This window comes from Propionispira raffinosivorans DSM 20765, assembly GCF_000381065.1.
GTDB classification, from domain to species: domain Bacteria; phylum Bacillota; class Negativicutes; order Selenomonadales; family Selenomonadaceae; genus Propionispira; species Propionispira raffinosivorans.
The window spans coordinates 57,672-283,418 of sequence record NZ_KB905840.1 but is presented as its reverse complement, the minus strand read 5'-3'; the positions used below and the strand labels follow the sequence as shown (position 1 = coordinate 283,418).

Below are 225,747 nucleotides of genomic sequence, written 5' to 3'. Positions count from 1 at the left end.
TCCTTTATCTTCACACAACTTTCTTAATATCCAACCAATATCTTTTTTCAGTTCTCCATAAATTTCCATCCGACGATATTTAGGCGCAAAAACAATATGATATTGACATCTCCACTTAGTATGTTCTAAACTTTGTATATCTTTATCTTGCATGATAAAGACCTCCCTGTTATTTTTTATGCGGTTGGCTAGACCTGCATTTATTGTAACAGGGATTTTTTTTCGACTAAAGTCAAAACCGTCGATTCCGCCGGCTAAGCCGGTGGTTTATTTCGAACAGTTAAAAAATATGTCGGGGTAAGCAATTTATTTTTTGTTTACCCCAACATTTATTATAGAACCATATTGTCCATTAATGCGGACATAATATAGCTATGCTTCGACTGAACTATGTTTACATAAACCTACTTGCTTAATACAAAGATACTTTTCCTAGCATATTTAAGATATCAAATTTATGATGAATAACTTTTTCGTTGCTTGTATACATGATGGAAAAATCATGTTCGGCTCATGCTGACCTGAGTTTTCTTGAAAAAATCGTTGACATTCTATAAAAAAAGCACTTTTGACGTCACTTGAAATATTAACTTTGCAAATGCCTAACGAAACGGACTTCGTTACTTCGTCATCTAGATTTCCTGAGCCGCCACCCAGTTCTGAAAGATAGGTTTTGACAGCACTCACGCTATCGATACTTCTTCAACGGTTCACTTGCGTTCATCTTCATATAACTCACATGACTGTTTTGGCATCCTTTTCCCTAGTTGCTCACTACCATGGCTTTTGACCACAGCAACATAGGGTTTGTTTGGTGGATCTACGCCCCCTCCTTCATCACCTTTGTGCCTTTCGTGGCACACCAGAACCGTACGTGTCCTACTAAGGCACGGCTCTTCATAATAACTTTCACTTGAATAAGCTCACATATATCTTAAGCTTTGCCAGTGGATAGCATTTCAACATCTCATCAAATCCTTCACAAGTATAGCTTCGCTTATTGCTCCGCCGATTGATGATCTTGTATAAAAAGAGTTGCACGTGATAAAGATAGTTTGTTATCTTTCGGTAGTTAAAGCTGACTCCATAATATCTGTAGTGACCTACCAATATGGAGCTCTTTATCTAATTCTCAAGGATATATTATCCGTAACTTCAGAGAACACCCAACTATTTATTTGACTTTATCAAATTAATAGTTGACATAGTCAAACGATTGCATTATTCTATTATTAATATATGGGAAGGGAAGGAAGAATGGTTTATGATAAAGGATATCGAAAAGCTCGCATTAGAAGTTAGGAATTTCAATCGATTTTATACAAATATAATTGGCATTATTGACCAAACCATACTTGATAGCCCGTACTCACTTGCTGAAGCCCGAATACTACTTGAAATTGATATTGCCGATCAGTGTACTGCCAGCGATTTGACAAAACTGATGAAGATTGATCCAGGGTACTTAAGTCGCATACTTTTAAAATTCATACAGGAAAAGCTTGTTATTAAATCAAAATCATCAACTGACGGACGTGCCCAAGTCCTATCCCTAACTGATAAAGGACGTCATACCATTCACAAGCTTTACGATGATTCGACAATACAAGCCAGCAAAATTCTCGAAAAGCTAACAGACGAAGAACAGCAAAATCTTATTAGCCACATGGTTGCAATAAGAAACATTATGGATAAACAGCAGAATAAGACCTTTATTATACGTACGCTGAAACCCGGTGAAGCTGGGTATATAGCGTATAGGCATTGTGTCCTTTACGAAAAGGAATATGGACTCGGTGGAACTTTTGAGCGGTATGTACTTGATAGCCTAACAAAATATATTGATGAGCAGCCTGAAGGGGAAGTTTGGGTAGCAGAGCATAGTAGGCAAATTGTTGGTTCAATTGCAATTGTCCGTTCAAATGAAAGTACAGCCCAACTGAGGTGGTTTTTAATAGAGCCGGAATATCGCGGCACAGGATTAGGCCGACAGCTAATGACAATAGCTATGGATTACTGTAAGCAGAAAAAGTTCAGTCGAGTGTACTTGTGGACATTTCAGGATTTAATGGCTGCAAGGCATTTATACAAAAGCTTCGGGTTTATATCAACCGAACAAGTTGAAAGCAATACATGGAAAAACATTTTGGTAGAAGAACGATGGGATATTGTGTTCAGTGATTAGTCCAATGTAGTCTTGGATAGGAGGTTACGGTGCGATCATTCAGGGTTATAAAAGAATATGGCGAGTTTTGGGATGGATACCGAGATTGTCTACCATTTCTGGTGTGGCATTGTAATCAATTTGTAACCCCAACCCCCAAATGAACGAACAGTTCAGAATATTTATTGAATGATTTTAGCATATTTCAGACCATCTTTAAACAATTTATTACAGAACAAGGTATTTGCAATGTTCTTCAACAATATAACTATGTTGATACGGCTCGTAAATTTAAGGTTAATGATTTAGTGGATCTCTTTGCTTCATCTGCTATTTTACGATGGAAAAGTTTCCGCCACGGCTGTGATGTATTGGAATCCGTCAATTTTTCAACGGTTTCAAACAAAGCTAAATCAATTTCTTTTGGTGTTTTTAAAGATTTATTTCCCATTGCGCTATCACGCTGTAATCGAAAAATCAGGGCGTACTTTACATCTTCCCAAACCTTTGCTATCCGTCGATTCTACAACGATTAATGTCTATTTTTATTCCAGATTACTGTAAACCGAATGCTGCAAATGTGTGTCAAGGTAACGGCATTTTTGACGCTCGTATTATAAAGTAGTGGATAGCATTTTCATTCATATTTACAGCATTCGCCAAAATGTAAGTTTCTCCCTCTCGCGCAAATATAAAACAATGATTTTTTATATTTGTAAAATTGACATTAATATTTATCAACTCTCGGATATCAAATTAAATTTTTTGGCGAAATAGTAGTATTTAAAATATACAATCAACAGATACATCCTTCCTCATCAAAAATCACCCTTTGTAAGGAATACTGAGATCGTTCTGCACTCTAAATCACTATTTAGGCAGGTAATGGGGATAAGCATCCTTAATATCTAATTTTCATTAAATCATTTGATAATAATTCCCAATAATATTCTTGTAAGAATTTTAAATCTGTAGTAAATTCCGCATTTATTGGAATTGTAATTTTCGTTGCAATTAACTGTTGGTAGTGGTTTTGCATAATAATATTAGTTGCATCAATATAGACATCATTAATGGCTACTTGAACTGAAAAATTTGCATTTTTGAAAACAAGCTTATTTTCTATAAGTTCTACTTCTGATGCAATAAAAACACCGTCAAATCCATCTGTAGTAAAGTTTATTTCTGGATGACCATATTTTATGAATGATTTTTCCATTATGTCGAACACTTTATTAACCCATGTTTCATATCTACTTAATACAAGATCTTTGATCTGCTGTTTTTGAGTGTTTTCCTGTGTTCGTATTAACGATTCCATTTCAGGGTCATAAGCTATAGTTTTATCTATCATTTCAAGAATTGCCGATCTGGGATAGTTATATTTCAAATCGAGGTCGGAGCAGGTTGTACTCCGACCTCTTTTACTGTATTTTTTCCAAAATTGGAGCCCTTTTTCATCTTCTAATATTCTTAATTTTTTTATATCTTCATTTCTTGTAACTTCATCAGTTACATTCCAAAAATCATAAAACGTTAATTCCAATTTAGATAGCCGTTCTTTTAAATCTTTGACTTCAAGCTTTTTATAGACAATCTGGTCATATGGTTTAAATACTCGTTCACCAATTGTTGGTGAAACCTGCGCTGTTTTATCAGTTTTTTCTATTAATCCAGCACTTATGAATATAGGGAAAGCATTGCTAATGTATTTAATAGAAATGAATCGATGTAGTTTTACTTGTACTAAAAGTCTAGCTTGTTCATGACTACCTGCAAAGTATTTCTCTTGCCACGTACTAAAAAGACCGTAAAATGTATTAATAAAATCTCTTGCACCTAATATCTTGTTATTCATATAAATCGTCCTTCAGTTTTTAATTTCTTATTTATCCAAACAATACTTTTGACCTTTTTACAAGTAGCTTTCCTGATACCCATCCCCAAATATAAATTCATTTAACCAATCTCATGTCAAAATAAGCGCGATTATTATCATTGCTAACATATTCTTTTATACAATCATCCGCATCACCAATGTAATCCAGAAATTTTTTAGAATCAAAACAACTACAATCCATACCAGCTTCAACCCACATATGAACTAAACTATACAGTAATGCGTCCATTTTAATAATCTGGCTAACAAAATCGCCAAGAGTTAGAGTGTTTTGAATAGCTAAAACGGTTTTACCTTCTAGTTTATTTTTATTGAATTCACTTAAAAGTATTTTTTAGCATTTTACAAGATCATAAAATAACGCTTGTCACTAAATTCATCAGGCTCAATAATATTGCCCTCTGGACATTCTGTTAAAGCATAATCATAGACATTCTGCCAACCGCAAGGTATTTCTCCAAGTTCTGAGTCCCATAAATTCAGGATATTCCCCCGCACCTTGAAATTCAGATTTTAACCAGTCCGGTAAAGCATGTATTGAATCTTTTCATTCGCTCCCCAAGCGCGAGTGGTTGCATCGTGTAAAAATCTGTGATTATACCCATGCGTGCCGTTTGGTTTTCGAATATATTGAAACCTTTTACAACACAGTGAGAAGTCACAGCCATTGCAATTATTTATCCCCAAATGAGTACGAGCGCAAATACCGATTTGCTAATTAATAAACTGAAGAATTTCTCATTTTAATTTGTGCTAAATCTTGACATAGGAGCACAATGCAATCGGCATGATTTTACCACAGTGAAAGTGCATCGTGTCGCTATTTTCCAACGGCAAAAGCATTATCGTTTCTCCTAATATCATAGTGGATGGTCGGAATATTTGACTTCTTCTATAATGCTGAACCCTACATCCCGTTTTTCCGGTGTCATTAACGGTTTCATGGCGTAATGGACAATCCCCAGGCTGGCATTCCCCTTAAACAGCCGCGTAATGGTGTGTTCGTCTGCCACACCCGATTGTCCCGCAATCCAATATTCAATGATGACATCTGTCTCTAGATCCTTCAAAACGCGAAAAGACAATTTATCCCCAAACTCAGCTCTATACTTCTTTTCAAGAAATCCAGCACATTGCCGTGGAGAAAGCTTCTGAGAGTTGCCCAAAAACTGCACAGTAATCAATTCTGTCCAGCACTGGACTGTTTCCTGCCCCGTGACAAACTCAACAATAATATTTTTCCCAATTTCCTTATAACCGACTTTCCAGCGCGGTTTATCGAATGTGACGGTAAGATAATCCTTGCCTAAGTAGTCGAAAGTTATAGTACTGGATTTATTCTTAGTCATGGTTTTATTGAGTACTTCATTAAAATCACCGGGCGATTCGTTCCCAGCTTTATCCATAGCATTCAGTTCTTTAAGACGCTTCTTGGCTTTATCCATAAAAACATCGTCAACTGGAGCATATCGAATATAGGCGGCATACGCCTGCTGGGCAAGGTAACGCAGCCCCAGCTGTTCCTGGGACAATGCCGTGTTCCAATAAGCCATAAACATTTTTGGGTTTATCCTCAGAGTTTTATTGTACTCATCGATCGCCAATTGATGCTTGTTCTGCCCGGCATAAGCTAGGCCACGAAACCAATACAAAGCTTCACTTTGCGGGTTCAGCTCAATAGCGGTGGTAAAATCAGACTGTGCCAAATCAAACTGTTTGGTCATTAAATACGCTTGTCCGCGCTCGATGACAGCCTGGCTTAGTTGTGGATTCAGCTTGATTGCCTGACTGTAGGCTGTTATAGCCTTATCATACTCCTTCACCGCGTAATTGGTTTTCCCCGTCGCTAGCCATTGATCCGCAGTCAGCTGCGGCTCAACATTAGAATCCGGGAGATTCTTACCTGATTGCCGGGAATCGGTGAACAAACGACTTGCGATATTACCAACAGGTGAATTTGTTGTTGTTGTAACCCAGGTTTCTCCAGGATTTTTATAAGTACTAGTTACTGCACCATCAGGTGAGTAGAAGGTTCGCTCCTTCAGAACAAAAGACAAGTCGCTTTCCTTTACCAAATAGTGAGCGAGAGAATACTCCCCACTCTGGTTCTTGTCCATCAGTTTTATCCATACATCCAGCTGACGGTCGTCCTTATCCGCCTCGGTAATCCCCACCGTTTCCTGGTCAATCTGATAGGTCAGCGTCGGTAATTCGATCATCGTCATCCATTTGGGAGCAGCAAATGCGGGACTTGTGACACCTAGAATGACTATGACAAGCAAATATTTAACGACTTTTATCACGGCCGTACCTCCACGAAAATATGTTTTTATACTTTTTCTCCACAATTTTGTTTAATTCCTTTAATATATGGGAAAATAGTACATTTTTCCCAGCCCGTTTTCTTAGCCTTACTTTGGAACCAAAAAGGGCCCTGCCTTTCCTCTATGTTTTTTTCGCCTCGATTTACTTGTTCAACACGTTGGTAAGGAGTGAAGATATCAAAGAACACCACATGCGATTTGTATCTTTAAGTGGAACCGTTGATAAATTGCAACCATTCGTAGAACAAATAAAAATAAACTACACGCAAATTCTTTATATTAGTTTTCATGGTGCAAGCCTTCCTGTCATTTTTTATGCAGCCGACATTCTCCGTTCATTTAACGTAAGCTCTATATTTCAGCTTGATATCATGCTATGATTATATCAACAAAAGAAAGAATCCGCTCAAAGCTATTCAAACAATAACCATGGGTTCCATTCAAAAATTCAGTAAGCAATCCTAAACGGTACTCCCCAATGACAATAAACTTCTAATTAAAATCAATGATTTTCTATCAATTTACAATAATCACAAATAGCCCTTACATCGTTCGTAATAAGCAGGTCGTAGGTTTGAATCCTAGCATCAGCGCCCTAGTAAATTCGAGAAAGAAGATGATTCATTGGCTACTATATTTGACATAGCAAAATTAGCAAAGACCTCTAAATCTACCGTTTCCAGAGTTATTAGTGATCATGGTTATGTCAGCGAGGGAACTCGTTCTCGTGTTTTAGATGCAATAAATGAATTGAACTATATCCCGAATCAAATTGCTCGCCAAATGAAATATCAACGCACTAATACCATAGGATTTTTAGTAAATAATTATCATCCTACGGCCGGAGATTTTATAAATTATTTTGCCAATACCGCCAAGTCATATAACTATCGTGTAAACATATATTTTACAGGAACTCCCCAAGATGAATTAAAGGCTCTTAATTTATTGGCCACGCGCTCTCTAGATGGTTTATTTTTGTTAGCAAAAATAAACGATTGGGATAAAATCATTCCATATACAAAGTTTGGCCCCATTGCAACTTGGCGCCGAATTAAATCGGATAAGATCTATTCATCCTATATTGACCATTTCCCCCTATACATGCAAATCTTAGAATATATCTATGCCAAAGGAACACGCTTTGTCGGTCACATTTTAAATTGTGAAAAAAATTCTAATACCCAAGCTCGTTTAGAAGCAATACAAACCTTTGAAAAAACTCATTCCATGAATAATGATTGGATATTATTTTATACTGAGCAAAAAGATGCTGGCATTGATGCCGCCCACAAATGGATTGCAGCCGGAAAAGAAGCCCCCAAAACAGTTGTAATATATTCTGATTATGTTGCTACTGAATTCATTTCTATACTTAAAGAAAACGGCTATCAAGTACCTAAAGATTGTGCTATCTTTGGTTTTGATAATAGCACATTTGGTCGTTTACTGAATATATCTACAGTAGATACATTTCTTGAAAAACAAGCAATCAATGCATTTTACTATATTCATAATAACTTAAATAATACAAACCTTACATACAAGAAAATCAATCCAAAATTGGTGCTTAGAGAAACTTGCTAGAAAAAATATCCATGCTTGTTGCCTTTACTATAAAATGTTTTATAAACACGCATAAAAAAGCAGTTCTCCATGTATCTTTATATAGATGGTGAACTGCTTTTTTTATCATCAATTATATATTAGACTATCTTTTTTTTGCTACATTTCGCCAAAATATCAGCAGGAATTTCCTGCCCCAGACCCGGTCGATCCGACACTATAATATAGCCATTAACAGGCTGCTCATCATAAACACCCAAACTTCTTGTAAAATCACTTAAATTACCTATATGGTGTTCATGGATACAAAAATTAGGGATTACTGCTTCTATTTGTATTGCCGCTGCACAGGAAATAGGTCCCCCGCATACATGCGGTTGCACTAAAACATCATATATTCTAGCCATATCGCATATCTTTTTACACTCCGATATTCCGCCGCAAGTAGCAATGTCTGGTTGAATCACATCCAAAGAACGATTTTCTAAAAAAGGCTTAAATCCATAACGTGAATAAATTCTCTCACCAGCAGCTAAGGGAACATTTACTTTATTTTTCAGTTCTTTACTTAATTGTGGATTCAAAGAACCACATGCCTCTTCCATATAATAGATATTTAAATCTTCGATCAGCTTGCTAATCTGAAATGCTGCATTAATATCTGTCTTGGCATGCAATTCTAAAATAATATCTACTTTATCTCCAACAGCTTTTCTTATGGCTACTAATCTATCACGGCACAATTTTAATTTATCAAACGTTAACAACCCATCATTTCTATGATTTTTATTACCATTTTCATCACGCTGCAATGGATCGACTTTAATCGCTGTATAACCATCTGCAACAGCTTTCTGAGCAGCTAAGCCATACGCTTCTACACCACCGAGAGGATGCTCATGTTTTCCCCAACCAAACTGAATCTGACTAGCATATGCTCTTATTTTATCACGGGTTTTCCCACCTAACAATTCATAAACAGGAACATTTAATGCCTTACCCTTAATATCCCAAAGAGCAATATCAATTGCACTCATGGCCGCAAAAATCAGTGTACCACCACCTTGTCCCCAGAAAGTATCTCTGTATAAACGATCCCAAATTTTTTCAATACAGAAAGGATTTTCACCTATAATCAATTTAGCAAAATCTTGAACTTGCCCGATACCTCCTAGTTTAGCATTTCCATACGCTACACCTACTTCACCAAAACCACTGATCCCCTCATCCGTATTTATTCTTATAAAAATCGGTTCATTTGGTGCTGTTTTATCAAAGTCCGCACAAAATATTTCTACATTCGTGATCTTCATCAATAATTCTCCTCCCTATATAACTATAGGTTTTTCTCTTAAATGCTCTTTTTTTCTCAGTATTTCAAAAAAATTCAAAGTGCTTCATGCGGCGTAAATATGCATCTTGTGCTAAATTACAGGTTTCTGGGTACAGCAAACAAAACGTCCTCTGTTTGTTTTTTTATGGCCTATGGTAACCCAGTTCCCTGCGGCAGCAAACCTCCCATATCTAACAGGGTCTTTGCCCTAAATTCCTTCGTTCTGCCTATCCGCATTTTGGGTGTCAGCTTTGCTCGTATTCTGAGTCATTGCTCTAATGGAGTGATTCGTGACTGACTACCAGCTCTTTGTTTTTCTTCCAACATTGAAATACATCGGCATGCGACGCTTACATGCTAGTGTTTTTTGCCTTGCATCCTCTTTCTAAGCAACCATCTCCGGGCGATGAATATCGCTCATCAGACGGAGCCCGTCGTAGCGGGATTTCTTCATTACTATGGCATAAAACACGCGAATCAATTTACAGCACAGTGCTACAAGCGACTGCTTCTTCTTTAACGGATTCTTCTGGCGGGTTGTATAATACCTGTGCAATTCCGCAAACTCCTTGTTCTTCGCCACCAACGGCAGCATATTACGGAAGAGAAGGGTCCTCAGGTTTTTACGCCCGCGATGACTAATCTTTGTCTCGCCCTTGTGCTTCCCCGAACTGCTTTCCCTCAGCGCAAGCCCTGCAAGCTTCTGGATCTGTCTCGGCGACTCAAAGCGTCGTATATCGCCTACTTCAGCAAAGAATCCGGCCACGGTTACCCGGCCTACGCCTTTTATGTCACATAAGGTTCCGGCTCCCGGTATCTGCCTACTCGTTTCATCCATGGCTGCTTCTATGCTTCCTTTTTCTTCCTCTTTCCTTGCCAAATCGTCTAATAGATGACGTATTTCCATCCTGACGGCATTACCACCTGTCTGCAGACCAATACTGCATTTTGCCGCATTGTATAAGCTCGTAGCCCGTTTCACTCCTACGCCACGCAGCTTGGCACTTCGCCAGATTTCTACTATGCCATCTATGCCTAGCTTTAAAATATCCTGTGGCAGCGGTGTTGTCTGCAAGATTAAGATACCGCTTTTACATCCTGCATTACCATAGACTTTGTCATACTCTGGAAAATAGATTTTTAGCCATCTGGCAACTCGATTCCTTTTACTGCTGATCTCCTTGTTGACACTCAAATACATGTTATACAGCGTCCGGAGTTCTGCATATATACCTTCCGGTATATATGGCTCCATGTAACGGCCCTCAATTGCTAACTTGGCAATCGTTTTCGGGTCTTTACTGTCAGTTTTGCTCGGCGTATTATCATCCAGTTCCTTGCTGCGTTTTACGTGGTATGGATTTACCATTACCAGCTTAATGTCACGTCCCTGCAGAAACTGTGCTAAGCAGAACCAGTAATGACCAGTTGGCTCACATACAGCCAGTACCTTTTCCTTGGAATACCGATCCTGTAAGCCCTTGAGCCATCCAGCAAAGCCTTCAAAACCTTCCAAAGTATTATGGAAGCTGACAGCCTTTTTGCTGAGTTCCATACCACGCCAATCGAATGCTCTGGCATACTGCAATTCGCTTGCAATGTCGATGCCGAAAATAAGAGTGTCCTCTGTAATTTGACTAATTTTCCTGTTTTGTGTAGAATTCATTTTAGATGTTCCTTTACTAATATTTTTTAGGGCACTTTTGTGACCCCGTGCACACTATTAGTTTAAGGGAACATCCTTTTTTATTCAAAGCTCAAATTTTCGCATTACAGGAATGCTCGTATAATAAGTTTTGTAAGCAGATATCCGCCAACTTACAAAGCTTATTTTTTTATTTTCAACTCCTAAACTTAATCCTCGTACTGACACTATGCTTATACACTTTGCAATAACAAAATATAATACTACTTTACAGTTGTGACTATTTTCGTTTTAATCAATAATTTCTAACAATGTATCCTGGATCGTCAACCTGTCTTTTTTTGTGATTATTAGATTATCCATTACACGATTCAATATGACAATAATGACTGTCGTATCATAACCTTTTTCTTTAAGAAGATTTAAATCCACCTCGATCAACAAATCACCTTTTTTGACTTCCATTCCAGTTTTTATATGTGACTTAAATCCTTCTCCGTCCAGCTTTACAGTATCTATACCAATATGAATCAATATTTCTTTGCCACTTTTACTAGTGATCCCAATCGCATGGCCAGTAGGGTATACCATTGATAGTACGCCATCAACAGGAGAATGTATCGCTCCTTCCTGTGGTATTATCGCTGCTCCGCCCCCTAGAGTCCCTGATGAAAATGCTTCATCTTTAACATCTTGCAATGGAATCAATGTACCTGCTACTACATTTTTAACTTCTTCTTTATCATTTTCTACTTCTTTTTTGGTTTCTTCTGCAACACTTTCTACTGGAACAAACACATAAGTCAATACAAAAGAAAGGACTAATGCTATCATTGCTGTAATAATTGCATTGATTATATTATTAGGATTATCACCAATAAAAACTGGCAAAGACAAAAAGCTTGCTGAAGCAATAGCATATCTTACAACACCTGTTATTCCGGCATAAAGACCCGCAATACCCCCGGAAACCATAACACAGAGCAACGCTCTTTTATATTTTACCGTTACACCATAAAGTGCAGGTTCCGTTATTCCTGATAAAGCTGTAATTCCTGCTGAAATGGCCACTTCACGTTTTTCTATCCGCTTTTCTTTAAATGCGATTGCTAGTGAAGCACCACCTTGTGCAATATTGCTGCCAAGCATTCCTGGACCCATGAGTGTTTCATAGCCAAATCTAGACACTGACAAGATAGCAAACGGTGTTATCGATAAATGCATACCAGCCATTACCAGTAACGGTGAAAAGGTTCCCATCAGCATCGGTACAGCCCAAGGAACATTTTCATTGAGTATTTGTATAACATAGTAAAGACCCTCACCTAAATATCCACCTAAAGGACCAATTACAATTAAAACTACTGGGGCTGTTATCAAAAGAGTTAATAATGGTCTAAACATCGTCTTGATTAATTTAGGCGTGTATTTTTCCACAACCTTTTCCACATAACTCATAAACCAAACAGCAAAAATAATAGGAATAACCGTTGCACTATAGGATACTAAGCGCACTGGCAAATCAAAGAAAGAAACTGCTTTACCCTCACTAACCATGCTCATAAAATTAGGATGAAGCAGTATCCCTGCTATAACCATTGCCATATAATTATTGGCCTTAATTCTCGTTGCAAAACTATTGGCGATAAAAAACGGTAAAAAATAAAAAGTAGCATCCGAAATAAAATAAAGTATCTTATAATTTTGCGAATCACGACTCATTCCCGAAAGCACCAGCAATGCAAGCACAACTTTTACCATACCACCGGCAATCAAAATAGGTAAAATAGGTGCCATAATTCCAGCCAGTGCGGTCAATCCTTTTTGAAATATCTCTCTAATATTGAATTTTTGTTTTTCTTGATTACTTGAACAATCACTAAAATTTTCTAACCCCTGTTTTAATAAATCATTATAAAACGTATCGACTTCTGCACCAATAATAATTTGTGACTCGGCTCCAGATTGTACTATATTTATAACACCTGGTATATTCTTTAATGCTTCCGCATTAAATTTTTTTTGATCTTTTAAAATAAATCTCAATCTAGTCATACAATGATAGAGGTTTACAACATTTTCTATACCGCCAACATTTTCTATAATTAGATTAGATATATTTTCTTGTTTCAAAATAAACCCTTCTTTCTCCAAGTAAACTTAAAATTCAAAATATTGTGAATGTCAATGAAAAAGTGAGCCACTTGGCAATGAATTTTTGAACCACTCTGGCAACAAAAAAATGAGCCACACGCTAACGGATTTTTGAGCCACTAGCACTTTTCAGGCGATAGGAATTGCCATTCATATTCAATACATGTGAATGGTATGTCAGACGATCCACCAGTGCAGCTACCAAAGTCTCATTAGCAAAAAGTTCTGGCCAACGGGAAAACTCCAGATTTGTCGTTATTATAGTGCTGGCTTTTTCCGAACGTTCAGCTATGACCTTGAATAAAAGCTCAGATTCTTCCCGATTGAAGCTTGCATAACTGAGCTCGTCTAGAAGCAGTAAATCGGCATTGACAATAGCTTTTTCTTGCTTTCTAAGTTGGTAACCATCTTTTGCTTCACGAAGCTCTGCTGCCAACGTTGATGCATTTTTAAAGATTACGCTGTAACCATTGGAACAGGCTTTTAAGCCCAAAGCAGTCATCAGATGCGTTTTTCCAGTTCCAGGATTGCCAATCATTACGACATTCTCATGCCGATGAATAAATTCACAGCTTGCCAGCTGTTTCACAAATTCAGGCCGCACATGCTCTAACCGCTCCAACTGGAATTCTTCAATGGTCTTAAGCATGGGGAACTTCGCTCGCTTAATTCGGCGTTTCAACTGGTTTTCTTGACGGGAAACATATTCCCGCTTTAAAAGCTCCAGAGTAAAGCTTTCTAAGCTTTGCCCCGTTTGAAATTTGCGTACAACCTCGTCAATACGGGAGAAGGTTGGCAGTCTGAGTTGTTTGGCATAGAATCGCAACGATTCCGTTACGCCTGCTTCTGGCATAAAGCATCATCTCCTGTACTTAAGAATTGGTTATACGCTGTCAGATCTACTGCCTGTACATGTACCGGGTCCGTAATGCATACCGGACGCTGTTTCATAGCCTGGTATTCTGCTTTATGCAGCCAAACCTCGGCTTCCCCTTTATTAGCACAGTCCGTAAGGATTGTCACAAGTTCCTTACCGGTGAAAGCCATATCCTGCAACCACTGCAGCATAGCTGGAGACAGATTTTGTCGTACTGGCTTCGCATTCAGGATACTGCCCGGTTTGCGCTCCAAAATCGGCAGGTAATGTGCCAAAGTTAGAAGATCCTGTTCTCTGTCGTAGGACCGGATATGCCGTGCAACTTTCTCACCATCGGCATAAATACAGACGGTTTCAGCAAAGCCCTTTACAGCGACGGTCCGGCCCACATAACGTACAGGCACAGAATAATTGTTGCTCTCAAAACGCACTGTTGTATAAGAGTTCACCCGGCACTCAGTGCTCCGACTAGCATCATAACGACAGCCGGGAAGCGGCAAAAGCATTCCTTTATCAATCGTCAGCATATGGTTGACGCTCTGCGGTTTTTGCTGTATTTTATGGGATTTTATATAGCTGCAGCACTGCTGTTTCGTTAACTCGTTCAGTTCGTCCATGCCTTCGACATGTGGGATGGGAACAAAAGTATTTCTTCTGGTCCAGCCGACCAAGTTTTCCACAAGTCCCTTTTCATTGCCACTGGCAGGATTACAGAATACCGTTTCAAAACAGTAATGTGCAGCAAGCGCCGCATATCGATCCTGGCAAACGGCCTTCTTCCCATAGCCGCTTTTTACTGCGACCTTACCGTTGTCAAAGATGACACGGCGCGGTACACCGCCAAAGAATTCAAATGCACGGATTAGTGCCTCAAGAAAAGATTCCGTATTTTGTCGGCGGTAACAGACAACAAAAGGAGCGCAGCTGTAGCAAAGCCTTGCACAAAAGAAGTAAGCTTTCGTGCGCATGCCGTTCAGATACACATAGCATTCACCCCAGTCAACCTGCATAGCCTCACCGGGAGAAAACACCAGCGGAACAAATACATTTTGTGCAGTCTCGTGAAGTTTCTGTACCGTATGCCGAATTGAGCTTTCGGAGCCAGTGAAATTCATTTCAGCAACCAGGCGGTCATAGATGCGTTTGGCTGTATGATGTTGCTTTTTGTTATGTTCCTGCTCATCAGCAAGAAAGCATTGCTGGATGAATTGGATAATTTCTGGAGTAACTACAGAAGCACTGCGCTGGTAATGGGCTCGTACTCCGGGCAGAATATCTCCTTCGCAATACTTGCGCACCGTATTGCGGGAAATGCCTAATTTTCAGCGATTGTACGCTGGCTCAAATGATCTATGAGATACATGTGACGAATTGCTTGGTAATCTTCCATCGTGATAACCACCTGACTTCATCCCTTTACATAGAAATTTACATTTCTATTGTACGGGATTTGATTCAAAGTGGCTCACTTTTTCGTTGCCATTATCCGGCTTTTTGGCTCACTTTTATATTACCATTTACAAAATATAAAGTTTCCTATTAAAACAATATGAACCGATAACTCAAATTTTTATGACGAAAAGCTATAATTGCAATAATTATCGAAATTCTCAAAATATTAATTAATGAAATTTAGAAGTACGCTTATATTTCTATTATTGTTTAAGGGTTGATTAATTTATAGAACACTCCGCATCCTCTATCCTACTGCATTGCCAAAGGCTATAAATTAATCAACACCCTCCCACGTATATACCAACTTTTTTAGATTATCACTCTCCGTTATCATAAATACACGAATTATCTACTTACAAATTAAATTGTATTATCGATATTTGCAGCTATCTGATCCTGTACCTTTACACCAGAATCTACCAATTCCTTGATTTTTTCAGAAAACTGTGGTAAATATTTTTTATTTGCCACTAGCATTTCATCTAGTAAATCCTTCGCTTTCTGCCCACTTGGAATAAGCGGATTTAATATAAATGCTTGTAAAGCTAAACCATAATCACCCATTACAGCTGCTTGAACTGTTATCAACTCCATATTCTTCATCACTTGCAGCCAGCCTCGTTCTGCCGGTGAAAAAGGACCAAAGACCATTGGAACAGCACCCGATGCACCGATTTGTGAAGAAACTTCCACTACCTGCTCATTAGGCAGATCCGGAACAGCACCATTATTTACAGTAGATACAACCATTTGTGTTTTCTTGTTCCCATAAACAGATGCAATAGCTTCACAAGCTGCATCAGAATAATGTGCACCGCCTCGTTCTGACAACTGCTTCGGCTTATAATCCAGTTTAGGATCTTTATACAATTCAAACAGCTCTTTTTCAATCTTCATAACCTGCTGCCCGCGTGTACCTTTTTCACTTTCATACTCTTCCAAGCCATGTTTGAGCATTTCTTCCTGACGGTAATAGTATCTATGATAACCGCATGGAATCATTTTCATTTGAGTTAATTGTTCTCTAAAGAATGGAACATTAAAAATATTTTTAGGTAATCCCGCATCTTCACCATCATACATTTTACCGATGATTTCCAATGTCACTTCTTTACCAGTATTATCCCAAACGCGATGCCAATGGAAATGATCGAGCCCTGCAAATTTATACGTAAGTTCATCTAACGTTTTCTCAATCAATTTTGGTTCACTAATCATTGCCATAACTGGTACATTACATAAACCGATGACTTTATTCCAATGCCCATAGGAAACAATAGCTTCTGTAAGCATTCCACTTGGATTCGTAAAGTTAATCAGCCAAGCATCTGGACATAATTCCTTCATATCTTTAACTATATCAAGAATTACTGGAATCGATCGAAAAGCCTTAAATATACCACCAGCACCATTCGTCTCTTGACCAATCATTCCATAAGAATTAGGTATTCTTTCATCTTTTATACGTGATTGTAAAAAACCTACTCTAAACTGGGTAGACACAAAATCAGCATCTTTCAGCGCTTCACGTCTATCTATTGTCAAATGAATATCCCAATCCAAGTTTGCAGCTTTGACCATTCTCTTAGCCATGGCTCCAACTATTTCCAGCTTTTCTTTTCCTTCTAAAATATCAACTAACCAAATTTCTTTGATAGGCAATTGGTCACTACGTTTAATATAACCTTCTATTAATTCCGGAGTATAACTAGAACCCCCACCGATCGTAACTATTTTTAATGCATTTCTTGACATATCTTTTTACCTCCCTATTTATATTCTTAAGATAACATCATTTTAAGTTATGGGAACATTCCCATGTCAAGAGAATTTTTTAAATATTCTTTAAATATTAAGGATCATTTTTATCTGGCTGTTTTCGTCATTTCCTTTTGTTGCCTTACATGCTACGAATGAACGATCTGGATCGTCTACTATATTTAAATTCAAGCATTGAATTTATTGACCCCAGTCAATTTATCACTAAATTCTAGAACAGCAAAAAAACACTTTCAGCACGGAACTACCGCTATCTGAAAGTGTTTTTTCTGTAAAATATAGAAACATATGGTTGGTAAGCTAATTTAAATATGTCGATCTGTAACCGAGGAGATTAAATCAAAACGTTTCGAAACAAATCCATATAAAGTCCATCCGGCGAAGGTAATCATCGCACCATACATCATCGCTGTAAAGCCGCAGGCATACAACGCATAAAGACTGTACAATGCCCCACGAAGGCAACAAAACCTTTCCAGCGGCTTTTCCCCAAAGAAACTCCCTTGATTTCCGGAATAATCCCGTTTTCGAGCAAATAATTCGCTAAGATTGTCGCTGGAATACCGAACGTATCGTATTCCCCCGTATCAACCTTAACTCCCGGTGTAGTTAGTATGAATCAACTTATCGCTTGACAATTTTTACAGTAACCATAAAAATATATTTGGCAATCCACTACTCGAAAATCATTTAAAACTTGCTTCTTTATTTTAACCATATTCAGCACCTCCTCAGTTGCTTCATCAGTTACTTCAACAATTGCTCCACATGACAGGCAAATCATATGATAATGCTTTTGTTCAGATATTTCATAGTATGCTCGTCTATTCAATAAATCCAGTCTTTGGACAATACCTGTTTGTATAAAGATTTGCAATGTTCTGTATATAGTTGCCACTCCAATTTCCGGATGCACCTCATGAACAATATCCAATATATCTTCTACAGTAAAATGAAGATGTGGTTTACTATTCATCGCATTAAAAACGATTTCACGTTGTCGAGTCATTTTATACTTTCCATTTATAATTTGCTTAAAATCACTGACCGTCACTTGTGCCGCCCCCTCCCAACCCACATACTGCTAAAACACAACTGCACTCGATTATTTCATTTTTTCCGTTACAAACAGACAGTATCCTCTGCTCATCAAATCAGCTCGCCTTGTATGCCAATTAAATTGATATGATTTATAACAACCATAACTTACTAAAATCTTTTCAAGTTATGCATGCAACCTTTCATATGATGCCCGTGATTTTCGTGATGATCATCATCGTGATGATGTTGCAGTAAAGCATCTTGTGCCTCCGGTATTTCATCTTTTAATAGTGTAATCATTCTGTCCATATAATCTGCTAGATTTTTCTGTTCTTCTTCATTAAGACACTTAAAAATTTCTTCTGTATTTTGGTCACATTTTAGAAAATTTTCATTTGCTGTTGCTGCTTCCATTCCCTTTTCTGTCAATTCAATATCCAATGAACGACGATCCTCTTCTGATTGAGTCCTCGTAATATCGCCATTTTGTTCAAGTTTTCCTAATAATTCCCCCATAGATTGAGGTCGTATCCCAAGTAAAAAAGAAAGTTTCTTTTGACTCATTTTAGGTTCTATTTTAAGCAAAGAAAGAACTCTTCCCTGTCCGCGATAAGGACTATGCATATGATTTCCTTTCATGTGATGATGTCTGTACATCATTAAACGACTCAAAATAATAAGCTGTTCCATTAAAGTGATTTCTTGTTTTTCCATAATTAATCTCTCCTTATATTATTATTATCAGGTACCTTAATATCATTATAATAAGGTACCTGATAAATGTCAATATCTTTTATAAATTTTTAATTTTACTTCATTCTTGCTTATTTGTATAAAAGGAACTATGGTAAGCGTAAAATCGGTTCTTGCCAACATAAGTTGATTTTCTATAATTTTCACTATGATAGTTTAGCTTTTATTATTGCTTAATAGATTCTTTTAACTAAAATTGGAAAGAACCGTAAAGGACAATGACCTCCCATCAATTGCTAAAATACATATAGATAATTGGAAAAGCATTTATCAAGAAAATTTCCCATCTGCATATTTAGCAGGTCTTAATTATAATGATGCAATAGAGGAATGGATTAAGTTTCTTAAACAGGAAAATGCTTTTATTTACATTGCTGCATCTGACGATGATAGTGTATGTGGTTTTGTAGCGTGTAAGTTAGATAAGCAAATGCCTCATACTGGCAAATTAGAATGCAAATCAGTTCTATGACTCTTTGGGCAGTCGAAACAAATGAACATGCGATTTCTATTTACAAGCATTTAGGAGCCAAGGTTTATAAAAATGAATTGCTTTATTATCTTTTATGTCGCCTATAAAAACATATTCAGCATGAATGGAGGCACAGCTGAAGAAGCACAAGTCGGCAGTTTTGAAATGCAGATTCAGGACTTTAAAACATTAATTGACAATACCCCAAACTATGAATTGGTGGAAATTTACACAGATGAACGGACTAAATAATTATGGCTATTGATTTTTCTACTATCAACCTAGAGGTCATCGACATCAACATAAATTCCGCTCCAGAAATCTACATCAAACAAAGCGGCGTCACTTTGAGTAAGCACGTTTTGGAAGATATGAACTACCCACAGAATGTGCAGTACTGCACCGGTGGCAACAACAACATTTTTGCCATCCGAGCCAGCAAAAGCAACGAGGCTAAATCCACACCATTTTCAAAAACAAAGAACGACCAAGCTTCCACACGCAGTTGCAACAACAAAAACCTACTTGAAGCCCTAGTTATATTGATTCCTAATTACCAACCAAACAACCGCTATAAGGTAATTGGCGAATTCAACACAGAAAACCGTGGACATGTACTACTACATGTCCACGGCTGAAATTTCCTTGTTCCCTGAGAAATCCTCCGTCAAAGAATAACCCTTTAACACTACCTTTGCCTCCATATCATCCAGTTCCATATCCATCAAAGGTTCTTCATATCGAAAATCGGCTTGAACACTCAAATTTCGATACCACTTAGCCACCCCCGCCGCATTCGGAATCACACACTGATCGGATAAATTTATCGGGATCATGACTTTACAGAAACTAACAGCACCCTTAACGGCAATGTCATTAAGTTACGAATATTTGAAGACCGCTGTTAGCATGTTAGCCAGCTCAGAAATTGCGTTTTCTGCAATTGACTCCAATTCAAGCACTAGCGCCCTCATCATCATTGTTGAAGGTTTATTCTCTGCCAAATTTCAGACAACAATGCAAGCCTGGTATGGTCGATTCTGTTAGCAAATAGAAAAAACTCATTGTATAATAAAGTTGAACCAAATGGGGGACTCACATTAAGAAATGAATATGAGCCCCCCATTTGCTAAAAAAAATAACCCTCAAGCCCGAAAAAGTCTGAGGGTTCGTGTAAATTTTACTTACGGGAAAAACCAATCCGCACAAAAAAATCATTGAATTATCCCCGTCAAGTAGACACCCGTTTCCCTTAGCTAAGCAATTGTTTATTAAATTTAAAGATTATTTATAAAACTATATTTTATTTTTCAGCGCACTCGCATTGAACGAGCGCGCTATGAACTAAAATTATGAAGCTGCCTGTGCTATTGCTTTTTTTTCAGCTTCGATAAATTGATTATATGATATGGTCGCTCCCGATATTGCATCCACTTTTTCTGCCAATTGTACATCAATTAATTGTTTTGCATACGCTGCATTGGCTTTTACAGCATTTTGGGCTTTTTGGTAAAATGCTGGATTTTCAATTTTATGATTTGTTTTGCCATAGTCTGCATCTTTTAACGTACCATCTTTTTGCACGCCGGTGAACGATACATTGGTTATTTTATTTTGCGCAATAGAAAGCGTAATTTTACCAACAGCACCAAATTCATCTGGACTGCTTTCATCACTATAAGTACCATCCTTGTATTCTTTATTATTTTGCTGCTCTGTCACCGGAACTATTCCCGTTTCTTGTGCCGCTGTCGAGTCTCCAATACAACATGGCGGTGTCGTGTGCCCGCAGCCTGCTAAAAATTGTGCTGACAAAGTAACAGCTCCTGCCAAGAAAACTGCATTATATGTTTTCATCTATGATCATCCTTTATCTATTTTGTTTTGATTCGGCAATGCGACCATGTTCTATCACAATACATTTTTCCGCTTGTTCACCTACCTGTGGATCATGTGTAACTGTTAAAATGGTATGACCTTCAGCGTGTAATTCCCGAAATAAATTCATGACAATTTCTTCATTTGCTTCATCTAAATTTCCAGTAGGTTCATCTGCTAAAATCAACATTGGATAATTTATCAACGCTCTAGCGATACAGACACGTTGCTGTTCCCCACCTGAAAGCTGACTTGGCAAATGTAAGGCACGCTCTTTTAATCCAACACGCGCCAAAGCTTCCATCGCTTCTTTTTCATCTGGCATACTATGATAATATTGCGCAATCATGATATTTTCAACAGCGGTCAAATAGGGTATCAAATGAAATTGTTGAAAAACCAATCCAATTTTGTCCCGACGCAATTCTGTAAGTTCATGCTTCGTGACTCCTGATAGATCTATACCGTCAAGAAAAATTGAACCAGATGTGGCCTTATCCATACAACCAATAATATTCATTAGTGTCGTTTTCCCCGACCCAGATGGTCCCATTAAAGCTAGCCAGGCCCCCTGTTCTACAACCAAATCAATATTTTGCAGGGCTTTTACCTTTCCGTAGACCATCGAAACATTTTTCAATTCTAATAAACTCATATAATCTCCTCCTTATTCACCGCGCAAAACTATGGCGGGTTCGACACTTGTCGCGATCTTAACAGGAATTAATGATGCTGCTCCTGTAACGACAATAGATAAAAGTACAGAAAAAATTGCAATCAACCATGAAAACTCAATGGTTCGACCAAAGACTTCTACACTGACTACCTGCGCAAATGCAAACCCCAATCCCATGCCTAATAATCCTCCCAAAGCCCCTAAAACACAGCCTTCACCGAGAAAGTCAAAAATAATACTTTTATTATCTGCACCTAACGCTTTTTTCAAGCCTATTTCTTTTCTGCGCTCTGTTACAACAGCCATCATCGTTGTTGCCACACAAATCAAAGTCAATAAGAGAACTACAATCGTTACCAAAAAGACCAATGCCTGTAATTTTTGCAAAACTGTTTGTTCAGAATGAGCTACTTGTTGAACCAATTGCGGTGAAATAGTCGGATATTTGTTACTGATTTCATCTATCAATGTACTCAGTTCAGCTTTATCAGCGACTACACTTACTTGAACTAAACTCAATTGCCCATCTTTCTGCACTATGCTTTGCATCAAATCTAAATTCATAAAAACAAACTGCTCTTCTTTGCCTCCAGTCCGGACAACTCCTGCTACTATAACTTTTCTTTCGCTCTGATCGCTGCCACCTGATAAGATCAGTGTCTGACCCGGGGTAACGTTTAGCTGTTCCGCAATGTCAGCTCCAACCAAAATCTCCGACGTTCCTGCCTTCGGCCATTGTCCAGTAATCTGCCAATACGGACTTACTTTTTGAATTTCCGTAAAATCCGTACCAGCCGCTAAAATAGGTTGTTCATTTAATTTAATGCGTTCATATAAAAAAGGAGCCACGCCCACTAGTTGTTCTGGCAAAAATACCTTTCGAACCGCTTTCAGATCCGTTTGATTAATCCATACATTTTCACCATTGGGAACTAATACCATATTCGCACCATATGAACGAAATTCTCTCCCCATCTGTTTTGGTACATCATAATACACGGTAACCAGTCCCGAAATAATTGTAGCTCCGATAGCAACAGCCAACAAAGCAATCAACATTCTTGAACGCCGCCGCAAAAGTGCATGGATAATCATCTTAAAAAACATTTTATAATTTCGCATCTTATCACCTCCCATGAAGTACTGCCGCTGGACGCAAGGATAAAAGCATGCGTATCGCAGGCAAACTTCCTATTAAAATAACTAAAACCATCAATATGATAACCCAAGGGATCACCATAAAATTAATGGCAATTGCTGAACCAAATACTGTCTGACCTATAATTTTAGCGAAACCAAGACCTAAAAAGTAACCACCTATACCACCAATAAAGCCTGTAATAAAAATTTCCGTAAGTATCAGAAAAACAACTGCTTGATTGGACGCCCCCAAAGCTTTAAGCAAGCCTAATTCTTTACTACGCTCCATAATATTTGCACTCACTAAATTGGAAATTCCTAGAGCTGAACTCAAAAGGCTCAAAGCTGTAATTAAAAGCATCAACATTTGTGTCTTTTGCAGAATTTTCCCTTCTGATTCAGCAACTTGTCGTACCGGTTTTGCTATCGAATTTTGCACGACTTCCTCGATTTGGAAAGCAATAGAACTCACGTAAGATGTACAATACCATGTCTCCCATTCCTTCATCGACAAGTTTTTTGGATTTGCGGCTGCTTTTCGGGCCAAATCATTTTCGGGGGTCGTGATAGCACTGACTTCAATTTTATCAATTTTATCTGATAAACTCGCCATTTTTCGAATAAATGCCAAAGGAACAAATGCTTCATTATCTTCTTGTCCACCACCATTAAAAATGCCTACAACGGTAAGATGAGCGTGCCCCGCCCCACTTGGCAGCGTATATGTAATCGTGTCTCCACTATTTATGCCCATACGATCCGCCAACCGTTTTCCTAACATAATAGAATTCAAATCGGTATCTTGAACCCATTCACCATCAATCGTCCACCATGATTTTAAATACTTCAACCCCGTTTGCATAGTATCTCCCGTTGGCAAAGACAATGTATAATCAAACCACGAACCAATGACGGTTATTGGCTCTTCCATTAGATCATGATCTTTCACCAGATTCAATTTCATTTCCAACGAAGGAGCAAATGCTACAATATTATTTGTCCAAAAAATTGTTTTAAGCTTACCTACATCACTTTCTTGCAAATACTCTTTATGTGCCACGGTACTATCCAGTCCGTATACATCTTTGAGCACAGAACTATTTTTTGGTGTTACGCTAATATTGGCACCATAGGCTTTTAGTTCTTGGTTCACTTTATCTCCAACATCTAACATGACATTGAGCATAGCTGTTGTCAAAGAAACTCCTAATGCGACCGTAAGAGCAACCATTAGCATCTTGCGGGATTGTCTGAGCATTGCCCCCTTTACCATTTGCCAAAACATTCATATCGCCTCCTCATTTAAATCGACTTTTTTCCGTTTCTAAGCCGCTTTGCTCTACCATGACATTACCCTGCATAACTTTATAAGCAATGGGTATCGGATTACAACCACCCTTCATCCCGATTGTGGCTTTATTCATCACCACATCACAAAGTCGACAGACAACTTGTCCATCACGCTCCAAATATCCCGTAGGCCCGCAAATTTCACAAGCATCCAAACCTACGCCATAAGCAGATCCGCCTTTCTGGATAATAATAAACCGCACCAATTCTCCCGTAGAAGCTTTGTAAACATAACGATGTAGATGCCCATCATTCACTTGCTCCAGAGGAATTTGGATATTTCCATCTAAAGCTGTAACAGCTACGGCCGGAACAAGTTCTTCTGTCTTATTTACATACATACTTCCCTCTGTAGAAACAAATAACATAAGGCATAAACAAAGAATCGTTCCCATTCCCCAACGCAATTTTCTTTTAGCAACACTTCGTATACGTCTATATTGTGCTGGATTGGCTTCCTTAGGTCGTTGCGGTCTCTTTTGTAAAAACAATGTAATCGGTAAAATAAAAGTAACCGCAAAAACAATAAATATAAACCATGATTGATGGTCAATTAAAACCGCCATACCAGACATTAAATATTCTCCTGGCAAGATGCTCCGTGCCATCATGACCTGTATTAAAAAAATCACTTGCTGAAAAATAATCGTTATAATCTGAACTGTAAAGACAAATAAAAGGCGCCGATAATTCAGCGCCGCTGCCGCACGAAAAATAATCACCCCGCTTATACCAGCAAGCAGCAATCCTACTAAAAACCCGATCATTTTCCATAAAACTGTCATACTCCATATCACATCAACTGCGGAAACAAAAACACTAACCGGAATTAGCAAAATTTCCATGCCATGATATAAAGTTAAGGTTATAATCATCGTATATAAGGCAATTTTAAAACTTTTCTGTAGCGTTTTTTCTATGCTTTTACTAAAATAAAAAGGCCATAACACAGCCACTTCAGCAAATAGTGCCAAAAAACTCGTTAAACTTTCAAACACTTCTCGACTAACGGCATTTTTGGTTCCTATTTTTACAAGTATAATAAAAAATGATCCCCAAAAACCCCAGCTAATGCCTCGAAAAAAAATCTTTTTATACGCTTCAGGTTGCATGCGCATAAGAAGTGCAAGCAAAATAGCCAAAGGAACGATTAATGTCACTGCCAATTCCATTGCTGGAACAAGATTTTGTAATATCATTTGCAACATAGGCTTATCCTTTCACAACTTTAAATATTTTTCACACAAAGTAAAGACAAAGCGGTCAGGAAAATTCCCGGCCGCTTTGCTTTTTTATATTACCAATGTCTAGGAACGTAATTAAATGTCCAATGCATCATAACTGGTTTTTCCCAAAAGCGCCCATCCACGCCTGTTTCTTTATCCGTATGAACACCAAAATTCATACGAACTGGACTGTCAATGCTAAAGGCTACATCATATGTACCGGCACCAAGCATTTTAACATTGGCCCCATAATGAGGCCCATCACTTGCATTCATCGGCATTAAATTACCTTCAATGACTTCACCAGTTCCTTGTTTAGTTAAGGTGTAATGAATCATTAAATAAGGTACCCATTCGCCCACACCAAAACCGGTATCATTGCCTTCAGTGGCATGAATATCTGTTTCTAAATGGATATCTGCTTTATCCGGTTCCAGCGTCATTCCAGATGGAGCCATTGGGACTGGTTGGAAATAAACGACAGCAACTTTAAAATGATTCGTACTGCTTTCCTGCTCATCCCCGATTGGATATTCTTGAAACCCCGCAGCATAACTACTTCCTCCAGAAACAAACATCGTAAATAAGACCGCGAATGCCATAGATAAAATTTTAAAATTCATCATGTTTAAACTCCTTTTAATTTTATTTTTTTATATACAATGCTGATTACAGCAGCAGCAATTAAAATAATTTGTGGTACCAACGTTTCCATACTAGGATAAAGTCCCAAAAAATCTATACTTGGAAAACCCTCCAGTTGCGTTGAACCAATAATACCTCCTTCTTGTAATTCTTTTACCCCGCTGCCAGCAAAGCTTACTGCTAAAACATACATAAAAACACTGGTTCCAACAAAAAAAGGCTGTAATGGAATTTTTAAAGTTCCATATCGAATCAAAAGAAAAATAATAGCCAACGCTAAACAGCCTGCCGCAAATCCAAGCCAAATCATCTGTACATCATCACCAGCTCCATTAAATAAAGCCTGATAAAACAGAACGACTTCTGCACCTTCTCGATATACCGCTAAAAAAGCTGTCAATCCTAAAGCAATCGTGTTTTTAGTACTCAAAGAAGTTTCTACTTTCGTTTCAATATAATTTGACCAAGCTTGTGTGTTTGCCTTGCCTCCCATCCAATAACTGACGGACAGTAAGACTATGACAGCAACTAACATCGTAGCGCCTTCCATAATTTCCTGATTGGCACCAGCTCCACTTGACTGTGTAAAAATATGGAAAACAAACGCTGTCACAAAGCTGGCCAAAATAGCTGCAAGCGAATAATTATACACAATGCTTACTTTTGCAGCATTGCCCGATTTCGTCAAATAGGCAAGAATCGCCGCAATTACCAGAATTGCTTCCACACCTTCCCGTACGAGAATCAAAAATGCTGGCCAAAAAGACGCCCACCCACCATGACCTGAATTAACTCCTTGCAATTTCCCCACATCAGACTGAATCATTTGCATCAATATACTGATTTCCTGTTTCACCTGATCTGGAGGAGCTTGGTTCGTCATCAATTTTTTGATTTTACTAAATTGATACTCTGTCAAATTTGCATTTTTACTGGCGACCGTATTTCTCACAGTCATTTCTAATCCATCTTTTTCATAAATTCCATAATATACATCGTCGATATTTTTCTTGGCTCCATCTACATCGCCACTGCTATAAATTTCAAATGATCGCTGCATTTCTTGAGCAATATGACTGGCGACCTGATCCCACTTTGGTGCTGCCAAAGCGAAAGCATTACTCCCCATCAAGAAAAAAACTGCCGCAAGGATACACAATTTTTTAAACATGCATTCACCTCATAATTAATATTAATACTCATTATCATTGTTGTATGAAAAAAAATAAGCGACCTATAACGCCATATCTTTATTTTCTCAATGGCATATTAAATGGAATAACCATTATTTTTGTGCAGGGCATTGGTTTTCCCTCATGATCCAATGCCGGTTTAAAGCGCCATTTTTTCGCTGCATTCACTGCAATATCATCAATAGAATTTTTTCCCGACGAAACCGCTACCTTCACTTTCCCCACCATACCGCTATCAAGAATCTCTACAAACAACGAAACTTTTCCTCTAAACCCAACCTGATCTGACAACGGTGGATAATAGTCTGTAATAACAACCGGTGCTGTTCCCATATCACGTTGTTTTCCTTTTCCATTGACAATAATATCAGTTTGTATAGGTTTACCATTTTGTAGGTTTTCTGTTAATTGTGCAACAAGTTGTGCCGTATCCACATCATCCTCAGCTAAAATTTGTGTTTGATCTGGCAACCTTGATTCTGTAACTTTTTCAGCAGGTGGTGCTGCTTGTTCCATAACTTCTGTCTGCGATATTTGTTTGAATGAACTAGCTTCTTCATCGTCGACTTGAGTCCATTCCAAGGCAGTTCCTGTAGCAGGTACGGCTGCTGCCTGTAAATGAGGTAGTAAAAAACTCCCTGTCAGCCAAATAAGTAGATGAAAAAAAAATGCTGCACAAAATGCCATTCGCCAATGCCTTGGATATTGCATGATTTTTACCTCACCTTCAGTTCCGTAGCGATAGAAATCCGGCGAGCTCCTGCAAGTTTTAATGAATCCAATGCGGTAACAATATTTTCATACTCGACTTTTTTATCGCCCCGTAAAACAAAAACTGTATCGCCATTTTTCGCTAATGAACTTTGTATATGTTCCTTTAAATCAGCCATAGAAACTAACTCTTTATCATATAAAATTGTTCCATCTTCCATAGCTGTAATAGCCACTAAATCTGGTTTGTTTTCCTTTGCCGCCGCAGCAGCCTGTGGTAAATTAACTGAAATAGTATTTAATTGTACCATGTATAACGTACTCATCATAAAAAACACTAATAAGAAAAACATAATATCGATCATTGGTATTATCATTAGCTGCGGATCTTTTTTAATCCGAAAATCACGTCGTTTCATGAATTGAGCCTCCAGGCATGGTTTGCTTTGGCACACAATTTAAAACAATAGTATATGTTTGCTCTAAATCGGTAAGAATCGTATCCAAGCGCTGTGAATAATATGTATGTGCCAATAATGACAAAACCGCTACACAAAGTCCTGTTGCTGTAGCAATTAAAGCTTCTCCTATTCCACCGGTAATTGCTAAAGGCTGTCCGGCTTGCACATTGAATATGCTAAACGATTGAATCATGCCAAAAATTGTTCCTAAAAGACCAAGTAAGGGAGCCAGTGTAACAACTACAGACAAATAATTGATGCGTTCTCTCAACTTCATCGCCGCCATAGAATATGTACTATCCAATGCCTGTTCTACATCATTGCCCTTTTTATATGCCTTCAGCCCAGCCATAGCTACAAAACTGAAAGCATTCGAAAAGTTTTTGCAAAAAGCAATAGCTTCCGGCACAGTTTTTTGTAATAAGATCTTTTCTAAACCGGTTTGAAATTCTGATTTATCTTTTACCGCTTGTCGATAATAGATAAATCGGTCAATAGAGATTGCAATAACCGTTAATGAGCAAAGAAACAAAATATACATTACCGGTCCACCTTTTTGAAAAAAATCCAAACTATTCATTCTACTATTTACTCCTTATATAAATTTTAATATTGTATTGCTTTCTTCTATTAATGGAAAAACTACATATTTTTTTAAGCCAGAGGTTATTATAATCTCTTGATTTTTCATAATAAAGATTGCCTCTACCTGTGGTATTGTGCGTAAAAGCTGCAAACTTTTTTCTAATCCTAATACCATAATACCTGAACCTGTAATAGGAATGGCTGTGCCATTTCGCCGATATATTAAGGAAACACTCGTTAAATCTGTTGTCGACATTCCTTTTGTCGGATCAAATACATGTGTATAATAATTCCCATTAACTTTTATGTAGCGCCGATAATCTCCTGATGTCTCGACGGTATTCCAATTATGTAAAAAGACCTTGCCGATAATGGTGTTTTTTCGTCTTGGATGCTGTATACCAATACACCATGTTTCATCATTTGGTTTTTCTCCGATCGTGCAAAGATCACCACCAGCACTTATAAGTCCCCTTGTAACTCCATTTTGAAAAGCAACTTCGGCCGCAAGATGTAACGCATATTCTTTAGCAATTCCACCTAAATCAATCTTCATTCCTGAATAAGGCAAAAAAACACTCTGCGTTCCCATTTCCATCATTTTATAATTTATGAGCGGTAATATTTTTTTCAGAGCTTGTTTTGATGGTACAAATTTACCATTATGACCGATCCCCCATAAATCCGTAACTGCGCCAATCGTTATATCAAAGGCGCCCTGCATAAAGTCTGACAAACATTTTGACAACCTCAATATCTTCAAAACATCAGCACTTACAGCTACACCATGTTTGCCCGCCATTGCATTGATTTGATAAACTTGGCTATGAGAATCAAAACGATTACAAAGCCAATCGATTCTTTTAAATACCGCAAAAATTTTTTCAATGGTTTCTTTTACTACCGGTTCATATAGCTGTAATTCTATTACAGTATTCATCATAAATCTTCGTTCACTATAAGTTTCCGCACTCACAACCATCCTCTTTTGATCCCTTCTAACGATATTGATTATCATGTTCACTAATAACATATCACTATACATTTTTTGTCAATGCATTTATATATTTTTTATAAATTTAATCGAATGTGCTATTTCCTAATTTTTAAGTATCAAGATAATAACATTTTCATGTTGATTTTATCTAAAAATGATATTATACCCGCATTGCTAATAATATATATAAAAAAGGTACCCTATAGGCGATACTTTTTTCGTGTATCTTCTATAGAGTACCTTTTTCTTAAAGTAGTTACTATTCCTTTGATAAGATATTTATTTCTCCGCAGCTTCTTGCGCTGCAATGAGATCTTCTAATTCTTCTTTTTGACGCTGTAATTCTGCTAAAGAAATTGCAGCTGGACCTTGTGGTAATGCAGCCACTTGTTGTTGCTGCTGCTCAAGCAATTTGTAACCAAATACTCCAGCAACAGCACCAACTGCTAAACCAATCCAAAAATCAGATTTTGAAAACATGAAAATCACCTCCTTCGGTACGATCTTTGATATATATTTTTCTCTGGCATTAAAATCCTCGAGCTGTTTATAACCACGCCAATCGTGGCAGCATTATGTACAATCGCCGCAACAAGAGGAGTAATTCTGCCAAGAGCTCCTAAGAGCATTGCAATGGTATTAATGGTAATAGTAGCTGTAAAATTCTGTCGAATTAACTGCATCGTTTGTTGTCCAAGTTCAACCACTTCTGGAAGTTTTAGTGGATCCTCTGAATTTATCGTTACATCCGATGATTCCACAGCGATATCAGTTCGTCTTCCGCCCATAGCAACTCCAATGTCCGCAAAAGCAAGAGCTGGCGCATCATTAATGCCATCACCGACCATTAATACATGTCCACGATGCTGCAGTTTGCTCACAATATTTGCTTTATCGGCTGGCAATGCTTCTGCATAGTATTCATCAATATCCATCGCCGAGGCAACATGTTCTGCCACAACTTGCGAATCGCCTGTAATCATCACGACTTCATCAATTCCTTGACGACGCAATTGATTAATCGCCTTTTTAAAGGCTGGCCGAATTGGATCATGAATAGTGAGCAAGCCAAGTAATATGCCATCGCGTGCAATATATAACACATTTAATCCCGGTGTCGATTCAATATAAGTAAAAGTATCCAGTCCTGTAACATTTTCCTCTTTCATGAATTTTAAACTACCCACTAAAATAGTTCCACCAGAAAATTCGATCTGGTTAGGAACCTGTGCTAACATCCCGCGAGCGATAATGGTTTCCGATGAAAGATGGTCTGGCGTTTCCCAGCCTTGTTTTTCTACATATTGTTGAATAGCGATCGCCAATGGATGTGCAGAATGCATTTCTGCTGAAGCTGCTAAAAGCACGATTTCCTTTTCACTAATGTGGTCGAGCTTATTAATTGCTGTTATCTGTGGCTGTCCAATCGTGATCGTACCAGTTTTATCTAATACGATGGTATCAATTCCAGCTAAAGTTTCAATATAGTTTCCACCTTTAATCAGTATACCGCGTTTAGCAGCTTTACCAATTGCAGCTGAAATAGCTGTAGCCGTAGAAAGTTTTAAGCCACAAGAAAAATCAATAAAAAGCATATTTAATACACGCTGCCAATCTCTTGTTGCACCATAAACAACCGCTGCTGATAAAAATGAAATTGGAACTAACATGTTGGCCATACGATCGGCAAAATTTTGCACTGGAGCTCGCCTCGTTTGTGCATCTTCTACCATATGAACAATACGAGCTAAAGATGTATCATCTCCTACTTTTTCGACAAGAATTTCGAGATGTCCACCCTGAATAACTGTACCCGCATAAACTGTAGCGTTCACATGTTTTTCTACAGGAATTGATTCACCCGTAATTGAAGCTTGATCAACCGACGCATAGCCATCAATTACTTTACCATCAACACAGATTTTCTCACCGAGATGAACTGCTATTTTATCACCAGGCTCGATTTGCTCAATACGAATTTTTCTTTCGTGTCCATTTTCTTCAATTTTCCAAACATATTGCTGATCTAAAGATAAAAGCGAAGAAATATGTTTTCTCGCTTTATCTGCGGCGAACATAGTAAGCATCTCAGCAAAATTAGATAAAGCCAGTAACGTCAAACTTGATTCTGGTTTTCCAGCTAAGATTGACGATATAACGGCTGTACTGGTCAAGGTATCAGCATTTGGCTGTCGTTCATAAACAATGCTTTTTAATCCACTCGTGATAAGTTTACGAGCGATAAAAAGCACAAATACTTTTCGGGCAACATGCATGGCTAAAAATGTTGCAGGTGCTGTTTTTTGCAAAATTTGCATCACAGCAAACCCGGATAATGAAATAAGTGCATCCCGACGGTACTCTGAAAAAGACATGTGTTCTTCCACAACTGCATTTTTTGAAGAATGATTTTGTGAATATACAGTTTTCACATGTTCTATGATGCATTTCTGTATATTTTTTTGACTCGACTTTTTGTAATAAATTCTCAGCAAGTTTGAATGGGTAAATACAACGGCTAAAACCATAGGCAAAGTTCGAATTTTTGCTGCAAATAAAGCTTGCTTTGATCGATCAATCTTGTTTGCTATACTGCAATCAATATAATCGTTTTTCATCGCAAACTACCACCTCTAAGCAGTGATAACGCCCACCAGACTAACTGCGGTCCACTTGGTCTTTGCCCAAGGAGAAATATTTTTTTTAATCCATTCATTAATAAAACCATGGAAATCATGGTTGGTAAATCATATTTTTGTTGTGTTGTCTGACGAATTTTCTCATTTATTTTTTTGATATAGTCCATAAGGCGCATTCGATAATGAGCATACGGTGCAGTTGCATCTGGAAGGGTAGAAACATAGAGTGCATTTTGTAAATGAACCGCTACAGCCTTGTCATTACATGTAAAAGTCAACAAAATACTTCCAGTTACAGGATTACATTTTACCGATAGAATCCCCTGAATCATTAACAATCGTTTCGTTATTTTTGCCGCGAGTATTGGATTTTGAACTAATTTTTTGTAATAATACCGACGTCTGCCATCAATCGCATGAGCAAGCTGCAAAACTGGTTCTTTTTCTTTAGTACATAACATTTGGTGAATTTGTTTACCTGCTGATAATCCAAGTGCAAGTCCTGAAATATAAGACATAAATTGTCATCTCCTCGAATAATTCTTCAGTAATAATTGATGGATCTTTAATAAATCAGAATTTTGAGAAACTAATGCCGGATCGTATTGCAATAAAATAGAACCGGTTAAAATATTTAATTTAAAATCATGTATTTCCCTGATTGTTTGCAAATGATTCGTGATTAATACAGATACATCTGCGTTATTTACCAAATTTGGGCAATGCAACCGAAGCCTTCCAGGAATATAATGTACGATTTTCACATTACGTAACATGACATCCATTTTACTAGTTGGTATATTGAATGAATTAAAAAAATTCAATGTCAAACACTCCTTACTGAGATTTTTTTGCATGATTTTACGATGTTTCATTAGATGAGCTAAAGTAAGAGCAGTAAAGAGACTTCCCATTAAGGCATGGCTGCGTTTATTAAAAAATAACAAAACTAAAGTTCCAGTAAACGAACTGAATAAAGGTATTACCATATTTTTCATGCACTACCATCTCCTATTTTTATGCTCAAATCATTTAATAATAATAATAATCACTATCATCTGCTAAGATTATACAATAGGTATATCATTGTTGTAAAGAAAAAATTGCTATATTATAAATAAATTATTTCTCTAGTGTGCCAAAAAAACCTCTAAAATTTAACATATAAATCAAAGACTCATTCCATAAAAATGGGACATCCAGCACATAGCTTTTTCTTTCCATAGGCAATTCTTTAAAAACAACATTGCTACTAAAAAGATAGCATGCTATAATAACTATAGCATGCATGCAAAAAAATCTACGAAGGATGTGTTTTTATGCCAGTAATTACAATGCAAATGAAAAAAACAACACCAGAAACGAAAAAATTATTAATTGAAAAATTAACTGCTGCTGCAGTTGAAGTTACGAATTCACAACCAAGTTCTTTTACTGTCTTTATTGAAGAATATGACCCTGACAGTATTGGTATTGCCGGACAACCCTTAGTTGAAAAATTAGCGAATAAGTAATACAATAATTATTCTAGGGCCAGCATCTTTTATAATAAAAGATGCTGGCTATTCACAAAAATTTAATTTATCCGAGGAGGAATAATATGTCTATTCCGTGTCCCGGTAAGCCGGTTCGAGGCTCAAAATCTGGAATTCCAATCATGGCACTTTTTGATTTTTTAGGTAGAAATTGGGCTATGGGTATCATCTGGAATTTACAGAAAGGTCCGACTACGTTCAGAGAACTTCAGGAAAGATGCGAATCCATTTCTCCTTCAATCTTAAACAGTCGTATCAAAGAATTAAGAACCGCTGATATTATAGAGCGTACCATTGATGGATACCAATTAACCACCAGAGGCAAAGAGCTGATGGAGTTATTACGTCCCTTTGGTGAATGGTCACGAATCTGGTCCAAAGAAGTCTTTAATTTCTCCAAAACACAAGAAAAAAAATAGTATATTTATGGAGGATTGTTATGATTCAAGATATAGCGCCCAAAGTCTTCAATAATAAATTTGAAAACAAACAAGCTAGCAACAACGATATTTGTCTAACTTACGAAAAAAACAATATTTTGATCCGCGAAAACAGCGATCATCTGTGCTATCCACGTTTTTCTGACTTTTCATCGACCTATCCTAATCTTGTCGAAAACGCTCAATTTTTATTCACGATTGATAGCACAAATTATTTTCTTGTAAAGAATCCCGATCTTAATAATATCTCTGGTTGGGCATATGCTAATATCCAACAATTACGTTCAGAATCTGAATGCTGGCGGTCTTTTGCCGGAATTGTTGGTTATCAACTAAGCCAATGGTATTCACAACATAAATTTTGTAGTCATTGCGGAAAACTCATGAAAAAATCCAGTAAAGAGCGTCTGCTTCACTGCGAAAATTGTGGTCTTCAAGTTTATCCGACAATTTCCCCAGCCATCATTGTTGGTGTATATACTGATGATCGTTTATTACTTACCAAATATGCGAATCGCAACCATGCACGCCATGCGCTTATTGCTGGATTTGCCGAAATCGGTGAAAGTTTCGAAGAAACGGTTCGCCGTGAAGTTATGGAAGAAGTGGGCTTAAAAATAAAAAATCTTACATATTATAAAAGTCAGCCATGGCCTTTTTCTAATACTTTACTTGCTGGCTTTTTTGCTGAACTTGATGGTGATGATAAAGTAACGCTTCAAGAAGATGAATTAGCTCTTGCTGTTTGGAAAAATCGTGAAAATATTCCGCAAGAAGATCTATTACAAATAAGTCTCACGAGTGAAATGATCGAGGCATTTCGTACTAAATCCGTAACTTTATAAATCATTTTAAGTAAGCATGATTTATTCACTTTTGCAGTCTTTCAATATAATATCTTTCAAACTGAGTGCCATCAACGCAAATAAAGCTACTATTAAAACCGATACAGCAAAAAAGCTAGGAGCTAAACTATTAACATTTTTTTGAAGATATGCTGCTACAATCGGACCGATGATCTGACCTATAGCATATACCGTAGTTAATTCTCCGATAGCCTCCATTTGATTTTCTGGCTTCATCTTGCCTGCTAATGTAATCGTTAGACTGGTTATTCCCATAAAGGTTCCGCCGAACAAAGCACCTCCGATCAAGACACTAATTTGATTTGGTATTGCAACGGTTAGTAAAACCCCCAATGCCTGCAAAGCAAAAGCAAGAATTAAACTCACTTTAATATCTGTCTTTTTTGCCAGTTGTGCCCATAGAAGGGTGGATGGAACTGCCGCCAAGCCAATTAATATCCAACTTTGATTCGCAATATGGCTGAGCTCAGGCATTGCTTTTATCATTTGTACAATAAATGTAGCGGTGATAATATAGCCAACCCCCTCCAGTCCATAGACAACGAGAAGAACATACCACTTATAATCTCTCATAAAATGATTCGTATGTCGAATTTTTACTGGTTCCTTCGCTGCCAAACATAGCGTCTTTGATAGAGTCCGCCATGCCACAATGCCGAAAGCACTTCCCCATACTGCCAATCCCTGCCATGAGGCTTGCCATCCACCTGCGCTATCAAACAGAGGAGTAAATATACCGCTCAATGCAATGCCAATACCAACGCCACTATATAGATATCCAGCCCAGTCACTTCGCCCTTGCCCCAAAGTAAGACTTGAGGCAACAACAAATAAAATGGCACTGAAGAATCCCGCCAGCAGCCTAAGTAAAAGCCAAAACATTTCATTTAACGTGAGCGACATAGCTGTCAGCGTAAATATACTGCCAGCTATACCGATTCCTAACCAAAGGAGCAAATGCTTTCTAATACATTGTTTTCTTGAAATATATGCTCCAATCAGATAACCTAAATTGTTCACCGAAGCGAGCACGGCGATCACCCATTCAGATATACCAGTATCTCTTTGCATCAGAGGAATAATTGGCGTAAAGCCAAATCGAGAAAGCCCCATTGCCAAGCTCAAGGCACAAATCCCACCAATAAGAATAGACTTGCTACGCTGTTTATTCACTATATTCATCTCCTTGCCAAAGAATATAGTTTTATGTTACTATAAATTAGTTATTCATAGAAGCGATTGTTTTCTATAACAATAATCGTTTTTATCTATTGGAGTGGAGTTTAAAATGGATTTTGATGATATAAAAGTATTTCGTGAAGTCGCTTTACACAGTTCTATGACCAAAGCGGCTGAAACTCTTGGCTATGCACAATCTAGTGTTACAGCACGCATCCGAAAACTAGAAGCACATCTAAATGTGAACTTATTCTATCGAAACGCAAAAGGTGTCCATATCACCCCTGCAGGTAAAATATTTTTAGAACAGGGTGCAAAGCTCACTCAAGTACTAGATGAATTATATTCTCTGTTAAATCCGACTGAACCTATGGGCGGTCTATTACGAATTGGTTCTATGGAAACGACAGCCGCAATTCATCTTCCTTCATTGCTCAAAAAATATCATTCATTATATCAGAATGTTGAATTATCACTTCAAACCGGAACGACTGAATACTTAATCAATCAAGTTTTGAATTACAATCTCGATCTGGCTTTTGTTGCAGCACCCATTAATCACCCTGAAATTATTGAAATTGAAGCTTTTAAAGAAGAAATGGTCTTGATTTCTGAAGGTGGACAACCGTCAAAAGACATTGAAAAAGCCTTAAAAAGCAGGGTCATATTAGTTTTCCGTCCTGGCTGTTCATACCGGGCGTTGCTGGAACAATATCTATTCGAAAATAAGTTGATTTCTTTAAAACGTTTTGAGTTTGGCTCATTAGAAGCTATTATTGGCGGCGTAGCTTCTGGTATTGGAATATCTCTATTACCAAAATCTGCTGTAGAAGACAAGCTTCAATCAGGTATGCTAACCGCCTATGAATTACCCTCTCATCTACGAAATTGTACAACAATGCTAATACAACGAAAAGATACCGTACAACCAATCAACATGGCTAATTTTATTGATGTAATGCGTGCCTAACAATAACGTATTTTAGAAAATCCAACTTAATATATAAAAACTCTTAACCGTTTTATATATTAAAATATTCATCTATCGTGGTAACATAATAAATGCCATCACAAAATGACTGCTTGTCAATTTGGATGGCATTTTTAACGATTATTATATCGATTGATCCAATATTTTTTCTATATCGGCTGCAAATTTATGCGGACTCGTTATCGGAGCATACCTGTTTCTTACTTTTCCCTGAGAATCTACCAGAAATTTTGTAAAATTCCATTTGACCGCGTCCCCAATCCAGCCGGGAGCCTGCTTGGTTAAATACGTAAATAACGCATGGGCATTTTCACCCTTCACATCAATTTTTCCAAATACAGGGAAAGTAACACCATAATTGACTTGACAAAATTTTTGAATTTCTTCATTCGTCCCTGGTTCTTGTTTGCGAAATTGATTGCAAGGAAACCCTAAAACCATAAAATTTCTCTGTTTATATTTCTGATACAGTTCTTCTAATTCTTTATATTGTGGAGTAAAACCACAGTTGCTCGCCGTATTAACGATCAGTAAAACTTTTCCTTGATATTCAGCTAACGATTTTATCTTGCCCGTCGCAGTAGGAACTTCAAAATCATAAATTTCCATAATGATTCACCTTCCTATTTATATAAGATTAGCTTCTAATTATACTGACGCTCCAGTTGCTCTTTTATTGCAACAAATTCGATTCTGCAAAGATATAGCCTAAGCAAATGATAAAACATCTTATCGTTTTCTAAGCATAAACTTTTCATCCCTAATGACCCCATCAGCCTATAGCCCAGCTACGAGTTAAGCAAAATACTTGTCATAAAAAATAAAAATCTTCCAAATTGGTAAGAATTATACTACATTCAAACCATTAGAGAGTTTGTTTGTTCACGAAAAATCAATTTATTTTTCCATTTTGTTAATGGTTTCATCCATTGAAATACAAGAAGAATATCTGTTGTTCCACATATATTCATTGTAGTACTTATAGCTTTGTTCCGAAGTCATAAAATCATTATCAACCGTTGAATTTGCATACGTTGGTACGGTCATTTTAAATCCATGTTCAAATCCGCATTTCACCGTTGCATCAATACAATAATCTGTTTGAAGACCTACGACGATTACTTCTTTTTCATTTTTATTTTTCAAATAATCCAATAAACCTGTATCTCTAAAAGCACTGTTAACTGACTTATCAAATATTTTTTCTTGGGAAAATGGTTTAAATTCGTCGTAGATTTCAAATCCATCGGTTCCTTTTGTCAACTCACAGCCTGCACCATCATCATGGCGTACATAGATTATCTCAATCTTATTTTTTCTGGCTGCACATATTAATTTTTTGATATTGGAAACAAACAAATCAAATTTGTACAGGTTCTCCGTTACGATCAACTTTTGTACATCAATCACCAGTAATACCATTTTCATTCCTCCATCTATCAAATATAACACATACCCCCTTTTCTTTCAATTTGATCAAAATGCTCCTGTATTCGACAAAATAATACTCGATCATTTATTTTTAAAGGAAAATCGATATATTTGTCTAATAATCAAAGTAAGTTTAATAAAGCATCAAATATGGGGAGATGTTTTATATGTTTTCAAGCCAATATAAAAAATTTTTATTTCATTTAAAACCAATTTCTTTAGATTGCTTATGGTTGTTTAAAGAAAAAAAACAATTTCTACTTACTGATGCTATACAATATTTAAACCGTAAACAAACTACGAATTATCTATACCAAGAAATACATTTTAACTATATGTCAAATATTTTTCAATATGCAGATTATAACCTTCTGACCTACTTAGTTATTTGGTGGTATAGAACGGGAAAAAACTACAATACGATCCTATGTGAATTTAAAGCTTGGAAATATGCGATTCAGAAAAACATTTCCAAAAATGATAATACCGAATTGATAAATGTATATGATTCACTCATAAAAAACCATAAAAATTTTATAAAAATTGCTGAATCTAATGTAAATTTATTGAAAAATCAATTATTATCCAGTAATAATCTGGTAAAAGAGCAGTTTTTACAAATAATTTTAGCAGGAGAAAAAACAACTGCCTTAGATTTAACCGAAAAATATGTACATGATAAAGAGACGTTAAAAGATTTTTATCTCACCGTAATTCAGGCTTGCTTATACGATATTGGGTATTTGTGGGAAACGCAAAAAATCAGTGTTGCCCAAGAGCATTTGGCGTCTGCAATCGTTATAAATATCATGACAGCATTATACAGCCAATATGTATTGGGTGATCACAAAAAAGGAACCGCTATTTTAGCTACAGTTTTTAATGAATATCATGAAATCGGTGCGAGAATGTCCGCCGATTTATTAGAAGCGGATAGTTGGGACGTGCATTATTTAGGCAGTAATACGGAAACAAATTTATTATTAAAAGAAATAGATCGTTTAAAACCTGATATAATCGGACTCAGTATTTCAATGCCCTATAATCTAGCGAATGCATCTGAGATCATTCAGGCTATAAAGAAACGCACGCCACCCAGTACATTAGTCATTGTTGGCGGAAATATATTTAATTACGCTCCTGATATTTGGATCAAATTAAAAGCTGACAATCTTGCAAGAAATGCCGAAGAATTTTTAAATCTAGCCAATAATCACTGGTGTAACCTAAAAAAGAACACTGCTACGAATGAAAAAGCAGTGGTATTATAACCAGATAAGATTATCTAAGGAGGCTGCTCTGTGCATTATTCTAAGAAAGCCGAACACATCTACGCCATCATTTCAAAATTAAATAATGAATTAGCGAATTGCAATCGAGAATTAGAACAAAAAAATTATGAATTAAACTGTGTGAATAAAAAATTTTCACAAATGTTAAATACGGATTATTTAACAGGTTTATTTTCTCGCAAATTTATTCAAGATAAATTAAATTATTTCATCACGACGATTGCCCCAACCATTTATGACACCTGTATTATGTTTGGCGATATTGACTATTTCAAAAAAGTGAATGACACCTATGGGCACACGAGCGGTGATCAGGTTTTAATTACCGTTTCCAAAACAATCAAAGAAGCCATACCAAAAAACAGTTTTGCGGGACGTTTAGGTGGAGAAGAGTTTTTAATTATATTAGAAGATCTTAACACGGAACAGGCAAAAATAATTGAAAATAAAATCCGTCTAAGTTTAACAAACATCCAAATAAATAATCACTTTCAAGACATTACATTAAGCTGGGGAATAACAAAAATAAAAAAAGGTGACACCGTAGATTCCATTCTAACGCGTAGTGATAATGCGATGTACAACTCCAAAAAGTCGGGAAAAAACAAAAGTACAATTTGTTGATTTGATCAAAACCCCACGAAGCAAAGGACGCATATCTGGAAAAAATCCAGGCATGCGTCCTTTGTTATTCGGAAAGAAACGTATTTTTATGATTCAATTTCCATTGTTTATTTAATTTATGTGCTGCTGCCCATAAAACAATCGCCGCCAAGAAAAAAACCAGTTCTACCGCGATGCTCATCCATTCTCCTGTAGAAAGTAGGTACCAAAATTTTTCCGAAGTTTTCCAGACACTAAAAAATGGCAATACAAAAAATAAAGTGGCACTAATTTTTAATTGCTCGACCCACGCCACTTTAACCGATCGCCAAAAAGCATGAAACACCATGATTCCCCAAGCAAGAAAAAAAATCCCCACTTCCATATCTTCGCGTCCATTCAGTGATAGTGGCAATAGTCGATTTGCCCAAAAATAGGCACTGACAGCTACGATACAACCACAAACTACCGCAATATTAAAAGACTCAACTTTTTTGAAAAAATTTTGTGTTCCAGCGCTTGCTCTTTCATATAGTAATCGGCGCTTTATTGTGAAAAAAACCAAGCCAGTAGCAATCATACCGCTGCTAATCAGTCCAAATAAAAAATATCCCCAAGCCATTGGATAGCCGCCAAACTTTGCGATATGAAGTCCAACCATCGACCGAACAATTGTAGCCTGCGTATCCCATGTATTTTTTGTAATAAGCCATTGCCCCGTTACACCATCAAAACTAGCACGGTCTGTAATGGCCAGCATCCGATCATCTACACGCCGCATAAAATGAATAACTGCATTTTCTGTATTTGGCTGCTTGATCTGAACAAATGCCAACTGCCCTTCACCTAGTTCTTGTTCCGCCACTGGTAAAAGTTCTGCTAGTGGATATAATTTCGCCCATACATGACTTTTCGGTCGCTCCACACTTTGTAGAAATTCCGTCCAAAAACCACCTTCATTTTTATAAAACGTATGCAGCGCAACAGGCATCACTTCTGTAAAGGTCATAACAAGCCCCGTATAGGTAATGATCACGACAAATGGCAACGTCAGTACTCCACTCATTGTATGAATACTAAAAAAAGTCTTTCGCCAACGAAAAGAAAAAAAATCAAAGATCACCTTTTTTCGAATTGCAATACCTGAAAAAATCGCCATGACCATCATCCCACCAGCGATGCTAACAATCCAGATTCCAAGTGGCTCATGGTGCAACTGGTAATGAAATTCTGCGAAGAATTCGCCCCCTTTCGTTTGGCGAACGTTTAACGTTTCACCTGTTTTGGGATGTACGTACCGCTCAAATTTCTGTCCATTCTTTTGCCAGGAAATTTTCAGTGATTTTGTCCGTCCTTGCGGCAAAATCACAAACCACATATCTGCATCAGGGGCATTTTCCTGTAAGGCTTTTTCAGCTGCTTGCAGAGCCTGTCCATGATTAACTGCCGCCACGCGTGCTTCGGGCGTCATCCAATAGGTAATTTCAGGTGCAAAAACAGACAATGTTCCCGTAAAAAATACGATAAACAACAGCCAACCAAAAAAAAGACCACCCCACGTGTGAAAATCACGCATCGTCTCGATAACCTCCTTCACTGAAACAAATAAAATCCACCGACAATCAATCTGCCGACGAGCGTAACGAATAAAAAATTCCTCCATACCAACGCCACGTTTACAATCGAAAATGCATACCATGACCCGAGTACATAAAAAATGGGGGCAAGCCACTCGCAAAGAAAAATCGTCTCCAAGGCTCCGAATAGATTGGCAAGTGACAAGATCTTTTCCATAAAATACGTCAAACTTATACCACCTGCTATTGCAGCTAAAAACCGCATAAACATCACAAGTACAGGGCTTGTGTGAAAGAGAAGCTCTTCCACACAGACCCATTCTGTCTTTATTCTTTTTATCTGCATAAAGCCACCTTACAAATCAATTGACATCGATAACTTATATGTACGTCCATTGCCTATCGTCAAATAATCTTCTCTAAACAAGCCTGACCAATAATTTTTATTTGTTAGATTTTCCACGCTAAAGCGCAGCGTAGTCGGATTTCCCTGCAGTGATGTTTTATACTGCATCCCGGCATCGAATCGCATCCAGGAAGGAATTTTCGCTGTATTATTATTGTTTGTATACTGCGATCCTGTATAAACCAGGCGTGTATCAAAACTCAAACCTTGCACATGTGGTACGGCATATTCGAAACTAACATTTGCTTGCCAAGCCGGAACTCCATACGCTGTTTTTCCATCATTGGTTCCACTTTGCGTATGAGTTTGCACTCCACGCATATAGGTGATACCACCTAAAATGGACACTTCGTTATTTAGTTTGCCAAAAGCACTCCATTCAATCCCACGATTTTGCTGTTTTCCAGATTCATTATAGGTATTGCTTAAACTGTCTTTCAAAAGACTTGGTTTATTAATTTGGAAAAAGCTCAAAGTATTAGCAAATGTTCCATTTTCCCACTTCACGCCAACTTCTGCTTGTTTTGTTTTAAATGGTGCAAATACATCACCATAATTCGCTGCCGTCGTATCGGTAACCGTACTGCCTTTGCTTAAACCTTCGATATAATTTGCATAAAAAGAAACTGGTTTATCCCATGGTTTAAAAACAAATGCAATCGCCGGAGTTAGGGCATTTTTATTGTAAGAAGCTGTCATTGCTCCTGTGGAACGATTGTAATTTTTACTTTCAATCATCTGGTTGCGTACACCTAATGTCAGATTGTATTTATCTCCGCCAAAAGACAAAGTATCCGCAAAAGCAATACTGTTCAGGGTACTTTCTGCCGTTTTGGGTGCATTTGATGCAACTGCAGCAAGCAGTGGGATAACCGGATGATAGATATTGGACGCATAGCGTGCACTTTCGGTGTAAGCCGACCCGCTCTCTATCTCTAGGCGGGTAGCACTCAGAACCATTTTATGATTTACCATTCCGGTTTTAAAGCTCTGGCGCAGACCAGCTTCAGCTGATACATTATTCGAATATCCGTTGATATATGTAGTATAGCCAGTATAATTACCATCTGAATCAACGCTTCTAGCATGTGTTGAGTTTATAAAACCTTCATATGTATTTTTAAGGTAGCCAATACCAGCATATGCTGTCAAATTCTTACTAAGATCATATTCACCGCGCAGCATTGCACCTTTATTTTCGAGACTTGCGTTGGCACCTTTGAAAGCATTAACCGACCCCTCCGGTGCATCGGGAATTGCTGTAACAGAATTTTTGAAATTCACCATCATCGAAGAACCATTTTTGAATTTTTCTTCATTATCAAATGCATCGAGATACATTCGCCAATTTTGCCCTTGATAATCGACATTAACTGAGCCAAACGCCCGCTCTTTCTTTTGCCCGTCAACACCAGTTTGCCCATCGCGCGTTGCAGCGTTTAGACGAATCCCCCATTCTTTTACTTTTCCAAAACGTCGCCCCAGATCCAAATGCAGCCCCATCTGTGAACCTGATGCATAATCCGTCGTAAGACGCGTAACAGACTCTGCCCCGGCTTTTTTCGTAACAATATTTACTGTACCGCCCACCGATCCCCCTGGCGGCGTACCATTTAAAAGTGCACTCGGCCCTTTTAAAACTTCGACTCGATCGATAAATTCCGTTGGCACATGGCCCGATGGAGCAAGACCATATAGACCATTCAAACTCAGGTCATCTGCTGTAACATCAAATCCACGAATGGTATAGTTTTCATTCATATGTCCACTCGATGTCGTAAATCGTACGGATGAATCGTCAAGCAAAATATCCGAAAGCGTTCTTGCTTGTTTCGATTCAATTTCTTGGGCTGTATAGCTCGTAATATTAAATGGAATCGAAAAAATATCGGCACTACCTAAAATTCCGACATTGGCTTTTTTCGAAAGTTTCCCGCCCACATATGTATCTTCCGCATCTTTTTTCTTTTCTTCACGTTTTGCAAAAACAGTGATTCCCTCAAAGGAAAATTCATTTTCCGATGCTTTTTTCTGCCTAATTTCTTTGCTGTCGCTGCTTTGCTGCACAGTTTCAGCCGCAGTCTCCGTTTCATCTGCATATACAACTGCAGGTGTTTGCAATACTAAGCTGCTGCCCACTAATGCATATAAAACTTTTTTTTTATGTTTTGACAATCTATTCAATATAAGTTCTCCTCTCAATGATAATAATTATCACCAGTTAGTATGTCGCTATTTTAACAATATACATTGGTAATGTAAATGGATTTTTTCCTCAAAACACCTGCATATTTTCCAAATCAGCAAAGTAATGCTATAAAAAATTTTTTATTTTCGACATTTAGTTGACAATAATTCTATTTTTTGATAAATTGATAATGATTATCGTTTTTAAAAAGGAGTCTATGATCTGATGCGCAAAATACTCGATATAAAACAAGTTATAAACTATTACAGACAAGCTGTTTTCCAAGTCTTACGCGTTCAACGAAATGTAGTCGCTCCTGGCAGTAAATATTTGGGAGCAAAAACGCCCCCAGCGTACGGTTTGCTCATTCCTTTGTGTGGACGAGCAAACATGCATTTTGATAAAGTTCTATATGAAATGGAGCCGGGGAAAATATTTCATTTTGCACCAAACATGCACCTAGATAAAGAGGTCATTGGTCCGGATTATTGGGACTATATAATCATACAATACGACCGTGAAGACAACCTCCCCGTCCTGCATTATGCCAATTCCCATTATGAAAGTGACATCTCTTTTACGCCGCATCTTTATGATCTTTTATTGCAATTTTATATGCAATGCTCTATCCCTGCACAGTTTACTAACCAAAAGGCGCAGGCATTATTGTCAAATATCTGGACGGAAATTCTACCGAAAAAATTAGATACTGATAATGAAAAAAGTCGGCTTTTAATCCAAGAAGCCATAAAATTCATAGACTTGCACTATACAAAAAACTTGACCATACCAGCCATCGCAGAAAATTATGGTCTAGGAGGTAAGCAGTTCACCTATTTATTTCGTAAATTTAAGGGTATAAGCCCTAATCAATATATTATTAGCTTGAGAATTCAGCGAGCAGAGGAATTGCTTTACCGACAGCAATATTCGGTAGCAGAAGTTTCACACTGCGTGGGTTACACTGATCCATATTATTTCAGTCGATTGTTTAAAAAAAGAACTGGTCAGACTCCCGGTGCCTGTAAAAAATCAGTCCCCATACGAACATGCCACGAGCTATAATTGTTTCCGCTAGCATTGCAGTGGGCATCTGCCATACTGATTTTTTTTCTTTATTACAAACATCATTTCGCATCAACTACATTTGTAGTAATATAGAAAGTATATACAATTGCCGCAATGGAAAACTTTGTTTGGATGATTCACATAATTCATTATTATGAGGAGATGACGCAATGGAATGGTTGACTGATCCACAGGCCTGGATAGCATTGGTGACCCTAACTACACTGGAAATTGTACTCGGAATTGATAATGTAATTTTCATCTCAATTCAAGCAAGTAAGCTCCCCTATCATCTCCAAACCAAAGCCCGACGCGTCGGGCTGGGACTGGCAATGTTTATACGCATAGCACTGCTTTTTTCATTTACTTGGTTGATGGGACTTACCATCCCACTATTTACTGTCGTTGGCAATGAAATTTCCGGACGTGATTTGATTCTTATTATCGGTGGATTGTTTCTGATATGGAAAAGCACCATGGAAATCCACGAAAAGCTGGAAGGAGAGGAGATGGCTGCACCTAATCGCGTTGGAGCAACCTTCAAATCTGTGATTTTTCAGATATTGCTTTTGGATGTTGTTTTTTCGCTTGACTCAATCATTACCGCATTAGGTATGGCACAACAATTGGGTATCATGATTGCGGCAGTTATCATTGCTGTTGTTTTTATGATGGTATTTTCCGAAAAAATCAGTATATTTGTGGAACAGCACCCAACTATCAAGATGCTGGCCTTAAGTTTTTTACTTTTAATAGGCATAGCACTTATTGGTGACGGTCTTGATATGCATATTCCAAAAGGATATATCTATTTCGCAATGGGCTTCTCAATCATGATTGAAATATTAAACATGAAAATCAGGAAGAGTAATCCGGTCAAACTTCATCAACCACACCTCGAAATATCAAACGATAAAATAAAATCAGAGAGTACTTCTTCAACCGATTCGTAAATAGTTTAAATACCGCCAAGCATAAAATACCGAAGCCCAGCCTGCTTTATTTTTAAAGATAAAACAGGCTGGGCTTCAGTTTTATAGAATTTCAAAAACGATCTATTTTTGATTTTTATAAATTTAAAAATATACCGATCTTTCTTTTGATTACATCCTTAACAACATCGTTGCAGGGAACTATATTATTGCGAAGTGAGGCATTAACCTTTGTCTGTCCAAACATTTTTTGAGCCGCTTCGGTCCAGCCCACCAGAAGTTCTGTCCCTACATTAAATTTTCGAACACCATAATTTGTACACTGATGGATATCTTCTTCTTTTACGCCCGTTCCACCATGGATGACCAATGGTGTATCAATGGTTTCATTAATTTCTTTTAGTAATGGAAAATTAAGTTCTGTCTTTGATTTATATTGTCCATGGTTGGTCCCAACACCTACTGCAAGAGCATCTATTCCTGTCGCTTCAACAAAAATTTTGGCAGCTTTCGGATCGGTATAAACCATGTTTTCTGCACTTACGTGAACACCTTCTTCTGTTCCGCCAATCGTTCCGAGTTCTGCCTCTACCGATACCCCTCGTTTATGAGCATATTCAACAACCGCTCTTGTACGAAGAATATTTTCTTTGAACGGCAGGGCTGACCCGTCAAACATTACGGAACTGTACCCAGCTTCAATCGCCGTGCGAATATCATCAAATTTCGCTGCATGATCAAGATGCAGTACCACATCCACATCTTCATAATCTGCCATGTATTTACATACACTCGCTATAACACCATAGCCTATATATTTAGCTGTTCCAGCACTCGTTTGAATGATAATCGGTGATCCCATTTCCTTCGCTGCCATAATCATGGCAGGCAGCATTTCCATGTTGTGCATATTAAAGGACCCTACTGTAAAATTAAATTTTTCTGCCTGCTCTAAAACTTCTGTTAATGTCTTGTACATATACTGTCATCCTCTCGTAGATCCTGACTAACTCACTACCTTCATACTTTACGCATAATGGTTTTTGTAGTTTGCATCAAATTATCTATTTTATTTAAATATAATTGAAGCTGCTCATCATCTTTTGCCACAGCGGCTTCCCGACGTTTAATATTGTACAGACTCATAAGATCCGTACAGGCTTTACTAAAAACTGTATCTTCTTCCAGACTCATTTCATAGTAACGAATCGCTTTCTCTGTATCTTTTATCTCCATACACGCACTCCCTAAAGCATTGAGGCAAACGATTCTGTCTTTTCCCAACGCTGCTGTTAAATCGGTTTCTAAACTTTCTATTTTTTCTTTCAATTTTTCTATATCTGCCACTTCAACCATTTCAATTACAGGTACTTCTTGCTTTTTTTTATTGTTATTCCAAAAGAACATTTTCAAGTCCCCCTTATTACATTACAGCAAAGTCATAAGCGGCATTATAATCCATGCATACAATAACGCTGCCGAAATCGTATCAACATCCGTTGCCGTCGCATTAACAAAACCTAATGTATTAAAAATTGTCACAAGCAAGGCTGGCAGCAGGGTAATAAAGAAACCGTGGGCAATCCCGCCGATAATCGCACCTCGTTTACCGCCAACAGCATTGCCGAAAATTCCCGCGGTACCGCCGGCAAAAAAGTTCGTGAGCATCCCCGGCAAGATCATCGCCAAACCAAAACTTGGCAAAACGAACATTGCAATGACCGTACCGATTGTTGTCGTCACAAACCCCACGATAACAGCATTCGGAGAGAAGGGGAAAAGTACCGGACAATCCAGTGCTGGAATAGCATCTGGAACAATTTTCATAGCAATGCCGCGAAAAGCCGGAACGATTTCTCCTAAGATTAAACGAACACCCGCGAGTAATACATAAACACCTACAACAAATTGAATGGCCTGTAAAAATGAATGTACCAAATAATTTGTATTTCCTGCAATCGGTTGACAAAATTCCTCACCAGCAAAAAAAGCTGTAATTATATAAAGCGGAACCATAATGACCATAACAGACAAATACGTATCCTGTAAAAATTCAAAAGCCTTCGGAAGGTTAATCTTTTCTACAGATTGTTCAGGGTTACCAACAAGTTTAGCAACACCCGCTTCAAATAAATATCCAATGGTGCAAAAATGACCTAAGGCAATATCATTATTACCAGTAATCTTACGAACAATTGGCTGTGCCATTGCAGGCATTGCTACAGCAAAGATCCCACCAACAACCCCACCAACAGCAACCAGCATAAAACCTCTAAGTCCAGCAAAATACCCAAATATCGTACACATCGTAGCCATCCATAAAATAGCCTGCCCCGTTAAAAATACATATTTCCATTTTGTGAAACGGGCAATAATAATATTGGCAACAAAAATAGCTAGAAACGTAAATGCAATGGGACTGCCCAAACCAAGTTCATTCATGGCCTGTCCATTAATTGCTTCAATGGAAGGAATAATTCCCTGCATATGGAATCCTTGTGTAAATATCTTACCAAAATAGATCAAACTAGCAACGATGATCGCTGAACCTGCGGACAACACCTGAAATCCCAGTAAAGTTTTAAATGTACCGGCGATTGTCTGCCCGATTGATTTTCTCTGCAATACGAGTCCAAGCAAGGCTATCAGTGCCAACGTAATGCCAGCCTGCGTCAAAATATTATTGATTATGAAATTGATAACACCCATAGAAAAAACCCCCTCTTTCTTCTTTTACATAATGCCTTTTTCTTTCAATATAGGTACCAGTTTTTCTTCGATTTCTTTTTTACCAACAATGTTCGTCAAATAAATAATGTTTGTTTCCGCTGGATTTATCGTAAAATTTTCAAACTGTGATTTGAAATTAGATGCTGTCAGAATAAGATCTGGATGCATTGATACTGCTGATGAAATATCACAATGATCTAAATCAGCTTCCACCCCTAATTTATTCAAAACATCTTCCACGCTCATCTGACAAGCAAAACTACTTCCAAGACCTGCCCCGCAAACCATTAAAATCTTTATTTTCTTTTTCATTTCAACACACTCCTATTTATTTTAATATTCAGCTGAATCGCATCCAATATATTTTTTGCTTGTATTTTCACAATTTTGCAACAATTATTATCAAACTGATTTTTCAACATATGCCTTGCTAATCGTCATTAACAAGGCTGTGCTCTTTACAAGTTAGTCACTTTTACTATTTTCTTCAATTTTTTCCAGTGTTTTTTTAAAATCCATTAAATTTTTTTGTGCCACAATTTCATTTACTTTCCAATTCTCATTAATTATATGAACGATAGAACGCATAATATCCAAATGAGCCTTCGAATCAATGGCGGCCAGGCAAAATATCAGTTTTACAGGATCATTTTCTTGATTTCCGAAAGCAATTGGTTCTTTTAACGTCATCACACTAAGCCCTAACTTTTGAACACCTTCTTCAGGTCTCGCATGGGCAAGTGCCACGCCTTTTCCGACAACGATATAAGCACCATATTGTTTAACCGCATCAACCATTGCCTCAATATAATTTTGCGTAATATATTTTTCTTTAAGTAGCGGCTGTGCCACTAAGCGGATGCTTTCTTGCCAATCTTTTGGACTCATATTTAGTAAAATATGACTATCCTGCATCACATCATGAATCATACCTAACACCCCAATATAAAGGATTTTTCGCTAACGCTTCGGCTGCGTCAGAAATATTTTTATGCCATTGATAAATTTTTCATAAGAATATCGAAATCCGGTTCTCGAATAAGATCATTGACTCCCATGTTCATTACAAAATAACGATAAATTTTTTTAAAAACAGGTTCCCATATATCATATTTTGTTTTCGATATACTGATCAGAAAAACAACTTGTACTTTCTCTGCATCCCAAACAATCTGATTTTCTAATATAGCAATTGCAATGGATGGCTGTTCCATATTATTTTCCAGTGCATGGGGAATTGCAATAAGCCCCCCCAGCTCTGTTGATGCCATACGTTCTCTGTCGAAAATAGATTTTTTTACCTTTTCATCGATATAACCCTCTCGAATCATTCTATTAGTCAGCTTATCCAAAACCTCAAATTTTGAATACGCTGCTAATTTCGGGAAAAATAAATCGCGTTTAAAAAAGTCATTATATCGTATAGTATTCCCGCCGTCGCTGTCGGTTGTAATCACCTGATTCAAAACCTCCAAATCTTCTTCTGTAAGAATTGGATCTACTTGAATCACTTTTGTCGAAATAATATTTTTAAGTGGTACTGTTGTAAATATATAATTTACAGTTTTAGCCAGTTCTTCGGTAATGGCATACGATGGACAGATCTTTACGATTTGAAGGTATCCGCCAAAGCGGCGCTGCAGCTTACTTTTTAATAGCATTGCCGTTGCCGCTCCGGCTCCACAAACCACAATAGCCGTTTTTTCTTTACAACTATTTCTTTCAAGCGCTGCACCAAAATGAACGGCCAAAAAACCAATTTCATTTTCATTCGTCTTGAGATTTTCTGCTTTTTCCATAACTTTACTGGCCGCAATAGCGATTTCAAAAGCTAATGGATAACTTTTTTTAACGGTCGCTAAAATATCATTTCGAATATTCATATTAAACTTCAAACGATTTACCGCTGCGCCTAAATGAATCGTAAGCCCTGATAATAACTCTTCATCTGCCGAAAAATCAATTCCAATATCACACTTGATCGTCGCTAAGATATTTTCAATAAGACCCTTATATTCACCCTTATCGGCATTACTTCCATCTTTCATGAATTTTTTGCTCGACATAAAATGCTTGGTAAGATAAAAAACTTCATCGCTAATATCCACACACATTTTTTCTGCTATTTCCTGCGTAATTTCATTCGCAACAACAAAATCAAGAGTCTTACTAAGTTCTTTCATCTCATCGCAACTATATTCAAGGGTATTTTTAATATCAGCCCTTTTTAAGACAATCACGATATGAACAATCAAGCCTCTAAAAGCAGTATCCGTTAAATAAATATTGTACTTTGAAATAACTTTGAGCAAAATATCCGTTACAGTTTCAACTTCTTCTATCGAAAAAACATTGGCATAAAATTTATTGTTTTCCAAATCTACCAAATCATCTTTATTGAAAATATATTCTGATATGCAATGACGGATCTGGGCCTCATCGCCCTCAATTCTTACACCATTTGATCGATCCGCAACAAGCTGCAGATTAAATCTAGCCAGACTTTTTTTGATATCTTTCCAGTAAGACTTCAGTGTTGATAAACTAATAAACAATTCGTCAGCAAGTTCCAGCTGATTGACAATTTTCTGATGAAGCGAGAAGGTCAGTAGTTTTGTAATGATAAAAAATATACGATCATTATGATCTGTTGGCACAATTTGATCCGTAACGTAATCCGCTTTTCTGAAATTGAGATGTTGTCCTTTAAACTCCTGATACTTTTTCGCATCCGTTATTTTTAATAAATATCCCAACCCAGTTTCAGATTGAATTACGGCCCCATAATTTTTCAAAAGTGAATTGACTTCTTTCATATCACTACGCACTGTTCTGGAACTTACACCTAATAAAAGCGCTAATTTACTACTATCCAATAATTTTTTACTTGCATCAAATATTTTGATTATTTTCAATATTCTCTTGTTGGATGTATTCATAATGTCTCTCCTTCTTGCTATGTTTGTATTATACAATTCCTTTTTCAGGTTTCCTAGGCATTGTATTTCCGCCCTTGCGGAAATACAATGCCTAAGTACCACGATTAGCTTAGCTATAAAAATTATGATTTCATGCTTATGCACCAGCATCTATCTCCTTATATATAAAATTCTAAAACAAAACGCTCTCTATGAAAAAGCAGCCATATTTCGACTGTTCCCTCAAAGAGAGCGTACTATCTATTAAAAATCTATCCATTTTTCCACCATGCAGCCATACCATTTCGCTTAGCTTACACAAGAATTTTATTTTATAAGCAGTGCGAGCTTTTCCATTGCGCCTGAATAATCAACTTGGCTAAAGTCACTTACATTCAACTCAATTAAATAGCCCAAACAAAAAGTATCATACCCTCGCGTCCGGCAACGATTCACAAATTCAGCACGAGTGACCAATGAATCTGCCTTATAACGATTTTTTAAAACATCACCCTTATGATAAGCACTCAAAATATGTCCCAAATGACGCTGATCATCCAAATCCCTTTTTTTCTGTCGTTCAAACAATATATCTAAATCGGCCAATAACCGTATTGTCACAACCTGATAACCATATTTTTCTATTCGTTCCTGCAATGCCGCCTTCTGTTTAATGCTAAAAGGATAATCCGAAATAATCGAAATATCAGCCTGCATGCATTCTTCCATTTTTTTATAATAATATTGCCAACTCATCGCAATATCATTTTGTTTTTCCGTTTCATTATCAAAACCATATTCATCCCAAAATTTTTCTTTAATTTCATCTGGTGATAAAACAAAAAACCGTTTTTCCAGCTTCAAAATCATACTACAAAAATAAGACTTTCCCGTTCCTGGATATCCCGCTAATAAAACTAAGGTCTTTTTCATTTCATGCTGCTCCTATTCTATAGCAAATAAATTTAAGAGCCACGTCATGAATACATCCATAAACAATATAACAAGTCACATTATATATTGTCAATAGTATTGGAATACAAACCAATCGACGCCCTAGCTGCATACAGTAAAAACCTCCAAAATGAATCTGGTAGAATTCATTTGGAGGTTTTACATATTTCATAATAGCCCCAATCACTTATTCAAATATATTTTCACAGTTGTCACTAGATCTAGTGATTTTTATTCAATTCCTCACAGGCTCTCACAATTCCTTTAATAATAAACATAACCGCCGTAGCCCCTGGATCTTGCTTGCCAATTGATTTTTCCGCATAATACGCTGCTCGTCCATGTACAGACTGCATTGCCTTTGTTTTTTCTACACCGATTTCAGCCGCTGCTAAAGCATCTTGCTGCCCTAATTTCATTGTCTTACCGGCAATAACTGCAAATTCTAAAGCTTCTACCGCTGGAAGCAAAGCATCCAGCATGGTTTTGTCTCCAGCCTTACTTTTCCCCCTCACCATAATTGCAGCTACTCCAGCTCTACCCATAGCTGCAAAATCCTGCAAAGTAAGTTCTGTCTTCCCTTTAGCTTTTGGTGCTGCTTTCACAAAGCAAGTTGAAATCAAAGTCCCCATCGTTGATGGAACGGTTGCATTCATTTTCATGCCAAGCTTCATAATTACTTTACCTAAATCTTCATCCTCGATATTATCTATTTCCTTATATACCACTTGAAATCCAGAACACATGGTGAGTCCTAAATCCCCATCCCCCATAGAACCATCCAATTCAATAAGAAATTGTTTTTCCTCTTCCATGACATCCATGATATGTTTTAAAATAATTTTTAATGCCGCTTTTGTTATTTTTTCCATAACAGTTTCCTCCATTAGCGAGATTGTTCAAAAAATGGTGAATAACATGGTTTGTCTATATATTTTTTCAATTCATTATCAAGTCTCAATAAGCTGACTGACATACCTGCCATTTCCAAGGAAGTCGCATATTCGCCTATATATTTACGATAAATTTTGATACCTTTTCCTTGTAAAATCTTATAAACCTGACGATAAGCAATATATAGTTCTTCTTTGGGAGTTCCACCTAATCCATTGATCAGCACAGACACTTCACTGCCATCATCAAATGACAAATCAGCAAGAATCTTATTCATTATTTCTGCAACAACTTCATCTATAGGCTTTAGCTTCGTACGATTAATTCCTGGTTCGCCATGAATTCCCATACCAATTTCCATTTCATCTTCACCAATACTGAACGTAGCTTTGCCAGCTTCAGGGACAATACATGGTGTAAGACCAACTCCCATCGTTCTCGTATTATCAACCGTCTTTTGTGCGACACGGGTTACTTCAGCTAAGGAAAGCATGTCTTCAGCGGCCGCACCAGCAATCTTATAAGCAAATAGCAAGCCTGCCACACCACGGCGTTTACTTTCTTTGCCGTTTGGTGCTGAAGCTACATCATCACACCCCAATACCTCGGTAACTTCAATATCTTCCATTTCCGCAAGGTCTGCCGCCATCCCAAAATTCATGATATCACCACCATAATTTCCATAGAGATGCAATACACCCGCACCAGCGTGAATAGCCTTATCGACCTCATGCATGACTTCCGCACTCGGTGAGGCAAATACATTTCCCACGCTCACCCCATCCGCCAAGCCCTTGCCTACATACCCTAAAAACAAAGGTAAATGACCCGATCCGCCTCCGGTTGCAATTGCCACCTTGCCTTGTTTTTTTTCATCAGCCCGCACCACACAATGGTGATTTTCATTCAACATTTTCAAACTCTCTGGATGAGCTAAAACAATCCCTTCTATGGTTTCTCGAGCGAAATCTTCCGCCCTATTAATGAGTTTTTTCATATTCCATACCTCCAATTTTATAAAAAATACTATATATACGGCATTAAACATTTTATATGGCAATCGCAGGACTGGGGTATAGGGTTGAGTGGCGTTACGTAGGAAGTAAACGATGCCCTATACCCCATTTCTGGCAGACTGATAGACTGAATGTAATTTCTTTAATGCGTTCTATAGAGTATGCTTATTTAGATAGTAATTGAATCTCTTTTGGGTATTCCCATTTCTGCAATTCCTCCAGTGGCACAGTATGAGGCTCTACCCCACCGGTCAACGTAAGTGTCCGATAATAAATTTCCGCCATTTCTTCTACATAATGGGCCTTTAACAAGGCTTCTTTTATATCCGCATCAACAGCAATTACGCCATGACTTTCCATTAAAACGACATCAGAAATCTGCAGCTGAGCAACCGTCCTTTCAGCCAATTCCGGCGTTCCCGGTCGACCATAATCAGCTACTGGAATATAGCCATTTTTACAGCCAAGGTTAGCAACTTCATATACAATCGCTGGAATGGGCTTCTTTAGGATGGAAAAGGATGTAGCAAATCTAGAATGTGTATGTGCCACTGCATTTACATCTTGTCGCATTTTATATGCGGCCAAATGCATAAGCGTTTCACTCGTCGGTCTAAGGCCAGTCTCTGCTTCAATGACCTTAGCATCCAGATCCACCACAACAATATCATGGTAGCTTAATTCCGCTCGGTCAACCCCTGTTGGTGTAATGCATACATACCCTGTTTTAGGATCACGCATACTAAAGTTGCCAGATCTATGTTTACACAACCCTGAACAGTCTGCTTCTAATGCATACTTTACAACTTCTTGTTTTAAATTATCTAACATCTGAATATCCTCCTAAATTATTTTTTATCATCCAACGTTTTATTAATAGCTGTCATACTTTTAAAATACCAAACAAATGCCAATGCTAGCACTATAATTACAGCAATTCCCGTTACTTCTCCATTAAATGCATGTGCCAAACCCCATCTAAGTTCAGGTGCTTCAAATGCAAGCCAACCAATAAATTGTCCAGATTGAACTTGCAGCGCATTGGTTGCTATCGCCATTTTTGTCATTACTGGAGCAAAACTGGTCGCAACTAATAGATAAATCGGTGTTGCCATAATCGAAATTAGGATCATTCTAAGTAAATTTCCGTTTCCTGCAATAAGTGCTGGCACTGTAACCGCCACATTAATAATGGAGGCCAGTGGAATCAAATTATTAAGTCCCATTTGACTCATGACAATCGCCAGTAGTAATTCGACTGGGACAATAATAATTGCGGCAACCCACACTTCTGATTGTCCAGCAATAAACGGCCAATCCAAACCAATATAAAATTCTCTTCCCTTAAATTTGTTTTTCATAAAAGTACTGGCAGCATCAGCGATAGGTGCCAACGCCTGCATAAATAACTTTGCAACCATCGGAAATAAAACCATTGCCGTAGCAACCTGAATAGCTGTTGTTGCAATACCTTTAAAATCATAACCGCCGATTCCAGCAATAAGTGCACCAACAAGCAACCCCATAACACTGTTTTCTCCAAAAATCCCCAACTTATCTTTTAGCCCTTTAGAATCTAAATTAATTTTATTAATTCCAGGAATAAAATCAAGAATACGATTAAAGGCACAAAGTACCGGTGTCTGCAAAAACATTGGATGGGTACAAGTGACACCTGGTATTTTAGTAAACTGATATAATTGTTTTTGTATCAAATCTCCATTTAAAAGTTCCAGAATAACTTGAATTCCTGCGGCAATAAAGCCAAAAATTAAACTACCGGAAACATACGTTACCATAGAAGCTATAAAAATTTTTCCCCATACATTCCATAAATCTACATTTAAACAATTTGTCCGATTCAAAGCAAGCATAATTAAGTTTATTGCAATCTGAAAAGGAAACATTAAGACAGCATAAGGCCAAGCCCATGCAATCGAAGCAATTGGTGCCCAGCCAACATCAATTGCGGTTAGCTGTATCCCCGTCATTTCAACTAATGCTTTCGCTGCTGGACTGATAGCATCAAACATAAAGCCTAAAACTACGTTCATACCTGTAAACGCAATCCCCAATGTCACACCCGCAGTTATAGCTTTTTTGACTTTCATACCCATGCATAGACCAAGAATAATCATAATTACTGGTAAAAAGATTGCGGCTCCGAGCCCTAATATATAATTCAATATAGCATCCATGATTTTAAGGCACCTCACTTTTTTATCTATAAATTTTAAATATATGTTATAATCAAAATGTGTTTATATTTGATCCAGTATATTTTAGGATCATCCCTCTCTTTTCGAGAGGGCTCTTTTTTTATAATTCAATAAAACTCTTTAATTTTTCCCATTCATCATCCATACCAATCCCTGTCAAAAACGGAATTCCACTAACGGTTGGTTTATCAAAAATATTTGCTTCATTAGAAACAATGGAAACATATATATCACATTGATCAATAATGTTTTCCAATGATTTAATATCTACTGCTTCAATGGCGACATCCAGCCCTTCATCCTCACACATACTACTAATTTTAGATGCCACCGTCTGTGATGTAGCAACCCCGGAACCACAAGCCACATAAATTCTTTTCATTTTACGTACACTCCTTTTTAATCAATTTAAAACTGCATTTAATTTTTCTATTAATCGTTTTTTATCGACAGTATTATACACCTCCAGTAATTTTTCTTTTTGCGAAAAAATAGACATTAGTTTACTTAGCGCATCCAAATGATTTTTGGGATCTTGTACTGCCAACATAAAAATAAGACTTGCCTCCACATCTTTTCCACTATTCCCCATTTCTTTAAACATAACCGGCTGAGCCAGTTTAGCCACCAATATTGCCTCTTTATAAACATGCTTTGGTGCTGCATGGGGCATCGCCAATTTTACCCCAGGCGTATTCAACCCAGTAGGGAATTCTTTTTCCCTAGCAAGAATAGCTTGTATATAGCTGTCCTTAACATATCCCTGCTGGTGTAAAATTATAGCTAATTCTTTAAGTAGTGTTTCTGCATTGTCTGCTTGATAATTCAGCAAAACAAGCTCTTCATGTAAAAGTGATGCCATCATCTAAAACCTCCTTTTTTTATAAAACTTTTAAATAAACCTCACATGACACTTAATATAATTGCAAATTCCGTGCCAATCTAGTGCATACACCTTTATCCCATATAATTCGTTTGAATTTTCTGTTTTTATGCACTAAACTATTTTATTTGAAAACTGCATAATTTTTACCGGATTTTTTTGGTAATTTCACTAAATAGTATGCAGTATCTGAAAATAATATTTGAAATTTTCTGTTCTTTATATTAAGTTAAAATAAATAATACAAAATTTTATTATAAGGAGCCTGTTTTATGAAAAGTTCTGATTTAGTTCTTGATTTTATCGAAAAAAACTGTTCTTATACAATGCTGCTTCAATCTCTACAAGATAACAAAACGCTGGGAATTCAAGCCGAGGATATTCAGCAAGCACTCGGTATCGTCCGTAACAATGCCAGTACTATATTGAACCAGCTGCACAAAAAAGGACAGCTCATCAAAATCAACAGCCGCCCCGTTACATTCATCACCAAGAAAAATTTTCAGATTTTTTGCCAAGACCATTCTCCTAAAAACAAAGAAACCTATACATTAAATGAACTCATTACCATTTTGCAGGCAAACTCTTCCAATGATGATCCTTTTAGTCATCTTTTAGGTAACAATGGAAGTCTAGCCAATCAAATTAGCCAAGCAAAAGCTGCCATCGTTTATCCACCAAATGGTTTACATACGCTACTCCTTGGAGCCAGTGGTGTTGGTAAAACTACATTTGCGGCTGCCATGCATGCCTATGGTCTGCATATACATAAAAAAAAATCAGACGAATTCCCGTTTATTACATTCAACTGTGCTGATTATTTCAATAATCCCCAGTTATTACTCTCTCAACTGTTCGGGCATACCAAAAACGCTTTTACGGGAGCCAACCAAGATAAGGTCGGTCTAGTGGAAAAAGCAAATAATGGCATCCTCTTTCTCGACGAAATCCATCGCTTACCACCTGATGGTCAAGAAATGTTATTTTATCTAATGGATAAAGGTGAATACAATCGTTTAGGTGAAAGTTCTTCCAGGCGCAAAGCGAATCTTTTAATTATTGCCGCTACAACCGAAAATCCAGATAATACGTTGCTGACAACTTTCAAACGTCGTATCCCTGTTACAATAAATCTTCCGACATTCAATCAAAAACCGATCTTCGAACGCATTGAAATTGTCGATCATTTTTTTAAGTATGAATCCATAAACTTAAACCGCTCGATAACGCTAGCACCAGAAGTTTTAAAAGCTCTCGCTATTTACACGTTCAAGACTGGCAATATTGGACAATTGCGCTCCGAAATCAAGTTGCTTTGCGCGAATGCATTTCTGCAATATCTACAGGATAATCAAACAATCTATATCGATTTTTCTTTACTAAACAAGGATATCAAAGAAGGTATGTTCCATTTAGAAAAATTGGACAGCGAAACAAAACATTATCTTAGCATGTTCTCGGAAAACATCGTGATCTCCCCGGATAAAGAAAAAAATGATTATCCGTTTGAGCTGCTTAACAATGATATTTATGATCAAATGTCAACGAAACTAACAGATTTACGTCACCAAGGACTTAATAATGATACAATTCACGAAGTATTAAAAAAAGATGTCGACGAATATTTTAGCTGCATTTTAAAAAATATTCACACAACGCAGTCCAATATACAAACTCTTTATAAAGTTATTCCGCAAGAAATTGTTGATACTGCGGTCAAACTTGTCGAGTTTGCTGAGCATCAACTAGCGACAAAGTTTAAAGATAAATTTATTTTCGGTCTTTGTTTTCATATTCATGCCTTATTAAAGCGATTGAATACCAATCCAATTATGCCAACACCACAGTTATCCAAAGTTCAAGTCGAACATCTCAAAGAATTCCAAGTATCACAAGCCATCATAAAAAAACTCGAAAAAACATTTCATACTTTGATTCCAGCCTATGAACAGGGCTTTTTAGCCTTACTCCTATCCCAAAACAAACTTGATGCAGTGGTCAAAAACTATATTGGTATTATTATTATCTGCCACGGTAACTCGACAGCCTCAAGCATGGCGGCTGTTGCCAATGCATTATTGAATACAGCCTGGTTAAAAGCTATCGATATGCCATTATCCGCTACTATTGACGAAACCTTCAAAAAATTCCGTAGTATGGCCATTTCTGTTCATCGTGGCCGAGGCATACTTCTGTTAGTTGATATGGGATCACTCGTTGATTTTGGCAAACGCCTTACAAAAGAAACGGGTATACAGGTCAGCGTAGTAGAATCAATTTCTACCCCGCTAGCGCTTGAATTATTACGCAAAGTATTATACAAAACAGATGAATTAGATGACATTTACAACTCTATCCTAAGCAATAACTTTCTGCCTGTTACTACCAATCGGAAACTTGCTATCCTTTCTGTTTGTATAACCGGTGAAGGAGCCAGTAAAATGGTAAAAGATATTCTAGAAAATACCCTGCAAAAAAAGTATCGTCAAATTTTTGATATCATCGTCACAAATTATCTTGATGTCAAAAAAGATTATTCTAAACTACAAGCAACACATAATTTCATTGCTGCCATAGGCAATATCGACCCAGAACTTGATATCCCCTATTTTCCTATTGGTCAACTTATGGAAGAATCTGGTCGAAAAAAATTCTGGACCTTGCTCAATGCGAGTTTACCAGCATCACCGCAAGAAGAATTAACCCTATTTAAAATCAACGATGTTTACGATAAAGCGTGCTTGCTATTAGAAAAATATGTAAAGTATATCAACCCCAAAGTTGCAATCAAACACATAAAAACCTTCATCAACGACATACAGTATTCCTCAAAAAATGATGAACAACTGTTGGATTTCACTGTTCATCTTGGTTGTATGCTCGATCGTTGTATTCACAGAGATGCCATTTATTTTGAAAATATTCGCCAATTCAAACAAGACCACCTTGTCATTTTCCCAATCATTCGTAAGGCTATAACTTCGCTAGAAAAAAGCTATGATATACAAATTAATGACGATGAAGTCTGTTATATTATAAAATTAATAGAAGTTCATGCATAATTAATTATTCAACTGAATACAAATATAAAATAGCTCGCTGCTGAAAAACTCCAATCAAAAAGCTCTGCAAAATTTTGCAGAGCTTTTTGATTGGAATACCACCTAGTCATTGAGCCTAAAGTTATTAACAGAGTCCGCATCAATATTTAAACTTGTTGCGGCAATTTGTTCTTTTGCTTGTAATAATAATGCAGTCGCCAAATTTATTTTTTCTTCATTCGCTCTAAAGCTCGGAATACTTATGCTAATCGCCGCAAACGTTTTTCCGCTTGAAATCAAAGGAACGGCAAAGCAGCATAAAAATTCCGTCACTTCTTCAAACTCTTTTGCTATCTGCGTTTTACGAATGGTTTTTAGTTGATCTTCTAATACAGCAAAATCGGTTACTGTCTTTTTCGTAACGGCTTTTAATCCAGCTGGATAAAGCTCTTTTATTTTTTCAATTTCATATTCGCTCAATAAAGCCTTTCCCAGTGCAGTACAATAAGCCGGTATTCGCGTTCCAATATGTGAAACCAACCGAAATCCACTTTCTTTTACGGGGTCTTCACGTAATATATAGACTACATTATTTTCATCTAATATACCCATTTGGCAAGTTTCATTTATTTGAGAAACAATATTCACCATGATTTTTTTTATAAAATCTAATATATATTTATTTTTTGAATAAGACAACCCTACCGAAAAAGCCGCAATACCAATTTTATATTTTAGCGAACTTTTGTCAAGCGAAACAAACTTACGAATTAACATCGTTTGCATAATAGGGTATAGTGTGCTTTTCGGTACAGCACTTGCTTCCGAAAGTTCCGTCAATGTTAATCCTTTTGGTGTAACTGATAAAAACTTTAAAATATCCAGTACTCTCTCCGTAGGTTTATGTGCCATATGGACCTCCATTTATTTACTTGTATACCTTAAAAATAAGGCTAAGCAATAGATACATTTATCGACATATTTCTTATATAAACTAAATCGCAATTAATTTTATTGTAACACAGAAAAACAATTCCCTATATATTTTTGTTCAAATCTAAATTGTTAATCAGAATTTACGAATTAATCAGAATTCTCTTGACATTCCGCTAGAATATAGTAATATTTAATTAACGTTTCGTATAAACAAATAAGATTTGTATATACGAATAATATGAGTATTCATATTTTCAAATAACGATTGAATTGGAGGAATTATTATGTCAATGAAAACAATTTACGGAGAAGAATCTGCAACTTTATATGATATTCCGACTCATGCAAACGGTCCACGTGGTTCACTACCATTAACCCCATCATTATTAAAAAATTCACCAAGTGGGAATATATTCGGTATGACTTTAAATGCAGGAATGGGCTGGAATCCAGATAAGCTTCTCGGTGATGATATTCTACTGCTGAGCACACAAGGTGGAATTCGCGACAATGATGGTACACCTATTGCGGTAGGTTTACATACTGGTCACTTTGAATTAGGTTTGCAAATGCGCGCGGCGGCCGCAGAAATAAAAAAGTCCGGTGGTGTACCTCATGCTGCCTATGTGACAGATCCATGTGACGGTCGCAGTCAAGGTACAACTGGAATGTTTGATTCCCTACCTTATCGCAATGATGCGGCAATTGTATTTCGCCGTTTAATTCGGTCCTTGCCAACACGGCAAGCCGTAATTGGGGTAGCAGCATGCGACAAAGGTCTGCCTGCTATGATGATGGCACTGGCAGCTATGCATGATCTACCAACAATTATTGTGCCTGGCGGTTCCACTTTACAGCCAAATGAAGGTGAAGATGCCGGAACCATCCAAACAATTGGCGCCAGATTTTCAAATAATGAAATATCCCTAGAAGATGCATCCCGTCTAGGCTGTAAAGCCTGTGCTTCTGCCGGTGGAGGCTGTCAATTTTTTGGAACAGCTGGAACCTCTCAAGTCATTGCCGAAGCCTTAGGACTAGCATTAACCCACTCTGCATTAGCACCTTCTGGTCAGCCAATATGGGAAGAACTCGCCAAACAATCAGCCAGAGCTGCTTTAGAAATGGCACACCAGAAAATAACAACAAAAGACATTCTCACCGATAAAGCAATCGAAAATGCTATGGTGATTCATGCAGCTTTTGGTGGATCAACAAATTTGCTGCTTCATCTTCCGGCCATTGCCCATGCGGCAAACTGCAAAATTCCAACCGTCACTGATTGGGCAAAAATTAATAAAAAAGTCCCTCGTTTAGTGAGTGTTATGCCAATTGGTCCCGTTAATCATCCTACAGTCTCCGTATTTTTAGCCGGAGGTGTTCCAGAAGTTATGCTTCATTTAAGAAAGCTCGGTCTTTTGCATGAGGATGTTCTGACGGTTACAGGCGAAACCCTTGGCGCAAATCTTGATTGGTGGGAAAAATCCACAAGACGCGCCCAGTGCAAAAAGCACCTGTTTGAAATTGATCATATTGCTGATGATGAAGTTATTATGAGCCCCAGCCAAGCAAAAGTAAGAGGGCTAACCTCAACTGTTACATTCCCCATAGGCAATATTGCGCCCGAAGGTTCTGTCGTAAAATCAACCGCGATTGATCCATCCGTTATCGATACGGACGGGGTATTCCGGCATACAGGCAAAGCCAAAGTTTTCACATCTGAAAAGAATGCAATTCAAGCGATTAAAACCGGGGGACAAATTCAAGCAGGAGATATTATGATTGTAAGTGGTGTAGGTCCGATGGGAACGGGAATGGAAGAAACGTATCAATTAACCTCTGCACTAAAAAAATTATCTTTTGGCAAACATGTTTCCCTCATTACCGATGCACGTTTTTCCGGTGTTTCAACAGGAGCCTGCTTTGGTCATGTTGGTCCGGAAGCATTGATCGGTGGTCCAATTGGAAAATTACAAAATAACGACATTATTGAAATTATCATTGATACCAACCGACTTGAAGGTTCCATTAACTTTATCGGAACGGAGAATAATCCTCTTTCTTATGAAGCTGCAGCCGATGTTTTAGCCGCACGTAAAATCCACGCTGGGCTGCAACCCGACCCTGATCTTCCCGATGATACAAGATTATGGGCAGCACTTCAATCGGTAAGTGGCGGTACCTGGCGGGGTAGTATCTATGATGTAGATAAAATCATTGAAGTTCTTGCTGCCGGATCAAAAGCATTAGCTGATAAAAAATAAAAATATGCAATAACAGGAGGATTATTATGCCATTATTTATTGTAGCACTGGGTGTAGTACTCTTAATCGTATTAATCTCTGTCTTTAAAATGAATACCTTTGTTTCTCTTTTGATTATCTCTTTCATTGCCTCTTTAGCCTTAGGTGTACCAATGGAAAAAACAGTTTTGACAATTGAATCTGGGATTGGCGGAACACTTGGTCATATTGCTTTAATCTTTGGGCTAGGCGCTATGTTGGGCAAGTTAATTGCTGACTCGGGCGGAGCAAAACGAATTGCCCTGACTTTAATTCATAAATTTGGTGAAAAACGAATTCAATGGGCTGTTGTAGTTTCCTCATTTATTGTTGGTGTCGCAATGTTCTTCGAAGTAGGTTTAGTTTTATTAATCCCTATCGTTTTTTCAATTGAAAAAGAATTAAAAGTTTCACCATTATATTTAGGTATTCCCATGCTTTCTGCTTTATTAGCAACACATGCATTCCTCCCACCGCACCCAGGACCGACTGTCATTGCTGGCGAATATGGTGCAGATATTGGAACTGTTTTATTATATGGTATTATCGTTGCCATACCATCTGTGATTTTAGCAGGTCCAATATTTACGAAATTCGCCAAAAAAATTGTACCAAATGCTTTTACGAAAGACTGTAATATTTCGTCATTGGGTGAACAAAAAGTTTTAAAGTTAGAAGAAACGCCTGCCTTTGGCATCAGTTTGTTAACGGCAATATTCCCTGTCATTTTAATGTTACTTGCAACAATACTTTCAATCATAAAAAACACAGCCGGAATGCCCGACAGTTTCTTTTTTAAAGTGGTAAATCTTATCGGAAACCCTTCCACTGCCATGCTTATATCTTTACTCCTTGCATTTTACACAATGGGAATTCGCAGGAACATTCCTATAAAACAAGTAATGGCGGCTTGTTCATCCTCAATCGCTTCCATTGGAATGATGCTTTTAATTATCGGTGGCGGCGGGGCTTTCAAACAAGTCCTTATTGCTGGCGGCGTTGGTGATTATATCGCTCTATTATTTCAAGGAAGCTCCATGTCACCCATTTTGCTTGCTTGGATTGTTGCCGCAATTTTGCGTGTATCGTTAGGGTCAGCAACAGTAGCTGCTCTTTCTACCGCCGGCTTAGTTATTCCCATGCTAGCTGCTTCCCATGTCAACTTGGCATTAGTAACGCTAGCCACGGGTGCTGGCAGTGCGATAGCTTCGCATGTAAACGATGCCGGATTTTGGATGGTAAAAGAATATTTCGGGTTGAGTCTAAAAGAAACATTTGCCACCTGGACGTTGCTATCAACAATTGTATCCGTATCTGGTTTGCTATTTATTTTACTATTGAGCTTATTTGTTTAATACACCTACAAAATTTAAGGAGGGCTACTTATGTTTAAAGGTATTTATACACCAAGTATTACGATTTTACACGAAGATGGAACATTCAATTTTCCGGCTATGGAAAAACATATCAATAATCTAATTAAAAATGGAATTAATGGAATTTTGTTTTTCGGCAGTCTCGGTGAATTTTTTGCTTTTTCCTTGGACGAAAAAAAACAAATGATTGATTTTGCCATAAAAGCAGTGAATAAACGAGTATCTGTTATGATTGGCGTCGGTGGAACTATAATGGAGGATGTAATTGAGCTGACCCAGTATGCTAAAACTGCTGGTGCTGATGCCGCCGTTGCTGTATCGCCTTATTATTTTGGACCGACAGATACGGCTGCTGAAATTTATTTTGGTACAATTGCCGAAAAAGTCGACATTCCTATTATGTTATACAACTTTCCTGCCAGAACAGGCAATGATTTAACCCCCGATTTAGTATACAAATTAGCCATGAAATACCCAAATATTGTAGGCATTAAAGATACGGTTGATAATATCAGCCATACCAGAAAATTAATTCAAAAAATAAAACCCGAACGTCCTGATTTTTCAATTTTGTCTGGATTCGACGAATATTACTTGGTGAACCGAATATCAGGTGGTGATGGTGTTTTATGCGGATTAACAAATGTTGACCCATCATTATTTACCACATTGCATACGGCTTATGAAAATAAAGATTTTATTACAACTCAAACATGTGCCCAGAAAGTATCTACCCTTATGAAACTCTACGATACAACCGATTTATTTATCACTGGAATCAAAGCTGCTGTGAAAGCAAACGGGCTTGAAATGTCTGCGTATACAAAGGGTCCCGCCGTCCAGGTAACAAATACACAATATCAAAACATTAAAAACATCCTTACCGAAGCTCATAAACAGCAATAATAAAACCGATATGAATACAACATATTTTAGTGATAACAAAAACTAGCAAAAAAGCTCTGCAAAATTTTGCAGAGCTTTTTTGTATAGAGATTTCTGGAGCTATTTTTAAGCCAAATTACTTTGACGATCTTCTTGATTTTTTTCTTTTACTTTCATAATCTTATAGATCACACCAAGCACCATAAACCATACCGGCGTTACAAAGAGAGCTACCCTTGTTTCTTCATTGAATGCCAATACTACAAGCACAAAAGCAAAAAAAGCTAAAATAATATAGTTGATAACGGGATAGAGCGGCATTTTGAATTTACTTTTAGCCGCAAGAGCTGGATTATTTTTACGATATTTCAAATGGCAGATAACAATCATTGCCCATATAAAAATAAAGCAAAAGGTTGATATACTCGTAATGAGGACAAATACACCTTCCGGCATAATATAGTTCAAAATAACAGAAATCAAAATAACAATAGCGGAAAAAATTGTTGCATTCGCCGGCACATGATTCACGGTTAAATTTTTCATGGCTGCTGGTGCATTATTTTCTTTGGCCAGCGAATAAACCATCCGGCTCGTGCTGAAAATACCGCTATTACAAGCCGATGCCGCGGATGTCAGTACAACAAAATTTACAATCGTTGCGGCAGCGCCAATTCCGACTGCAGCAAAGACTTGGACAAACGGGCTTTTATCCGGACTGATTGAATTCCATGGATAAATACTCATAATAACAAAAAGGGCACCAATATAGAAAAGAATAATACGAATTGGAATGTTGTTAATCGCTTGTGGAATAACATGTTCTGGATTTTCCGTTTCACCAGCTGTTAAACCTACTAACTCAATACCTGTAAACGCAAATACAACCATTTGAAACGAAAGGACAAAACCACCCGCCCCATTTGGAAACCAACCGCCATGCGTCCAAAGATTTGTAAAGCTCGATACACCAACATCAGTAGAAAATACTTTAAAAACCATAATAAGGCCGATTGCAATGAGAGACACAATCGCTATAACCTTAATCAAGGCAAACCAAAATTCCATTTCACCAAACAATTTTACGGCAGTAAGGTTCATGAGCAGTAAAATGATCAAAATGATCAAACTTGGTACCCATTGCGCGATATCAGGAAACCAATATTGTATATAAAGCCCCGCCGCCGTTACATCAGCCATTGCCAGGGAAATCCAGCAAAACCAATAAGTCCAGCCCGTAATGAATGCCGCCCCATTTCCCAGATATTCACGAACAAAATCGACAAAAGAACGATATTGTAAATTAGAGAGCAACAATTCGCCCAAGGCACGCATGACAAAAAAACAAATTACCCCGGTTATCATATACGCAAATAAAATAGATGGACCTGCCAAATGAATGGACCTGCCTGAACCTAGAAATAATCCCGTACCAATGGCACCGCCAATCGCCAATAATTGTACATGACGATTTTTTAATCCTCTCGATAAATTTTCATTTTCTGCCATATATAGATTCCACCTTTCGAAATATTACCATTTTAGAATTTTATAACTACAGCTACCCATAAAACTTTTCTAATTCCGTTATAAATTTACAGCTAAACTACTCACATACTTCCCTCCATACATGAATGGAGACCTCTCGCAAAAATACAGAAAGAGGCCAAACATATAAATTTGGCCTCAAAAAATACAACAATTAATTTGCTCTGTCCTTTTACCTGAGAGATTCACTGATTTATTAAAATCAGCTTGCTCCTTCGGTGCTCTATTGAGGCTCTCCAGAGTTTCGTCCAATAACGGTCCTTTTGCCTGAAAGCATAACATCTTCGGCGGATTCTAAAATCGCTCTCCCATTATCTTCATACGAAATTCAATATTCAATTTGTGATATACTCACATACTTTATCATCCGTTTTAAGAAATGTCAACTTCAAACAGCTACCTGTGCCTTTTCTTTAGGGGATAAATACACGAAACCACCACCTAAGATTGTGGATTTATACCATAGTAATAAATCAATCGTTTTCAATTCACCACTATCAAATACTTTTACAAAAGCAGCACTGCCATTTTCTTCATAAGAAATGGCGACAACCGTTACCCAATGCCATGAATCGAGATTTTCGACTTTCCCATTCGATAAATTCAAAAATGCGACTGGCATATCCTTGCTCAATGCAACCTCAATAAAGTGAAAGAGTTGCTTGATAGGCGGTCTCGAAGCAGGCACCGCCGCCACCTCAAATCGCGAAAAATCAAAATTCAAACCCTTGGCATCGATATAATCTGCCATCAATTCACAAAAAAGCTTGCTCGACGAGATACCTCGCACCGTCGGTGTTACATACTGCCAGCTTTCTTCCATACGCTTCAGCCAATTTTCTTTTGGCATTCTATCCCTATCCAGATTCGTCAAATAAAACATAATATTGCAAGCCACGGATGGTCCACAGCCAGAAGCGCGCTGCCACTGTGTTTTATACCAATCTTGGTCGCAGCCATAATAAGACATTTTACTGGATTCATCTATAACCACTAGCGAATCTGGATTTAAAATCGATTTTGTAATCATATATTACACCACCTTTTTTCTCTATAAATTGCATTTAATATTCTATATGACAATCGTGTATTTACAAATCCCGCTCAATTTTATATTCCTTATAACCACCTGAAAGATTATATACTTTGGAAAATCCCAGGTTAATTAATACATTTTGCGCTGCATTCCCCGTTACACCTTTATTACAATGAACGACTATAGCCTGCTCTTTGTCAAACTGTCCTGCTTGGTTTTGAATATCCGCTAATGGTATATTGATAGCACCATCAATATGACCTTTAGCAAAGTCTTTATTACTTCTCACATCAATGACGGTATAAGACTCCCGATCGTTCATAAGCGTCTTGCTTGTAATGATTTTTCGACCACGCTGCAAAGCATTATCTAGTATCATGCCCGTATAAAGTACCGGATCTTTGGTCGTAGCAAACGGTGGCGCATATGCCAGATCAAGATGTGCCAAATCACCGACTTTTGCACCAAATGTAATAGCCGTCACAAACACATCCAGTCGTTTATCTACACCTTGTTTACCGATAATTTGCACACCCAGCAGTTTTTGTGTTTTCCTATTGGCGACTGCCTTAATGATTAGTTCTGAACTTCCGGCAAAATACTCTGTCTGATTTGGCTTTATATTATGAATAACTTCTACATCATAGCCGGCTTTTTTAGCGGCTGTTTCTGTATAGCCTGTTTGGCCACAGCTTAAATTAAAAACTTGTACAATACCAGTACCTAATACGCCACGAAACGTCAAATCGCCACTGGTAATAACATCACCAGCAATCCGGCCCATTTTGTTTGCCGTTGACCCCATTGGTCGATAACACGGTCTGCCATCAATCAGTAAATAACTTTCCGCACAATCTCCCACCGCATAAATACCTGAAATTGAAGTTTCCATTCGTGCATCAACCGCAATGGCTCCCGTAACACCCAGTTTTATACCCGCTTTTTGAGCAAGTTCTACCGCTGGTTTGACGCCAACGGAAAGGATCACTAAATCTGCTGGCAGCACGCGGCCACGATCCGTCCGCACTGTTTTAGTCAAGGCATCAATCACCTGCACTCTTTCTTCGGTAAATACCTGAACCTGATGTTCCTGCAATTCCTGTTTTATGCGAATCGACATTTCATCATCATAAGACGGCATAACTTTTGGCAGCGCTTCAACAACCGTAACATTCATACCTTTTCGACTCAAGTTTTCAGCGATTTCAAGTCCGATGAAACCACTACCAACAACTACCGCGGTCTTTGGCTCTTTATCTTGGATATATGTTTTGATTTTATCGGCACTCACAATATTTCGCAAATAAAATACATGATCAGCATCTTTACCCTCAATCGGCGGAGATACAACATTTGCCCCTGTTGCTAAAACCAAAACATCATATTGATCTGAAAAAACTGTACCCGTCTGCAAATTTTTAATCTGCAATGTTTGATCTTGTACATCTAAGCTCAAAACTTCATGCCCCGTAAAAATATCAATTGCAAAGCGTTTTTTAAACCAAAGTGGATCTCGGGGACTTAGCTGACCTCTTTCAATATAGTCTTCACCAATATAATAAGGCAGGCCACAAACGGAATATGAAATGTCTTGGTCTTTTTCATAAATGACAAGCTCAGCATCTAAATTATTGCGGCGCGCTTTCGCCGCAACTGATGTTCCTGCCGCCACAGACCCTATAATAATAATCCTCATTTTAATATCACTCCCTCATATACTAAAGTGCTTTTGTTTGACTTCATAACGATCACAAAAATCGGCTTTACCCATCCGCCATTTTTCCTGATTTTCTAAATCCTGCTGATAGAGACGCAAGTTTCGTAAAGTATCATAAATCAAATGATCAATAAATTTTAAATCTGTCGTTTTTAGCAAAGAATAATATGCCCACTGTGCATATTTTCGATCGGTGATCAATCCCGCATTTTTCAAATAAATTAAATGACGCGAAGCCTTCGCCTGTGAAATCTGTAAAGTTTCCATCACGTCGCAAACGCAAAGTTCTTGTTCATATAATAAATTCAAAATTCGCAGTCGCGTTTCATCCGATAATGCTTTTAAAACATCTACTAAATTTTCCATCCGCACACCTCATTGTAGTATAAGCGTATAATCGCTTATACGATTATACGCTTATACTACAATATTTATCATCACAAAGTCAACAAAAAACATCCAAAACAACAGAGAATCTTACCGATTCACTAAAATAGAAAACGAAGCAGTAGAAAAATATCATAAAATGAACTATAATAATACTAATAAATTTTTAATTATTATTAAATAAGAATAATTATGAAAGAGGATACGCTATGAATTTTAACAAAAATCAACTAGAAGAAAGTCATCAATTTGAAATGATCATTGCCAAATATATCAACCACTTCATTCGAGCCCTGCATGTTCTATTTAGCATCGCACTCATGATCACAGTTATACTCACACTTGTCATTTTTGCCACTGATATCTATAATATTTTTTTCAATGGCAATTTAGCTACAGGTACCATCCATGCATTGGGTTCACTTTTAGTTTTATGGACATTATCTGAACTCTTGCATTCCGAGGTTCGCTCTCTTATGGGAGAACGAATACAAGTTTCCATTTTTATTGAAGTTGCCATCGCGGCATTTGTTCGTAAATTACTGGTCATCAGCACGGAAGGCGTACCTTTGATGGACGCCAGTGTGTACTTAGTCAGCCTGTTAGTACTTGGTATCGTCTATTGGATTTTGCACACGCCAAATTCAATGAAAAATCCACTTAAAACTCCTGCCAATTAAAGAACAATGTATATAATAAACGCTCTGTAATTGAAACATTTACAGAGCGTTTATTTTCATGAAGAATAATTTTTCATTCCAAATATCTGCTATACTAAAAGAACAAAAAGTATTGGATTCGCATCACAAATAAAAGGAGGGTCCTTACCATGAAAAAAGTTATGTGTATGATTCTTATGCTGATGTTTTTACAAATCACGACTATAACACAAGCATCTTCGCTCAATATTCCATCTGGTGCTGGCGGCTTTAACTGGGGAACAGATATAACCCTAATGCCCAGCCTGGAACTTATTGATATTCCTAATGATTCTGGCATCAACACCTACACGGTTCTTGATGTATACGCCTATCAATATGATGATTACCTCCCAAACAAAATGATTCCCCCATATGTCGAAATCAAAGGACTAGCCTCCACAGGCTATGTAGCAATGTTCATGAGTCATTTAGCTATAGCAGACTTTGCAACGATACAGGATTATTTGACGAATCTTTATGGGGCGCCAAGTATTGTTCAAACGAAAAATCATACGACTTGTACCTGGATTGGCAACCATACAATCCTATCACTTTATACAGCCACTGACCAATCCTTTGACATCAGCATTTTGTATAATTAAAAAGCAGCCACAAGACTCTTCAATCTAAGAATCCTGTGGCTGTTTTTATGTATCATTTTTTAACTATAATTGCGTACATTTCTGAATTAAGTTCAAACTGTTCCACATTCTGAAACCCAGCCTGTTCGAGTACAGTAGATAAAGCCTTACCATCAATTCGATGTTCCAGCGGTGGTCCCATTTTACTATTTTCCTGTCGAGTCCATTCAATAATGTAAAAATGCCCCCCGATTTGTAGAATCCGTTTCACTTCCTGAAAAAAAGCAATTGGGTCATCTGCTTCATGAACAACCAAACAAGCCAAGGCGCGCTCTACCGCTGCATCCGGCAAAATAAAATCAGTTTCCTTCGTCTGAATGAATTCTATATTCTTGAAATTTTTCTCTTTGGCTTTAGCCCTGGCTATTTCAAGCATTTCTGGCATAATATCTAAAGCATAGACTTTCCCTTGCGTACCTACTACGCGAGCCGCCGATAACGTAAAATAGCCCGTGCCGCAACCAATATCTGCAATGCTGTCGCCTTCCGCTAAACCAAACCGCGACAAAGTTTCTTCCGGCGGCAGAAGTTTACGACGTTCAGGATTATCCAATTTATGCTGATTGGCTGGATTAAATTTATGGACCATATCATATCATTCCTTTAAGTTCATTTAAAATAATTTAAAATTCCCCTGACTGCAAATAATAATATCATATCATCTCTGGCACGCTATAGCCATACAATCCTTTGATTTTCTTTTATTTAGCAAGCGTATTTCCATACATGGTTTTCAATAAAACAATAAGTTCCTGTTGCTGTGATTGTGATAAAGCAGCCAATGTTTGTTCTCGATGCTTTTCTACAATTTTAATTAACATTGGATATTGCTCAAGGGCTATTGCCGTCAAATATATATTTTTCTCCCTTTTGTCCGTACCTATTTTACGCTCAACAAAGCCTTTTTTTTCTAATTTAACTAGACTTTTCGAAATGGCCGCCGGTTCAATATTCAAATAGCTAGATAAGGCAACTTGTGACATATTGCCCTTCTCTTTAATCATTTTAAGAATTGTCCACTCTGAACTAAAAACCCCATATTCACCTAACAAATAATTTAAATTTTTTGATATAGCACGTGTCGTTTGATAAAGTTGATGCATCAATCGATCCGACGTTTCTAAATTTCCCGTTTGCTCAATTGTCTGAATAATAATCACTCCCTCTTGTCTAATTTATAACAGACAATCAAACAGAATGCAATTTTTTTGCAAAATCAATCCACATTTTCTTCTACTTCGACCACAGCTTGCTTTTTTGGTTTTAATATCCACTGCAAGATAAATAAGCTCAAAAACAATACCATTGCTCCTGCTGAATACTTATACATATTGATAAAACCAACATCCCCCGCAATCGCTCCCAGACCAATCGCCCCAGCACTCGTTCCCACATCCAGCATATTATAAAAAGTAGCACTTGCTCCGCTGCGGCGGCTCGGTCTTACCAAATTCAGCATCCATGTCATCAATGCCGGAAGCAAAAATCCACCCCCAAGTCCATATAAAACCGCAGCACTAAGCAGCATAGTCAAAGTTGTCGTCTGAATCAGAACTAGCAATGCCGCAAATAATAAAACAGCCCCAGGCAGTATGATCCAAGCTGCACCTTTACTATCAAAAATACGGCCGCCAATTGGTCGTGAAATAAACACGCATAAAGTTCCCACAATAAAAAAATATCCAGCATCCGGTATCTGGGCTTCATGTGCCAGCATCGCAATAAAGGTATTGATACTCCCGTAGCTAATCCCAAACAGCATCGTGAGCAGGGCTGGCATCCCTGTTCCTTTTTCAAACAACTTATCCATTAACGATATCGTAACCGCTTGTTTTTTTTCATCTACGACAAGCTTTGGCACCGTACATAATTTTGTTCCCAATATAGCCAAGCCAGACGCCAAAGCAGCAATTAAAAACATTGGTCCAAAGCCATAATCCGTAATCAACAGTACACCAGCTGCCGGTGCTAAAGCCATGGCTGCAGTACTCCCCAAGCCAAAATAACCGATACCTTCCCCGCGCCGCGAAGCTGGTATAATATCGGCGGCAATGACCGCTGAAAAAGTCGTTGTCAAGCCAAAGCCAAACCCATGCAAAACACGCAAAGCAATCATCTCATTGACCGAATTAAAGAGTGCATAACCAATTGTGCAAAAAACGGATATACCTAATCCTAAATACAAACAATTTTTCTTGCCAACTGTACTAACCCCTAAATCCGTAAACAACCGAATAAAAATAGCTGAAAAACCAAACACTCCGGTAATAATACCAATTTCTGCTCCGGTCGCTCCGCTAGCTGCAGCATAAAGCGGCAGTGTCGGCAATAATATATGAAAGCCTCCAAATAATAATGCATTAGAACACACCAAAGCGATGAAATTTTTTGTCCATAAATTTATCTTTTCCATATTCTTCTCCTTTAACTAAGCTTATTAAGCTTCTTACCTTAATAATTAACTAGTTAACTATTAAGTAAAATTTATACAAAAATCTCCTAAGTATGAAGCTACATCCCGCCAGCAGTTTTTATGCTCTGCTAAATTAATAGTGAACTAGTTAATCAATGTATTTGATTATACTGCAAAAAAAATAAGCTGTCAATGAAAGAAGTGCCCGTCTCATTGTAATGAATCGCATCAAAAAATAAAATGAGCTCTTTTCAAAAAAGCTCATTATCTATATGTACCGCAAATATGCCTGCTCAAACTTCCCGATAGGCATTCTTTAACAAAAGGATTTCTGCCTGATAACCAGATAATTCATTGGGGGTTTCCAAAAAAAATGGCAAGTTTCGGCACTGCGGATGGTTGATTAAAGCAAAAATTGCTTTCTCGCCAATTGATCCCTGTCCAATTTTTTCATGTCGATCTTTATGGCTGGCAAACGGGTTCTTACTATCATTCAAATGAATGGCTTTGAGTTTTTCCAGACCAATGATTTGGTCAAATTTTTCAAGTACACCATCTAAATCATTCACCAGATCATATCCGGCATCATAGACATGACAAGTATCAAGGCAAACGCCCAGTTTATCACTGCATTGAACCCGATCTATAATTTCACGTAATTCTTCAAACTGACTGCCAACTTCGCTCCCTTTCCCCGCCATAGTTTCAAGCAACACCGTCGTTTTTAGCTCCGCCGTTAAATTTTGATTGAGCATTTCTGAAATCAACTTGATACCAGCTTCTATCCCTTGTCCAACATGACTTCCTGGATGAAAGTTATAGAAACTATCGGGAATCTGTTCCATTCTCTGCAAATCATCCGCGAACATCATCCAGGCAAATTGCCGAGTCGCTTCACTTGCCGAACACGCATTTAATGTATAAGGTGCATGTGCCAGAATCGTAGCGAATTGATTGGCTTTCGCCAATTCTTTAAACTGTTTCAAATCCTCCAAATCAAGAGCTTTGGCCTTCCCGCCGCGAGGATTACGAGTAAAAAACTGGAAGGTGTTACCACCTATCTGCAGCGCTTCCTCTCCCATATGTTTAAAACCTTTTGCCACCGACAAATGACAACCTATCTTCATCAAAAAGCTTTCCCTCCTGCTCTCCTATATAAATTGCATTATATATAATATATTCTGCATTTATTATAACAAATTCAACCGCAAATCTACTGGTTTATGATAAAATAAATATACTATTCTTTTTAACATCGGACGAACGTCATTACATTTGGCGATTTAAATCATACTGAAGGTGGTATTTCATGCGTAAATTTATCAGAACCCTCATTATCATCCTGATTCTTGCTTCTTTAGGAAGTTTTGCTTATCGCAGCTCCTACGACAACCGTTCCGCCAGCAATCTGTCAGCCTACTGCAATATTGATTTCCGCAGTATCATTGATCCATCCACAAACAAGATCAGTCAAGTAACTTTGTCGCTGCTTGATTTTAGATTCTCAAAACAGCCACTCGAAAGTTTTTGTCGAATTGACATTGATGGGAAAGAATACCAGCTTGATGCCTTCGAAACAGCATCGCAAGCACCTACTTATTCCCTCCAAGATTTCAGTAATGTGAATAGCTTCAAATATACCAACCATCTAATCGTCGCCTTCCCACCGCAAATCCAAAAAGAAATTGCGGCAGCAAAACAAATAAAAATATCCTTCCAGTACAAAGGCAATCCCACCCCCATTGAGCTTCCCCTTAGTGATGTAGATTTAACCTATTGGAAAAAACAATTACTCTTATTATAAAAAACAAAAAACCGTACCAGCGAAAAACTGCTACGGTTTTTTTAGTGCCCACAACCAATATTTACCCATGTAAATGAACTAATTCAATCTGATTTTACTCTCTTCTTAATAAGTAATCTAAAATCAAACTTTATTCTGTATTGATCCTGTGCAATTACCAACTTTATCCTGACCATTCCATTCTTTATTCCCTAATTGCTAAACAACGCACTATAATTCAATTGTAAAATCATTGTAACGTTTGTGTTACAGCTCTTCTAATATTTCCTTAATTCCATCTGCCATAGCTGCCAGGATCAGATAACAAGAGACCGATCCAGTGTCAAGTACGCCTCTGCTTCTTTCACCTAGTCTGCTTGAGCGACCATATCTAGCGACCATATCTTTTGTTGACTCGCTGCCTTGTTTTGCAGCGGCTTTCATTTTGTCCAGTGCGACAACAAAATCTACGCCTAACACCACATCTGTTTTTAGACTTTTTAATGTTGGAAAAAGCGTATCGACCAAGGTTTTATCACCAGCTCTCGCTTCAACAATTTCCATAAGTCCATTATACCCAGCTTCCAATATTTCACTAAAGTCCTTCAATGATATCGTTTCCAATTTTTCGCTGGCTTCGGCCATTCCTGTAAAAATAGTTCCATAAATTGGTCCCATAGACCCGCCGATTTCATTCATAAGAAGCATTCCCAGATTTTTCAGTCCATCCGTGAATCTAAAATCATTCTTACAATATCTTTTTTCGAAGAGCGAAAACCCTTTATTCATATTCATCCCATGATCTCCGTCACCGATAAGCCCATCCAGATCACCCAAATACACTTTATTTTCCTGAATAGTTTTTACCATTTTAAGCAAAATGATTTTGCCTTTTTTATTTTCAAATACATTCATCATCTTTACCCCTATTTCTGCTTGAGCCCCATAGTGTAAGCTGGCATATCAATAAGTTTTTTTAATTCTTGATCTAATTTCATTATAGTCAAAGTAGCTCCCTTCATCTCAAGTGATGTAAAGTAGTTACCCACATAAGCTTTATAAATTATAATATTTTTTGTCTTAATGAGTTTTTCGATTTCATTGTATAAAACATAGAGTTCCATGACTGGCGTAGCACCAAGACCAGATACAAGAACAACGACCTCATCCTGTTCTTTAAACGGATAGTCTGGTATAACAATATTGATCATTTTTTCAGCAATTTCCTTCGCTGTTTTCAATGGACATATCTCCATCCCTGGTTCCCCATGATGACCAATACCCATTTCCATCATACCTGGTTTTATTTCGAAATTAGGATGTCCCGCTGCTGGTAAAGTACAAGGAGAAAGACCAATTCCTACACTTCGCGTTGAATCGATAGCCTTTTGCGCTGCCGCTATCACTTCATCTAAATTGCCACCCTGTGCCGCTTTAGCACCACCTATTTTCCACATCAAGATTTCGCCTGCTACCCCCCGGCGCTTTTCTCTCTGGTTCTTTGGGGCAGAAGCAACATCGTCATTCGCTATAACACTTTTTATTGTTATGCCCTGTTTTATAGCCATTTTTATAGCCATTTTTACATTCATATTATCACCTGAATAATTTCCATATAAACAGGCGACGCCTTTTTTCTGATCTACGGCTTTCGCCGCATCTAAAAAAGCCATTGCAGTCGGTGACGAAAAGACCTCCCCTACTGCAACTGCATCACACATATTTTTTCCGACATAACCAATAAAAGCAGGTTTATGACCACTGCCACCTCCGGTGATAATACCCACCTTATCCTTCGGAATATTTTTTGCTTTGATTACTCGGTTATTCTCCGTTGCTTCCACGATGTCTTTATGTGTCTTCAAAAAACCGGATATCATTTCATCTACAATGTTATCAGGATCATTTAATATTCTCTGCACCATATTTCCTCCTCTCCTTTAAATTTTACCTGATAGTTCAAGCTCCTACTTGCTTAGCAATTTTCTTCAAATTAGCCAAACCTTTAATTGCTAATTCCTCGCCAGTATCTGCAAATTTTCGCCAAATTGCACATTGCGCATTTAATTCTTCAAATCCGGGATCAAAAGATTCAATTACACACGGTCCTGTATAACCTATTTTTTTTAATGCTGTAAAAAATTCCGCAAACGGCACAAGTCCTGTACCTGGAATTCCCCTATTATTTTCACAAACATGTACATAGCCCAAGTATTCTTTTCCACAAGTTTCTACAGCTTCAGTATAGCTTGTCTCTTCTCTAATCATATGGAAACAGTCCAAATGTACCCCCATATTTCCAGTTCCTACAGCTTTGCAATATCTTACACCATCTTCTGCCGTATTGATAAAATGCGTCTCAAAACGGTTGACGGGCTCTACGCAAATTTTCATTTTAGGATGTACTTGAATAGCATATTCAGCAATTTCGCGCATAGCACTTACTGAATGATTCCATTCTTCTTCTGTACGCGGCTTTCCTGTAAGGCAGCCCCAACCCGCATAGTTTACACCACCAAGAATTTCAGACCCAATTAGCTTATTTATATCGACCAGCCGCTTCAATGACTCAATCCCTTTTCTCCGTACTGCAGGATCAGATGAAATAAGGCTATTTTCTGCATTTAGGGTTGTCGACGTTACAGGTTTGAGTTTTGTCTTTTTTAATTCTGCTATTACTTGTTCTGTAGGAAACGTTTCTGGATGAGCAATAGCAAAATCAATTGCCTCAAATCCCAATTTTTCACTTTTTTCTATAATCCACAAATCTTTTTCAGTAAATACTTCCGTCCAAATAAATGTATCTACTCCTATTTGCATATTCATTCCTCCTTATATGATAAAAGCATAGCCATGTGATATAAGTTTTTTCAAAGCTCATACTACATGGCAGGTACTTAAAATAAGTAAATTTTAAAATTGGACATATTTCTTATAATCATCAAAAACCAAATATTGAATAGGTTCATCCTCCTCTACATGTGGAACCCAAGGTGTTTTATCATAAAAATGATTATCAAGATTATCATCGTTTGCCTTTGATACTTCAAATACAGCAATATCACCAGTCCCAGCAATACCCTTCCACGAATGATATTGATGCGGCAAAAGAGTAACGCTTTGCCCTGGTTCAAGCATTATTTTAGAACCAGCCTTAACCGTTATTTGTTTACCATCTAAAGTAACCGTAACATCTGTTTTAGCAAAATCTTCTTTTTCATCGGAGTTATACAATGTAATCTCCAATGTACCACCACCACGATTAATGATATCTTCCATCTTTGAATAATGGAAATGATATGGTAACATCTGCCCATCCAAGACAAATAATAATTTTTCGCAATAAACCTTTGAATATGTCTCAGGATCTGACTGACTGCCATTTCTAAAAGTAAAGATTCCCAGTCCACATTTATTGTAATCACCTTTACCAAAATCAGTAATGCCCCATCCTAACATCGTATCTACAAGCTCACGTTCATCTTTCGTTAAATTCTTCCAATTTTCCGATGAGTAGAATGCAAATGGTGGTAATGGAATCTTAAAGTCCTGCACTTTTTGTATAATATATGCAATACTATGGTTAATTTCTGACCGTTTCATAAAAAAATCCTCCTAAAATTTATGATTAAATTAATGAAAATGTATAGGTTGTCTGACTATCATAGGGCTTGTCAGGATAAACAATAATCAGCCCCGGTTTATCACTATGGATTCTATCTGGCAGTGCTTGCGTTTCCAACGTTATCGCGCCATAGCGACGTGCTTCTCCGTTTTCCAGCTGTACAGTTGGATCCACATTGTTACATGTATAAACAACGACGGCTTCTTCCGTAGTTCTTACGCTGATTTCTATCCGGCTTTTTAAAGAATAACACCTAATTTCATCTTTTTCCTTTTTATTTAACTGAAACGCATGGTCATATCCTCCTCCAACCAGCGAAAGTTGTGAATGACCTTTAGAAAAATATGTTCCGATCTCTCTAGGAGACAAAAAATCAAAAACAGGATCTGTTTTAGCATAAAGATATTTTCCTGTAGCCATTGTTTCTTTATCGACTTCCAGAGCTTGATCCGCATCAATATATAATAGATGTTTGTCAATCGTATCATCCTCATCGAGATGAAAATAGCTGTGATTTGTCATATTACATAAGCTAATTTCATCAGATTCAACATGATAGTTTATAGTCCATGTGTTTCGATCATCTAAAGTATAACTAACACAAATTATCAAATTGCCCGGATAACCGTCATGCGCCTTTTCGTTGCGAGTAAAAATAATATGTTCTCTTCCATTCTCACTCTTTGTTTGTACATTCCAAAATTGATGATAAAAGCCGTTTTCTCCACCATGAAGATGCTGATTTCCATCATTTTTTTCAAAAATACATTTTTTGTCATTTGGTAAAATACATTCCGCATTTTTAATTCTGCCCGCAACACGGCCTATAGTCGCTCCTAAAAACATTGGATTTTTTTCATACATTTCAATGTCTTTATAGCTGAGTACACAGTTTCTCTTTTTTTTGTTTTTATCCATAAACAGAATTTCTTTTACTACACAGCCATAGTTTAATGCTGTTAATGACATGCCATTTTGATTCGTCAAAGTATATGCATATACATCTTTCCCTTTAAATTGTCCAATCTTATGATTCGTTATCAATCCGTTTCACCACTTTTACTATTTTTACTACTCGGCAAAATAGTTAGAACTTTTACCAATAGAGTTAAACAATTGCATTTTCTGTCTAACTACATGCTTAGTAGCTTCAATACATTCTGGATAAATCTGATTAGGTTCACGCAATTCTTGATTTTTTAATACTTCACGACACTTTACATAAAATGCATGCTTAATATCGCTGGAAATATTAATTTTTTGGATGCCTATCGTAACCGCTTGTGCGATTTCATTGTCTGGATTCGCTGAACCTCCATGAAGAACAAGCGGTGAATCCGTACGTTCTACAATATCTCGTAAAATATTCATTTGCAGCTCAGGCTTAAACCCTTTTGGATAAATACCATGTGCCGTGCCGATCGCAACGGCCAAAGAGTCAGCACCTGTTTTTTCAATAAAATTCACGGCCTGTTCTGGGTTTGTATAAATTACTTTCGTCGCACCACCTTCAATAGAGTTGCCTGTATCGCCAATCGTTCCAAGTTCGCCTTCAACCGCTACACCAATTGGATGCATCAAATCAACAACTTGCTTAACTAAAGCAATATTTTTCTCATATGGCAGTTTTGAACCATCAATCATTACCGAATTAAAGCCAGCATGTACCGCCCGTTCCACATCTGCAAGCGACCCACCATGATCCAGATGCAAAACGAAGGGGATTGGACTTCTATGAATTTTTTCCAATACATAAGCAATAAATTCATTGGTAATAAATTGCAGCTCATCTGGATGAATTGCAATTATTGCCGGTGTTTGCGTAGCTTCTGCTTCTTCAATCACAGCACGCATGAGCATGCTGGAAGAAACATTAAATGCCCCTACCGCAAAATGACCTTTTTTGGCAACCTTAAGCATTTTTGACATAGATATTAACATAATTAAAATCCCCTTTCGGATTTCATATAAGGGGAGCACATCTCCATTCTTTATATGAAATCACTATATAATAATATTGAATATTGATTAACCCGAAATCTTAACATTTGATAAATTCAATTCCTGCTCATCGTCATTTTCTTTTGTTACTGGTTTTCTCTTTAACAAAAGGCAAATTATAGAAAATACCAATGAACCAATAAGCAGCGCTGCAACCCAAAGTCCCGGATGATTTTGCCCTGGAAGCGTAAAGAATCCTCCCCAAACAATGGGGTTAGTGCAATCCCAATAGAATACCAGTGCTCCATTTACCGCAGCACCAATCGCTGTACAAATTGTAATTCGTATTAAATCATTAAGAATAATCGGGTAAGATCCTTCTGTAATTTGGCAGCATCCCATAATAAATGCACTTTTCAAAGCATTGGCTTCTTCATCAGAAAATATGTCGCGTTTAAACAGCCGACTCAAAAAATAACAAATAGTAAGACCTAATGGTGCAATCATGGAAGCAGAAATCAAAGCATTCATCGGCGTCGTGTAGCCTTCTGAAACTAAACCTAAGCAAAAAACAAATACAACCTTGTTAATTGGTCCACCATAATCAACAGCTGACAATATACCAACAACCATTCCAAGTACAATGATAGAGCCGCCCTGCATGCTAGTGAGCGTATAACCTATGAAATCCTGTAAAGCATGAATTGGAATTCCCACCACATAGCGCATAAGAAGCGCAACGATTAATGTCGTAAGAAACGGCAGTATAAGCATTGGTTTAATTCCTTCAAACCAAGCAGGCAGCCTAATTGCATTTTTAAGATAATTTGCTAAATAGCCTGTCATAAACCCTGCAAAAAGCCCACCTAAAAATCCATAACCATATTCCTTGCATAAGATACCAAGTAAAAAACCTGGTACAATACCTGCTCTATCAGCTATAGCATAAGAGATAAACATCGAAATAAATACCGCTAAAAGGCCTAATCCATCTCCACCTAACGTAAATAAAACATCTGCGACCGACATACTTCCATTAAAATCCTTGATGCCCTGTCCTCCACTAATGTTACCGATAACCATCAGCATACCAGCACAACAAACAAATGGAATCAAATAAGATATTGCTGTCATTAGATTTTTCTTTATATTTAGATTTTTCAAAATAATATCATCCTTTCAACTTTTCTTACTAAACTAAGCTTTAATATTCTCTTCAATATGCTTAATCAAATTTCCGGCTGAATGAATTACTACCTCTGTGGAAACCTCGACTATCTTTTTTCCTGCAAAACGATCACGTCCTTTAATCGATGTATCTACTGCTAAAATAACCACATCTGATATTTTTATCTGTTCAGCAGTAAGTTCATCTTCTGTGCCAATCTGTCCCTGCGTTTCTATATGAATTGTATGGCCTCTTTTCTCAGCAGCCTTTGTCAGTTTTTCTTTGGCAATATACGTGTGGGCAATTCCCGCAACACATGCCGCAATTCCAATAATATTCATGGTTTCATCTGTCCTTTCTTCTTTTTTTAGTCTGCAATTTCTGAACATTTAATCATACAAAGCCAGGTATAAACATACGTATCTCTCCTTTCATTTTTACTGTATTTTATTCGATAATAAATAAATCACTTCGCCCTTATCATTTGTAGTAAGTAATTTATCAAATATCTCTTCATCCGATAACGCAATTGCAACTTGTGACAACAACTTTAAGTGCACTGTAGTTTTGTCAACATTTCTTACTGCAAATAAAATAACTACATGCACCGGTAAATTATCATAAGATTCCCATATCAAATCATTCTTGGTCCTTCCAACTGCAATTGATGTAACATTGACTGCATCCGACTTACCATGTGGAATAGCAATATGATTGCCTAAACCAGTCTTTCCTTCCGCTTCGCGGTTATAAACATCTTTTATAAAGGCGTCTCCATCTTTCACATTGCCAGCTTTGTATAGTAAATTTGTAAGTTCCTTTATGGCTTCATCTTTCGTATTTGCTTCCATATTTAGATTAATTAAATTTTCATTCAAAATTGTTTCAATGTTCATAATTCGTTCCTCCTAAATTAGATTTAAAGCTTGCTTTACTTTGACTGCATCGATTTTATTAAATATAGAGCTCACAAGAATAGACGGAATATTCTGTCTTTCAAGTTTTACCGTAGTAAGAATAATATCAACTTGATGGGGGCTAAATTTTTGTACTCTGCTTGCCGAAACAATATCAACAATTTCCCAGTCGGGAAAGGTGCGTTTGACACGTGCCGCTAATAAATGTGATGTTCCGACACCGCTGGAACAAACAATTACAACTCGCTTCTGTTGCGCTTTTTTTTCTAAAGCAGACTGAAAATATACTACGATATAGCTTATTTCGTTATCGCTTAAATTTCGAAAAGCAAGCTTTAAGTTTTGTTTTTCTAAGGCTTGTTTTACTGCCTTGAATACTTGGGGAAAATCTCTTTTTATATCATCTTTAAGCGGATTCGAAATAAATATTTTACTTTCTATACGTTTTGTAAGCGGTCTAATATGAAGCAATAATGCCTGTTGTAAACTAAAATCATTTGAAAAATCGTTTTTCACTTCCGTCGACACGCGTTTCAATAAATCATTCACAAAACCTTTCTCTTCATCATTATTTTCTTCCAATTTTAATTGATTATTGTCATTTTCAGGATCTATACGTGATGAATAAAGATACTGGTAAATGTAAAAAAATTCATTTGTAGGTATGGTATGATTCATATACTTTCCTATTTTCTGAACAACCATCGATGTGCAATTAAATATAACTTTATCTTTATAATTTCCATTCTCGTCATTTCCCTTATTTACCGTATGTTCATTATTTTCTAAACGCTTAATAAGAATTAAAACATGTGTAAATATATTGATATAATATGGATCCTTTATTTTGCCGCATAAAATCTGTTCTACCCGATCCAGCAATAATTTAACAAAACTTATATCCTTATGTGAAAAAAACGTATATAAATCATGGTCCATTGCTGTATCTGTATTCTCATATAGCAGGGGCTGCGCACTATTCATAGGAAATTGATTAAACATTTGCATCAACAGATTACGAATGTTATGCTCACTGCCATCTATATGAGTTCCATTGTGTGATCGTACAAGAGATAAGTTATATTGTTTCAACTCATCTTCTATAATGCTTAAATCATTTACAATTGATGCATTGCTAATGAAATAAATCTCAGCTAATTTATTGATTGATGTTTCTATTGGCGCCTGTAACAATAACAAAATCATAATATTCCTGCGCCTCATCTCAACATCAATACCAAAAAAGCCTGCCTGCTGTTTTGACAAACCCAAAACAGTGTTTATGTCGCTAATAGGATCTATACAATATCCTTTACCACGCTTATGTTGCACTATACTTTGGCAGCCAAATTTATACCTTATTGATTGCAAATCACGATGTATGGTTTTATCAGAAACATTTAATATTTCTGATAATTCAGCACTAGTAAGATAAGCATTTGCCTTTAATAAGGCTGTCAAAATTTTTTTCTCACGTGTCGACAAGAATTCTTGTACCATATTTATATCCTCCATATACGATATGCCGACTATATGCTCTTTCTAACTTACAAGTTTATTATAATTTATTTTGAAAATTTCAGAAATACTAAACCATGTCTAATATAAGGGACATTTTAGTACGCAAGTGTGATAGATGATATATATCCATTTAATGCTAAAAACTTCATATCACGTGTTTTTAAAAAATATATCATAAATTTTTAGCTAGAATATTTTCCCTCGTTATTTTCTATTTTGAGGTAAAAAAATATGTTGGGATAAGTAATTTGTTTTTTTGCTTATCCCAACATTTATTATCAAACCTTTACTCTCTTCATTTAGCTGTGGAAAGACCCCATGGACAAACTAAAATACAATGACCACAGGCACTCTTTCGACCATATTCCATAAAAAATCCACTGCGTTTTAAATTGCATAATTTATAATCGATAAGATCTTCCCGAGTTAGACCAGGGTTCCAGTCAATTCCATAAAGTGCTTGATCTGGACAAGCTTTTATACAGACCTGACAATCCCCGCAAAAACTTTTTTTTATGGGTTTTGCACAAGTCAAAAAAGGATAATCCAAAAGGATTGCCCCCAGACGAACCCTTGGTCCAAATTTTTTTGTAACTAAAACATCACTTTTCCCAATCCAGCCAAGTCCAGCATGGACAGCCGCTTCTTTAAATGAAAAAGGGACCCGAAGGTTTTTTTCATCATTTTGCACCGCTGCAGGCACATAATTTTTTATTTGATATGAGTCCAATAAAATTTTTAAACTGCCGATTTTTTTATTCAGATTTCTGGTTGTTTCAAGTAATATAGTATTATATTTTTCTTCGTCATATTCCGCTTCCGTTAGAAAATAACTATATCTTTGCGCTATAACAATTGCACATGAAAAATCATTTTTATAATCAGAATAAGCTATATCTGCAACAGACCAAACCGCATCCGCCTTGCATGAAACAATCTCACTAATTTTAGCGCGAATGCTCATAAATACATCCTTCCTCTCCAACTTGCAAATATCTCTCTTTACTCCGACTTCAGCCCATACCCAATATTCCCACATCCAAGGAAATTGTTGGGACTTTAGTCTTTTAATAATATGATACATCATATTGCAAAAAAGTAAAAGCCTTTATTTTTCCAATTCTTTTGGAATCTCATATTTCCTAACATTTAAAGCAATGATTTCGGGCATAAAAAAATAGACAAGATGTTTAAATACAACTTGTCTATTTTGTACTACATTTATTAAATAGTTAATTAGTCCTATTTTATTGTTTCGGACATAATTTCCCTATAAACTCCCCGACATCTTTTGCCTGATTGAGCTGCTGAACAACATCTTTGTTTTTGAGACTAAAAAACAAATCATTGATCGTAGCAACATCATCTTTTTTAACAGCAGGCAGACAGATCATCGTAACGAAATGGCCAAAATCATCCCATATAATTGGTTTGTTCAGCCGAATAAAAACAATCGCAGTTTCTTTAACAAAAGCTGGCAATCCATGGGGAATGCCTACACCATTTTTAAAAATAGTACTGCCCATTTCTTCACGAGCAAACAGTGAGGTGATAAATTCATTTTTTATATAACCACGATTAAACAAGAGACTGCCGATTGTTTCCAGCAGACATTTTTTATCCGCATATTCCTGGTCGAGGAAAATTAACTCAGCCTTCAAAAAAGACTTTAATGTATTGCTTTGATACTGCCGGACCAGACAATCTAGAAATTGTTTTTTATCTGAACTAAAACCACTCTCAAACGGGATAAAATTCACGCCATTAATGTGTGGATTGATGGTTCCCACCGCAGCAATAATATTATACTGCTGCTTTATTTTATTGATCTGAAGTGTAAAGTCTTCATCCATAATCCCTAATAATAGAATTTTTAATTTAGGATAATATTCTATTAACAGCTCTTTTATTTTAACCGCAACACCATGACCCGTCAAGCACAGACAAAGCAGCAACGATGGTTTATTGGACTCATTAACCGACAACATCGGATAGGAATATCTTGTACTTACAATGTCATAGTAAATATCATCTAACGTTTCTTCAGCATTTTGATCCGCTATATAAATTTTTCGAACCGCTTCCATAACCGAAACCATATCAACGCGATCAATCGTTCTAGTCTTAATCCCCGTTCGTTTGGTTACAATGTCGCCAACGTTTACCAAAGACCCCATATCGACAAAAAACAAGATACCACTATCACTTTTAATCGTTTGGGCAATATTGATGACTTTTTCAAAAATTTCAATAGGATTTGTATTAAATGGCATATCAATCGCAATTGGAAAATCTACCCCCATCAGCTGATTAACAACTGCAATCATTTCCGAAGCAACTTTCCCATGACACACTGTAATGATGGCAACTTTATTTTTTTTATCGGTAATCTGTAACAGCTCTTTGATATACATGGCAATAAAACCGATTTCCCCATCCGGAATTATCACATTTTCCTTTTGTTCAATCGTTCGAACCAAATGCCTCGCTAAATCATATTCGTGAACAAAATTCTCTTTAATATACACAAGGTTTGGATTAATTATTTCCTGTCCATATTTAATACGCTTCACAGCTTCACTAAGATGAATAGCCAAATAAATTAATACTTTTTTATTGATTTCGATAGCAGCATGCACTTGTGTTATTTCATCAAAAAAGGCTTTGATCGTCTGACTGATATTTTCGCCCACTAAATATTTCAATTCATCAAGCGATAATAATTGATTTTCGGTATGACCTTCGGATCGAATCAAATCAAATTTATTTAAAACAAAAGTCCACATGATTTTTTCGATTTCACCCGGATCAATCCCCATTTTTTTGAGTTCATAATATTTCAATTCTACTTTTTTGTAAATGTCTTCAAAAATCGGATAAGTATGACTGACCTTAGCCGCTGTTATATGCGGCACAAAGAGCATATCTTGAAAGACAATCGAACGACTGTGTTGGTTATCCGTTCCCTGATTGTTCTGAAACAAGGTGTTATAAATGAGTTCATTAAAATCGATATGAATTTCCGTCTTATCACTATTCATTTTTTCAACATAGGCATTGGCACAGGTAACTTGAATTTCACTCCGCAGCTGCCCAACATTACCTTGATATTCTTTGAGAACAAAGGCCGACAATATTTTATTTTTTACTAATATTTTGCATTGAGTTCGATTTGCTTCTTCCTGAAAAAAGTCATAAACTAACTGGGCTTTTTCTTGAATGGATCGGTTACGCAAATTCGGGAGTTCAATAATCATGGGAATACGTCTGCGAAAGGTTAACAATAAAGACGATTCGATATTTTCCGTTGTGGCACCAATAAAATAAACAGAGGCTTCGTGTTCTACATTTGTTTCCCCTAACCGTCTAAATTTTCCTTTGTCCAAAATAGAAAACAACATTTCTTGTCCCTTTGCGGGAAGGCGATGAATTTCATCCAAAAATAAAACACCGCCCTGTGCTGCATCTACCATACCTTCTGTATTTTGATCAGCTCCCGTGAAAGCACCTTTTTTATAACCATATAAAATAGAAAGTAAGAGCTGTGGATTATCTGCATAATCAGCGCAGTTCAACGATACAAAGGGCGCGTTCTCTTTAAGCACTTTTTTATTCAAAGCGTATTGATACATGCACTCGGCAAAAAGTGATTTTCCAGTTCCGCTTTCGCCTACAATCAAAGTTGGCAAACCAGCTGGTGGGTATAAGATCGCAGCTTTTGCCTGTTGAATATTTTTAACCAAACTATAATCAAAACCTACTAGTTTCGAAAAATCCTGCTTGGGATCTTCTACTGTCAATTCTTTAACTGTTTCGACGACCAGTTCACTTGTTTTTTCATCGGCTAAAATACTTGTTGTGTATTTTCTCGATAAATCAATTCCTTGCATTGAAAAATTCATGATAATTTGTGAAATCGTAATTTCCGGATTTTTTTCCTGCATCTTCAAAATTGCGTCTTGGATATTTTTCTTTTTCCGTTCCCGCGAATTGATGATACGTAAAGATTTTCTGGTCTCGGTAACAGTTTCGCGCAAAATAGACAGAGTATTGGCAATTTTTTCATCAGATAAAGGCTCAAATGGTTTTTCATTTAGAATCAACTTTTTTATTTCTTCTTTATTGTTCTTTACCATTTGTATATCCTCCTTTCGACAAGTTTTGTAAATCTGCATGCAGTAAAAAAGGAATATGCCCACCACTTAACTTTGGCATATTCCCTCTCCATTATTTACAATACTATAACGGTCAAACCCTAGCGGCTGAGCCAAACAACTGCATATAATAGCCGAGTTTTTCACGGTAACCACAAAGCATATCATCCAGACTAGAGAACATACTCGTTTTTGCAGACTCGGCAAAAGCTGCTTTCGCCGCGGCAAGCCCTGCTTGGTCCAAATCGGTATATAAATTCAATTTTCGAATTCCTAATTTAATTGCTTTTTGCAAATTTTCATCCCCTGTACCTGAGCAGCCATGCAAAACAAGCGGCACAGGTACAATTTCATTAAGCTGTTTTAACAAATCGAAATGCAGCTCGGGTGTACCTGCATATTGTCCGTGCGAAGTTCCAACCGCTACAGCCAAACAGTCTACATCCGTTGCCTGAACAAATTTCTTAGCTTCTTCCGTATTGGTAAGACCGATATTCTTTGTTTCTTCATATTCCGTGCCTTTTCCAACATGACCCAATTCGGCTTCGACACTAATATCCAGCGAATGAGCAAATTTTACAATTTCCCGCACTTCAAACACATTTTGTTCAAACGATGCCATGGAGCGATCTACCATAAGTGATGTAAAGCCTGCTCGTACAGCTTTAACCGCATCCACAAATTCCTGTCCATGGTCCAGATGAACAACAACCGGGACGGCTGCCCGCACAGCTAATGGCACAGCGATCTCACCAAAGGCGAGAATATCTGCCATTTCCGGATATAGAGCTAAAATAACGGGGGAATGTTTTTCTTCGGCGGCAGCAATAACGGCTTTAATTGTCGATTCATTCCAAGCATTTGCTGCAGGAACACCATAACCTTTTTTCTTTGCATCATATAATATTTCCTTCATATTTACAAGCATTTTCCGCGCCATCCTCCCAAAGTTTTGATTCTTTTTCTTATTTATTCAATTGGTCGATATTAAAACAATGGTCTTTTTTACCGGTCTGGAAAAACGGTCCCATCATTTCTTCAAGCAATTCTGCCGATCCCGTAGAAAGATCTGTTCTTTGACCTGCCAAATGCGGCGTTATAATAACATTATCCAGCTGTGTGAGCGGACTGGTTTTCGGCAATGGTTCCGTGTAATATACATCCAACGCCGCACCAGCGATTTTTTTCTTTTGCAAAACATCGATGAGCGCTTCTTCATCAATAATTTCACCACGAGCTATGTTTATAAAATATGCCGTTGGTTTCATCATCTCAAATAATTTCTTGCTGATGAGACCTTTGTTTACAGCAAGTGGTGGTACATGAATCGATACAAAATCACATTGGATAAAAATTTCCTCTAGTTTTTCTGCCTTGCTGTATTTTTGTATTAGTGCCGCTTCAACAAACGGATCATACACTACCACTTTCATACCAAGTGCTGCTGCTTTTTCAGCGACACGTTTGCCAATTTTGCCAAAGCCAACCAGTCCAAATTTTTTATTCTTGAAGGTCAAACCACGAAATGTTGTAAACTCATCCCATATTGGTGTTTTACGATTAATGTCTTCATCCCATTTTCCAGATTTCACGTAACGATCAGCTCTTAAGATATTACGGCCCAGCATAAGGGTAAAAGCCATCGTCAAATCGGATACAGGTTCCACGGAGCGTCCTGGTGCATTGAAAAAATAAATGCCTTTATTCGTAGCGGCTTTGATGTTAACGCTTACTGCATCCGAGCGGCAGCAGCCAATCGCGATTAAATTTTTACCGGCTTCAATAACCTGTTTTGTAACCGGTGCGGTATGCACTACAAGTAGGTTGACATCGGCGATGCGATCAATCAAATCCTGCGGGTTCCCACAATATTCGGTAATGCTGTCATCCCCAATATCGTCACTGCGATCACGGCTCATTGGTTTATCCATGATTACATCAAAAGAATCAATTTCGTAATCATAGCCTTGCAGCATTCTTTTCGTAACCGTTACCAAATCCTCTGTATGAACCCATTCATCACCGACTACGAGCACTTTGATTTTTTTATCTTTTTCCATTTTTTTACCCCTTTCAATAATAAACTACGGATTAAAAATTTCTATTCACATAAAATTTCCGTTACTAAAACGTTATAGGCATCCTGATCTGATTTTGACTTATAAAGCCGTATAATATTTTCTTCAATTTTGCAAAAATTCACTATATTACGCAAGTAGTTCAAATGGGCATTTTCTTTTTTGAGGGCAAGCAAAAATACGACACCTACATCAATTTCCGAATCCGCATTGCCCATTTCATGAAAGGCAACCTGATTTTTGGATATACCCATGATAATTGCCGGCCGCTTCACATTTTCAGCCTGCGAATGCGGGACAGCAACACCAATCGGTTTGGTAGCCAGACCAGTCGGATAGATCTCCTCGCGTTCGAGCGTAGCTGGTTGATACTGCTCCGTTACATACCCTTTTTCTAACAAATATGCCGATAAGGAACGAATGATATCTTCCCGACTCTTCATATTTTCCAAAATAACAGCATGATAATAGACTTCCGTTGTTTGTTGATCCATCGTGATCCTCCTTCTACACGCAATATGCTGTTAAAATTTAAAAGCCAAAAACTACTGAAAAGAGTTTATATACTAAAACCAGTGCGGGTGTACCTGCAGCATCCCAGTTTGAAATCATTCCTTTGCTGGCTTCATATCCCATTGACCCTGCCAAGGCCGTCATTGGTGATGCCATTAAGGTCGCGCCCCAGCAAAACAGGCAGACAATAAAGCACAAAATAATAATATTATGAAGGATATTTCCGCCCGTAATCGCGTTCACAGCAGCACTTTCCCATAAAACAATAATCAAACTGACAGAAGCAATCATTTGATTTCCTGGAAGCAGTAAAGAAATTAATAACGCAATCGGATACATAATAAGAGTTGTAGGAATGACGGCGGCATGCCCGATAACGGTTGAACAATCTAAGGCAATTCGGACATCATCACGTTTTAACTTGCTCACCAAAATACTGCGGGATGCTTTAATGATTGGAAACCAGCCTTCTACCAAAATAGCAGCCATACGAGGAAGTAAGAGAAAGGCTGCGGCCATTTTTACGCCTAAAAGCAACGAAGGCATTAGACCGATTTGGCTGAATAATCCGACTAGTGTACCCAGCGTAGCCCCCATGACGGTACTTTCCCCAAATACGCCAAATTTTTCCTGAATGGTTTCCGCATCGAAATGAATATCTTTAATAATCGGCGTACGGCGTAAAACCCATTCTAATGGAATTGCAATACAAGCCTGAAAAGAAAAATGTGTACCATGCGGCCAAGATCCGCCTGGAGGAAAATTATTGATTTTTTCTATATAAGGCGCCGCAATATCCGCGGCTTTTACATCGATAATCAAAAACACAACCACTGCTAACGTAGCCAGCCAGAAACTCCCCGAAACAACACCGACGAATCCAGCCAACAGCATCGCCCGCCAGGTGTTAAAAACATCGACGTAGATGGTCTGCGTAAACCGGATTGACACCAGCAATACATTGACAATCAAAAAGACAAATACACCAAAGTATCCATAAGTATTACCAAAAGCATAACCAACAGAGCCCCAGCCTATATCAATTATGTTTTTGTCCAAGCCATAAACAAGAACGATATTTGTGATTGGTTTTACCATTGCCTCCTGAATTAAATTAACAACCATAAACAAACCGGTTAAACCAATGGATACTTTCAATGCGCCAAGAATCGCTTTTTTGACTGTAACTTGAACCAATAGTGACACAATTAAAATAATTCCTATGATTGTAACCGTAGAATCAAATTTAAAAAAAGCCGATAAAACCTCTGTAATTGAAGTAATAAAATCCATTTGTGAATTCGCCTCCTCAAAATATAGTAAAATCTCTTATATTCTGGGGGTACTATTTAAAACCATTGCTACTATTTTTATTAAATCAACACCCCCGGACTCCTTATGCCTGTTTTATCTTATTTACCGTATCAACAATTTCATCCAGGGCTTTTTTTGCTGCTTTATCGTCGAGCATAATCCCTAAGGCTCTGATCATCGGAATGTCATAGCTTGATTTGATTTCTACCGTTGTCACAAGCAGATCTGCATCATTAATGGCTTCTTCCAAATCACTTACTCGGCAAAGATTCACTTTCACCTGTTTGAGTCCCTCTGCTTTAATTCGATCTTCGATTTCTTCTTTTAAATAATTCGAAGTACAAATCCCCGCACCACAGCAACATAAAATCGTAACTTTTTCTTGCATCTTTCTCACCCCCATTTTATAAAACTTGGTCTACGCTCTTAAATATATGCAAGTCCTATGCCAATTACAAAAAGATCTTTTTCACCCCTGCTATTGCTGGAATTTTTACCAACAATCTTTTTGTAGGTTCAAATGATCGAATATTCACCTTACACTGGAGTATCCATTTCTTACAAAATAGCTCCTGAATCCAAAAAAGGCATGCCCATAAAGCGGCATGCCTTCTCCCTGTAATTGTACGTTTTAATGCACTCCATCTTGAACCTCATGAATCTTATGATTATCAATCAGCCATTTTTCTTGATAAGATCGTCTGGCAGCCCAGCCAACTTCTTTGATATACCAGCCATTGACAGAAGCACCCACTAAAGCCCCTAATGCCGGAATAACCTGCAAGGCTTTCCGCTTTGTCAAATTGATTCCTAATTGATTTGCTAAAACTTTCGTAGTAAGAAGAGTCGTTTGCCCGCCAAACTGCTGCTTAACCAATTGATCGAATGTGTTATTCATAACATGAATTTGGATGTTCCGCAGCACTGCGAGAGCAGCCTGCTTTTCTTGAATCGAATTTGATCCCGAAGCTGACATGATTCCGAAAATAAACTCCTGATCGCCTTTTGTTTTCGCTTCATACCCATAACACAATCCTATTTTATGGATTGTTCTAAGCGCCAGCGTGATAATAGCTGGTACATCGGCAGCTATTCCAATCGCACCGGCAGCTCCTGTCAGGCCGCCTTCCCCGCCGGCCATGCCAATTCCCCAATTATGAACCTGATTTGCCAGTCGGTCAGACAAGGCAAGATCTTTTTGTTTAAGCTCTGAAATACTGCGGACACCTGCATCTCTTTTCAGATCACTTTCATCCGCTAATAATTTACCAATAAGGTTTGCAAAATCTAACGCCCCTTTTATGGCAGCTTGCGGAATCATTTTTTCAGCAATCCAAGTGACCGGTTTTAAAACGGTGCTCGTAACATGAGTTGCCATACCAGGAGACTCTTTTTTCCATTGTTCGATCAATGACAGCTGTTCTTGTTCGTAAAAGCTTAGTGGATTAAAATCAGCTTCCATTTCAGCACCCCATCCATTCTCAAAATTTACCAAGCATAAGAAATAGTAGAAAAGCCTATCCTGTATACATTAATGATAACAGGACAGGCTTTTCCTCGTGATACAGGTAAAAATAATGAGTCCTAATTTTACAGTTTGTTTGCAGCGACAAGCAATGCACTGAACGAATCAATAAAATATTGCTGGCTGTCGATTCGTTTTGCATGTCCCATTCGTTTTCTATAAGTTCCATCATTTTGCAGCTGTCGCCCTTTTACATTGTCCATTAACATAATTTTAAGCGTTGCATAAATTTTTTGTTTCACCTGCTTGTCAAAAATTGGGCAAGCAATTTCAACGCGATGTTCCGTATTGCGGGTCATTAAATCTGCTGAGGATATATACATTCGCATATTTACCCCAACGCCAAAACAAAAAATCCTAGAATGTTCTAAAAAACGTCCAACAATACTAATCACTGTAATATTTTCCGTCTTACCTAAGACATTCGGCAGCAAGCAGCAAATTCCTCTTACAATCAATTTAATTTTCACGCCAGCTTGTGCCGCCAAAACTAATTGCTCAATGAGATCACGATCTGTCAGGGAATTCATTTTAAGCAAAATGCCACTTTTTTTACCCAATTGTGCTTTGTGCATTTCCTGTCCGATCAATTCGACAATCTGCTGTTTCAAATTCACCGGTGCTACGAGCAAGGTATCATAATTACCATTCAAATTAGCAATACACATGTTTTTAAAAAAAGTTACCGCGTCTTTGCCAATTTCCTGATTGGCCGTAATCAGGGCAAGATCCGTATAGATCGCAGCGGTTTGTGCATTATAGTTTCCCGTACCGATCTGGGTAATATATTGTACTTTTTCTGCCTCATAACGTGTAATTAGACAAATTTTAGAATGAATCTTATATCCCTTAAATCCATAAAGGATATTACAGCCTGCTTCGCTCAGATTTTCAGCCCAATTCATGTTGTTCTGCTCATCAAACCTAGCTCGAACTTCCATCACGACGGTAACCTCTTTGCCCATTTCAGCCGCAATAATCAAATAGTTCATCAATTTCGCCTTATGATTACCCATTCGATAAATCGTGATTTTGATGGAAACGACTTTTTCATCATAGGCTGCTTCTTTAATCAAACGCAAAAACAAATCAAAATTTTGATATGGAAATGTAAGTAAAACATCTTTATGCAAGACATAATCTAACATACGAGTATTAACATCAACCTCACAAAAAGGACTTGGCTTGAATTTTTTATACTGCAAATCCTGTTGCTGCTGATAGGTGAATTTATCCCCTAAAGAAAACACATAGGATAAGCTAATCGGCGTCTTGGTCTTATAGATTTGGGTTGGATCAATATGAAGCCTGTTACAAAGATACGTAATCATCAGGGAATCTCCCATCGTTTCCATTTCTAAACGGACAGGTTCAAGCCGCAGACGTTTTTTCAGCGTTTTTTTGACATGATGCAGATAATCCTCGCCTACTTCACTTGCTTCATCATCAGGACTGATATCAGCATTGCGTGTCACACAAATAACCGACTTATCAATAACAGAATACATATCAAATATCTTCGCTACAAAAGCCAGCATAATTTCTGACACTAATATGTAGCGGGTTTTTTCACCTGGCAAAAAAATCAATTTCGGCAGTGAAACCGGCACGGGAATAATTCCTAATGTCACCTTCCGATTATGCTTTAAAAGTACAGCAATATGCAACAGCTGATTGCTTAAATGCGGAAATGGATGTTGAAAATCAATAATTTGCGGTGACAATAAGGGAGCAATATAATTTTCAAAATATTTTTCCATCTCAGATTGTTCATCCGTTGTCAATTGATTCATTTTTAGTCTTTCAATATTGGCTGTGCACAGTTGTTCTTCAATCGCGGCAAAAACAATATCTCGTTTCGTATACAGCTTTTCTGCTGCCGCAAAGATTTTATCTAATTGTTCCTTGGCTGTAAGCAAACTCTTATTATCACGATTTTCCTTTTTGAGTAAAGTTAAATCAAATAAGCTGCCCACCCGAATCATAAAAAACTCATCAAGATTATTCGTAAAAATCGCCACAAACTTCAACCGTTCATATAGGGGTACCTGTTCATCGGCAGCCTCATCTAAAACACGTTCATTAAAATTCAGCCAGGATAACTCACGGTTTTGTGTATAACTGATATCAGGATTCTGTTGATTGCCCATCTTGTACCTCTACAACACTTTTTTCCGGTTCTATTTTCCCCTGATTCGTTTTATCTACCACTTTTTTTGCTATTTTTGGCACTCGAGGCATTTTAGGAGTTCTTGGGGTTTTAGGGGCTTTACGAACTTTTGCCACAGCAACTGGTTGACTTGTTGGTTCGACAGTGGTTTGACTTTTTGCTTTACTGGTTTGAATCGATTTGGTGGACTTTTTCTTTTGCGGAATTATATTTTGATATAAATACCCTTCGCGCACGCCCGATTTACTAACCACAATCGTTTCGCTTTTAAAATATTTTATCAACGTATGTAATATAATCATGCCCGGCAAAATCGTTTCAATACGATCTGGAACTGTTTTTAATAAAATGTTTAAGGTTTCACTCGAAATCAGATCATCTTCTTCATCATTTTCTAATAGCTTAATCATCTTTTTTACATTTGGTGCTTTAATTTCATCTGTATCTGGTGGTAAATTAAATAGATAATTATTAATTTTCCCCGCGGCACGAATCGATCCGCCCACGCCACAAACAAAGGCTTGTTTGCTGGAATCCATATCTGTAATTTTTGACAATTCCGTCAAAACAGCTTCTTTTATCGCTTTTCTTTCACTTTTATTTGGTAATAAATAATGAACATATTGCCCGTATGCATTTAATGAACCAATTGGCAGACTCACTGCATTGACGATCAAACCATCTTCATACAAAACCAGTTCTGTGCTCGCACCGCCGATATCAAGCAGTAAACCAGTTTTAGCCTGTGTTGCATGCGTTGCTCCAATAAAATCAAGTGTAGCCTCTTCCGTCCCCGAAAGAACTGTAACGACTACACCTGTTTTTTTCGTGATTTGCTCAATAGCTGCAGCACTATTCGAAATATTGCGCAACGCAGCCGTTGCAAAAGCTGATACACTGGTAATATGGAAGGCATCTAATAAAACTTTGAATTCATCTAAGACCTGACAAGTTTTATCAATACCAACTTGTGTCATTTCTTCATTTTTAACATAAGCGGCCAGACCAGCTGTATATTTTTTATTCAATAAGATTGTTAATTGGTCTTCATCCATTTTATATATGGCTAAACGGATAGAATTTGAACCAATATCGATAATTGCATGAACCATAACGAACCACTCCATCTATTCATATTTTCTACAACTAAACTGCATGTCCCTTAAATGTAATAAACCTTCGCTTATTTACACGGAAACTCCTGCACTGTATTGTAGTATATTTTTGATGAAGTTATGTTAAATTGTCGTTAATTTTCTGTTAATTCTTTTATTTTACTAGAAACTAAAAGATGTAAATCTAACCAACGCCACCAGAAACATTATCATGCCGCAATGAGCAGTCTATTAGCGAGTCTGAATATACAGTAAGTAATGCAATATTATTTAATATTGCATTACTTACTGTATATGATATATTATACATAAGTGCTATACAATTGCTATATAATACACAAATGTTTTGTACAATATATTTGAAAAGATTTTATACAAAGGAGTGATTTTATGAATGATTTAACTGCAATCATTGCTAATAATCTTGCTGAAATTCGCCACCAACGGAAATTAAGTCTAGATAAATTATCAGAAGTTTCTGGCGTTAGTAAAGCGCTGCTTGGACAAATTGAACGATCGGAATCCAACCCTACCGTCAATACCTTATGGAAAATAGCCTCCGGTCTGCAAATCCCGTTTAACCGACTCATCGCCATCAATAAGTCAGCAGTCGAAGTCATTCGCCTTTGCGAAATCGAATCTGTTATTGATGCGGATGGCATGACGATATTCCCCCAATTTTCTTTTAACCAGGACAAACATATTGAAATATTTTTCGTCACACTAGCACCACACTGCCAGCATAGTTCCGATCCTCATGATGTGAATTCTGAAGAATATATATTTGTCATTGCCGGAATTTTGGAAATAACACTGAGTGATCAAATTTATGAGCTAAATCCAGGGGATGCCATCCGTTTCCAAAGTGATCAACCTCATTCTTATCGTAATGTAACGGATAGTGTCGTGAAATTTCAAAATTATTATCAACTAGCTAGCGGGGGACAAGGTTTTCGCACCAAATAAACAAACTCCATAAAATACAAAGAAAAAACCTATCCTAGGCATTCAACTTGACCAGGATAGGTTTTTTCTTTGTATTTTTAACGCTTATCTAAAACATGTCGTAATTTCGGTGCGATAAGCATAGCAACAATTAACCCAATACCTGAAGTAATAACTGAACTAGGGCTGTTGCCAAGAGCCACCGTAACACTGCCGAGCACTGCCCACCAAGCAAGAATATAACCGCCTAATGTACAAAAAGATGCCAAAACCATACCGAGTACAGCCTTAAAAATCCAGCGGTCACCAGAAATCATTTCTGGCCACAAACCTCTGGCCATCATCCCCACGGTAAACCCTGCGGCACCTTTAATAAAAAAAGACCAAATTGTATAGGGAGAAAATCCCATTAACAAATCAAAAAAGGCAGACCCGATGGCTGCTGCCAGTCCGGCATAAACACCGCCAAACAAAATTCCCGTAATAAAAATTGCTGCTGTTCCTAAATGTACCATCCCGCCTGTAGGAAGCGGAATCTTAATCGATGTAGCCAGTACGCATACTGCTGCCAACATTCCGATCATAATTAAATCACGTGTCGTTAATTTTCGCTTATTCGCCATCACGTAAGCCTCCAAAGTATATTTATTAGTTGGCATGAAGCATTTTCAACCAACTATAACTTACTATCATAAAATCGTAAGATATCTATTTATTATAACGGGAAGTTCCACACTAAGCAATCGCTTTTCCATTTCAAATGGAACGATTAAGAAAAATCAACGCTCTATACTGTAATATTTACACAAGAAAGTATGAAAAAACAGCAAAACTCACATTGCAAAAAAATAAAATTTGATCTAAAATGAATTTAAATGAATAGTTGTTAAGCATTGAGGCTGTTGGAAACAAGAATATTGTTTTCAATGGTCTTTTTCTGTTACAAAACATACCCATATATTTCAAGGAGGCTGTTTTATGCGTATTAAAATCTTAAATATCGATCGCTGCGGTTTAGTTTTTGATATTTCCCGAGTATTATTTGAGTATCAATTAAACATCCTGTATATGCAGGTAGAAAAAAATGTAATTCACCTTGAAACAAAATCTATTTCCCCTGAAAGTGAATTACTCGTCCTTGAGACCATTCGACAAATCGCATCCATCACTGATGTCCTTCCCTTGGATGATGCCTCGTCTAAAAATAAAACAACCAATTCTACTGTTATCTTCGATGAAATCTTACACGCCAGTACAACCATGCAACAGGCAATCACTATGGCAAAACGTTGTGCAGTTACTGAATCCACGGTTTTGATCCGCGGTGAAACCGGTACAGGCAAAGAACTATTTGCCAAAGCATTACATGCTGGATCACCACGATCTGCAAAAAGTTTTTTGGCCTTAAATTGTGCCGTCCTCCCCGAAAATTTACTAGAAAGTGAATTGTTCGGCTATGAAGATGGTGCTTTTACTGGAGCCAGTCGTGGTGGCAAGGCCGGACTTTTTGAATTGAGTAATGGTGGAACCTTATTTTTAGATGAAATTGGTGAAATTTCACCCCATGTACAGGCAAAATTGCTCAGGGTCCTACAAGAACACAAAATCCGTCGAATCGGCAGTAAAAAAGAAATTCTCTTAGATGTCCGTATCATCGCTGCAACAAATCAGAATTTGGAGAAAATGCTGCATGATGGCAGTTTTCGTGCCGACTTATATTATCGCTTAAATGTTGTCCCCCTCTTTTTACCACCACTAAGAGAACGTCGTGAAGATATTTCACTATTAGTTCCTGCCTTTTTACAACAATATGCCAAACGCTTAAATCGTGATACATTGACCATCTCCAACGAGGCCATGGCTGCTTTAATGCAATATGACTGGCCCGGCAATATTCGTGAACTGGAAAATCGTATTGAAAGAGCTGTCAATCTAGTCGAAGGTCGCTCCATACAAATAGAAGATATTGTAATGGATTCTAAAAAAGCCTCACCCCCGATGCCAACCGAATGTACCGAAGGCAAAAAAACATTGCGGGAAATACTCGACGAAACCGAGAAAAAAATCCTCTGCCAGGCACTCTGCCATTATCATACATCCCGCAAGCTGGCCCGTGCTCTAGGAATATCACATACGGGAGTCCTCCAAAAACTCCATAAATACGGTCTTGATTTCGCTAGCTCGCAAGCCTAAAAGTTAATAATTACAAAAAAGCCCATCTATGAATAATTTTCACAGATGGGCTTTTCACTATGCATAACAAAACTACATTTTCTCAGATTCACAAGTCTCTGGCCTTTTATATTCTACTTTGTGATAACTATCCCGTGGCATAAACAAAGCTACTACTGCTAAAACCAATAAAATAGCAGCCATAAAGTTATAGGCATCGCGATAGGCAAGTAAACTTGCCTGTAAGGCAACCTGCTGATAGATCTTTGCCAATGCAGCATGTTGTGCAGCATCAAAAGTCATCATAGAAGGCACTCCCATTTGCATAAACTGATGCGTATAAGCCGCTAGTGTAGATTGGAAAACCGTACTTGCCGAATTCAAATGATCCACCAGATAAGATTGTTCAATTTGCTGACTTTGAATCAGTTTATTGGTTACAATGGCAATCCCGACACTGCCACCAAGATTTCTCATAAGAGCAATAATCGCTGAGGCATTGCTGCTGTGCTCCTCCGTAATTTTTGAAAAAGCCATCGTACTGGCTGGTACAAATAAAAAGGGGAGCCCAACAATCTGCAAAATACGTACCCACATAAAAGTATTATAATCCGTTTGCGGGGTTACCATTCCCGTAGCCCACATGCCTCCAGCCGTCAACAGCATACCAAAGGAAATGAGGTATTTTCCCTGAATGCGATTGACCAGGCGGCCGACAACCGGCATCATCAATAAAGTAGCCAGCCCACTAGGCGAAAGTACAAGCCCTGATAAAGTTGCATCATAGCCAAAGTTAGCCTGAACCTCCATTGGCAAAAGCATAGCACTCGAATAAAGAGCAAATCCAACAAAAAATATCATGATACACGGCATGGTAAAGCTGGGAATTTTAAATAATTTCAATTCAATAATCGGATGTTTTTGCCGTAAAATCCAAATCACCGCTGCGATTAAACTCACAATAGAAATGACTGCAAAAATTAGAATAAAATCACTCGAAAACCAATCCTCTTGCTGCCCTTTATCCAATACAACCTGCAGTGTTCCAAGCCCGAGTGCAATGAGACCTAGACCTATATAATCCACAGATTCTACTTTCTGCTTTTTAGCACTTGGCGGATCTTGAACCAGTGCCTTCACTAAAAACAAAGCCAGCATGCCAACTGGAATATTGATAAAAAATATCCAGCGCCAACTAAAATTATCAGTGATATAGCCGCCTGTAACAGGTCCTAAAATCGGTGCCAATACCGTCGTAATACCAGTGATAGCAAAAGCCATTCCCAATTTTTCCGGTGGAAAACTGTCTTTGATAATTGCCTGTTGACTCGGCTGCAGCCCGCCCCCAGCCAAACCTTGCAACATCCGAAACACAATGAGCATGGGCAGAGACGTCGCAATACCACACAAAAACGAAGTGATGCTAAAGCCTAATATACATAACAAAAAGAAATTTTTCCGACCAAAAACACTCGATAACCAACCTGATAAGGGTAAAATAATCCCATTCGCCACAAGATAAGAAGTCAAAACCCAAGTACTTTCCTCCGATGTTGCCCCCAAAGATCCCGATATATGTGACAGTGCGACGTTGGCAATCGTTGTATCTAATACTTCCATAAAAGCAGCCAAACTAACTGCACCAGCAATTAGCATTGGACTTCTGCTTTTGGAAGCAACTGCCTCATACATGATTGGTTCCTGTATGGACAACTGGAACAACGGACATGCCCGGTCCCAGTAATGTCATGATATCTTCTGAAAGTTGGTCGAATGTAATTTTCACGGGCACACGTTGGACGGTTTTAACAAAATTCCCCGTTGCATTTTCAGCAGGAAAAAGCGAAAAATGTGCCCCCGTACCCGCTTGAAAACTCTCCAAGCGTCCATGCAATTTTATATTTGGAAAAGCATCAACTTCAATATCAACTGTATCGCCCGGACGCATATCTGCCAGTTGATTTTCTTTAAAATTCGCAGTTACCCAAAGTTCACTGCCAACAAGAGATCCCAACTGTGTACCAGCCTCTACATAGCTACCTACCTCAACACTTCGTTTGGCGATTCTTCCATCCATTGGTGCAAAGATCTTTGTATTAGCAAGATCATGTTCAGCCTGTTCTAAATCCGTTTGAGCCTGCTGCACTTGGGATTGCAACTGTTCCACTGTATTTTGCGATGCCGCAATAGCACTTGGTGCCGAATTTGCTGAGGTCAGCGTTGCTCGCATATGATCCAAGACCCCGTGCAGAGACTTTTCGGTGGCTGCTGCTTGATCAAATTGCTGTTGCGAACAAGCGCCTACTGCCAGCAGTGTTTCCATTCGTTGACGATCTGCCAATGCTTTTTCCCAATCAGCCTGAGCAGAAACTACTTGAGAATTTGCCGCATCAATAGCCGCTGGTTCCGTAACTGCTGTTTTCGCAGAATTATTTTGTGCATTGGTAGCAGCATATTTTGCCGCTGCCAATGTCGCTTGTGCCCGTTTCACTTTTATTTCATAATCTGTTGGGTCAATTTCCATTAATAAATCACCGGCTTTGACTACTTGATTATCCTGCACAGCGATGGACTTGATATAACCTTGAACTTTTGGACTCAAGAGCACCGTTCTACCATCAATAGCAGCATCGTCCGTTGAAATTTCTTGATGGTGCTGGTAAAAATAAAATACTCCTCCACCCAAAACTAAAAACCCAATAAGAATAATACCCATTAATTTTATATTTTTTTTCATATCTTGTCCTTTCTTACACCTGCATGTTGTAAGAGCATCCGTAATGTTTACCAGGTAAACATTACGGATGCTCAAATTTATTTCATTTTATCAATGTAACTTTCTATGTCGTGCATGATGTCTTTAAATTGTTGACACTCTTTTTCGGGCATCACGTCAAATTTTTGAATAATATTTTGATCCAACTCTTCATGAAATGCTGCATGTGCTTGAAAAGCAATTTCACCTTTATCCGTTAGGTTAAATAAAACCATTTTTTTATTTTCCAGTGCCTGATAACGATAAATCATATCTTTGTGTAGAAGCTTACGAATAATCTTCGGCACTGCACCTTTTGTAATATCCAGTTTATTAGCAATTTCGGTGACACAAATACCTGGCTGCCTGCCAATGACATCAATCATATGAATCTCCGAAGAATACAACAAATCATCCGTGCCAAATGGTCGCGGCTGTGCCATTAAAATTGATGCTTTATGAATAATGCTATGTAATATGTTAAAAATCTGTTCACTTTGGCGCATCCCATGAAGCTCCTTTTTATTACTTTATGCATTTGAGATTTTTATTATATACCTGGTAAACTATAAAGTCAACGAAAAAGCATCTCCTCTATGTTTTCACATTTTGAAGATGCTTAATGTAATCAAATTTTATTTGACGAAAGACTTTTTCTGCCTTATATTGTCTAAAGCGAAAAGATGACTACCCGAAATAATCAAGGCAATGGCAACCGCCAATAACATAACTTCTGATTCATAGCCACCAATAAAACCTTTATCCAGTTTCACGGTAAATATGGCACCAAGCATCACGGCACTAATACCAGCCGCTGCTAATCTCGTCAAAAGCCCCAAAAGTAAGAACAACCCACCACCGGTTTCAATCGCGGTTACAACGTAAGGTAAAAATGGCGGTAAACCAAGCGATCCAAAAAATTGGGCAATCCCATCAAAGCCAGAAATTTTTTGTAAACCATGGGCAAAAAATGTAATTCCTAAAATCAAGCGCAAGAGCAGCATACTCCATTCATTATATTTATTTGTCATAAGAAACACCTCTCTTTTTTATTTGTAAAATTTAAATTTACCTTTAAATTACTTTTTATAATCTAGTTACTTTATGTAACATATAATACAATACTATACTTACTTTTGTCAAGTAAGTATGGTAAAATAAAATTAGGAGTTGAATATATTATGATTAAATTTTCATTATGTCCTCGTTATGAAATTGCTTTTGAATTATTAGGCAAAAAATGGACAGGACTCATCATCCGCTCGCTCTTAGATGGTCCAAAACGTTTCTCTGCTTTATCAGAAATCATTCCACATATGAGTGCCAAAGTTTTGGCGGATCGGTTTAAAGAATTAGAACGTTTAGGCATTATTGTCCGCAATGTTTATCCTGAAACACCTGTAAGAATTGAGTATTGCCTCACGGAAAAAGGAAAAGCGCTGCAACCAGCACTAGATGAAATACAAACGTGGGCCGAAACGTGGATCACTTTAGATCCGCCTTAATATTTACGTAAAAAAAATTCCTATTCGCTGGACGGAAACTTCATGTCAGCCGAATAGGAATTTCTTCATGCTATATAAAATAGAAATACACCTCACAAAAATTCTGATTTTTGTCTTTCAAATCCTGACTCAAGAAGTTTTTTTTCCAACCAACACCAAGAACGTTTGCTGAAAATAGCCGGTATGCCTTGTGCTTTAGCTACAGCTTTGGCACGTCTTGCTGTGCCATGGTTCACACAGTCCGTAAGAATAACAACTAATCCCGCCGTCTGGGGAATGGCAATTTTTTGATCCAAGGTCGCCCGGCCACTGACATGGCTGATTTTTGCCGCACCATAAGTCGCTAAGTTTTTTTCAATATTGCCTAAATGGTCGGCACCAATTACCATAATATTTAGCATTGCTTATCCCTCCCATTCTTATATAAGCTCCCTGCTTTATGAAAACAAAAAACAGACTAAGAGCATCCTTTAAGAACACTCTTAGTCTTCAGTTATACTGATCAACTATTAGACTTATTATATTACATAGTATATCACCTTGTCAACATGGTTTTGCAGAAAAATCAGTCTGCAAAATTCATAAAGATCGTCTTTATATATGAAATTTAGTCAAAGTTTCTTCTAGTTTTTGTGCCAATGTAGCTAGACCTTGGCTTGATGTGGAAATTTCTGCAATAGCCGCCGACTGTTCTTCCATCGCGGAGGTAACCGTTTGACTATGTTCGGAAGTATTGCGGCTAAATGTATCAATTTCACGCATCAATCCAACAATTTGTTGACTTCCCGTCGCCATTTGTTGAATCGAATTGGACGTTTCTTTCACTTGTAAGGTAACCTGCTGAATCAGCTGCTCAATTTCTTTAAATGTTTTACCAGCCGTTGTCACAACTTCTGTCCCAAGGTTGACTTCTTTCGTACCTGTATTCATTGCGCTTACAGCCTGTGCTGTTTCGTTTTGTATCTCACTAATCAATATTTCAATCTGCTTGGAAGCCTGTTGTGATTGTTCAGCTAGTTTTCTTACTTCTTCAGCTACAACAGCAAAACCACGTCCCTGTTCGCCAGCACGGGCTGCTTCAATCGCTGCATTTAATGCCAATAGATTGGTTTGACTGGCAATTCCGCTGATTGTATCAATAATTTGCCCTACTTCTTTAGAACGATCTCCCAAATTTGTGACAACCTTTGCCGATTCATACACCGTATTTTCAATATTCTTCATTTGGGTAATGGCCGTATCAATTGCCTTACTGCCATTTTGCGCAGCCAATGTTGTCTCATTCGACATTTCTGTTACTTTTTGTGAATTATTGGCTACTTGTTGAATATTTGTTGAAATCTGTTCAACTGCTGCCGTGGTTCTTTTTACAGAAGTGACTTCCTTTTCACTTTCATTCGCAACCTCAAGCGATGCCGCCGAAACCTGACTGGCTGCCTGGGCTGAATATTCCGCATTTGCATTGAGCTCTTCCGCCGCGGCAGAAACCGCTTTGGCATTATCTTCAATCTGATGGATTAATCCTTTAAGGTTTCCGACCATCGCCCGAAAAGAATTCGCCAATTGCCCCACTTCATCATCTGTATTCATGGTAATTTCATGACTCAAATCGCCTTGCGCCACACGCTCAGCTTCTGCGGCCAAATCTTTAATCGGCGTAATCAAGCGCCGCCGAATCATCACTAAACCGATAAAGCCAAATACTGCCCCTAAAACCAAAGCAGTAAGCCCCGTAGAATAAATAACCGTCGTCCGTAGTTTACCAATTGCTCCCAGTGCTTCTTCTTTCTTTTGCTCTGATAAAATAGACCACCCTGTATTTCCTACAGGCGTATACGATATATAAAGATTCTCATTTCCGTCTTTGCTGTCAAAAACTTTCTTTTCGCCTGCTTTAATAATTGGCAAAATGGCTTCATTATCAAACGGATCATGTTTTTTCCCTTTCGCTTCATCACGACTATCCGTTAGATAAAAAAAATTTTTATCAAGAATAATACCTTTGCCTGTATTACCATCATTGAGCTGTTGCGCCAATGTCGTAACATTTTCCAGTTTCAAATTTCCGAGCACATAACCAACTGTTGTTCCATTTTTATCCATGACCGGAGCAACAATTGGTGCGGTTGCCTGATTAGTAAAAGCAGAAACATATGTATCCGAAATCAATGGTTTTTGTTGTGCTGAAACGTCGCGCCACCACTGTCGATCCGTAAAATCTTTTTTGCCGCCAAAATCTGTATAAGGAAAAGTCTGCCCATCAATAAAACCTTTTGCATCAGCCCACAGTACCAATTCAAACATGCCCGTACCTTCATAAATCGACTTTAAGACTTCAATTCGATCTTGAGGATTTTTTCCCGCTTGAAAGACAGGATTTTTAGCTGCCGAAGCAATCACAGCCACACCATCTGTAAGATATTGGTCCAGCTTATCTGCGGCCTGACCAACCTGATATTGTTTTGCTGTAGCATTTTCTGCTTCTAAAGCTTCCGCGGCCTTAAAATAAGATCCGATGCCAACCAAAATTCCTGGCACAAAAGCAATCAGTAAGATAACTGTAACTAAACTTTTTTCCACACTTTTTGTCTTACGAAAATTTTTTAACATAAAATACGCCCCCCGTAACTCCCTTGCCTTATCGCTGCAAAACAAGCCTCCTTTTTTTGATTTCCACAAGATTATACTGTATATTCCAAAAATTCAGTCTAATATTTACCAATAAAAACGAATTTACGAAAATAAGTTTGGTACTATAAGACAAAATTCCTATTATATATTATTTATTTTTCTACAAAATAAGAATATTTCCTGCATATGAATAGGAAATATTAAAAAACTTTTATCCTCCATTAGAGTATATACTTTGTTATGTAATAATCTACCACATAGAAATACCACACAATATTAAAGCCGCTGCAAAGGATTTTTGCCGCAGCGACTTTAATATTGTGTGTATTATATTTTTTCGCGACTAGGCTGCTGAACTTGCACTCGTTCCTGCCAGTACAAGTGAATGTTGATGAGAATCCCCAACGATAAAATACCTGTAATCAAGATCACAACACCAGTCCAGCCTCGCCACAACAAAAAACTGCCCCCAGTGGCTCCTAAGATACTAGATCCAATATAATAAAAAAGTAAATATAACGCCGATGCCTGCGAACGGTTTGCTGTTACGGATTTTGCCACCCAGCTGCTCGCCACAGAATGAGCGCCGAAAAAGCCGAACGTAAAGACCGCTAACCCCACTGCTTTCGTATAAATACTGACTGCTAAAGTCAAAGAAGCGCCAAGCAGCATGCAGCACAAACCAATACTCAAAATCATCCCATTGCCATAACGATCTGCCAAACTCCCCATAAAAGTGGAACTAAATGTTCCAATCAAGTAAACAAAAAACAAACAACCAACAACCGTCTGACTGAAATTATAGGGTGGGGCCATAAGCGGATAGCTGATGTAATTATATAAAGCCACAAAAGATCCCATAATAATAAAACCAATACTGTATAACGAAACTAATCTTTTATTACTCAAATGACCTTTAAGGGAAAGAAGCATATGGCGAAACGACTGTGTTCTTACAGTAAAATGTTTAGATTCCGGCAAATTCAAAAAAAACCAGCCACTAATTAGCAAACTGAGCAGACTTAAAAATGTAATTGCAACCTGCCAATAAAAAAGATCAGTAAGGACGCTTGTAAGCAATCTGCCTAGCAATCCCCCCACTGAATTTCCGCTCACATAGATTCCCATAACCAAGCCCACATGACCAGGCTCAAATTCTTCGTTAATATAAGCCATCGCAATGGCTGGAAAACCAGCTAGCATGATACCTGCCAGTAATCGCATCAGCAATAAAAAATAAAAGTTCGGCATCAGTACTGATAAAAAAGTACAAAAACTCGATCCGGCTAACGCAATTGTCATAATGAATTTTCTGCCTTTTTTATCGGATAGCCATGACATAAACAGCATTGAAATGGCAAGTCCTGCGGTTGCAACAGAAACCGTCAGACTCGCCTGTCCTGGTGAAATCATAAATTCCTGCGAAAAAATAGGTATCAACGGCTGTACACAATACAATAAAGCAAATGTAACAAAACTGCCTAAAAATAAAGCAATATTCGTTTTCCAGTATTGCCGACTATTTGTTACAATATATTGACTCATTTACTTATCATCTTCAATCCATAATTTATATTTACTATACTATCAGCTAATTATTAATATTTCAAATGCATTATCTGTATAAAATTGATGTCCATCGGTTATGATCATTCTTTATCATTGCGTAAATTATTGCAAAGTTTCACCTATTTCATCATAGCCTGTAATCAGATCGTTAAAAAAATATTATTCAAATTGTATCAATACAATCCCTGTTTACACATTGACAGTCTGTCTTTTCCTCCCTAAAATAAAAACAGTATCCGCAAAACAATAGTATGTCTTTAGGAGGAAAGTGAATTATGTTAAAACAAAAACGCGTAGCCGCTATTCATGATATTTCTTGTTTCGGTAAATGCTCTTTGACCGTAGCATTACCGATTATCTCAGCAGCCGGTGTGGAATGCAGTGTTATTCCAACCGCAGTATTATCAACCCACACAGGTGGTTTTACCGGATTTACATATCGAGATTTAACAACGGATGTTCAACCCATTGCTGATCATTGGAAAACGTTAGACATAGAATTTGATTCAATCTATACCGGTTATTTAGGCTCTTTTGAACAACTAGAACTTGTTTCCACTTTTTTTGATGATTTCAAAAATGACCACAGTCTCATTTTAGTCGACCCTGTAATGGCAGATAATGGCGTTTTGTATCAGTCTTTTCCAAAAACTTTTCCTGCCGGCATGAAAAAACTATGTTCAAAAGCTGATGTCATCGTACCAAACATCACCGAAGCGGTTTTAATGTTAAATGAAGAATATAAAGAAGGTCCTTATACGAAAGAATATATTGAAAATCTATTGAAAAAGCTGGCAAAAATCGGACCAAAACAAGTTGTATTAACTGGTGTTTATTTTGATGATACGGCACTGGGTGCAGCGACTTACGATAGTGAAACTGGTGTAATCAGTTATGCTTTAGCACCACGAGTTGAAGGATATTATCACGGAACGGGCGACATCTTTGGCAGTGCCTTATTATCAGGACTCCTAAATGATATTCCACTCGCCAAGGCTGCACAAATTGCCGTAGACTTTACTGTAAAAAGTATTACCTGGACGAAAGAAGCTGGGACAGACCTTCGATTTGGCGTTAATTTCGAAACCAATATCCCGTCTTTCACCCAAGCATTAGGTTTAAAATAAATTCAAAAACGGTCAATTCGCTATGTTACTAGTGAATTGACCGTTTCTTATTATCAATCAGATTCTCTCCCAATATGTTATCTTTATTTAGTATTTTTGTCTATTGTCAAAATACACTGTGAACATTATTATATTGACTTATTGTAATAAAAATATTATAGTTAAATTTATTACAACAAACATATTTTCACGGTAAAAAATATAACGTTAGGTGGTATAAATGATGAACATTGAAACGCAATACGGGTCCTTACTGGATATCTGTGCACCAAGCTATTACAAAGCGGGGCAGCTTGAAAGCTGTATCGTACAGCAAAAAACTACAATTCATACCGCCTATGGTGATTTGGTACCACAATATCATTATGATGATGTGCGTCATAAACATATCCCCTCTGTTATTTTCTATCCGGATGGCACGCTAAAAAATATCGCTTTAGATCAAATAACAAAAATAAAAACGCCGCTCGGTATTTTCCCTGCGGAGTTGCTTTTATTTCATCCCAATGGTACGCTAAAAAAACTATTTCCCTTAAATGGAAAATTATCTGCTTACTGGAGTGAAGAAATGGAAAGCGAATTAACCCGACCGCTCAAATTTAACTTTGCTTTTGGTGCCTTCATAAAAAAAATCATCAGTTTAACATTCTATAATGACAGCAAACTCAAAAGCTTAACCTTGTTTCCTGGTGAAACGGTAACGCTTACCACGGCCTTAGGTACGTTTGTCGTCAAAACTGGCTTCTCACTTTATCCTGATGGAACGTTAAAATCAATTGAACCGGCAAAACCATCAAAAATCAAAACTCCAATTGGTGAGGTGCGTGCGTTTGACCCTTTAAGCATCGGCATTCACGCGGATACGAATTCACTTGAATTCACCGAAAATCACCAATTAAAAAAATTAAAAACGTTAAATCAAATTGATGTATTCAATGCAAGCGGTGATAAAATCGATACATTTTCACCACTAAAAAAACGCAGCGAACTGGATGATGATATTTATTTTTCGGTTCCACTATCCTTGGAGTTCAAAGATGGCTGCTTGCATATTGAGCACCAACTTAAACACTCTTATAAACTATCAACTCACACCTTTGCTGTTTCCGCTTAAAAATCTTTCAAAGTCCTGCGCATCCTTCTATATGGGTGTTGCAGGACTTTTTTGCTGTTTTAAGTTCAGTTGACAATATTTTCATTAATGCTATAATATAATAAAGTTAATGCATATTTAACATATATGCATTAACTTTATTATATTATGATTGCAGCAAGGAGAAACAATGATTGAATTAAAAAATATACAAAAAATATTTTATAAAAATAGCAGTGAAATTCAAGCTTTAAAAAACATCAATTTAAAAGTCAACGAAGGTGATATTTTTGGTGTAATCGGCTTTAGTGGTGCCGGAAAAAGTACCTTGATCCGCATGGTAAATTACCTAGAACAACCCACTTTTGGTGAAGTTATCGTAAACGACCAGAACCTTGCTAACTTATCACCCCAAAAACTTCGTTTGCTGCGCAAGCAAATCGGGATGATCTTTCAGCATTTTAATCTGCTGGAGTCAAAGACAGTTTTTGAAAATGTTTCCATTCCACTGTTATTGGAAGGAACCGATAAAAACACCATCTATACACGAGTTACAGAACTGCTTGATTTTGTCGGTCTTGCCAGCAAGGCAGATGCCTATCCAGATGAACTATCGGGCGGACAAAAGCAACGTGTCGGCATCGCCAGAGCCTTAGCAACAAACCCATTTATTCTCTTATGTGATGAAGCAACCTCAGCACTTGATCCACAAACGACAGGCTCCATTTTACAACTATTAAAAGAAATCAATAAAAAATACAAGATTACGATTTTAATCATCACCCATGAAATGAATGTTATTCGAGAAATCTGTAATCGTGTTGCTGTTATGGAAAAAGGTGAAATTATCGAAGAAGGTTCTTTGCTTGATATTTTTGAAAACCCACAGCAACAAACAACCAAAAATTTCATTCGTACCATCGTACATGATGAAATTCCACAAGTAATATTAAACACACTTGATTTTAACAATAAAAACAAACTGGTCTTAAAACTAAAATTCATTGGCGAAAATTCACAGCAGGCTTTATTGAGTGAAGCTTGTTATCAATATAATGTGCAACCCAATATTTTATTTGCAAATGTGACGGAATTGCAGGGTGATATATTAGGGCATTTAACAGTTGAATTAAATGGTACCCCAGAAAATATTGAGAAAACACATCAATATTTATTACAAAAAAACGTAGGAATCGAGGTGGTAGAAAATGGCAACCATAACAACTGCACAAATAATCAAAGCGATTCTTGAAACACTACAAATGGTCAGCATCTCCCTACTGCTCGGGGCTCTCGGCGGAATACCCCTGGGTGTTTTATTAGTTTTGACAAAAGCAGGCGGCATCCGTAAAAATACATTTATGTTTCGTGCTTTGAACAATTTGGTCAACATCGTACGTTCCTTGCCTTTTATCATTTTATTGGTAGCTATCGTGCCCTTCACAAAATTGATTGTTGGTACATCAATTGGGACAAAAGCTGCTATTGTTCCTTTGATTATCTATATCATTCCGTTTATTGCTCGCTTAGTGGAAAATTCTTTGTTAGAAGTCAATCAAGGGATCATCGAAGCTGCCCAAGCCATGGGAGCAACTACGATACAAATCATTCGTTATTTTTTGCTTCCCGAAGCTTTAGGGTCTATCATATTATCGTTAACTACTGCCACAATCGGTTTAATCGGTGCTACCGCAATGGCTGGAACCATTGGTGGCGGGGGAATTGGCGACATTGCTATTTCCTATGGATATCAACGTTTTAACACAGAAGTTATTGTGTTCACTGTATTTATTTTAATTATTTTTGTCCAGTGTATTCAAAATTTCGGCAACCATTTGGCACAAAAAGCCAGAAGACATTAATTACAAAAACAAACAAACGAAAGCAGGTTATTTTTATGAAAAGATTTTTTACCGGATTATTACTGATAACATTACTATTTACCATACTGGGCTGTGGAGATTCCAATCAAGCCGAAAACACAAAAGGAAAAAAAGAAATCACCATTGGTGTATCGCCGGGTCCTTATAATGAACTTTTTGATAAAGCCATCAAACCAATCTTAGAAAAAAAAGGCTATACCATAAAATCTATTGATTTTTCCGATTTATTGCAATCTGAAGTAGCTCTTTCTGAAGGCAGCGTTGATTTAAATGTAGCACAACATACGGCCTATGCTGACAATTACAACAAAGAAAAAGGCGGGAAATTAACACCTATCGTGCCAATCCCAACTGTACCAGCTGCCATTTTCTCCAACAAATATACATCTTTAGATCAGGTTGCCCCAGGTCAAAAAGTCGGAATTCCGATGGACCCTTCCAATGCAGCCAGAGCATTCAGACTTCTAGCAAAAGCAGGTTGGATTACACTGAATGATGCGGCAAATCCAACAACATTAACTAAAAATGACATCAAAGATAATATCCATAACATTGAAATCATGGAAATGGATTCCGCACAACTGCCTCGTTCACTCGATGATTTAGATTTTGCTGTCATTCCAGGCAGTATTGTATATTCAGCTAAAATGGATGCGGCAAAAGGATTATTACAAGAAAATGTTAGTCGCGAATTGGAACTGGTTGTCGTCGTCGACGAAAAAAATAAAGATTCCCAATGGGCAAAAGATATCGTAGCTGCTTACAAATCAGCAGAATTCAAAGACTATATGAAAGAAAACAACAAAAACAACTACTGGTTTATTCCTGAAGAATTAAAATAAAATTGCCGAGATAAAGGAAATGATGCCATATGGATAAAATAGAAGCAAAAATTCTTAAAATTATTGATGAACACAGACAACAAATCATTGATTTTGCGGAAGATATTTATCAACATCCTGAACTAGGCTATAAAGAAACAAGAACTGCCAGTAAGGTTTTTGACCTCCTGCAAAAAAACACCGCAAAAACAGAAAAAAGTCTTGCCATCACTGGCGTAAAAGCTTATTTGAAAGACCCACAAGAAAATGAAATCAACCTAGCTTTAATTGGGGAACTTGATGCCGTATCTTCACCACATCACGCTTATGCTGACAAAACAACCGGTGCCTGTCATGCTTGTGGTCACCATTGTCAATTAGCCGGAATGATTGGTGCAGCGCTTGCATTAACGGATGAAGAAATTAAAAATTCACTGGCGGGAAATGTTACATTTTTCGCCGTACCTTCGGAAGAATATGGTGAAGTGGAATTCAAACTTAACTTAAAAGAAAAAAACCTGATTAAATATGGCGGTGGAAAATCAGAACTGCTTCGAATCGGTGCTTTCAATGATATTGATATTGCCATAACCCATCATTCCAGACCTGGCACCGCTGACGTGGTTGTCGGTGATCGCCTTAGTAATGGTTTCGTTTCAAAAGTAATTCGCTACAAAGGACGCGCCGCTCATGCCGCAGCCAATCCACATCTAGGTGTCAATGCTCTAAATGCCGCAGCATTAGGGCTAAACGCCTTAGCGATGCAGCGGGAAACCTTTCAAGATAAAGATATGGTAAGAGTTCATACCATTCTTACGAAAGGCGGCAGCCTCGTTAATGTGATTCCTGAAGAAGTGGTCATCGAAAGTCTCGTACGTGCTAACAATGTCCAAGCAATCGAAGATGCCAGCAAAAAAACGGATCGGGCTTTTGAAGCAGGTGCTCTGGCGTTGGGTGCTAATCTCGAAATCTATACTTCGCCGGGATATTTACCAACCATTCCGCGAGCACCGTCCAATGATATTTTAGACATTGCTAAAATGATTTTACCGCAAGGATCAATACGTACCGCCCAGCCTCATGAATCCAGTGCTGGCTCAAGTGATGTTGGTGATTTAACACACGTAATGCCAGTCTTAACGTTTGAAACAGGCGGTGTCAGCGGCGATCTCCATTCAAAAGACTTTAAAATTATCAATAAAGATATCGCCTATATTGCTACCGCTAAAATCATGGCATTAACCGCCTATCGTTTATTAAAAGCAAATGCGGAAAAAGCAAAAAGCATCAAAAAAGATTTCAAACCAATCTTCAGTATCGAAGAATATAAAAAACATATGGATCAATTCGAAAGTGTTTTAAAGAAAAATTTCTCAAATTAACAAAATTCTTAATAAATCTTATATAATTGTATTGCAGACTATTATATGAAAAAGGAGCGATATGATGAAAGCAAAAATTTATTCTTTCTGTATGACGACTATCTTGGCTCTGACAATCTTCACCTTCACCGGGACCTCTGCCCAAGCAAGTGACAAGGTAATTCCCTATCCACCAGACTATAACCTTACCAGCGAAGGTGCATCCGCTTATCATGGAATCGGCAATGTAAAGCACTCACCTTACTATTCAGTTCTAGATTTTTATGATCTAAAGTCTACAAAAAACTTAACTATTTTAAGCAATTATAAAACCTATCAGCAAACGACTGAAATAAGCTGCGGTCCATCTGCTGCTTTAACGGTACTATACCATTTTGGCAACACGACTTGGGATGAGAAAAAACTAATGGCTAGTATGGATACAAAACCAGCCATTGGCACCGATACCGCTGGCATGGTTAAATTTTTCAAACAAATTGACTGGAATGTTTCGTCCAGTCTTGATCAGCCTAAATTTTCAAATCCGCAGGATGTAAAAAATTTCATTTTAAAAAACCTCAAAAACAATACACCTATTATGGTTGAAAATATTGAATGGGGCGGACATTGGCGTGTCATTATCGGCTACGACACAATGGGAACGGATACGATAGCCGATGATGTACTGATTTTAGCGGACTCTTATGATACAGCTGATCACCAGCAAGACGGCTATACAATTAATCCGGCTGAAAAGTTTTTTTACATGTGGTTTGATGCCCATATGCTACCACAAGGTCAACAAGATCAACAATGGGTTGTTGCAAGTCCTCAATAAACTCTGATAAATATTTATTTTTCGATAATCACATACAAAAGAATGTCTATGCCTCAAAGCGTAGACGTTCTTTTTTTAGTTCACACAAAAAAGCTGCGTCATAATAAAACGCAGCTTTTGATTGATCTTTATATAATTTATTCACTGGCTGTTTTCCCTAATCCAGCTAATTTAATACTTAACCAGCCAAAAACTAAACCCAAGAAATTTGCTCCGGTAATCCACAATACTGCATAACCCAAATTATATACATATACAGGTTGCACTGGAAAAGATGCAGCATAATAGCCAGCAAACATACAAGAATAAGAATTAAACGATGCCAAGGAGCAATCGAGTCCCTTGATCTTCAATGTCAGCATCAATAAAAACACTGTGATAAATACGGCAAAGATCATTGCCCCCAACGGTGATAACATGCCGCTCAAACTATCGATCAGGACAATTGCCAGCACCGCCAGCATAGAACCAGCAAGCATCGGTGGTATTGCCTGTTTAAAACCAGCAACCGTTGCCCCTAATGTGAAATACCAGGCCCAGCCAATAAACAAAGCCCAAATAGGCAAACCAGCTAAAGCACCTAAACAAGACACTGCTGCCAATGCAGCCACCGATATATCTAAAGAATTAATTTTATTCATAGGTCACCGCCTTATTCTAAATTTCCCACTATAAAGTAGAATGCAAACTTCACATGACTGTCTATTACATACTCTTATCCAGCGCAGCAAGTTCAACACCCGCCCCTTCTAATGCCTGTCGAACTGCTTTGGCTACAGAAACAGCATTCGGTGCATCTCCATGGATACATATAGTACGCCCTTCTACTGGGATCAGATCTCCAGCGACGGTATCGATTTTGTGATCACATACTGCTCGCAAAGCTCGTGCAGCGACTTCCTGCGGTGATCTTTCTTTTTTAATTCTTTCTAAAATCCAGTTTCCCTCAGCATCATAGCCCAAATCAATCAAGATTTCTGGTGCCGTTTTCAAACCTCGCTTTTGTGCACGTTTTAACGCTTCGCAGCCCGTATGCAGCATAATATACAAATCTTTATTATACGATTCCACGGTGTCGAGAAAAGCATCAATATATATTTCCTGCTCACCAACCATACGATATAAAATCCCATGTGGTTTTATATGTTGTAATTTCATATTGTGTATCTTCAAAAAAGCATCGATCGCTCCTAATTGATATAAAATATCACTTTTCAGTTCCTCTACCGATATATTGATCTGCCTGCGACCAAACCCCTGCCGATCATTTAACCCCACATGCGCGCCAACAGCAACGTTATATTTTTTCGCCCAGGCAATCGTTCGTTCCATCACCAGTGGATCACCTGCATGAAACCCTGTAGCAATATTCGCTGAGCTTACCCAAGGCATTAGGGCTTCATCATCACCCAAAATATAGCGACCAAAGCTTTCGCCCATATCGACATTTACATCAATTTTCATCGGGACTGCCTCCTTCAACTCAATTTTGCCTGCGCCAAGCAATGTTCTTCACTCAGAAAAGCCGTATTGATATCACCTGCGACAAATTTGGGATGATTTAATATTGCCAAATCGGCACGAATGGTTGTTTTAATTCCCTCTACCACAAAAGACATTAAGCCTGTTTTTAAAATTTCGATCGCTGCCTGCCGATCCGCACCCCAGCTGATTACCTTCGCAAACAAAGGATCATAATATGGTGGTACATTCCCTCCCTCCTCGGCCACGGAATCAATTCGCAAACTGGTATTTATGATTGTATCTGGTAAAGATAGTTTTCTGATTATACCGGGAGACGGCATGAATGTCTCTGGATCTTCGGCATAAATGCGGCACTCAATCGCATGTCCCAAAAAGCTGACATCCTGTTGCTGAATCGTCAATTTCTCACCAGCAGCAATGCGAATTTGCTGTTCAACAATATCGATCTTAGTAATATATTCTGTAACAGGATGTTCCACCTGGAGCCGAGCATTAATTTCCATAAAGTAATAAGATCCATCTATGTCCCTAAGATATTCAATAGTGCCGGCACCCGTATAACGCATTGTCTGAATTAATTTTTTTGTATAGGCAAACAATCTTTGCCGCTCCGTTTCACTTACAACCACCGATGGTGATTCTTCAATGATTTTCTGATAACGCCTTTGGATTGAACACTCTCGTTCTCCCAAACATATTACCTGCTGATCCTGATCCGCCAAGAATTGTACTTCAATATGCCTTGCTCGCTCAATGACTTTTTCTACATACACATCCCCCGAAGCAAATGCCATCACACCGACCCGCTGCAAACTATCCAGCATCGCTTGCATTTTTTTTGAATCCTGTATTTCATCAATGCGTTGGATTCCCTTGCCTCCGCCGCCCTTATCGAGCTTCAACATCAGTGGAACCCCCACGGACTCAGCAAGATCATAAATATCACGAATCGTTTCAATCGTCTGAATCGTTCCCGGTGTAACCGGCAAGTCCAATTCACTAGCCAGTTTACGGCAGTAGCATTTTGATTCGATATTTTCCAAAACCTCAGGATCTGGACCAATCCAGATTGCTCCAGATGATACAACAGCTTTTGCAAAACCAGCGTTTTCCGATAAAAACCCATAACCGGGATGAACCGCATCTGCTTTCGATTTTTTCAGCACAGTTACTATAGATTCAATATTTAAATAACTTTTTATTGGACTTGGTGACCCAATACAATAACTCTCCTTCGCCTGTTTGACATAAGAAGCATCTTTATCAGCTTCTGAATATACAACAACCGTTTCAATCCCCATAATATTGCAGGTCTTTATAATTCGGCTTACGATTTCACCACGATTTGCTATCAGTATTTTTTTTATCATAAACGCATCTCCGCCTCTCTATCTAGTAATTATTTAAACTTCCAGAAGGATCATCGGCGTATCAACGTCCATTTCATCCCATTCACCAACGAGAATTTTCTTCACCGTACCACGTTTTCCGGTTGGGCAGCTAATCTCTATTTTCATACAGTTAATAACTGCTAATTCTTGTCCCTCTGTTACGCTTTCACCTTCCACTACCACAACTCTTGCAACCAATCCTGGCATCGGCGCTTTTAATGTATATTCCATTTTTCATTCCTCCATTGCCTTTTTTTAATTACATATTATCTGTTTGTAATAACAAGATCTTCCGCTGCCAGCATAGCGATACGGTCCCGGCGGGCTGCCACAGCCTCTTCCACCGTCGTCAACTTGAATTTTACTTTATCACGCGAGGGAATTCCTTGCCCAATTTTCCATAAATCAGCATAAATTACATTTGCAACACAGACAAAACCACCCAATGTCGGTCCATCCGCTATAAGCAATGAAGGTGTATTGCCTGTCACATTAATGGCCCCGCGCATATTGTACCCATGATCTACGATATTAGAAGGATGGCTGCCGCCTTTCCCACCATCTTCTCGTGCCCAGAAATAATCCGGTACTTCTGCTAACCGATAGGCCGCCCGATTGGCATTATGTGAAATTTTCATTGTTGTAGAAAATAAATAATCCATACCAGCTTCGCTTACATAATCTGGTGCCGAATTTGGTCCTGGAATAGCACGTAATTCCCATTCATTCGTATATTGAGGAATATAGTTAGGGTTAAGTTTTCGCCCGACAAGACTGTCTTTGACTTTTGCCGCTACCTCAATCACATCACCCACTTGCAGTTTTCTGCCCTGAAATCCACCATACGAACCAAACAAACAGGTTGATTTACTGCCAAGATAAACTGGCACGTCAATACCGCCAGCAATACATAAGTATGTTCGAAAACCCGTTGTCCCAAAATGATCAAATTCTAGCTGATCCCCTATTTTTACAGGAATAGCTTCCCATAAAGCAATTGACTTACCATTCAACTTCACCGCCATATCTGCACCACAAATCGCAATAACACCAGATTGGATAAATTCAAACTGGCAGTATCCACCAGCTATTTCAAGCCCAGCTTCACCGATTTCATTCTGCAAAACTGCATTTCCTAACTGTAATGCCAAATTATCCATAGCACCGGCTGCCGCCATTCCTAACCCCATGTAACCCAAGCGACCAGGCCAATCTTCTACCAAAACTTCTATTCCCGCTTTTATAACTTTTAACATATACTTCAAACCTCCTCACAGTTTACGATTAAAGTTTCGGTGCTTTTGCTGCCCCTTTAACTTGCCGTTTCGCAAAATCTTCCGCGCCTTTTTGTACTTCGGGTGCAGCCAAAAACTCTAAATATTCTTTTACAACAATTTTACTTTCTTCTATTTCATATTTGTAGTCCGTTTCATCGTGAACATGCGCATAAATGTGATCAATTTCCGCCTCTGAAACTTCAACAAATTTCAAGCGATCTCCTGAAGGATGATACAAAAACGGTTTTTCTTTGAATTGCGGATGTTTCATCGCTAATTGGAATGTCGGAATGGTTCGGCCAAACAGCTGATAACCGCCACCGGTTGCGGTGGTATACGTAAACAAGCAGGCACCACCAATTCCAACAGCTCCCTCCGGTGTCCAAATCCTCGGTGGATTATATTTCGGTACAATCATTTTGCAGCGAGGATCCATCGGCCAAAAAAAACCACCACCTGGCCAAAATCCACAACCGCTGTTATACCAGTACGTATCTAAAAGCATATGTTTTATATCATCAACCGAACAGCCATTACACTGTGCCATGTATTCAAGATTATAGCCATCAACACAGTTTGGTGCATCAGGACGAACCTGTTTTTGATACAATGCCACTGCTTTTTTGGTTTGGCTGTCTTCAAAAGCAATCGGCAATGTAATGATTCTAGAGTCAATCACCATCTCTTCAACACTCGTAATAGATTCTTCGGCTTTTTTTATTTCTGCAATCAATTCCCCTGGAGAAATAACCAATGAATCAAAATGGAACAAATTTGCTCGTAAACTTGGTACGGTTTCGATCAAGCCCTGAATATTAACCTGCTTAATCTTACTATCTACCGCCAAAATCCTAAATGAATCCAACAATTCCACTCGTTGTTCATGTCCATATTCAACTTGAATAAATCCATCACCCGCCTGACGGAATAAAATTTCAGTTCTATCCTTTGCCGCTGGTAATGTATCGAGAATAACTTCATATTTACTCATTTAAAAGCCCCTCCCTTTTCTATAAAAAAAAGACAAGCGTCCTGATTCCATAAATGGAAATATCAGCACCCTTGCCTTGATTTTCTTACCTATTAAGTTTATATTTTCATTATAAGTTAGCTGCAACTCAAATTCAATTACTCCGATTGACCATCTATCCTTTGTGATCTTTGCATTTATGGTAAAAAAGTAGTAGAAATCCATTAAAACATGTTATAATCTAACCAATATACGATATAACTTATTTTTCATAATACATTCTAACCTTCACAGAAGCGATTCGTTTATATAATTAGGTATGGTGGTGATATTTTGGACTATCTTGGTAATAATGTTTGGATGGTACTCACAGATATAATCTATAAAATCCATAGTATTCACAACATTGATAAAATGCGCTCCATTTTACTCAAACAACTGCAATGGGTCATTCCGTTTGATCGTGCAACCTCGTATCTCGCCTCTGGTGAACAAGATCTTTCGCTGTGCTCACCAATCACCTTAAATTTCCCTGACGAATACGTAAAACAATATTTAGAACATTACTACCAGTATGACTATTCTCGTGGCATTAAAATCAGTGCCAATAATATTGTATATTTAGATTCTGACATTTGTGACGAAAAAGTATGGTTAAAATCTACCTACTATGAACAAATATGTCAACCAAATTCCATTCGACATATTATCCATATCAATTTAGCCTTTGATAATACTTTTTTAGGAGTTCTGTCACTCTATCGCAGTGAAACATCAATCAATTTTTCGTACCGGGATTCTTTTATTTTAAACCAGCTAAAAGATCATCTCGCCTTGAGGCTGCATACGGCATACCTCGCCAAAGAACAAACCAGCACGAAATTATCAACATTCGACTGCAGTATCAAATTTCAATTAACAGCTCGTGAAGAGCGCGTTCTTTCACTTATGGCAAAAGGATTTTCCACCGAAGAAATGTGCAGTGCATTAATTATCACTCCCAATACACTCAAAAAACACATTATGAGCATCTATAAAAAACTCGGCATTAAAAACCGAATACAATTACTAAAAATGATTCAAGAATAAAATTAAAAAAGCCAAGCATTCAAGTATTAAACACCGAATGTTTGGCTCTTTTTTTCATTACAAATACATAAAACTGCTTTTTCGAAGATCATTCATTGAACTATACAAATTTGCACCCGGACAAAGCGTAGCACATAAGTCGCGATGACCTTGGACTGTATATTTGTTAGGACCAAATTGGTATTTCGTACATAGCGAAGCAATCAAACGCGAAGCCGATTCCATTTGCTCTGGTTTAGGGGTCGCAACTTCAAAATCCCCCACAATATTAATACCAATTGAATTTTTATTATACCCATAAGTATGTGCCCCGACGGTATCCATTGGACGACCACGTTCAATCGTTCCATCTTTACGTATCAGAAAATGATACCCAATTCCCGCCCAGCCATTTGCCAAATGCCATTTATGTACTTCAGCAGCCGATACATCTTCATCCGTATTCCCAATATGATGAACTACGATCAAGTTTGTTGATACTCTTTTCGTTAGCGGGCCAAATGTTAAATTTGTTTCTTTGATTTTTACAGGTTCCTTATTTAAGGAAGCAGTATTTGCAAATACCTGACCAGCTTGAACCAAATTCGGCGCCAGCCACATTGCACTGCAAATATAAAAAGTTTTTAATAAAAAAGTTTTACGATCCATCTTAGCACTTTCACCTTCAGAAAATATTCATAAATTTGCAATACAATGGGGATAATCAAAACCAGCCCGACGACATCGCCTTAATAATATTACTACTTAAGAATGAAATTGAAAAGTCCTACTTTGAAAAATAGCATAAATTATTTTCATTTTAGTTGAAGTAACGAAAGTTTATATTATAATTTAACACAATCATAATATGAACATAATAAATCCTGACCAGCTTTCAAATATAATGGAAGCAGGAAGTATTACGGAGGTGTTTACAATGCATAATGTGTTGATTTTAACTGTTTCTGTTGGCAACGGTCATAATCAGGCTGCCTTTAATATGCAGCAAAACTTGCAGGCATCTGGTTACACCGTAACAACAATCGATTTTCTGCAGCTACAGCGTTATGGTCTGCCTAATCTGTTAAGCAAAGCTTACAAAACACTCATTGAATACAAGCCGTCATTTTTTCGGCAAATTTGCAAAATCAGTGAAATTGAAACATTCGACAATGTCAAATACATGCTTGCCAAAACAAACCAACGGGCCATGGGTCGTTTGGTGCAAAAATACCAACCAGACACGATTCTTTGTACACATTTTTTCCCGCTGGCTGCAGCAGCCGCTTACAAAAAAAAATACCATTCATCGTTTAAACTGGTTGGCATTGTAACGGACTATATTGTCCACCCCATTTGGGATGTTGCATATGTCGACCAGTATTTTGTTGCCCATCCTGCATTGGTCGATCAATTAAAAAGTGCTCTTCATCCAAGCGGAAGCATCATTCCGAGCGGTATCCCCGTTGGCTCTAATTTCACGCCGGTTGCCCATTCCGCCAGTCTCAATAACATTCTTATCATGACTAACTGGCAGACCGACGAAACGATGTTAATGATCCTCAATGTATTGCAGACTTTGCCTAGGACAATCCATATTACTTTTGTTACCGGCAATGACCTGCCGCGGCAAAAGCAATTAGAAAAAATTGCCATTTATCATCAAAACTACACTGTCATTGGCTTTACAAATCAAGTTGCCTCGTTAATGAAAAAATCCGATTTAATCATTACAAAACCAGGGGGACTCACCATTACCGAAGCCTTAGCTACAGCCACGCCCATCCTTGTATTTTCTCCAATCCCCGGTATTGAAGAAGACAATGCCCGTTTTTTAGAGCAAGAGCATTTAGGCTGTTGGGCTAAATGCGAAGACGACCTTAGAGACTACATATCAACTTTCTTGAAAAATCCGCAACAGCTAATCTCACTATCACAAAACATGTTGGTTCAACAAAGTTCTTTAGCCTCAAGTAAAATTCTAGATCACTTGATTTCACCAGTAGAGCTGGTGGCATTATGACGATGACCTCAGCCCGTTATTTAAGTCAAGGATTATCTATTCTCAGTACACTTTCAACACCACTTCACTACATCATAGATGCCTCTGATTCTGCGTCATTATGCCTCACACATAAAGTCTGTAATATAGAAGCTTTGCAGATCATCCGAGAAAATGGGTACCATGAAGTTGCTTGCATCTTGGAAAAAAATATTAACTCTTTGCAACTCGGTGTTACCTGGGCTGATTTAGAATTCAAAAACATCAATCATTTTTTTAATCCGATAACCCGTAAAGGTTTATGGCGATTTTCACCGGCAGTATATGATTTTTCTGTTTATTTAACCAAAGCCTGCCGTTTCGTGAAAAACAAAGATTTGGTAAATGGTTTTTTTTACCTGGGTGCATCTGCACATTTATTACAAGATATGGCTGTGCCGCATCACGTTTGTGGTCATTTATTTAATGGACATAAAAAGTTTGAAAATTGGGTGCAAACACATAACAACGAGTTTAGCTCGCTGCAGATCGAACTAATCCCGATAAAAAAGCCACTTGAGTTATTGCTCAATAATGCAATACTAGCCACGGATTTCATGCCATTGGTTGATGAAAATGCCACAATTAACCAATACCACTTTGCCGCACAAGCACTGCTGCCTATCGCCCACTCCAGTTCCGCCACCTTATTTGAATGGTTTATTTCAACAAAAATCTTGTCGCAGCATTGATGCTTTATGTAACTTCGCCATCACTCCCGTATTAGCCAAAAATTTTTAACTTATTATTAACATCGCCTTAACACCCTGATGCTAAAAACAAGTTACACTTGAATACATAATACATTGTGTATTCAAGTGTAGGAGGTATCTGTTTTGAAACGATTCACAAAAATAATTCCATTTTTATGTCTTAGCCTTTTTCTCATTACGCTTACTGGTTGTGGTAACACAACAAAAACCAGTGAAAAAGTAACCATTGAGTATTGGCATGTAAATGCCGAAAGTTTTGGCGGAGCTACGGTTAAGCAACTTATTGAAACATTTAATAAAGAAAACCCTGATATTGAAGTCGTCGAGAAATTTAATCCTGATATGTATAAGGGATTAACACAAAATCTTCAAGCCGCCATGGCCTCAGGTAAAAATCCTGATGTTGTGCAAATGGGCTACAGTTACTTAAATTATGCCGGCGAAAACTTAAAATATGATGATATTCAAGAACTTATTAATATACAAATGCCTGAAGATAAAAACTTTATACAAGATAATTTTTTGCCCAACATTATTTCTTTGGCAACAACCGATGATGGTAAACAAATCGGTGTGCCGTATTCCGTGAGTGTCCCAGTATTATATTATAATCCTGAGATATTTAAACAAGCGGGACTCGATCCCAATAAACCGCCACGTACTTGGCAGGAAGTAACACAATACGCACAAATCATCAAAGAAAAAACCAGCAACGTTGGATTTTTCATGCAGGAATATGCCGATAACTGGGCCCAACAAGCTTTAATCGAATCCAATGGCGGCAAAATGCTCGCTAAAAAAGATAATAAAACCGTTGCAGCTTTTGACTCACCGGAAGCTGCTCAAGCATATCAAGTTATTGCTGATATGGTGAAAGCCGGTACAGGGCTTCATGCCAGCAATGACGAAGCTTTTCAGGCTTTCCTAAGTGGCAAAGTCGGCATGGTTTGTACAACAATTGGGAAACGAGAAAACTTTGAAAAAAGTGCAAAATTCACGGTTATTAGTACACTATTTCCAACTTTTGAAAATAAACCTAGAAAGGTCCCTGCGGGCGGAAATATGCTGATGATTTTCTCTAAAGATCCAGAAAAACAAAAAGCTGCTTGGCGTTTTGTTAAATTTCTTGAATCGCCTTCAGCACTCGCTCTTTGGACAAAAGGTACCGGTTACCTTCCCCCACGCAAAGGTGTGACGGAAGATCCTAACGGATTAAAAGATTTTGTTGCCGAAAATAAAAACATGCAATCCGCTATGTCACAAATGCCGGATGTTGTAAAATGGGCAAGTTTTCCTGGTGCAAATGGACTTCAGGCTGAACAAGCATTGATTGATGTCCGTGATGTAATTTTAAGCGGTCAGCAGACTGCTGCCGCTGCCTTAAAACAAGCAGCCGATAAAGTAAATACTTTACTTCAATAACCCTGCCAAATAAAAGAATGCCGAATGAGCCCACGGCTTATTCGGCATTCTTTGTTTATTTCGCACCTGAAAGGATTGATTTTATGAACCGTCATTATTGGCAGCCCGGGCTTTTCTTAACTCCCGCAATTTTCTTGTCTTTGTTATTTTCGTACTGGCCTTTACTACAAGACCTTTGGCTGAGTTTCCACTCCTGGAATATGGTCAGTCCCACAATGAAATTTGTTGGTTTTGATAATTATCGGCAATTGATGTCTGGTGATGAACTGTTTAAAATTCTTGCAAACACGCTTTTTTATATCATATTACTCGTCATCATCAATTTTCTGCTGCCCTATCTGTTATCTTTTGTTATGGCTCATTGTATTCACCATTTCAAGTTTTTCTACCGTTCTATCTTATTTATCCCCAGTACATTATCGCTGGCAGTAGCCAGTATCATTTTTCTTTGGATCTTTAATCCACTCGCTGGGCCGATCAGTTTACTGTTATCCAGTATAGGTTTAACTTCCCCCAGTTGGTTTAAAGAGCCAGGATTTGTCATTGCTGCAATCAGTTTCATCATTGGTTGGAAAATATTCGGTTACAATCTCCTTGTTCTCCTAGCCGCCATGGTTGATGTCCCCAAAGATTTAATTGAAGCCGCAAAACTCGAAAATGCCTCCAACTGGCATATTTTTCGTTATATCGTTGTACCAATGACATCACCAACAGCTATCTACGTTCTCATCATTACCATCGTCTTTGGCTTACAATATGTATTGGTCCCACTTAACATGCTTACACAAGGCGGTCCCAATCAAAGCAGCACGAACTTAGTATATATTGTATATCAATATGGTTTTGTCTTTTTCCAAACCGGAAAAGCCGCTGCCTTAGCCATACTTACAATGATTGTCTACGCTGGTTTTTTAGTAATAAAAAGCAAGTCTTTAAACAAGAAGGTGCATTATGAAAATTAACAAAAAAAGCAGTGTGCTGTGGCATTTTTTATTGATTGTTGTCATTCTTATAGAAGTTTGGCCCCTGCTATTTATGGTGTCGACTTCTTTTAAAACTATGGATCAAATATTCACAGCTACCTTAAATCCTTTTCCCGCCCCCTTTGTTTTAGATAACTACCTGCATGTATTAGAAACATTGCCCCTCCTAAACTATATCAGCAACACATTTATAATCGCCAGTGTCATTACCCTAGCAAAAATCTGCACAAGCCTGTTAGCTGCTTTTGCCTTTGTATATTATGATTTTCGCCATAAAGAAAAAATATTCAACGCCCTGCTGTTTACCTTTTTTATTCCCATTACAGTGGTAATTATGCCAAACTATTTGCTGATCGCTAAACTCGGCTTATTAAATAATCCCCTAGGGGTCATATTACCTCAATTAATGGATGGTATGGGCATTTTTCTGATGCGACAAACAATGCGTGGCATTCCAAAACCACTCATTGAAGCCGCAAAACTCGAAAATGCCAGTGCCTGGCTTATTTTGCATCGTATTATGCTGCCCCTTATCAAACCGGCCATCTTCGCCATGGGGATTATCTTTTTTATTGATTCCTGGAATCAGTACTTTTGGCCATTATTGATACTCAATGACAAGGCAAACTATACACTGCCTATTGCCCTACAAATGTTTATCAGCGCCGAAGGCGGCAGTGAATGGGGCATCGCGATGACAGTAGCCACCCTGACCTCCTTGCCGCCATTATTTTTGTACCTGCTTTTCCAACGTTTTATCATGAACTCATTTATACAATCTGGCGTGAAAGGATAGATCAACGAATGAATGGAATTATCTTTGAAAACATCTGCAAATCTTATAACGATACCAATGCCATTAAAAATTTAAACTTAGAAGTAAAACAAGGCGAACGTTTAATCCTGCTAGGGCCTTCTGGCTGTGGCAAGACCACAACCCTCCGCATGGTTGCCGGATTAGAAAGCATTAGTTCTGGCATTTTAAAAATGGGTGGAAAAATCGTTACGAATGTTGAACCTGGTGAGCGTAATGTTGCTATGGTATTTCAAAACTATGCCCTCTATCCGCATATGAGCGTATGGGAAAATATTACGTTTGGCTTGAGGCTGCAAAAAGTTTCCAAAGCCGAAATTCAAAGCCGAACAAAAAAAGTCCTCTCGATCTTAAACCTATCCGGCTTTGAAAATCGAAAACCAAAAGAACTATCTGGTGGACAAAAGCAGCGTGTCGCCTTAGGACGAGCTTTGGTAAAACAAGCACCGTTCTTTCTATTGGATGAGCCCCTATCAAATCTGGATGCAAAACTCAGACAGCAAGCCCGAACCGAACTTGTCAAAATCCATGAACTCTATCGGCCTACCATGATGTATGTGACACACGACCAGGTAGAAGCCATGACCGTGGGACAACGGGTTGCAATTATGAAACAGGGGCTCTTACAGCAATTGAATACGCCTGACATGATTTATAACAGACCCGCCAATACTTTCGTCGCTTCGTTTATTGGCATTCCAGCGATGAATCTGCTCCCAGTTGAATGTAATGATGGTGCTTTATGGATTGATGGCACCCGGCTTGAACTGCCTGCTAAATGGCTGCCGCTGGCAGCAAAAAAAACAAATTTAATGCTAGGGATCAGGCCTGAACATATTGTAGTTACCGATTCATGTATGCTTGCCGGAACTGCCGACTTCATCGAAAATCTAGGCAGCCAGCATTGCATTCACATCTCACTTCCCCATAATGGTCAGGATATTTTATGTATCGTACCAGCTGAGCAAATCGTAGCACAAGGCCCCATCCAGCTTTCTTTTTCCTGGAAACATATAAGCTTATTTGATGCGAGTAGCGGCGACAATATTGGTTATCCAGAATAAATATCAAAGGAGGAATTTACAATGAAACTGGCACTCAGTAATTTGTCTTTTGCGGGGTTTGAATACCCGAACCTAAAAAAGCTGCCTATATCAATGGGGCTTGAAATATTTTATGAATTCGGTTCGGATGATTATTGGAACGAAGTTTTGACTGACTTGTATCCATCTGGTTCTAGTGAAGGTTTCAGCATTCATGCACCATGTATCAGTATCAATTTAGCAGATATAGAAAAACAAAACTATTTAGCCATCTATAAAAATCTTTTCATTTTCGCCCAAAAGTGGCAAGCAGACTACGTTGTTGTTCACACCAATGAGTCTTTAGCGGGTGAAAAATATACGCTCCAAAACCTTGTTAAAGAACGTCTGCTCAAAATTTTAGATCTCGCCGCTCTATATAATGTACCAATATTGATTGAAAATGTTGGTCTCTATAATAAAAAAACTTTGCTTTATGATCAGCAAGATTTTTTCGACTTAATTATCGATCTAAATGCCAATGTTTTGCTGGACATTGGTCATGCCACTGTCAATGATTGGTCTTTACCGGAACTGATCCAATCACTTGACAGCCGCTTAAAAGCTTTTCATTTACATGATAATCATGGTATTATCGATGAACATCTGCCAATCGGGCAGGGAACTGTTGACTGGCAAAGCATTTTCACCAATATTAAAGCCTCTGTCCCCACAGCTATCATGGTCTTTGAATATGCCCATGTAACGATGGAACAAGCTTTGCATAATATTGATATAGTTAAAACAAAATGGCTTGATGCTGAACAAACAGCGACCAAACCTCTTATTTTTTGACCAATACTATAAAGAAAACAGCCCGAACTTCTCCCCATTGAGAAATTCAGGCTGCTTTTTTATGCTCCAAACTATAGGTATATTACAAATCTTCCAGCTTTGTTCTCGCCAGTTTTGCCCCAAGCGCAAATGCTCTTTCACAATCTTCCGGAAAAACTTCTTTATGTCGTTTTGCCTTTGCTTCGCTGTCAAATAAAGACGTATCATATTTCTTATAATCGGAGAACTGATATGTATCAGTCGACAGGAAACTTTCCGCATAACCAAATACATGCTTTAAATATCGTTCATTCATTTTATAAATATAATCATAATCCTGCGCTCTTTCGTCATTTACATTCATCGTGTAAATAAAAGCCACCGGTTTCTTTTTTTCAACTAATGAAGAATGGTCTTTATCATATAACATGGATTGAAAAATCATGCGTTCCAGAAGTGACTTCATTTGACCAGTAATATTCGCCAGATAAATGGGTGATCCCAAAACAACAACGTCTGCTTTTTTTATTTTCGCTAAAACAGCGGTAAGATCATCATCCATTGCGCATTGTCCATAACTTTTTCCATCTTTTTTCTTACAAGCAAAACAGCTGATACAGCCTCTATATTTTAGATCATACAGATGGATCAATTTTGTGTCTGCTCCTTCTGATGCAGCACCTTCCAGTACTTTATTCAATAAATCAGCTGTATTCCATTTTTTCCTTGGACTACCATTAATAGCTACTACCTTCATCAAAACTACCTCCTCATGTAAATTTCAAATTATGTTTCTATGTTCATTATATAGAATTAAAAGAAAAATAATAGCCGGCATTTTATGATAAATCTTACTCACAATCAAATCAGGCAGGTATGGCAGATATTATATAGTGTGGGATTCTGATCGAGTATTTAGGTATTGATCACCCCAATTGCGTATAGTCGCTAGCACTGGCATGAAACTTTCACCAAGCGTTGTTAATGAATATTCAACTTTAGGCGGAACTTCTCTGTAAATTTCTCGATGGACCAGCCCATCCTGTTCCAGTTCCCGCAATTGCTGCGTGAGTATACCCTGGGAAATTTCAGACAATAGCTTTTGCAGTTGATTAAATCGTTTGGTTCCTTGACTCAACTGCCATAATATAGGAAGCTTCCATTTACCAGCAATGATTTTTTGCACAGCCAATACCGAACAACTCCCTTCCCGATAGAGTGATTTTGTCATAAATGACCCTCCAATAGCTAATAGTACTATTTTTAATAGTATATATTAAAAATATGCGTACTTGCAACAAAAAGTATACAATGATAATATTTTGTTTATATAACGATGATAGAAGGAGGAAAAATGAAAATGACTAAATATTTACGCTCAGCCGTATTACTTATATCGAGCCTATTGCTACTAAATATTTTCACGTTATCTGCGTCCGCGGAGATAAATAATAATTTGATTCCCCCCGGAGAAAAGCTTGAAGTAATTTATAACCAAGGAACTCATTTAGAAGGACCTGCCGTGGCTCCGGACGGTCAAGTATATTTTTGTGATCTTACACCCTCTTCATTAGCTAAAGGTGCACTATTAGGAGGGCACATCATGAAGTACGATCCAAAAACTAAAAAGATTACAGTTTTTCGGTCTCCCAGCGGTCAAGCAGACGGTCTGGCTTTTGATTCTGCGGGACGCTTAATTGCAGCAGAAGCGGCAGACTACGGCGGTCGACGTATAACTGCAACTGATTTGGGAACAGGTAAAGCGATTATTCTTGCAGCCGAATTTGATGGTCGACCTTTAAATTCGCCAAATGATGTTGTGGCAGATAACACTGGTAGAATTTATTTTACCGATCCAAGGTATTTTGGTAAAGAAGCTATGAATCAAGCTGTCCAAGGAGTGTATCGGATTGATAGAGATGGAAAAATCCGTCTTATTATAGGAAATGCCGGAAAACCTAATGGGATTGCACTCTCACCAGACCAAAAGACATTGTATATAGATTCTAACGATAACGGCTTGTTTGACTACAGATCGTCAACTGCCGGCTTAGCAACCCGTCGCGGATTCGATGGCATTCTTGCCTATGATTTGCTCGAGGATGGAACTGCAAAATTCCGAGAAATAATTTATCAGTCTCCGGGCTTTCGACCGGACGGCATGAGAATAGATTCCGACGGAAATATTTTTGTCGCAAACTATGACCCATCTCATCCAGGAATTTTAGTACTTTCTCCTAAAGGTGAGGAAAAGGGGTATATTCAAACTCCTGAAACTGTGACCAATTGTGAGTTTGGCATCGGAGCTGAAAATGATGTTTTATTCATTACGGGCAATAAAGCACTATACAAGATTGTTACAACTCATCACGGCGAGAAAAAAGCATACCAATAGTGAATATCTAAAAACAATGAAAGTCGTCGGGTTCAACATGATACATGGTACATTTTGATAATTTGTTTTCATGTCTTTTCATCGAAAAAAGCCGTTTCTCCAGATATTAGGGGATAACGGCTTTTCTTTATTTCAAAATTTTTTCGTGTACGTTATCCGCATTTAATTGATCATAATCAACCCTCAAAACGAATTGCAGGAGGCAAACTTGTTTATGTGTTCTTCTATATTATGTTATAATCAGAAAAGAAAAACCTGTACTTTAGCCAGAAGCTAAGATCTAAAATTTAATTCATTACATACTGCAATCGAGAATTTCTGGCCAGTTCACGCTTAAAAAAATCTACATAGAATAGAAGGAACACACCTAATGAAACCAACTTTATGGACACCAGAATTTTTAGGAATGAGTTTTAGCAGCTTTTTCCAGTATATGACCCACTATGCTTTAATTACGGCACTTCCAATTTTTGTTATCGAAAATCTGAACGGCAATGACTGGTCCGCCGGTCTAGCCATGACTTTTTTCCAGATAGGGGCTGTTTTATGCCGCCCACTGGCTGGTAAATGGATTGATGACTACAATAAAAAGAAAATCCTTTTACTTTCAGCTATTGTATTTTTAATCACCAGCATCCTGTATTTATGTATTGATAACCTAACTTTTTTATTAGCTATCCGCCTTATACATGGAGCTGTTTTCGCTATCGGAACCACAACCGCTGCAACCGTAGCCGCCTTAGTTCTTCCGCCACAGCGTAAAGGAGAAGGCATTGGTTATTTCGCTGTATTTTCTAACTTAGCCATGGTTGTTGGACCTTTTTTTAGTTTGCTGATTATTTCTTATTACCAGTTCAACAGCTTATTTGCCTGCTGTACGCTCTTAGCGATCGCATCATTTTGGTGCAGCAATCGAAAAAAATTACCAAATGACATTATTCTGCCAGTAACTAAAAAAGATCAAACTTTTAAATGGACAAATTTTATTGAACCAAATGCTTTGCCTATGGCCTTACTGGGTGGTTTAGTTTTTTTCGCTTATGCTGGCGTTTTAGTTTTCATGCCACTTTATGCGAAAATGCTTGATTTAACCAATTACACAAGTATGTTTTTTGCGATCTTTGCGATCGTCATCGTAATAACTCGTCCCATTGTCGGCAAACTGTTTGATCAATCCGGTCCAAACTTCGTAGTATACCCAGGTTTCCTCATCTTTCTGATTGGACTCGTGATTTTGAGCCAAATCTCTACGTTAAGCGGCTTATTGCTAGCCGGTGCAGTTCTCGGAATTGGCTTTGGGGCACTGAGTCCCGCATTTCAAACATTAGCGATACAGCACTCACCCGTAGCACGCTCAGGCGTTGCTACCGCTACATATTTTTTGGCATTGGATATTAGTGTAGGTCTGGGATCTTTTATCCTCAGCCTGGCCGCTGCGCAGCTTGGCTATCGATCCATGTACCTAGCAAGTGCCTGCATCCTTCTTCTTGCTTCCGTACTGTATTATCTATTAGCAAAACAAAGTAAAAAAAATCGATAAGTCTATAGGCAATAAAAAAACATTCTATGTGATAACCCGTTACCACATAGAATGTTTTTTATACTTTATATTTCCACAAAGGATGCGCCAAAAAAAACAAAAATAGGGTCACCGCCAATAAGTCAGCACAACCACCGGGGCTAATATTTTTGTTGATAAAATCAGTATCCATTTCTTCAAGCAATACCATATTTTTCTGTTCTAAAGCACCACCCAGCACTAAAACTCGCTTCGTTTCTGCTTTAACATAGTTTGACATTTCCATATCATGGCGTCCCAAAACATTGGTATCATCTACATTTCCCGCCAAATGCAAATAAGCTTGCAGCATACTTATATTACCGGATTGTTTCTGTAATAAACACCGTTTAAGCACCGGATACGAATATTTCATAACATTGGGAAATCCAGCTTGTGCTTCGCCGCGTACACCTGTTAAACCGTATTTCAGATAAATTTGTTCGCCCTTAGTTGGATTTTGTTTGACATCCACACCTTGATATTCACGTTCACAAATTCCCATCGTCATGTCGCTTACATAATCGGCAATAGTCTGCGGTTCAAGGTCTATGTCCGCAGAGGCAAGACTGCCTGCTGCCGCACAGATCAAACCCAGTGAAAAAATAGCCCCTTTATGCGTATTAACACCAGCCGTTGCCCTGAGCATTGCCATTTCCGCTTCGATACCAACTTTTCGAATTGCCCGCAATAAAGTTTTCGGATCTTGATTTACATGCTCCATACCAAGATGAGCAAACTGGACAAAATAGGGCGACAATGCCGCAGCACTAGCTAAAAATGTAAAAACATCCATATCTTTATGCGCCCCAGCATTACGTCGATCAACAAGCCCAGGTTTGGGCGACACGGCAGCTTCATATAAAATGGCCTGTGTTGCCAGACGGCCAATCTCTTGTGGTAGTATAATCATTTATTTGCTCCTCTCAGCCGTCTATACCTTTTAATTTTTCAATCACCATTCGCCCCTCTGGTGTTGAAAAATAAGTTGCTGTAGTTGCCGGTACAAACTGACTGGCTCTGGCAATATCACCAGCGGCCAGAAATCCCCTAACACTTGATGCCGATATGGGCTGCTTTTCTTTTATTTTACGATCAAATATCACTGGTTCAATCGCAAATTTTGGCAACTCACTCTGCATGATTTCATTATAAGCACAAGTCAAAGCATCGGTTGGTTCACTGCCAACAAAACGTTTTGTAATCGATAAAGCTGGTGCAATATGCCGAGCAAAAACATTGAGATCAATCTGCGCATAAGTTTTAGCAACATCTGATAACTCTTTGATAAAATAGGCGGGAAAAGTTGCACTTGAGATAATGTATTGATCACCACTATGCACGGTCACATTAGCAAGGTCTTTTGTACCTTCCTCAACTAGCTTTTTGCGTACAGCAAAGGGAAAAATCGATTTTTCCTCGGCCACAACAAAAATATGCAAATGGTCGCAATTCGAAACAGCACGCTCCACTAAATAACGATGCCCTAATGTAAATGGATTCGCATTCATCACGATTGCTCCCTGTATACCACTTTGGCGATACGGCAAAAGTGCTGCCGCAAAATCTGCCACACCATTTTTACTGCTTTCCAGTAAAATCGCCGCATCAGCACTGCCAATCAGATGAAAGCCAAGTCCGGTAAACTGACTCATATTATTGGGTTTGGTAAATACAAAAAGATTAGCTAAGCCCTTCGCCCAAAGTTCGCTGCATAAATAGGAAATCACCTTATTGGCTAAACCACATTGCTGGTAAATAGGATCTACAGCAATACATTTGATTACAGATCCCTGATAACCACCACCCGCCACCATTTTGTCACCGGTAAACAAACCAACATAAGCATCCAGTTTATCATATGTTAAATCAAATTTTGCCAAAAAATCTTTTACCAGCTTACGACTGCTCCGTAAAGATTGGGGCAGCTCCTGTAATTCAAATGTGTCTTCCGAAAAAGATTCCATATTCCGTGCTCCTTTGCGCATAATTTATCCTTGCACAGCCATAATAATTTGTTTAATTTTAGCCAACAACTCTTCTGAAGTATGGCGACGTGACCGTGCACAAAATACAGCGACCTGCTCACAAATAAAACATTTGCGCTGGGGCAAGTTTAGAATAGTACGACTGATTGGCACACCATCCAGAGCCAATACATCCATATCAAATAAACGCCCCACTTCATCTTCATCTTCAATCTGGCAGGCAATTTTTTTCAAAAGCCGAGGCTCTGCCGCAACAGAAAAGAAGGCTTCCAGGCCAGTATTATTTTCTACGGTCCGGATAGCATGAATGGAAAAGCTTGCAGCTTCTAAGGCTTTTTCTAGGCGTTCTAGCCCCGTTTTATATAAAAGCCGACTTGCTGGGCTAAGTTTCACTTGGCCTGGCATATTAATCGTAAAAGAAATAATTGGAGCCTTATATTGAGCAAGAAGCTCACGCTGCAGCGCAGCGCGGGCTTCTTTATTTTTTAAAACTTCCTGTAAAGTTATCTCGATTCCCGAAAACAATGTATCCATAACGACTACTTCACTTCATGAATCACATCTAATACGCGACCATCAGGATGCGTAACAACGCCAACGACTTTGTCTTTAAACTGCAAAGCATCCGGTTTACCAACAACTTTTTCAGCACTTTCTTTAAGTTCTTCAATTGTTGTTATTTTCAAGCCAGCTTTTATCAATCTCGCTTTGATTTCCGGACGACTAGGATTTACAGCAACTCCCTGATCCGTAACCAGTACATCACAAACAGAACCAGGTGTAACAAGCGTATTTACCTTGTCTAAGATACAAGGAATACGGCCACGAATAACAGGCGACACCAATACGGTTAATGCGGCTTTACTAGCTGTGTCTGGATGTCCACCGATCGCACCGCGAATAACCCCATCTGAACCAGTCAACACATTAACATTAAAGTTCACATCAACTTCTAATGCCGATAAAATAACAATATCAAGCTGATGGATTGCCGAGCCTTCATTAAATGGATTTGCATACTGATTGCCATCAATTTCAATATGATCTTTATTATCGCGCAAGGATTCAGCAGCGATTGTATCAAAGCCCTGTACATCAAGAATTTTCCCAATCAAACCTTCTTCATATAATTTCACAATTTGACCAGTAATCCCGCCAAGTGCAAAACGAGCCTTGATATTACGCTTGATCATCTCATCGGTAATAAAACGTGTAACCGCAAGTGCTGCTCCGCCGGAACCGGTTTGTATGGAAAAGCCATCTTTAAAATAGCCAGATTCTTGAATAACTTTTGCAGCATTTTCCGCAATTAGTAGATCACGTGGATTTTTGGTAAAACGAGTAGCTCCTGAAGAAATTTTGCTGGAATCCCCCACTGCATCCACTTTCACAACATAATCAACATCCGTTGCTGGAATTGATGCTGGAGAGTTTGGAAACGAAACCACATTATCCGTAAGAATTATTGTTTTATCCGCATAACGTGCATCAACTTTAGCATAACCCAAAGAACCACAGATTGATTTACCTTCTTCATTTGTATAAACACCACTGGAATTGCCTACAACATCCGCCGATGGAGCCCCGAGAAAAGCAACATCAATATGCAAACTACCATTCGCAATCGCTGCGGCACGGCCACCGTGACTACGGAAAATAACTGGTTCTTTCATTAACCCATGCGAAATTGCATCGGCTAAATCGCCGCGCATCCCAGAACTTTCAATTTTGCTTACAACACCACTTTTGATATGCTCAATCAATGGTGCATGAGCACTCGAAAGGCTTGATGATGCAACCGTTAAATTTTTGAAACCCATTTTAGCCAATGTATCCAAAACCATGTTTAAAATATAGTCACCATCGCGAAAATGATGATGAAATGAAATTGTCATACCATCTTTCAAGCCTGATTTTTTGATTGCTTCTTCTAAAGAAGTAAGAAACTTACCATTTTTCAAAAGGCGTTCATTTAATGTAGAGCAATCTTTGCCCTGTTCTGGTTCGCTATAAAATTCTAATCCCAAATGCTTGAGTAAGTCTGCTGAAACTTCATGATTGATTCCGTTTTTCATTACTCTACCTCCTCTGGTAATAAAACACCAGATGCAATCGCCAGTTCAATTGTGCGTTCGGCACGAATTACAACTGGTCTGTCGACCATTTTACCATTTAAGCTGATAACACCTGAGCCTTTTGCTTCGGCTTCTTTGATCGCGGCAATAATACGTTTTGCTTTTTCAATTGCTTTTTCCGTAGGAGCAAAAACCTTATGTACCGGTCCGATCTGACGAGGATTTATAACAGATTTTCCGTCAAATCCCATGTCTTTTACCAATTGTGCTTCATAAATCAACTGTTCTTCATCATTTACATCGGAGAACACGGTATCGAGCGCATCAATTCCGGCAGCACGAGCAGCAACCAAAATTGTTTCACGAGCCAATTGCAGTTCAATACCCGATTTCGTTCTATTTGCCTTTAAGTTCGCACAATAATCTTCTGCACCTAAAGCAATACCAATTAAACGATCGGAAGCGGTAGCAATTTTATAAGCATTAATAACTCCGAGAGCACCTTCAATCGCTGCCATCATCAGTGTTCTGCCGACTGGAATACCATGTTTTACTTCCATTTCAGCGATATAAGCTTCACATTCGGTAATATCTTCTGCTGTTTCCGTTTTTGGCATACGCAGTACATGCGCACCAGCAACCACCATTGCTTCAATATCAGCTTTACCATAAGGCGTATTGAGCGGATTTATCCGAACGACAATTTCCATGTCGCCATAATCAATTGTCTTTAGTGCATTAAACACCAACAGCCGAGCCGCATCTTTTTCCGCCATAGATACTGCATCTTCCAAGTCAAACATCAATGAATCTGAACCATATATATGTGCATCACGCATCATACCCGGATTATTCCCGGGAATAAACATCATCGTTCTGCGCAATCTCTGTTTAATAGCCATCTTGTGATCATTCCTTCCTTTGTCTGCTGGTTATTTCCAGCTAAATTCAGTACTTTCCGCCGCCCGATATACAGCTGCTGTTATTCTAGCTGCAATTGTGCAATTTAATGCACCTTTATCCGTAGCTGTAACCTTAACACCACTTGTAAAACCAAGATCTTGGATGGTTTTCGTAATTACTGCTTTGATTTCTCTGCCAAATAGACTAGCAACGGAACTGTCTAAGTCAATCAAAATGCCTTTATCACTGCATTTTTCAACAACAACACAAATATCACCAGATTCTAACGTTCCAGCTCTGCCTTTCGAGATTAACTCCATCTCTATTCACCTTCTTTTCCGTAAGTACAATCATTGCCGATTGCCAAATTCTTTGCCCTAAAATATGCATCAGACCATAATCAGATCAATCATAAAAGATCACGGCTGAGATTTAATTGATTCTACTTGCAAGTTATGAAATAACTTATATTTTTATTATAGCCAAATTATCAGAATAAAAAAAATAAAGATTTGTTATTGTTTACAATAGAAAATTCAGATAATATCATTTATCTCATTTATCGAAAAATAAAAAAATCTAGACAAAGTGCCCCTTCGCTGCGACATATATAAAACGCATTAAACATTTTATATGGCAATCGTCAAGAATGGGGTATAGGGCTCCGTGGCGTTACGCAGGAAGCAAACGATACCCTATACCCCATTCCTGGCAGACTGATAGACTGGATGCAATTTCTTTAATGCGTTCTATATAGTTTATTTTAAAATTGCATGTTTTTTACAAATTCAATAAAAATCGGCAGTATTGGCAGACTGAAATCTGCTTCGTTGTAAATCATCCAAGTCTTGCGCGTAATTTTAGCACCGTTCTTATCAAATAAATAAGCCTTATGAATATCTGGAATATCACGGATAATAAACTCTGGCAATATACCATAACCAAGACCATATGATACCATTTCCCGACATGTTGTGATTTTATCGACATACATGCTAATGAGTGGTGGGGCTGAAAAATTATTACGCCACCATTTATCGATCTGCATTTTTAATATATAGTCACGCTTATATTCAATACGCGGCAATTTAACCAGTTCTTTTAATTCAAATGGTTCCATGGCGGTAACACACACGGGCTCTTCATACAACATGTGCATTTGCTCACATCCGCCATAATCAATATTTACAAACCCGATATGTGCTTTTTTACTATTGACAATACTAAATAAATTTTTAGACCAATCCGTCATCACTTTAAAATCGGCATCTGGATATTTTTGCTTGAATAATTTCAATATTTTTGGCAGGCGATACATCGTAAAATAATGCGATGCACAAATTTCAATCGTTCCCGAAAGCTCATTGGAAAATCCGCTGAGCTCATTTTTGATTATTTCAAACTGAGCTACCATTTCCGTTGCTTTTTTAACCATATAGTTACCTTCCGGGGTAAAACGGATACCTCGCGCATCGCGAAAAATCAGCTGCACACCTAATTCTTGCTCGATATGTTTGATTTTTGAAGTAAGAGCTGGTTGTGACATATATAAAATCTGTGCCGCTTTTGTTATATTTTTTTCATCATATAAAGTTAAAAGAATACCCCAATCTTTATTTTCCATAAAACACCCAGCCGAATCATTTTGCTTCGGCAGTCCTTTCATTCCCCTTCAATATATATAAGTTGAATTAAATATTTTATATGCCAATCGTCAGGAATGGGGATAGGAGTGGCGTTACGGAGGAAGCAAACGATGCCCTATACCCCAGGTAGCCTAATAGGCTAGATGCAATTTATTTAATGCATTATATATAGATCTATTTCAGTTTGATTTCGTACTCAAACTGAAATATCCTGCTCAAGCAAAGTGTAAAAACTACCAACTGCCATATTACCGGCATAAATATGTAGCAAAGTATTCTAAATATTTATGCTTAGAAATAACTTATCTCTATTGGTTGAACATCCATTTACTCTTTATACTTAAAGACAGAATAAAATCAACTATCTAACAATTTAAAATATACAATAATCTGGAGGTATACCCTATGATCAAATTATTCGATACAGGCGCCTATCTATTGCGTGGTCAACTGTTAATTAAGGAAAATAACAACTTAGATCTAGATAACTTAAATCAGCGATTAACTACCGATGGTTTAAACCCGCTCCAAGCTTCACCCCAAAAAGAAAAAGCACTTGCCGGAACAATGTCTTATCAAATTTTAAAACAACACAATACTAGCAACAACATCCAGAATTTGCAAATTAAATTTGATGCCTTAGCTTCTCACGATATTACATTTGTCGGTATTTTACAAACAGCCATTGCCAGCGGTCTGAAAAAATTTCCTGTACCCTATGTACTAACCAATTGCCATAACACCCTGTGTGCTGTCGGTGGAACCATAAATGAAGATGATCATGTTTTTGGTTATTCCGCAGCGAAAAAATTTGGTGGGATTTTTGTACCGCCGCATCAAGCTGTTATCCATCAATTTATGCGTGAAACTATGGCCAGTTGCGGCAAAATGATCCTTGGTTCTGACAGCCATACCCGTTATGGAGCTTTAGGAACAATGGCGGTTGGCGAAGGCGGTGGAGAAATTGTAAAGCAACTCCTGAGCCATACCTATGATATAAAGTACCCAGAAGTCATCGCCATTTATTTGAAAGGAACTCCCGCAGCAAATGTCGGACCACAGGATATTGCCCTAACTATCATTAAAGCTGTATTTAAGAAAGGATATGTCAAAAACAAAGTCATGGAATTTGTCGGTCCTGGTATTCACAATCTCAGTATGGATTTCCGTAACGGCATCGATGTGATGACAACGGAAACCACTTGCTTGAGTTCAATCTGGTGTACCGATGAAAAAACTGAATCGTATTATAAAATTCATGGACGTTCTGAAGACTACCAACAAATGCAGCCAAATGACATAACGTATTACAACGGTGTCGTGGAAGTAGATTTAGCTAAAATTGAACCGGTTATCGCTATGCCATTTCATCCAAGCAATGTTTATACAATTGCCGAAGTCAATGCCAATGCCGCTGATATTTTACGCCAAATCGAAATACAAGTTAAGCAGCAAATTGAAAATCCCCATATTAAAGTCAACTTACTGGATAAACTGCAAAATGGCAAGTTAAAAGTTGATCAGGGAATTATTGCTGGTTGTGCTGGTGGTTCCTATGAAAATTTAGTATCCGCTGCCAAAATTCTGGGTCCAACTCCATTAAACAGCTTTGATCTCAGCGTCTATCCTGCCAGTCAGCCAATTTTCTTTGAATTGATGAAAAATGGTACTATTTCTGATTTGACACTGGCTGGAACTACCATCCGATCGGCCTTCTGCGGTCCATGTTTTGGTGCTGGTGATGTGCCTGCTAACAACGCTTTCAGTATCCGCCATACAACGCGTAATTTCCCACATCGTGAAGGTTCAAAACCAGCGGACGATCAAATATCCTATGTAGCTTTAATGGATGCACGTTCTATTGCTGCCACCGCTAAAAATGGTGGTCTACTCACAGCTGCTTCCGAGGAAACGATCACGATTCCTGAGTATACGTATACGAGCCAAATCTATGAAAATCGTGTATATCAGGGGTTTTCTAAGGCAGATGAACAAGAAGAACTTATCACTGGACCTAATATCATTGCTTGGCCAAAAATACGGTCTCTGCCTGATAACCTGCTGCTTAAAGTTTGTGCTGTTATCCATGATGCTGTCACCACCACCGATGAACTGATTCCATCCGGCGAAACCTCGTCCTACCGCTCCAATCCATTGAGACTAGCGGAATTTACCTTATCACGTAAAATACCAGAATATGTAAATCACGCCAAAACCGTACAAAAAGAAGAAATACAGCGTCAACAAATACTAGAAGAAAAAACAACGGTTAGTGCTATAATCCCGCTGTTTAACAAAGCTTTTCCGAATCACACCCGTGAACAGATGCTTTCAACTGGCATTGGCAGTGTTATCGTAGCTATCAAACCAGGTGATGGTTCTGCCAGAGAACAAGCTGCTTCTTGTCAACGTGTTTTAGGCGGTGATGCCAATATCGCTGTAGAATATGCCACCAAACGTTATCGCAGCAATTTAATCAATTGGGGGATGATTCCCTTTACGATGGATCAAAAAGACCTCCTACTTTTAGAAGATGACGATTTAATTTATATCGCCGGTATTCGCGAAGCGATCAACAGCGAAAAAACAACCGTACAAGGCGAAATCGTCAAACACAGTCAGCGAATTCCAGTAACCTTAAAGCTAGAAAATTTATCAGCCGGAGAACGACAAATTATTGCCGATGGCTGCCTAATCAATTACTACAATAAGAAATAATGAACCAGCTTTTTTTCTACGGTATTAAACTATAGTAAGGAGAATACTCATTATGATGATGATCTTAGGAATCTGTGTCCTACTCGCTACTATTTATTGGTAAAACGCTATGAAACCCGCATGATATTATTTTGTTCTGGGGTTATAATGTCTTTCATTGGGGGGCAATTTTTTGCTCCATTTTCTGCCTTTTCTCAATCCATGCATGAAACCAAATTATTCGAATCCATTATTGCGGTCATGGGTTTTGCCATGGTCATGAAATTAACGCAATGTGATAAACATTTAATTAATTTATTGATTAAACCACTACGAAAAGCCGGACCTTTATTGATTCCGGCCTCCGTCTTGGTAACGTTATTCATTAATGTATCAATTACAAGTTCTGCTGGCTGTTCGGCGGCCGTCGGTGCCATCCTCATTCCATTGATGATGGCTGCCGGCATTCACCCGGCCATTGCCGGAGCCTGTATTTATGCCGGTACCTATGGTGCCATGTTTAATCCAGGATATCCCCAAGTTGCGCTGATTGTCAGCGTTGCTGATGCTACACCGGTAGATATTGTCGGCAATCATTTCTTTGCATTGTTGCTTTCAGGCATAATCGGTGCTGTCAGTTTATGGATCATTGCTTATTTAAAAAACGAACATACTGGCTATGTTATGCCTAATATGATTCCAGACTCTGAACAACCATCTTTTAAAATAAAATATCATTATGCTGTTGTACCACTTATTCCGATTTTCATCTTAGTAACTGGCAATATGGGTATTATCCCATTATTCAAACCTTTCTCAATTTCACATGCCATGATCATTGGTGTATTTTGTGCTTTTTTTGTTACCCGCACCAATCCGCAAGAAATATCAAAAGAGTTTTGGCATGGTGCCGGTGATGCCTTCGGTCATGTTTTCGGAATCATTATTTGTGCATTGGTATTCGTCAATGGTCTGCAATCCATGGGCATGATACAAGCTTTGATTGGGCTCATGATTGATGTTCCTTCGATTGCAAAACTAAGTTCTGGTATCGGACCATTTTTGCTTGGTGTCATGAGCGGATCTGGTGATGCAGCCTCTGTGGCCTTCAACAAAGCTGTAACAATTCATGCTGCAGATTTTGGTTTATCGCCGATGAGTATGGGTAGCATGGCTGCAATTGGCGGGGCTCTCGGACGTACCATGTCTCCAGTTGCCGGTGGCATGATTATCTGTGCAGCCTTAGCTGGTGTTTCCCCGATGGAAACAGCAAAAAGAAATGCCCCTGGCATGATAATAGCACTTTTTTCTACGATGATTTTACTTTTATACATATAGAAAACTGATTTTTCAAAAAAAGCCGTCATTTGCGAATAGTCCAAATGACGGCTTTTTTTATGAACGACTCTTATCTACTAAAAACTATAACTACTCTGGTGTTTGATTTAAATTGATATGACAATACCCCTTCGGGTTTTTTTGCAGATATTTTTGATGATATTCTTCCGCCACATAATAATTGAGCAGTGGCAAAACTTCCGTGACAATTGGTATCTTATATTTTAACTGTTCTTGGCAAATAATCTGTTCGATAACCGTTTTATCCGCTATATCCTTGTAATAGATACCAGTACGATACTGTATGCCTACATCATAACCTTGTTGATTTAAAGTAGTTGGATTGATAACAGTAAAAAAATAATGTAACAAAGTTGAAAGTGTGAGCTGCTGACGGTCATATTCAACATAGACAGTTTCAGCATGACCTGTAGTCCCTGAACAAACTTCCTCATACGTAGGATTTTCCGTATGACCATTCGCATAACCAACATTCGTTTTTAGCACACCACTTATTTTTTCGATATATGCTTCCACACCCCAGAAGCATCCACCAGCCAGCCATAAATGCCCTTTAGTTTCTTGATCCATCTGGATTCACGCTCCCCTTTTCGCCTTAGATATAATAATATCCAGTCTATCAGTCTGCCAAAAATGGGATATAGAGCATCGTTTGCTTCCTCCGTAACGCCACGGAGCCCTATACCCCATTCCTGACGATTGTCTTATAGAATATTTCATGCAACTTATATAATATATATTGCGTTAACAGCCATGAATATTAAAATCTGTCAATGAACAGTGCCCTTAATATTAAGTAAAGCAACACCACTAATGATTAAAACAATTCCGATAGCTGTATAAATATTAATTGACTCTTTCCAAATCAACACCGCAATCACTGCCGTTAGCGCCGTTCCCGCCCCGGACCAGATTGCATAAGCAATACTGAGTGGAATGAGTTGCAATGCCTGTGAAAAAGCATAAAATGATAATCCCATACCAGCCGCAAAAACAAAACTGGGCAGCATTTTAGTAAACCCATCTGAAGCTTTTAACATTGAGGTTGAAAAAATTTCTAGCAAAATTGCCAGACCTAAAAAAACATATCCGTTCATGGTATTTCCTCCCGATTTAACGCTCCTAAAAACGTACGCTTTTATTCGCTTAAATCGTATAACGTTCAGACACTAAAGTAAAGCATAAACTTCAATTGGTTTACTTTAATTTGTTCCAATCCGCTTCTTTAAAGCCAACCACTACCTGTGCCTCACCAATCAAAATTGGTCGTTTAACCAGCATCCCATTTGTTGCGAGTAAAGTCAGCTGCTCAGATTCCGTCATCGTCGGCAATTTGTCTTTTAGCTCCAGTGATTTGTAAACCAGTCCACTCGTGTTAAAAAACTTCCGCAATGGCAGTTGACTTTTCTGCCACCAAATTTCCAGTTCCTCTGCTGTAGGATTCTGCTCTTTTATATCTCTCATTTCATAGTTAAAACTATTGTCGTCGAGCCACTTTTTTGCTTTTTGACAAGTACCACATTTTGGATACTCTACAAATAAATAATTTTGTTCCATGCTGAAAAACCCTCCTCTGCTTAATCAAGCCTATCTCTGCCTACTTTATTTCCTCTTTACATAAGATAATCCCTGCTAAAGCCGAAAAATTTAGCAGGGATTATCTTACTTTTAATATTCTATTTACGAATGAAAAATTTAGAGAACTATCGCTTTTCGAATCGTATCGGCGAGTGCCTGTCCTTTTAAAACAGCTACAATCGTAAGGGCAAAATCAAGCGAAGTCCCCGCACCACGGGACGTAATAATTTTACCATCCACAATGGTCTTGCCCAGTGCACTTACATCCGCACCAATTAAATATTTTTCATTACCAGGATAGCAGGTTGCTTTTTTCCCTTTCAAAAGCCCCAAGCGACCTAAAATTGTTGGGGCTGCACAAACAGCTGCGATATATTTATCCTGTTCCGCCGCTTTCAAAAGTTGTACATTGACCCCGCCATGCTGATCGAGATTTTTCGTTCCCTGTCCGCCACCAGGCAAAATAATCATAGACACTTTAGTATGATCTACATCCTCGTAAATCATATCTGCCAAAACACAAATGCCATGTGCTCCCACTACTTCTTTTTTTCCCATGATTGAAACAGTCTGAAGCTCAATATCGGCTCTTCGTAAAACATCAATTACACTGATTGCTTCGACTTCTTCAAAACCATCCGCTAAATATAAAATCACCATATGCTTTACATCCTCTCTTACTTCTAAAGAAACTTAGCACCTGTAATTTGCTATACTTCCATTATAATACTCTGGCATACTATAAACAAATCAATCCTTTGCGCAATGTTGACACAAACTCGTTTTTCCGCTGGCGGTCATCCCATGACGGCACCGATCACAACGGCAAATAGCAAAATAAGATTGATCGATACTCGGCGAGTAACCGCGAGTATTGCACTCAAACTTGCAATGACCACCGTCAAAGCATCCAACCCACTGCTTTGAAACATTCCCATAAGAACAATTATACTAAAGCTGGCGATAACGAGCACCACGCCATCCAATAAACCTTGTGTTGCCGGAAGATGTGCAATCCGATTGTAGCACTGCTGAACAAACAAAACAAACAGCGGCGGTACGAGCAAAGCAATACAAGATAAGACTGCTCCCGGAATTCCTGCTACTAAATAGCATAAGCTAACCACCCAAAGACCATTGGGCCCCGGTGTTATCTGCCCAATTGACAAAGCTTCCGCAAACTGCGTTTCCGTCGCCCAGCCATTTGCTAAAAAATCCGTATGTAAACTCGGTAACGGACCAAATCCGCCTGTTGAAAACAAAATTGCTTTAAAAACAACCCAAAAAAACAAAACCCAATTCATCTATCAATTCACCTTTTTTCTGGCAGCATACCAATAAATAAAAGAACCACTTAATCCACCTAAAAGATATAAAACGATGACCGATGGATTGAAGAATACATAAATTAAACCGCTGCCAATCAAAATCACCAAAGACACGCTGAACACCAAAAGACCTTGTTGGCGATTATTCCGTAAAATCGGTCTGATGTTGCGCCAATTTGTTGCCAGCGAAATACCAAAAATTGCCGCAAATACCGTATGTAACGCCGATTGTACCCGATGGAATTGACTGAGACTCACATAAATAGCCGAGATACCAACGGTAATAGCGGCACTTGGCAAAATAAGTCCTAGTACTGAAACAAGAATGCCCGGCCAACCAGCCAGTTGCTTGCCAATAAGTATAGTATAAGCGATTATATTGATCCCCGGTGTAATTTGGCACATACCAATAATATTCGCATACGATTCAGCCGTAATCCATTTATGCTTATAAATAAAATTCTCCTGAATCAGGTATTGCGTAATCGCACCACCCCCAAATGAAGTAAACCCTATTTTAAGCCACGTTAAAAACAATTTTATAATTGTTAAATTCTCTCGCTCAAGGCCAGCAAAAGAATCTATTTCAATCGTTGCGGTGTCTCCAGAGCAAGCTGCTTTTTTCGCTGTTTCTGTTTCCATATTTATCCCTCCAGTCTCTATAAAAAATCAACTTTCATGATTTACTCAGACTTTGCAATTAATATTATTCCTATACAACTAACTTGTCAAATAAAACGCAAGACTATACCTTGATGATATAATCTTGCGTTTTATTGGCAAATTTTTATTTTTTATTTTTCCCCTAATGCAAATTCAACAGCAGCTACAGCATGGATGTTTGTTGTGTTAAACAGCGGCACCTTACAGTCTTTTTCTTGAATCAATGAAGGGATTTCCGTACAGCCTAAAACAATACCTTCCGCCCCACTTGCTATTAGACGATTGATAATTTTCTGGTATTCTTCTCTAGAGGACGCCTTTATAATACCCTGACAAAGTTCATTATAAATAACAGAATGAATAATATTCCGTTCCTGTTCATTCGGGATCATAATTTCAATATGGTAATCTTCCGTTAATATTTTTTTATAAAAATCCTGCTCCATCGTAAATTTCGTACCCAGCAGTGCCACTTTTTTCATTTTTTGAGCAACAATTTGCTGAGCTGTTACCTCCGCAATATGGAGAACTTTAATACCGGCACGTTTTTCAATATCTCCTGCCATTTTATGCATCGTATTGGTGCAAATCACAATAAAATCGGCACCGCTTTTTTTTAGTTTTTCTGCTGCATCGACCATAATATTCGTAAGTTCCTGCCAATTTTCTTGATGCTGCAGCGATTCGATTTGATCAAATTCAAACGAATATAAAATACACTTTGCTGAATGAAGTCCCCCCAGTTTAGCTTTGACCGTCTCATTGATTATTTTATAATAATCTACCGAAGATTCCCAGCTCATACCACCTATTAAACCAATTGTTTTCAAAGGTATCGCCCCTTCATTTTATTGAAATTTCAAATATAATCATTTTATCCAACAACTCTTTTTTTCGAGTCAGTTTGATATTCAATAATAGCCTGTACCAGCCGTTTTATCCCCTCACGAATATTCAGCTCAGCCATATTGGAATAATTGAGCCGAAATGTATTTTTCCCACCACCATTAGGGAAAAAAGACTCGCCTGGTATAAAAGCAACTTTCTTTTTTAAACAATCTTGCAACAATTCGCTGGCATCTATATCTTCTGGCAGCTGCACCCAAAGGAACAGTCCCCCTTGTGGGTGCGTGAATGTCACATTTTGAGGGAGATTTTTTTCTAACATTTCAATCATAACATCGCGCCGGACTCGATACAATTGAATTAATTTTTCCACATTTCCTTCAAAATCATAATCGTCCATATATGTTGCAATTTCCATTTGACTGCGGATTGAAGTGCATAAATCTGCACCTTGTTTAATCAATACATATTTTTCAATGAATTTTTCTTCGGCAGCAATCCAACCGATACGTAGTCCCGGACAAAATGTTTTGGAAAAAGTGCTGGTAAAAATAACCAAACCATTCGTATCCATTGACTTTAAAGCTGGAATAATTTTGTTTTCAAAACGCAATTCACCATATGGGTTATCTTCAATCACCGGAATATGATATCGATTGATAATTTCCATAAAACCGCGGCGCCTTTCTAAAGGCCATGAATTGCCTGTTGGATTTTGAAAATCCGGTATTACATAAATCAATTTCACATTTTTCTGTGAAGCTAATGTTTTCTCGAGTTCGGCCAGCACCATTCCCTGCGCATCGGTTGGTATCGCAATAAAGCGCGGTTGATAAGCTTTCAAGGCGCTAATTGCCGCCAAATAGGTTGGACTTTCGCATAATACAATGTCGCCTTCGTTCAAAAACAATTTTCCTGAAAAATCCAAGGCCTGCTGTGAACCACAAGTGATTAAAACATTGTTCGCCTGAACGTTTGTCGCAAATTTACGATTCATTCGCTCAGCGATTTTTTCCCGCAACGGTTCATAGCCCTCTGTAGTCGAATATTGAAGCGCTTGACTGCCCTGTTGTTCTAAAACTTTCTGAGCAACTTTTTGCATTGCTTCAACTGGAAAAGATTCTGGCGCTGGTAGCCCTCCAGCAAAAGATATCATATCTTTTTGTTGAGTAAGTTTTAATATTTCACGTATTTCGGATGCTTTGAGCCCATCCATTCTTCTGGCAAAGGTAACCGTCATAACTTTTCCACTCCTTATCATCTTGTTTCCATACGAACCGTTTTTCGGCTATCAATAAATTCCCACAGAAGTTTTTTTATTTTATTTATACTAACAAAGATAGTATTCTTCGTAAATATCCAATATAATATAAATAAAGTACCAATTCGGATAATTTTAAATAAAAATGGGGTTTTATGCACAATGGATATTACTAAAATAATAATTGGTCTTCATATTTCTGCTTCACATGATGCACCGCTCTATGTACAATTAGCAAATTGTTTAGCTGCTAAAATCAAAGATTCTACATTGCCGCGAGGTACGAAATTACCGCCTGAACGAGAACTGGCAAAAATGTTAAAGGTGAGCCGTACAACTACACTCAGTTCCTACCGTTTGTTGGAAGAACGTGGTCTTATCCAGTCAAAAATGGGCAGTGGCACCTATGTGAACGATAGTACAAAACCAACTGTTGATGGTTCTATGGCCTGGGAGCAATTGTTTTCTCCTCAATATAAATCACCAATGGCTTCACTCTTACGAACATTAATTGCAGCGCCAACCGCCGAGGAAACCATTTCGCTGGCGGCTGGTATGCCCGATCCAAGCTTTTACCCGCTTGACCTGATTGAATTGGCTTTCACGAAAAGAAAAGATACTTTCACTCACACGGACTACGGCTATATAGCCACAGAAGGTTATTTTCCCTTACGGCAATCCATAGCAAAATGGCAGTCACAATTTGGCAGTCAGGCAACACCAGATCAAATCCTCATTGTATCCGGCTCACAGCAAGGTCTTTATTTGACTGTAAAGGCTTTTATTGAACAGCAGGACTACGTCATCGTCGAATCACCAACTTATTTAGGTGCCATTCAAGCTTTAGAAGCCGCAGGTGCCCGCATCTTAACATTACCAGATTCTGACCATTTAGATCTGGAACTTTTGGAAGATTACTTGATCCGTTATCGTCCCAAATTAATGTATACGATTCCGACTTTTCAAAATCCAACTGGTCGTGTGATGTCATTAGATGACCGGCAGGCTTTAATTGAACTTGCCGCACGCTATCGCTTAGTCATCATCGAAGATGACCCCTATAGTTTATTATATTATGAAAAACCAGCACCACCTTCTTTAAAAAGTCTTGATACCTATGGCGGTGTCATCTATATCGGTACGTTTTCAAAAACACTGCTGCCAGGACTCCGAACTGGCTGGGTAACAGCAGCACAACCAGTAATAAATCGCTTAGCCCAAGAAAAACAGCATGTTGACCTGCACAGCAATAACCTAGCACAATTCATCCTTTTGGTCTGTATCGAAGAAAATATTCTTGCCGATCATCTGACCAAAGTTCGCAGTGAATATAAAAAACGTCGGGATGCAATGGTTCATGCACTCCGACGTTATTGTAAGGAAACGATTGATTTTTCCGTACCAGCTGGCGGCTTTTACATTTGGTGTAAAATAAAACATCCGCTATCGGTCACTGAACTCATGCACCGTGCCGCTGTCAGCAGAGTTGCTTTTGTTCCCGGTATTGCCTTTTACACGAACGGCACGCACAGTAATGAGATCCGACTCTGTTTTGCAACACACAATGAAGAACTTCTTAAAGAAGGCATACGTCGTATCGGTCAATTACTTATGACCTTATCGACAAATAAAATCCCCCCCTGCCCTGCAGCAGGACTCCCTTTGATTTGAGTCGCACTTGTAAATTATTTCAAAAAGCCGAACCATGTTTACCTTGCAATCAATAAATACACTGATCGTAAAATATGCTATACTATTCATAAAAATATACGATAAGCCAAACCAAATTGAAACCGAGGTACTCTTTATGCAAAACGAAGAATTGCAAAATCTAAAAAAATCCTTGCCAATGGTCCCGGGTATTCAGGGAATCGATGAATATATGCCTGCCGCTGTACTCGTTTTATTACTGCCGATAGAAAATGAATACCATTTTCTGCTGCAAAAAAGAAGTGCCTTTATTTCGCAAGCGGGTGAAATTTGTTTTCCCGGTGGCAAATACGACCCCAAAAAAGACATATCACTAAGGCAAACTGCTTTACGCGAAACCGAAGAGGAACTAGGTCTTTGCTCTGACAAAATTTCTATCATTGGTCAGCTCGATACGCTAGTTGTCCCACTGGGAAAAACGATCGATACCTTTATCGCTACGGCAGACTACACGCTTGCCGATATAAAATCAAACCCGGCCGAGGTAGATCATGCCTTCACACTGCCCATATCCTTTTTTGAAAAAAATCCACCTTCTACCTATAACGTTATCTTAAAAAATCATCCATCCTATATCAATCGTCAGCATGAAGAAGTCTATTTATTCCCCGCAAAAGAATTAGGCTTGCCCTCACAATATCAAAAACCCTGGGGACAATTTCGTCAGCGTATTTTTACGTATCAAACAAACGAAGGCATTATCTGGGGTTTAACAGCACGGATTATTCGTGATATCTGCTCCAAACTGCTGCCTTAATCTTGATTAAAGTCAGCGAATTTTCAACGACGAATGTGTGGGTGAATTAAGCATTTATACATTGGTAAATCGCAAAGTAAAACAAACTGGGTACCGTATTGGTATCCAGTTTGTTTTACTTATTTTATTTCAATTTTGGCCAGTAATCTTTGTTAGCTTCAATTAGATCATCTAAAATTTGTTTTGCAACACGAGCACTAGGAACCGTCTTCGACATCGTAATTGCCTGCCAGAGTTTCAGATAAGAGCCTTCCGCCCAGGCTTCTACTGCTAATTTTTCGACAGATACCTGTTGCTCCATCAGACCTTTTTGAAATTGTGGAATAGCGCCCACCGTCAAAGGTTCGGGTCCGTTGCAGCCAACAATGCAAGGAATTTCAACCATAGCTGTTGGATCGAAATTTGAAATTGCACCTTTATTTTCAACAATCAATAACATTCTTTCTTTGCTATTGTAGGCAATCGCACGAGCCAAATCAACAATATAGGACGCATGCTCATCCACCTCAAACCCACAGTTTTGGGCTGTACCAACCTCTGCAATTCGCCGGCATTCAGTAAAGACAGTTTTTTCTCTTCCTGCCATGACTTCATTGGCTCTTGTATATTCACGATTGGCATGTTCAACCACTTCATCCTGACAGAGATAATATTTCAGATACGTGTTCGGTAAAGTATTAGGGTCCAGCTGATAAAATTCTTTAACCATATCGTACGTAACGCTCCAGCTTGGATCCGCTTTAAATTCTGGATTATCAAGATTATACCCTTTTTGTCCTACATATTCGCGGATTTTCGGCATCAGATCATTACCTTGATGATCCATTATACTCGTCCACCAGCCAAAATGATTCAATCCATAGTAACGAATTTCCATATCTTTACGCGATTTCAACCCGGCAATAGCGGCCATACGACGTTCAATACCAATTGGCATATCGCAGATATTCAAAATTTTAGCTTTAGGTCTAAGTTTACGAGTTGCTTCAGCAACAATAGCAGCAGGATTCGAATAATTGAGCATCCAAGCATTCGGAGAATATTTTTCCATATAATCAATGATTTCTATTATACCGCCAATCGAACGCATACCATATGAAATGCCGCCAGGTCCGCAAGTTTCCTGACCAAGCACATCATATTTCAACGGAATTTTTTCATCAAGCTCACGCATTGCATATTTACCAACACGAATATGAGCCATAATAAAATCAATATCACTAAATGCTGTCTGTGGATCTGTTGTTGCTTCAAACTCAATATCCGGTGCTTTTTCCCGCAAAATAATTTCACATGCTTTGGCTACTATTTCCTGCCGTTTTGCATCATTATCATAAAATTTCAATTTACGAATTGGGAAACGATCCAAATTAGCCAAAAGCATCATCACAATACCCGGGGTAAAGGTACTGCCCCCGCCTGCTACAACTACCGAAAATTTCTTATCCATACTATATACGCCTCCAGAATATTTTATCCATTTTTTTATTTTTTCTAATAACACATTGCCAAAAGAGCCCTATTCATTTAGCAGCATTCTTGCTTTTAAGGTACCGAGTGCAAGTGTCAGCCTGCCATTTTGCACCGAAACTGTATAGTTATCATCCAGTGCATCTTTGAAGAGAGTCCCTTCCGCAAAGTTCGATGCATCCAAAACAATTTCTTTGGAATTGCCGCGATTCATGGCTATAATAGCGTCTTTACCTTGATTAGAACGTCCATAAACATAAACATCACCGTCTGCTTTTAAGGTAAATACATCACCATGCGCAAAGAGCTTTTTGTGATCATTCCTGACTTTGATAATTTTTTTGTAATAGCTTAATAACTCTTGATCTTCATGCCCCCAAGGATAAGTTCTACGACAATCAGGATCTGAGCTTCCATATACACCGACTTCATCACCATAATAAATTGTTGGCATTCCCGGATAACCCATAAGGAACGTTGCTGCCAGCTTAAGTTTAGCCTTACCTTCTTCATAATTGAAATCTTTCAAAGAAGCTTGTGTGAGATTATCCTTGCCGCCGCCAAATTTAAAAATAGCGCGAACCACATCATGTGAATCCACAATGTTCATCAAATCATACAGAGCTTCTTTCGGATAATTTTGCTGTAACGTTTTGAGTTCAGCATCCGCTGCTGCTGCATCGCCTTTATTCAAAAACAGATCTCCTACGGCAAAGCTGAGTTTATAGTTCATGACGGAATCAAACTGATCCCCAGTAAGGAACTGTGATCCATCCTGCCATATTTCGCCAAGCAGCAATGGTTCATCGCCTTGTGTTGTTTTTAGTGTCTTCACTTTAGTTCTCACAGCTTCCCAAAATTCCGCAGGAACTTCTTTGGCCACATCAAATCGCCAGCCAGCTAGCCCTTTTTTAAACCAGCTTGTAATGATAGCATTATCATCATCGATAAAATATTTATCAAGATCAATATTGTTTAACTGGTTTGGTTCATCTTTCACAGGTGAATTCACTACTGGCGGGAAATCTTTGAACGGAACAAGATTTGAATAACCCTGCCAGGAATGATATTTATATGTCGTTCCCATTTCATCGGTAGTTTTTTCATTTGATATATCAAACCAATTCTGCCAATTGTAGGAACTGAACACTTGCCCTGCAGCCACCAAAGATTTTTTTGCAGCCGCTTCAGCTTGAGGCTGTTTCATATGTTTCGTATTCATAAACTCATAAACTCTTGACCAGTATTCATAGGCACCCACCGTTTTATACTTACCATAGCGATCAAAATAGATTGAGTCATCCCCGACATGATTAAACACACCATCCATAATCAAGTGCATGCCTCGTTTATCCATCTCTTTAATCAGATTATCAAAATCTTTTTGTGTGCCAAGAAAGGGATCTATTTTTTCATAATTCACCGTATCGTACCGATGGTTTGATGCTGCTTCCATGATTGGATTCACGTAGATTGCGGTAATACCAAGATCTTGTAAATAGTCTAATTTTTTCGTAATCCCGACTAGATCCCCACCAAAAAAGTCATTACATTCATATGAATCCCCATCAAGTTGCGGTGTTCGCGAATGATTTGTTGGTAATTCATTCCAGTTTTTGTGTTGAATCGGCTGAGAGCCTCGGGCAGTTGTCTTCGCATTGTCATTACTCGGATCGCCATTAAAAAAACGATCCGGGAAAATCTGGTACGTTACCGCTTCTTTCGCCCAATTTGGTGTCTTGTAATCGGCTCGATAAACAGTCAGTTGAAATGGTTTTGCATCACGCAATGTAACCATCCCCGTCTGTCCCTGTTTTGCATCATCACCATATTCTTTAATTCCATTAAGAATAAATTTATAGCCATAAACTCCATTATCGTTAATTTGAATTTTTTTAGACCAAATATCTTGATCATTTTGACTGCCGACAAAATCTAGATCATAAACCGTCGTCGTTCCGGCACTGTAGTCAATATTGTATTCATCGCCGCCGCTGGCTACAATTCTTGATTTGAATAAAACGAGCTGTGCTTTTTTGATATCGCCTTTTTGTCCTCTGATAGCCAAAGTCACACTATCACCTGCTTTAATTGCTTCAAATGGCTCCCGACTCGAAAGTTCCCAAGTATTATGATAAAGTTTATCTTCATGAATACTACCATCGTCAACAAGCAGCTTACCAGTTTTTGCATCAAAATAAAGCGACAGCTTACTGTCTTTCGTTACGATAATAGGCTGCTCTGCCAGTTGCTTGCCTTTTTGCCTGATCGTCACATGATAGGTTCCGGCTTTTGCCTCAAGACTTGTCATATAAAATCCATCAAGAATTGTATCTCGCATCAAAGGATCACCTTTGACCATCTTTGCAAAATCGCCGCTGACTATAGGTAAGTCCTGATCCGACAATAACTTGTAACTGCTGCTGTCTTTTATTTTGTGTGTTGTATCATTGTAGTAAAATGTCACTGCTTGCGGTTTAGCTAAGGTCAGCTGGAGATTAGAACCATCAGCATTGCCATTCAAGCCATAGTTTTCATTCCAGCTTCCATTGACTGCAATTTTATAGCTGTAAGACCCTGCGAGCAAATTTGTCGTATAGCTGTAAAAGCCATGCCCCAAATCTTTCATCTGTGTTTTCATATCGCTGGGGTCCCAGTCCTTAGCTGCACCAAGCTGACGCTGCAAATTGCCTGCAACCATTATTTTTCTTTGCTGCTCAACTACAGTAGTTTCTTTTTTTCCCGCTGGTGGCGCAGCCATCCCAGCATAACGATACGTAACAAGATGTGTAATCCCATCATAATCAAACGTCACGTTTTGTGCAGATTTAAGATGCAGTGCTATATTTGCTCCATTAGGCTGCCCTTTATCACCGTAGTTTTCGCTCCAGCTACCACCAATCGCAATCTTAAATTCATAATCTCCTGCGGGGAGTTTGCCTTGAAGTTCATATTTTCCATTACCAATATAATTCATCCGCGTTTTTTGATCACTCGGATCCCAGACTTGGCTGCCCCCCAGTTCACTTTGCAAACTACCAGCAAGTATAACCATTTGTTCTTCTGACTGTGCTGCTTCTGCTTTTGCAATACAGTTGATATCCACTTGGGGTAATTCAATCAGTGGAGCTGCAAACAAACCAAGTGTAACTGCTAAAACAATAGCACGCATTCCATTCTTTTTATGTGCCATAGATTTCGCTCCTCTACAAATTTCTACCTCTATAAGTTGCACTAAATATTCTATATGACAATCGTCAGGAATGGAGTATGCCTATATCCCATTCCTGGCAGACTGATGACTAGCTATAATTTCTTTAATGCTTATATATAGATCCCTGTTATTTAGAAATGAAAATCCAATTCTGTCCGGAACAATTTTCTATCATCATTTGTACTATTAGCATTTATTTTTTGTTTAGAATACAATGTTTCCCATTCTACATTTTGCCATGGCACATATTTTACGCCCCAAATCCATCCTTTCATATTACTTGGCAAAGAACCCCATTCATCATCATGCCCAATATCGCCATTCGCGCCATAATTTACATACCGAGTATAGGCACCAAATGATCCAACATGCTTCATATCTGCTCCTTTATAATCTAGCCGTACCGCCTTATCCGTATTATCTTTATCCGCGCCAGTCCATACATAAGTCCCCGTCAATTTCACCGTAGGTGTAATTTGTGTTCGCAAATCAATGGCGGCGTATTTATCACCAAACCATTTTTCTTGATTCGCCTGACCATACGCAACATTGACTTCAAGATTTTTTGCAATCTTACCAAAGACGTTGACACCATAAAGATCATAATCCGCACCATCCCAAGTTGGTGCGAAATACCAACCACTCAGCGTCAAATCTTTCGAAATTGGATGCCAGAATTGCGCGCCGTCTGTTTCGCCGCCTTGCAGCATATTCTGATAGCCAATTCCACTCCATTTACGTCCGATGTTTACATACCAATTATTCGCAATCGTTCCATCGACCCAAATTCTTTGAAATGTTCCAGTATCGCTATCATCTTGCCCCTTATGCGTTTTATTTGTACTATCATTATGTGAATAATGACGATTTGTTTCTGACTGAAATTTTGCTGTCCATTGATCTGAAACTTTCATTTGGCCTTCCAAATCCATATAGAATCTTTTATTGCCATTGTTATTGGCCCCTGCTGATTTATCACTATCCCACTGGGTTCGAACAAATCCTGTTATTTTCACATTATCAACTCGCGCATTTACAGCATCAATTTTTTTATCCAAAGCTTCTAGTTCACTGCCGTATTCTTTTTCAAGCTTTTCCACTAAAGCTTGATCGCCCAATGAACCTGTCTTAGATTTATCCATTGCTTTAGCAATAATTGTTGCCATTTCATAACGGCTCATTGTTCGATTTCCCTGAAATGATCCATCGGCATAGCCTTCAATAATTCCATCTTTTGCTAATTCATCCAGTGCCGCATAACTCCAATGATCCTTCGGTACATCATTAAAGCTATTTGCCGATGCCGCAAATGCACTTGTCGGTGCTCCCAATGTTAGCGTAATCATCCATACCAATAAGCCTTTTTTCATTTTCATGCTATAATCAACGTCCTTTATTTTTATTTGTGTTACAAATCATGATCAAGATTTATCCTATTTACCTATATTCTCTCAACATACTTCCCACAGAAATAAAACTTTTTTTTGCTTGCCGTTGAATAAGATCACGTGCGGATGCCATTGCATACCCGCCAAATTTACAAATCATCGATAAATCATTGCTTTCATCACCAATAACATACACATTGGCCTGCTCCCATTGTTTCATTTGCAAAAGCATCTCGATTCCGGTACTCTTATCAATTCCCAGCGGTGTAATATCAACACTACCGCGATTTTGGCAGGCTTGTACTTTGTCGCCAAACAACAAATTCAACTGTGCAGCAGCTTGTGCCGCTTGCTCTTGCTGCGAAAATCCTAAAGAAATCTGTTGAACCTGCCGCAAAGAAGAAATTTTCTCAACCTCTATCATTTGGACAGGAAAATTCCATTGTCTGCCTTCGCGGACAATCCAGGAACCGGCTTTTGCTTGATACACGAAGGTTTGATCTGCTTGTGAAAATGCAACATGCAAGCTGTCGGTCAAACATTGATGCGTGGCTAAATCATATAATATCGATGGTTGTATTTTCGCCTGGTACAAAACCGTACCATTTTCCGAAAAAATAATTGCTCCATTATTACATATGGAAAAATCAGATTCAACGCCAAAAAATTTAAGTTGTGGTAATAACATCCCATAATCACGACCGGTTATTACGCCAAATTTATGACCTGCTTGACGCCACGAAAGAATCGCTTCAACCGTTTCTTTAGCAATTTCATGCTCAACAAAGAGCGTCCCATCAAAATCACTTGCTGCCAGTTTCAAAGGACATTGCTCCCTTCGCAGAGATAGATTCTCGCTTCATAAGAACGCAGCCTATTTTCTGGTGCATCGGCATAAGTACCCATCAACAATTTATTTATAATGAGTTCTCTTGGCAATTCATACGCTGTCTGCTTGTCCGAAAAATTACAAATTATTAATATCGTTTGCTCTGGCAGTATCCTCAAATAAGCATAAATTGATTCATTGCTTTTCAATAGTTCCTGATATCTGCCTTGTAATAAAGCTTCATAGTTTTTACGAAGCTCCGCCAATTTTTTATAATAATTAAAAACAGAATTTTCTTTCATTTGTTCACACGCAACATTGATGTTTCGATAGTTTTCATTTACTGGCAGCCATGGTTTCCCTGTGGTAAAACCAGCATTTTTTTGATTGTTCCATTGCATAGGTGTCCGAGCATTATCGCGACTGTATTTTTGAATAAACCTCAATGCCTCTTGATCCGACAAACCCGCTTGCCGCGCAAGTTGATATTGTCCATGCGATGAAATGTCATCATAGCATTGGATCGATGGCCAGGCCGTATTCGTCATCCCCAATTCTTGTCCTTCATAAATAAACGGCGTTCCTTTCAATGTGAGTAAAACGGTAGCTAACACTTTAGCTGCCAACTCTGCATCAACCGCCTCAGGGAAAAAGTGATTGATCGAACGCGGCTGATCATGATTTTCAAAAAATGCTGGATACCAGCCATTATTTGACGTCGCCCGCTGGCTTTCCGACAAGGCCCGTTTCAATTGTGTGAGTTTCCAGGGAATTGGTTGATACCATAAGCTGGACTCTTCCATATCTAAAGAAATGTGACTGAACTCAAACAACATATCAAATATACCTGTTTCACCAACCCAATACTTTAATTCCTCAGCTTTGACACCATTGGCCTCTGCTACCGTTACAATATCTTTGCCAGTAAAAACCGCTTGTTTAAATTCCTGTAAAAAGTCCAAAATACCTGACTGATTTGCTGTTGCCTGATGCACATTTCCCATACGGTCAGGTCCATCGATTGGTAAGTCATCATACACAGCCGGCTTTTTTATATAGGTTATCGCATCAATGCGGAACCCGCCAACGCCCTTGTCGAGCCAAAATTCAGCTATATCATACATTGCTTGGCGCACCTTCACGTTTTCCCAGTTGAGATCCGGCTGCTTTGCCGCAAACGTATGCAAATAATATTGTCCGGTACATTCATCCAAAGTCCAGGCTGATCCACCGAAAATACCACGCCAATTTGTTGGTGGTGAACCGTCCGGTTTAGCATCACGCCAGATATACCAGTCACGTTTGTCATTTTCGAGACTCTTACGAGATTCCTGAAACCAGACATGTTCATCCGAGGTATGATTAAACACCAAATCCAGCAAAATACGAATATCATATTTTTTTGCTTCATGAATCAGCGCTTCCATATCAGCCATCGTGCCATATTCCGGTGCAATATTCCTGTAATCAGAAACATCATAGCCATTATCAATCATGGAGGAACTATACATCGGTGTCAGCCAAATTGCGCCAGCGCCCAAATTATGGATATAGCTTAATTTTTGAGTAATACCCGTCAAGTCACCGATTCCATCACCATTACTGTCATAGAAGCTCTTCGGATAAATTTGATATACCATCGTCTTCTGCCACCATTTTAATTTATCCATCGCGCTTCCCTCCTTTTAAAATGTAGCTATAACGGTTTCATTCACTTTTGCCGTCATACCCGCTGATAATTTCATAAATGGATATTCTGTAGAATTTGTAACCGCTAAAATAACAAGCGACGAATATCCTTCCTGCTCAATAAGATTTTTATCAAATTTAACCAATTCTTCTCCAGCTTTAACTTTTTGTCCGGCTTTAACCTTAACCTGAAAACCGCGGCCTTCCATCTTGACTGTATCAAGCCCAATATGGATCAAAAGCTCCACACCACTTTCCAGTCGCATTCCAACTGCATGGCCTGAACCTTCCATAACCATTGTGATTTCACCATCAGCTGGCGCTGTTACAAGTTCAGTTTGTGGATATACAGCAACACCGTCACCCATCATTTTTTGGGAAAACATTTCATCGGGAACCTGTGTGATAGGTATAACTTTGCCACTGACAAACGCTTTTAACATCGTCGATTTTTCTGTACCGGAAATGACATCTTCGGCCATCTTATCTTGCAACAATGCCTCAAAACGTTCTCTGATTTGTGGAACGGACAATCCTACAATGACCTGAATGGCATGTCCATTTTTCACTAAACCATGGGCACCTGCTTTGGTAAAAGTGCTGACACTTTTAACTAAAGCATCATCAACAACAGTCACTCGTAGACGCGTTGCACAATTTGTGACATCTTTAATATTATTTTTACCGCCTAGTGCTTCAAGAAAAACGGCTGCTTTAAGATCACGTTCATCGATCTTGACATTTTCGCCCATTTTCCCTTCCAAGGCTTTTTTTGCTTTGTACTCCGCCTTGGAATACAATTTTTCATCCTCATCGGTACGACCTGGAGTTTTATAATCATTTTTTAAAATAAGATAACGAAATACAAAAAAGTAGATTGCCGTGAAACTTAACCCCACTACTATTTGTATAATATAAGTTGTGGAATGATATTTAAATAACGGTACCCAGTTTTGCACAACAGCATCAATCAGGCCCCCGCCAAACGATCCAACTACACCAAACATAAACAGTGTTGCGGCCAGTGTTGCGGCCAGCAAAGCATGTACCAGAAACAGTACTGGTGCTACAAACAAAAAGGTAAATTCAAGTGGTTCGGTAATCCCGCAGACAACAGCTGTAATCGTTGCTGGTATTAAAAGACCTGCAACGGCTTTCTTTTTTGCTGGTTTAGCTGTCGCGTAAATCGCCAGGGCAATCCCTGGAATACCAAATATTTTTGAAGATCCATGCAGCGAAAACCCTGCTCCGGGGAACATTTCTTTTAACGAATGCGACGAAGTTGCAAAATCTTGTAAATGCTGCAGCCAATATTGTTGTATGCCACCATCAACGATGGCTGGGCCAAAAATAAATGGCGTATAAATAAAGTGATGAAGCCCTGTCGGAATCAAAATTCGTTCACAAAATGTATAGAGCCAGACTCCAATGGCATCACTCGCTTTTAAGAATTCCTGAAATGTGCCAATCGCATGCTGGATCCCTGGCCAAATCAGGCAGAAAAAATAAGCTACGGGCAACATCAAAAAAAATCCTGCGGCAACGACGAGTGACGATCCTTTAAAAATACCTAAGTAATCAGGAAGATCAACATCAAAAAGTCTATTATGCAGCCACACTGTGATCCCTGAAATCAAAATTGCTCCCAGCATCCCAATATCAAGTGTTTTAATATTAGCAATCATTGCCAATCCCGTTCCACCGCCGGCGTTCAGACTATAATCGACACCAAAAAATGGACCCGCTAATGTCAGTATTCCTGAGACAAAATAATTGAATACTACATAGATTACAAAAGCTTCCATACAGGCTCTAGCCTGATTTTTTTTAGCTAACCCAATAGGCAGAGAAAGTGCAAATAACAATGGCATCTGCGCAAAAACAGTCCAGGCACCTTGTTCAATTACATACCAAACTGCATACCAGAGACTTCCCTTATCGGCCAGGGAACCCACAATATCGGGATTTTTAAAAATAATCGATAACGAGACCATAATACCAAAGAATGAAAATAATATAACGGGCGTAAACATCGCTCCGCCAAAACGCTGTACATTTTGCATGACAACGTCCTTATTGATTACCATAACCATACCTCCTCCAATTTCATAGCTGACAGACTCACGTTGCATAATGAGAATTTTGTGAATTTTTAATTGCTGCAGCGCTCCAATTCTGATAAATTCAATAAAATAATTTTGTCATGACACAAAACCAAACCAACACAGGAAACCGTGTTAAGATATCTTGGTTTTTATAATAACCTCTTATGTTGTTGCATTCAATAGATTCAAGGCATTATGGCTTGTTGACACAAAACCGTACCAAAGTACATTTTATGTACTTTGGTACATCCGGATAAAAAACATAAAAACTGCTCTCGACAGCAGCGAAAGCAGTTTTCATTTTATGTCATTTGATTTTATTTTTTCGATACAATTTGTATTTCACATACCATATCTCAATTAACAAAAAATAAGGCATCATCGATTGATATGGTTTTTTATTTTCACCGACTTCATAAAGTTGGAAAATTGCCGGTGTAATGTATAAATTTTCGGTACTCAAACTCGCTAGGGAGTTATCATGCAAACGCGTAATCGATATGAGGGGAACTTCTTTAAGCTGCAAGGTCTGCGCAAATTCAACAGCCAAGGGTGTCTCGCCACTCAAAGAAACAATGATTACCAAGTCATCCGGTGTCAAAATTCGATTTAAAGAATGAAACTCTTCTTTTCCTTTAACTTCGTAAACCAATACATCATCATAAAAAAATAAACGCTTTATTTCTTGAACAACGTTGCTTTGTACGTATCCTGATGCATAGGCAAAAACACGTTTAGCACGATACATCAGTTTACTGGCATCATCAAAATTACGTTTCACCAATTCACGCCAGCTATGATGATAAAAAGTTGCAATCGCTTCTAAAACATCTTTTTCATCATTCAAAAAACCTTCTTCTTCCATTTTCAATACAGCCTTTAGATCACTGAACCCATCGAGCGAAAGCTTCTTGGCAAACCGCACAACCGTCGTACTCGACACACAGCATTCCTTTGCCAAATCATGAATTGACATATGCCGACATTTTTGCTTATGATTAAAAATATATTTCCAAATCACCATATCCGTCTGATTTAAAGAACTTTTATGTTTGTTAATCAGCTCTTCTAAATTCATATTCAATCCCCTACTTTTGCTATCAAAATTAATATTCCAACCATACCTAATTTAAATCTCAAAGTCTATACCGTATAAAATTATAATTTCATATATCCTGTTTATTATACCATTAAATACCATTATCGGCACGAGATATGATAAAAGCAAAAATGACCTGTCAGAAAACTTATATATTTTCTAACAGGTCCAATATATGATGTAGAATAATTTGAATATTTGTGTATGGTAAACTGCAAAATATTATTATAACTTACGAATTAATTTTCGCCACACGGATGTTTCGATCGACAAACACTTTTCTTGCAACTCCAACCGCATTTAAAACTCGGGGAAAACCTGTATAGGGAATGCACTGCATAAATATTTCAATGATTTTCTCCGGTGCAATACCTACATTTAATGCACCATTAATATGAACATTAAGCTGTGCTTCACAGCCCCCGAGTGTCAATAAACTCGCTAAAGTAATCATTTCTCGTTCTTTTAAATCCAAAGTTTCCCGGCAATAAATATCACCAAAAGCAAATTCTACGATGTATTTTCCTAAATCTGGAGCGATATCATCGAGCGCTGCAATAACCTGCTCTCCTGCATTACCATCTACCTCAGCCAATTTGTTTAACCCTTTTTCAAAACGATTTAATTCCATTGTTAAAACCTCCTGTATTTGTTATAATCAAATTGTAACTCTTAAAGTTAACTTTAAGTCAAGAGGTATTTTATATGAATTATTCTATCGGACAATTTTCTAAATTAATCGACTTAAGTGCCCCGACATTACGTTACTATGAAAAAGAAAATTTATTAATTGTACACCGTGATAAATCTGGTCGGCGGTTTTATACAACAGATGATATTGCCTGGATATTGTTTATCAAAAAGCTAAAAGATACGGGAATGTCCATTAAAGATATCACAAAATACGCATTATTACGCTATCAAGGTGATTCTAGCATAGCACAAAGACTGGAAATTCTTGAAAAGCAAAAGCTAAAAGCAAACGTTGAAAAAGAAAAATGGGAAACAAATCTTGGCAATCTTGAAGAAAAAATTGCAATTTACAAAAGTAAATTGCAATCAACGTAATACACAAACGAATGTTTATTTCATTTCAAACCCACGTTTTTCTAAAAACCCCTTCATATGCGGGCGCTGTTTTTGTTTGAGGAATGCCGCAATCCCTTCAGTCCAGCTATTACTGCGTTCATTGTTGGTTCGATCTCGATAATACTGGCGAATAACTTCATCATATTCTTGCAATTTAACCATATCTTCCTGCGTTGAATATTCATCTTCTTTTAAAACAAGTGATAGGGGCAGACGAGGTTTTGTGTTATTTACTTTTTTCGGATACCCAAGGCACATGCCGAATACAGGATATACAAGCTGGGGAATTTTAAGCAAATCACAAACTTCCTGCGGATTATTCCGTATTCCTCCGATATATACTCCGCCTAAACCTGCTGATTCAGAAGCAATCATGACATTTTGCGCAAGTAGCGCCACGTCGACTGTTGCCATAATAAACAGTTCCGTTAAACTACTTTCAATCGTTTCATGATTCATACTGCAAGCTTTTCCCAAACGATTTAAATCTGCACAAAAAACGAGAAAAACCGGACATTCTTCTACATAACTTTGTTCACCTGCTAAAGAAGCTAGTTTTATCTTCTTGGCTTGATCCTTAATATGAATCACCGTATAAGCTTGAATATGATTTGACGTTGATGCATATTGGCTCGATTGGATTATATCCGCCAGCAAACTTTCATCGACGACCTGGTCTTTAAATTTTCGAACCGAAGCATGTTTTTTTAATAATTCCATAACCTGATTCATACGAATCCTCCTAAAAAAATAAATCTACTTTTTTATTTTTTAATTCTTATATGCATCGTAACACTGACAACAAATTTAATCAAACATAACACTTGCTCAAACATAAATCTAAAAAAATCTCCATTCACAATATTTCGGTGAATGGAGATTTTTTTAGATTTTAACTTCAAATTTCTTGCGTTTCTTCGGTAACGGAAGTTTCGCCGCCATCAAACTCTGCGGCACAGGTTCTGCCTCCAGATGCTGCTGCGAAAGCGGTGCAGGCACCGTTTTTTTCTTCTGCTGATTTTTCACTAGCCGTAAGCCAGTTAGAAAAACAGCAACCAAGACAACAATCGCCACAAAAGGTGAATAATTCAGCGCCGTCGGTTTACTAGACACAGGTGTTTTTTCCATCGTCGCTTGCGTGGTCGTCTGTGTGGTATCAGCATCAGAATCCGTTGAAAATGCCTGTATTTTATTTGTTTTAGCCGGCACTGCTTCCTCTGTATTTACCTTTGCGCCATCTTTACTTTTTACGACTGGACCACCCTGCAGTGCTTTTTGCATTGATTCTATTTTTTTAACCGCTCCGGCAATTTCAGGATTCACCGGAGTATTAACTTGCTTGGAGGGAGTCGTATTCGCATCAGAATTGCTCGATGACATTGAATGAGATGGCATCAGCTCAAGCGGTGCTGGTTTTGTTGGTGGGGTTGGAGCAGCTACTGGCATAAAAACACTTCCTCATCGAATCTGTTAGACCTGTACGTCTAAACTGTATAAATAAATCACCTGTATAAGTTGCATTAAATATTTTATATGGCAATCGTCAGAAAAGGGGTATAGGGTTGAGTGGCGTTACGGAGGAAGCAAACGATGCCCTATACCCCTTTCCTGGCAGCCTAGCTAGATGCAATTTCTTTAATGCATTATATATATTTCACTAAAATGATATGTATTTATAAAAGTCTCTTTTCCTCATTATAACTTTTTTATCCCTGCAATACCAGTTCATAAAACAAAAGCCACTGCAACTTCAATACACTGGAATATTTTGTCTAAACATTTCCGCAATAATTGTTTCCATTGTATACATGCCCGGAGGTTTTCCAATAAGAAATTTTGCACCAAAAATAGCCCCTTGCCCAAAAGCCGCCCGATTTATACTTTGATGTGATAAACGAATAATTTGATAAGGCATACCAAAAATAATTTCATGATGACCCACAATTCCTCCGACACGAATAGAATTGACATGCTCCGGTTCTAGATTCAGTACACTGGCAATTTTTTGAGCCGTCCCCGATATTTCGGTTTTACCTTTAAAATGTTCTTCAACGATTTCAATATCCGCATGTGGTGCTATTTTCTGTAAAATTTGCGCAGCTACCATGACAACATTAATCCCGAGTGTAATATTGGGCGAATAAAGTACTGGTGTCAATTTTATATACGACTGTAAAAGTTCTAAATCTTGTGGTTCATATTTAGAAATAGCCGATATAATCGGAATTCCCAGCTGTGCAGCTTTTTTATACAAACGAACGCCTGTAGAATCAGAAAAATCTACAATAATATCTACCGGGTGCGCTAAAAAAAAGTCTTCATTAATATCCGTTGCTGCAAAAATTTCACCCGTGGCAAATTCATGCCCCAGCATATGACTAGCATATTTCTGATGATCGACTTGACTGCGACGAACCACCCAGACTAACGTAAATAAAGGGTCACTTAAAAATTCATTTGCAACCACTTTGCCTGTTTTACCAAAGCCAAAAAACCCAACTCTTATTTTTTCCATTCTAATCCTCCTGTTATTGCTGTAATGTATCAGCTTTTTACCACCCTCAATCTGCATGAAAATAAAAAATTTTTACACTATTTATATTCGAGTGCATCAACATGATAAAGAAGGATCTTCTCGCTCTATACCAATATTCTTACATCTGGTATATAAAGCAATGAAGATCCTCTCACTAAAATCATTCCTATATCTTACTTGTTTTCGCCAACGCTATCGGAAATACCTCTATTTAAGCGAATCATTGGCAAAAGCCTGCCTTATATTGCGATATACAAGATATATCTATCGTTTTAGCGTTTTTACTCGATGAACTGCAAACAAATTACATTTTTTCAATGTTATGGTCCGTATTCCTGCGGAATTTTCAACGACCAGGTCTAACGTTTTTATTTTATCGTCATGAAGTATGACTCGCCAATACGCTTCCGTTTGGGCCGGCGTTTTAATTCCATTGATGGCTAAAATCCGGTCGCCAATACCAATAGCAGCAACATCAGCCGGTGACCCTTCCCATATACCACGAACGACTAAAAATCCGTTCTCATCAGACACGAGGCCCAAACCCGTATGATAGAAATCTTTCGGCAGTAAAACTTTACCATTTGGAATAAGCCACGCTTTTTGTTCAGGATAATCCAAAATCACATTAAATTGCGATAAAAATTTATGGCCTGCCAACGGCAGCTGCGAGGACATGATACTTGTATGCTTAAAAGTGTATTTTCCAACTCGAACCTCGGCCCTCGCCATAATATCGCGCGCCGAATAACCAAATGCACCGGCAACAATACCGCCTTTACTATAAATCTTGACCTTACATTTTTCAAGCAGATCATTCGGGGCAGCAAACGCTTCCCCCATCGCTCCTGTATCAAGCAAAACATCCATCGACATATGATCAATTGTAATTGGCAAAGTTACAGCAAAATAATTTTTATGCATCGTTGCCAGAAGCACATCACTTGGTATCGACACATGATTTGTTCTACTAAAAATCACTTGGTGATTTTTATAATCAAGATTTACAACAAAATGCTTGAGAAAATCATACCCCAAAAGTCCATCAATTGGTATACCATAGGTAGTTTGTAAAAACTTCATATCTATACTTAAAATTGGCATATTATAAATCGTCGCACTACCCACAGTCAATGATTTTGACTGATAAAGGGTCACCTTTTTACTGTTTCCGGCAAAATCATGACTTTCTAAATCCAAAAGCCTATTCAAGGCTAAATCCTGAACGATGGCACTGTCAAGCACACTAATTTCTGCCCCCGTGTCCAGCAAAAAATTATAAGGGCGCTTACCTTCTCCCAGTTTAACTTGTAAAACCAATCCATCTTTGGTAACTAACGAAGACACCCGATCCTCTACTGTAGCAATAAAAACACTAGTATCCGGATCAAGATCAATCGCTGCTATAGCACTCCCAATTGAACTGAAGCTGAGCCAAAAGACCCCTATGAGTCCAATCAACCCTATGTATTTTCTCCAAGAACAAAACTTACCACGCTGCACAATTCATTACACTCGATTCTCCATATAATGTAGTCATTAAAAATCATATAATCCTCTATATTTTGACCTTTACCGATATCATCCTTGACTCTCTACCATTTTACATCTAAATTTGTAAATTTGTCAGCAAAAATGCGAAAATTATTATGACTTGTTCATGGAGTATAAAAATTAAAACATACACTATAGCTCGCAGCAAAAAAATTCCGTAAAGGCAAGCCACAAATTATTATTTTATCTACAGAAAAAGAAATCAGCCCCATGTTAAAATGCGGCTGATACTTGCGCTGCTTATAACATTAAGTCTATTTTTATTTCTTATGAAACCAAATCAGCATTTCATTTTCGCCCCGGTTCGCCCAACAGTAATATGGAATCAATGTAAGTGTTATCGGAGAAAACTCCTGTTTTACAGCTTCGCGATAAAGTGTTTGTTCCCACTGTGACCCAATTTTCATTTTTTCTGCATTTGCCGTGATGATGCCAACACCATTAAATTGATTTGCTTCAAATTGGTATTGGAATTTTGTCTGCTCTGTAAAATGAATAAGCTGCAAATCAGAACCATTATCTTTACCTTCTGCACAATATACAATGGGGCCTCGCTGCACAGCAACTTTATTTAAATCTGATCTCACATGGGGATTAGCTGTCCATAAATGAATTTTCATATCCAATTCCAGCACGATGGTATCACCATCATTCCATTGGCGATCCAGACTTACATAACCATTCACGATCTTTCCTGTATGCCGTTCCCCATTAATGAAAATCGAATATGTCTTGGACCAATTGGGGATTCGAAGAGCAAAAGAGAAACGTACCGCCTGATTCGTATGGATTGAAAATTGTATTTTCCCTTCCCATGGATAGTTTGTCATTTGCTCAATTCTTATTTTTTTCCCATCAATTTCAAGATTGGATTGATTCGTCAAGTACAGATTGGTGTAAATACTCTGATCATGAATTGTATAGATATACCGGTCTAGTGATGTCAATAATCTTGCCAGATTAGGTGGACAGCAAGCACAACCAAACCAAGCTGGGCGAGCCAATTTCACATGACTCTTACCAGGATCTTTTTTGCTATGTTCAGGTACAGCTTCTAACGGGTTAACATAAAAGAAATGTTTTCCATCGAGTGCCATACCACTAAGCGTGATATTATATAATTCTCGTTCCATCACATCCGCATATTCCGCTTTGCGCTCATTTTTCAACATATTCGCCGCAAAAAAAATCATTCCAACTGAGGCGCAAGTTTCACCATACATCGTATCATTTGGTAAATCATAATCGGCTGTAAAAGCCTCGCCAATAACAGTCGAACCGATAGCACCTGTAATATACATACGTTTATGAACGATATTATCCCATAGGCGATGACAAACTTCCAACATTTTTTCATCCTGATTTAAGTATGCCAGATTCGCCATCGCTGTACACAAATACGTTACCCGGACAGCATGCCCTTCTGCAGTATCCTGCTCTAGAACAGGTTTATGAATTTGATAATAACTGGCTTTAAATTGATCCATCCCCTCAATTAATGGTTTTTTATTTGGATCTGCCTTGACTTGGTCTTTGAAAAAATCTGGATTTTTACCTCGTTCATATAAGAAAAATTTACTAAGCTCTAAATAATCCTTGTTACCTGTCACTTCATATAAACGAAGCAATGCTATTTCAATTTCTTCATGTCCATCATAACCTTGAATTTGCCCTTTCCCATCACCAAACGCAGCACGAATGCAATCTGCCAATTTACAAGCAATTTCTAAAGCTTTTTGACTTTTCGTTGCACTATAATAGGCCACACCCGCTTCGATATAATGCCCAGCACAATAAAGTTCATGACTTTGATAGAGTCTTTTAAATCTGCGTTTTGGATCTTCAATGGTAAAATAAGAATTTAAATATCCATCCGCCTCTTGTGCTTGTGCCAATAAATCAATCACGCTATCCGCAATTTTTTGCAGATTCTCATCGGGCACCTGCTGCAGCGAATACGCTACAGCCTCCAGCCATTTATAAACATCACTATCTTGAAATACCATTCCGTAATGATGCCCTTTTTTAAGTCCGGCAGCTATTTTAAAATTTTCAATTGCATGACTTTTATCAGATGGGATATAGTCTGCATCTCTTTCTTTTTCAATGATAATATCTGCTTTGTCATTTAGCACCGACCATTGATAGGGAATCATTTCCGTACGAATCAAATCCATATAATGCAGCCAAAACGGATCTGTTATTTTGACATGGTTTAAATGCATAGAACTCATTTTATTCACCCATTTCTATAAATACCAACTCTCTCGATCGGTCGATATCTTCTTTATTATTATGCAATCTCACGAATAACCTGTGCTTCATTTTTTTCATATTTACGATAAAAACACATTGGAATAATCCCTAGCAGAAAAATAAAAATCGGCAGCCAGATAAAAACAATTTGAATTCCCATTAAAGATTGTGCTGATTGTATTACATTTGGTATATAACCAAAGGCATCCATAACCATGGCTGGAATAAAACCACCAATACCGGAACCAGCCTTAATACAAAATGCACTGCCAATTGCCGTTAAAAATCCACTCGCCCGAATACCGTTTTTCCATTCACCATAATCTACCGTATCCGAAAGCATCGCAAAGGGCATTGAACAAGCAATACCAGAGCCAATTGAGGCAACAATCCAGCCAGCAGCTAATGCGGAAACAACATTACCAGCCAAAAACATAATCACATGCCCTAAAGCTGCTAAAATCAATCCAATGATCATTGTTCCATATTTATTAGAAAATTTAACCATGAAAGGTATTGACACCATTCCAGCAATCTGCAAAACAGTTAAACCATTCACCAGCGGAACCAAATCTTTGTTGCCGATGAAATATTGTAAATAATAAACTAATGTTGACTGACGAATCGTTAAAGCGATCCAGAAAATCAAATTCGCGGTTACAAGCAAAATCCAGGGCCAATTCCCTTTGATTGCAAAAATGCTTTGTTTGATCGGAATTTTTTTTATTTTTTCGATGTTAATTTCTCGTAAATTCATAAATGCAATGAAAAAGAAGACAATTGCGATGATTCCATAAACAGCTAAAGTCAAAGAAAACCCTTTTTGATCATTGCCATTGCCAAAAAAAGCGACTAATGGCAAAGTAAAAGCTGTTGCTACAAAAGCCCCCATATTACCACCTACCATACGAAACGTATTCAATATAACTCTTTCGTTTGGATCATTGGTCAAATTCGGCAGAACCGAAGTAATCGCAGTCTGAATTCCCGTATAAAAAATCCCTGCCAAAATATAAACTACTGCTATGTAAACTACTTTTGCCGTTCCCGAAAAGCCCGGGGTTGTAAACGTTAACCACATAAAAAGTGCAAAAGGTATAGCTAACCACATAAAATATGGTCTGCTTTGACCATATTTTGATTTTGTATGATCTACGATAAATCCCCAAACAGGTGCATCCACAGCATCTAATAGTCGAGTTGCCAATAGTAATGTTCCTGTAACAGCAATTGATAAACCATATACGTCCGTTAAAAAATACAACAAATAGGCACCAATAATACAATACAATAAATTCCCACTAGCATCTGTTAAAGCATAACCCAGCCGACCTCTTAGAGGAACCTTAATAAACGAAATTTTTTTCTCCGCCATGGTATCTCCACTCCCTTATTAACTCAAATTTTATATAGAACGCATTAAAGAAATTACATTCAGTCTATCAGTCTGCCAGAAATGGGGTATAGGGCATCGTTTGCTTCCTACGTAACGTCACGAAGCCCTATACCCCATTCCTGACGATTGCCATATAAAATGTTTAATGCGTTCTATATAGACAGTAATGAATACTCGGCATATTCTTTTGAATTTTTCAAAATACTTTGCAAATTATAAAAAGCATTCGTTATACATAGCTAAAAAATAATGCCGCATCCATATTATATATAAATCATACCCTATAAAAAGTTACAGCATAATGGAAAATACCAATATATTCTATAATTATATTGACATAATTGATATAATAAAATTAACATTTATGTATTGTGATTCACCAATAACGAACTAATTTGAATAGTCTAAATTTTACAAACACTGTTTTATAAAGTCTGAGAGATTCTAATTAATATAACAAAATGAACTAACCGGAGGGACTAAAATGTATATTATTTTTAACTGTCCGCCGCTGCCTCACTTAATTGTTGGCGGTGTAGCTACCTTTAGAGCAGGTGATACGCACTCTCGTCGTACACTTGACCACACCTTTGATCTGATTTATGTTATAAGTGGAAAATTATATATGGAAGAAAATAAAATACACTTTACCGTATTGCCGGGACAATTTTTAATTTTACCGCCCAAAAGACTACATCGTGGTTATAAACACTGTGATGTCGAAACAAAATTTTACTGGATTCATTTCTATTCAACTAGAGATTTTTATTATTCAGACACGACGGTTTATTCTGGTAACAAAGAATACTGCCATGGAAAATGTTATGAAATTGATGACTTTCAAATTTCCATTCCACAATATGGCTTAATAAATGAAGAATTACAAAACCAATTTTTAGATTATATGAAAAGACTAGCTCAGGTTAAAATTGACCGCTATCAAAACACTAAAATTATCACATCAACAATTTCCGAACTTAAATATCAACAAATTTTCTATACCATTCTAACTTTCATTTGCGATTCCAATATAAAAAACACGTATCAAGATCTCGGTAAAGAAATTTTTGAATACCTTGCTATTCATTATCAGGAACCATTTCACTTAAAAGATATTGCAAAAAAATACGCCTTTCATCCAGCACATATCATTCGCTGCGTCAATCGAAAATATGGTATTACGCCACTCCAGCTTTTATTATCAATCCGCCTAAGCAAAGCAAAACAATTACTCGCTAATACAACGGACCCTGTTAATACTATAGCCACTACAATCGGTTTCACAGATAATGCATATTTTTCTAAACAATTCAAAAAAAATATGCATATGACTCCCTCTGAATATCGAAATCTATACTATAAAAAAGATATGCCATAAAATCATTTACCAAGATCAAAACAGACAGTTGCCAGAAACTTAAATAAAAGTGTCTGGCAGCTGTCTGTTTTGATACAATTTATTTTATGCATTTTTCTTTTTTATGAAATGACAAACTAAAAATAAGTCGACCATGCTCATCAGGAATACTAATTTTACTAATATAAAAACGGGCAATTGTGCCAACAACCAGGGCAGAAATTAAAGTACCTTCTCGAATGCCCTGAATTTCTTTAAAATAAAACAAGGACATACTTGCCGCAATAATAACAAGACTGCTATCAAAAAAAGTTTTAGTTTTGCCTAACGTAAGATTCCACTTTGTAATAAAAGCATAAACCAGACCTTCTCCTGCCAGCATTACAACATCGCCAATAATTTGTAAAGCAACCCCCATGGCTAAAGCAAAACAGCCTAAAGTCAGCGTAAAAATTTTCATAAAATACAACTCTGGAGTGAAACCACTTAATAAAAACATAACAAAATCAATGAAACAACTAAAAACAATAGTCATAGGTATTTGTAAAAATTGAATGTAAGGAAAACTCTGTTGTAAAATCAAAAGCTGCATAAGTAAAAACAGCATGTTTATAATAAATGTAAATTCGCCCAAGGACAGCGAATACTTTAAACTTAATATATATGGAATACTAGATATTGGAGATGTCCCTAATGAACTTTTCAAAATCAGGCAAATTCCTAATGACATAAAAAATAAGCCACAAATAAAAAGAAAATAACGTTTTTTGGATGACATAAAATCCGACCTTTACAATATAATATACTACTATATTATATCATGCTTTCCCTTAACATCAAAAATTCACCATATATCAAAATACTTATAACCTTTCACATTGGCTTGACAACTAACACCATTAGTTTTAATATATAATCAGTTAGTTTATTAGTAAACATTATATATTAACCCTTAGAAAGGATCTAAAATAACTATGCGTTTAAAATTAAATATACAGCGTATCATTGAAATGGCGGCGGCAATTGCTGATGAAAAAGGCTTTGATGCCGTAACATTAACGGCCATTGCGGAAAACTTCGGTATAAAAAAGCCTTCTTTATATAATCATATCGAAAGCTTAGATGAATTACGCTGTGAACTTGTTATTTTCGCTAGTATGCAGTTAAAAGAAAAACTGGCAGCTGCCGCTATCGGAAAATCAAAAAAAGATGCTATCTTGGAAATTGCTATTGTCTATAGGCAGTTTGCCCACGATCATCCTGGACAATATCAGTCAATTATGTCATCCGCTTGGGAATATAAAGAAAGCCCACGTTTCAAAGCAGTAACCAAAGAATTAATGGGCATCCTGCGAACGGTTTTATCTCATTACGATCTTCATGACGATGATTTAACCCATGCAGTTCGCGGCTTGCGCAGTATCATGCACGGATTTGTTTCGCTCGAAGCGTCCGGCTGGTTCACTAAACCAGCCGGACGTGAAGATAGTTATTTACAGCTGATCCACACCTTTATCAGTGGCGTTGAAATACTTGAACACACATCCCCAGCAAAGAAATAGGTGAATTATATGGAAATTTGGAAACGGAATTTATGGATCTGTTGGCTTGGCTCGTTTGCTACCTCAGCTGCTTTAAGTCAAATCGCACCGGTATTGCCTTTATATATTGATAAGCTTGGTATGCATAACTTAGCCGATATTGAAATGTGGTCAGGAATTGCTTTTGGGAGTACCACTTTAATTGCCTCGATCTTTTCACCATTCTGGGGGAAGATTGCTGACAAGTATGGCCGTAAACCTATGCTGCTCCGAGCCAGCTTCGGAATGTCAATTGTTCTTGCTTCCATGGGATTTGTCCAAAGTGTTTATCAGCTTGTTGGTCTACGAATGTTGATGGGTACCATTTCCGGTTTCAACTCAGGAGCCATCACATTAATTGCTACGCAAGCTTCAAAAGAAAAAGCTGGGTGGGCACTTGGAACACTTTCAACCGGAGCCGTAGGCGGTACCTTGTTAGGGCCGCTAATTGGTGGTTACTTAGTCGAAATGTTCGGCTTCCGGGCTGTGTTTTTATCGATGGGGTCACTCTTATTAATAGCTTTTCTGCTTACGTTCTTTTTTGTTCAAGAAAATTTTACCCGCACCACAAAACCACTGTTAAGTTTTCGTGAGATCTGTCATACTCTACCAGATAAACAACTTATTTTCGCTATGTTTATTACTACATTTACCTTACAACTGGCATTATTTTCGATTGAACCGGTCATCACCATTTACATTAGCACTTTATCGCCAAATACGGCTCATCTAGCCTTTATTTCCGGTCTTGTATTTGCCTCATCTGGTCTTTCAAGTATGTTGGTCGCACCGCGTCTTGGAAAATTAGCCGATAAAGTCGGCGCCCACAAAGTCATTTTAATTGCTTTGTTTGCTGCCAGCTTTTTATTTATTCCACAAGCTTTTGTATCCAATGAATGGCAGCTAATGGGACTGCGTTTTTTAGTCGGCATTGCAACCGGCGCCCTGTTGCCATCTATCAATACGATGTTAAAACAAAGTATTTCATCTGATATTGCGGGACGGATCTTTAGTTATAACCAAACAGCCCAGTTTCTGGGGATGTTTTTTGGTGCAGTTTTTGGCGGACAAATCGCCGCTCATTTGGGAATTCGTTATGTATTTTTCATGACTAGTATCCTTTTATTTGTAAATGGGCTTTGGGTACACCATAATGTATATAAAAAAGCGAGCCTTGAATTTGAACATGCCCTGCCGCATTCTTAAACTCATACAAAAAGCAGCGATCTCAAGATAACATTTTCAAACGTTATCTTGAAGTCGCTGCTTTTTATCCCTGTTCATCTTTAAAAAACGATGCTCTCTCGACTATAAAATGCTTTTATCCCAATTTTTTCTTCATGCAAATACAATTCATATCCGTTTCGTATGGTCCATAATTATGTATTGTATCATACTGTAGATGCTTATATAAGTCAATGGTTGCTTGAATCTTCCCGCCTGTTTCCAAAATAGCATAGGCACGCCCCTGCGCCAAAGCAAGTTTCTCTAAATTATGCATCACTTTCGTCGCTAACCCTTTATTTCGATATACTTTTCGGACAAAGACCCGCTTCATTTCAACCGTATCCTCACTATAATTCCTAAAACTTCCACAAGCAATGGGTGTCATTCCGTCATAGACCACAACAACTGTTGTACTGTCATCATCGGCTTGCTTGAATTGTTTATGCTGCAGTTTATCATTATCAATCATTTCAAGACATTCTTCGTCTAATAGTCTAACCAACCTGATAAAATCATCATTCGAGCCCTCAGTAATTCTTACATGTAAATCCATAACAGCCAGACTCCTTTCAATTATCAATTTTCTTTGTTACTGAATTATATTCCCATATAAGAACCAAAACCCTTTAATTTAATCAAAAATTCAGAAATATTTTTATAGCATACTGAGTGCAAGATCTTTGTGAGCAAAAAAGAAGCACTGAAGTGCCTCTCTTTTAAACCTACACCGTATTACTTAAGCTAATACATTTTGCAACGTTCCAATCCGTTCAATCGAAACTTTGATTTCATCGCCAGCTCTTAGCCATTTTTGTTCTGCTTCTGGATACCCCAATATCACGCCGCTTGGTGTCCCAGTAAAAATAATATCACCGGGCTGTAATGTCATATATTGTGATGCATAACTGATAATCGTTGCACAATCAAAAATCATATCACGTGTATTAGCAGCCTGACGCACGACTCCATTTACTTCACATGTAATATTGAGATTATTTGGATTTAAGCCGTCGGCGGTTATTAAGTAAGGGCCGATGGGAGCAAAATAATCACATGTTTTTCCTAATAACCATTGACCTGAACGAAATTGCAAATCCCTTGCACTTAAATCGTTCCCTGTCGTATACCCGAAAACATAGGATAAAGCTTCTTCCTTTGAAACATTTGAAGCTTCTTTGCCAATCACAATAACAAGTTCAGCTTCATAATCAAATTTTTGCGCCACTTTAGGAAGGGTTATGATTTGTCGATGTGCTGCTAATGCATTATTGAATTTACTAAATAAGATAGGTTCTACTGGAATATCTATTTTAGATTCAGCCGCATGGCTTACATAATTCAAGCCAACACAAAGAATTTTCTCAGGCTTTATCAGACAAGGTGCATAAATCAAATGTTCTTCGCTAAGAATTCGAACTTTTTGCTTCATCAATTGTGTTAACTGTGACAACCCTGCTTGCCCGCTTACTATTACCTGTTCCATTGTAGTCGGTGCGGCAAATAAAGTATCATCAACAGAACTTGTAACATCGATAATTCCAGACTCTACCTTAATGCCTAAACGAATTTCTTCATCTAGTTTAAAATTAATTAACTTCATAGCAGTGTCACTCCTTTTTATCAATACTTGACGTAAAATTACACGAATTATTATTTCAATGTTTTCATAAGTTCTTATCTTCATCTATTCTACAAACAATCATTAACTTTGTAAACCTGAAAATAATTTATCCGATCATGCGCATTTAAAAACTAATAATATTTAATTCAATACCTGTATTTACAGGATAAATTTGAAGAAAGATATTTTATTCACATACTATAAATATAGTAAATAATTCACATACTTTTTTATGCCATTTAGTTATTGACAGGGTTTTAAAGAAGCACTATACTGGGAATATAAAATTGGTGTGACCAATTTATAGATTGTTTTTAATTGTTTTGTCTTATTATAAATATTTGAAATATTAAAAGTATTTTGAATAAATATTACTTATGTGTAACACACCTACTTATATTTTAAACGGCTACACCAAACCAGGAGGAGAATGCATATGGAAATTTTAGTTTGTATTAAGCAAGTTCCCGGAACCAATGAAGTAAAAATCGATCCGGCAACCGGTGTTTTAAACCGAAACGGTGTTGATAGTAAAATGAATCCTTATGATCTTTATGCTTTAGAAACTGCTCTGCGCCTAAAAGAAAAATACGGTGGCACCGTTAGTGTCATCAGTATGGGTCCTCCACAAGCGCAAGCTATCATTTATGAAGCCTATGCGATGGGAGCAGATAACGGTGCTTTGGTCTCAGATCGAAAATTCGGTGGGTCCGATGTTTTAGCTACAAGTTATACACTGTCGCAGGGAATTACAAAATTCGGGAAATTTGATTTGATTATCTGCGGCAAGCAAACAACAGATGGCGATACAGCACAGGTCGGTCCGGAAATTTCCGAATATCTGAAAATTCCCAGTGTCTGCAATGTTGTAAAAATCATTTCGGTAAATGAAACCTCAATTATCGTAGAGATGGACATGCCTCATCATGTTGAAACTTTACAAGTCGATTTCCCCTGCCTGTTGACCGTCGAAAAAGATATTTTCCAACCAAGACTGCCCTCCTATATCAAAAAAATGGCTTCAAAAAATCAAAATATACAAATGCTTTCTTTGCTTGATTTTGATGATCAAGATGAAAAAAGATATGGTTTAAGCGGTTCTCCGACTCAAGTGCAACGGATCTTTCCACCTACCATAACAAAAGATCGCGAACTTTGGCAAAATTCAGGTCTCGTTCTTACCGATAAAATGTTTGAGAAAATTAAAGAACTAAAATTTATGGAATAAATAAATTCTCAATTTAACATAGCAACTACAAATTCAGGAGGTTTTACGTATGGCAAAACTTATTGTTCATCAAGAAAAAATTGACAATATCAAAGAACTGTTAGGCCTCTGCCCCTTTGGAGCACTGGAAGAACAAAACGGACAAGTAAACATAAATGCAGCCTGTAAAATGTGTCAGATTTGTGTAAAAAAAGGACCACTAGGTGCCATTGAATATGCAGCCGATGCGGTAAAAGGAATAGATAAAACCCAGTGGCAGGGCGTTGCGGTATATGTGGACCATGTTGATGGTGTAATCCACCCGGTAACTTATGAATTACTAGGCAAAGCCCGTGAACTGGCTGATAAAATTAACCAACCGGTATATGCACTTTTTATCGGCAGCAATATCACCACAAAAAGCCATGAACTTTTACATTACGGCGTTGATAAGGCTTATATCTACGATACACCGAGTCTGGAACATTTTAAAATTGAACCTTACGCCGCTGCATTTGAAGATTTTATCCAACACATTAAGCCAGCAGCGATTTTAGTTGGCGCAACAACAATCGGAAGGCAGCTAGCCCCACGAATTGCCGCCCGCTTTGGCACAGGATTAACCGCTGACTGCACAGTACTGGAAATGAGTGAAAACACCGATTTAGTTCAAATCAGACCAGCGTTTGGTGGCAATATCATGGCACAGATTCTTACGCCAAATCATCGTCCGCAAATTGCTACAGTACGATATAAGGTTATGAATATACCAAAAAGAGAACCCATCGAAACTGGTGAAATTATTGCTTGTCATATCAATGAAGCAAAATTACGCTGTAATGTCCAAGTCTTAAATGTTGTTCCTAAAGAAAAAGAAAAGTTTATTGATTCTGCTGAAGTACTCATTGTGGCTGGTCGTGGTGTCAAAAAGCAAGCTGATCTAGAAATGCTGCAAGAACTTGCCGACCTGTTAGGGGGGCAAGTTGCCTCAACTCGACCCATTACAGAAGCTGGTTGGCTTGATGCTAAGCACCAGGTCGGTCTCAGTGGACGTACGGTTAGACCAAAACTCATCATTACCTGTGGGGTATCCGGGTCCGTTCAATTTGTGGCTGGAATGAACCATTCTGATGTGATCATGTCCATTAACAAAGATCCAAAAGCAAATATATTCCATGTTGCTAATTATGGACTCGTCGGTGATATTTACGACATTATTCCAAAACTGATTGAAAAAATAAAAATTGCCAAGGGGGTCTCCGCATGATATACAAACGGATTGACCAAGCTGATTTAAAAGTTCTCGAATCAATAATCGCCGATAATGAACGCATTTTATACGACACGCAAATTAATGAAGAATTTAGTCATGATGAGCTTAGCGGGACTGAATCTTATCCCGATGTAGTCGTGAAAATCCGTTCTGCCCAAGAGGCTTCTCAAATCTTGAAATATGCCAATCAAAAAAAAATTGCCGTGACGCCCCGCGGTGCTGGAACAGGACTTGTTGGTGCTTCTGTAGCAATCGAACATGGTATTATGATTGATACAACCCTGATGAATCATTTCCTTGAATTAGATGAAGAAAATCTGACACTTACCTTAGAACCAGGCGTTTTACTGATGGATCTCGCTGCCTATGTTGAACCAAAAGGTCTTTTCTATCCACCAGATCCAGGCGAAAAATCGGCGACGATTGGGGGTAATATAAGCACGAATGCCGGGGGTATGCGTGCCGTAAAATATGGAGTGACCCGTGATTTTGTCCGGGGTTTGGAAGTGATTTTACCGACTGGTGAAATTGTTGATTTTGGTGGTAAAATTGTAAAAAACAGTTCGGGTTATGCCATGAAAGATTTGATGGTAGGTTCAGAAGGAACTCTTGGCATTGTCACAAAAGCTATTTTAAAGCTTCTGCCGTTACCGAAAAAAACCATCAGTCTGCTCATACCATTTCCAACATTGTCACAAGCAATTGGCACTGCACCACTCATTATTAAATCACGAGCTATCCCAACCGCAATTGAATTCATGGAACGAGAAGTCATTATGGATTCAGAAGAATATTTAGGCAAAAAATTTCCCGACAACCAATCTGATGCTTACTTATTATTAAAATTCGATGGAAATTCGACAGAAGAAATTGAAAACACTTATGATAGTGTTGCTAAAATCTGTCTGGAGCAAGGTGCCCTTGATATATTGATTGCCGATACAGATGAACGCAATGAATCCATTTGGAAAGCCAGAGGTTCCTTTTTAGAGGCAATCAAAGGATCAACTACATATATGGATGAAGTGGATATCGTTGTACCACGAAATCGTATCAATGCTTTTGTTGAATACACACATTCTTTGCAAAAAGAAATTGGGCTGCGTATCAAAAGTTTTGGACATGCCGGTGATGGTAATCTCCATGCCTATATCTTAAAAGATGATTTAAGTGATACAATTTGGCAAGAACGTTTAAGCCTCACCATGGAAAAAATGTATGCAAAAGCTCATGAACTTGACGGTCAAGTATCCGGTGAACACGGCATTGGTTTTGCGAAAAAATCTTACCTCAATGAATCCATCCAGCCTGAAATTATTGGTCTGATGCAAGGAATCAAACATGTATTTGACCCAAATAACATCTTAAATCCACATAAAGTTTGTGAAGACTAAGTTTTAAATTTACCAATATAAAAGAGACATGCTCCGCCATTAATTCGGATGCATGTCTCTTTTTATTGTTTCAGTATTATAGTTTAACTAAATGCGGAATTGATTCAAAACCGTTTTTAGTTCCGTTGCTGCACGTGCCAAATCATCACTTGATGCAGCAATCTGCTGCATCGATGCGGATTGTTCTTCCGTTGCCGCTGAAACGGTTTGCGTATGTGCTGCAGTTTCATTCATTGAATGATTGATTTCCGTCGAAGCATCTTCCACGGTATGACCATTATTCGATAATGTATCGGTTTGCAGCAAAACTTGTGATGCTTTTTCCTTAACACTTTTTATTAAATCTGATATCTCCAGAAAATGTATTTCGGCCTCATTAACATTTTTCATTCCCGCTGCTACATCGTTCGACGATTTGTCGACAGCCGAAACAGCATTACTTACATACTGTTTGATTTCTTCAATCAAGCTGATAATTTGACTAGCTGAGTTATGAGACTGTTCCGCCAGTTTCCGAACTTCATCAGCGACCACAGCAAAACCACGCCCCTGTTCACCAGCTCGCGCTGCTTCAATCGCCGCATTCAACGCCAATAAATTTGTCTGGGCAGCAATCCCTGAAATCATATTAACAATTTCACTGATTTGCGTAGTTCCTTCTGACAATTTAACAACCGTTGCACTAACATTTTTCGTACTTGTATTGATATTTTCCATCTGAATTCGAGCTGCCTGCGCTGTTTTGGTCCCTTGAATCGTACGTTCCACAGCAAGATTTGCCGAATTATTGACATCTTCTGTATTACTCTTCATCGTATTTAATTCTTTCATAAAGCCATCAAACGTAGAATGGACTTTCCCCATACTTTTTTGTCCATTCATTGTTTCTGTCGCTACTTTTACGACCGCCTCAGCAACCTGTGTTGCCGTTTGAGCTGACTGATTCGCACTCTCTTTTAGTTGTAGTGAAGACGCTGCTGTATGGCTCGCTGAATCGCTGACCTGTGTAATCAAAGTCCATAATTTTTCGCGCATTTGAAGCATCGCTGAATGTAAAACACCAACTTCATTTTTCGATTCATAATGAGAATGATCCGTTGTTTCAAGTGTAGATTTTGTTAAATCACCTTGAGCAATGGCACTTGCATATTGTGACATTTCCTTAATTGGACGTACAATACGGCTTGCAATTAAATTAACAATAAATCCGGCCAAAGCCAACCCAATCAAAAACAATGCCAAAAACCACCACATAAGTTGTCTTACTGGCGCAAATTCCTGAGCAGTCGGAGCAATGGTAAAGACACCCCATTTATCTTGTGTCGGAACAAAAGCCACAATAGATTCAACGCCATCAATCTGTGTAATCATAAAGCCTTTGTTACCTTGTTTGATTGTCTCTATCGCTTGGGATAATTGTTCATTGCCTAAGTCCTTGATGTTACTCTTCATAATAAGATCCGAATTGGGATGGCTCACAATCATACCATCAGGAGCTGCTAAGATACTATATCCAGCCTGACCAATTTTGGTTTCACTAAAGCCTTTTGTGAATTCCTCAAGAGGAATTCCGCCAACCACTGCACCAATAACTTTGTTATTGACTGATACCGGTGCTACGCCTACCACAATCGTTTTACCAGTCGTTACCGAAACAATCGGATTATCCATAAAAGTTTTACCTTCAGGAATTCTCTTTACATACGCTAAACTAGAGGCATCCACCAGTTTGCCGGCGCTAGTCGCTACATCTTTACCTGACAAATCAGGTAAAAAACTAACCGGATTCCACTGCGAATAATCATCATGCATACGTTTCAAAAAAGAAAATTGCAGCTGACGATCCGCCTGTAACTGCGAAAATTGAAACGTTCCCTGTTTCCCGAACGAATCCATAACGAGTTTTTCGCGCTGCATCCTGATATCAAAAGCATTGGCCAGTTCTTGTGTTTGAATTTGAAACCGTTCTACCAAATTTGTCTGAAGGATACTTGATGTCTTCCAGTACGAAATAGCCATTACACAAAGTAAAATTATCGCAATCGTACTAATGATTGGCACTAATAACTGCATACGCAGACTCTTCATTCAAACGCCTCCCTATTTAAACAATAGTGCCAAAAGCACTGTAATCTATTTCGATTTTTCAACACCATTCAGTTCTTTACTATAATCTTTATTTAAAACCGCCTGTTGAAAAGCATCACTATTCGGTAAAATCATTCTAAAGTCTGTAATTCGTTCAATTTTAACGATCCCCGATTTTATTCCACCACTTAAGATGTGCCCGCCACTCTTGCGGTCATCTGAAATAAAATGCAAATGATATCCGGTTACGTTAATTCCATTAATATATTGTGGACACAAAAAGCCAACGATCGTACCTTTTGTATTTTGAATATCAAACACAGACTGTGTTTTAGCTGCATCTGTTAAAGACGGATACGGTTTTGTTTTACCAGGAATACTACGTGTAGTTCCGCTAAACACACCATCAATACGGATTGCATATATATAATTTTTATCTTGAATAATTCCATCCAATGCCTTTTCCAATTCATTAAAGGTTAAAACATCCGAAATTTCTGCCGTTTTCTCAGGTTTAAAATCCATAACATCAGCAAAAGGTGTTTTGACTTGATCCGACACTAAAACAACGTTCCCTGTAGATTTTACTTGATAGAACTGCCCATCCAGTGCAATCATTTCTCCATCTAAGCCTTCAAAGGTACCAATACCAAAGTTACCATGCTGCTTTAACTCTTTCATATTCATCTGTCCATCATAGACGCCTTGCAGCACAGCATTAATTGTCGAAACTTGATATAAGGAATTTGATGTCTGCGCACTGACCACGGTGTTAAAAAATAATAACCCAATAAATAAAACAAGAACGCGATTTAATGATTTCATATAAGTTGTCATCTCCATATTTATAGTATTTCTTAAAATTGATTGATCAGTAAAAAACTATTATCACACCTCCTAAATACTCATAAAATATAAATAGAATCTCTATAGTTATTTGTTCTGTTTGTATTTATTAATTCCTTTTATATTTGTATCAAAAATAAAAATAGGATAATAGTCCTGTTCAATATGATTCATATGAAAGAATATCGCTCCGTTTATCCATCTATTAAAAGCAAGTATTGACATATCTAGAAATTTAGATATAATGAAAAGATGGAAACTATATTATTATTTAAAGCCCTATCCAATGAAAGTCGTCGTCAAATTTTAGAATTACTAAAAAAACCAACTACAAATTTCGGATCACAGGGCTGTTTGATGGATGACAGTGACTTTAGCAGAGGCATTTGTGTCGGTCGTATCCAAGAAAAAACTGGCTTGACCCAATCTGTCGTATCTAGTTATTTATTGATGATGCAAAATGCCGGACTTTTAGAATCGAAACGAATTGGACAGTGGACCTATTATCGCCGCAATGAAAAAACAATTCAAGACTTTGCTGCCTACATCAAACATAACCTATAAAAATATACTGGAAATGCTCCAGCTATATTTTTTGATCTAAATATCTATTTTTCTAGATATTTAGATTATTGTATGTATTGCAAAAGATAAAATACTAGCAAAATGCACGCAGTCTCAACGAGAGGAGGTGACTCTATGACCGCTAGTAATGAAAATATAAACACACTCAAAATAGTGACAAAATGCCGTGTAAATGAAATCGACTGGGCCACATTTAAACAATATGCTGCTGACTTAATCGCTCAAACACAGCAAGAACCCGGAAATATTTCATATACATTATATGAAGATATAAAGAATCCCTCGATACTTACCTTTATTGAAGAATGGCAAGATCAAAAAGCGCTTGATACGCATAGTTCTTCCAAACATTTTACAACAATCTTCCCAAAATTGACGTTACTTACCCAAACAGAAATAGACGTAAATATCTATAAAAAATGCTAAAAGGACGTGACTTGATGAAAAAATCTTTAGGAGCAGACACTTTTGCACTACCAACTCCCGTTTGGGTTGTCGGAACCTATGACGACCAAGGTAAACCCAATATTATGACAGCTGCCTGGGGCGGAATTTGTTGTTCCGTACCACCATGCGTAGCAGTATCTTTGCAAAAAATCCGTGCCTCTTACAATAATATTATCAACCAAAAAGCTTTTACGATTAACATTCCATCGGTGGATCAAATGACCGCTGCCGATTATGTCGGAATTGCCAGTGCAAAAAACTTTGACAAATTTGCCACGACTGGTTTTACAGCTGTTAAAAGTGACTTGGTCAATGCACCTTATATCAAAGAATTTTCCTTAGTATTAGAATGTAAGCTTGTACATACGATCGATTTAGGCTTACACACCCAGTTCATCGGTGAAATTGTCGATGCAAAAGCCGAGGAAGCAGTATTAGGCGATAATGGTCTACCCGTGTTAAGCAAAATCAATCCATTTACATTCAGCCCACCAGAACGTAAATATTATGCAATTGGACAAGATTTAGGGCAGGCTTTCTCTTTCGGGAAAAAACTGTTTGACAAATAATTCCTATAAAATAACGTTTGCGTAGATTTTGTAAATGAAAGCTACAAAAAAAACATACTTACAAGGACTATTGCACAGCAAATAAAAATTGTGCAATAGTCTCTTTTTTTATGATCCATATTATAAAATGTCAATACCGACTTTTTTGATCAATCACAATAAAGCTGCCCTGATCGTATTTACGTGTCGTAATTGAATATTCAAAGGGTTCACCATCTGTCAAGCAAACGATTTGCTCGACTCGTATCACTGGATCTGTTTCGGTGCAGCCTAAATATTCTTTGTCCTGTTCATTCGGTTTATCAGCAAAAATCTTGCGCCAAGCACCACTCATTGTCAGCTTCAATGTTTCTTTGATATACTTATAAATTGATTTTTGCAAAATTTCTGAATGAAGTCCGCTTATCAAATGCACCGGCATGCGTGTATGCTCAAGCATATAATTTTGACTATTCAATACCCGAAGGCGAATAATATTATAGACAGGCACCTCTGCTTTCAAGTTTAAAGCACTCTGAACTTTTTCATCGGGAAAAACAATTTCAAATAAAATAATCTTGCTTGTAACTGTATCGTCAGGAAAGTGATTCGTTAAACCTATGTGGTCCTGTACATAAAAATCCTGTTTGGACAGTACCATGCTTTTCGTTACAAACGTGCCAGCACCACGCCGCGTGTATAAAAAACCTCTTGAAATCAAAATATCCAGTGCTTTGGCAATTGTTGTACGACTCACTGAAAATTCCTCCGCTAACGCCACCTGTTTTGGAATCAAAGCATTTGTTGGATATTCATTATTTTCTATACGTTTTTTTATCACTTCAGCAATTTCACGATAACTCCTATTTTGTGTTTTCATTTCACAACCCACCTATACAATAAAGATGCTCCAATCCCTTAGAGCACCTATATTATATCATCTTTTATGTGATTTTATTTAAGATTACTGTCTGTTCTTTCTTTAAATCTTGTAGTTGTGCATAGACATGAATAAATTCTTTTGCCATGATTTTAATTGATTCGCACCCCATCAGCTGATCTTCCACATGAACTAAGAGCAACGATATTTTCGGTTCGCTGCCACCCGCTTCTTCTTGAATCATTTTGGTATGGACCTTATGCGCAGCTAATAAATATTCATCTCCCGTTTTAAATAAGGATTCTACCTCACTAAAATTTTGTTTTTTCACCGATTGTATTGCCTTCATGTATTCACTTTTAGCAGCTCCCACATTACTCAAAATTTCAAATAAATCTTGTTCGCTCCCTGTCATGATGCACTTCCTAACTGCTCAACAACCGTAAGCAAAACTTTCGCGCCATCCATTCGTCCATAATCTTTCATATCGATAACCTGCACTGGTATTTTTCCTTGAATAACCTCTTCAATTTCATCTTTCATATAACCGATTTGCGGTCCGAGCAAAACAAAATCAGCCTGTTCCCATTCGTCAAATAATTCAGCCTCGGGCACAGCCCATATTTCTGCTTCTATATGTTGCTGCGTTGCTGCTTCTTGCATTTTTTTCACTAATAAACTCGTACTCATCCCCGCATTACAAGCTAATAAAATTCGAATCATAACCATCATCCTTTCTTTATACTCTTATCTAAAAACGCATTATTTTCCGATCTCTTTTCCTTCCATTTCAACTTTCACGATTCGTTCACTCATTTTTAAAAATGGCAGATAAAAAAGAGCCGTCCCGCTGATTAGCAGAATTTGCAAGACAACAGCCCGCCAGTCACCACCCGTTGCCAAAAAAGCTGATAAGATCGGTGGTGTTGTCCAGGGAATTAAAACCACGCAAGGACTGATAAAGCCCCAGGCTGTGGCAAAGTAAGCAATGATCAAACAAATGGCTGGTGATAAAACGAATGGAATAATCAACGAAATATTAAAGACAATCGGGATACCAAAAATAACTGGCTCATTAATATTAAACAAACCCGGCGCCAGTGCCAATTTACCAATATCACGATATACTTTATATTTACTAAACAGAAAGATCGCAATTAATAAACCAATCGTGTTGCCTGTCCCGCCCGTCAAACCATACACACTTTGAAATGAATAATTAATGATGTTTGGTATGGGTGCTCCTTGGGAATAGGCAATCATATTTTCACTGATATTCGATAACAAAATAGGATCAAGCAGCGGTCCATTAATTACAGCTTGATGGATTCCCATGGTAAAGAAAAAATTACCAAAACTATAAATCAGAATATAACCTGGCAAACTTGTATTGATTGTTTTTAAAGGTTCTTGGATTAAAGTACTGATCAAGGTAATGCAATTTGTATCCAAAAATGCCTGCAAAATAAATGATACAAAACTGAAGCTCCCAATTACGATAAATGCCGGTATCATAATATTAAATGACTGCCCTACCGCCGGTGGTACCCCTTGTCCAATATTGATTTGCAATCTTTTATTTTTTGAAAGCTTCAAAAATAACTCGGTCGCAAAAAGTCCCACAAAAATTCCGGCAAACATCCCCATTGTACCAATCTTAGAAAAAAGAATCACATTGGATATCATTAAAGTATCTTTTGTCCCTGGTACAACCACGCTATCCAGCGCTGGCAGTAAAACAATCAAGCAAGAAACAGCCACAATAATCGGTGCGATGAGATTTTTCACGCGACGATTACTGGATAGATGATACGCTAACGCCACCGCAACTAAAACAGCTGATATATTGAGCGTCCCATTCGTAATCAAATTGCCCCACAACCGCCATTTTTCGATCGTACTCGCTAAAAAGATACTTGCTAAAAACCCATCTGGTGTAAAAAACACATTATTGAGTAATGTCGCCAACCCCGCCAAAATATAAAGCGGCATAATCGTAGCAAAAGAATCCCGTAGACTTCGCAAATGAATCTGCGCACCTATTTTTTGGGCAAAAACACTAAACCGTTCAAGAAATCCGTCTTTCATGAATATCCCCTCCACGCCTTATCGTTTGACTCCAAGTTATTCTAAATCCAATCCATTTGATGTCGTCACTTTTTTCATCCAAGCAAAACTCTGTTTGCGGATGCGGCTTAAATCTTTCAAATCATGTTCATCCCGATTTACATAAACAAAGCCATATCTTTTTTTCATTTCGCCTTGTGAACTCAAAATATCGATGGGTGCCCAGGTGAGATAACCTAGAACATCCACCCCATCGGTCTCCATCGCTTGCTGCATGGCTTGAATATGACTGCGGTGATAATCGACCCGGTACGAGTCATTAATTGGCTGTGCTCCATCCCATACCTCATCCCAACCAATACCATTTTCGATCGGAAATAAAGGCAAATTATATTGTTGGTATGTTTTATCCAAAATCAGGCGAAAGCCCAATGGATCAATTTCCCAGTTCCATGCATTCGCTAGCAAATAAGAATTGGCCACATGCGCTTGTTCAACCTGTCTAAAAAAGGGTTTACTTGTATCAACTGCGGCAAAGCTCATACATTTGCTTGCATAATAACTAAAGGATAAAAAATCACTTTTGCTTTTGGCTAAAACAGCCAAATCGGCCTCAGCCATTTCAGGCTTGCAGTTTTCTGCCGAAAAATAAGCCAGCATATTTTTTGTATATTTCCCATTTGCAAATACTTCCCAATACAATTGATTAAATCGTTCATCTGCCTGATGCGCAAAAAAAACATCTTCTGGTTTACAAGTAGCCGGATAAAAAAGCTGATAGGCGATCATACCGCCCACTTTACACGCTGGTGCCGTAGCATGAATATAATTGACCACCTTCGCATGTGCCAAAAAAGTATGATATTGGATCTGATATAAATTTCGTTCGGTTTCTTTACATTGACATCCACTGATCTTAAATGCATGTTCCATGCCAAAAATATTTTGCTCATTAAATGTCAACCAATATTTCACTTTATCTTTATAACGGTCCACAATAACTTTCGCATATTCAGCAAAATAATCCGCGACCTCCCTCGATAAAAAACCATTGTACTCTTCAGCCAGCTTCAACGGCATGTCAAAATGGTACAGACAAATCATCGGTTCAATCCCGCGTGCCAATAAATCATCAATGAATCGATCATAAAAAGCCAAACCTTGTTCATTGATAGTTCCTTTACCCTCGGGAAAAACTCGCGACCATGAAATCGAAAATCGGTAACAATTAAATCCCAGTTCGGCCAAAAGAGCATTGTCTTCTTCATAACGATGATATGTATCAATCGCTACCTTCCAATCCGATACCCCTGCCGCTTCTGTTCTTATATCATAAACCGATTTTCCTTTTCCATCTTCATCCCAAGCTCCTTCTGTCTGCATTGCCGAAACAGAGCCACCCCATAAAAAATCTTTTTTAAAAACTCCCATTCGAATCAACCTCCTGTAAATTTTTAAATATACGAAATTTTCTTTCTTTTCCATATCTATATTGTAATCACATTTAGCAAGTTTGTAAACACAAATAATATGATATGAAATATTCTCCAACTAAAATAAGAGGTATAAAAGAAAACAGATTTCCTGTCATCTCTTATACCTCTTATCCATATGACCAAATTATTGTTCCAAATAATAATGTTTCAATGGTTTTAAATCATCATCAAATTCGTAAACCAGCGGAACGCCCGTTGGAATATTAAGTTTCACGATTTCTTCATCAGAAACCTGATCGATATATTTAACCAAGGCTCGCAAGCTATTGCCATGCGCTGCAATGATAATTTTCTTATCTGCTTTAAGCTGTGGTAAAATCGTTTCCTGCCAGAAAGGTACAACCCTCGCCACCGTTTCTCTGAGATTTTCGGTTGTTGGCAACAACGCTGGTGCGAGAGCTTTATATTTGGGATCATTTGCCTGCACTTTTGCCGCTTCATCTGTTAAGTTAGGTGGTTCTACATCATAGCTGCGGCGCCAAATCTGTACCTGTGCATCTCCGTATTTTTCAGCTGTCTCAGCTTTATTAAGCCCTTGAAGTCCCCCATAATGACGTTCATTAAGAACCCATGTTTTATATTCAGGTATCCACAATAAATCCATTGTTTCCAAAACATTATGTAGCGTTTTAATTGCTCTTTTCAAAAAAGATGTATATGCTATATCAAACGAAAAATTATTTTTCTGTAAGATTGTTCCAGCCTGTTTGGCTTCAGCGATACCTTTATCACTCAAGTCAACATCTGTCCAGCCTGTAAATAAATTCTTCATATTCCAAATACTTTCGCCATGTCTGATAAAAACTATTTTTTTCATCATAATGCCTTCTCTCTCTTCGTTGCTTTACCATTATTATAAACCCTAAATAATGGATAGTAAATATTAATTAATAAAAGATTATTCATATTCAAATTTTGTGATATAATATCTTCAAAGCTTCAATAAAATCAATAGAGGAAAGGTTTGTGATAGAAATGCCTTATATAAATATTAAAATAACAAAAGACGGTGCTACGCCAGAACAAAAAGCGTTATTGATCAAAGGTGCTACGCAGCTGCTTGTTGATGTACTCGGTAAAAACCCAAAAACAGCAGTCGTCGTAATCGATGAAGTAGAAACCGACAATTGGGGTATCGGTGGTCAAACCGTTACGTCTTTACGCAAAAACAAATAAATCAAACCTAAAAACAGCTATCTCTTACGAGACAGCTGTTTTTAAATTCGCTGTTACTGCGAAGTCATTCGTTCTTCAATTTTACCAAATTTCCAAATACTATACGAAATCAGCCAGGTAAGGACGAATAAACCAACCAATATATAGCCCAATGTGCCAAAGTCCAATTTTTGCAGCCAACTCCAGAAACCATTTGTCAAGCCTAACCGCGGCGTAATGACCTGCGCCAATTCAATAAGCCCAATAAAGAGTGCCGCAATGACTGACAAACTCGTAATGGTTAAATTATAATATAACTTGCGGAGCGGTGTGCGAAATGCCCATTTATAAGCCGTTGTCATAAATATACCATCACTTGTATCCAATAGACTCATACCTGCTGTAAACAAAAGCGGCAACGCCATGATACCCAACAAGCTAATTCCACTGTTGGCCGCTCCTGCCGATATTGCAAGCAACGCAACTTCACTAGCCGTATCAAAACCAAACCCAAACAAAAAACCAATTGGATATACATGCCAACTTTTATTAACAAATTTAAACAATGGTTTCAAAAAACGTGACATAAACCCTCTATTCTGCAGAGAATCTTCTAATTGTTCTTCATTATAGGAATCCTGACGCATATCTTTGAAAATTTTAAAAATATCAAGCAAAACAACCAAATTTAGTAAACCAATTAAAATCAGAAACACACCAGATACGCTTGTACTGATAAGGCTCCCAACATCTTTAAACTCAGGCACTACCGTAGTTGCCCACTGAGCCGCAAAAGCTGTTCCCAGTGCCATCAAAATGACAACGGTAGAATGTCCTAGTGAAAAATAAAATCCAACCCCCATCGGGTTTTTCTCTTGTTGCAGCAATTTTCGTACCGTATTATCAATTGCGGCAATATGATCTGCATCAAATGCATGCCGCAGTCCCAGCGTATAGGCTAAAAAGCCAAGACCTAAAATTGCTCCACTTTCCGTATTGGCAGATAATAAACAACCAAGTGCTATGCTATGCAGCAATAACACTGCAATACCATAACCTACCCAGTTTGATTTTTTGATTTCTACTTGATCCATAAAAGACCATCCCCTTGACATATATTCTACAAAAAAAGTCCTTGCATCAACTTATACAAGAACTACTAAATAAACAAAACCTTTATTTTTATTTAAAAATCAACCTTGCATTCGTCGCATTATAGTATAAACGTATGAAAATTCATTACATATCTTCTCTTTAAATATGTTGTTTTTCTTTAACTTAACAATAAGCAATATTATGCTCTTTGTCAAGATAATATTAGTTTGTAAATAATTAATATTAATAAGATGCTATTATTTACATATTCTGAAATCTGCTATATATAACGCATTAAATAAATTCCTGGCACAGTCTATCAGTCTGCCAGGAATGGGGTATAGGGCATCGTTTGCTTCCTACGTAACGCCACTCAACCCTATACCCCATTCTTGACGATTGCTATATAAAATGTTTAATGCGTTCTATATAGCATACTCTCCTAAAAAAAAAATTACCCACATTATAAAAACATGAGTAATTTTTATCTATTTAAGATTTGATTACGAATGAACTATCCTCTGAATTATTTATAATATTTCACTTTATCGATGTCATTAAACAATTCAAGTTTAGCATAAATAACCTCTTTCATTGCTTCAATACAAGGTGGATAGATTGCATTCGGTTCACGAATATCTGGATCTTGCAAGACTTCACGGCATTTTTTATAAAATGCATCTTTGATATCACTTGATATATTAATTTTAGATATTCCCAATCGAACCGCTTCAGCAATTTCACTGTCTGTATTAGAAGAACCACCATGTAATACAAGTGGAATATCCACAATCCCTCTGATTTCTTTCAATAAGTCAAGTTTTAACTTTGGTTTCATATTTTTTGGATAAATTCCATGTGATGTGCCGATAGCAATCGCCAACGTATCCACGCCGGTTCTTTCCACAAATTCTTTTACGGTATCAGGCTGTGTATAAATAATTTGTTCTGTTCCTGCTTCACCACCACCATTACCTGTTGTTCCTATCGTTCCCAGTTCTGCTTCAACGGAAACATTCACCGGATGTGCAGCTTCAATAACTTTTTTAGTAATGGCAATATTTTCTTCAAAAGATAGTAACGAAGCATCAATCATTACGGAAGTAAAACCGCAGTGAATCGCTCTCATTACCTGAGCAAACGTGCCGCCGTGATCCAAATGAATGACACCAGGTATATTGCTGTTCATGATTTCTTCCCGTACTGTCGCTATATAACTATCTTCCAAAAAAGATAATTCATCAGGATGAATTGCAATGATCACTGGTGATTTTTTTTCTCTACAGCCTTCCATAACACCTTTTAAAATCATACTACTGCTCGTATTAAATGCAGGTACAGCAAACTTGTTTTTTTGTGCCACTACGAGTAAATCTTTCATATTCATTAACATATTTTTTATCCCCTTTAATTTTGATTACTTGAGCCTGATAACTGAATATAATGTCTTACTATTTCCATACTTGCCTGTTCAACATGATCAACCAAATCGTAATAATTTATGTCTGGATTTTGTTGCAGTTTATCTTTTAATGCATGAATATTCGCATTCATAAAATCACAACCGACATTTATCTTATTAATACCATACTTGACTGCCTGGATAATATTTTTTTCACCTGAACCTGACCCGCCATGAAGCACCAGTGGCATTTGCGTTAAATTCTTTATATTTTTCAATCGATCAAAATCAAATTCAGGGACCATGTTTTCTGGATAATTTCCATGGGAAGAGCCAATTGAAATTGCTAGGGCATCAATCCCTGTTTTTTCGACAAATTGAGCTGCCTCAAAAGGGTCTGTATACATAGAATCTTTCGTAAATTCAGCTCCTTCCGTACCACCGATACAGCCAATTTCGCCTTCTACACTGACACCTTTCGGATGAGCGTACTCCACGATTTCTTTTGTCATCGCAATATTTCCCGCTAGACCAAATCTTGAAGCATCCACCATAACCGATGAAAAACCATCGTCAATTGCTTTTTTCAAAAACAAAACATCTTGCCCGTGATCAAAATTCAAGGCAACCTGAATGTCGGTTCGATTTGCTAATACCTTAACAATCGGAGTAATGAGCTGGCTATCACAATGATACAGCAAATGATCTTGAAAAAGATTAATAATAATTGGTGCCTGTTCTTTTTCAGCGGCTCGAATTACGCTTCTTGCCGTCTCCAGGTTAAAACAATTAATTGCCATAACTGCATAGTTTCCGGCGTTAGCTCGTTTTAACATATCTAGCATTGAAACATACATAAAACACACGCCTTTCTCTATTTATTTGATATTGATACCAGATAAATCAACATCTTCCTCTTCATCGTCTTCCCCATTATTTTGTTTTTCAACGGCATCTTTTTTTAATGCAACCAGTAATAATGCTGTAACAATACTACCAACACCTAAAGAAATCAAAAATCCAATCGGATTTTGCATTGCTGGAACAATAAACAAACCACCCGACGGCACCGGAGATGCTACATCTAATAACATAATTAAACTACCGCCGACCGCTGCTCCAAAAGAACAGGAAAACACTACCCGAAGCGGATCAACGGCAGCAATCGGAATAACGCCTTCCGTGATCATACAAATCCCCATTGGAAAAGCAATTTTTATATTATCAGCTTCACTTTTGCTGTATCTGGATTTTCGAATAATCCATGATAACGCCACCCCAAATGGAGGAACCATCGATGCACAAATTTTAATAGCTTCTGGTCCATAAACTCCATTGATTAAAAGACCATCCGCAAACAAAGAAGCAACTTTATTGACAGGCCCGCCGAAATCAAAAGCTGCCATCGCTCCCATCACTGCACCAAACACTGCTTTTGAACCGCCTTGCATATTAATTAACATGTCAGTTAAGGCAAAAGATGCAACCGCAATCGGTCTGCCAATAACAAAAAACATAATAAAAGCTACAATAATAGAGGATAATAAAGGAATAATCATCATTGGCATTAGCCCCTGTGCCCAAATTGGCACTTTAATATTTCCCTTTAAAAATTTAACACACCAACCGGACATATAGCCGCCTAGCATCCCACCAAAGAATCCCGCCCCCATAGCATTGGCGATCATCCCCATTAAGAGCCCTGGGGCAATTCCCGGTCGGTCAGCAATTGAATAAGCAATTGCCGCTGACATAACCGCTGGAATCAAGCCCATTCCATATACACCTAACGTAACCGCGGCTTCCCATAAAGTATAAGAGCTCTTGTAATCTGAAATCAATGCCGGATTCCCGCCAGCTATATTGCCAATAGCAATCAACAAACCCGATGCAACCACCAATGGAATCATATACGAAATTCCTGTCATAGCATGCCTTTTTAGTTCCAGTTCTTTTAACATAAGGGCACTTCCTTTCAATCGTAAAAATTCAAATTCCCAGTTCTGCCTGAATTTTATTCAATAAGGCTTTTGGAGATTTAATAGCAATATGGGTAGGTATATCGACAATTTTTTTCCCTGCAAAACGATCTCTACCACCAACTTTTATATCAGCTGCGATAATGACGACATCCGCTGCTGCAATATCTTGCGGTAAAAGTTCATTTTCCGTTCCGATTGTCCCTTGCGTTTCAATATGAATCGTATGGTTCAATGCTTGACCAGCCTTCATCAGTTTTTCTTTCGCAATATACGTATGAGCAATTCCCGATGTACAAGCTGCAATTCCTACAATATTCATTTTCATCCCTCCACATCTTAATTATCTTGACTAAAAATAGAAATAACGTCTTCGGCTTTTTTACTAGTAAGCAATTGTTCAACAATCTCTTCATCTGCTAATTTACCAGCAATCTCACCCAGTAACCGCACATGTACCGTTGTACTATCGACATCGCGTACCGCAAATAAAATAATGAATTGTACTGGTTCATCATCCAATGATTCCCAGAAAATAGGTTTCTTAGTTCTGCCAATCGCTAATGATGTCTGCACTACCGTCTTTGATTTCCCGTGTGGAATAGCAATGCCACCCCCTATACCAGTTTTCCCTTCAGCTTCCCGCAAATAAACGTCTTTGATGAACACCTCCTTTGATACGATTGATCCCGATTTTACCAGCATATCTATCAAAATATTAAGTGCTTCTTCCTTATTGTTTGCATCTACTGCCAAATTAATTCTATTTTTATCAATTACAGTTGATAAATCCATTTTTAGTATCCCCCTAATTTTCAATTCCACTTATTAAAAGCTGGTACAAATCCTTAAGCATAGATTCGGGAAATTCTGCATTTTCTTTTAATAAAACAATGATTTTTATTTTATTTTTACCATGATCTTGGCCGACAACCTGTCCACTCAACATCTCATTTGTTAATCCTTCTTTTTCGTATATAAATACGTCCAGCCACGAATTGATATTGATACGGTCAATGCCTTTTGCCTGTAAAATCTCACGATAAATCCCTGTCTTTTCACTTTCATTTTCCCTCAAAAAATCCCCCAATACGTTTGTCTTTTTTTCTTCATTTACAAAAGATGCGCGAACTCTTTTTTCATCTGCTTTATTAAATAAAGCACTCACGTAGGCAACTGGTTTACTTAGTGAAATATGCAGCTTAACCGTTGATATAATTAAGTCAACAGCCGATAAATCTACCATATTCTCCAAATATTTAGCAGAAACAACATCAACAATATGCCATTCGGGAAAATGATTTTTCACTCGTTTTTCTAGTAAATGTGATGTCCCTACGCCTGTGGAACAAACAATCATAACGCATTTTTTACTGATGACCTCTTCAATCGCAGCTTGAAAGTACACAGCAAGATAACTGATTTCGTCCTCACTAATATGTGCTAATTGATATTTTAGCCTTATTTTAAAAATAATTAATTTTAATAAAATCATTAATTCAGGAAATTCATCTTTAATTTCAATGAGCAATGGATTTTTAATAGAAATTTTATAATCAATGCGATTCATCATAGGTCTTAAATGAAGGATTAAATCATTATATAAGGAAGGACTAAAGGTAAATTTAATGGGGAAGACTTCCGAACTTAAACGAATCATTTCCGTTGCCATACTATGCAAAAATTCATCCATTGTATTATCTTCTTTTAGCAGTTCCGCCTGAACAGCAACACCACCAGAAGACATCAAATAGCGGTAAATGTAAAAAGTTTCTTCCTTGTTGATCTGAATTGAAAATTTTTCTTCCAATTGATTCGCTATTTTTTCTGACACTGCATAAAACGAGGGATCACAATCTCTATTTTCTTGTTTCAATTCTGCATAAATAGTCTTCCCATTTTTAGTTCTATGAATAAGAATTAGCAAATGCGTCACAAGATTGATATAATAAGGTTCTGTAATTTTATAGTTTAAAAATCGTTCTGCCTCTTCAATTAACTCTTTTACTTGTGAAACATGATCGTGTCCAAAATGGTCTTCCAGTTCCAATAAAGTTTCTCGGTCAATTCTGTAATTATTTTCATAAAGTGTTCCGTTTTTTGAACTTACAAGTGTATTTAACATATCAACCATCGCCTTGCGAATATCCAACTCAGAACCGACTAATTGTGTTCCTTGTGTATCTTTTTTAAGATGTAAATTATACTCCATTAATTTTTCTTCAATCACTTTTAGGTCATTAACAATAGAAGTTTTACTGACAAAATATTTATTTGATAAAGATTGAATTGATAATTTATCTTTTGTTCCTTCCAGTAATTCAAAAAGTATTTTCATACGCCTATGTTCTATAGATAAACCATACAGAATATTATTTTTGTGCAAAAATCTTTCTGCCTGATTTCTACTTGATGATGAGAGCCTTACACCACGTCCAGCGATTTTTTCCAAATTTACGCCACATTCTTCTAACATTATCAAATCATTTCTCACAGTCTTAGTCGAACAATCTAAGACAGCGGCAAATTTTTTAACAGGTTCAAAATCTTCTATATCCAACAAATGCTTCAAAAGTTGTTTTTGCCGTTGTTGTAAATCTTTCATTTGAATTTCCTCCCGTTTCTATTTACAAATTCATCATAACACCCTTACGTTAGCCCCAAAAGACCAAAACTTTACCACAATACTAACCCCCTTTTAGTATACTAAATTTACCACAACCATTTATTTATTTTTAGAATACTGAATTTTCAAAAAATTATATATATATTCCTTGATCATACCTGCTCGCAAAGCATCTGTCTACTTTATGAGAGCCAATTCATTTTGCCACATAAAAAATCGGGAACATCTATCTGCTCCCGATTTTTCCTCATAAAAATCTTATTAAATTTTCAACCAGCCTTATCCAAAAATTCCACTTGTCGTCAGACTTACAACAATAAACTACCATATTTCAAACTACTTTTACTGGTTTTGGTAAGAAGAAAGCAAATATAGCGGCGAAGATTGCCACAACTGACAAAAGTTCCATCGTTGCACTCAAGCCATATGTATCGGCAAATCGACCAATCAAGGGAACAATGACACCGCCGACACTAAAAGAAAGACCTAATGTAACGCCCGATGCAAAGCCAATGCTGCGTGCCAAATAACTTTGTCCTAAAACTACAATGGAACTAAACGGCGCAAACATCGCAAACCCAATTGGAATCATCAACAAGTATGCCATAACCGGATTCGTTGTCTGCGAAAGCAGTGCTACCATTGGCACTAAAAGTACATAACTGAACTGTACCACTTTTAAATAGCCAAGCTTATCCGCAAGCAATCCACCGATAAAGGTAGTCACAATCCCGAGGGTAAATAATAAAGTTAGTGCCGAACCTGCTGCCGCAGTCGAAAGCCCCATTACCTGTACCCAGTATAGAGGAATAAAACTGCGCAGACCGCAAATTACAATAGAACTGAAAATTATCAGCATAGTTAGACGGGAAAAAGATGACCAGTCATTCTTTGCACCAACTTTTTTCACTTTAGATTCTATATTAGTTGCTGCCGATAAAGAAGATTTTTCAACAATCGCTGCTTTTATTTTTGGAACAATCATCAATAAAACCAATGACATGATCAATGCCAAAAAGCAAAATATCGCCGTTCCCTTCATCCCGAACGCGGTAATAGTCGCTACAGCAATCATCGGTCCAACAGCAAATCCACTATTACCTCCGACCGAAAAAATGCTCAAGGCTGTCCCTTTTTTTGTACCGGAAATCTTATGGATCATCCGCGCTGCTTCTGGGTGAAAGATCGCACTACCGATCCCACTGAGTGTAACAACGGCAAAAATGGCCCAATAATTTTCAAAAAGTCCAGCCAGCCCCATTGCCGCACCCGACACAAAAACCCCAAATGGCATAAACCATATTTTCGAAGTCCGATCCGCCAAATAGCCAAAAGCTGGCTGTACAACGGAAGACAAAAAACATGCCGCAAACATCAAACCTGCAGCCGATTGATAATCCATACCATATTGTAAAATAAAAAATGGTAAAATAGCTGGCAGCGCGCCCATGCCAATATCACAAAAAAAATGTCCTAGCGCTAAGACATATACATATTTTCGATTCAAGTCCTTAACCCCCTATACCCTCTTCAAGCTTCCTCACGTAAACTCTGTTCTTGCTGTTGATTAATATCTTCTAAAAATCGTAAAATCACGATCTGCTCGGCTTCACTATAGTTAGACAAAAGTTTTAGTTTCCTTAATTTCGCCTGTTCATGGCATACTTTATGTTCAGCATAAATCAATTTACCGCTCGTAGTCAGGCAAAAATAAACTTCTTTATTATTCTCCGGTTTTTGATAACTCTCAATTAGCTGCTTATTTAGTAATTTTTTACTTATTTTGCTTATAGCACCTCTTGTCATACTCATTGCACTGGCTACTTTTGTTACATTGGCATATTCCATCGAACCAATTTTATCAATACAATGTACTTCAGCCAAATTAAGTCCTGCAAAAATCTCTTCGCGATGATGTTTAAAGATATCCGCCCGTTCTTGTATTCTAGTAAAAGAATGGATAATGTTTATTGCATTACTCATATCGCACCGCCTTTGTTTACATGGAAACAATATTAGAATATCATATTTTTGTTTCCACGTAAACAAAAATATGATATAACTAAAAAAATCACTCTTTTTTCAATAAGAGTGATTTTTAAATACCAAGTTTTATAACGTCTGTCTACTGACAGGCAAATTTAATTTGGAAAAAGTATATACTTTTTTACAACTTCATACAAATTATTGGCTCGCAAAACATTGGCTGCAAGTAATTTTTCTTCTTGTTTTCCATGTCCCGTACGAACAAAAAAAGGTTGAACGCCTGCGGCAAATCCTGCTCCAATATCACTATTATGATCTCCCACCATATAGGAATGTTTCATATCTATATTCCATTCTCGTCCTGCCTTCAGCAGTAATCCTGGTGCTGGTTTTCGACAATCGCAAACTTTTTTATAAGAACCAATCCCCTGTTCGGCATGATGCGGACAATAATAAAAAGCGTCAATATGCGCATCCGATTTCGCTAGTTCCTCATTCATCCATTGGTGCAAATGATCCACCTGTGCTTCGGTAAAACAACCTCTTGCAATACCAGATTGATTGGAAATGACAAACACTTTATAACCAGCCTGATTAAGCAAACGAATCGCTTCAACTGAGCCTTGCTCAAACTCAAACTCTTCCGGCAAATAAAAATACCCTTTGTCCAGATTAATCGTGCCATCCCGATCAAGAAATACTGCTGCCTGTTTCTTACCTGAAAAATCCATTCATAAACCTCCAGAATTATAATACTTTTATTTGTTTAATAGTCTTTTGCTATCATTTTGCAAAACCATTTTCCATTGAACTATTTTTATTTAAACCTTTATCTATAATTCTTCCCGCAGAAGAATAAAAAACCTGCATTACTCAGTAAAGTAATACAAGGTTTTTCGTTATTTCAACTATATTTATAATACATAACTTCAGCATAAATAAACATATATATGCTAAAAACAATATATTTATTCTTTGATATACGAGCAGCAATAATCTGCTATATCCTGGACGACTAACTTAAATTTTGAATGTGCTTGCACTTCAAATGTTTGCCCTGCTTCAATGCTAATCCAATCTTCACGGTTTGGCAATAAAACCTCCATAGTTCCCACTAAAATTTCCATACGTTCCTTATCCGCCGTGGCAAATTCATATTCACCAGGCATCATGATCCCCAAAGTCTTCTTTTCTCCATTATCAAAAAGAACCGTACGACTTGTTACTTTTCCATCAAAATATACATTGGCTTTTTTTACGATAGAAACATTCTCGAATATATCCACTCAAAATCCCTCTTTCTCTTATTTAATATTTTAATTAGACAAAGCTCCGGTGTACCAATATTACTATACCAATTTCATAATTCTTAAGCAAAAAAAAGCCTACCACACCCTTTATTTTATATTTTAGCAACCATAACACCTAATACATGATTAAGCGGAACCGCTCCGATCATACGACTATCCATACTGTTATTCCGATTATCACCCATAACAAATATTGAATCAGCTGGCACTGTGATTTTCTGATCCACCATCACACGCATAGTTTCCAAAATATAAGATTCATCGAGTTTTGTACCATTTCGATACACCTGACTGTCTTTAAATTCAAGAACATCCCCCGGTTTACCAATAACCCGTTTAACAAAAACATATTGCTGCTGATTAACCAAGTTCGTTATCGGCTCAGACAAATCGTCTTTTAAGCTTCGTTCCCGCGAAACTCGGCTATCGATTGTAACAATATCCCCATAATCCGGCATTTTCTTAATGCTATGCGAAAACTTGGATATAATTAAATGCTGATGATCATGTAAGGTCGGATCCATCGAATGCCCCTCAACCACCATATGCTGTACAAGAAAGATATTGATGAATAACGCAATCGCTAGAGAAAGCGCTAAACTGCAAATCCAATCTTGAATATTATCGATTAATTTCATAAAATTTTCTCCTTCCAGCTAGACAGAATATTCACCAACTATTGAATAGGTTCATTCACACAACTCAGTTCACTATTTTAGTTTATATCCCCCAAATCAGAAGGTCAATCTATTTGTATTGTTTTTCCATCACATTCTAGAAAATAAACCAAAAAATCAAGTTCTATGTATTTTGAGAAAGCCTGCACACACGCCCATAACCATTGCTGTAAATAGCGAAAACAGCAATGATACCGACAAGATTGATAGTAAATAAACATTATAATTTGCCGCTTCCAACACATAATATAATGTATCAATACCCAAAAAAGCCGCAATAAAATTGCCGACTACCACACAAAAAAAAGTCACACTCAAACCCGCCATTGCATTTTTAATATCTATCTTACTTAAAGCAATATGGGAAGATATGCAGATTGCCAGCACTAAAAACACACAATATTTTAAAGAGCCAAAACTTGGACTATTCCACAATCCATAATATACACTCGACATAGAATGTCCCGACCAAATTAAAAGATCTGTTACGGTATGGACAACAGGCACGGATGCTGCCATTTGCCGCAGTGCAGAAAAAGTATATGGTTCAAGCCAATACATAAAGAATAAAATTGCGGCACTGCCGCTAAATATAGGACCTAAACTGATAAAAAAATTTCCCATGTTTTGATACAAGTTATGTTTATCAAAACTATGCTGGACATAACCTAACGTTTCATTTTGCGGATTCAAATCAAAAAACTTGATAGCGATAATTTTATGACCAAACAAAAGGCACATCAAAGCATGCCCTGTTTCATGTATGGGTGTTCCAATACATGACGTCAATAAAATACCCGTTTTCCCAAACGCTTTATAGGCCCATTGAGCAGCTATCGTTTCCAACCAGCCCAGCAAAAAACCTACGATAATGATAATTCCAAAAAGATAAACCAATTCCATTACACTTAAAATAATGATACTTACTAGCGTTTCCATCATATGCTCCATTCTCCAATGTTATTATTGCTATAGCAGTCTGTCTTTATTTGATCAAATTTTGTAATTTGCTTCTCTACATGAAAAAAGCCTTCTATGCAATTTATTGTATCATAGAAAGCTCTTCAGCAATTGTTTAATAGATTTATATTTATAAAAATAGAACCCCCCTGAATTTTACCAAAGTGTGGTGTTCTTACTTTTTCCAGTTGCAACCATTAAATTGGTATATTTATTTTTAAAAGAAATTTACGGTCCTTTTTTACTTTAGGTGAATAAACAATAACGCCCTGTTTTTCGGAATTTTTGTAAAAAGATTTAATACTAGTCAAGCTCCACATGTCTTTTAATCCATAAATCTTAAAAACCATCGGCAAATTCATCCCGCAAATCACACCTACCGATTTCGTTCGTTCTAACTTGTTTATCAAAACAACAATTTCATTAAAAGCAGTACTTCCATATGCATCACACAAAACCAAGATATCCTCCATACAATTTTTCTTCATATAGGCTTCTATCTCCGCAATATATTCTTTTTTATCGGAATCGCGCAAAATAATATAATCAATATCCGGTTTATAATAAAAATGTTCCATCGCCATATACAAGCCCTGAGCTAAATTTCCATTTGATACAAGTAGTAATTTCATAAATTTCCACTCCTCACCCTATTGATATAAGCAACACTAAATGTTTCTCCCGTAAAATTATTTTAACATTTTTTGTTACTTTATTTCTATAAAATCAATTATAGCTAGCAACACAATAACAAGTCAACACTATTTTATGTAAAAATGTTATTTTTAATGATTTTTTCTGTTTTTTTGTTACAATAAATAGGATAAAGTAGTTAAAATAACAAAATATTAACATTTTAAATTGACAAAAGTAGTGAAAAACCTTATATTATAAGTACTAAATAGAAAATGGAGAAATTATATGAAAACAAATACCCGCCGCAAAGAAATTTTAGAATGTTTGAAAACAAACGGTTCCGTCAATATACTCGAACTAGCTGCATTATATAATGTTTCTTCCATGACAATTCGTCGAGATTTAAAATTTTTTTCTGATCAGGGCAGTGTAACATTAATCCATGGCGGTGCTACTTTCAATCGAGGCTCTATATTTATACATAATTTGTCTTTTAAAGAAGAACACTTACAAAAAGAAAAAAATCGAATCGCCAATTTTTGTGTGAATTTAATTAGTGAGGGCTCTGCCGTTTTTATCGACTGCGGCTCTACAACAAAAGAACTTGCCGAAGCACTATCACAAAAGAAAAACATTGTTGTCATGACAAATTCTTTGCCTGTTATTAATATACTAAGTACCGTAAAAGACATCAAACTGATTACAGTCCCTGGGATTTTCAAAGAAAAAACGCAGGGATTTGCTGGGCAAATGACCAGCCGATTTATGCGCGAATTTAAAATTGATGTATTATTCCTCGGTTCGGCAGCATTTGATATCAGTCGCGGCGCAACAAATCCAGATATTGATGATACGGAAACAAAACGGATTCTGGTGAAACAGGCTACGAGAGTCGTTCTGGTCGTTGACCATACAAAACTAGGCGAAAGTTCTTTTATGACAATAGCCGCACCTCGCGAAATCGATACAATTGTAACCGATAAAGATGCCGACCCAGAGATGATTGAAAAAATCAAAAAACTGGGCATTGAAGTTTTTCTTGTTTAATTATCATAAAAAAAGATGAATTCCAGCGCCAATGGAATTCATCTTTTTTATATAAATTGATTGAAAATCACCTTGAATATTTTGTTTTTCAAATAAATTCCTGACTATATTTTTCAAGCAAAGAGGGATCGAGTTTTTGCTCACATAATGGAATAGCCGTAGATAAAACTTTATTTTTATCATAAAAAGTCTGTTTTTGTTCCTGATAAATAATGCCCGTAGGAATTTTGTCGCCAAATTCCAAGGCTTTTTGAATGGCCGCCATTTTATCATGTGGATCATAACTTTCATCTAAATGATAAACCCGCTTTTTGTAATAAGCAAATGTATTGATTTTATTAAAGGTAACACACGGCTGTAATATATCTACTAAAGCATACCCTTTATACAAAATCGCTTTTTTCATAAGCTCAACAAGTTGTACCGGATCACCACTAAAAGACCTGGCCACAAATCCAGCCCCAGCTGCAATTGCCATCATCAGTGGATTAAACGGTGTATTCATGCTGCCTTCTGTCTGTACCCCAGTCACGAAACCTTCTGATGATGTTGGCGAAGCTTGCCCCTTCGTTAAGCCATAAACTTGATTGTCATGAACGAAATGTGAAATATCAACATTTCTTCTGATATTGTGAATAAAATGGTTCCCGCCTTCACCATAGGAATCACCTTCACCGGTATTCACCACAATCGTCAGATTGTGATTGGCAATTTTTGCTGCAATAGCTGCTGGCAAGGATCTGCCATGGAGACCTGAAAAACTATTGGTTTTAAGATACTGTGGTGTTTTGGCTGCCTGCCCGATTCCAGCCATCAAAAGAACTTCATGCGGATCTTTATTTAACTCTTCCAGTGCTTGTTTTAAACATTTAATAATACCAAAATTCCCACACCCTGGGCACCAAGCGGTTTCATACATGCAAAATTCCTTAGAAGTGTCACTCATTTTGCTACCTCCTTCAACACTGCGGCAATGATTTCTTCACCTGATATTTGCCGACCATCGTATTTCAGTATACTGGCAGTACATGTAATACTGGTTGTTTCGCGGATAAGTCTCGCCAACTGTCCTGTTGCATTTTGTTCAACATTAACAATGTTTTTTGCCGCTTTCACTTTTGCCGTCAAAAGTTTCGTCGGCAATGGATATACATCACCAAACAGTAAAGCTGCAAATTTTTTCCCTGACGTATTATTTAAGTATTGAATCGCTTCTTTAATTGGACCATACGTTGATCCCCACCCAATTAATAGAGTATCATACGTATCGGAACCAATAAATTCTGGTTCTTGTATTTCCATGGCAAGTTTTTTCAATTTCAAAAATCTTTTATCCACTTGTTTTATCCGCATTTCCGCACATTCGATAATCTTGCCAGCTTCATCATGTTCGTCACTATCTGCTGCGACAAAACCACGCTTCGTCCCGGGAATTAGACGTGGCGAAATGCCATCTTCCGTAAGTTTATACCGCAGATACTCACCTTCAAATATCGGTTCAGGTGCCTGATAAACTTTTATTTTAGCAAAATCAAACGGCTCTACGACCGCTGATGAATCCGCCAAATATTGATCACTCAACAGCATCACCGGAATCTGATATTTTTCGGCCATGTTAAAAGCACGCATCGTTTGATAAAAAGCATCTTCATGATTCTTAACAGCAATGACCATCCGGGGGAATTCTCCCTGCGATGCCGAAATCATGAAGTTTAAATCACTTTGTTCGGTCCGAGTCGGTAACCCCGTCGCTGGTCCCGGTCGTTGGATGTTGGCAACCACAATTGGTATTTCGGCAATGCCTGATAAACCAAGCGCTTCAACCATTAGAGAAAACCCACCGCCAGATGTTCCAGTCATCGCTTTTGCTCCCGCAAAGGAAGCACCAATTGCCATATTAATGGCCGCAATTTCATCTTCAGCCTGTTCGACCACGATTCCAGCTTCGGTCATTTTCCCAGCTAAATATTCCATAATTGAAGTGGACGGCGACATTGGATAAGCTGAATAAAATTTCAATCCAGCTGCAATAGCCCCTAGAGAAATCGCCTGATTCCCTGTCAAAAGCATCCACTTTGCATAAGCACCATCTTTATGTTCATGATGTTTTTTAACACTGTCAAAGCCTTGTTTGACTGCTTGAAGATTTTGGTCTAAATATTCTGATTTCACAGCATGTTTATAGACTGTTTCAATATGTTCCAAGGTTTCACCAAAACTTTTTAGAATTGCACCAATAGCAATACTGCCAACTACTTTTGGATTTCCGATTGTTTTTGCCATTTCATTCATGGCAATTTTAGTAATATTTTTACCTTCTGCGGCAAAGGATGCATCACAAAGAATAAAACCGCCCGGTTTAAGTTGCTTTTTATGCACTTCAATTGTTTCTTCATTAAATGCTACAATCCCATCCAGCTTATAACTATGTGAATCGATTTTTTCAGGGCCAAAACGAATCAATGTGAAATTATGTCCACCCCGTACACGTGACATTACATCTTTCATGGAAAATATCTGATAACCCGCCTGTTTCAATAGCTTTTCTAAAATTGTTCCTGTTGTATCTACACCTTGTCCAGCTGCTCCACCAAGCAAAATATTATACATGATATCCCACCTTTATAATATTTCTATATTTCTTAATACAATTTCTAGAAATGAATAACATTTCCTGCTTAATTTTTATTATTTAAAAACTAAATAAAATAACCGCCCGTATATTACTATACTGACGGTTATTTTATTACTTATCGAATAAAATTCATATATATTTTATCTTTTCTTTCCTTAGCTTTTACATGATCTTTGCCATATTCAACTAATTTCATGAGCCAGGCCATATTTTCACCAAGGACATGCATGATTTGCTGCCCTTCGTCGTCTTGTTTAGCCTCACCTTGCGCTGTACCAAAGACTACATTCCAGTAATTTGATGTTGGCATCACCATTTCTGAGTAGTTCAGATAATTATTCAGCTGATCAAATGTTGGAATTCCGCCTGCCCGTCTGACGGCCACAACACTGGCACCAACTTTATGCCGAAGCATTCCACCATTTGCCGAAGTTACTAAAAAAGCACGATCTAAAAACGACTTCATGGTACCAGCAATTGCTGCATAATGTACTGGTGAACCTAAGATTATGCCATCGGCTTCTTTCATTTTTTGAATCCATTCATTGACTTCATCTTTTTCTATTACACATTTTTCATTCATATTGCGACGGCATCCGCCACAAGCTAAACAACCGCGAATAACTTTATTGCCCACATGCACAATTTCGACATCAATATTGTCTTTTTCTAACTCTTCTGCCACCGTTTTAATCGCTTCATAGGTATTTCCATTTTTATTCGGACTTCCATTAAAAGCAACAACTTTCATCTGCTCAACCTCCCCAAATACTAAGTTCAAACTTATCCTTAGTATAGAACTCCATCAATTAATTAACAAGTACGCACTTTTAAGTTAGTTTCCTTACTTTTAGGTAAGATTTATTGAAATCACTATATCTTACGCCTTCAATCTGTTATGATAAAAATATCGATTCAATTTAAGACAGCACTGTTTCAGACATATACATGGCAATCGTCAGGAATGGGTATGGCGGGCGTTACGTAGGAAGCAAACGATGCCCTTACCCCATTCCTGACAGACTGATAGATTGGATGTTCTTTATTGCGTTCTACATAATAACAAAAGCTGATTGAATCTACACGTAAAGGCAGGTACTAAAATGATTGATTATAATGGCAAAAACTATGTATGTCGCTTAGATTTCGCAATGGATTTTATTCGAGGCAAATGGAAAGCTGTCATACTATGTCATTTATACAAGAAACCAAAACGGTTTTTAGAACTCCAGCGTATCACAAATGGAATTAGCCAAAAAGTATTAAATGAAAAACTAAAAGAATTAGAACTAGCTGGCTTAATTCGTAAAATAGCTTATGCTGAAGTGCCACCCAAAGTTGAGTATTCACTCACTACTGAAGGGCGAGATCTTACTAAAATATTAAAAGAAATGGAAAATTGGTCAATAAAATATTATCCCCACCTGGAAGTTTCCTTAATACAATAATTTCAACAAAAAAGCCTGCGAAAATTCGCAGGCTTTTTTGCTTCTATACAGAGATTTTCGCTGGATCCAGTTCTTCTTCTTGAATGCCATACATTTCTCGTTTCATTGTATTTACATCAAGTTCATTTTCCCATTTCGCAACTACAAAAGTTGCAATGCCGTTGCCAATCAAATTCGTAAGGGCTCTGCCTTGCGTCATAAAGCGATCAACACCAAAAATAAGAGCCAGTGCTCCAACTGGTATGGTCGGTATCGTGGACAATGTAGCTGCCAAAACAATAAAGCCACTGCCGGTAACACCAGATGCACCTTTGGATGTCAGCAGCAGCACCGCAATAATCGTGAACTGCTGCATCGCCGTAAGATCCGTATTCGTAGCCTGAGCTAAAAAGATAGCCGCAATTGTCAAATAAATAGATGTCCCATCTAAATTAAACGAATAGCCGGTTGGTATAACGAGCCCGACAATCGATTTAGAACAGCCAACTCGCTCAAGTTTTTCCATCATTCTAGGCAAAACACTTTCGGAAGATGCCGTTCCAAAAACAACCAATAGTTCTTCTTTAAAATAAGCAATATATTTCGTAAAGCTAACACCTGCCCATTTAGCGATCGGCCAAATGACCAATATAATAAATAAGAAACAGGCAAGATAAAAAGTCCCCAATAATTGCATCAACGGGCCTAACGATGCGATGCCATATTTACCAATTGTAAAGGCCATTGCACCAAAAGTACCAATTGGTGCTAATTTCATAATGATATCAACGATACCAAAAAACACATGGGATACATCGCCGATTACACCCAATAGCATTTTCCCTTTTTCACCAAACTTTGATAGCGCCCAACCAAACATAACCGAAAATAAAAGGATCTGCAAAATTTCGCCTTTGGCAAACCCATCTACCACCGTATTCGGAATAATATTCATAAAGAACTCACCGGCCGTATGACTTTGAGCGCCATTCGCATACATTGTCACCGATGATGCATCCAACGTGCTTACATCTACATTCATGCCAACACCTGGCTGGAGCCAGTTTACTAAAAAAATACCAAAGAACAACGAAAAAGTTGTAACCGCTTCAAAATAAAGCAAAGCTTTACCACCCACGCGCCCCACTTTTTTCATATCCCCCATACCTGCTATTCCGCAAACAATCGTACAAAAAATAATTGGGCCAATAATCATTTTAATCAATTTAATAAATGCGTCACCCAAAGGCTTCATACTTTCGCCTACAGATGGATATACGTATCCTAATAAAATACCGATAATAATGGATGCAAAGACTTGAAAATGCAATGACTTAAAAAAACTTTTATTCAAATTACCCACACCTGCCTTTAATTTTTATAAACTATATACATAAAAAATTTTCATTTCGTGAACTCACAAAACACTCTGTACTGTAATAAGATAAATTCCTTCCCTTTATCCTATTCAAATTTAAACAGCATGACAATAGCAATAAGTTATCATACGAATGCATTGATGTTATTATACGATAAAAACAGTAAAATTACTAGCTAGTAAAGCCTACTTGATTTATTAAATTTTTCTATCATGCAATAGATAAAATTTATATATCAACGTCTATATTTTTCAAAAAAAGACTCCTGTTATGATGTTAAAACATCATAACAGGAGTCTTTTTCATTCAATGAATTCTATACAGTATGAGCCGGCTCTACCTCCGGTTCTTTATGCTCATACATCACCTTCTGCAGTTTTTCCACATCTAATTCATTTTCCCACTTTGCTACAACAAATGTGGCAATCCCATTACCAATCAGATTTGTAAGTGCTCGACCTTGTGTCATAAAACGGTCCACACCAAAGATAAGCGCCAAGGCACCTACCGGAATGGAAGGAATTGTCGATAAGGTTGCCGCCAATACAATAAATCCACTGCCGGTAACACCCGAAGCACCTTTTGATGTTAACAGCAAAACTGCAATAATTGTAAATTGCTGCATAAACGTAAGATCGGTATTCGTCGCCTGCGCTAAAAAGATAGCTGCAACTGTCAAATAAATAGATGTCCCATCTAAATTAAATGAATAGCCCGTTGGTATAACAAGCCCTACAATCGATTTGGAGCAGCCAACTCGTTCCAATTTTTCCATCATGCGAGGTAAAACACTTTCGGAAGATGCTGTACCAAACACGACCAACAATTCTTCTTTAAAATAAGCAATATATTTTGTAAAACTAATTCCTGCCCATTTGGCAATCGGCCAAACAACCAAAACAATAAATAAGAAACAAGCAAAGTAAAAAGTTCCTAATAACTTCATCAAAGGACCTAAGGATGCAATCCCATATTTACCGATTGTAAAAGCCATCGCCCCGAATGTACCAATTGGTGCCAAACGCATAATAAGATCAACAATACCAAAAAACACACGAGATACATCACCAATTACGCCTAAAAGCATTTTCCCTTTTTCACCAAACTTTGATAAAGCCCAGCCAAACATAACCGAAACTAAGAGGATCTGTAAAATTTCACCTTTCGCAAAACCATCCACTACGGTATTTGGAATAATATTCATAAAAAACTCACCGACCGTGTGGGTTTGCGCGCCCGTTGTGTACATTGCTACCGAGGCAGAGTCCAGTGTACTAGCATCTACATTCATGCCAACCCCTGGTTGTAGCCAATTCACTAAAAAAATGCCAAAAAAAAGTGAACTCGTTGTAACCGCTTCAAAATAAAGCAAAGCTTTACCACCCACACGTCCCACTTTTTTCATATCGCCCATGCCTGCTATTCCACAAACAATTGTACAAAAAATAATTGGTCCAATAATCATTTTAATAAGTTTTATAAATGCATCCCCTAAAGGTTTCATACTTTCACCAACAGACGGATATAAATATCCCACTAAAATCCCAATGATAATAGACGCAAAAACCTGAAAATGCAATGATTTAAAAAAATCTTTTTTCAAAATGCCTACACCTGCTTTCAGCTCATATGAATTCGTATACACATAAAACCTGTTACATGTCTTCCTATAAAAACTATCGCGCTATATATGAAAGTGCTTATATTCACAAATTGGCGCATTCTGCTGCTTTGCAAAAAGTCTTCTCAGAATATCGGCCTCCTTTTACGCTTAACCCATTTAAATCGTCTTTATCGATAGAATTAAACTATCAAAGCGATGCTTTCACGTTATTATACGCCTAAAATAAAAAAAATACCACCTAGTTTTATAGCATTTTCTAATAAATTTTTTCATTTTATACACAATACACAAAAAAATCGTTAAAAGTATTATATTTTCTGATAATCAGCCATTATCAAAAAAATAAAAGTTAGAGACGAAAAACATCTCTAGCTTTTATTTTAATCAATCTATTTATTGATACTATTTGTTGGAAGCCCTGAAGGGTTTTGCCTTACTGGCAAAATACAACCAAGCAGCAGATAGCCTTCTTTATCTGGCTTTTGCAAATCACTTATTGTTACAGTTTCGCGAAAAGGTGACAAATCGCTTTTTCGTAAGTCAATCGTAAGCAAATCCTTCTTGATCGCACAGATAAGACCAACCTTAACTAATTTGTCCACTGGGTTATATTGTATCGTGATTGTGCCGATTTGTACTTCATTACAGTCTAAAGCCGTCACCCAGCCTGCCGCCTGAGCATTTTGAATCCATTCTTTCACATTACCAGTCCAATTGGCTCCAGGAGCTGGTGCTATTTTATCAAATTCCTTAATCATATATGTTGGCGCCCAATACTCTTTGAAGCTCTTATAACGAGGTTCTTTCGTCTTCATCTGATCCACAGAAGACACTGTATATTTATCTGGATTTTGCTCATAGTCACTTTGTCGTACCGGCCAGATATATCCCATAAATTTTTTATTATCCATTTTCAAAAGATCACTATATAAAATAGAACGTATGCTGATTTTATTCCAACCATCTGTCACCGGTGATTGATGGCTTTCCCCGCCAAAATTATACACAGCCGTTCCCGTAGTAGTTCCTACGTTCATTTCTTCCACTATAATACGATTTGCCAAAACTCGCCTGACGATTGCAACATGACCGCCATCGCGTTTAAGTCCCTGCCACTCAACAATAGCACCTGGTATCACCTCTCGAACGCTCGTCTTAACAACCCAGCCTGCCTGCCTTGCCTGCAGTACCCAATCATAATTGTATTTCAGCCAATTTACGCCTGGTTGAGGTGCAATTTTTCCAAATTCCTGGGCAGCATACTTTGCACAAATTCCATCAGGCAGTCCCTGCCAGCTGGCACCATATGCACTAGCATAAAAGCAAGCAAAAAAAACTCCTATAAATACAAGAACCTTCTGCATAACAAAACACCTCTGTCCTACTACATCTCCCCTTATTCAAAATCAATACGAAATAATTACAAGCAATTCAAAACAAAGGATGTTATTATCTAGAATACCACATCAAAGCCCTTTTGTCCTTCTAAGATATTTTTTATTTTCCTGTTGAAAATTTACAAACTATAGCTAGATGAATAGATCTTACGTAAGAATTATGAAAAAACTATTTATTTTAATTTAACGAAAAAAGCAAAATCGTGTAATATTATTTCAGCATATTTATGATTTTTTATTCAATATTGAAACAGCACTCCAAAAGGTGTTAAATCTATAGAATACCTTTTAGCTCAGTGCTATAGTGTAAACTAGTATATTCATAAATAAATTGAGGTGATCTACAACATGTCAAGATTTTTAGGATTGGATGGTATAAGAACCATTGCCTGCTTGCTGGTAGTTTTTCATCACATGGTACAACGTTTTGGTATAGCAGCAACCAATGAATTTTTAGCGGCGCTCCAGCGAGCTTTTTGGATTACAGCACCATCCGGCGTCAGTATTTTTTTTGTTTTAAGCGGCACCTTGCTTGCCTATCCTTTTTGGAAACACTATTTAGACAATCAACCGCTGCCGAATTTACGAGAGTATACCTTGCGACGGGCCGCCCGTATTATACCTGGTTTTTATCTTGTCATAGCCGTGTCTCTATTTTTAGAAATGTTATTTTTGCCAAATTCACCAAACCGCCTTTTGCGCTTCCTAACTGCCCTTACGTTTACTGGTGGATTCCATTATACAACGTTTTTCCCTGTACCAGAACTAAACGGTCCCTTATGGTCCATTAGTTTTGAGGTTTTTTCATATATACTTCTGCCATTTTTCATGACTGGCTTATTTTACTTAGGAAAACGCCATACCTTTCGCAAAGCCCTGTATTATTGGTTTATTGTATTGCTGGTAATTTTTGGTTTAAACAGCCTCATTCAAATGTATTGCCAGCCGGATAACATTAACCGGGGCTGGCAATATGGTGTTGTGGGGGGCGCCAAATATTGGATGCCGAATTACAATCCAATCGGGTTTTTCGCTCACTATATAATCGGAATTTTTGCTGCGGGCTTTTTGGTATGGTTCAGTAAACATCAAATAATTCGAGAAAAATTAGCTGGTTTTCATTTTTTTGATTTACTTTCCCTTGTTGGACTTTTTTCATTTATAATGATTTTATGGACACAAAAAACAACCCTTGATTTTGGTTTCAGCTGGCAAAATCAACCATATTATTATCCATTTCTTGCTTTAAGCATAGGAATAGTCGTTGCAACAGTTCCTTATAGTAAAATTATTGGTCATATTCTAGATAACCCATTTTCTCGTTATACCGCTAAAATTTCCTTTGGCATTTACATTTGGCATTATATTATCATGACACTTGTAATGATATTTGCTGCACCAAACCATATCCCATCTCCCCTCAAAGATTTTTCCAGCTGGATCACTATTATGGGAATTTCTTTACTCTTAACCTATGCAATTGCTTCTTTATCGTGGTACTACCTGGAAAAACCTATTTTGGATTTTGCCCATCAAAAACTTAAACACACCAAATAAAAAAGAGGCTGTACATCTGCAAATAAATCTGCGGCTGCACAGCCCTTGTTGTATAAAGATATCGTTTATAGCAGGGAAAAATTGTTCATGCTTTATTTTTTTGTTCTGTAAGATAATAAACAAAGGCAGCCAGCGGCATGCTCAGCCCAATTATAGATGTAAAAAACCATCCATACTGTGCATAAGACCAGCCGCCTATAGCAGAACCAACCGCTCCACCGAGGAAAAATATTGCCATAAAAATACCATTCAACCGACCTCGTATTTCACTTCCCAAAGAATAAATAGCTCGCTGTCCTAAAATTAAATTTCCAGAAACCGCCATATCTAACACAATAGCAGCCACAACCAAAATAGGTAAAGCAAAAACCGTATCTTGCAAAAAATGTGTTAACAAAAAGGCGAATGATCCAAGTATAAAAGCTGCCCCCGTCAAGCAACGTGTCCAGCCTCGGTCAGCAAGTCTTCCCGCAATTGGAGCGGCAAGCGCACCAGCAACTCCAGCTAAAGAAAACAAAGCTATACCATTTTGTGATAAAGCAAACGCATCTACCAGCCACAAAGGCATAACAGTCCAAAAAAGACTAAAGGCACTGAATAAAAACGCTTGGTAGATGGCACGACGTCTTAAAATAGAAATTGTTGTAAAAAGGCCCCATAACGATTTGATCAGTTGTCCATACTTCATCGTAGGTACTGGCTTTCGTTCAGGAAGATATTTTCTAAGCATGACCATGATCAATACAATCAAAACTGCCGCTAAAATAAAAACTGCATTCCAATCCCAGGCTGCCGTAATAAAGCTGGCTACTGGTCTGGCCAGCATAATACCAAATAATAAACCACTCATTACATTTCCTACAGCCCGTCCGCGTTGCTCATCGGAGCTGAGATACGCCGCATACGGAACTAAAATTTGAACAGCAACAGCACCTATTCCAATAAAAAAAGATGCGATGAAAAATATGCTTGCTGTTGGAATTACGACGAGAGCCAGCAATGCCAGTAACAGAATCACCAATACGGACAAAATTAATTTTCTATTTTCGATCAGATCACTCAGCGGCACGATAAACAGAAGCCCTAGTCCATAACCAATTTGTGTCAACGTAACAATCATTCCTGATAGCTGTGGTGAAATGCCTAACGCCAGGCTGATTGGTCCGATGAGCGGCTGCGCAAAATATAAATTTGCTACAATAACACCACAGGCTATTGCCAGCATAAGCATCAACCACTGCGGAATTTTTTGATTTTCCTGAGATTTTATATTCATTATTCCTACCTCTATTCATTATTATTTCTTTTACAAAACTGAACGTTTAGTTTTATTAATTTAATAATAAACTAAACGTTCAGTTTTGTAAAGTTTTTTTTATTCGCTTCCCAAATTTAATTTTATTTTATATAATGTACGTATAGTTTTATAATACAGGCCATAAATTGGGAGGTATTTTATTGAATAAAAAAACTGGACGCCCCCGTAGTGCACAGACAGAACAAGCTATACTAGCCGCTTCCTATGATTTACTGCTCGAAAATAATTTTGCTGCGATAACCGTTGATAAAATAGCGGAACGAGCCAAAGTTAGTAAAGCCACAATCTATAAATGGTGGCCAAATAAAGCCGCGGTAATCATGGACAGCTTTATGGCAACGGCTTCGGCAAAACTTCCGCCGCCTGATACTGGCTCAGCGATTAAAGATATTACGCTGCAGGCAACAAACTTGGCAAATTTTTTAAATACGCACGAAGGTAAAATCTTAACCGCCTTAATTGGTCATGGACAATCCGATACCGGCCTGGCAGAAGCTTACTTACAACGCTATTTCAAGCCACGTCGTCTTGATTCTCATCATATTTTAAAACGAGGCATTGCCTCGGGTGAATTTAGGGCAGATATCGATATTGAGTTATCAATTGATTTGATTTATGCCCCAATCTTTTATCGATTATTAATAACGCATGAACCAGTGAATGATCGATTCGTTAACAAAGTAATACAGACCTTACTGTTAGGCATTCAAGGCGCACTACAAAAAAAAGAACATAAATAACAAAAAGATAACTCGCATTCTATAAAAGAATTATGAGTTATCTTTTTTAGTTTCACTACACCTTACGGTATCTACTAAAATGAATTATCAAAATGGTGATATCATTTTTGCAATATGAATATTTGGATTTTTGGATAAATCAATAAATTCTCCATCCAACGTTTTTACAATCGGTAAACTATAGGCACTAGAATTAAAAAAGACGATTTGCGCTTCTTTTCCATTCGAAAGCATAATCCGATTGTTAAGCAAGCTGTTCTTTATTTGTCCAATAAAAATCATGCAAATTTTCAAATCAAATTTATCAAACATACCTGCCGTAAGCGTATCTAAGACAGGAAATGGATTATTACACGTATCCTTATAAGCTACATTATGAAAAAAATCAGCTACACCAATGACTCTGGCATAAGGGTGAATCTTATCGCCTTGTGCACCAGTTGGATACCCACCACCATCCGAACGTTCTCGATGCTGTACAATCCCCAAAATAACCTGATTGGAAAGGCCTTGTGTCTTTTTTAGCAACGCTGCTGTTTTTGCAAAATCAGTTTTTATCCGCAAATCATCAATTGAATGCATTGATAAATTTCCTATGTCATGCAACAAACTTGCCATGACAACGCCCGCAATATCAGCTTCACTCCACTTTAGCTGATGAGCAATCATCCCCGAAAAGTAAGCTACCATAACAGAATGACGAGGAATAAAGTCGGTCAATGTCGCTTGGTTAATAAGTAAGGCATTCATCACTTCAAAACTATGAACCGGACTAATTGCCGAACAAATAAGCTGCACTGAATTTCTTATCTGTGCAACCGGAATAATATCAAATTTACGAACAATATCAAAATTCACGCCTACCGTTTGAACAATTTCATTCTGCTCATTCAAACAAGCTAAACACTCTAGACTTTCGGTCGGTCTTTCTGCTAACGTTTCTACTGGTTCAGCCTCTGCTTCGGTTGAATCAACAAAAACACTTTGGACATCCCAAGTTATCAATAAAGTGATATGCCGCGGTGTCAGGTCTACACCTTTACCGAGTAATACCTTTCCATTTAGTGAAAGTGCCGCATCCGCCAAAATCATTCCTGGTATCAAATTGTCTACTGGCATTAATTTAGCTGCCATACATCCATGTCTCCCTTCAATCAAGAGCATTGATATCCCTCAATGCACAGCAAAATCAATATTATATATTTATATATAATGCATTAAAGAAATTACGTCTAACGTATTAGGCTGTCAGGAATTGGCTATAGGGCATCGTTTACGTCCTCCGTAATGCCACTCAATCCTATATCCAATTCCTGACGATTGCCATATAAAATATTTAATTCAATTCTATATAGAGAGATACTTCAATTCTATTAATTACCTAAATACAGTCCAATCGCTTCAATATAGTTATCGGTTGTTTTGCAAAATACTTAATAAAAATTCATTTTTCATACAAAAAATAGAACTTTTGTCTAGCTTATCATAAATCATCAAAATAAAAGAGCCCTTTACACCGCACAAATCCCATATTTCGGCAGCAATTCATTTAAGATATAGGTGCGGTGAATTTGCAACGCATCATGAAATAATTTCCAATCTGACAGAAGAAAATCATCGCTATATTCGACAGTCTGCTCAAGTTGATGAACATCCAATTCTGTTCCCAACGCCAGATATTCCCATGATTTTTCACCTTGCTTATAATATTCTGGAATTTCATCAACACCAGGAATCGAATGACTATTTATTTCTCGCTGCCAGTCAGTATGCCGCACCTCTGTTTCATGACCCGTAAAATTGGTAAATGTTTTCCGCAAAATTTGTTCTTGTTCCGCCGAAAGCCCAATAGTCGTATCAAACATTGTTTCAATATCTCCAGGAATCGTGCCTTGTTTGAATAAACATAAGGTTTTATAAATATGGTTCGCTGCATCAATAAAAATCTCTATGTTATTGCGCTTCATAAAGTTTTCCGTTCCGGCGCCTGGATTTCTGCCATCTTCATATTCAAAAGACCATTCGCTCACATAAGGTAAATCCGGATATGTGAATACAGCCCCATGACCGAGTGGCAGATATTTATTGATCCAAGCATGGGTTTTATCTTCCGCTTTAAGAATAAATTCATCAACAGTTTTTATAATTCCGGTACCACTTTCTTTATATTGCAGATTTTTTATTTGGTTCTTTTTACTGATGATCCCTGAAAACCCTTGATGTGCCCAGCTATCGGCATAGATATGCAGGGTAATACCCAAACGATGCAGCTCTGTTCGGCTGCCTTTTTGCTTTAGGCATTCCAATATCATTTCACGACCTACATAGCTGTTGGGATAGCAAATCAAGCGATCTGTCATGTCTTGTTCCGCTGCCTGTCCAGCAGGTAAGCCTAAGTTTCCTGGTAAAAAATGAAAAGGAACCCATACAAACTGATCTTCAATTTCATTTATATTATGGCATAGATCAAAAGCTGAATGAGCTGAACTCACCCTGGAAAACATTGCTCCATTGGTAAATTTGACGACACCAGAGTGAATGGCATCATCAACATATTGTGAGCTATGCGCTATCGTATCCGATTCAACTGCACTATAGCCTGCCCATTGTGCTAAAACATAAACTACATCATAATGGAAATCTTTTTGCATTATAACAACTCCCTTAAAATATATTTCATATACAGTTTTAAATTCTCTGTCATTACCAGATTTACTTCTTATTTATAAAAAAATCCATCCTGTTGTGTTTACTTCGCTCTATTCAGGGACATTTCCTTGTCCTTCTTGAAATATATCTATTTTCAAGCACTTTGCTTCGCCTATTATAGTTTAACCAAACCCCCGTAATATAAGGCAGCATTCTTTCATGCAACCTATATTATATCTTTACCCTTAACAGAAATTTAAGTATTATTTAACAAATTAATAACATGACCATCCGCATAGCATGCTATGCTTTTACCGTAATAAAAAATAGTATACTGCGATCTGAGAGGTGATCTTTATTGTTTATTTCGTCAAAAAAGAAGCGTCTATTGCAACTGGTTCAAAGTTTATCCTATTTAGCTCCCTCCCTTTTATTGTTTATATGTTTTGTATTCTATCCTTTATTAAAATCAGCACAGCTCAGCCTCTTCAATACCGATTTAATCGGACAAGAAACAATATATATAGGCTTTCAACGCTATAGCGACATGTTTTCTTCGTTGCAGTTCCTTCATAGCTTATGGGCAACCGTGTTATTTACAATATACACTGTATTGCCTGGTATGCTAATTGCGCTGGGTCTTGCCTATATTGCAAATTGGCAGCTGCGAGGTATTGCTGTTTTTCAGACGATTTTTGCCTTTCCCTTATCGATTGCCGTCGCTGGCGCATCGATGATTTTTATGATGCTTTTCAATCCAACGGCCGGAGTCTTTGCTTATTTTCTGCAAATATTTCATCTGCCGGCCATTTCTTGGCTAGCCGATCCAAATTGGGCTCTTATCTCTGTTTCCCTCATAGCAATTTGGCGTGGTCTGGGGTTTAACATCATTATTTTCCTGGGCGGCTTACAATCCATTCCCAAACATTTATATGAAAGTGCTGGACTGGACGGTGCCTCTCCCTGGCGGCAATTCATCGACATTACCTTGCCGCTCTTATCTCCAACGAGCTTTTTTGTTTTTATTGTTTCTATTATTAATTCTATGCAGACTTTTGGTGAAATTAATATTTTAACCCAAGGCGGACCATCCGAAAGCACCAATGTAATTGTGTATTCAATTTATCGAGAGGGCTTTTTTAACTTAAATTATAGTTATGCAAGTGCTGAGTCGATTATATTATTCTTTATCATTTTGCTGCTTACTTTATTTGAATTCTGGTTATTGGAAAGAAAGGTGTTTTACCGATGAAAAATATCCTTCGTTATTTCTTTTTAACAGCAGCCGCTTTTTTCATTCTAGCACCTTTTTTATATGCTGCTGCCGTCAGTTTTGAGACTGCATCAGAAGCTGCGACTTTCCCGCCCCAATTTATTCCTTCAGGGTTTTATACGGACAGTTACAGCAAAGCTATGGCTACTGCTCCCATTTTCCATTTCATTTTAAACAGTTTTATTGTTTCTCTTTTGGTTACAGCCGGACAGGTTGTTACCTGTAGTTTAGCGGCTTTTGCTTTTGCTTTTTTAGAGTTTCCTTATAAAAAATTACTATT

The 225,747-nt window shown here is 37.8% G+C and carries 222 protein-coding genes and 2 riboswitches (1 of these 224 cut by a window edge); of the genes, 62 read left to right on the top strand and 160 right to left on the bottom strand.

The window, feature by feature from the left end:
• Both F606_RS20435 and F606_RS23925 read right to left on the bottom strand, forming a co-directional pair.
• The coding region (locus F606_RS20435) for a transposase (protein ID WP_019552383.1) at positions 1-153 on the bottom strand (153 nt) is incomplete at its 3' end.
• A 288-nt stretch (positions 154-441) separates the two neighbouring features.
• On the bottom strand, positions 442-687 hold the full coding sequence (locus F606_RS23925) for a class II fructose-bisphosphate aldolase (RefSeq protein WP_019552382.1): 246 nt from the start codon (positions 685-687) through the stop codon (positions 442-444).
• A gap of 577 nt (positions 688-1,264) precedes the next feature.
• On the opposite strand from F606_RS23925, the gene F606_RS0102970 reads away from it, so the two are divergent.
• Positions 1,265-2,185, top strand: a complete 921-nt coding sequence (locus tag F606_RS0102970) for a bifunctional helix-turn-helix transcriptional regulator/GNAT family N-acetyltransferase (protein ID WP_019552381.1) — start codon at positions 1,265-1,267, stop codon at positions 2,183-2,185.
• Between the two features lie 247 nt (positions 2,186-2,432).
• Here the strand turns inward: F606_RS0102970 and F606_RS0102965 are convergent, their stop codons facing one another.
• The 3 genes from F606_RS0102965 to F606_RS23085 form a co-directional block, all read right to left on the bottom strand.
• A complete protein-coding gene (locus F606_RS0102965) occupies positions 2,433-2,615 on the bottom strand; it encodes a hypothetical protein (protein ID WP_019552380.1) in 183 nt (60 codons plus the stop codon).
• Between the two features lie 450 nt (positions 2,616-3,065).
• Complete coding sequence (locus F606_RS0102960) at positions 3,066-4,022, bottom strand: hypothetical protein (RefSeq protein WP_019552379.1); 957 nt, start codon at positions 4,020-4,022, stop codon at positions 3,066-3,068.
• A 97-nt stretch (positions 4,023-4,119) separates the two neighbouring features.
• Positions 4,120-4,293 (bottom strand): hypothetical protein, encoded by a 174-nt coding sequence (locus F606_RS23085; RefSeq protein ID WP_019552377.1) that lies wholly within the window; start codon positions 4,291-4,293, stop codon positions 4,120-4,122.
• A 307-nt stretch (positions 4,294-4,600) separates the two neighbouring features.
• On the opposite strand from F606_RS23085, the gene F606_RS23920 reads away from it, so the two are divergent.
• On the top strand, positions 4,601-4,786 hold the full coding sequence (locus tag F606_RS23920; RefSeq protein WP_407635970.1) for an IS3 family transposase: 186 nt from the start codon (positions 4,601-4,603) through the stop codon (positions 4,784-4,786).
• Between the two features lie 138 nt (positions 4,787-4,924).
• On the opposite strand, the gene F606_RS22140 is transcribed toward F606_RS23920, so the two are convergent.
• The gene (locus F606_RS22140; protein ID WP_019552376.1) at positions 4,925-6,367 is read right to left on the bottom strand and encodes a tetratricopeptide repeat protein; all 1,443 of its coding nucleotides are present in this window, start codon (positions 6,365-6,367) and stop codon (positions 4,925-4,927) included.
• A gap of 645 nt (positions 6,368-7,012) precedes the next feature.
• Between F606_RS22140 and F606_RS0102930 the strand changes: the two genes are divergently transcribed.
• On the top strand, positions 7,013-7,975 hold the full coding sequence (locus tag F606_RS0102930) for a LacI family DNA-binding transcriptional regulator (RefSeq protein ID WP_019552373.1): 963 nt from the start codon (positions 7,013-7,015) through the stop codon (positions 7,973-7,975).
• A gap of 119 nt (positions 7,976-8,094) precedes the next feature.
• Here the strand turns inward: F606_RS0102930 and F606_RS0102925 are convergent, their stop codons facing one another.
• The 10 genes from F606_RS0102925 to F606_RS20420 all read right to left on the bottom strand — a co-directional run bounded on the left by F606_RS0102925 (position 8,095) and on the right by F606_RS20420 (position 18,952).
• Complete coding sequence (locus F606_RS0102925; protein WP_019552372.1) at positions 8,095-9,267, bottom strand: mandelate racemase/muconate lactonizing enzyme family protein; 1,173 nt, start codon at positions 9,265-9,267, stop codon at positions 8,095-8,097.
• Between the two features lie 405 nt (positions 9,268-9,672).
• Entirely contained in the window at positions 9,673-10,953 is a 1,281-nt protein-coding gene (locus tag F606_RS0102920; protein WP_019552371.1) for an IS110 family RNA-guided transposase, read from the bottom strand.
• A gap of 270 nt (positions 10,954-11,223) precedes the next feature.
• Entirely contained in the window at positions 11,224-13,065 is a 1,842-nt protein-coding gene (locus F606_RS0102915) for a beta-glucoside-specific PTS transporter subunit IIABC (RefSeq protein WP_019552370.1), read from the bottom strand.
• A gap of 121 nt (positions 13,066-13,186) precedes the next feature.
• Positions 13,187-13,939 carry an IS21-like element helper ATPase IstB gene (gene istB, locus F606_RS0102910; RefSeq protein WP_019552369.1) on the bottom strand — a complete coding sequence of 251 codons (753 nt, stop codon included), beginning with the start codon at positions 13,937-13,939 and terminating at the stop codon, positions 13,187-13,189.
• Positions 13,921-15,276 carry an IS21 family transposase gene (gene istA, locus F606_RS21930; protein ID WP_154651080.1) on the bottom strand — a complete coding sequence of 452 codons (1,356 nt, stop codon included), beginning with the start codon at positions 15,274-15,276 and terminating at the stop codon, positions 13,921-13,923. The genes istB and istA overlap by 19 nt, the downstream gene beginning before the upstream one ends.
• 502 nt (positions 15,277-15,778) lie before the next feature.
• Positions 15,779-17,173: a 6-phospho-beta-glucosidase gene (locus F606_RS0102900; RefSeq protein ID WP_019552367.1), complete on the bottom strand. Its 1,395-nt coding sequence runs from the start codon at positions 17,171-17,173 to the stop codon at positions 15,779-15,781.
• Between the two features lie 329 nt (positions 17,174-17,502).
• The gene (locus tag F606_RS23080) at positions 17,503-17,646 is read right to left on the bottom strand and encodes a hypothetical protein (RefSeq protein WP_211210015.1); all 144 of its coding nucleotides are present in this window, start codon (positions 17,644-17,646) and stop codon (positions 17,503-17,505) included.
• Complete coding sequence (locus F606_RS23790; protein ID WP_281166754.1) at positions 17,601-17,813, bottom strand: hypothetical protein; 213 nt, start codon at positions 17,811-17,813, stop codon at positions 17,601-17,603. Before F606_RS23790 ends, F606_RS23080 begins: the two co-directional genes overlap by 46 nt.
• 3 nt (positions 17,814-17,816) lie before the next feature.
• Positions 17,817-18,251, bottom strand: a complete 435-nt coding sequence (locus F606_RS0102895; protein WP_019552366.1) for a Fur family transcriptional regulator — start codon at positions 18,249-18,251, stop codon at positions 17,817-17,819.
• A gap of 155 nt (positions 18,252-18,406) precedes the next feature.
• Entirely contained in the window at positions 18,407-18,952 is a 546-nt protein-coding gene (locus F606_RS20420; RefSeq protein ID WP_019552365.1) for a MarR family winged helix-turn-helix transcriptional regulator, read from the bottom strand.
• A gap of 235 nt (positions 18,953-19,187) precedes the next feature.
• On the opposite strand from F606_RS20420, the gene F606_RS23430 reads away from it, so the two are divergent.
• The 3 genes from F606_RS23430 to F606_RS21925 all read left to right on the top strand — a co-directional run bounded on the left by F606_RS23430 (position 19,188) and on the right by F606_RS21925 (position 20,101).
• On the top strand, positions 19,188-19,463 hold the full coding sequence (locus F606_RS23430) for a hypothetical protein (RefSeq protein WP_019552364.1): 276 nt from the start codon (positions 19,188-19,190) through the stop codon (positions 19,461-19,463).
• A 120-nt stretch (positions 19,464-19,583) separates the two neighbouring features.
• Complete coding sequence (locus tag F606_RS23785; RefSeq protein WP_281166752.1) at positions 19,584-19,715, top strand: hypothetical protein; 132 nt, start codon at positions 19,584-19,586, stop codon at positions 19,713-19,715.
• Positions 19,716-19,717: 2 nt separating this feature from the next.
• Positions 19,718-20,101: a hypothetical protein gene (locus F606_RS21925; protein WP_211210014.1), complete on the top strand. Its 384-nt coding sequence runs from the start codon at positions 19,718-19,720 to the stop codon at positions 20,099-20,101.
• Here F606_RS21925 and F606_RS23330 read toward each other — a convergent pair.
• The 16 genes from F606_RS23330 to F606_RS22925 form a co-directional block, all read right to left on the bottom strand.
• A complete protein-coding gene (locus tag F606_RS23330; protein ID WP_019552361.1) occupies positions 20,084-20,299 on the bottom strand; it encodes a hypothetical protein in 216 nt (71 codons plus the stop codon). The two genes, F606_RS21925 and F606_RS23330, sit on opposite strands and share 18 nt — an antisense overlap.
• Positions 20,300-20,813: 514 nt before the next feature.
• Positions 20,814-21,320, bottom strand: a complete 507-nt coding sequence (locus tag F606_RS0102865; RefSeq protein ID WP_019552360.1) for an FMN-binding protein — start codon at positions 21,318-21,320, stop codon at positions 20,814-20,816.
• 13 nt (positions 21,321-21,333) lie between these two features.
• On the bottom strand, positions 21,334-21,996 hold the full coding sequence (locus tag F606_RS0102860) for an ABC transporter ATP-binding protein (protein ID WP_019552359.1): 663 nt from the start codon (positions 21,994-21,996) through the stop codon (positions 21,334-21,336).
• A 12-nt stretch (positions 21,997-22,008) separates the two neighbouring features.
• Positions 22,009-23,139, bottom strand: a complete 1,131-nt coding sequence (locus F606_RS0102855) for an ABC transporter permease (RefSeq protein ID WP_019552358.1) — start codon at positions 23,137-23,139, stop codon at positions 22,009-22,011.
• 4 nt (positions 23,140-23,143) lie between these two features.
• Positions 23,144-24,442: an ABC transporter permease gene (locus F606_RS0102850; protein WP_019552357.1), complete on the bottom strand. Its 1,299-nt coding sequence runs from the start codon at positions 24,440-24,442 to the stop codon at positions 23,144-23,146.
• A 13-nt stretch (positions 24,443-24,455) separates the two neighbouring features.
• Positions 24,456-25,715, bottom strand: a complete 1,260-nt coding sequence (locus tag F606_RS0102845; protein ID WP_019552356.1) for a DUF2318 domain-containing protein — start codon at positions 25,713-25,715, stop codon at positions 24,456-24,458.
• An 89-nt stretch (positions 25,716-25,804) separates the two neighbouring features.
• Positions 25,805-26,359: an iron transporter gene (locus F606_RS0102840; RefSeq protein WP_019552355.1), complete on the bottom strand. Its 555-nt coding sequence runs from the start codon at positions 26,357-26,359 to the stop codon at positions 25,805-25,807.
• Between the two features lie 2 nt (positions 26,360-26,361).
• Positions 26,362-27,549: an FTR1 family iron permease gene (locus F606_RS0102835; RefSeq protein WP_019552354.1), complete on the bottom strand. Its 1,188-nt coding sequence runs from the start codon at positions 27,547-27,549 to the stop codon at positions 26,362-26,364.
• Positions 27,550-27,628: 79 nt separating this feature from the next.
• Positions 27,629-28,282 (bottom strand): TonB family protein, encoded by a 654-nt coding sequence (locus F606_RS22135; protein ID WP_019552353.1) that lies wholly within the window; start codon positions 28,280-28,282, stop codon positions 27,629-27,631.
• Positions 28,283-28,287: 5 nt separating this feature from the next.
• On the bottom strand, positions 28,288-28,701 hold the full coding sequence (locus F606_RS0102825) for an ExbD/TolR family protein (protein ID WP_019552352.1): 414 nt from the start codon (positions 28,699-28,701) through the stop codon (positions 28,288-28,290).
• On the bottom strand, positions 28,688-29,323 hold the full coding sequence (locus tag F606_RS20405) for a MotA/TolQ/ExbB proton channel family protein (protein ID WP_019552351.1): 636 nt from the start codon (positions 29,321-29,323) through the stop codon (positions 28,688-28,690). Before F606_RS20405 ends, F606_RS0102825 begins: the two co-directional genes overlap by 14 nt.
• A gap of 15 nt (positions 29,324-29,338) precedes the next feature.
• On the bottom strand, positions 29,339-30,304 hold the full coding sequence (locus F606_RS20400) for an FAD:protein FMN transferase (protein ID WP_169558416.1): 966 nt from the start codon (positions 30,302-30,304) through the stop codon (positions 29,339-29,341).
• A gap of 300 nt (positions 30,305-30,604) precedes the next feature.
• Positions 30,605-30,805 carry a hypothetical protein gene (locus F606_RS0102810; protein ID WP_019552349.1) on the bottom strand — a complete coding sequence of 67 codons (201 nt, stop codon included), beginning with the start codon at positions 30,803-30,805 and terminating at the stop codon, positions 30,605-30,607.
• Positions 30,806-30,810: 5 nt separating this feature from the next.
• Positions 30,811-32,943 carry a heavy metal translocating P-type ATPase gene (locus F606_RS0102805; RefSeq protein WP_019552348.1) on the bottom strand — a complete coding sequence of 711 codons (2,133 nt, stop codon included), beginning with the start codon at positions 32,941-32,943 and terminating at the stop codon, positions 30,811-30,813.
• On the bottom strand, positions 32,940-33,482 hold the full coding sequence (locus F606_RS0102800) for an HMA2 domain-containing protein (RefSeq protein ID WP_019552347.1): 543 nt from the start codon (positions 33,480-33,482) through the stop codon (positions 32,940-32,942). Before F606_RS0102800 ends, F606_RS0102805 begins: the two co-directional genes overlap by 4 nt.
• Before the next feature lie 6 nt (positions 33,483-33,488).
• Positions 33,489-33,962: an HMA2 domain-containing protein gene (locus F606_RS22925; protein ID WP_019552346.1), complete on the bottom strand. Its 474-nt coding sequence runs from the start codon at positions 33,960-33,962 to the stop codon at positions 33,489-33,491.
• 321 nt (positions 33,963-34,283) lie between these two features.
• Here F606_RS22925 and dmpI point away from each other — a divergent pair, with 321 nt between their 5' ends.
• From dmpI to nudC, 3 genes are all read left to right on the top strand, one after another.
• Positions 34,284-34,478 (top strand): 4-oxalocrotonate tautomerase DmpI, encoded by a 195-nt coding sequence (dmpI, locus tag F606_RS0102790; RefSeq protein ID WP_019552345.1) that lies wholly within the window; start codon positions 34,284-34,286, stop codon positions 34,476-34,478.
• Between the two features lie 86 nt (positions 34,479-34,564).
• The gene (locus F606_RS0102785) at positions 34,565-34,918 is read left to right on the top strand and encodes a winged helix-turn-helix transcriptional regulator (protein ID WP_019552344.1); all 354 of its coding nucleotides are present in this window, start codon (positions 34,565-34,567) and stop codon (positions 34,916-34,918) included.
• A 20-nt stretch (positions 34,919-34,938) separates the two neighbouring features.
• Positions 34,939-35,784, top strand: a complete 846-nt coding sequence (gene nudC / locus F606_RS0102780; RefSeq protein WP_019552343.1) for an NAD(+) diphosphatase — start codon at positions 34,939-34,941, stop codon at positions 35,782-35,784.
• A gap of 21 nt (positions 35,785-35,805) precedes the next feature.
• Here the strand turns inward: nudC and F606_RS0102775 are convergent, their stop codons facing one another.
• Positions 35,806-36,987 carry a YbfB/YjiJ family MFS transporter gene (locus F606_RS0102775; protein ID WP_154651079.1) on the bottom strand — a complete coding sequence of 394 codons (1,182 nt, stop codon included), beginning with the start codon at positions 36,985-36,987 and terminating at the stop codon, positions 35,806-35,808.
• Positions 36,988-37,093: 106 nt separating this feature from the next.
• On the opposite strand from F606_RS0102775, the gene F606_RS0102770 reads away from it, so the two are divergent.
• Positions 37,094-37,954 (top strand): LysR family transcriptional regulator, encoded by an 861-nt coding sequence (locus tag F606_RS0102770; protein ID WP_019552341.1) that lies wholly within the window; start codon positions 37,094-37,096, stop codon positions 37,952-37,954.
• A 144-nt stretch (positions 37,955-38,098) separates the two neighbouring features.
• Here the strand turns inward: F606_RS0102770 and F606_RS0102765 are convergent, their stop codons facing one another.
• Together F606_RS0102765 and F606_RS0102760 are read right to left on the bottom strand one after the other, a co-directional pair.
• Positions 38,099-38,584 (bottom strand): glutathione peroxidase, encoded by a 486-nt coding sequence (locus F606_RS0102765; protein WP_019552340.1) that lies wholly within the window; start codon positions 38,582-38,584, stop codon positions 38,099-38,101.
• Between the two features lie 288 nt (positions 38,585-38,872).
• Entirely contained in the window at positions 38,873-39,397 is a 525-nt protein-coding gene (locus tag F606_RS0102760; protein ID WP_019552339.1) for a cysteine hydrolase family protein, read from the bottom strand.
• Between the two features lie 176 nt (positions 39,398-39,573).
• Between F606_RS0102760 and F606_RS0102755 the strand changes: the two genes are divergently transcribed.
• Together F606_RS0102755 and F606_RS0102750 are read left to right on the top strand one after the other, a co-directional pair.
• Positions 39,574-40,677: a cobalamin B12-binding domain-containing protein gene (locus F606_RS0102755; protein WP_019552338.1), complete on the top strand. Its 1,104-nt coding sequence runs from the start codon at positions 39,574-39,576 to the stop codon at positions 40,675-40,677.
• Positions 40,678-40,707: 30 nt separating this feature from the next.
• The gene (locus F606_RS0102750) at positions 40,708-41,322 is read left to right on the top strand and encodes a GGDEF domain-containing protein (protein WP_019552337.1); all 615 of its coding nucleotides are present in this window, start codon (positions 40,708-40,710) and stop codon (positions 41,320-41,322) included.
• A 64-nt stretch (positions 41,323-41,386) separates the two neighbouring features.
• Here F606_RS0102750 and F606_RS20390 read toward each other — a convergent pair whose 3' ends face one another.
• The 3 genes from F606_RS20390 to F606_RS0102735 are packed head-to-tail and all read right to left on the bottom strand — an operon-like array spanning position 41,387 to position 45,468.
• On the bottom strand, positions 41,387-42,964 hold the full coding sequence (locus F606_RS20390; RefSeq protein WP_169558415.1) for a PepSY-associated TM helix domain-containing protein: 1,578 nt from the start codon (positions 42,962-42,964) through the stop codon (positions 41,387-41,389).
• Complete coding sequence (locus F606_RS23325; protein ID WP_019552335.1) at positions 42,895-43,224, bottom strand: hypothetical protein; 330 nt, start codon at positions 43,222-43,224, stop codon at positions 42,895-42,897. The genes F606_RS20390 and F606_RS23325 overlap by 70 nt, the downstream gene beginning before the upstream one ends.
• Before the next feature lie 9 nt (positions 43,225-43,233).
• Entirely contained in the window at positions 43,234-45,468 is a 2,235-nt protein-coding gene (locus F606_RS0102735; RefSeq protein ID WP_019552334.1) for a TonB-dependent receptor, read from the bottom strand.
• A gap of 229 nt (positions 45,469-45,697) precedes the next feature.
• Here F606_RS0102735 and F606_RS0102730 point away from each other — a divergent pair, with 229 nt between their 5' ends.
• A complete protein-coding gene (locus tag F606_RS0102730; protein ID WP_019552333.1) occupies positions 45,698-46,537 on the top strand; it encodes a helix-turn-helix domain-containing protein in 840 nt (279 codons plus the stop codon).
• 173 nt (positions 46,538-46,710) lie between these two features.
• Positions 46,711-47,493 (top strand): TerC family protein, encoded by a 783-nt coding sequence (locus F606_RS0102725; protein ID WP_019552332.1) that lies wholly within the window; start codon positions 46,711-46,713, stop codon positions 47,491-47,493.
• A gap of 115 nt (positions 47,494-47,608) precedes the next feature.
• Here the strand turns inward: F606_RS0102725 and F606_RS0102720 are convergent, their stop codons facing one another.
• The 13 genes from F606_RS0102720 to F606_RS0102655 all read right to left on the bottom strand — a co-directional run bounded on the left by F606_RS0102720 (position 47,609) and on the right by F606_RS0102655 (position 59,068).
• Entirely contained in the window at positions 47,609-48,451 is an 843-nt protein-coding gene (locus tag F606_RS0102720; protein WP_019552331.1) for a class II fructose-bisphosphate aldolase, read from the bottom strand.
• 41 nt (positions 48,452-48,492) lie between these two features.
• Positions 48,493-48,879 (bottom strand): tetratricopeptide repeat protein, encoded by a 387-nt coding sequence (locus tag F606_RS0102715; protein ID WP_019552330.1) that lies wholly within the window; start codon positions 48,877-48,879, stop codon positions 48,493-48,495.
• A 21-nt stretch (positions 48,880-48,900) separates the two neighbouring features.
• Entirely contained in the window at positions 48,901-50,181 is a 1,281-nt protein-coding gene (locus tag F606_RS0102710) for a PTS sugar transporter subunit IIC (protein ID WP_019552329.1), read from the bottom strand.
• A 24-nt stretch (positions 50,182-50,205) separates the two neighbouring features.
• Entirely contained in the window at positions 50,206-50,514 is a 309-nt protein-coding gene (locus F606_RS0102705; RefSeq protein WP_019552328.1) for a PTS sugar transporter subunit IIB, read from the bottom strand.
• A gap of 153 nt (positions 50,515-50,667) precedes the next feature.
• On the bottom strand, positions 50,668-51,132 hold the full coding sequence (locus tag F606_RS0102695) for a PTS sugar transporter subunit IIA (RefSeq protein ID WP_019552326.1): 465 nt from the start codon (positions 51,130-51,132) through the stop codon (positions 50,668-50,670).
• A gap of 59 nt (positions 51,133-51,191) precedes the next feature.
• The gene (locus F606_RS0102690) at positions 51,192-53,141 is read right to left on the bottom strand and encodes a BglG family transcription antiterminator (RefSeq protein ID WP_019552325.1); all 1,950 of its coding nucleotides are present in this window, start codon (positions 53,139-53,141) and stop codon (positions 51,192-51,194) included.
• 306 nt (positions 53,142-53,447) lie between these two features.
• Complete coding sequence (locus tag F606_RS0102685; RefSeq protein WP_019552324.1) at positions 53,448-54,053, bottom strand: P-loop nucleotide/nucleoside kinase family protein; 606 nt, start codon at positions 54,051-54,053, stop codon at positions 53,448-53,450.
• A 242-nt stretch (positions 54,054-54,295) separates the two neighbouring features.
• Positions 54,296-54,946 (bottom strand): dihydroxyacetone kinase subunit DhaL, encoded by a 651-nt coding sequence (gene dhaL, locus F606_RS0102680; protein WP_019552323.1) that lies wholly within the window; start codon positions 54,944-54,946, stop codon positions 54,296-54,298.
• 14 nt (positions 54,947-54,960) lie between these two features.
• Positions 54,961-55,965 carry a dihydroxyacetone kinase subunit DhaK gene (locus tag F606_RS0102675; protein ID WP_019552322.1) on the bottom strand — a complete coding sequence of 335 codons (1,005 nt, stop codon included), beginning with the start codon at positions 55,963-55,965 and terminating at the stop codon, positions 54,961-54,963.
• 184 nt (positions 55,966-56,149) lie between these two features.
• Positions 56,150-56,815, bottom strand: a complete 666-nt coding sequence (locus tag F606_RS0102670) for a class II aldolase/adducin family protein (RefSeq protein WP_019552321.1) — start codon at positions 56,813-56,815, stop codon at positions 56,150-56,152.
• A 17-nt stretch (positions 56,816-56,832) separates the two neighbouring features.
• Positions 56,833-58,182, bottom strand: coding sequence for a PTS galactitol transporter subunit IIC (locus F606_RS0102665; protein WP_019552320.1), 1,350 nt, complete (start codon positions 58,180-58,182; stop codon positions 56,833-56,835).
• A 121-nt stretch (positions 58,183-58,303) separates the two neighbouring features.
• A complete protein-coding gene (locus F606_RS0102660) occupies positions 58,304-58,585 on the bottom strand; it encodes a PTS sugar transporter subunit IIB (protein WP_019552319.1) in 282 nt (93 codons plus the stop codon).
• 21 nt (positions 58,586-58,606) lie between these two features.
• A complete protein-coding gene (locus F606_RS0102655; RefSeq protein WP_019552318.1) occupies positions 58,607-59,068 on the bottom strand; it encodes a PTS sugar transporter subunit IIA in 462 nt (153 codons plus the stop codon).
• A gap of 290 nt (positions 59,069-59,358) precedes the next feature.
• On the opposite strand from F606_RS0102655, the gene F606_RS0102650 reads away from it, so the two are divergent.
• Positions 59,359-62,148, top strand: coding sequence for a sigma-54-dependent transcriptional regulator (locus F606_RS0102650; RefSeq protein ID WP_019552317.1), 2,790 nt, complete (start codon positions 59,359-59,361; stop codon positions 62,146-62,148).
• Between the two features lie 102 nt (positions 62,149-62,250).
• Here F606_RS0102650 and F606_RS0102645 read toward each other — a convergent pair whose 3' ends face one another.
• Entirely contained in the window at positions 62,251-63,039 is a 789-nt protein-coding gene (locus F606_RS0102645) for an IclR family transcriptional regulator (protein ID WP_019552316.1), read from the bottom strand.
• A 308-nt stretch (positions 63,040-63,347) separates the two neighbouring features.
• Between F606_RS0102645 and F606_RS0102640 the strand changes: the two genes are divergently transcribed.
• From F606_RS0102640 to F606_RS0102630, 3 genes are read left to right on the top strand one after another with little or no spacing between them, the layout of a single operon-like run.
• The gene (locus F606_RS0102640; protein ID WP_019552315.1) at positions 63,348-65,324 is read left to right on the top strand and encodes a YjhG/YagF family D-xylonate dehydratase; all 1,977 of its coding nucleotides are present in this window, start codon (positions 63,348-63,350) and stop codon (positions 65,322-65,324) included.
• A gap of 26 nt (positions 65,325-65,350) precedes the next feature.
• Entirely contained in the window at positions 65,351-66,697 is a 1,347-nt protein-coding gene (locus tag F606_RS0102635) for a gluconate:H+ symporter (RefSeq protein WP_019552314.1), read from the top strand.
• A 30-nt stretch (positions 66,698-66,727) separates the two neighbouring features.
• A complete protein-coding gene (locus F606_RS0102630; RefSeq protein ID WP_019552313.1) occupies positions 66,728-67,624 on the top strand; it encodes a dihydrodipicolinate synthase family protein in 897 nt (298 codons plus the stop codon).
• Positions 67,625-67,729: 105 nt separating this feature from the next.
• Here the strand turns inward: F606_RS0102630 and F606_RS0102625 are convergent, their stop codons facing one another.
• The 4 genes from F606_RS0102625 to F606_RS0102610 form a co-directional block, all read right to left on the bottom strand.
• Positions 67,730-69,112, bottom strand: coding sequence for an amino acid permease (locus F606_RS0102625; RefSeq protein WP_019552312.1), 1,383 nt, complete (start codon positions 69,110-69,112; stop codon positions 67,730-67,732).
• A 201-nt stretch (positions 69,113-69,313) separates the two neighbouring features.
• Positions 69,314-69,393: riboswitch (glycine riboswitch) on the bottom strand.
• A gap of 3 nt (positions 69,394-69,396) precedes the next feature.
• Positions 69,397-69,472, bottom strand: a riboswitch (glycine riboswitch).
• A gap of 67 nt (positions 69,473-69,539) precedes the next feature.
• Positions 69,540-70,181 (bottom strand): hypothetical protein, encoded by a 642-nt coding sequence (locus F606_RS0102620; protein ID WP_019552311.1) that lies wholly within the window; start codon positions 70,179-70,181, stop codon positions 69,540-69,542.
• Between the two features lie 61 nt (positions 70,182-70,242).
• Positions 70,243-71,883, bottom strand: coding sequence for an FAD-dependent oxidoreductase (locus F606_RS0102615; protein WP_019552310.1), 1,641 nt, complete (start codon positions 71,881-71,883; stop codon positions 70,243-70,245).
• A 15-nt stretch (positions 71,884-71,898) separates the two neighbouring features.
• On the bottom strand, positions 71,899-72,270 hold the full coding sequence (locus F606_RS0102610) for an ArsR/SmtB family transcription factor (protein WP_019552309.1): 372 nt from the start codon (positions 72,268-72,270) through the stop codon (positions 71,899-71,901).
• Between the two features lie 230 nt (positions 72,271-72,500).
• Here F606_RS0102610 and F606_RS20385 point away from each other — a divergent pair, with 230 nt between their 5' ends.
• Together F606_RS20385 and F606_RS0102600 are read left to right on the top strand one after the other, a co-directional pair.
• A complete protein-coding gene (locus F606_RS20385; protein WP_019552308.1) occupies positions 72,501-72,971 on the top strand; it encodes a phosphate-starvation-inducible PsiE family protein in 471 nt (156 codons plus the stop codon).
• 149 nt (positions 72,972-73,120) lie between these two features.
• Positions 73,121-73,594 carry a hypothetical protein gene (locus F606_RS0102600; RefSeq protein WP_019552307.1) on the top strand — a complete coding sequence of 158 codons (474 nt, stop codon included), beginning with the start codon at positions 73,121-73,123 and terminating at the stop codon, positions 73,592-73,594.
• Positions 73,595-73,646: 52 nt separating this feature from the next.
• Here F606_RS0102600 and F606_RS0102595 read toward each other — a convergent pair whose 3' ends face one another.
• The 4 genes from F606_RS0102595 to F606_RS0102580 all read right to left on the bottom strand — a co-directional run bounded on the left by F606_RS0102595 (position 73,647) and on the right by F606_RS0102580 (position 77,173).
• Positions 73,647-74,222: a class I SAM-dependent methyltransferase gene (locus F606_RS0102595; protein ID WP_019552306.1), complete on the bottom strand. Its 576-nt coding sequence runs from the start codon at positions 74,220-74,222 to the stop codon at positions 73,647-73,649.
• Positions 74,223-74,334: 112 nt separating this feature from the next.
• Complete coding sequence (locus tag F606_RS0102590; RefSeq protein ID WP_019552305.1) at positions 74,335-74,793, bottom strand: MarR family winged helix-turn-helix transcriptional regulator; 459 nt, start codon at positions 74,791-74,793, stop codon at positions 74,335-74,337.
• A gap of 56 nt (positions 74,794-74,849) precedes the next feature.
• Positions 74,850-76,046: an MFS transporter gene (locus F606_RS0102585; protein ID WP_019552304.1), complete on the bottom strand. Its 1,197-nt coding sequence runs from the start codon at positions 76,044-76,046 to the stop codon at positions 74,850-74,852.
• 293 nt (positions 76,047-76,339) lie between these two features.
• Positions 76,340-77,173 (bottom strand): deoxyribonuclease IV, encoded by an 834-nt coding sequence (locus tag F606_RS0102580; protein WP_019552303.1) that lies wholly within the window; start codon positions 77,171-77,173, stop codon positions 76,340-76,342.
• A 182-nt stretch (positions 77,174-77,355) separates the two neighbouring features.
• Between F606_RS0102580 and F606_RS0102575 the strand changes: the two genes are divergently transcribed.
• The gene (locus F606_RS0102575; protein WP_019552302.1) at positions 77,356-77,850 is read left to right on the top strand and encodes a hypothetical protein; all 495 of its coding nucleotides are present in this window, start codon (positions 77,356-77,358) and stop codon (positions 77,848-77,850) included.
• 246 nt (positions 77,851-78,096) lie between these two features.
• Here F606_RS0102575 and dhaL (F606_RS0102570) read toward each other — a convergent pair whose 3' ends face one another.
• The 20 genes from dhaL (F606_RS0102570) to F606_RS20375 form a co-directional block, all read right to left on the bottom strand.
• The gene (gene dhaL, locus F606_RS0102570) at positions 78,097-78,747 is read right to left on the bottom strand and encodes a dihydroxyacetone kinase subunit DhaL (protein ID WP_211210013.1); all 651 of its coding nucleotides are present in this window, start codon (positions 78,745-78,747) and stop codon (positions 78,097-78,099) included.
• An 8-nt stretch (positions 78,748-78,755) separates the two neighbouring features.
• Positions 78,756-79,754, bottom strand: coding sequence for a dihydroxyacetone kinase subunit DhaK (locus tag F606_RS0102565; RefSeq protein ID WP_019552300.1), 999 nt, complete (start codon positions 79,752-79,754; stop codon positions 78,756-78,758).
• 34 nt (positions 79,755-79,788) lie between these two features.
• Complete coding sequence (locus F606_RS0102560) at positions 79,789-80,649, bottom strand: sugar phosphate isomerase/epimerase family protein (protein WP_019552299.1); 861 nt, start codon at positions 80,647-80,649, stop codon at positions 79,789-79,791.
• Positions 80,650-80,742: 93 nt separating this feature from the next.
• Positions 80,743-81,432, bottom strand: coding sequence for a D-lyxose/D-mannose family sugar isomerase (locus F606_RS0102555; RefSeq protein WP_019552298.1), 690 nt, complete (start codon positions 81,430-81,432; stop codon positions 80,743-80,745).
• 25 nt (positions 81,433-81,457) lie between these two features.
• Entirely contained in the window at positions 81,458-82,498 is a 1,041-nt protein-coding gene (locus tag F606_RS20380; RefSeq protein ID WP_019552297.1) for an aldose epimerase family protein, read from the bottom strand.
• Between the two features lie 27 nt (positions 82,499-82,525).
• Complete coding sequence (locus F606_RS0102545; protein WP_019552296.1) at positions 82,526-83,395, bottom strand: ketose-bisphosphate aldolase; 870 nt, start codon at positions 83,393-83,395, stop codon at positions 82,526-82,528.
• An 87-nt stretch (positions 83,396-83,482) separates the two neighbouring features.
• Positions 83,483-84,559: a PTS fructose transporter subunit IIC gene (locus F606_RS0102540; protein ID WP_019552295.1), complete on the bottom strand. Its 1,077-nt coding sequence runs from the start codon at positions 84,557-84,559 to the stop codon at positions 83,483-83,485.
• 33 nt (positions 84,560-84,592) lie between these two features.
• Positions 84,593-84,904: a PTS fructose transporter subunit IIB gene (locus F606_RS0102535; RefSeq protein ID WP_026329205.1), complete on the bottom strand. Its 312-nt coding sequence runs from the start codon at positions 84,902-84,904 to the stop codon at positions 84,593-84,595.
• Positions 84,905-85,000: 96 nt separating this feature from the next.
• On the bottom strand, positions 85,001-85,459 hold the full coding sequence (locus tag F606_RS0102530; RefSeq protein ID WP_019552293.1) for a PTS sugar transporter subunit IIA: 459 nt from the start codon (positions 85,457-85,459) through the stop codon (positions 85,001-85,003).
• Between the two features lie 12 nt (positions 85,460-85,471).
• The gene (locus F606_RS0102525) at positions 85,472-86,980 is read right to left on the bottom strand and encodes a BglG family transcription antiterminator (RefSeq protein WP_019552292.1); all 1,509 of its coding nucleotides are present in this window, start codon (positions 86,978-86,980) and stop codon (positions 85,472-85,474) included.
• A gap of 316 nt (positions 86,981-87,296) precedes the next feature.
• Complete coding sequence (locus F606_RS0102520; RefSeq protein WP_019552291.1) at positions 87,297-87,965, bottom strand: 4Fe-4S double cluster binding domain-containing protein; 669 nt, start codon at positions 87,963-87,965, stop codon at positions 87,297-87,299.
• Between the two features lie 283 nt (positions 87,966-88,248).
• Positions 88,249-91,137 (bottom strand): sigma 54-interacting transcriptional regulator, encoded by a 2,889-nt coding sequence (locus F606_RS0102515; RefSeq protein ID WP_019552290.1) that lies wholly within the window; start codon positions 91,135-91,137, stop codon positions 88,249-88,251.
• A gap of 112 nt (positions 91,138-91,249) precedes the next feature.
• Positions 91,250-92,071 carry a class II fructose-bisphosphate aldolase gene (locus F606_RS0102510; RefSeq protein ID WP_245542075.1) on the bottom strand — a complete coding sequence of 274 codons (822 nt, stop codon included), beginning with the start codon at positions 92,069-92,071 and terminating at the stop codon, positions 91,250-91,252.
• Positions 92,072-92,120: 49 nt separating this feature from the next.
• Positions 92,121-93,215 (bottom strand): NAD(P)-dependent oxidoreductase, encoded by a 1,095-nt coding sequence (locus F606_RS0102505; RefSeq protein ID WP_019552288.1) that lies wholly within the window; start codon positions 93,213-93,215, stop codon positions 92,121-92,123.
• Positions 93,216-93,256: 41 nt separating this feature from the next.
• The gene (locus F606_RS0102500; protein WP_019552287.1) at positions 93,257-93,727 is read right to left on the bottom strand and encodes a PTS sugar transporter subunit IIA; all 471 of its coding nucleotides are present in this window, start codon (positions 93,725-93,727) and stop codon (positions 93,257-93,259) included.
• 37 nt (positions 93,728-93,764) lie between these two features.
• Positions 93,765-95,039, bottom strand: coding sequence for a PTS transporter subunit IIC (locus tag F606_RS0102495; RefSeq protein ID WP_019552286.1), 1,275 nt, complete (start codon positions 95,037-95,039; stop codon positions 93,765-93,767).
• Between the two features lie 103 nt (positions 95,040-95,142).
• Positions 95,143-95,448 carry a PTS sugar transporter subunit IIB gene (locus tag F606_RS0102490; protein WP_019552285.1) on the bottom strand — a complete coding sequence of 102 codons (306 nt, stop codon included), beginning with the start codon at positions 95,446-95,448 and terminating at the stop codon, positions 95,143-95,145.
• A gap of 243 nt (positions 95,449-95,691) precedes the next feature.
• Positions 95,692-96,555 carry an EcsC family protein gene (locus tag F606_RS0102485; protein ID WP_245542074.1) on the bottom strand — a complete coding sequence of 288 codons (864 nt, stop codon included), beginning with the start codon at positions 96,553-96,555 and terminating at the stop codon, positions 95,692-95,694.
• A 95-nt stretch (positions 96,556-96,650) separates the two neighbouring features.
• Entirely contained in the window at positions 96,651-98,735 is a 2,085-nt protein-coding gene (ppk1, locus tag F606_RS0102480; RefSeq protein WP_019552283.1) for a polyphosphate kinase 1, read from the bottom strand.
• On the bottom strand, positions 98,713-99,867 hold the full coding sequence (locus F606_RS20375) for a Ppx/GppA phosphatase family protein (protein ID WP_019552282.1): 1,155 nt from the start codon (positions 99,865-99,867) through the stop codon (positions 98,713-98,715). The genes ppk1 and F606_RS20375 overlap by 23 nt, the downstream gene beginning before the upstream one ends.
• A 393-nt stretch (positions 99,868-100,260) precedes the next feature.
• On the opposite strand from F606_RS20375, the gene F606_RS0102470 reads away from it, so the two are divergent.
• Entirely contained in the window at positions 100,261-100,836 is a 576-nt protein-coding gene (locus F606_RS0102470; RefSeq protein WP_019552281.1) for a helix-turn-helix domain-containing protein, read from the top strand.
• Between the two features lie 77 nt (positions 100,837-100,913).
• Here F606_RS0102470 and F606_RS0102465 read toward each other — a convergent pair whose 3' ends face one another.
• Positions 100,914-101,438, bottom strand: coding sequence for an ECF transporter S component (locus F606_RS0102465; RefSeq protein ID WP_019552280.1), 525 nt, complete (start codon positions 101,436-101,438; stop codon positions 100,914-100,916).
• Positions 101,439-101,793: 355 nt separating this feature from the next.
• Between F606_RS0102465 and F606_RS0102460 the strand changes: the two genes are divergently transcribed.
• Positions 101,794-103,008 carry a sigma-54 interaction domain-containing protein gene (locus tag F606_RS0102460; RefSeq protein WP_019552279.1) on the top strand — a complete coding sequence of 405 codons (1,215 nt, stop codon included), beginning with the start codon at positions 101,794-101,796 and terminating at the stop codon, positions 103,006-103,008.
• Positions 103,009-103,080: 72 nt separating this feature from the next.
• Here F606_RS0102460 and F606_RS0102455 read toward each other — a convergent pair whose 3' ends face one another.
• The 4 genes from F606_RS0102455 to F606_RS0102440 all read right to left on the bottom strand — a co-directional run bounded on the left by F606_RS0102455 (position 103,081) and on the right by F606_RS0102440 (position 106,773).
• Positions 103,081-104,643, bottom strand: a complete 1,563-nt coding sequence (locus F606_RS0102455) for a DHA2 family efflux MFS transporter permease subunit (protein ID WP_245542073.1) — start codon at positions 104,641-104,643, stop codon at positions 103,081-103,083.
• 28 nt (positions 104,644-104,671) lie between these two features.
• Positions 104,672-105,724 carry an HlyD family secretion protein gene (locus F606_RS0102450; protein WP_019552277.1) on the bottom strand — a complete coding sequence of 351 codons (1,053 nt, stop codon included), beginning with the start codon at positions 105,722-105,724 and terminating at the stop codon, positions 104,672-104,674.
• A gap of 77 nt (positions 105,725-105,801) precedes the next feature.
• Positions 105,802-106,248, bottom strand: coding sequence for a MarR family transcriptional regulator (locus F606_RS0102445; protein ID WP_019552276.1), 447 nt, complete (start codon positions 106,246-106,248; stop codon positions 105,802-105,804).
• A 129-nt stretch (positions 106,249-106,377) separates the two neighbouring features.
• On the bottom strand, positions 106,378-106,773 hold the full coding sequence (locus F606_RS0102440; RefSeq protein ID WP_019552275.1) for a DoxX family protein: 396 nt from the start codon (positions 106,771-106,773) through the stop codon (positions 106,378-106,380).
• A 150-nt stretch (positions 106,774-106,923) separates the two neighbouring features.
• Here F606_RS0102440 and F606_RS0102435 point away from each other — a divergent pair, with 150 nt between their 5' ends.
• Positions 106,924-107,247, top strand: a complete 324-nt coding sequence (locus F606_RS0102435) for a winged helix-turn-helix transcriptional regulator (RefSeq protein WP_019552274.1) — start codon at positions 106,924-106,926, stop codon at positions 107,245-107,247.
• Positions 107,248-107,339: 92 nt separating this feature from the next.
• Here the strand turns inward: F606_RS0102435 and F606_RS0102430 are convergent, their stop codons facing one another.
• The 3 genes from F606_RS0102430 to F606_RS0102420 form a co-directional block, all read right to left on the bottom strand.
• Positions 107,340-107,648, bottom strand: coding sequence for a DUF2325 domain-containing protein (locus tag F606_RS0102430; RefSeq protein ID WP_019552273.1), 309 nt, complete (start codon positions 107,646-107,648; stop codon positions 107,340-107,342).
• A gap of 193 nt (positions 107,649-107,841) precedes the next feature.
• On the bottom strand, positions 107,842-109,857 hold the full coding sequence (locus F606_RS20370; RefSeq protein ID WP_019552272.1) for a methyl-accepting chemotaxis protein: 2,016 nt from the start codon (positions 109,855-109,857) through the stop codon (positions 107,842-107,844).
• A 348-nt stretch (positions 109,858-110,205) separates the two neighbouring features.
• Positions 110,206-111,423 carry an MFS transporter gene (locus F606_RS0102420; protein WP_019552271.1) on the bottom strand — a complete coding sequence of 406 codons (1,218 nt, stop codon included), beginning with the start codon at positions 111,421-111,423 and terminating at the stop codon, positions 110,206-110,208.
• Positions 111,424-111,722: 299 nt separating this feature from the next.
• Between F606_RS0102420 and F606_RS0102415 the strand changes: the two genes are divergently transcribed.
• From F606_RS0102415 to F606_RS0102385, 7 genes are all read left to right on the top strand, one after another.
• The gene (locus F606_RS0102415) at positions 111,723-112,574 is read left to right on the top strand and encodes a pyridoxamine kinase (protein WP_019552270.1); all 852 of its coding nucleotides are present in this window, start codon (positions 111,723-111,725) and stop codon (positions 112,572-112,574) included.
• Positions 112,575-112,794: 220 nt separating this feature from the next.
• Positions 112,795-113,688, top strand: coding sequence for a hypothetical protein (locus F606_RS20365; protein WP_154651076.1), 894 nt, complete (start codon positions 112,795-112,797; stop codon positions 113,686-113,688).
• Positions 113,689-113,857: 169 nt separating this feature from the next.
• Positions 113,858-114,919, top strand: a complete 1,062-nt coding sequence (locus F606_RS0102405; protein ID WP_019552268.1) for a methionine ABC transporter ATP-binding protein — start codon at positions 113,858-113,860, stop codon at positions 114,917-114,919.
• Entirely contained in the window at positions 114,876-115,529 is a 654-nt protein-coding gene (locus F606_RS0102400) for a methionine ABC transporter permease (RefSeq protein WP_019552267.1), read from the top strand. Before F606_RS0102405 ends, F606_RS0102400 begins: the two co-directional genes overlap by 44 nt.
• Before the next feature lie 35 nt (positions 115,530-115,564).
• Positions 115,565-116,392 (top strand): MetQ/NlpA family ABC transporter substrate-binding protein, encoded by an 828-nt coding sequence (locus F606_RS0102395; RefSeq protein ID WP_019552266.1) that lies wholly within the window; start codon positions 115,565-115,567, stop codon positions 116,390-116,392.
• A 29-nt stretch (positions 116,393-116,421) separates the two neighbouring features.
• The gene (locus F606_RS0102390) at positions 116,422-117,753 is read left to right on the top strand and encodes an amidohydrolase (protein WP_019552265.1); all 1,332 of its coding nucleotides are present in this window, start codon (positions 116,422-116,424) and stop codon (positions 117,751-117,753) included.
• A 61-nt stretch (positions 117,754-117,814) separates the two neighbouring features.
• Entirely contained in the window at positions 117,815-118,570 is a 756-nt protein-coding gene (locus tag F606_RS0102385) for a C39 family peptidase (RefSeq protein WP_245542072.1), read from the top strand.
• A 137-nt stretch (positions 118,571-118,707) separates the two neighbouring features.
• Here the strand turns inward: F606_RS0102385 and F606_RS0102380 are convergent, their stop codons facing one another.
• From F606_RS0102380 to F606_RS0102355, 6 genes are all read right to left on the bottom strand, one after another.
• Complete coding sequence (locus tag F606_RS0102380; RefSeq protein ID WP_019552262.1) at positions 118,708-119,211, bottom strand: DUF1097 domain-containing protein; 504 nt, start codon at positions 119,209-119,211, stop codon at positions 118,708-118,710.
• Between the two features lie 64 nt (positions 119,212-119,275).
• Positions 119,276-120,034: a 5-oxoprolinase subunit PxpA gene (locus F606_RS0102375; RefSeq protein WP_019552261.1), complete on the bottom strand. Its 759-nt coding sequence runs from the start codon at positions 120,032-120,034 to the stop codon at positions 119,276-119,278.
• A gap of 14 nt (positions 120,035-120,048) precedes the next feature.
• Positions 120,049-121,425 (bottom strand): acetyl-CoA carboxylase biotin carboxylase subunit, encoded by a 1,377-nt coding sequence (locus tag F606_RS20360; RefSeq protein WP_019552260.1) that lies wholly within the window; start codon positions 121,423-121,425, stop codon positions 120,049-120,051.
• Between the two features lie 33 nt (positions 121,426-121,458).
• Positions 121,459-121,677, bottom strand: a complete 219-nt coding sequence (locus F606_RS0102365; protein WP_019552259.1) for a biotin/lipoyl-containing protein — start codon at positions 121,675-121,677, stop codon at positions 121,459-121,461.
• Between the two features lie 35 nt (positions 121,678-121,712).
• Entirely contained in the window at positions 121,713-122,702 is a 990-nt protein-coding gene (locus F606_RS0102360; protein ID WP_019552258.1) for a 5-oxoprolinase subunit C family protein, read from the bottom strand.
• Positions 122,703-122,730: 28 nt separating this feature from the next.
• On the bottom strand, positions 122,731-123,714 hold the full coding sequence (locus tag F606_RS0102355) for a 5-oxoprolinase subunit B family protein (protein ID WP_019552257.1): 984 nt from the start codon (positions 123,712-123,714) through the stop codon (positions 122,731-122,733).
• 312 nt (positions 123,715-124,026) lie between these two features.
• Between F606_RS0102355 and F606_RS0102350 the strand changes: the two genes are divergently transcribed.
• Positions 124,027-124,782, top strand: a complete 756-nt coding sequence (locus F606_RS0102350) for a response regulator transcription factor (protein WP_019552256.1) — start codon at positions 124,027-124,029, stop codon at positions 124,780-124,782.
• A 57-nt stretch (positions 124,783-124,839) separates the two neighbouring features.
• Here F606_RS0102350 and F606_RS0102345 read toward each other — a convergent pair whose 3' ends face one another.
• The gene (locus F606_RS0102345; protein ID WP_019552255.1) at positions 124,840-125,430 is read right to left on the bottom strand and encodes an N-acetylmuramoyl-L-alanine amidase; all 591 of its coding nucleotides are present in this window, start codon (positions 125,428-125,430) and stop codon (positions 124,840-124,842) included.
• A 268-nt stretch (positions 125,431-125,698) separates the two neighbouring features.
• On the opposite strand from F606_RS0102345, the gene F606_RS0102340 reads away from it, so the two are divergent.
• The 7 genes from F606_RS0102340 to F606_RS0102310 all read left to right on the top strand — a co-directional run bounded on the left by F606_RS0102340 (position 125,699) and on the right by F606_RS0102310 (position 132,611).
• Entirely contained in the window at positions 125,699-126,784 is a 1,086-nt protein-coding gene (locus F606_RS0102340) for an MGDG synthase family glycosyltransferase (protein ID WP_019552254.1), read from the top strand.
• Complete coding sequence (locus F606_RS0102335; protein WP_019552253.1) at positions 126,781-127,494, top strand: zinc dependent phospholipase C family protein; 714 nt, start codon at positions 126,781-126,783, stop codon at positions 127,492-127,494. Before F606_RS0102340 ends, F606_RS0102335 begins: the two co-directional genes overlap by 4 nt.
• 144 nt (positions 127,495-127,638) lie before the next feature.
• Positions 127,639-128,937, top strand: a complete 1,299-nt coding sequence (locus tag F606_RS0102330) for an ABC transporter substrate-binding protein (protein WP_019552252.1) — start codon at positions 127,639-127,641, stop codon at positions 128,935-128,937.
• Positions 128,938-129,152: 215 nt separating this feature from the next.
• Positions 129,153-129,899, top strand: a complete 747-nt coding sequence (locus F606_RS0102325) for a carbohydrate ABC transporter permease (RefSeq protein WP_019552251.1) — start codon at positions 129,153-129,155, stop codon at positions 129,897-129,899.
• On the top strand, positions 129,889-130,716 hold the full coding sequence (locus F606_RS0102320) for a carbohydrate ABC transporter permease (protein ID WP_019552250.1): 828 nt from the start codon (positions 129,889-129,891) through the stop codon (positions 130,714-130,716). The genes F606_RS0102325 and F606_RS0102320 overlap by 11 nt, the downstream gene beginning before the upstream one ends.
• An 8-nt stretch (positions 130,717-130,724) precedes the next feature.
• Positions 130,725-131,798, top strand: a complete 1,074-nt coding sequence (locus tag F606_RS0102315) for an ABC transporter ATP-binding protein (RefSeq protein WP_019552249.1) — start codon at positions 130,725-130,727, stop codon at positions 131,796-131,798.
• Between the two features lie 21 nt (positions 131,799-131,819).
• Positions 131,820-132,611 (top strand): sugar phosphate isomerase/epimerase family protein, encoded by a 792-nt coding sequence (locus F606_RS0102310; protein WP_019552248.1) that lies wholly within the window; start codon positions 131,820-131,822, stop codon positions 132,609-132,611.
• Positions 132,612-132,693: 82 nt separating this feature from the next.
• Here the strand turns inward: F606_RS0102310 and F606_RS0102305 are convergent, their stop codons facing one another.
• Together F606_RS0102305 and F606_RS0102300 are read right to left on the bottom strand one after the other, a co-directional pair.
• Complete coding sequence (locus F606_RS0102305) at positions 132,694-133,347, bottom strand: flavodoxin family protein (protein ID WP_019552247.1); 654 nt, start codon at positions 133,345-133,347, stop codon at positions 132,694-132,696.
• A 129-nt stretch (positions 133,348-133,476) separates the two neighbouring features.
• The gene (locus tag F606_RS0102300) at positions 133,477-133,821 is read right to left on the bottom strand and encodes a winged helix-turn-helix transcriptional regulator (RefSeq protein WP_019552246.1); all 345 of its coding nucleotides are present in this window, start codon (positions 133,819-133,821) and stop codon (positions 133,477-133,479) included.
• Positions 133,822-133,944: 123 nt separating this feature from the next.
• Here F606_RS0102300 and F606_RS0102295 point away from each other — a divergent pair, with 123 nt between their 5' ends.
• On the top strand, positions 133,945-134,985 hold the full coding sequence (locus F606_RS0102295) for an SMP-30/gluconolactonase/LRE family protein (protein ID WP_169558414.1): 1,041 nt from the start codon (positions 133,945-133,947) through the stop codon (positions 134,983-134,985).
• 370 nt (positions 134,986-135,355) lie between these two features.
• Positions 135,356-136,525, top strand: coding sequence for an MFS transporter (locus F606_RS0102290; protein WP_019552244.1), 1,170 nt, complete (start codon positions 135,356-135,358; stop codon positions 136,523-136,525).
• A 58-nt stretch (positions 136,526-136,583) separates the two neighbouring features.
• On the opposite strand, the gene citG is transcribed toward F606_RS0102290, so the two are convergent.
• The 7 genes from citG to F606_RS0102255 all read right to left on the bottom strand — a co-directional run bounded on the left by citG (position 136,584) and on the right by F606_RS0102255 (position 143,133).
• The gene (citG, locus tag F606_RS20355; RefSeq protein WP_019552243.1) at positions 136,584-137,456 is read right to left on the bottom strand and encodes a triphosphoribosyl-dephospho-CoA synthase CitG; all 873 of its coding nucleotides are present in this window, start codon (positions 137,454-137,456) and stop codon (positions 136,584-136,586) included.
• 13 nt (positions 137,457-137,469) lie between these two features.
• The gene (citC, locus tag F606_RS0102280; RefSeq protein ID WP_019552242.1) at positions 137,470-138,510 is read right to left on the bottom strand and encodes a [citrate (pro-3S)-lyase] ligase; all 1,041 of its coding nucleotides are present in this window, start codon (positions 138,508-138,510) and stop codon (positions 137,470-137,472) included.
• 24 nt (positions 138,511-138,534) lie between these two features.
• Entirely contained in the window at positions 138,535-139,065 is a 531-nt protein-coding gene (gene citX / locus F606_RS0102275; RefSeq protein ID WP_019552241.1) for a citrate lyase holo-[acyl-carrier protein] synthase, read from the bottom strand.
• A gap of 5 nt (positions 139,066-139,070) precedes the next feature.
• Positions 139,071-140,606, bottom strand: a complete 1,536-nt coding sequence (gene citF, locus F606_RS0102270) for a citrate lyase subunit alpha (protein WP_019552240.1) — start codon at positions 140,604-140,606, stop codon at positions 139,071-139,073.
• Positions 140,606-141,508, bottom strand: coding sequence for a citrate (pro-3S)-lyase subunit beta (gene citE, locus F606_RS0102265; protein ID WP_019552239.1), 903 nt, complete (start codon positions 141,506-141,508; stop codon positions 140,606-140,608). The genes citF and citE overlap by 1 nt, the downstream gene beginning before the upstream one ends.
• Before the next feature lie 30 nt (positions 141,509-141,538).
• Positions 141,539-141,829 (bottom strand): citrate lyase acyl carrier protein, encoded by a 291-nt coding sequence (gene citD / locus F606_RS0102260; protein WP_019552238.1) that lies wholly within the window; start codon positions 141,827-141,829, stop codon positions 141,539-141,541.
• A gap of 443 nt (positions 141,830-142,272) precedes the next feature.
• Entirely contained in the window at positions 142,273-143,133 is an 861-nt protein-coding gene (locus tag F606_RS0102255; protein ID WP_026329199.1) for a LysR family transcriptional regulator, read from the bottom strand.
• 427 nt (positions 143,134-143,560) lie between these two features.
• Here F606_RS0102255 and F606_RS0102250 point away from each other — a divergent pair, with 427 nt between their 5' ends.
• Together F606_RS0102250 and dcuC are read left to right on the top strand one after the other, a co-directional pair.
• Positions 143,561-145,873 (top strand): hydratase, encoded by a 2,313-nt coding sequence (locus tag F606_RS0102250; RefSeq protein WP_019552236.1) that lies wholly within the window; start codon positions 143,561-143,563, stop codon positions 145,871-145,873.
• A gap of 96 nt (positions 145,874-145,969) precedes the next feature.
• Positions 145,970-147,190, top strand: coding sequence for a C4-dicarboxylate transporter DcuC (dcuC, locus tag F606_RS21920; RefSeq protein ID WP_407635969.1), 1,221 nt, complete (start codon positions 145,970-145,972; stop codon positions 147,188-147,190).
• 90 nt (positions 147,191-147,280) lie between these two features.
• Here dcuC and msrA read toward each other — a convergent pair whose 3' ends face one another.
• The 8 genes from msrA to F606_RS0102205 form a co-directional block, all read right to left on the bottom strand.
• Positions 147,281-147,781: a peptide-methionine (S)-S-oxide reductase MsrA gene (msrA, locus tag F606_RS0102240; protein WP_019552234.1), complete on the bottom strand. Its 501-nt coding sequence runs from the start codon at positions 147,779-147,781 to the stop codon at positions 147,281-147,283.
• A 200-nt stretch (positions 147,782-147,981) separates the two neighbouring features.
• Positions 147,982-148,308 carry a DMT family transporter gene (locus F606_RS0102235; protein WP_019552233.1) on the bottom strand — a complete coding sequence of 109 codons (327 nt, stop codon included), beginning with the start codon at positions 148,306-148,308 and terminating at the stop codon, positions 147,982-147,984.
• A gap of 100 nt (positions 148,309-148,408) precedes the next feature.
• The gene (locus tag F606_RS0102230) at positions 148,409-148,768 is read right to left on the bottom strand and encodes an arsenate reductase family protein (RefSeq protein ID WP_019552232.1); all 360 of its coding nucleotides are present in this window, start codon (positions 148,766-148,768) and stop codon (positions 148,409-148,411) included.
• A gap of 138 nt (positions 148,769-148,906) precedes the next feature.
• Positions 148,907-149,449 carry a DJ-1 family glyoxalase III gene (locus F606_RS0102225; protein WP_019552231.1) on the bottom strand — a complete coding sequence of 181 codons (543 nt, stop codon included), beginning with the start codon at positions 149,447-149,449 and terminating at the stop codon, positions 148,907-148,909.
• A 137-nt stretch (positions 149,450-149,586) separates the two neighbouring features.
• A complete protein-coding gene (locus tag F606_RS0102220) occupies positions 149,587-150,093 on the bottom strand; it encodes a chromate transporter (RefSeq protein WP_019552230.1) in 507 nt (168 codons plus the stop codon).
• A 3-nt stretch (positions 150,094-150,096) separates the two neighbouring features.
• On the bottom strand, positions 150,097-150,759 hold the full coding sequence (locus tag F606_RS0102215; RefSeq protein WP_019552229.1) for a chromate transporter: 663 nt from the start codon (positions 150,757-150,759) through the stop codon (positions 150,097-150,099).
• Between the two features lie 152 nt (positions 150,760-150,911).
• Positions 150,912-151,610 (bottom strand): aspartate/glutamate racemase family protein, encoded by a 699-nt coding sequence (locus tag F606_RS0102210; RefSeq protein WP_019552228.1) that lies wholly within the window; start codon positions 151,608-151,610, stop codon positions 150,912-150,914.
• Between the two features lie 44 nt (positions 151,611-151,654).
• Entirely contained in the window at positions 151,655-152,866 is a 1,212-nt protein-coding gene (locus F606_RS0102205) for an aminotransferase-like domain-containing protein (RefSeq protein WP_019552227.1), read from the bottom strand.
• Between the two features lie 183 nt (positions 152,867-153,049).
• Between F606_RS0102205 and pdxR the strand changes: the two genes are divergently transcribed.
• A complete protein-coding gene (gene pdxR, locus F606_RS0102200) occupies positions 153,050-154,558 on the top strand; it encodes a MocR-like pyridoxine biosynthesis transcription factor PdxR (protein ID WP_019552226.1) in 1,509 nt (502 codons plus the stop codon).
• A 136-nt stretch (positions 154,559-154,694) separates the two neighbouring features.
• Entirely contained in the window at positions 154,695-155,354 is a 660-nt protein-coding gene (locus F606_RS0102195) for an NUDIX hydrolase (RefSeq protein ID WP_019552225.1), read from the top strand.
• Positions 155,355-155,478: 124 nt separating this feature from the next.
• Here F606_RS0102195 and F606_RS0102190 read toward each other — a convergent pair whose 3' ends face one another.
• The 8 genes from F606_RS0102190 to F606_RS0102155 all read right to left on the bottom strand — a co-directional run bounded on the left by F606_RS0102190 (position 155,479) and on the right by F606_RS0102155 (position 167,779).
• Positions 155,479-156,804: a 6-phospho-alpha-glucosidase gene (locus tag F606_RS0102190; protein ID WP_019552224.1), complete on the bottom strand. Its 1,326-nt coding sequence runs from the start codon at positions 156,802-156,804 to the stop codon at positions 155,479-155,481.
• Between the two features lie 69 nt (positions 156,805-156,873).
• On the bottom strand, positions 156,874-160,017 hold the full coding sequence (locus tag F606_RS0102185; RefSeq protein ID WP_019552223.1) for a pullulanase X25 domain-containing protein: 3,144 nt from the start codon (positions 160,015-160,017) through the stop codon (positions 156,874-156,876).
• A gap of 152 nt (positions 160,018-160,169) precedes the next feature.
• Entirely contained in the window at positions 160,170-161,414 is a 1,245-nt protein-coding gene (locus F606_RS0102180; RefSeq protein WP_019552222.1) for an S-layer homology domain-containing protein, read from the bottom strand.
• A gap of 61 nt (positions 161,415-161,475) precedes the next feature.
• Positions 161,476-162,249: an HAD-IIB family hydrolase gene (locus tag F606_RS0102175; RefSeq protein ID WP_019552221.1), complete on the bottom strand. Its 774-nt coding sequence runs from the start codon at positions 162,247-162,249 to the stop codon at positions 161,476-161,478.
• Complete coding sequence (locus tag F606_RS0102170; protein WP_019552220.1) at positions 162,246-163,925, bottom strand: glycoside hydrolase family 13 protein; 1,680 nt, start codon at positions 163,923-163,925, stop codon at positions 162,246-162,248. The genes F606_RS0102175 and F606_RS0102170 overlap by 4 nt, the downstream gene beginning before the upstream one ends.
• A 15-nt stretch (positions 163,926-163,940) precedes the next feature.
• Complete coding sequence (locus tag F606_RS0102165; protein WP_019552219.1) at positions 163,941-166,031, bottom strand: alpha-glucoside-specific PTS transporter subunit IIBC; 2,091 nt, start codon at positions 166,029-166,031, stop codon at positions 163,941-163,943.
• Positions 166,032-166,356: 325 nt separating this feature from the next.
• Positions 166,357-167,127 carry a MurR/RpiR family transcriptional regulator gene (locus tag F606_RS0102160; protein ID WP_019552218.1) on the bottom strand — a complete coding sequence of 257 codons (771 nt, stop codon included), beginning with the start codon at positions 167,125-167,127 and terminating at the stop codon, positions 166,357-166,359.
• Positions 167,128-167,380: 253 nt separating this feature from the next.
• Complete coding sequence (locus tag F606_RS0102155; RefSeq protein ID WP_019552217.1) at positions 167,381-167,779, bottom strand: carboxymuconolactone decarboxylase family protein; 399 nt, start codon at positions 167,777-167,779, stop codon at positions 167,381-167,383.
• A 74-nt stretch (positions 167,780-167,853) separates the two neighbouring features.
• Here F606_RS0102155 and F606_RS0102150 point away from each other — a divergent pair, with 74 nt between their 5' ends.
• Complete coding sequence (locus tag F606_RS0102150) at positions 167,854-168,216, top strand: MerR family transcriptional regulator (protein WP_019552216.1); 363 nt, start codon at positions 167,854-167,856, stop codon at positions 168,214-168,216.
• A gap of 15 nt (positions 168,217-168,231) precedes the next feature.
• Here the strand turns inward: F606_RS0102150 and nfsA are convergent, their stop codons facing one another.
• From nfsA to F606_RS0102120, 6 genes are all read right to left on the bottom strand, one after another.
• Entirely contained in the window at positions 168,232-168,969 is a 738-nt protein-coding gene (nfsA, locus tag F606_RS0102145; RefSeq protein WP_019552215.1) for an oxygen-insensitive NADPH nitroreductase, read from the bottom strand.
• Positions 168,970-169,122: 153 nt separating this feature from the next.
• A complete protein-coding gene (locus F606_RS0102140; RefSeq protein ID WP_019552214.1) occupies positions 169,123-169,683 on the bottom strand; it encodes a hypothetical protein in 561 nt (186 codons plus the stop codon).
• Between the two features lie 304 nt (positions 169,684-169,987).
• Positions 169,988-170,752, bottom strand: a complete 765-nt coding sequence (locus F606_RS0102135) for a 4-hydroxy-tetrahydrodipicolinate reductase (protein ID WP_019552213.1) — start codon at positions 170,750-170,752, stop codon at positions 169,988-169,990.
• A gap of 285 nt (positions 170,753-171,037) precedes the next feature.
• On the bottom strand, positions 171,038-172,276 hold the full coding sequence (locus tag F606_RS0102130; protein WP_211210012.1) for a retropepsin-like aspartic protease: 1,239 nt from the start codon (positions 172,274-172,276) through the stop codon (positions 171,038-171,040).
• A 311-nt stretch (positions 172,277-172,587) separates the two neighbouring features.
• Positions 172,588-174,561: a glycoside hydrolase family 127 protein gene (locus F606_RS0102125; protein WP_019552211.1), complete on the bottom strand. Its 1,974-nt coding sequence runs from the start codon at positions 174,559-174,561 to the stop codon at positions 172,588-172,590.
• Between the two features lie 59 nt (positions 174,562-174,620).
• Positions 174,621-175,958 (bottom strand): glycoside-pentoside-hexuronide (GPH):cation symporter, encoded by a 1,338-nt coding sequence (locus tag F606_RS0102120; RefSeq protein WP_019552210.1) that lies wholly within the window; start codon positions 175,956-175,958, stop codon positions 174,621-174,623.
• Positions 175,959-176,463: 505 nt separating this feature from the next.
• Between F606_RS0102120 and F606_RS0102115 the strand changes: the two genes are divergently transcribed.
• On the top strand, positions 176,464-177,357 hold the full coding sequence (locus F606_RS0102115) for a helix-turn-helix transcriptional regulator (protein WP_019552209.1): 894 nt from the start codon (positions 176,464-176,466) through the stop codon (positions 177,355-177,357).
• Positions 177,358-177,436: 79 nt separating this feature from the next.
• On the opposite strand, the gene F606_RS20345 is transcribed toward F606_RS0102115, so the two are convergent.
• Positions 177,437-178,066: a YczE/YyaS/YitT family protein gene (locus F606_RS20345; protein ID WP_211210011.1), complete on the bottom strand. Its 630-nt coding sequence runs from the start codon at positions 178,064-178,066 to the stop codon at positions 177,437-177,439.
• A 244-nt stretch (positions 178,067-178,310) separates the two neighbouring features.
• On the opposite strand from F606_RS20345, the gene F606_RS0102105 reads away from it, so the two are divergent.
• Together F606_RS0102105 and F606_RS0102100 are read left to right on the top strand one after the other, a co-directional pair.
• On the top strand, positions 178,311-178,898 hold the full coding sequence (locus F606_RS0102105) for a TetR/AcrR family transcriptional regulator (protein ID WP_019552207.1): 588 nt from the start codon (positions 178,311-178,313) through the stop codon (positions 178,896-178,898).
• A gap of 9 nt (positions 178,899-178,907) precedes the next feature.
• The gene (locus F606_RS0102100) at positions 178,908-180,122 is read left to right on the top strand and encodes a multidrug efflux MFS transporter (RefSeq protein ID WP_019552206.1); all 1,215 of its coding nucleotides are present in this window, start codon (positions 178,908-178,910) and stop codon (positions 180,120-180,122) included.
• Between the two features lie 115 nt (positions 180,123-180,237).
• Here F606_RS0102100 and F606_RS0102095 read toward each other — a convergent pair whose 3' ends face one another.
• Entirely contained in the window at positions 180,238-180,696 is a 459-nt protein-coding gene (locus F606_RS0102095; protein ID WP_019552205.1) for a GNAT family N-acetyltransferase, read from the bottom strand.
• 183 nt (positions 180,697-180,879) lie between these two features.
• Positions 180,880-181,743, bottom strand: a complete 864-nt coding sequence (locus tag F606_RS0102090) for a fumarylacetoacetate hydrolase family protein (RefSeq protein WP_019552204.1) — start codon at positions 181,741-181,743, stop codon at positions 180,880-180,882.
• Between the two features lie 457 nt (positions 181,744-182,200).
• Here F606_RS0102090 and F606_RS0102085 point away from each other — a divergent pair, with 457 nt between their 5' ends.
• From F606_RS0102085 to F606_RS0102075, 3 genes are read left to right on the top strand one after another with little or no spacing between them, the layout of a single operon-like run.
• Complete coding sequence (locus tag F606_RS0102085) at positions 182,201-182,992, top strand: electron transfer flavoprotein subunit beta/FixA family protein (protein WP_019552203.1); 792 nt, start codon at positions 182,201-182,203, stop codon at positions 182,990-182,992.
• Positions 182,993-183,041: 49 nt separating this feature from the next.
• Entirely contained in the window at positions 183,042-184,238 is a 1,197-nt protein-coding gene (locus F606_RS0102080) for an electron transfer flavoprotein subunit alpha/FixB family protein (RefSeq protein ID WP_019552202.1), read from the top strand.
• The gene (locus F606_RS0102075; protein WP_019552201.1) at positions 184,235-185,638 is read left to right on the top strand and encodes an FAD-binding oxidoreductase; all 1,404 of its coding nucleotides are present in this window, start codon (positions 184,235-184,237) and stop codon (positions 185,636-185,638) included. The genes F606_RS0102080 and F606_RS0102075 overlap by 4 nt, the downstream gene beginning before the upstream one ends.
• Before the next feature lie 87 nt (positions 185,639-185,725).
• On the opposite strand, the gene F606_RS0102070 is transcribed toward F606_RS0102075, so the two are convergent.
• Complete coding sequence (locus F606_RS0102070; RefSeq protein ID WP_019552200.1) at positions 185,726-187,726, bottom strand: methyl-accepting chemotaxis protein; 2,001 nt, start codon at positions 187,724-187,726, stop codon at positions 185,726-185,728.
• A gap of 45 nt (positions 187,727-187,771) precedes the next feature.
• Positions 187,772-188,551 (bottom strand): acetolactate decarboxylase, encoded by a 780-nt coding sequence (gene budA, locus F606_RS0102065; RefSeq protein WP_019552199.1) that lies wholly within the window; start codon positions 188,549-188,551, stop codon positions 187,772-187,774.
• 273 nt (positions 188,552-188,824) lie between these two features.
• On the opposite strand from budA, the gene F606_RS0102060 reads away from it, so the two are divergent.
• From F606_RS0102060 to F606_RS0102050, 3 genes are all read left to right on the top strand, one after another.
• Positions 188,825-189,136: an ArsR/SmtB family transcription factor gene (locus tag F606_RS0102060; protein WP_019552198.1), complete on the top strand. Its 312-nt coding sequence runs from the start codon at positions 188,825-188,827 to the stop codon at positions 189,134-189,136.
• Positions 189,137-189,271: 135 nt separating this feature from the next.
• Positions 189,272-189,583 (top strand): putative quinol monooxygenase, encoded by a 312-nt coding sequence (locus F606_RS0102055; protein WP_019552197.1) that lies wholly within the window; start codon positions 189,272-189,274, stop codon positions 189,581-189,583.
• A gap of 14 nt (positions 189,584-189,597) precedes the next feature.
• Positions 189,598-190,173 (top strand): flavin reductase family protein, encoded by a 576-nt coding sequence (locus F606_RS0102050; protein WP_019552196.1) that lies wholly within the window; start codon positions 189,598-189,600, stop codon positions 190,171-190,173.
• A 130-nt stretch (positions 190,174-190,303) separates the two neighbouring features.
• On the opposite strand, the gene F606_RS0102045 is transcribed toward F606_RS0102050, so the two are convergent.
• The 6 genes from F606_RS0102045 to gpmA form a co-directional block, all read right to left on the bottom strand.
• Positions 190,304-191,032 (bottom strand): GntR family transcriptional regulator, encoded by a 729-nt coding sequence (locus tag F606_RS0102045; RefSeq protein WP_019552195.1) that lies wholly within the window; start codon positions 191,030-191,032, stop codon positions 190,304-190,306.
• Positions 191,033-191,096: 64 nt separating this feature from the next.
• Positions 191,097-191,447, bottom strand: a complete 351-nt coding sequence (locus F606_RS0102040) for a PTS sugar transporter subunit IIA (RefSeq protein WP_019552194.1) — start codon at positions 191,445-191,447, stop codon at positions 191,097-191,099.
• Positions 191,444-191,755 carry a PTS sugar transporter subunit IIB gene (locus F606_RS0102035; RefSeq protein WP_026329197.1) on the bottom strand — a complete coding sequence of 104 codons (312 nt, stop codon included), beginning with the start codon at positions 191,753-191,755 and terminating at the stop codon, positions 191,444-191,446. The genes F606_RS0102040 and F606_RS0102035 overlap by 4 nt, the downstream gene beginning before the upstream one ends.
• Positions 191,756-191,794: 39 nt before the next feature.
• The gene (locus F606_RS0102030; protein WP_019552192.1) at positions 191,795-193,120 is read right to left on the bottom strand and encodes a PTS sugar transporter subunit IIC; all 1,326 of its coding nucleotides are present in this window, start codon (positions 193,118-193,120) and stop codon (positions 191,795-191,797) included.
• Between the two features lie 36 nt (positions 193,121-193,156).
• Entirely contained in the window at positions 193,157-194,530 is a 1,374-nt protein-coding gene (locus F606_RS0102025; protein WP_019552191.1) for a glycoside hydrolase family 1 protein, read from the bottom strand.
• A gap of 189 nt (positions 194,531-194,719) precedes the next feature.
• Positions 194,720-195,415 (bottom strand): 2,3-diphosphoglycerate-dependent phosphoglycerate mutase, encoded by a 696-nt coding sequence (gpmA, locus tag F606_RS0102020; RefSeq protein WP_322786206.1) that lies wholly within the window; start codon positions 195,413-195,415, stop codon positions 194,720-194,722.
• A gap of 155 nt (positions 195,416-195,570) precedes the next feature.
• On the opposite strand from gpmA, the gene F606_RS0102015 reads away from it, so the two are divergent.
• Complete coding sequence (locus F606_RS0102015) at positions 195,571-195,771, top strand: tautomerase family protein (RefSeq protein ID WP_026329196.1); 201 nt, start codon at positions 195,571-195,573, stop codon at positions 195,769-195,771.
• A gap of 53 nt (positions 195,772-195,824) precedes the next feature.
• On the opposite strand, the gene F606_RS0102010 is transcribed toward F606_RS0102015, so the two are convergent.
• The 14 genes from F606_RS0102010 to F606_RS0101945 all read right to left on the bottom strand — a co-directional run bounded on the left by F606_RS0102010 (position 195,825) and on the right by F606_RS0101945 (position 208,417).
• A complete protein-coding gene (locus tag F606_RS0102010; protein WP_019552188.1) occupies positions 195,825-196,844 on the bottom strand; it encodes a HoxN/HupN/NixA family nickel/cobalt transporter in 1,020 nt (339 codons plus the stop codon).
• A 527-nt stretch (positions 196,845-197,371) separates the two neighbouring features.
• Complete coding sequence (locus F606_RS0102005; protein ID WP_019552187.1) at positions 197,372-198,238, bottom strand: ketose-bisphosphate aldolase; 867 nt, start codon at positions 198,236-198,238, stop codon at positions 197,372-197,374.
• A gap of 14 nt (positions 198,239-198,252) precedes the next feature.
• A complete protein-coding gene (locus F606_RS0102000; protein WP_245542071.1) occupies positions 198,253-199,092 on the bottom strand; it encodes a class II fructose-bisphosphate aldolase in 840 nt (279 codons plus the stop codon).
• A gap of 33 nt (positions 199,093-199,125) precedes the next feature.
• Complete coding sequence (locus F606_RS0101995) at positions 199,126-200,208, bottom strand: PTS fructose transporter subunit IIC (protein ID WP_019552185.1); 1,083 nt, start codon at positions 200,206-200,208, stop codon at positions 199,126-199,128.
• 28 nt (positions 200,209-200,236) lie between these two features.
• Positions 200,237-200,548, bottom strand: a complete 312-nt coding sequence (locus F606_RS0101990; protein WP_019552184.1) for a PTS fructose transporter subunit IIB — start codon at positions 200,546-200,548, stop codon at positions 200,237-200,239.
• A gap of 17 nt (positions 200,549-200,565) precedes the next feature.
• Positions 200,566-201,021, bottom strand: coding sequence for a PTS sugar transporter subunit IIA (locus F606_RS0101985; protein ID WP_019552183.1), 456 nt, complete (start codon positions 201,019-201,021; stop codon positions 200,566-200,568).
• A gap of 13 nt (positions 201,022-201,034) precedes the next feature.
• Positions 201,035-202,831, bottom strand: coding sequence for a BglG family transcription antiterminator (locus F606_RS0101980; protein WP_019552182.1), 1,797 nt, complete (start codon positions 202,829-202,831; stop codon positions 201,035-201,037).
• A gap of 352 nt (positions 202,832-203,183) precedes the next feature.
• On the bottom strand, positions 203,184-204,359 hold the full coding sequence (locus tag F606_RS0101975; RefSeq protein ID WP_019552181.1) for an MFS transporter: 1,176 nt from the start codon (positions 204,357-204,359) through the stop codon (positions 203,184-203,186).
• Between the two features lie 23 nt (positions 204,360-204,382).
• On the bottom strand, positions 204,383-204,835 hold the full coding sequence (locus tag F606_RS0101970; RefSeq protein WP_019552180.1) for a MarR family transcriptional regulator: 453 nt from the start codon (positions 204,833-204,835) through the stop codon (positions 204,383-204,385).
• A 158-nt stretch (positions 204,836-204,993) separates the two neighbouring features.
• Positions 204,994-205,569 carry a D-glycero-beta-D-manno-heptose 1,7-bisphosphate 7-phosphatase gene (gene gmhB, locus F606_RS0101965; protein ID WP_019552179.1) on the bottom strand — a complete coding sequence of 192 codons (576 nt, stop codon included), beginning with the start codon at positions 205,567-205,569 and terminating at the stop codon, positions 204,994-204,996.
• 237 nt (positions 205,570-205,806) lie between these two features.
• Positions 205,807-206,124, bottom strand: a complete 318-nt coding sequence (gene ppnP / locus F606_RS0101960) for a pyrimidine/purine nucleoside phosphorylase (protein WP_019552178.1) — start codon at positions 206,122-206,124, stop codon at positions 205,807-205,809.
• Positions 206,125-206,240: 116 nt separating this feature from the next.
• Positions 206,241-206,786 (bottom strand): signal peptidase I, encoded by a 546-nt coding sequence (lepB, locus tag F606_RS0101955; protein WP_019552177.1) that lies wholly within the window; start codon positions 206,784-206,786, stop codon positions 206,241-206,243.
• 156 nt (positions 206,787-206,942) lie between these two features.
• On the bottom strand, positions 206,943-207,767 hold the full coding sequence (locus F606_RS0101950) for a hypothetical protein (protein ID WP_019552176.1): 825 nt from the start codon (positions 207,765-207,767) through the stop codon (positions 206,943-206,945).
• Between the two features lie 215 nt (positions 207,768-207,982).
• Positions 207,983-208,417 carry a PTS sugar transporter subunit IIA gene (locus tag F606_RS0101945; protein ID WP_019552175.1) on the bottom strand — a complete coding sequence of 145 codons (435 nt, stop codon included), beginning with the start codon at positions 208,415-208,417 and terminating at the stop codon, positions 207,983-207,985.
• A 289-nt stretch (positions 208,418-208,706) separates the two neighbouring features.
• Between F606_RS0101945 and F606_RS0101940 the strand changes: the two genes are divergently transcribed.
• On the top strand, positions 208,707-209,468 hold the full coding sequence (locus F606_RS0101940; protein WP_019552174.1) for a DeoR/GlpR family DNA-binding transcription regulator: 762 nt from the start codon (positions 208,707-208,709) through the stop codon (positions 209,466-209,468).
• An 88-nt stretch (positions 209,469-209,556) separates the two neighbouring features.
• Here F606_RS0101940 and F606_RS0101935 read toward each other — a convergent pair whose 3' ends face one another.
• The 3 genes from F606_RS0101935 to F606_RS0101925 form a co-directional block, all read right to left on the bottom strand.
• A complete protein-coding gene (locus F606_RS0101935) occupies positions 209,557-210,414 on the bottom strand; it encodes a 2-oxoacid:ferredoxin oxidoreductase subunit beta (protein WP_019552173.1) in 858 nt (285 codons plus the stop codon).
• Positions 210,411-212,078: a 2-oxoacid:acceptor oxidoreductase subunit alpha gene (locus F606_RS0101930; protein ID WP_019552172.1), complete on the bottom strand. Its 1,668-nt coding sequence runs from the start codon at positions 212,076-212,078 to the stop codon at positions 210,411-210,413. The genes F606_RS0101935 and F606_RS0101930 overlap by 4 nt, the downstream gene beginning before the upstream one ends.
• A 140-nt stretch (positions 212,079-212,218) precedes the next feature.
• The gene (locus F606_RS0101925) at positions 212,219-212,854 is read right to left on the bottom strand and encodes a flavodoxin family protein (RefSeq protein ID WP_019552171.1); all 636 of its coding nucleotides are present in this window, start codon (positions 212,852-212,854) and stop codon (positions 212,219-212,221) included.
• A gap of 352 nt (positions 212,855-213,206) precedes the next feature.
• Here F606_RS0101925 and F606_RS0101920 point away from each other — a divergent pair, with 352 nt between their 5' ends.
• Positions 213,207-213,551 carry a winged helix-turn-helix transcriptional regulator gene (locus F606_RS0101920; RefSeq protein ID WP_019552170.1) on the top strand — a complete coding sequence of 115 codons (345 nt, stop codon included), beginning with the start codon at positions 213,207-213,209 and terminating at the stop codon, positions 213,549-213,551.
• 43 nt (positions 213,552-213,594) lie between these two features.
• Here the strand turns inward: F606_RS0101920 and F606_RS0101915 are convergent, their stop codons facing one another.
• The 3 genes from F606_RS0101915 to F606_RS0101905 form a co-directional block, all read right to left on the bottom strand.
• A complete protein-coding gene (locus F606_RS0101915; protein ID WP_026329193.1) occupies positions 213,595-214,893 on the bottom strand; it encodes a dicarboxylate/amino acid:cation symporter in 1,299 nt (432 codons plus the stop codon).
• Between the two features lie 332 nt (positions 214,894-215,225).
• Positions 215,226-216,512, bottom strand: coding sequence for a dicarboxylate/amino acid:cation symporter (locus tag F606_RS0101910; protein ID WP_033368132.1), 1,287 nt, complete (start codon positions 216,510-216,512; stop codon positions 215,226-215,228).
• A 410-nt stretch (positions 216,513-216,922) separates the two neighbouring features.
• The gene (locus F606_RS0101905) at positions 216,923-217,897 is read right to left on the bottom strand and encodes a CHAP domain-containing protein (RefSeq protein ID WP_019552167.1); all 975 of its coding nucleotides are present in this window, start codon (positions 217,895-217,897) and stop codon (positions 216,923-216,925) included.
• A gap of 381 nt (positions 217,898-218,278) precedes the next feature.
• On the opposite strand from F606_RS0101905, the gene F606_RS0101900 reads away from it, so the two are divergent.
• On the top strand, positions 218,279-219,487 hold the full coding sequence (locus F606_RS0101900; protein ID WP_019552166.1) for an acyltransferase family protein: 1,209 nt from the start codon (positions 218,279-218,281) through the stop codon (positions 219,485-219,487).
• Positions 219,488-219,572: 85 nt separating this feature from the next.
• Here the strand turns inward: F606_RS0101900 and F606_RS0101895 are convergent, their stop codons facing one another.
• On the bottom strand, positions 219,573-220,763 hold the full coding sequence (locus F606_RS0101895; RefSeq protein WP_019552165.1) for an MFS transporter: 1,191 nt from the start codon (positions 220,761-220,763) through the stop codon (positions 219,573-219,575).
• Positions 220,764-220,945: 182 nt separating this feature from the next.
• Here F606_RS0101895 and F606_RS0101890 point away from each other — a divergent pair, with 182 nt between their 5' ends.
• Positions 220,946-221,545: a TetR/AcrR family transcriptional regulator gene (locus F606_RS0101890; protein ID WP_019552164.1), complete on the top strand. Its 600-nt coding sequence runs from the start codon at positions 220,946-220,948 to the stop codon at positions 221,543-221,545.
• Between the two features lie 87 nt (positions 221,546-221,632).
• Here F606_RS0101890 and F606_RS0101885 read toward each other — a convergent pair whose 3' ends face one another.
• Together F606_RS0101885 and F606_RS0101880 are read right to left on the bottom strand one after the other, a co-directional pair.
• Positions 221,633-222,679: an HD-GYP domain-containing protein gene (locus tag F606_RS0101885; RefSeq protein ID WP_019552163.1), complete on the bottom strand. Its 1,047-nt coding sequence runs from the start codon at positions 222,677-222,679 to the stop codon at positions 221,633-221,635.
• A gap of 377 nt (positions 222,680-223,056) precedes the next feature.
• Entirely contained in the window at positions 223,057-224,196 is a 1,140-nt protein-coding gene (locus F606_RS0101880; protein WP_019552162.1) for a DUF6765 family protein, read from the bottom strand.
• A 620-nt stretch (positions 224,197-224,816) separates the two neighbouring features.
• Here F606_RS0101880 and F606_RS0101875 point away from each other — a divergent pair.
• Both F606_RS0101875 and F606_RS0101870 read left to right on the top strand, forming a co-directional pair.
• Complete coding sequence (locus F606_RS0101875) at positions 224,817-225,446, top strand: carbohydrate ABC transporter permease (RefSeq protein ID WP_211210010.1); 630 nt, start codon at positions 224,817-224,819, stop codon at positions 225,444-225,446.
• On the top strand, positions 225,443-225,747 hold the start of the coding sequence (locus F606_RS0101870; RefSeq protein ID WP_019552160.1) for a carbohydrate ABC transporter permease. The gene runs 505 nt beyond the window's last position; only the first 305 of its 810 coding nucleotides appear in the window; it begins with the start codon at positions 225,443-225,445; its stop codon lies off the right edge, out of view. Before F606_RS0101875 ends, F606_RS0101870 begins: the two co-directional genes overlap by 4 nt.

What these genes read in the sequence shown, in the direction of transcription:
- ppk1 (WP_019552283.1), bottom strand. Translation starts at nt 98,735, where the DNA reads ATGGGCAATCAACAGAATCCTGATATCAGTTATACACAAAACCGTGAG.
- F606_RS0102805 (WP_019552348.1), bottom strand. Translation starts at nt 32,943, where the DNA reads ATGAAAAACGATTATATTGATTGCAGTATAGCAAACAAGATTGATCGA.
- citX (WP_019552241.1), bottom strand. Translation starts at nt 139,065, where the DNA reads ATGGATACATTGTTTTCGGGAATCGAGATAACTTTACAGGAAGTTTTA.
- F606_RS23330 (WP_019552361.1), bottom strand. Translation starts at nt 20,299, where the DNA reads ATGATCCCGATAAATTTATCCGATCAGTGTGTGATTCCGAATGCGGCG.
- F606_RS0102725 (WP_019552332.1), top strand. Translation starts at nt 46,711, where the DNA reads ATGGAATGGTTGACTGATCCACAGGCCTGGATAGCATTGGTGACCCTA.
- F606_RS0102760 (WP_019552339.1), bottom strand. Translation starts at nt 39,397, where the DNA reads ATGGTATTACTGGTGATTGATGTACAAAAGTTGATCGTAACGGAGAAC.
- F606_RS0102235 (WP_019552233.1), bottom strand. Translation starts at nt 148,308, where the DNA reads ATGAACGGATATGTTTTTTTAGGTCTGGCAATTTTGCTAGAAATTTTT.
- F606_RS0102040 (WP_019552194.1), bottom strand. Translation starts at nt 191,447, where the DNA reads ATGACAGGGAGCGAACAAGATTTATTTGAAATTTTGAGTAATGTGGGA.
- F606_RS0102900 (WP_019552367.1), bottom strand. Translation starts at nt 17,173, where the DNA reads ATGTCAAGAAATGCATTAAAAATAGTTACGATCGGTGGGGGTTCTAGT.
- F606_RS0102645 (WP_019552316.1), bottom strand. Translation starts at nt 63,039, where the DNA reads ATGGCACATAAACCTACGGAGAGAGTACTGGATATTTTAAAGTTTTTA.
- F606_RS0102920 (WP_019552371.1), bottom strand. Translation starts at nt 10,953, where the DNA reads ATGAATTCTACACAAAACAGGAAAATTAGTCAAATTACAGAGGACACT.
- F606_RS0102510 (WP_245542075.1), bottom strand. Translation starts at nt 92,071, where the DNA reads ATGAAGGAAATATTATATGATGCAAAGAAAAAAGGTTATGGTGTTCCT.
- F606_RS0101940 (WP_019552174.1), top strand. Translation starts at nt 208,707, where the DNA reads ATGAAAACAAATACCCGCCGCAAAGAAATTTTAGAATGTTTGAAAACA.
- F606_RS0101875 (WP_211210010.1), top strand. Translation starts at nt 224,817, where the DNA reads ATGCTAATTGCGCTGGGTCTTGCCTATATTGCAAATTGGCAGCTGCGA.
- F606_RS0101925 (WP_019552171.1), bottom strand. Translation starts at nt 212,854, where the DNA reads ATGAAAGTTGTTGCTTTTAATGGAAGTCCGAATAAAAATGGAAATACC.
- F606_RS0102665 (WP_019552320.1), bottom strand. Translation starts at nt 58,182, where the DNA reads ATGGATGCTATATTGAATTATATATTAGGGCTCGGAGCCGCAATCTTT.
- F606_RS0102730 (WP_019552333.1), top strand. Translation starts at nt 45,698, where the DNA reads ATGCGCAAAATACTCGATATAAAACAAGTTATAAACTATTACAGACAA.
- F606_RS0102095 (WP_019552205.1), bottom strand. Translation starts at nt 180,696, where the DNA reads ATGGATTTACATGTAAGAATTACTGAGGGCTCGAATGATGATTTTATC.
- F606_RS0102185 (WP_019552223.1), bottom strand. Translation starts at nt 160,017, where the DNA reads ATGGCACATAAAAAGAATGGAATGCGTGCTATTGTTTTAGCAGTTACA.
- F606_RS0102340 (WP_019552254.1), top strand. Translation starts at nt 125,699, where the DNA reads ATGCATAATGTGTTGATTTTAACTGTTTCTGTTGGCAACGGTCATAAT.
- F606_RS0102560 (WP_019552299.1), bottom strand. Translation starts at nt 80,649, where the DNA reads ATGCAAATAGGAGTAGATACATTTATTTGGACGGAAGTATTTACTGAA.
- F606_RS0102500 (WP_019552287.1), bottom strand. Translation starts at nt 93,727, where the DNA reads ATGGATCAACAAACAACGGAAGTCTATTATCATGCTGTTATTTTGGAA.
- dhaL (WP_019552323.1), bottom strand. Translation starts at nt 54,946, where the DNA reads ATGGAAAAAATAACAAAAGCGGCATTAAAAATTATTTTAAAACATATC.
- F606_RS0102470 (WP_019552281.1), top strand. Translation starts at nt 100,261, where the DNA reads ATGAATGATTTAACTGCAATCATTGCTAATAATCTTGCTGAAATTCGC.
- F606_RS0102255 (WP_026329199.1), bottom strand. Translation starts at nt 143,133, where the DNA reads ATGGAAAATAAAGATTGGGGTATTCTTTTAACTTTATATGATGAAAAA.
- F606_RS0102490 (WP_019552285.1), bottom strand. Translation starts at nt 95,448, where the DNA reads ATGCAAGAAAAAGTTACGATTTTATGTTGCTGTGGTGCGGGGATTTGT.
- F606_RS0102295 (WP_169558414.1), top strand. Translation starts at nt 133,945, where the DNA reads ATGAAAATGACTAAATATTTACGCTCAGCCGTATTACTTATATCGAGC.
- F606_RS0101945 (WP_019552175.1), bottom strand. Translation starts at nt 208,417, where the DNA reads ATGAAATTACTACTTGTATCAAATGGAAATTTAGCTCAGGGCTTGTAT.
- F606_RS0101970 (WP_019552180.1), bottom strand. Translation starts at nt 204,835, where the DNA reads ATGAGTAATGCAATAAACATTATCCATTCTTTTACTAGAATACAAGAA.
- F606_RS0102075 (WP_019552201.1), top strand. Translation starts at nt 184,235, where the DNA reads ATGATATACAAACGGATTGACCAAGCTGATTTAAAAGTTCTCGAATCA.
- F606_RS0101985 (WP_019552183.1), bottom strand. Translation starts at nt 201,021, where the DNA reads ATGGATTTATCAACTGTAATTGATAAAAATAGAATTAATTTGGCAGTA.
- citC (WP_019552242.1), bottom strand. Translation starts at nt 138,510, where the DNA reads ATGGAATCTTTTTCGGAAGACACATTTGAATTACAGGAGCTGCCCCAA.
- F606_RS0102460 (WP_019552279.1), top strand. Translation starts at nt 101,794, where the DNA reads ATGCGTATTAAAATCTTAAATATCGATCGCTGCGGTTTAGTTTTTGAT.
- dhaL (WP_211210013.1), bottom strand. Translation starts at nt 78,747, where the DNA reads ATGATGAATGTATTTGAAAATAAAAAAGGCAAAATCATTTTGCTTAAA.
- F606_RS0101995 (WP_019552185.1), bottom strand. Translation starts at nt 200,208, where the DNA reads ATGTTAAAAGAACTGGAACTAAAAAGGCATGCTATGACAGGAATTTCG.
- F606_RS0102140 (WP_019552214.1), bottom strand. Translation starts at nt 169,683, where the DNA reads ATGCCAGTAGCTGCTCCAACCCCACCAACAAAACCAGCACCGCTTGAG.
- F606_RS0102810 (WP_019552349.1), bottom strand. Translation starts at nt 30,805, where the DNA reads ATGTTTTCAAAATCTGATTTTTGGATTGGTTTAGCAGTTGGTGCTGTT.
- F606_RS0102675 (WP_019552322.1), bottom strand. Translation starts at nt 55,965, where the DNA reads ATGAAAAAACTCATTAATAGGGCGGAAGATTTCGCTCGAGAAACCATA.
- F606_RS0101900 (WP_019552166.1), top strand. Translation starts at nt 218,279, where the DNA reads ATGTCAAGATTTTTAGGATTGGATGGTATAAGAACCATTGCCTGCTTG.
- F606_RS0102345 (WP_019552255.1), bottom strand. Translation starts at nt 125,430, where the DNA reads ATGGATCGTAAAACTTTTTTATTAAAAACTTTTTATATTTGCAGTGCA.
- F606_RS0102825 (WP_019552352.1), bottom strand. Translation starts at nt 28,701, where the DNA reads ATGAAACGACGTGATTTTCGGATTAAAAAAGATCCGCAGCTAATGATA.
- F606_RS0102970 (WP_019552381.1), top strand. Translation starts at nt 1,265, where the DNA reads ATGATAAAGGATATCGAAAAGCTCGCATTAGAAGTTAGGAATTTCAAT.
- F606_RS0102195 (WP_019552225.1), top strand. Translation starts at nt 154,695, where the DNA reads ATGCAAAACGAAGAATTGCAAAATCTAAAAAAATCCTTGCCAATGGTC.
- F606_RS0102305 (WP_019552247.1), bottom strand. Translation starts at nt 133,347, where the DNA reads ATGAAGGTAGTAGCTATTAATGGTAGTCCAAGGAAAAAATGGAATACA.
- F606_RS0102710 (WP_019552329.1), bottom strand. Translation starts at nt 50,181, where the DNA reads ATGGGTGTTATCAATTTCATAATCAATAATATTTTGACGCAGGCTGGC.
- F606_RS0101905 (WP_019552167.1), bottom strand. Translation starts at nt 217,897, where the DNA reads ATGCAGAAGGTTCTTGTATTTATAGGAGTTTTTTTTGCTTGCTTTTAT.
- F606_RS0102785 (WP_019552344.1), top strand. Translation starts at nt 34,565, where the DNA reads ATGTCTATTCCGTGTCCCGGTAAGCCGGTTCGAGGCTCAAAATCTGGA.
- F606_RS0102375 (WP_019552261.1), bottom strand. Translation starts at nt 120,034, where the DNA reads ATGAAAATTGATGTAAATGTCGATATGGGCGAAAGCTTTGGTCGCTAT.
- F606_RS0102030 (WP_019552192.1), bottom strand. Translation starts at nt 193,120, where the DNA reads ATGAAAGACGGATTTCTTGAACGGTTTAGTGTTTTTGCCCAAAAAATA.
- F606_RS0102965 (WP_019552380.1), bottom strand. Translation starts at nt 2,615, where the DNA reads ATGGGAAATAAATCTTTAAAAACACCAAAAGAAATTGATTTAGCTTTG.
- citF (WP_019552240.1), bottom strand. Translation starts at nt 140,606, where the DNA reads ATGAAAAACGGAATCAATCATGAAGTTTCAGCAGACTTACTCAAGCAT.
- F606_RS20360 (WP_019552260.1), bottom strand. Translation starts at nt 121,425, where the DNA reads ATGATAAAAAAAATACTGATAGCAAATCGTGGTGAAATCGTAAGCCGA.
- F606_RS0102690 (WP_019552325.1), bottom strand. Translation starts at nt 53,141, where the DNA reads ATGAATACATCCAACAAGAGAATATTGAAAATAATCAAAATATTTGAT.
- F606_RS22135 (WP_019552353.1), bottom strand. Translation starts at nt 28,282, where the DNA reads ATGCAATATCCAAGGCATTGGCGAATGGCATTTTGTGCAGCATTTTTT.
- F606_RS0102055 (WP_019552197.1), top strand. Translation starts at nt 189,272, where the DNA reads ATGACCGCTAGTAATGAAAATATAAACACACTCAAAATAGTGACAAAA.
- F606_RS20405 (WP_019552351.1), bottom strand. Translation starts at nt 29,323, where the DNA reads ATGAATAGTTTGGATTTTTTTCAAAAAGGTGGACCGGTAATGTATATT.
- pdxR (WP_019552226.1), top strand. Translation starts at nt 153,050, where the DNA reads ATGGATATTACTAAAATAATAATTGGTCTTCATATTTCTGCTTCACAT.
- F606_RS21925 (WP_211210014.1), top strand. Translation starts at nt 19,718, where the DNA reads ATGGCTATTGATTTTTCTACTATCAACCTAGAGGTCATCGACATCAAC.
- F606_RS0102435 (WP_019552274.1), top strand. Translation starts at nt 106,924, where the DNA reads ATGATTAAATTTTCATTATGTCCTCGTTATGAAATTGCTTTTGAATTA.
- citE (WP_019552239.1), bottom strand. Translation starts at nt 141,508, where the DNA reads ATGGCTATTAAACAGAGATTGCGCAGAACGATGATGTTTATTCCCGGG.
- F606_RS0102695 (WP_019552326.1), bottom strand. Translation starts at nt 51,132, where the DNA reads ATGATTCATGATGTGATGCAGGATAGTCATATTTTACTAAATATGAGT.
- F606_RS0102835 (WP_019552354.1), bottom strand. Translation starts at nt 27,549, where the DNA reads ATGTTTAAAAAATTGTGTATCCTTGCGGCAGTTTTTTTCTTGATGGGG.
- F606_RS0102225 (WP_019552231.1), bottom strand. Translation starts at nt 149,449, where the DNA reads ATGGTGATTTTATATTTAGCGGATGGTTTTGAAGAAGTCGAAGCAATC.
- F606_RS0102365 (WP_019552259.1), bottom strand. Translation starts at nt 121,677, where the DNA reads ATGGAATATACATTAAAAGCGCCGATGCCAGGATTGGTTGCAAGAGTT.
- F606_RS0102755 (WP_019552338.1), top strand. Translation starts at nt 39,574, where the DNA reads ATGTTTTCAAGCCAATATAAAAAATTTTTATTTCATTTAAAACCAATT.
- F606_RS23085 (WP_019552377.1), bottom strand. Translation starts at nt 4,293, where the DNA reads ATGGACGCATTACTGTATAGTTTAGTTCATATGTGGGTTGAAGCTGGT.
- citD (WP_019552238.1), bottom strand. Translation starts at nt 141,829, where the DNA reads ATGGAGTTAATCTCGAAAGGCAGAGCTGGAACGTTAGAATCTGGTGAT.
- F606_RS0102380 (WP_019552262.1), bottom strand. Translation starts at nt 119,211, where the DNA reads ATGAATAAAATTAATTCTTTAGATATATCGGTGGCTGCATTGGCAGCA.
- F606_RS0102565 (WP_019552300.1), bottom strand. Translation starts at nt 79,754, where the DNA reads ATGGTGCAGAGAATATTAAATGATCCTGATAACATTGTAGATGAAATG.
- F606_RS0102125 (WP_019552211.1), bottom strand. Translation starts at nt 174,561, where the DNA reads ATGAGTTCTATGCATTTAAACCATGTCAAAATAACAGATCCGTTTTGG.
- F606_RS0102610 (WP_019552309.1), bottom strand. Translation starts at nt 72,270, where the DNA reads ATGGAAAATTTAGTAGATGTTTTAAAAGCATTATCGGATGAAACGCGA.
- msrA (WP_019552234.1), bottom strand. Translation starts at nt 147,781, where the DNA reads ATGGATCAAGAAACTAAAGGGCATTTATGGCTGGCTGGTGGATGCTTC.
- F606_RS0102050 (WP_019552196.1), top strand. Translation starts at nt 189,598, where the DNA reads ATGAAAAAATCTTTAGGAGCAGACACTTTTGCACTACCAACTCCCGTT.
- F606_RS0102840 (WP_019552355.1), bottom strand. Translation starts at nt 26,359, where the DNA reads ATGATGAATTTTAAAATTTTATCTATGGCATTCGCGGTCTTATTTACG.
- F606_RS0102025 (WP_019552191.1), bottom strand. Translation starts at nt 194,530, where the DNA reads ATGGGAGTTTTTAAAAAAGATTTTTTATGGGGTGGCTCTGTTTCGGCA.
- F606_RS0102310 (WP_019552248.1), top strand. Translation starts at nt 131,820, where the DNA reads ATGAAACTGGCACTCAGTAATTTGTCTTTTGCGGGGTTTGAATACCCG.
- F606_RS0102420 (WP_019552271.1), bottom strand. Translation starts at nt 111,423, where the DNA reads ATGAGTCAATATATTGTAACAAATAGTCGGCAATACTGGAAAACGAAT.
- nfsA (WP_019552215.1), bottom strand. Translation starts at nt 168,969, where the DNA reads ATGAATCAGGTTATGGAATTATTAAAAAAACATGCTTCGGTTCGAAAA.
- F606_RS0102615 (WP_019552310.1), bottom strand. Translation starts at nt 71,883, where the DNA reads ATGAGGATTATTATTATAGGGTCTGTGGCGGCAGGAACATCAGTTGCG.
- F606_RS0102640 (WP_019552315.1), top strand. Translation starts at nt 63,348, where the DNA reads ATGTCAATGAAAACAATTTACGGAGAAGAATCTGCAACTTTATATGAT.
- F606_RS20385 (WP_019552308.1), top strand. Translation starts at nt 72,501, where the DNA reads ATGAATTTTAACAAAAATCAACTAGAAGAAAGTCATCAATTTGAAATG.
- F606_RS0102395 (WP_019552266.1), top strand. Translation starts at nt 115,565, where the DNA reads ATGAAAAGATTTTTTACCGGATTATTACTGATAACATTACTATTTACC.
- F606_RS0102845 (WP_019552356.1), bottom strand. Translation starts at nt 25,715, where the DNA reads ATGTTGCAAATGATATTACAAAATCTTGTTCCAGCAATGGAATTGGCA.
- F606_RS0102450 (WP_019552277.1), bottom strand. Translation starts at nt 105,724, where the DNA reads ATGAAAAAAAATATAAAATTAATGGGTATTATTCTTATTGGGTTTTTA.
- F606_RS0101920 (WP_019552170.1), top strand. Translation starts at nt 213,207, where the DNA reads ATGATTGATTATAATGGCAAAAACTATGTATGTCGCTTAGATTTCGCA.
- F606_RS0102595 (WP_019552306.1), bottom strand. Translation starts at nt 74,222, where the DNA reads ATGGTCCATAAATTTAATCCAGCCAATCAGCATAAATTGGATAATCCT.
- F606_RS0101990 (WP_019552184.1), bottom strand. Translation starts at nt 200,548, where the DNA reads ATGAATATTGTAGGAATTGCAGCTTGTACATCGGGAATTGCTCATACG.
- F606_RS0102600 (WP_019552307.1), top strand. Translation starts at nt 73,121, where the DNA reads ATGAAAAAAGTTATGTGTATGATTCTTATGCTGATGTTTTTACAAATC.
- F606_RS0102800 (WP_019552347.1), bottom strand. Translation starts at nt 33,482, where the DNA reads ATGTCTTATATTTCAGGACTTGCACTTGGATTATCAGCAGGTAAACAA.
- F606_RS0102650 (WP_019552317.1), top strand. Translation starts at nt 59,359, where the DNA reads ATGAAAAGTTCTGATTTAGTTCTTGATTTTATCGAAAAAAACTGTTCT.
- F606_RS0102575 (WP_019552302.1), top strand. Translation starts at nt 77,356, where the DNA reads ATGCGTAAATTTATCAGAACCCTCATTATCATCCTGATTCTTGCTTCT.
- gmhB (WP_019552179.1), bottom strand. Translation starts at nt 205,569, where the DNA reads ATGGATTTTTCAGGTAAGAAACAGGCAGCAGTATTTCTTGATCGGGAT.
- F606_RS20420 (WP_019552365.1), bottom strand. Translation starts at nt 18,952, where the DNA reads ATGGAAAAACAAGAAATCACTTTAATGGAACAGCTTATTATTTTGAGT.
- F606_RS23325 (WP_019552335.1), bottom strand. Translation starts at nt 43,224, where the DNA reads ATGCAGATAAAAAGAATAAAGACAGAATGGGTCTGTGTGGAAGAGCTT.
- F606_RS0102135 (WP_019552213.1), bottom strand. Translation starts at nt 170,752, where the DNA reads ATGGAAAAAATAAGAGTTGGGTTTTTTGGCTTTGGTAAAACAGGCAAA.
- F606_RS0102230 (WP_019552232.1), bottom strand. Translation starts at nt 148,768, where the DNA reads ATGGAACAAAATTATTTATTTGTAGAGTATCCAAAATGTGGTACTTGT.
- F606_RS0102320 (WP_019552250.1), top strand. Translation starts at nt 129,889, where the DNA reads ATGAAAATTAACAAAAAAAGCAGTGTGCTGTGGCATTTTTTATTGATT.
- F606_RS0102660 (WP_019552319.1), bottom strand. Translation starts at nt 58,585, where the DNA reads ATGAAAAGAATTTATGTGGCTTGTGGTTCCGGGGTTGCTACATCACAG.
- F606_RS0102585 (WP_019552304.1), bottom strand. Translation starts at nt 76,046, where the DNA reads ATGGAAAAGATAAATTTATGGACAAAAAATTTCATCGCTTTGGTGTGT.
- F606_RS0102705 (WP_019552328.1), bottom strand. Translation starts at nt 50,514, where the DNA reads ATGAAAAAGAAAATAAAGATTTTAATGGTTTGCGGGGCAGGTCTTGGA.
- F606_RS0102580 (WP_019552303.1), bottom strand. Translation starts at nt 77,173, where the DNA reads ATGAAGATAGGTTGTCATTTGTCGGTGGCAAAAGGTTTTAAACATATG.
- F606_RS0102155 (WP_019552217.1), bottom strand. Translation starts at nt 167,779, where the DNA reads ATGGAATTAAATCGTTTTGAAAAAGGGTTAAACAAATTGGCTGAGGTA.
- F606_RS0102060 (WP_019552198.1), top strand. Translation starts at nt 188,825, where the DNA reads ATGGAAACTATATTATTATTTAAAGCCCTATCCAATGAAAGTCGTCGT.
- F606_RS0102960 (WP_019552379.1), bottom strand. Translation starts at nt 4,022, where the DNA reads ATGAATAACAAGATATTAGGTGCAAGAGATTTTATTAATACATTTTAC.
- F606_RS0102715 (WP_019552330.1), bottom strand. Translation starts at nt 48,879, where the DNA reads ATGTTCTTTTGGAATAACAATAAAAAAAAGCAAGAAGTACCTGTAATT.
- F606_RS23785 (WP_281166752.1), top strand. Translation starts at nt 19,584, where the DNA reads ATGAATGGAGGCACAGCTGAAGAAGCACAAGTCGGCAGTTTTGAAATG.
- F606_RS0102080 (WP_019552202.1), top strand. Translation starts at nt 183,042, where the DNA reads ATGGCAAAACTTATTGTTCATCAAGAAAAAATTGACAATATCAAAGAA.
- F606_RS20345 (WP_211210011.1), bottom strand. Translation starts at nt 178,066, where the DNA reads ATGTCATTAGGAATTTGCCTGATTTTGAAAAGTTCATTAGGGACATCT.
- F606_RS20390 (WP_169558415.1), bottom strand. Translation starts at nt 42,964, where the DNA reads ATGGAGGAATTTTTTATTCGTTACGCTCGTCGGCAGATTGATTGTCGG.
- F606_RS0102515 (WP_019552290.1), bottom strand. Translation starts at nt 91,137, where the DNA reads ATGGTAAAGAACAATAAAGAAGAAATAAAAAAGTTGATTCTAAATGAA.
- F606_RS0101935 (WP_019552173.1), bottom strand. Translation starts at nt 210,414, where the DNA reads ATGAGTGACACTTCTAAGGAATTTTGCATGTATGAAACCGCTTGGTGC.
- istB (WP_019552369.1), bottom strand. Translation starts at nt 13,939, where the DNA reads ATGCCAGAAGCAGGCGTAACGGAATCGTTGCGATTCTATGCCAAACAA.
- F606_RS0102430 (WP_019552273.1), bottom strand. Translation starts at nt 107,648, where the DNA reads ATGCTAAATATTATGGTAATTGGTGCCGACCATTTAGGCAATATTGAA.
- F606_RS0102530 (WP_019552293.1), bottom strand. Translation starts at nt 85,459, where the DNA reads ATGAACATTGAAACAATTTTGAATGAAAATTTAATTAATCTAAATATG.
- F606_RS0102035 (WP_026329197.1), bottom strand. Translation starts at nt 191,755, where the DNA reads ATGATTCGAATTTTATTAGCTTGTAATGCGGGGATGAGTACGAGTTTA.
- F606_RS0102015 (WP_026329196.1), top strand. Translation starts at nt 195,571, where the DNA reads ATGCCTTATATAAATATTAAAATAACAAAAGACGGTGCTACGCCAGAA.
- F606_RS0102360 (WP_019552258.1), bottom strand. Translation starts at nt 122,702, where the DNA reads ATGTTAAAAGTTATAAAAGCGGGAATAGAAGTTTTGGTAGAAGATTGG.
- F606_RS0102010 (WP_019552188.1), bottom strand. Translation starts at nt 196,844, where the DNA reads ATGGATCAAGTAGAAATCAAAAAATCAAACTGGGTAGGTTATGGTATT.
- F606_RS0102215 (WP_019552229.1), bottom strand. Translation starts at nt 150,759, where the DNA reads ATGGAAACAGAAACAGCGAAAAAAGCAGCTTGCTCTGGAGACACCGCA.
- F606_RS0102170 (WP_019552220.1), bottom strand. Translation starts at nt 163,925, where the DNA reads ATGGATAAATTAAAATGGTGGCAGAAGACGATGGTATATCAAATTTAT.
- F606_RS0102045 (WP_019552195.1), bottom strand. Translation starts at nt 191,032, where the DNA reads ATGAAAACACAAAATAGGAGTTATCGTGAAATTGCTGAAGTGATAAAA.
- F606_RS0102205 (WP_019552227.1), bottom strand. Translation starts at nt 152,866, where the DNA reads ATGACGGTTACCTTTGCCAGAAGAATGGATGGGCTCAAAGCATCCGAA.
- F606_RS0102545 (WP_019552296.1), bottom strand. Translation starts at nt 83,395, where the DNA reads ATGTTAATATCTATGTCAAAAATGCTTAAGGTTGCCAAAAAAGGTCAT.
- F606_RS0102100 (WP_019552206.1), top strand. Translation starts at nt 178,908, where the DNA reads ATGGAAATTTGGAAACGGAATTTATGGATCTGTTGGCTTGGCTCGTTT.
- F606_RS0102150 (WP_019552216.1), top strand. Translation starts at nt 167,854, where the DNA reads ATGAATTATTCTATCGGACAATTTTCTAAATTAATCGACTTAAGTGCC.
- F606_RS0102775 (WP_154651079.1), bottom strand. Translation starts at nt 36,987, where the DNA reads ATGAATATAGTGAATAAACAGCGTAGCAAGTCTATTCTTATTGGTGGG.
- F606_RS0102850 (WP_019552357.1), bottom strand. Translation starts at nt 24,442, where the DNA reads ATGTTTTGGCAAATGGTAAAGGGGGCAATGCTCAGACAATCCCGCAAG.
- F606_RS0101930 (WP_019552172.1), bottom strand. Translation starts at nt 212,078, where the DNA reads ATGTATAATATTTTGCTTGGTGGAGCAGCTGGACAAGGTGTAGATACA.
- lepB (WP_019552177.1), bottom strand. Translation starts at nt 206,786, where the DNA reads ATGAAATTAATCGATAATATTCAAGATTGGATTTGCAGTTTAGCGCTT.
- F606_RS0102160 (WP_019552218.1), bottom strand. Translation starts at nt 167,127, where the DNA reads ATGAATTTAGAAGAGCTGATTAACAAACATAAAAGTTCTTTAAATCAG.
- F606_RS0102555 (WP_019552298.1), bottom strand. Translation starts at nt 81,432, where the DNA reads ATGAAACGGTCAGAAATTAACCATAGTATTGCATATATTATACAAAAA.
- F606_RS0102400 (WP_019552267.1), top strand. Translation starts at nt 114,876, where the DNA reads ATGGCAACCATAACAACTGCACAAATAATCAAAGCGATTCTTGAAACA.
- F606_RS0101895 (WP_019552165.1), bottom strand. Translation starts at nt 220,763, where the DNA reads ATGAATATAAAATCTCAGGAAAATCAAAAAATTCCGCAGTGGTTGATG.
- F606_RS0102315 (WP_019552249.1), top strand. Translation starts at nt 130,725, where the DNA reads ATGAATGGAATTATCTTTGAAAACATCTGCAAATCTTATAACGATACC.
- F606_RS0102495 (WP_019552286.1), bottom strand. Translation starts at nt 95,039, where the DNA reads ATGGATTTTATTACTTCAATTACAGAGGTTTTATCGGCTTTTTTTAAA.
- F606_RS0102120 (WP_019552210.1), bottom strand. Translation starts at nt 175,958, where the DNA reads ATGGCGGAGAAAAAAATTTCGTTTATTAAGGTTCCTCTAAGAGGTCGG.
- F606_RS0102115 (WP_019552209.1), top strand. Translation starts at nt 176,464, where the DNA reads ATGTATATTATTTTTAACTGTCCGCCGCTGCCTCACTTAATTGTTGGC.
- F606_RS0102770 (WP_019552341.1), top strand. Translation starts at nt 37,094, where the DNA reads ATGGATTTTGATGATATAAAAGTATTTCGTGAAGTCGCTTTACACAGT.
- F606_RS0101885 (WP_019552163.1), bottom strand. Translation starts at nt 222,679, where the DNA reads ATGGCAGCTAAATTAATGCCAGTAGACAATTTGATACCAGGAATGATT.
- F606_RS0102355 (WP_019552257.1), bottom strand. Translation starts at nt 123,714, where the DNA reads ATGAGTAAATATGAAGTTATTCTCGATACATTACCAGCGGCAAAGGAT.
- F606_RS0101880 (WP_019552162.1), bottom strand. Translation starts at nt 224,196, where the DNA reads ATGCAAAAAGATTTCCATTATGATGTAGTTTATGTTTTAGCACAATGG.
- nudC (WP_019552343.1), top strand. Translation starts at nt 34,939, where the DNA reads ATGATTCAAGATATAGCGCCCAAAGTCTTCAATAATAAATTTGAAAAC.
- F606_RS0102300 (WP_019552246.1), bottom strand. Translation starts at nt 133,821, where the DNA reads ATGACAAAATCACTCTATCGGGAAGGGAGTTGTTCGGTATTGGCTGTG.
- budA (WP_019552199.1), bottom strand. Translation starts at nt 188,551, where the DNA reads ATGAAATCATTAAATCGCGTTCTTGTTTTATTTATTGGGTTATTATTT.
- citG (WP_019552243.1), bottom strand. Translation starts at nt 137,456, where the DNA reads ATGATTATACTACCACAAGAGATTGGCCGTCTGGCAACACAGGCCATT.
- F606_RS0102635 (WP_019552314.1), top strand. Translation starts at nt 65,351, where the DNA reads ATGCCATTATTTATTGTAGCACTGGGTGTAGTACTCTTAATCGTATTA.
- F606_RS0102415 (WP_019552270.1), top strand. Translation starts at nt 111,723, where the DNA reads ATGTTAAAACAAAAACGCGTAGCCGCTATTCATGATATTTCTTGTTTC.
- F606_RS0102000 (WP_245542071.1), bottom strand. Translation starts at nt 199,092, where the DNA reads ATGCTAGATATGTTAAAACGAGCTAACGCCGGAAACTATGCAGTTATG.
- F606_RS0102070 (WP_019552200.1), bottom strand. Translation starts at nt 187,726, where the DNA reads ATGAAGAGTCTGCGTATGCAGTTATTAGTGCCAATCATTAGTACGATT.
- F606_RS0102390 (WP_019552265.1), top strand. Translation starts at nt 116,422, where the DNA reads ATGGATAAAATAGAAGCAAAAATTCTTAAAATTATTGATGAACACAGA.
- F606_RS20375 (WP_019552282.1), bottom strand. Translation starts at nt 99,867, where the DNA reads ATGGTTCATGCAATTATCGATATTGGTTCAAATTCTATCCGTTTAGCC.
- F606_RS0102090 (WP_019552204.1), bottom strand. Translation starts at nt 181,743, where the DNA reads ATGAAGTTAATTAATTTTAAACTAGATGAAGAAATTCGTTTAGGCATT.
- F606_RS20370 (WP_019552272.1), bottom strand. Translation starts at nt 109,857, where the DNA reads ATGTTAAAAAATTTTCGTAAGACAAAAAGTGTGGAAAAAAGTTTAGTT.
- F606_RS0102085 (WP_019552203.1), top strand. Translation starts at nt 182,201, where the DNA reads ATGGAAATTTTAGTTTGTATTAAGCAAGTTCCCGGAACCAATGAAGTA.
- F606_RS0102720 (WP_019552331.1), bottom strand. Translation starts at nt 48,451, where the DNA reads ATGTACAAGACATTAACAGAAGTTTTAGAGCAGGCAGAAAAATTTAAT.
- F606_RS0101950 (WP_019552176.1), bottom strand. Translation starts at nt 207,767, where the DNA reads ATGATGGAAACGCTAGTAAGTATCATTATTTTAAGTGTAATGGAATTG.
- F606_RS0102670 (WP_019552321.1), bottom strand. Translation starts at nt 56,815, where the DNA reads ATGTTAGATAATTTAAAACAAGAAGTTGTAAAGTATGCATTAGAAGCA.
- F606_RS0101980 (WP_019552182.1), bottom strand. Translation starts at nt 202,831, where the DNA reads ATGAAAGATTTACAACAACGGCAAAAACAACTTTTGAAGCATTTGTTG.
- F606_RS0102765 (WP_019552340.1), bottom strand. Translation starts at nt 38,584, where the DNA reads ATGGAAATTTATGATTTTGAAGTTCCTACTGCGACGGGCAAGATAAAA.
- F606_RS0102250 (WP_019552236.1), top strand. Translation starts at nt 143,561, where the DNA reads ATGATCAAATTATTCGATACAGGCGCCTATCTATTGCGTGGTCAACTG.
- F606_RS0102180 (WP_019552222.1), bottom strand. Translation starts at nt 161,414, where the DNA reads ATGAAAATGAAAAAAGGCTTATTGGTATGGATGATTACGCTAACATTG.
- F606_RS22925 (WP_019552346.1), bottom strand. Translation starts at nt 33,962, where the DNA reads ATGAAAAATATGGTAATACCTTTATTCAGTTCGTTTACTGGAACTTTA.
- F606_RS0102385 (WP_245542072.1), top strand. Translation starts at nt 117,815, where the DNA reads ATGATGAAAGCAAAAATTTATTCTTTCTGTATGACGACTATCTTGGCT.
- F606_RS0102855 (WP_019552358.1), bottom strand. Translation starts at nt 23,139, where the DNA reads ATGCGAAATTATAAAATGTTTTTTAAGATGATTATCCATGCACTTTTG.
- F606_RS0102190 (WP_019552224.1), bottom strand. Translation starts at nt 156,804, where the DNA reads ATGGATAAGAAATTTTCGGTAGTTGTAGCAGGCGGGGGCAGTACCTTT.
- F606_RS0102335 (WP_019552253.1), top strand. Translation starts at nt 126,781, where the DNA reads ATGACGATGACCTCAGCCCGTTATTTAAGTCAAGGATTATCTATTCTC.
- F606_RS0102445 (WP_019552276.1), bottom strand. Translation starts at nt 106,248, where the DNA reads ATGCGCCAAAGTGAACAGATTTTTAACATATTACATAGCATTATTCAT.
- F606_RS0102625 (WP_019552312.1), bottom strand. Translation starts at nt 69,112, where the DNA reads ATGGCAGAAAATGAAAATTTATCGAGAGGATTAAAAAATCGTCATGTA.
- F606_RS0102325 (WP_019552251.1), top strand. Translation starts at nt 129,153, where the DNA reads ATGAAATTTGTTGGTTTTGATAATTATCGGCAATTGATGTCTGGTGAT.
- F606_RS0102290 (WP_019552244.1), top strand. Translation starts at nt 135,356, where the DNA reads ATGAAACCAACTTTATGGACACCAGAATTTTTAGGAATGAGTTTTAGC.
- F606_RS0102005 (WP_019552187.1), bottom strand. Translation starts at nt 198,238, where the DNA reads ATGTTAATGAATATGAAAGATTTACTCGTAGTGGCACAAAAAAACAAG.
- F606_RS0102520 (WP_019552291.1), bottom strand. Translation starts at nt 87,965, where the DNA reads ATGAGCATTCGCGCTAAAATTAGTGAGATTGTTTCATGCAAGGCGGAT.
- F606_RS0102220 (WP_019552230.1), bottom strand. Translation starts at nt 150,093, where the DNA reads ATGAATTGGGTTTTGTTTTTTTGGGTTGTTTTTAAAGCAATTTTGTTT.
- F606_RS0102655 (WP_019552318.1), bottom strand. Translation starts at nt 59,068, where the DNA reads ATGATGGCATCACTTTTACATGAAGAGCTTGTTTTGCTGAATTATCAA.
- F606_RS0102455 (WP_245542073.1), bottom strand. Translation starts at nt 104,643, where the DNA reads ATGCTAATTGCTGGTGCAGTTAGTTTGGCTGCTTTTATGGAAGTATTA.
- F606_RS0102405 (WP_019552268.1), top strand. Translation starts at nt 113,858, where the DNA reads ATGATTGAATTAAAAAATATACAAAAAATATTTTATAAAAATAGCAGT.
- F606_RS0102860 (WP_019552359.1), bottom strand. Translation starts at nt 21,996, where the DNA reads ATGAGTTTATTAGAATTGAAAAATGTTTCGATGGTCTACGGAAAGGTA.
- F606_RS0102440 (WP_019552275.1), bottom strand. Translation starts at nt 106,773, where the DNA reads ATGACAAATAAATATAATGAATGGAGTATGCTGCTCTTGCGCTTGATT.
- F606_RS0102105 (WP_019552207.1), top strand. Translation starts at nt 178,311, where the DNA reads ATGCGTTTAAAATTAAATATACAGCGTATCATTGAAATGGCGGCGGCA.
- F606_RS0102685 (WP_019552324.1), bottom strand. Translation starts at nt 54,053, where the DNA reads ATGAAAAAGACCTTAGTTTTATTAGCGGGATATCCAGGAACGGGAAAG.
- gpmA (WP_322786206.1), bottom strand. Translation starts at nt 195,415, where the DNA reads ATGATGAAAAAAATAGTTTTTATCAGACATGGCGAAAGTATTTGGAAT.
- F606_RS0102630 (WP_019552313.1), top strand. Translation starts at nt 66,728, where the DNA reads ATGTTTAAAGGTATTTATACACCAAGTATTACGATTTTACACGAAGAT.
- F606_RS0102865 (WP_019552360.1), bottom strand. Translation starts at nt 21,320, where the DNA reads ATGAAAACATATAATGCAGTTTTCTTGGCAGGAGCTGTTACTTTGTCA.
- F606_RS0102465 (WP_019552280.1), bottom strand. Translation starts at nt 101,438, where the DNA reads ATGGCGAATAAGCGAAAATTAACGACACGTGATTTAATTATGATCGGA.
- F606_RS0102535 (WP_026329205.1), bottom strand. Translation starts at nt 84,904, where the DNA reads ATGAATATTATTGGAATTGCGGCATGTGTTGCGGGAATTGCCCACACG.
- dmpI (WP_019552345.1), top strand. Translation starts at nt 34,284, where the DNA reads ATGCCAGTAATTACAATGCAAATGAAAAAAACAACACCAGAAACGAAA.
- F606_RS0102505 (WP_019552288.1), bottom strand. Translation starts at nt 93,215, where the DNA reads ATGGAAAAAGATAAAAAAATCAAAGTGCTCGTAGTCGGTGATGAATGG.
- F606_RS0102525 (WP_019552292.1), bottom strand. Translation starts at nt 86,980, where the DNA reads ATGGTACAAGAATTCTTGTCGACACGTGAGAAAAAAATTTTGACAGCC.
- F606_RS20365 (WP_154651076.1), top strand. Translation starts at nt 112,795, where the DNA reads ATGATGAACATTGAAACGCAATACGGGTCCTTACTGGATATCTGTGCA.
- F606_RS0102925 (WP_019552372.1), bottom strand. Translation starts at nt 9,267, where the DNA reads ATGAAGATCACGAATGTAGAAATATTTTGTGCGGACTTTGATAAAACA.
- F606_RS0102165 (WP_019552219.1), bottom strand. Translation starts at nt 166,031, where the DNA reads ATGGTAATCAATAAGGACGTTGTCATGCAAAATGTACAGCGTTTTGGC.
- F606_RS0102620 (WP_019552311.1), bottom strand. Translation starts at nt 70,181, where the DNA reads ATGATTACAAAATCGATTTTAAATCCAGATTCGCTAGTGGTTATAGAT.